Source organism: Methylocaldum sp. MU1018 (assembly GCF_053646775.1).
This window is the reverse complement of record NZ_CM132195.1, coordinates 2,561,879-2,789,519: the sequence shown is the minus strand read 5'-3', so window position 1 is coordinate 2,789,519 and position 227,641 is coordinate 2,561,879. Positions and strand designations below refer to the sequence as shown.

Annotated in this window: 211 protein-coding genes, 2 tRNA genes, 1 other RNA gene, 1 pseudogene and 1 CRISPR repeat array (2 of these 216 cut by a window edge); of the genes and pseudogenes, 103 read left to right on the top strand and 112 right to left on the bottom strand. The window is 59.8% G+C overall.

The window, feature by feature from the left end:
• A protein-coding gene (locus ACWJKU_RS12825; protein WP_454142692.1) for an ABC transporter ATP-binding protein crosses the window boundary here: on the top strand, positions 1-534 show its 3' portion. 558 nt of this gene lie to the left of the window's left edge; only the last 534 of its 1,092 coding nucleotides appear in the window; its start codon lies off the left edge, out of view; its stop codon occupies positions 532-534.
• Between the two features lie 120 nt (positions 535-654).
• Positions 655-2,382 (top strand): cation:proton antiporter, encoded by a 1,728-nt coding sequence (locus ACWJKU_RS12820; protein ID WP_454142691.1) that lies wholly within the window; start codon positions 655-657, stop codon positions 2,380-2,382.
• A 160-nt stretch (positions 2,383-2,542) separates the two neighbouring features.
• On the opposite strand, the gene ACWJKU_RS12815 is transcribed toward ACWJKU_RS12820, so the two are convergent.
• Positions 2,543-3,433: a 5'-nucleotidase gene (locus ACWJKU_RS12815; RefSeq protein WP_454142690.1), complete on the bottom strand. Its 891-nt coding sequence runs from the start codon at positions 3,431-3,433 to the stop codon at positions 2,543-2,545.
• A gap of 457 nt (positions 3,434-3,890) precedes the next feature.
• Between ACWJKU_RS12815 and ACWJKU_RS12810 the strand changes: the two genes are divergently transcribed.
• On the top strand, positions 3,891-4,328 hold the full coding sequence (locus ACWJKU_RS12810) for a hypothetical protein (protein WP_454142689.1): 438 nt from the start codon (positions 3,891-3,893) through the stop codon (positions 4,326-4,328).
• A gap of 291 nt (positions 4,329-4,619) precedes the next feature.
• Here the strand turns inward: ACWJKU_RS12810 and ACWJKU_RS12805 are convergent, their stop codons facing one another.
• From ACWJKU_RS12805 to mfd, 7 genes are all read right to left on the bottom strand, one after another.
• Positions 4,620-4,964 (bottom strand): histidine triad nucleotide-binding protein, encoded by a 345-nt coding sequence (locus tag ACWJKU_RS12805; protein ID WP_454142688.1) that lies wholly within the window; start codon positions 4,962-4,964, stop codon positions 4,620-4,622.
• A gap of 111 nt (positions 4,965-5,075) precedes the next feature.
• Positions 5,076-5,672, bottom strand: coding sequence for a recombination mediator RecR (gene recR / locus ACWJKU_RS12800; RefSeq protein WP_454142687.1), 597 nt, complete (start codon positions 5,670-5,672; stop codon positions 5,076-5,078).
• A gap of 37 nt (positions 5,673-5,709) precedes the next feature.
• The gene (locus ACWJKU_RS12795; RefSeq protein ID WP_454142686.1) at positions 5,710-6,033 is read right to left on the bottom strand and encodes a YbaB/EbfC family nucleoid-associated protein; all 324 of its coding nucleotides are present in this window, start codon (positions 6,031-6,033) and stop codon (positions 5,710-5,712) included.
• Positions 6,034-6,044: 11 nt separating this feature from the next.
• A complete protein-coding gene (gene dnaX / locus ACWJKU_RS12790) occupies positions 6,045-7,700 on the bottom strand; it encodes a DNA polymerase III subunit gamma/tau (RefSeq protein ID WP_454142685.1) in 1,656 nt (551 codons plus the stop codon).
• A 50-nt stretch (positions 7,701-7,750) separates the two neighbouring features.
• Positions 7,751-7,847: signal recognition particle sRNA small type (gene ffs, locus ACWJKU_RS12785), an RNA gene on the bottom strand.
• A gap of 110 nt (positions 7,848-7,957) precedes the next feature.
• A complete protein-coding gene (locus tag ACWJKU_RS12780) occupies positions 7,958-8,968 on the bottom strand; it encodes a DUF475 domain-containing protein (protein ID WP_454142684.1) in 1,011 nt (336 codons plus the stop codon).
• Positions 8,969-9,071: 103 nt separating this feature from the next.
• Complete coding sequence (gene mfd, locus ACWJKU_RS12775) at positions 9,072-12,554, bottom strand: transcription-repair coupling factor (RefSeq protein WP_454142683.1); 3,483 nt, start codon at positions 12,552-12,554, stop codon at positions 9,072-9,074.
• Positions 12,555-13,270: 716 nt separating this feature from the next.
• Between mfd and ACWJKU_RS12770 the strand changes: the two genes are divergently transcribed.
• Positions 13,271-13,594, top strand: coding sequence for an H-NS histone family protein (locus ACWJKU_RS12770; RefSeq protein WP_454142682.1), 324 nt, complete (start codon positions 13,271-13,273; stop codon positions 13,592-13,594).
• A gap of 124 nt (positions 13,595-13,718) precedes the next feature.
• Here the strand turns inward: ACWJKU_RS12770 and ACWJKU_RS12765 are convergent, their stop codons facing one another.
• On the bottom strand, positions 13,719-14,609 hold the full coding sequence (locus tag ACWJKU_RS12765; RefSeq protein WP_454142681.1) for a carbon-nitrogen hydrolase: 891 nt from the start codon (positions 14,607-14,609) through the stop codon (positions 13,719-13,721).
• Between the two features lies 1 nt (position 14,610).
• The gene (locus ACWJKU_RS12760; RefSeq protein WP_454142680.1) at positions 14,611-15,660 is read right to left on the bottom strand and encodes an agmatine deiminase family protein; all 1,050 of its coding nucleotides are present in this window, start codon (positions 15,658-15,660) and stop codon (positions 14,611-14,613) included.
• Between the two features lie 197 nt (positions 15,661-15,857).
• Between ACWJKU_RS12760 and ACWJKU_RS12755 the strand changes: the two genes are divergently transcribed.
• The 15 genes from ACWJKU_RS12755 to queC all read left to right on the top strand — a co-directional run bounded on the left by ACWJKU_RS12755 (position 15,858) and on the right by queC (position 29,585).
• The gene (locus ACWJKU_RS12755; protein ID WP_454142679.1) at positions 15,858-18,089 is read left to right on the top strand and encodes a heavy metal translocating P-type ATPase; all 2,232 of its coding nucleotides are present in this window, start codon (positions 15,858-15,860) and stop codon (positions 18,087-18,089) included.
• A gap of 99 nt (positions 18,090-18,188) precedes the next feature.
• A complete protein-coding gene (locus tag ACWJKU_RS12750; protein ID WP_454142678.1) occupies positions 18,189-18,935 on the top strand; it encodes a YebC/PmpR family DNA-binding transcriptional regulator in 747 nt (248 codons plus the stop codon).
• Between the two features lie 9 nt (positions 18,936-18,944).
• The gene (ruvC, locus tag ACWJKU_RS12745; RefSeq protein ID WP_454142677.1) at positions 18,945-19,451 is read left to right on the top strand and encodes a crossover junction endodeoxyribonuclease RuvC; all 507 of its coding nucleotides are present in this window, start codon (positions 18,945-18,947) and stop codon (positions 19,449-19,451) included.
• Positions 19,448-20,044, top strand: coding sequence for a Holliday junction branch migration protein RuvA (ruvA, locus tag ACWJKU_RS12740; RefSeq protein ID WP_454142676.1), 597 nt, complete (start codon positions 19,448-19,450; stop codon positions 20,042-20,044). Before ruvC ends, ruvA begins: the two co-directional genes overlap by 4 nt.
• 38 nt (positions 20,045-20,082) lie before the next feature.
• Positions 20,083-20,643 carry a Uma2 family endonuclease gene (locus ACWJKU_RS12735; RefSeq protein ID WP_454142675.1) on the top strand — a complete coding sequence of 187 codons (561 nt, stop codon included), beginning with the start codon at positions 20,083-20,085 and terminating at the stop codon, positions 20,641-20,643.
• A 34-nt stretch (positions 20,644-20,677) separates the two neighbouring features.
• On the top strand, positions 20,678-21,706 hold the full coding sequence (gene ruvB, locus ACWJKU_RS12730) for a Holliday junction branch migration DNA helicase RuvB (protein ID WP_454142674.1): 1,029 nt from the start codon (positions 20,678-20,680) through the stop codon (positions 21,704-21,706).
• Positions 21,707-22,135, top strand: a complete 429-nt coding sequence (gene ybgC / locus ACWJKU_RS12725) for a tol-pal system-associated acyl-CoA thioesterase (protein ID WP_454142673.1) — start codon at positions 21,707-21,709, stop codon at positions 22,133-22,135.
• Positions 22,125-22,802 carry a protein TolQ gene (gene tolQ, locus ACWJKU_RS12720; protein ID WP_454142672.1) on the top strand — a complete coding sequence of 226 codons (678 nt, stop codon included), beginning with the start codon at positions 22,125-22,127 and terminating at the stop codon, positions 22,800-22,802. Before ybgC ends, tolQ begins: the two co-directional genes overlap by 11 nt.
• The gene (gene tolR, locus ACWJKU_RS12715; RefSeq protein WP_454142671.1) at positions 22,799-23,245 is read left to right on the top strand and encodes a protein TolR; all 447 of its coding nucleotides are present in this window, start codon (positions 22,799-22,801) and stop codon (positions 23,243-23,245) included. The genes tolQ and tolR overlap by 4 nt, the downstream gene beginning before the upstream one ends.
• The gene (tolA, locus tag ACWJKU_RS12710) at positions 23,242-24,963 is read left to right on the top strand and encodes a cell envelope integrity protein TolA (RefSeq protein ID WP_454142670.1); all 1,722 of its coding nucleotides are present in this window, start codon (positions 23,242-23,244) and stop codon (positions 24,961-24,963) included. The genes tolR and tolA overlap by 4 nt, the downstream gene beginning before the upstream one ends.
• Positions 24,964-24,981: 18 nt before the next feature.
• A complete protein-coding gene (tolB, locus tag ACWJKU_RS12705) occupies positions 24,982-26,271 on the top strand; it encodes a Tol-Pal system beta propeller repeat protein TolB (RefSeq protein WP_454142669.1) in 1,290 nt (429 codons plus the stop codon).
• Between the two features lie 87 nt (positions 26,272-26,358).
• A complete protein-coding gene (gene pal / locus ACWJKU_RS12700) occupies positions 26,359-26,937 on the top strand; it encodes a peptidoglycan-associated lipoprotein Pal (protein WP_454142668.1) in 579 nt (192 codons plus the stop codon).
• 5 nt (positions 26,938-26,942) lie between these two features.
• On the top strand, positions 26,943-27,764 hold the full coding sequence (gene ybgF, locus ACWJKU_RS12695) for a tol-pal system protein YbgF (RefSeq protein WP_454142667.1): 822 nt from the start codon (positions 26,943-26,945) through the stop codon (positions 27,762-27,764).
• 218 nt (positions 27,765-27,982) lie between these two features.
• A complete protein-coding gene (gene queE, locus ACWJKU_RS12690; protein ID WP_454142666.1) occupies positions 27,983-28,624 on the top strand; it encodes a 7-carboxy-7-deazaguanine synthase QueE in 642 nt (213 codons plus the stop codon).
• 289 nt (positions 28,625-28,913) lie between these two features.
• On the top strand, positions 28,914-29,585 hold the full coding sequence (gene queC / locus ACWJKU_RS12685) for a 7-cyano-7-deazaguanine synthase QueC (RefSeq protein WP_454142665.1): 672 nt from the start codon (positions 28,914-28,916) through the stop codon (positions 29,583-29,585).
• 22 nt (positions 29,586-29,607) lie between these two features.
• Here queC and ACWJKU_RS12680 read toward each other — a convergent pair whose 3' ends face one another.
• The 3 genes from ACWJKU_RS12680 to ACWJKU_RS12670 are packed head-to-tail and all read right to left on the bottom strand — an operon-like array spanning position 29,608 to position 32,110.
• On the bottom strand, positions 29,608-29,901 hold the full coding sequence (locus ACWJKU_RS12680) for an EscU/YscU/HrcU family type III secretion system export apparatus switch protein (protein WP_454142664.1): 294 nt from the start codon (positions 29,899-29,901) through the stop codon (positions 29,608-29,610).
• Entirely contained in the window at positions 29,898-31,238 is a 1,341-nt protein-coding gene (fliK, locus tag ACWJKU_RS12675; protein WP_454142663.1) for a flagellar hook-length control protein FliK, read from the bottom strand. The genes ACWJKU_RS12680 and fliK overlap by 4 nt, the downstream gene beginning before the upstream one ends.
• 5 nt (positions 31,239-31,243) lie before the next feature.
• The gene (locus tag ACWJKU_RS12670; RefSeq protein WP_454142662.1) at positions 31,244-32,110 is read right to left on the bottom strand and encodes an HDOD domain-containing protein; all 867 of its coding nucleotides are present in this window, start codon (positions 32,108-32,110) and stop codon (positions 31,244-31,246) included.
• A 212-nt stretch (positions 32,111-32,322) separates the two neighbouring features.
• Between ACWJKU_RS12670 and gltX the strand changes: the two genes are divergently transcribed.
• The 4 genes from gltX (at position 32,323) to ACWJKU_RS12650 (ending at position 34,526) form a co-directional block, all read left to right on the top strand.
• Positions 32,323-33,726 carry a glutamate--tRNA ligase gene (gene gltX / locus ACWJKU_RS12665; RefSeq protein WP_454142661.1) on the top strand — a complete coding sequence of 468 codons (1,404 nt, stop codon included), beginning with the start codon at positions 32,323-32,325 and terminating at the stop codon, positions 33,724-33,726.
• A gap of 44 nt (positions 33,727-33,770) precedes the next feature.
• A tRNA-Ala gene (locus ACWJKU_RS12660) sits at positions 33,771-33,846 on the top strand.
• A 24-nt stretch (positions 33,847-33,870) separates the two neighbouring features.
• Positions 33,871-33,946: transfer RNA gene (locus tag ACWJKU_RS12655), tRNA-Glu, on the top strand.
• A gap of 325 nt (positions 33,947-34,271) precedes the next feature.
• Positions 34,272-34,526: a hypothetical protein gene (locus ACWJKU_RS12650; protein WP_454142660.1), complete on the top strand. Its 255-nt coding sequence runs from the start codon at positions 34,272-34,274 to the stop codon at positions 34,524-34,526.
• Between the two features lie 680 nt (positions 34,527-35,206).
• On the opposite strand, the gene ACWJKU_RS12645 is transcribed toward ACWJKU_RS12650, so the two are convergent.
• Genes ACWJKU_RS12645 through ACWJKU_RS12630 form a run of 4 tightly spaced genes read right to left on the bottom strand, consistent with a single transcriptional unit; the run spans position 35,207 to position 36,953 of the window.
• Complete coding sequence (locus ACWJKU_RS12645) at positions 35,207-35,653, bottom strand: DUF5681 domain-containing protein (protein WP_454148133.1); 447 nt, start codon at positions 35,651-35,653, stop codon at positions 35,207-35,209.
• Positions 35,653-36,192, bottom strand: coding sequence for a hypothetical protein (locus tag ACWJKU_RS12640; protein WP_454142659.1), 540 nt, complete (start codon positions 36,190-36,192; stop codon positions 35,653-35,655). The genes ACWJKU_RS12645 and ACWJKU_RS12640 overlap by 1 nt, the downstream gene beginning before the upstream one ends.
• A gap of 21 nt (positions 36,193-36,213) precedes the next feature.
• On the bottom strand, positions 36,214-36,639 hold the full coding sequence (locus tag ACWJKU_RS12635; protein ID WP_454142658.1) for a hypothetical protein: 426 nt from the start codon (positions 36,637-36,639) through the stop codon (positions 36,214-36,216).
• Positions 36,636-36,953, bottom strand: coding sequence for a hypothetical protein (locus tag ACWJKU_RS12630; protein WP_454142657.1), 318 nt, complete (start codon positions 36,951-36,953; stop codon positions 36,636-36,638). Before ACWJKU_RS12630 ends, ACWJKU_RS12635 begins: the two co-directional genes overlap by 4 nt.
• A gap of 196 nt (positions 36,954-37,149) precedes the next feature.
• Between ACWJKU_RS12630 and ACWJKU_RS12625 the strand changes: the two genes are divergently transcribed.
• Complete coding sequence (locus tag ACWJKU_RS12625) at positions 37,150-39,780, top strand: transglycosylase SLT domain-containing protein (protein WP_454142656.1); 2,631 nt, start codon at positions 37,150-37,152, stop codon at positions 39,778-39,780.
• Positions 39,781-39,821: 41 nt separating this feature from the next.
• Here the strand turns inward: ACWJKU_RS12625 and ACWJKU_RS12620 are convergent, their stop codons facing one another.
• The 9 genes from ACWJKU_RS12620 to ACWJKU_RS12580 form a co-directional block, all read right to left on the bottom strand.
• Entirely contained in the window at positions 39,822-41,336 is a 1,515-nt protein-coding gene (locus ACWJKU_RS12620; RefSeq protein WP_454142655.1) for a hypothetical protein, read from the bottom strand.
• Between the two features lie 532 nt (positions 41,337-41,868).
• Positions 41,869-42,084, bottom strand: a complete 216-nt coding sequence (locus ACWJKU_RS12615; RefSeq protein ID WP_454142654.1) for a hypothetical protein — start codon at positions 42,082-42,084, stop codon at positions 41,869-41,871.
• 578 nt (positions 42,085-42,662) lie between these two features.
• Positions 42,663-42,959, bottom strand: coding sequence for a hypothetical protein (locus ACWJKU_RS12610; protein WP_454142653.1), 297 nt, complete (start codon positions 42,957-42,959; stop codon positions 42,663-42,665).
• 8 nt (positions 42,960-42,967) lie between these two features.
• Complete coding sequence (locus tag ACWJKU_RS12605; protein WP_454142652.1) at positions 42,968-43,300, bottom strand: hypothetical protein; 333 nt, start codon at positions 43,298-43,300, stop codon at positions 42,968-42,970.
• Positions 43,301-43,377: 77 nt separating this feature from the next.
• Complete coding sequence (locus ACWJKU_RS12600; protein ID WP_454142651.1) at positions 43,378-43,650, bottom strand: hypothetical protein; 273 nt, start codon at positions 43,648-43,650, stop codon at positions 43,378-43,380.
• A 78-nt stretch (positions 43,651-43,728) separates the two neighbouring features.
• Positions 43,729-43,911, bottom strand: a complete 183-nt coding sequence (locus ACWJKU_RS12595; protein ID WP_454142650.1) for a hypothetical protein — start codon at positions 43,909-43,911, stop codon at positions 43,729-43,731.
• 20 nt (positions 43,912-43,931) lie between these two features.
• Entirely contained in the window at positions 43,932-44,294 is a 363-nt protein-coding gene (locus tag ACWJKU_RS12590) for a hypothetical protein (RefSeq protein WP_454142649.1), read from the bottom strand.
• Positions 44,295-44,304: 10 nt separating this feature from the next.
• Positions 44,305-44,721, bottom strand: a complete 417-nt coding sequence (locus ACWJKU_RS12585) for a hypothetical protein (RefSeq protein ID WP_454142648.1) — start codon at positions 44,719-44,721, stop codon at positions 44,305-44,307.
• 85 nt (positions 44,722-44,806) lie between these two features.
• Positions 44,807-44,947, bottom strand: coding sequence for a hypothetical protein (locus ACWJKU_RS12580; RefSeq protein WP_454142647.1), 141 nt, complete (start codon positions 44,945-44,947; stop codon positions 44,807-44,809).
• 89 nt (positions 44,948-45,036) lie between these two features.
• Here ACWJKU_RS12580 and ACWJKU_RS12575 point away from each other — a divergent pair, with 89 nt between their 5' ends.
• Positions 45,037-45,282, top strand: coding sequence for a hypothetical protein (locus ACWJKU_RS12575; RefSeq protein WP_454142646.1), 246 nt, complete (start codon positions 45,037-45,039; stop codon positions 45,280-45,282).
• Positions 45,283-45,940: 658 nt separating this feature from the next.
• On the opposite strand, the gene ACWJKU_RS12570 is transcribed toward ACWJKU_RS12575, so the two are convergent.
• From ACWJKU_RS12570 to ACWJKU_RS12545, 6 genes are all read right to left on the bottom strand, one after another.
• The gene (locus tag ACWJKU_RS12570) at positions 45,941-46,540 is read right to left on the bottom strand and encodes a hypothetical protein (protein ID WP_454142645.1); all 600 of its coding nucleotides are present in this window, start codon (positions 46,538-46,540) and stop codon (positions 45,941-45,943) included.
• A gap of 703 nt (positions 46,541-47,243) precedes the next feature.
• A complete protein-coding gene (locus ACWJKU_RS12565; protein ID WP_454142644.1) occupies positions 47,244-50,327 on the bottom strand; it encodes a primase-helicase family protein in 3,084 nt (1,027 codons plus the stop codon).
• Between the two features lie 51 nt (positions 50,328-50,378).
• Positions 50,379-50,573: a helix-turn-helix transcriptional regulator gene (locus tag ACWJKU_RS12560; protein WP_454142643.1), complete on the bottom strand. Its 195-nt coding sequence runs from the start codon at positions 50,571-50,573 to the stop codon at positions 50,379-50,381.
• 700 nt (positions 50,574-51,273) lie between these two features.
• Positions 51,274-51,690, bottom strand: a complete 417-nt coding sequence (locus ACWJKU_RS12555) for a hypothetical protein (RefSeq protein WP_454142642.1) — start codon at positions 51,688-51,690, stop codon at positions 51,274-51,276.
• Between the two features lie 10 nt (positions 51,691-51,700).
• Complete coding sequence (locus ACWJKU_RS12550) at positions 51,701-52,945, bottom strand: tyrosine-type recombinase/integrase (protein ID WP_454142641.1); 1,245 nt, start codon at positions 52,943-52,945, stop codon at positions 51,701-51,703.
• Positions 52,946-53,127: 182 nt separating this feature from the next.
• Positions 53,128-53,871: a zinc ribbon domain-containing protein gene (locus ACWJKU_RS12545; protein ID WP_454142640.1), complete on the bottom strand. Its 744-nt coding sequence runs from the start codon at positions 53,869-53,871 to the stop codon at positions 53,128-53,130.
• A 302-nt stretch (positions 53,872-54,173) separates the two neighbouring features.
• On the opposite strand from ACWJKU_RS12545, the pseudogene ACWJKU_RS12540 reads away from it, so the two are divergent.
• The 16 genes and pseudogenes from ACWJKU_RS12540 to ACWJKU_RS12465 form a co-directional block, all read left to right on the top strand.
• Positions 54,174-54,319: pseudogene (locus ACWJKU_RS12540) on the top strand (integrase core domain-containing protein); the annotation flags it as partial.
• 71 nt (positions 54,320-54,390) lie between these two features.
• The gene (locus tag ACWJKU_RS12535) at positions 54,391-55,716 is read left to right on the top strand and encodes a sigma 54-interacting transcriptional regulator (RefSeq protein ID WP_454142639.1); all 1,326 of its coding nucleotides are present in this window, start codon (positions 54,391-54,393) and stop codon (positions 55,714-55,716) included.
• Positions 55,717-56,107: 391 nt separating this feature from the next.
• A complete protein-coding gene (locus ACWJKU_RS12530; protein ID WP_454142638.1) occupies positions 56,108-56,380 on the top strand; it encodes a DUF3467 domain-containing protein in 273 nt (90 codons plus the stop codon).
• A 1,320-nt stretch (positions 56,381-57,700) separates the two neighbouring features.
• Entirely contained in the window at positions 57,701-58,564 is an 864-nt protein-coding gene (locus ACWJKU_RS12525; protein ID WP_454142637.1) for a phage tail sheath family protein, read from the top strand.
• Between the two features lie 12 nt (positions 58,565-58,576).
• Complete coding sequence (locus tag ACWJKU_RS12520) at positions 58,577-59,098, top strand: phage tail protein (protein ID WP_454142636.1); 522 nt, start codon at positions 58,577-58,579, stop codon at positions 59,096-59,098.
• 15 nt (positions 59,099-59,113) lie between these two features.
• Positions 59,114-59,869, top strand: coding sequence for a T4 family baseplate hub assembly chaperone (locus ACWJKU_RS12515; protein ID WP_454142635.1), 756 nt, complete (start codon positions 59,114-59,116; stop codon positions 59,867-59,869).
• On the top strand, positions 59,866-60,837 hold the full coding sequence (locus ACWJKU_RS12510) for a hypothetical protein (protein ID WP_454142634.1): 972 nt from the start codon (positions 59,866-59,868) through the stop codon (positions 60,835-60,837). The genes ACWJKU_RS12515 and ACWJKU_RS12510 overlap by 4 nt, the downstream gene beginning before the upstream one ends.
• On the top strand, positions 60,834-62,039 hold the full coding sequence (locus ACWJKU_RS12505) for a DUF4255 domain-containing protein (RefSeq protein WP_454142633.1): 1,206 nt from the start codon (positions 60,834-60,836) through the stop codon (positions 62,037-62,039). The genes ACWJKU_RS12510 and ACWJKU_RS12505 overlap by 4 nt, the downstream gene beginning before the upstream one ends.
• Positions 62,036-64,120, top strand: a complete 2,085-nt coding sequence (locus ACWJKU_RS12500) for an ATP-binding protein (protein ID WP_454142632.1) — start codon at positions 62,036-62,038, stop codon at positions 64,118-64,120. Before ACWJKU_RS12505 ends, ACWJKU_RS12500 begins: the two co-directional genes overlap by 4 nt.
• Positions 64,110-64,367: a hypothetical protein gene (locus ACWJKU_RS12495; protein WP_454142631.1), complete on the top strand. Its 258-nt coding sequence runs from the start codon at positions 64,110-64,112 to the stop codon at positions 64,365-64,367. The genes ACWJKU_RS12500 and ACWJKU_RS12495 overlap by 11 nt, the downstream gene beginning before the upstream one ends.
• Positions 64,368-64,639: 272 nt before the next feature.
• Positions 64,640-64,801, top strand: coding sequence for a hypothetical protein (locus ACWJKU_RS12490; protein ID WP_454142630.1), 162 nt, complete (start codon positions 64,640-64,642; stop codon positions 64,799-64,801).
• A gap of 26 nt (positions 64,802-64,827) precedes the next feature.
• Positions 64,828-66,567 (top strand): eCIS core domain-containing protein, encoded by a 1,740-nt coding sequence (locus tag ACWJKU_RS12485; protein WP_454142629.1) that lies wholly within the window; start codon positions 64,828-64,830, stop codon positions 66,565-66,567.
• A gap of 69 nt (positions 66,568-66,636) precedes the next feature.
• Entirely contained in the window at positions 66,637-68,241 is a 1,605-nt protein-coding gene (locus tag ACWJKU_RS12480; protein ID WP_454142628.1) for an eCIS core domain-containing protein, read from the top strand.
• Positions 68,242-68,264: 23 nt separating this feature from the next.
• Positions 68,265-68,921 (top strand): hypothetical protein, encoded by a 657-nt coding sequence (locus tag ACWJKU_RS12475; RefSeq protein ID WP_454142627.1) that lies wholly within the window; start codon positions 68,265-68,267, stop codon positions 68,919-68,921.
• Between the two features lie 18 nt (positions 68,922-68,939).
• Complete coding sequence (locus ACWJKU_RS12470) at positions 68,940-69,308, top strand: LysM domain-containing protein (protein ID WP_454142626.1); 369 nt, start codon at positions 68,940-68,942, stop codon at positions 69,306-69,308.
• Positions 69,309-69,369: 61 nt separating this feature from the next.
• On the top strand, positions 69,370-69,792 hold the full coding sequence (locus ACWJKU_RS12465) for a hypothetical protein (protein WP_454142625.1): 423 nt from the start codon (positions 69,370-69,372) through the stop codon (positions 69,790-69,792).
• A gap of 15 nt (positions 69,793-69,807) precedes the next feature.
• Here the strand turns inward: ACWJKU_RS12465 and ACWJKU_RS12460 are convergent.
• A protein-coding gene (locus tag ACWJKU_RS12460) for an IS3 family transposase (protein ID WP_454142624.1) occupies positions 69,808-70,973 on the bottom strand; the annotation gives its coding sequence in 2 pieces (ribosomal slippage) (positions 69,808-70,718 and positions 70,718-70,973; 1,167 coding nt in all).
• On the opposite strand from ACWJKU_RS12460, the gene ACWJKU_RS12455 reads away from it, so the two are divergent.
• The 8 genes from ACWJKU_RS12455 (at position 70,964) to ACWJKU_RS12420 (ending at position 83,789) form a co-directional block, all read left to right on the top strand.
• Entirely contained in the window at positions 70,964-71,689 is a 726-nt protein-coding gene (locus ACWJKU_RS12455) for a hypothetical protein (RefSeq protein ID WP_454142623.1), read from the top strand. The two genes, ACWJKU_RS12460 and ACWJKU_RS12455, sit on opposite strands and share 10 nt — an antisense overlap.
• A complete protein-coding gene (locus ACWJKU_RS12450; protein WP_454142622.1) occupies positions 71,686-72,231 on the top strand; it encodes a phage baseplate assembly protein V in 546 nt (181 codons plus the stop codon). Before ACWJKU_RS12455 ends, ACWJKU_RS12450 begins: the two co-directional genes overlap by 4 nt.
• 16 nt (positions 72,232-72,247) lie before the next feature.
• Complete coding sequence (locus tag ACWJKU_RS12445) at positions 72,248-72,586, top strand: hypothetical protein (RefSeq protein WP_454142621.1); 339 nt, start codon at positions 72,248-72,250, stop codon at positions 72,584-72,586.
• Positions 72,587-72,602: 16 nt separating this feature from the next.
• Positions 72,603-75,878: a putative baseplate assembly protein gene (locus ACWJKU_RS12440; protein WP_454142620.1), complete on the top strand. Its 3,276-nt coding sequence runs from the start codon at positions 72,603-72,605 to the stop codon at positions 75,876-75,878.
• Entirely contained in the window at positions 75,875-78,934 is a 3,060-nt protein-coding gene (locus ACWJKU_RS12435) for a putative baseplate assembly protein (protein WP_454142619.1), read from the top strand. Before ACWJKU_RS12440 ends, ACWJKU_RS12435 begins: the two co-directional genes overlap by 4 nt.
• A gap of 8 nt (positions 78,935-78,942) precedes the next feature.
• A complete protein-coding gene (locus ACWJKU_RS12430) occupies positions 78,943-81,186 on the top strand; it encodes a hypothetical protein (protein WP_454142618.1) in 2,244 nt (747 codons plus the stop codon).
• A 10-nt stretch (positions 81,187-81,196) separates the two neighbouring features.
• Positions 81,197-82,807 carry a DUF6519 domain-containing protein gene (locus tag ACWJKU_RS12425; RefSeq protein ID WP_454142617.1) on the top strand — a complete coding sequence of 537 codons (1,611 nt, stop codon included), beginning with the start codon at positions 81,197-81,199 and terminating at the stop codon, positions 82,805-82,807.
• 466 nt (positions 82,808-83,273) lie between these two features.
• Positions 83,274-83,789: a hypothetical protein gene (locus ACWJKU_RS12420; RefSeq protein ID WP_454142616.1), complete on the top strand. Its 516-nt coding sequence runs from the start codon at positions 83,274-83,276 to the stop codon at positions 83,787-83,789.
• A gap of 478 nt (positions 83,790-84,267) precedes the next feature.
• On the opposite strand, the gene ACWJKU_RS12415 is transcribed toward ACWJKU_RS12420, so the two are convergent.
• The 18 genes from ACWJKU_RS12415 to ACWJKU_RS12330 form a co-directional block, all read right to left on the bottom strand.
• Positions 84,268-85,491 (bottom strand): ABC transporter permease, encoded by a 1,224-nt coding sequence (locus ACWJKU_RS12415; RefSeq protein ID WP_454142615.1) that lies wholly within the window; start codon positions 85,489-85,491, stop codon positions 84,268-84,270.
• Complete coding sequence (locus ACWJKU_RS12410; RefSeq protein ID WP_454142614.1) at positions 85,488-86,207, bottom strand: ABC transporter ATP-binding protein; 720 nt, start codon at positions 86,205-86,207, stop codon at positions 85,488-85,490. Before ACWJKU_RS12410 ends, ACWJKU_RS12415 begins: the two co-directional genes overlap by 4 nt.
• A 2-nt stretch (positions 86,208-86,209) precedes the next feature.
• A complete protein-coding gene (locus tag ACWJKU_RS12405; RefSeq protein WP_454142613.1) occupies positions 86,210-87,364 on the bottom strand; it encodes an efflux RND transporter periplasmic adaptor subunit in 1,155 nt (384 codons plus the stop codon).
• 6 nt (positions 87,365-87,370) lie between these two features.
• On the bottom strand, positions 87,371-88,909 hold the full coding sequence (locus ACWJKU_RS12400; protein WP_454142612.1) for a TolC family protein: 1,539 nt from the start codon (positions 88,907-88,909) through the stop codon (positions 87,371-87,373).
• Positions 88,910-88,913: 4 nt separating this feature from the next.
• The gene (locus ACWJKU_RS12395; RefSeq protein ID WP_454142611.1) at positions 88,914-89,354 is read right to left on the bottom strand and encodes a periplasmic heavy metal sensor; all 441 of its coding nucleotides are present in this window, start codon (positions 89,352-89,354) and stop codon (positions 88,914-88,916) included.
• Positions 89,351-89,782, bottom strand: coding sequence for a hypothetical protein (locus ACWJKU_RS12390; protein ID WP_454142610.1), 432 nt, complete (start codon positions 89,780-89,782; stop codon positions 89,351-89,353). The genes ACWJKU_RS12395 and ACWJKU_RS12390 overlap by 4 nt, the downstream gene beginning before the upstream one ends.
• 11 nt (positions 89,783-89,793) lie before the next feature.
• Positions 89,794-90,363: an RNA polymerase sigma factor gene (locus ACWJKU_RS12385; protein WP_454142609.1), complete on the bottom strand. Its 570-nt coding sequence runs from the start codon at positions 90,361-90,363 to the stop codon at positions 89,794-89,796.
• Between the two features lie 491 nt (positions 90,364-90,854).
• Positions 90,855-91,664, bottom strand: coding sequence for an RMD1 family protein (locus ACWJKU_RS12380; protein WP_454142608.1), 810 nt, complete (start codon positions 91,662-91,664; stop codon positions 90,855-90,857).
• Between the two features lie 21 nt (positions 91,665-91,685).
• A complete protein-coding gene (locus ACWJKU_RS12375) occupies positions 91,686-92,087 on the bottom strand; it encodes a DnaJ family domain-containing protein (RefSeq protein ID WP_454142607.1) in 402 nt (133 codons plus the stop codon).
• A gap of 16 nt (positions 92,088-92,103) precedes the next feature.
• Entirely contained in the window at positions 92,104-92,889 is a 786-nt protein-coding gene (locus tag ACWJKU_RS12370) for a ParA family protein (RefSeq protein WP_454142606.1), read from the bottom strand.
• A gap of 266 nt (positions 92,890-93,155) precedes the next feature.
• Entirely contained in the window at positions 93,156-94,247 is a 1,092-nt protein-coding gene (locus ACWJKU_RS12365) for a sulfate/molybdate ABC transporter ATP-binding protein (protein WP_454142605.1), read from the bottom strand.
• Positions 94,248-94,259: 12 nt separating this feature from the next.
• Positions 94,260-95,135, bottom strand: coding sequence for a sulfate ABC transporter permease subunit CysW (gene cysW / locus ACWJKU_RS12360; protein ID WP_454142604.1), 876 nt, complete (start codon positions 95,133-95,135; stop codon positions 94,260-94,262).
• 20 nt (positions 95,136-95,155) lie between these two features.
• Complete coding sequence (gene cysT, locus ACWJKU_RS12355; RefSeq protein WP_454148131.1) at positions 95,156-95,968, bottom strand: sulfate ABC transporter permease subunit CysT; 813 nt, start codon at positions 95,966-95,968, stop codon at positions 95,156-95,158.
• A gap of 102 nt (positions 95,969-96,070) precedes the next feature.
• Positions 96,071-96,958, bottom strand: coding sequence for an EAL domain-containing protein (locus ACWJKU_RS12350; RefSeq protein WP_454142603.1), 888 nt, complete (start codon positions 96,956-96,958; stop codon positions 96,071-96,073).
• Between the two features lie 187 nt (positions 96,959-97,145).
• The gene (locus ACWJKU_RS12345; RefSeq protein ID WP_454142602.1) at positions 97,146-98,189 is read right to left on the bottom strand and encodes a sulfate ABC transporter substrate-binding protein; all 1,044 of its coding nucleotides are present in this window, start codon (positions 98,187-98,189) and stop codon (positions 97,146-97,148) included.
• A gap of 37 nt (positions 98,190-98,226) precedes the next feature.
• Positions 98,227-99,774 (bottom strand): porin, encoded by a 1,548-nt coding sequence (locus tag ACWJKU_RS12340; RefSeq protein ID WP_454142601.1) that lies wholly within the window; start codon positions 99,772-99,774, stop codon positions 98,227-98,229.
• A 156-nt stretch (positions 99,775-99,930) separates the two neighbouring features.
• The gene (locus ACWJKU_RS12335; RefSeq protein ID WP_454142600.1) at positions 99,931-100,125 is read right to left on the bottom strand and encodes a YezD family protein; all 195 of its coding nucleotides are present in this window, start codon (positions 100,123-100,125) and stop codon (positions 99,931-99,933) included.
• Between the two features lie 261 nt (positions 100,126-100,386).
• Positions 100,387-100,731, bottom strand: coding sequence for a hypothetical protein (locus ACWJKU_RS12330; protein ID WP_454142599.1), 345 nt, complete (start codon positions 100,729-100,731; stop codon positions 100,387-100,389).
• Between the two features lie 333 nt (positions 100,732-101,064).
• On the opposite strand from ACWJKU_RS12330, the gene ACWJKU_RS12325 reads away from it, so the two are divergent.
• The 7 genes from ACWJKU_RS12325 (at position 101,065) to ACWJKU_RS12295 (ending at position 108,395) form a co-directional block, all read left to right on the top strand.
• Positions 101,065-102,339 (top strand): lipopolysaccharide biosynthesis protein, encoded by a 1,275-nt coding sequence (locus ACWJKU_RS12325; protein WP_454142598.1) that lies wholly within the window; start codon positions 101,065-101,067, stop codon positions 102,337-102,339.
• A 131-nt stretch (positions 102,340-102,470) separates the two neighbouring features.
• On the top strand, positions 102,471-103,916 hold the full coding sequence (locus ACWJKU_RS12320; protein WP_454142597.1) for a sensor histidine kinase: 1,446 nt from the start codon (positions 102,471-102,473) through the stop codon (positions 103,914-103,916).
• 7 nt (positions 103,917-103,923) lie between these two features.
• Positions 103,924-105,318 (top strand): sigma-54-dependent transcriptional regulator, encoded by a 1,395-nt coding sequence (locus ACWJKU_RS12315; protein ID WP_454142596.1) that lies wholly within the window; start codon positions 103,924-103,926, stop codon positions 105,316-105,318.
• Positions 105,319-105,458: 140 nt separating this feature from the next.
• The gene (locus ACWJKU_RS12310; RefSeq protein WP_454142595.1) at positions 105,459-105,641 is read left to right on the top strand and encodes a hypothetical protein; all 183 of its coding nucleotides are present in this window, start codon (positions 105,459-105,461) and stop codon (positions 105,639-105,641) included.
• A 275-nt stretch (positions 105,642-105,916) separates the two neighbouring features.
• The gene (locus ACWJKU_RS12305; protein WP_454142594.1) at positions 105,917-107,617 is read left to right on the top strand and encodes a SulP family inorganic anion transporter; all 1,701 of its coding nucleotides are present in this window, start codon (positions 105,917-105,919) and stop codon (positions 107,615-107,617) included.
• Positions 107,618-107,637: 20 nt separating this feature from the next.
• Positions 107,638-108,024 (top strand): hypothetical protein, encoded by a 387-nt coding sequence (locus ACWJKU_RS12300; RefSeq protein ID WP_454142593.1) that lies wholly within the window; start codon positions 107,638-107,640, stop codon positions 108,022-108,024.
• Positions 108,021-108,395, top strand: coding sequence for an STAS-like domain-containing protein (locus ACWJKU_RS12295; protein ID WP_454142592.1), 375 nt, complete (start codon positions 108,021-108,023; stop codon positions 108,393-108,395). The genes ACWJKU_RS12300 and ACWJKU_RS12295 overlap by 4 nt, the downstream gene beginning before the upstream one ends.
• 145 nt (positions 108,396-108,540) lie before the next feature.
• Here ACWJKU_RS12295 and ACWJKU_RS12290 read toward each other — a convergent pair whose 3' ends face one another.
• The 6 genes from ACWJKU_RS12290 to leuS all read right to left on the bottom strand — a co-directional run bounded on the left by ACWJKU_RS12290 (position 108,541) and on the right by leuS (position 116,956).
• Positions 108,541-110,421, bottom strand: coding sequence for a PhoX family protein (locus ACWJKU_RS12290; RefSeq protein WP_454142591.1), 1,881 nt, complete (start codon positions 110,419-110,421; stop codon positions 108,541-108,543).
• Between the two features lie 80 nt (positions 110,422-110,501).
• Complete coding sequence (gene nadD / locus ACWJKU_RS12285; protein ID WP_454142590.1) at positions 110,502-111,131, bottom strand: nicotinate-nucleotide adenylyltransferase; 630 nt, start codon at positions 111,129-111,131, stop codon at positions 110,502-110,504.
• A gap of 231 nt (positions 111,132-111,362) precedes the next feature.
• Positions 111,363-112,625 (bottom strand): glutamate-5-semialdehyde dehydrogenase, encoded by a 1,263-nt coding sequence (locus ACWJKU_RS12280; RefSeq protein ID WP_454142589.1) that lies wholly within the window; start codon positions 112,623-112,625, stop codon positions 111,363-111,365.
• Between the two features lie 93 nt (positions 112,626-112,718).
• Complete coding sequence (gene holA / locus ACWJKU_RS12275; RefSeq protein WP_454142588.1) at positions 112,719-113,750, bottom strand: DNA polymerase III subunit delta; 1,032 nt, start codon at positions 113,748-113,750, stop codon at positions 112,719-112,721.
• On the bottom strand, positions 113,747-114,271 hold the full coding sequence (locus ACWJKU_RS12270; protein WP_454142587.1) for an LPS-assembly lipoprotein LptE: 525 nt from the start codon (positions 114,269-114,271) through the stop codon (positions 113,747-113,749). Before ACWJKU_RS12270 ends, holA begins: the two co-directional genes overlap by 4 nt.
• A gap of 3 nt (positions 114,272-114,274) precedes the next feature.
• Positions 114,275-116,956: a leucine--tRNA ligase gene (gene leuS, locus ACWJKU_RS12265; protein ID WP_454142586.1), complete on the bottom strand. Its 2,682-nt coding sequence runs from the start codon at positions 116,954-116,956 to the stop codon at positions 114,275-114,277.
• Between the two features lie 447 nt (positions 116,957-117,403).
• Here leuS and ACWJKU_RS12260 point away from each other — a divergent pair, with 447 nt between their 5' ends.
• The 4 genes from ACWJKU_RS12260 (at position 117,404) to ACWJKU_RS12245 (ending at position 120,973) form a co-directional block, all read left to right on the top strand.
• Positions 117,404-118,015: a LemA family protein gene (locus tag ACWJKU_RS12260; RefSeq protein WP_454142585.1), complete on the top strand. Its 612-nt coding sequence runs from the start codon at positions 117,404-117,406 to the stop codon at positions 118,013-118,015.
• A gap of 23 nt (positions 118,016-118,038) precedes the next feature.
• Positions 118,039-118,875 (top strand): TPM domain-containing protein, encoded by an 837-nt coding sequence (locus ACWJKU_RS12255; RefSeq protein WP_454142584.1) that lies wholly within the window; start codon positions 118,039-118,041, stop codon positions 118,873-118,875.
• On the top strand, positions 118,875-119,384 hold the full coding sequence (locus tag ACWJKU_RS12250) for a TPM domain-containing protein (RefSeq protein WP_454148129.1): 510 nt from the start codon (positions 118,875-118,877) through the stop codon (positions 119,382-119,384). Before ACWJKU_RS12255 ends, ACWJKU_RS12250 begins: the two co-directional genes overlap by 1 nt.
• Positions 119,385-119,470: 86 nt before the next feature.
• On the top strand, positions 119,471-120,973 hold the full coding sequence (locus ACWJKU_RS12245; protein ID WP_454142583.1) for a helicase HerA-like domain-containing protein: 1,503 nt from the start codon (positions 119,471-119,473) through the stop codon (positions 120,971-120,973).
• Positions 120,974-121,134: 161 nt separating this feature from the next.
• Here the strand turns inward: ACWJKU_RS12245 and ACWJKU_RS12240 are convergent, their stop codons facing one another.
• Entirely contained in the window at positions 121,135-123,813 is a 2,679-nt protein-coding gene (locus ACWJKU_RS12240) for a cation-translocating P-type ATPase (RefSeq protein WP_454142582.1), read from the bottom strand.
• A 187-nt stretch (positions 123,814-124,000) separates the two neighbouring features.
• Between ACWJKU_RS12240 and ACWJKU_RS12235 the strand changes: the two genes are divergently transcribed.
• Positions 124,001-124,669: a hypothetical protein gene (locus tag ACWJKU_RS12235; RefSeq protein WP_454142581.1), complete on the top strand. Its 669-nt coding sequence runs from the start codon at positions 124,001-124,003 to the stop codon at positions 124,667-124,669.
• A gap of 474 nt (positions 124,670-125,143) precedes the next feature.
• Here ACWJKU_RS12235 and gdhA read toward each other — a convergent pair whose 3' ends face one another.
• From gdhA to ACWJKU_RS12205, 6 genes are all read right to left on the bottom strand, one after another.
• Entirely contained in the window at positions 125,144-126,496 is a 1,353-nt protein-coding gene (gdhA, locus tag ACWJKU_RS12230; protein ID WP_454142580.1) for an NADP-specific glutamate dehydrogenase, read from the bottom strand.
• 470 nt (positions 126,497-126,966) lie between these two features.
• A complete protein-coding gene (smbP, locus tag ACWJKU_RS12225; RefSeq protein WP_454142579.1) occupies positions 126,967-127,305 on the bottom strand; it encodes a small metal-binding protein SmbP in 339 nt (112 codons plus the stop codon).
• A gap of 262 nt (positions 127,306-127,567) precedes the next feature.
• Positions 127,568-128,062, bottom strand: a complete 495-nt coding sequence (gene smbP, locus ACWJKU_RS12220) for a small metal-binding protein SmbP (protein WP_454142578.1) — start codon at positions 128,060-128,062, stop codon at positions 127,568-127,570.
• A 170-nt stretch (positions 128,063-128,232) separates the two neighbouring features.
• Complete coding sequence (locus tag ACWJKU_RS12215) at positions 128,233-128,658, bottom strand: hypothetical protein (RefSeq protein ID WP_454142577.1); 426 nt, start codon at positions 128,656-128,658, stop codon at positions 128,233-128,235.
• A 333-nt stretch (positions 128,659-128,991) separates the two neighbouring features.
• Positions 128,992-129,399 (bottom strand): CoA-binding protein, encoded by a 408-nt coding sequence (locus ACWJKU_RS12210; protein WP_454142576.1) that lies wholly within the window; start codon positions 129,397-129,399, stop codon positions 128,992-128,994.
• A 14-nt stretch (positions 129,400-129,413) separates the two neighbouring features.
• Positions 129,414-129,983 (bottom strand): IMPACT family protein, encoded by a 570-nt coding sequence (locus tag ACWJKU_RS12205; protein WP_454142575.1) that lies wholly within the window; start codon positions 129,981-129,983, stop codon positions 129,414-129,416.
• 144 nt (positions 129,984-130,127) lie between these two features.
• Here ACWJKU_RS12205 and ACWJKU_RS12200 point away from each other — a divergent pair, with 144 nt between their 5' ends.
• The 5 genes from ACWJKU_RS12200 (at position 130,128) to ACWJKU_RS12180 (ending at position 133,849) form a co-directional block, all read left to right on the top strand.
• On the top strand, positions 130,128-131,084 hold the full coding sequence (locus ACWJKU_RS12200) for an IS5 family transposase (protein WP_454142574.1): 957 nt from the start codon (positions 130,128-130,130) through the stop codon (positions 131,082-131,084).
• Between the two features lie 260 nt (positions 131,085-131,344).
• Complete coding sequence (locus ACWJKU_RS12195; RefSeq protein WP_454142573.1) at positions 131,345-132,373, top strand: ribonuclease Z; 1,029 nt, start codon at positions 131,345-131,347, stop codon at positions 132,371-132,373.
• 59 nt (positions 132,374-132,432) lie between these two features.
• Positions 132,433-132,990: an NAD(P)H:quinone oxidoreductase gene (gene wrbA, locus ACWJKU_RS12190; RefSeq protein WP_454142572.1), complete on the top strand. Its 558-nt coding sequence runs from the start codon at positions 132,433-132,435 to the stop codon at positions 132,988-132,990.
• A gap of 113 nt (positions 132,991-133,103) precedes the next feature.
• Positions 133,104-133,340: a hypothetical protein gene (locus ACWJKU_RS12185; protein WP_454142571.1), complete on the top strand. Its 237-nt coding sequence runs from the start codon at positions 133,104-133,106 to the stop codon at positions 133,338-133,340.
• A 29-nt stretch (positions 133,341-133,369) separates the two neighbouring features.
• Positions 133,370-133,849: a DUF2231 domain-containing protein gene (locus ACWJKU_RS12180; protein ID WP_454142570.1), complete on the top strand. Its 480-nt coding sequence runs from the start codon at positions 133,370-133,372 to the stop codon at positions 133,847-133,849.
• A gap of 22 nt (positions 133,850-133,871) precedes the next feature.
• Here ACWJKU_RS12180 and ACWJKU_RS12175 read toward each other — a convergent pair whose 3' ends face one another.
• Both ACWJKU_RS12175 and ACWJKU_RS12170 read right to left on the bottom strand, forming a co-directional pair.
• Positions 133,872-134,264: a DoxX family protein gene (locus ACWJKU_RS12175; RefSeq protein ID WP_454142569.1), complete on the bottom strand. Its 393-nt coding sequence runs from the start codon at positions 134,262-134,264 to the stop codon at positions 133,872-133,874.
• A gap of 15 nt (positions 134,265-134,279) precedes the next feature.
• The gene (locus tag ACWJKU_RS12170; protein ID WP_454142568.1) at positions 134,280-134,534 is read right to left on the bottom strand and encodes a DUF504 domain-containing protein; all 255 of its coding nucleotides are present in this window, start codon (positions 134,532-134,534) and stop codon (positions 134,280-134,282) included.
• Positions 134,535-134,650: 116 nt separating this feature from the next.
• Between ACWJKU_RS12170 and ACWJKU_RS12165 the strand changes: the two genes are divergently transcribed.
• The 5 genes from ACWJKU_RS12165 (at position 134,651) to ACWJKU_RS12145 (ending at position 142,031) form a co-directional block, all read left to right on the top strand.
• Entirely contained in the window at positions 134,651-135,439 is a 789-nt protein-coding gene (locus ACWJKU_RS12165) for a diguanylate cyclase domain-containing protein (protein WP_454142567.1), read from the top strand.
• Entirely contained in the window at positions 135,436-138,357 is a 2,922-nt protein-coding gene (locus tag ACWJKU_RS12160; protein ID WP_454142566.1) for a class I adenylate cyclase, read from the top strand. Before ACWJKU_RS12165 ends, ACWJKU_RS12160 begins: the two co-directional genes overlap by 4 nt.
• A gap of 84 nt (positions 138,358-138,441) precedes the next feature.
• On the top strand, positions 138,442-139,041 hold the full coding sequence (locus tag ACWJKU_RS12155) for a methylated-DNA--[protein]-cysteine S-methyltransferase (RefSeq protein WP_454142565.1): 600 nt from the start codon (positions 138,442-138,444) through the stop codon (positions 139,039-139,041).
• A gap of 124 nt (positions 139,042-139,165) precedes the next feature.
• Positions 139,166-140,941, top strand: a complete 1,776-nt coding sequence (locus ACWJKU_RS12150) for an SLC13 family permease (RefSeq protein ID WP_454142564.1) — start codon at positions 139,166-139,168, stop codon at positions 140,939-140,941.
• Between the two features lie 76 nt (positions 140,942-141,017).
• Positions 141,018-142,031, top strand: a complete 1,014-nt coding sequence (locus ACWJKU_RS12145; RefSeq protein ID WP_454142563.1) for an FAD:protein FMN transferase — start codon at positions 141,018-141,020, stop codon at positions 142,029-142,031.
• Positions 142,032-142,164: 133 nt separating this feature from the next.
• Here the strand turns inward: ACWJKU_RS12145 and ACWJKU_RS12140 are convergent, their stop codons facing one another.
• The 4 genes from ACWJKU_RS12140 to ACWJKU_RS12125 all read right to left on the bottom strand — a co-directional run bounded on the left by ACWJKU_RS12140 (position 142,165) and on the right by ACWJKU_RS12125 (position 145,294).
• Positions 142,165-143,214, bottom strand: coding sequence for a COX15/CtaA family protein (locus tag ACWJKU_RS12140; protein ID WP_454142562.1), 1,050 nt, complete (start codon positions 143,212-143,214; stop codon positions 142,165-142,167).
• Positions 143,215-143,281: 67 nt separating this feature from the next.
• Entirely contained in the window at positions 143,282-143,680 is a 399-nt protein-coding gene (locus ACWJKU_RS12135; RefSeq protein ID WP_454142561.1) for a hypothetical protein, read from the bottom strand.
• A gap of 64 nt (positions 143,681-143,744) precedes the next feature.
• Positions 143,745-144,314, bottom strand: a complete 570-nt coding sequence (locus tag ACWJKU_RS12130) for a CDP-alcohol phosphatidyltransferase family protein (RefSeq protein WP_454142560.1) — start codon at positions 144,312-144,314, stop codon at positions 143,745-143,747.
• A complete protein-coding gene (locus ACWJKU_RS12125; protein WP_454142559.1) occupies positions 144,311-145,294 on the bottom strand; it encodes a DUF2066 domain-containing protein in 984 nt (327 codons plus the stop codon). Before ACWJKU_RS12125 ends, ACWJKU_RS12130 begins: the two co-directional genes overlap by 4 nt.
• A gap of 219 nt (positions 145,295-145,513) precedes the next feature.
• On the opposite strand from ACWJKU_RS12125, the gene purM reads away from it, so the two are divergent.
• The 3 genes from purM (at position 145,514) to ACWJKU_RS12110 (ending at position 147,771) form a co-directional block, all read left to right on the top strand.
• Positions 145,514-146,563: a phosphoribosylformylglycinamidine cyclo-ligase gene (gene purM, locus ACWJKU_RS12120; RefSeq protein ID WP_454142558.1), complete on the top strand. Its 1,050-nt coding sequence runs from the start codon at positions 145,514-145,516 to the stop codon at positions 146,561-146,563.
• 31 nt (positions 146,564-146,594) lie between these two features.
• Positions 146,595-147,323, top strand: a complete 729-nt coding sequence (locus ACWJKU_RS12115; RefSeq protein ID WP_454142557.1) for a glycosyltransferase family 2 protein — start codon at positions 146,595-146,597, stop codon at positions 147,321-147,323.
• A 70-nt stretch (positions 147,324-147,393) separates the two neighbouring features.
• On the top strand, positions 147,394-147,771 hold the full coding sequence (locus ACWJKU_RS12110; RefSeq protein ID WP_454142556.1) for a cupin domain-containing protein: 378 nt from the start codon (positions 147,394-147,396) through the stop codon (positions 147,769-147,771).
• Between the two features lie 71 nt (positions 147,772-147,842).
• Here the strand turns inward: ACWJKU_RS12110 and ACWJKU_RS12105 are convergent, their stop codons facing one another.
• Positions 147,843-148,691, bottom strand: coding sequence for a DUF3530 family protein (locus ACWJKU_RS12105; protein ID WP_454142555.1), 849 nt, complete (start codon positions 148,689-148,691; stop codon positions 147,843-147,845).
• Positions 148,692-148,838: 147 nt separating this feature from the next.
• On the opposite strand from ACWJKU_RS12105, the gene ACWJKU_RS12100 reads away from it, so the two are divergent.
• Complete coding sequence (locus ACWJKU_RS12100; RefSeq protein ID WP_454142554.1) at positions 148,839-150,299, top strand: glycosyl hydrolase family 57; 1,461 nt, start codon at positions 148,839-148,841, stop codon at positions 150,297-150,299.
• Between the two features lie 72 nt (positions 150,300-150,371).
• On the opposite strand, the gene ftsH is transcribed toward ACWJKU_RS12100, so the two are convergent.
• The 25 genes from ftsH to speA all read right to left on the bottom strand — a co-directional run bounded on the left by ftsH (position 150,372) and on the right by speA (position 177,776).
• Positions 150,372-152,345, bottom strand: a complete 1,974-nt coding sequence (gene ftsH / locus ACWJKU_RS12095) for an ATP-dependent zinc metalloprotease FtsH (RefSeq protein WP_454142553.1) — start codon at positions 152,343-152,345, stop codon at positions 150,372-150,374.
• Positions 152,346-152,453: 108 nt separating this feature from the next.
• Positions 152,454-153,818, bottom strand: coding sequence for a TolC family outer membrane protein (locus ACWJKU_RS12090; RefSeq protein WP_454142552.1), 1,365 nt, complete (start codon positions 153,816-153,818; stop codon positions 152,454-152,456).
• Between the two features lie 142 nt (positions 153,819-153,960).
• Positions 153,961-157,482 carry a DNA polymerase III subunit alpha gene (dnaE, locus tag ACWJKU_RS12085; RefSeq protein ID WP_454142551.1) on the bottom strand — a complete coding sequence of 1,174 codons (3,522 nt, stop codon included), beginning with the start codon at positions 157,480-157,482 and terminating at the stop codon, positions 153,961-153,963.
• A gap of 302 nt (positions 157,483-157,784) precedes the next feature.
• A complete protein-coding gene (rfbD, locus tag ACWJKU_RS12080; RefSeq protein WP_454142550.1) occupies positions 157,785-158,687 on the bottom strand; it encodes a dTDP-4-dehydrorhamnose reductase in 903 nt (300 codons plus the stop codon).
• Positions 158,684-159,241 carry a dTDP-4-dehydrorhamnose 3,5-epimerase gene (rfbC, locus tag ACWJKU_RS12075; RefSeq protein ID WP_454142549.1) on the bottom strand — a complete coding sequence of 186 codons (558 nt, stop codon included), beginning with the start codon at positions 159,239-159,241 and terminating at the stop codon, positions 158,684-158,686. Before rfbC ends, rfbD begins: the two co-directional genes overlap by 4 nt.
• The gene (gene rfbA / locus ACWJKU_RS12070) at positions 159,238-160,134 is read right to left on the bottom strand and encodes a glucose-1-phosphate thymidylyltransferase RfbA (protein ID WP_454142548.1); all 897 of its coding nucleotides are present in this window, start codon (positions 160,132-160,134) and stop codon (positions 159,238-159,240) included. The genes rfbC and rfbA overlap by 4 nt, the downstream gene beginning before the upstream one ends.
• 64 nt (positions 160,135-160,198) lie before the next feature.
• Positions 160,199-161,269 (bottom strand): dTDP-glucose 4,6-dehydratase, encoded by a 1,071-nt coding sequence (gene rfbB / locus ACWJKU_RS12065; protein ID WP_454142547.1) that lies wholly within the window; start codon positions 161,267-161,269, stop codon positions 160,199-160,201.
• Complete coding sequence (locus ACWJKU_RS12060) at positions 161,266-162,075, bottom strand: ABC transporter permease (RefSeq protein WP_454142546.1); 810 nt, start codon at positions 162,073-162,075, stop codon at positions 161,266-161,268. Before ACWJKU_RS12060 ends, rfbB begins: the two co-directional genes overlap by 4 nt.
• Complete coding sequence (locus ACWJKU_RS12055; RefSeq protein WP_454142545.1) at positions 162,072-162,815, bottom strand: ABC transporter ATP-binding protein; 744 nt, start codon at positions 162,813-162,815, stop codon at positions 162,072-162,074. Before ACWJKU_RS12055 ends, ACWJKU_RS12060 begins: the two co-directional genes overlap by 4 nt.
• On the bottom strand, positions 162,812-163,777 hold the full coding sequence (locus ACWJKU_RS12050; protein ID WP_454142544.1) for a PQQ-dependent catabolism-associated beta-propeller protein: 966 nt from the start codon (positions 163,775-163,777) through the stop codon (positions 162,812-162,814). The genes ACWJKU_RS12055 and ACWJKU_RS12050 overlap by 4 nt, the downstream gene beginning before the upstream one ends.
• Before the next feature lie 96 nt (positions 163,778-163,873).
• Positions 163,874-165,097: an ABC transporter substrate-binding protein gene (locus ACWJKU_RS12045; protein ID WP_454142543.1), complete on the bottom strand. Its 1,224-nt coding sequence runs from the start codon at positions 165,095-165,097 to the stop codon at positions 163,874-163,876.
• Positions 165,098-165,121: 24 nt separating this feature from the next.
• A complete protein-coding gene (gene rapZ / locus ACWJKU_RS12040; protein WP_454142542.1) occupies positions 165,122-165,979 on the bottom strand; it encodes an RNase adapter RapZ in 858 nt (285 codons plus the stop codon).
• A gap of 60 nt (positions 165,980-166,039) precedes the next feature.
• A complete protein-coding gene (hpf, locus tag ACWJKU_RS12035) occupies positions 166,040-166,327 on the bottom strand; it encodes a ribosome hibernation-promoting factor, HPF/YfiA family (protein WP_454142541.1) in 288 nt (95 codons plus the stop codon).
• A 31-nt stretch (positions 166,328-166,358) separates the two neighbouring features.
• Positions 166,359-167,822 (bottom strand): RNA polymerase factor sigma-54, encoded by a 1,464-nt coding sequence (locus ACWJKU_RS12030; RefSeq protein WP_454142540.1) that lies wholly within the window; start codon positions 167,820-167,822, stop codon positions 166,359-166,361.
• Between the two features lie 91 nt (positions 167,823-167,913).
• On the bottom strand, positions 167,914-168,639 hold the full coding sequence (gene lptB / locus ACWJKU_RS12025; protein WP_454142539.1) for an LPS export ABC transporter ATP-binding protein: 726 nt from the start codon (positions 168,637-168,639) through the stop codon (positions 167,914-167,916).
• 3 nt (positions 168,640-168,642) lie between these two features.
• Entirely contained in the window at positions 168,643-169,263 is a 621-nt protein-coding gene (lptA, locus tag ACWJKU_RS12020) for a lipopolysaccharide transport periplasmic protein LptA (RefSeq protein ID WP_454142538.1), read from the bottom strand.
• Complete coding sequence (gene lptC / locus ACWJKU_RS12015; protein WP_454142537.1) at positions 169,250-169,825, bottom strand: LPS export ABC transporter periplasmic protein LptC; 576 nt, start codon at positions 169,823-169,825, stop codon at positions 169,250-169,252. Before lptC ends, lptA begins: the two co-directional genes overlap by 14 nt.
• Positions 169,825-170,361, bottom strand: a complete 537-nt coding sequence (gene kdsC / locus ACWJKU_RS12010) for a 3-deoxy-manno-octulosonate-8-phosphatase KdsC (RefSeq protein WP_454142536.1) — start codon at positions 170,359-170,361, stop codon at positions 169,825-169,827. The genes lptC and kdsC overlap by 1 nt, the downstream gene beginning before the upstream one ends.
• Positions 170,361-171,371, bottom strand: coding sequence for a KpsF/GutQ family sugar-phosphate isomerase (locus ACWJKU_RS12005; protein ID WP_454142535.1), 1,011 nt, complete (start codon positions 171,369-171,371; stop codon positions 170,361-170,363). The genes kdsC and ACWJKU_RS12005 overlap by 1 nt, the downstream gene beginning before the upstream one ends.
• A gap of 93 nt (positions 171,372-171,464) precedes the next feature.
• Positions 171,465-171,872: an ExbD/TolR family protein gene (locus ACWJKU_RS12000; protein ID WP_454142534.1), complete on the bottom strand. Its 408-nt coding sequence runs from the start codon at positions 171,870-171,872 to the stop codon at positions 171,465-171,467.
• A gap of 2 nt (positions 171,873-171,874) precedes the next feature.
• Positions 171,875-172,537: a MotA/TolQ/ExbB proton channel family protein gene (locus ACWJKU_RS11995; RefSeq protein WP_454142533.1), complete on the bottom strand. Its 663-nt coding sequence runs from the start codon at positions 172,535-172,537 to the stop codon at positions 171,875-171,877.
• A 13-nt stretch (positions 172,538-172,550) separates the two neighbouring features.
• Complete coding sequence (locus ACWJKU_RS11990) at positions 172,551-173,270, bottom strand: energy transducer TonB (protein ID WP_454142532.1); 720 nt, start codon at positions 173,268-173,270, stop codon at positions 172,551-172,553.
• Positions 173,271-173,733: 463 nt separating this feature from the next.
• Entirely contained in the window at positions 173,734-175,014 is a 1,281-nt protein-coding gene (locus ACWJKU_RS11985) for a PepSY-associated TM helix domain-containing protein (RefSeq protein WP_454142531.1), read from the bottom strand.
• Positions 175,011-175,871: an NAD(P)-dependent oxidoreductase gene (locus ACWJKU_RS11980; RefSeq protein WP_454148127.1), complete on the bottom strand. Its 861-nt coding sequence runs from the start codon at positions 175,869-175,871 to the stop codon at positions 175,011-175,013. The genes ACWJKU_RS11985 and ACWJKU_RS11980 overlap by 4 nt, the downstream gene beginning before the upstream one ends.
• A gap of 30 nt (positions 175,872-175,901) precedes the next feature.
• Positions 175,902-177,776, bottom strand: a complete 1,875-nt coding sequence (speA, locus tag ACWJKU_RS11975) for a biosynthetic arginine decarboxylase (protein WP_454142530.1) — start codon at positions 177,774-177,776, stop codon at positions 175,902-175,904.
• A 73-nt stretch (positions 177,777-177,849) separates the two neighbouring features.
• On the opposite strand from speA, the gene speE reads away from it, so the two are divergent.
• Positions 177,850-178,698, top strand: coding sequence for a polyamine aminopropyltransferase (gene speE / locus ACWJKU_RS11970; protein WP_454142529.1), 849 nt, complete (start codon positions 177,850-177,852; stop codon positions 178,696-178,698).
• A gap of 59 nt (positions 178,699-178,757) precedes the next feature.
• Positions 178,758-179,021, top strand: a complete 264-nt coding sequence (locus tag ACWJKU_RS11965; RefSeq protein ID WP_454142528.1) for a DUF4404 family protein — start codon at positions 178,758-178,760, stop codon at positions 179,019-179,021.
• A 121-nt stretch (positions 179,022-179,142) separates the two neighbouring features.
• Here the strand turns inward: ACWJKU_RS11965 and mtgA are convergent, their stop codons facing one another.
• Positions 179,143-179,826, bottom strand: a complete 684-nt coding sequence (gene mtgA, locus ACWJKU_RS11960) for a monofunctional biosynthetic peptidoglycan transglycosylase (protein WP_454142527.1) — start codon at positions 179,824-179,826, stop codon at positions 179,143-179,145.
• Between the two features lie 215 nt (positions 179,827-180,041).
• On the opposite strand from mtgA, the gene ACWJKU_RS11955 reads away from it, so the two are divergent.
• Positions 180,042-183,086 (top strand): SNF2-related protein, encoded by a 3,045-nt coding sequence (locus tag ACWJKU_RS11955; RefSeq protein WP_454142526.1) that lies wholly within the window; start codon positions 180,042-180,044, stop codon positions 183,084-183,086.
• A complete protein-coding gene (locus tag ACWJKU_RS11950) occupies positions 183,087-183,548 on the top strand; it encodes a hypothetical protein (protein ID WP_454142525.1) in 462 nt (153 codons plus the stop codon).
• Between the two features lie 28 nt (positions 183,549-183,576).
• Here the strand turns inward: ACWJKU_RS11950 and ACWJKU_RS11945 are convergent.
• Positions 183,577-184,742 (bottom strand): IS3 family transposase gene (locus ACWJKU_RS11945; protein WP_454142524.1). Its coding sequence is split into 2 segments (ribosomal slippage): positions 183,577-184,487 and positions 184,487-184,742, totalling 1,167 coding nucleotides; the frame shifts between segments, so codons are not numbered across the junction.
• A 181-nt stretch (positions 184,743-184,923) separates the two neighbouring features.
• On the opposite strand from ACWJKU_RS11945, the gene ACWJKU_RS11940 reads away from it, so the two are divergent.
• The 20 genes from ACWJKU_RS11940 to ACWJKU_RS11845 all read left to right on the top strand — a co-directional run bounded on the left by ACWJKU_RS11940 (position 184,924) and on the right by ACWJKU_RS11845 (position 203,163).
• Positions 184,924-185,772 (top strand): AIPR family protein, encoded by an 849-nt coding sequence (locus ACWJKU_RS11940; RefSeq protein ID WP_454142523.1) that lies wholly within the window; start codon positions 184,924-184,926, stop codon positions 185,770-185,772.
• A gap of 96 nt (positions 185,773-185,868) precedes the next feature.
• Positions 185,869-186,093 carry a hypothetical protein gene (locus ACWJKU_RS11935; protein WP_454142522.1) on the top strand — a complete coding sequence of 75 codons (225 nt, stop codon included), beginning with the start codon at positions 185,869-185,871 and terminating at the stop codon, positions 186,091-186,093.
• 23 nt (positions 186,094-186,116) lie between these two features.
• A complete protein-coding gene (locus tag ACWJKU_RS11930; RefSeq protein WP_454148124.1) occupies positions 186,117-188,039 on the top strand; it encodes a site-specific DNA-methyltransferase in 1,923 nt (640 codons plus the stop codon).
• Positions 188,036-188,524, top strand: coding sequence for an endonuclease domain-containing protein (locus ACWJKU_RS11925; RefSeq protein ID WP_454142521.1), 489 nt, complete (start codon positions 188,036-188,038; stop codon positions 188,522-188,524). Before ACWJKU_RS11930 ends, ACWJKU_RS11925 begins: the two co-directional genes overlap by 4 nt.
• Positions 188,521-188,811 carry a nucleotidyltransferase family protein gene (locus tag ACWJKU_RS11920; RefSeq protein ID WP_454142520.1) on the top strand — a complete coding sequence of 97 codons (291 nt, stop codon included), beginning with the start codon at positions 188,521-188,523 and terminating at the stop codon, positions 188,809-188,811. The genes ACWJKU_RS11925 and ACWJKU_RS11920 overlap by 4 nt, the downstream gene beginning before the upstream one ends.
• Positions 188,804-189,157 carry a HepT-like ribonuclease domain-containing protein gene (locus ACWJKU_RS11915; protein ID WP_454142519.1) on the top strand — a complete coding sequence of 118 codons (354 nt, stop codon included), beginning with the start codon at positions 188,804-188,806 and terminating at the stop codon, positions 189,155-189,157. Before ACWJKU_RS11920 ends, ACWJKU_RS11915 begins: the two co-directional genes overlap by 8 nt.
• Positions 189,154-191,892: a DEAD/DEAH box helicase family protein gene (locus tag ACWJKU_RS11910; protein WP_454142518.1), complete on the top strand. Its 2,739-nt coding sequence runs from the start codon at positions 189,154-189,156 to the stop codon at positions 191,890-191,892. The genes ACWJKU_RS11915 and ACWJKU_RS11910 overlap by 4 nt, the downstream gene beginning before the upstream one ends.
• Before the next feature lie 288 nt (positions 191,893-192,180).
• A complete protein-coding gene (locus ACWJKU_RS11905) occupies positions 192,181-193,002 on the top strand; it encodes an ABC transporter ATP-binding protein (protein ID WP_454142517.1) in 822 nt (273 codons plus the stop codon).
• Positions 193,003-193,032: 30 nt separating this feature from the next.
• Positions 193,033-193,815 (top strand): lipid asymmetry maintenance ABC transporter permease subunit MlaE, encoded by a 783-nt coding sequence (gene mlaE, locus ACWJKU_RS11900; RefSeq protein ID WP_454142516.1) that lies wholly within the window; start codon positions 193,033-193,035, stop codon positions 193,813-193,815.
• Positions 193,815-194,336: an outer membrane lipid asymmetry maintenance protein MlaD gene (mlaD, locus tag ACWJKU_RS11895; RefSeq protein ID WP_454142515.1), complete on the top strand. Its 522-nt coding sequence runs from the start codon at positions 193,815-193,817 to the stop codon at positions 194,334-194,336. Before mlaE ends, mlaD begins: the two co-directional genes overlap by 1 nt.
• Before the next feature lie 24 nt (positions 194,337-194,360).
• A complete protein-coding gene (locus ACWJKU_RS11890) occupies positions 194,361-194,690 on the top strand; it encodes an STAS domain-containing protein (protein WP_454142514.1) in 330 nt (109 codons plus the stop codon).
• 35 nt (positions 194,691-194,725) lie between these two features.
• Positions 194,726-195,991 carry a UDP-N-acetylglucosamine 1-carboxyvinyltransferase gene (gene murA / locus ACWJKU_RS11885; protein ID WP_454142513.1) on the top strand — a complete coding sequence of 422 codons (1,266 nt, stop codon included), beginning with the start codon at positions 194,726-194,728 and terminating at the stop codon, positions 195,989-195,991.
• 10 nt (positions 195,992-196,001) lie between these two features.
• Positions 196,002-196,646 (top strand): ATP phosphoribosyltransferase, encoded by a 645-nt coding sequence (hisG, locus tag ACWJKU_RS11880; protein WP_454142512.1) that lies wholly within the window; start codon positions 196,002-196,004, stop codon positions 196,644-196,646.
• A gap of 5 nt (positions 196,647-196,651) precedes the next feature.
• Positions 196,652-197,965: a histidinol dehydrogenase gene (gene hisD / locus ACWJKU_RS11875; protein WP_454142511.1), complete on the top strand. Its 1,314-nt coding sequence runs from the start codon at positions 196,652-196,654 to the stop codon at positions 197,963-197,965.
• Entirely contained in the window at positions 197,962-199,053 is a 1,092-nt protein-coding gene (hisC, locus tag ACWJKU_RS11870; protein ID WP_454142510.1) for a histidinol-phosphate transaminase, read from the top strand. Before hisD ends, hisC begins: the two co-directional genes overlap by 4 nt.
• A 177-nt stretch (positions 199,054-199,230) precedes the next feature.
• Positions 199,231-199,812 carry a ubiquinol-cytochrome c reductase iron-sulfur subunit gene (gene petA / locus ACWJKU_RS11865; RefSeq protein ID WP_454142509.1) on the top strand — a complete coding sequence of 194 codons (582 nt, stop codon included), beginning with the start codon at positions 199,231-199,233 and terminating at the stop codon, positions 199,810-199,812.
• A 6-nt stretch (positions 199,813-199,818) separates the two neighbouring features.
• On the top strand, positions 199,819-201,240 hold the full coding sequence (locus ACWJKU_RS11860; RefSeq protein WP_454142508.1) for a cytochrome b: 1,422 nt from the start codon (positions 199,819-199,821) through the stop codon (positions 201,238-201,240).
• Positions 201,241-201,242: 2 nt separating this feature from the next.
• On the top strand, positions 201,243-201,965 hold the full coding sequence (locus ACWJKU_RS11855) for a cytochrome c1 (protein ID WP_454142507.1): 723 nt from the start codon (positions 201,243-201,245) through the stop codon (positions 201,963-201,965).
• 188 nt (positions 201,966-202,153) lie between these two features.
• Positions 202,154-202,771, top strand: coding sequence for a glutathione S-transferase N-terminal domain-containing protein (locus ACWJKU_RS11850; RefSeq protein ID WP_454142506.1), 618 nt, complete (start codon positions 202,154-202,156; stop codon positions 202,769-202,771).
• Entirely contained in the window at positions 202,771-203,163 is a 393-nt protein-coding gene (locus tag ACWJKU_RS11845) for a ClpXP protease specificity-enhancing factor (protein WP_454142505.1), read from the top strand. The genes ACWJKU_RS11850 and ACWJKU_RS11845 overlap by 1 nt, the downstream gene beginning before the upstream one ends.
• A 26-nt stretch (positions 203,164-203,189) precedes the next feature.
• On the opposite strand, the gene ACWJKU_RS11840 is transcribed toward ACWJKU_RS11845, so the two are convergent.
• Positions 203,190-203,519: a DUF1820 family protein gene (locus ACWJKU_RS11840; protein ID WP_454142504.1), complete on the bottom strand. Its 330-nt coding sequence runs from the start codon at positions 203,517-203,519 to the stop codon at positions 203,190-203,192.
• A 368-nt stretch (positions 203,520-203,887) separates the two neighbouring features.
• Here ACWJKU_RS11840 and ACWJKU_RS11835 point away from each other — a divergent pair, with 368 nt between their 5' ends.
• The 4 genes from ACWJKU_RS11835 to ACWJKU_RS11820 all read left to right on the top strand — a co-directional run bounded on the left by ACWJKU_RS11835 (position 203,888) and on the right by ACWJKU_RS11820 (position 208,186).
• Positions 203,888-204,250, top strand: a complete 363-nt coding sequence (locus ACWJKU_RS11835) for a DUF488 domain-containing protein (RefSeq protein WP_454142503.1) — start codon at positions 203,888-203,890, stop codon at positions 204,248-204,250.
• A 23-nt stretch (positions 204,251-204,273) separates the two neighbouring features.
• A complete protein-coding gene (locus ACWJKU_RS11830; RefSeq protein ID WP_454142502.1) occupies positions 204,274-205,440 on the top strand; it encodes an NnrS family protein in 1,167 nt (388 codons plus the stop codon).
• Between the two features lie 77 nt (positions 205,441-205,517).
• Positions 205,518-207,869: a nitric-oxide reductase large subunit gene (locus ACWJKU_RS11825; RefSeq protein ID WP_454142501.1), complete on the top strand. Its 2,352-nt coding sequence runs from the start codon at positions 205,518-205,520 to the stop codon at positions 207,867-207,869.
• 170 nt (positions 207,870-208,039) lie between these two features.
• On the top strand, positions 208,040-208,186 hold the full coding sequence (locus ACWJKU_RS11820; RefSeq protein ID WP_166642537.1) for a hypothetical protein: 147 nt from the start codon (positions 208,040-208,042) through the stop codon (positions 208,184-208,186).
• Here ACWJKU_RS11820 and ACWJKU_RS11815 read toward each other — a convergent pair whose 3' ends face one another.
• The 13 genes from ACWJKU_RS11815 to cmr1 form a co-directional block, all read right to left on the bottom strand.
• Complete coding sequence (locus ACWJKU_RS11815) at positions 208,187-208,381, bottom strand: hypothetical protein (RefSeq protein WP_133717082.1); 195 nt, start codon at positions 208,379-208,381, stop codon at positions 208,187-208,189. It lies immediately after the preceding gene.
• A gap of 155 nt (positions 208,382-208,536) precedes the next feature.
• Positions 208,537-215,890: direct repeats of the CRISPR family, unit length 37 nt; unit sequence GTTTCAATCCACTCCCGGTTATTTGGCCGGGAGATAC.
• A gap of 190 nt (positions 215,891-216,080) precedes the next feature.
• Positions 216,081-216,371, bottom strand: a complete 291-nt coding sequence (cas2, locus tag ACWJKU_RS11810) for a CRISPR-associated endonuclease Cas2 (RefSeq protein ID WP_454142500.1) — start codon at positions 216,369-216,371, stop codon at positions 216,081-216,083.
• A 7-nt stretch (positions 216,372-216,378) separates the two neighbouring features.
• The gene (gene cas1c, locus ACWJKU_RS11805; protein WP_454142499.1) at positions 216,379-217,413 is read right to left on the bottom strand and encodes a type I-C CRISPR-associated endonuclease Cas1c; all 1,035 of its coding nucleotides are present in this window, start codon (positions 217,411-217,413) and stop codon (positions 216,379-216,381) included.
• The gene (cas4, locus tag ACWJKU_RS11800) at positions 217,410-218,045 is read right to left on the bottom strand and encodes a CRISPR-associated protein Cas4 (RefSeq protein ID WP_454142498.1); all 636 of its coding nucleotides are present in this window, start codon (positions 218,043-218,045) and stop codon (positions 217,410-217,412) included. The genes cas1c and cas4 overlap by 4 nt, the downstream gene beginning before the upstream one ends.
• Before the next feature lie 113 nt (positions 218,046-218,158).
• Positions 218,159-219,250, bottom strand: a complete 1,092-nt coding sequence (cas7c, locus tag ACWJKU_RS11795; protein WP_454142497.1) for a type I-C CRISPR-associated protein Cas7/Csd2 — start codon at positions 219,248-219,250, stop codon at positions 218,159-218,161.
• A gap of 12 nt (positions 219,251-219,262) precedes the next feature.
• Complete coding sequence (gene cas8c, locus ACWJKU_RS11790; RefSeq protein WP_454142496.1) at positions 219,263-221,011, bottom strand: type I-C CRISPR-associated protein Cas8c/Csd1; 1,749 nt, start codon at positions 221,009-221,011, stop codon at positions 219,263-219,265.
• Positions 221,008-221,712: a type I-C CRISPR-associated protein Cas5c gene (cas5c, locus tag ACWJKU_RS11785; RefSeq protein ID WP_454142495.1), complete on the bottom strand. Its 705-nt coding sequence runs from the start codon at positions 221,710-221,712 to the stop codon at positions 221,008-221,010. Before cas5c ends, cas8c begins: the two co-directional genes overlap by 4 nt.
• Complete coding sequence (cmr6, locus tag ACWJKU_RS11780; RefSeq protein WP_454142494.1) at positions 221,709-222,890, bottom strand: type III-B CRISPR module RAMP protein Cmr6; 1,182 nt, start codon at positions 222,888-222,890, stop codon at positions 221,709-221,711. Before cmr6 ends, cas5c begins: the two co-directional genes overlap by 4 nt.
• A complete protein-coding gene (gene cmr5, locus ACWJKU_RS11775; RefSeq protein ID WP_454142493.1) occupies positions 222,887-223,270 on the bottom strand; it encodes a type III-B CRISPR module-associated protein Cmr5 in 384 nt (127 codons plus the stop codon). Before cmr5 ends, cmr6 begins: the two co-directional genes overlap by 4 nt.
• 3 nt (positions 223,271-223,273) lie before the next feature.
• A complete protein-coding gene (gene cmr4 / locus ACWJKU_RS11770) occupies positions 223,274-224,173 on the bottom strand; it encodes a type III-B CRISPR module RAMP protein Cmr4 (protein ID WP_454142492.1) in 900 nt (299 codons plus the stop codon).
• A gap of 67 nt (positions 224,174-224,240) precedes the next feature.
• Positions 224,241-225,476 (bottom strand): type III-B CRISPR module-associated Cmr3 family protein, encoded by a 1,236-nt coding sequence (locus tag ACWJKU_RS11765; RefSeq protein ID WP_454142491.1) that lies wholly within the window; start codon positions 225,474-225,476, stop codon positions 224,241-224,243.
• A 13-nt stretch (positions 225,477-225,489) separates the two neighbouring features.
• Entirely contained in the window at positions 225,490-227,391 is a 1,902-nt protein-coding gene (gene cas10 / locus ACWJKU_RS11760) for a type III-B CRISPR-associated protein Cas10/Cmr2 (RefSeq protein WP_454142490.1), read from the bottom strand.
• On the bottom strand, positions 227,388-227,641 hold the end of the coding sequence (gene cmr1, locus ACWJKU_RS11755; RefSeq protein ID WP_454142489.1) for a type III-B CRISPR module RAMP protein Cmr1. The gene runs 919 nt beyond the window's last position; the window shows 254 of its 1,173 coding nt (coding positions 920-1,173); its start codon lies beyond the right edge, outside the window — the gene reads right to left on this strand; its stop codon occupies positions 227,388-227,390. The genes cas10 and cmr1 overlap by 4 nt, the downstream gene beginning before the upstream one ends.

The following is a 227,641-nucleotide window of genomic DNA, read 5'->3' as shown; positions in this document are numbered from 1 at the left end:
ACCATGATCTACGTCACTCACGACCAGGTAGAAGCCATGACCCTGGGGCAGCGCATCGCCGTGCTCGACCAGGGCCGGATTCAGCAGGTGGCCGATCCCAAGGCGCTTTACGAACACCCAGCGAACGCCTTCGTCGCGGGATTCATCGGCAATCCGCCGATGAATTTGTTTGCCGCGGAATTGCGAAAGGATCTCGACGGACGGCTGCAACTCGTGGTCGCTGGACAAGCTCTACTGGTCTTGCCCGACAAGTGCGCGGCAAGCCTTCGCGGTCTCGGCCTGCCGGTGACCGCGGGTTTCCGGCCGGAAGCCGCGCGCTTGTCGGAAGACGGCGGAGCCGGTTTTCCGGCGACGGTGGTCAATGCAGAATACCTGGGTCACGAAACCTTGCTGCACTTTCGTCCGGGACGGAGCGCAGATCGACCGACGGAGGCGCCGGTCTGGACGGCGCGATTGACCGGACTGCACCGATTTTCCAAGGACGAGGCGGTTCGCTTGGCGGTATCGCCGGATCAGATCTATCTGTTCGATTAGATCCATTTCCCGGTAAGACGGCCGCTGCGGCGCCGAACGAACCGGAAAAAAGCATGTCGGAATCTTATTCGCCGCCGGCTTCGCTCAATGGGCCAGGTGTCTTCGGCCGGGACGAGCATCATGATTGAGTGGAAACAGCCGGCTTTTTTTCTCGAATTGCTGGTCATTCTGACCAGTTCGCTGGTTGGTATCGTCGTTTTTCGGCGTCTCCGCATCCCCGATATTCTGGCTTATCTGTTCGCCGGCGCCGTGATCGGGCCGTCCGCGCTGGGTCTGGTCAGCGACGGGCAAAATATCCATTTCATTTCCGATCTCGGCGTAACCTTCCTGCTGTTCGAACTGGGGCTCGAATTTTCTCTGCCCAAGCTGTTCGGTTTGCGGCGCTCGGTATTCGGGCTGGGGTCCTTGCAATTCGTCCTGTCGGCGGCCGTTATCGCGGGGCTGCTGGTTTTTGCCGAAGGAATTCCCTCGGTTTCGTCCTGGGTGATCGGCGGCGCGCTGGCCTTGTCCTCGACCGCCATCGCGGTTCGAGAACTGCGGGATTTGAGACTCATCAACCGCCATCACGCGCAGTTGGCTGTGGGCGTACTGATCTTCCAGGATCTTGCCGCCATTTTGCTGCTGGTTTTGATTCCGGCCCTGGGCGATGCCTGGGACCGGCTCCTGTCTCGGGAGATTGTTTTTCCGGTGGTCAAAGCCTGCTTGCTCGGCGCCATTCTTTTGAGTTTCGCGAACTGGGGGCTCCCGCGGATTTTTCGGGAGGTCGCCAAAGCCCAGTCGGAAGAGGTTTTCGTGCTGACGACGCTGGTCATCGTGCTGGTTTCGGGCTGGCTGACCAACGCCCTCGGATTGTCCATGGCGCTCGGGACGTTCATCATCGGAGCGATGCTGGGCGAGAGCGAGTTCCGTCCTCTGGTCGAAGCCAACATCCGGCCATTCAGGGATATCCTGATGGGGCTGTTTTTCGTCGGCATCGGAATGAAGCTCGATGTGCGGCTGCTGGTCAGCGACTGGCAGATTCTGCTGGCCGGAACCCTGCTGCTGGTGCTGTGCAAAGCGGGCGTCACTTTTCTCTCCGGGCTATTGATGGGGGAGGGCTTCGCCACGGCCAGCAAGATCGGGCTCATTCTGGCGCAGGCCGGCGAATTCAGCTTCGTTCTGATCGCCCTGGCCAGGGAAGCCGGCCTGTTGACGGCGCCGATGGCCTCGAAGGTACTGCTCGTCGCCTTGGCCAGCATGGCTTTGGGTCCCCTATTGATACGCCGCAACTTCGAAATCACCCAGACCCTGGCTCGCATTCTCGGGCTGCGCGTTTCGCCGCGCGATCGGGAACGAGACCGTATCCCGGCAGAATTGACGAATCATGTGATTCTCGCCGGCTATGGGCGGGTCGGGCAGATGGTCGCGAAATTTCTGCGCGCCAACGAGGTACCGTTCATCGCGATGGACATCGACGGCGAGCAAGTGAAACGCGGCCGTGCCGCCGGGGATTTGGTGATTTACGGGAGTTGCAATCGGATCGATCTGCTCAGACATTGTCATATAGACCGCGCCCGCCTTGCGATTCTGACCTTCAAATCGTTGAGGGAAGCGCAATGGGCGGTCTCGCAAATCCGCTCGTCGGGCTATGTGTTGCCGGTCATCGTCAGGACTCGGCACCATAGCGACTACGCCGGATTGATCATGGCCGGCGCCAATCATGTCGTGCCCGAGATGTTCGAAGCCAGCCTGCTGGTCGCGGCGGAAGTCCTGACCATGCTCGGTTTCTCCAAGGACGAGGTGGAGCGGCAAGTCGACGCCGAGCGAAAGCGTCACGGACATCTGCGGTGGACGAGTAGGCTGGGATGACGAAGGAATCCCGGCAACTCCGCGAAAATGCCGGGTTCCGTTTCTCGACCCGGCCGCTGGAAACAACCTGAAAAGGCCTAAGGGCATGCGGCGACTGGCGTGGCCTTGCGGTCATTTCGGCGATTCGACGGCAGTTTTTAGGATAAAAGCAGTGGAGGCTTTAGCGATTGGCGATGCCGTGCGGCACGTGGCCGGTGGCGACGTGAAGGCTGGCGGACTCGCAGTGGCCTTTCTGATCGTCGAAAAAAATGTCCGCGCCGAACGCCCGCAGGAACGGGCCTTTGTCCATGCCGCCCAGAAACAGCGCTTCGTCGATGCGGATGTTCCAGGCGCGCAAGGTGCGGACCACCCGTTCGTGTGCGGGAGCCGCCCGGGCGGTCACCAGAGCCGTCCGGATCGGCGACTGATCCGGGCCGAACAAGGTTTGAATTTGATGCAGAGCGGCGAGAAACGCCTTGAACGGACCGCCCGAAAGCGGCTTTCGGGCCTCGATAATTTCATTTTCGGTGAAGGCTTGCAAGCCGTCGGAGCGATAGATCCGCTCCGATTCGTCGGAAAACAGCACGGCATCGCCGTCGAAGGCGATTCGCAGTTGCTCGGATTCGTTCGCCGACTTGCTGGACGACAGGATGGTGGCCGCCGCGTATCCGGCATCCAAGGCCTTGGCCACGTCCTCCGCGTTCGCGGAGAGAAACAGATGGGCGCCGAAAGCCGCGATGTAATTGAACGGCGATTGGCCGCTGGTGAACGCCGCGCGGCACACATCGAGCTCATGATGCCGAATCGAGTTGAAAACCCTGAGTCCGGTATCCGCGCTGTTGCGCGACAGCAAGATGACCTCCACCATCGGAGCGGGCAATACCCGGTTCAGCGCCAGGAGTTTCTTGACCAGCGAGAAAGCCACGCCGGGTGACAATACCTTGTCTTCGTGCTCGACCTGGTACCGGCAAAAGGCTTCTTTGCCCTCCTGTTCGAAAATGGCGTGGGATTCATCCAGGTCGAACAAGGCTCTGGAAGAGATCGCCACGACTAGTTTCTTGTCCTGTTTCATAGGCCTTGTCGTTAGAGTATTTTTCGCTCAGGCGAAGTGGCGGTCGATGGTCCGCCTGTGTTGATTCAGGCGCCGCCGGTCGCGGTGCTTGTTTCAGGGCGGGGAGTCTCCCCGCAGGGCCATTCCGGTCCCGTCCGGCAATGCTCGGGGACGCTCGAACGGGGTAGCGTCTGCTCTCGCGGACGCTGCATCAGATCAGAAAATGTACGAGGTGCCCACCGGATTCGGAGTCCGCTCGCGCCGTCGGTAGTCCCGGCACGGGCACTAACGGCTGTCCGGCCGGTCTTATTGTTGTTTTGCGGTCAATCGTCCCGACCGGCCGAGAGATTTGAAAAGTCGTCCGGTTGGGCGAGGTCAATATATACATTTTTTTTCCGCTGCCGCAAAATCTGTCCTCCTTTGAGAAACGTGCCAAATCACCCGAAACTATAACAAAGCGTCGGTTATGAAAGACTTAATGCGTAGCAAGTATTCACTTCTTTTTTTATTTCTCTTCGTCATCCTGCTTTATGCCTTTCTGGACAAAGCCATCCTTCCCTTCGTGATGAAGGTGGTCGAGTCGAATATGTTTTTTGAGACCGAGGCGGAAGAAGAACAACTGGGAAGCGTCAAAAACGAGCGTACCGACTTCGCGCTGATGCACTGCAAGAATGCGATGAAAGAGGAGGGGCTGCTGCCTGAAAATGCGGACTTCCTCGACGCAAAATACGAAGCCTGGGCCTTGGGCAATCGAACCTACGTCATTCGTTCTGGCGTCAGAATGACCGATCCCGAGAAAGGGCAGGTGGAGAGGAAATTTGCCTGCAAAATGCACTTGGTCGAGAACGATCCGACCGATTTCAAGAATTGGTCGATTCTCGGCATCGACTTCCACCCGGAAGGCGATGAAGAATAGCGTCCGCCCGATGGCTGCGGGAGGTCCGGCGCGGCGGCAAGCCGCGTCAGCCAAGGCCGGGCGTATACCGGTCCTGGCCTCGGCCCGAAATGCCGGAAAGGTATTTACGGGCCTGATGAATAAAGATCCGGCAATGCGCGCCGGATTTTCGATGCGCCGACGAGTGGGCGTGCAAGAAGCCGCCGTGCGGCCCGATGGCGGCGTTCTCGGCCTTCGCGCCGGGCGTCCCTTCGACTAAGCTCGGGGCCGGCGCGCCCGCAATCCGCCGAGACATTCCGGCCGACGCCGGGTTCAGCCCGGAGGCCAGCTCATCGGCCGTCCGCCGAGGACGTGAAGATGGAGATGGTAAACTTCCTGCCCGGAATCGCCCCGGCAATTGATGACCGTGCGGTAGCCTGTTTCGGCGATGCCTTCGGCCCGGGCGACCTTCCTGACCGCCTGCAACAGCTCGGAGGCCAGCGCCGAATCGTCCTCGGGCAGATCGTCGAGGGTCGGGATATGCCGCTTCGGTACGATCAGCACGTGAACCGGCGCCCGCGGCCGAATGTCCCGAAACGCGAGCACGTGATCGTTTTCATATACCACCGCAGGCTTGATGTCGCCTGCGACCATCTTGCAAAACAGACAATCCGTCATCGTCTCCTCCGTTCGGTTTAACCTAGAAGCGGCAAATAGTAAGGCCGGACGTCCGGAACCCATAGGGCCTTTCCGCACCGTGACGAAGCGGTCGACGGCCCGTTTTCGGGGTCAGAAGTCTTTGCGGCCGTTGAACGCATGCGCCAGGGTGGCGCCGTCGACGTATTCCAGTTCGCCGCCGAAAGGAACGCCGTAGGCGATGCGAGTCGTGCGAACCTCGTTCCGCCTCGCCATCTCGCTGATGTAATGCGCCGTGGCTTCGCCTTCCACCGTGGTATTGGTGGCCAGGATGATTTCCGCGACTTCGCCCGATTCCAGCCGCCGCTCCAGGAGATCGAGGCGCAATTCGTCCGGGCCGATGCCGTCCAGCGGAGAAAGCCTGCCGTTGAGCACGAAAAACAGCCCCTTGAAGCCGGTGGCCTGATCGATCGCATAAACTTCGGCGGACGTTTCTACGATGCACAGCTGCGATCTGTCTCGATTGGGATTGGCGCAGACGTTGCAGAGTTCGCCCTCAGTCAGCGTGCGGCACAGCGCGCAATGACCGACTTTTTCGAGGGCGGCCAGCAGCGATTCGGCGAGATGCCGCGCGCCTTGCCGGTCGCGCTGAAGCAGATGAAACGTCATCCGCTGAGCCGATTTCGGACCTATGCCCGGCAGACAGCGCAAGGCTTGCATCAACTGGGACAAAGCCCCGGTTTTCGGCATGGGCGCTAGGACGGTCGAGAGGCGAGCCGAGGCCGGTTCAAAACGGGAGCTTGAATCCGGCCGGCAACTCAAGGCCGCCGGTCAAGGCGGACATTTTTTCCTGCTTGAGGCGATTGACCCGGTTCACGGCGTCGTTCACGGCCGCGGCGACCAGGTCCTCCAGCATGTCGCGGTCGTCCTTTACCAGACTTTCGTCGATGCTGACCTTTTTCACTTCCTTCTTGCCGTTCATGACGACCTTGACCAGTCCGCCGCCCGATTCGCCCTGGACTTCCAAGGCGGCTAACTCGTCTTGGGCCTTTTGCAGGTTTTCCTGCATCTTTTGCGCCTGCTGCATAAGGTTGGCGAGCGGGTTTTTCATGGGATTCTCCGTCAGTCTAGGGGTTTGGTGGAACCGGGGACGATGCGGGCGTCGAAACGTTCTTTCAGCGCTCTGATGTTCTCGTCTTGCTCTATTTCGATTTCCGCCGTCCGCTGGCGTTCCTCTTTTTGCCGCTGGATCCGGGAGGCCGGCGTTTCCTGTCCGGGCGCTTCGATTTTGATGGTCAGTTTCAAGGCGTTTCGGAAATAATCCCTAAGGGCTTTTTCCAGGTTGGCTTCCACCCGGCTGACGCGGAGGTGAGCGTGCTGCGGGTCGAGCGCCAGCACGCAGGATTTTTCGTCCAGGTCTTGCAGCACGCAGTTGTTGGCCAGTTCGCGGGTCATCCCGGCAATGCCCATCGCCCGAATCAGCTCGGGCCAGTCGTGGCGCAGTTCGGTTCGGGGCGCGTTCGCGGGTGCCGCGGGAGCGGGTTCGATGTCCGTCCGAATCGGTGCGGGCACGGGCTTGGCCTCGGCCTTGATTGCGGCGGGGGCGGATCGAGTCTCGACCGGATGGACCGCTTTCGGCGGGTCGGCTTTCCGCGGAGGCGCCGCGCCGGCGGCATGGATCGTTTCCGCCGCGTTCGCCGCCGGCCGGAAGGCCAGCATGCGCAGCATCACCATTTCGAAGCCCGAGCGCGGATCGGGGGCAAGCGGCAGGTCCCGCTGACCGATCAGGCCAATCTGATAAAACAGTTGTAAATCTTCGGCGCCGATCCGGCCCGCGAGATCCAGGATCCGGTCGGCATCGTCCTCGCGCCTGATCGCCTCGGGAACCCATTGGGCCAAGGATGCGTGGTGCAGGACGATCAGAATTTGTTGCAGTACGTCGGCGAAATTCGGCGCGTGTTCCGCCATCTGCTCGATATGCCGCAACAGCGCCGCGGCGTCGCTTTCGGCCAATGCCGACAGGAGCTCGAACACCGGATGTCTCGCCACGGTGCCGAGCATGAGGCTGACGTCGGCTTCCCGAAGGCGGCCTCCGCCGTGGACGATGGCCTGATCGAGAAGGCTCAGCCCGTCGCGCATCGAGCCTTCCGCGGCGCGGGCGAGCGACTTCACGGCGTTGGCCTCGAATTCGATGTTCTCGCGCCTCAGAATCTCTTCCATCTGGATTCGGATCTGGTCCGGCGTCAGCCGTTTCAGATTGAATTGCAGGCACCGGGACAGCACCGTGACCGGAATTTTTTGCGGATCGGTCGTGGCCAGCAGGAATTTGATGTGGGGCGGCGGTTCTTCCAGGGTTTTGAGCAGGGCGTTGAAGCTGTGCCCCGATAGCATGTGCACTTCGTCGATCAGATAGATCTTGTACCGCCCCTGGCCGGGCGCGTACTGCACGTTTTCGAGCAGGTCACGGGTGTCCTCGACCTTGGTGCGCGAGGCGGCGTCCACTTCGATCAAATCGACGAAGCGGCCTTCGTCCACTTCCCGGCAGATCGCGCATTCGCCGCACGGATCGCAGGTTTTGCGATCTTCACAATTGAGCGCCTTGGCCAGAATCCGGGCGATGGTGGTCTTGCCGACGCCGCGGGTGCCGGTGAAAAGATAGGCGTGATGCATCCGGTCGAATTCCAGGGCATGGGTCAACGCCCGGACCACATGTTCCTGACCGACGATTTCGCTAAAGGTGCGGGGACGCCACTTTCGGGCTAGGGCCTGATACGGCATTGCGGGTTTGTGCAGGCGATCGACCGGGACGAATGAATTAGGGCGGCAAGTCGTGCCAGCCGCACCTCGGCACACGAATCCGCTGCTACCGCTGCTCCCTTCCGGGCCTGACGGGGTTTGCAGAGTATCGTTGCGAGGGGACCGACGCGACTCGCCATTGAACTCGGAAACTCGACCTAGGGAATGCCCGGGCCGAACTAAAGAACGGGTATTATCGTCGATTAAGGGCAAGGCTTCAAGGAAATATGATGTCTGTCTCAAAAGGTTTTCCGGCGCAATCGTTTTCGCTTGTAGCGAATGGACGACAGCAGCGACAGCAGGATGAATCCGATGCCGGTCAATCCGGTGATCAGTTCGGATACTTCGACCACCATGCCGGCCAGCATCAACAGGGCCAAGGCGCCTATGGCGTAATGAGCGCCGTGCTCCAGGAACAGATACTCGTCCAGAGTGCGCTTGTGAACCAGAAAAACCGTCAGGCTGCGTACGAACATCGCGCCGATGGTCAGGCCCAGCATGATGATCACGACATCCCTGGATAACGCGAAAGCGCCGATCACGCCGTCGAACGAGAAAGACAGATCGAGTATTTCCAGATACAGAAACGATACGAGTCCGGCCTTGTGCGCCGTGTTTTCGGCGGCCTTGGAGTTTTCGAAAAGGGCGGACAGGCTTTTTACCAGCACGAACAGAATGACGCCCGTCAATCCGGCGATCAGGGCCTCCAGGCGCTCTTCGGGCGGCAGATAGCGTTGGGCGGTCAAAAGAACGGCGAGCGCGGCGACGACCTCGATGGATTCCAGTTTACCGAGGCGCGACAAGCGGCGTTCGATCCAACCCAGCCAGTGCAAGGTTCTTTCCGACTCGAACAGAAAACTGAAGAACACGAGCAGCAGGTACATGCCGCCGAAGGCGGAAATCTGGATGTGCGCGGACATGATGTGGCGAGCGTACTCGTCGCTGTCCCGGAACGCCATGATCGCCACATCCCGCAAGCCGCGCCCGGTAACGACGGCTACGATCAGGATGGGCAGCAGGAAACGCGCGCCGAATACGGCGATGACCATGCCCCAGGTGAGAAAGCGCCGCTGCCAGCGTTCGCTCATGTTTTTCAACACCGAGGCGTTGACCACGGCATTGTCGAACGACAGGCTGACTTCCATGACGCTCAGGATGCCGGCCAGGAAAAGACCAGTCATTCCCGCCCAATAATAGGCGGCGGACAAGCCGATCAACGATATCAGGATGGAAAACAGGAAATACCGCACAGGAGCTCCGCGTCGAAAAGCACGGCTACGGTGTTTGGAAAACCGGGCGTTCGGCCAGGGACGGCGTTTCCGGGGATTCCTGGCAGAAGCCGGCCATGTCCGTCTAGGCGGCCAGTTGCTCCAGCAATTGGCCGATGAAAGCGGCCTTGCTCTCGGGGCTGTCGAAGCGGGCGAAAAACTTCAGTTTATCCGGGCCGTCGAGCTTGTAGGTTTGCGGCTGGGTTTGAATCAGCCGGATAACTTGGGCCGGATCGATGGCCGGATTCGGATTGAACAATAAACGGCCGCTTCCGGCGCCCGCTTCGATCTTGTGAACGCCGAGCGCTTCCGCTTTCAGTTTGAGTTCGGTGATCGCGAACAAGTTCTTGGTCGGCGGGGGCAGAAGCCCGAAGCGGTCGATCATTTCCACTTGCAGCTTGCGCAAATCGTCTTCGTTTTTGGCGTTGGCGATCCTTTTGTAGAGTACGAGGCGGGTGTGGATATCCGGCAGGTAGGTGTCGGGGATGAGGGCGGGGCACTGGAGGTCGATTTCCGGGCCGGCCTCGTGAGGGAGCATGTCGAGATCCAGCATTTTGCCCGATTTGAGCGCCGCCACGGCCCGTTCCAGCAACTCGGTATACAGGCTGAGGCCGATTTCCTGAATCTGGCCGCTCTGTTCGTCGCCCAGCAATTCGCCGGCGCCGCGGATTTCGAGGTCATGGGACGACAGCATGAACCCGGCGCCGAGTTCGCCGGTGGCCTCGATGGCCTCGAGCCGCTTGACGGCGTCGGCGGTCATCAAAGGTTTGGGCGGTACCACCAGGTAAGCGTAAGCGCGATGATGCGAGCGGCCGACCCGCCCGCGGATCTGGTGCAGTTGAGCGAGCCCGAGCAGATCGGCGCGGTTGATGATGATGGTGTTCGCCGTCGGGACGTCGATGCCGCTTTCGATGATGGTGGTGCAAAGCAGTACGTTGAAGCGCTGATGGTAGAAATCCAGCATGATGCGCTCCAGTTCCCGCTCCGCCATTTGTCCGTGGGCGATGCGGATACGGGCGAGGGGCACCAGCTTTTCCAGGTCCCGCGCGGTTTTTTCCATGGTTTCGATCTTGTTGTGCAGAACATAAACCTGGCCGCCGCGCTTGATTTCCCGGAGCATCGCTTCCTGGATCAAGCCATCGTCCCATTCGCTGACGAAAGTCTTGATGGCGTGACGGTTGGGCGGCGGCGTGGCGATGATGGAAATGTCCCGGAGTCCGGACATCGCCATGTTGAGCGTGCGCGGAATCGGCGTCGCGGTCAGGGTGAGGAAGTCCAGTTCGCTGCGCAGTTTCTTGAAATGTTCTTTTTGGGCGACGCCGAAGCGGTGTTCTTCGTCGACGATCACCAGCCCCAGATTCTTGAAGCGGACGTCCTTTTGCAGAATCTTGTGGGTGCCGATGAGAATGTCGATCGTGCCTTTGGCCAAATCTTCGAGGAGTTGCTCCTGCTGTTTTTTGCCGACGAAGCGGGAAACTACCTCGACCCGGATCGGCCAGTCGGCGAACCGGTCCCGAAAGTTTTGATAATGCTGTTGCGCCAATAGGGTGGTGGGCACCAGAACCGCCACCTGCCTGCCGTTCTGGGCGGCAATGAACGCCGCTCGCAAAGCCACCTCGGTCTTGCCGAAGCCGACGTCGCCGCAGATGACCCGATCCATCGGGCGGTTCGAAGCCATGTCCTTGATGACGTCGACGATGGCGTTCTCCTGGTCGGGCGTTTCCTCGAAGGGAAAACCGGCGGCGAAGGCGGCATATTCCTCGGTGACGGTATTGAAGGCATGCCCCTCCTTGGCGGCGCGCTTGGCGTAAATGTTCAGCAGTTCCGCCGCGACGTCCCTTACCCGCTCCAGCGCCTTGCGCCGGGCCTTTTGCCATTGCTCCCCGCCCAGTTTGTGCAGAGGGGCGGTGTCCGGGCTGGCGCCGCTGTAACGGCTGATCAGGTGCAGTGAGGAAACCGGGACGTACAGCTTGTCGTTGTTGGCGTATTCGAGCGCGAGGAACTCGGTTTCGATACCGCCCACCGTCAGCTTGGTCAGGCCGAGATAGCGGCCCACGCCGTGGTCCTGATGCACCACCGGCGAGCCGATATCCAGTTCTTCCAGGTTGCGGAAGATCTGCTCGAGATTGCGGTCGGCAGCCGACCGGCGCCGTCTCCGTTGTTGGGCCTTTTCTCCGGAAAGCTGGGTCTCGGTGATGATGGCCAGCGGAGGGGCGGCGAGCCACAGACCGTGATCCATCGGCGCGACGACCAGGCAGGGGCTTTTCTCGGCGGTGAGAAAATCTTGCCAGCTTTCGACCACTTGCGGCTTTATGGCGTATTTGGCCAGGGTGTCCAGCAGCGCTTCCCGGTGTCCCGCGGTTTCCGCCACGAACAAAATCTTGCCCGGCGTCTCGGCGATGAAGGACGAAAGCGCGGCAGCCGGCTGTTTCAATTTCGGATCGATGGCGACGGGAGGAAGCGGTCGGCCGTCGTAATCGACCGGATCGAACCGTTCGACGGGCTGCTCGGAGGATGACGCGATCCGGATTCTGGGATGCGCGTCGAGTCGTTCGGCCAGAACGCCGGGAGGGAGATACAGCAGTTCCGGCGCGAGCGGGGGCCTGTCGACATGTCCCGATCGTTGATCGTGCCGTTTTTCGACCTCTCGAAAAAATGCCTCGGCCGCGTCGTCGATCGAGTGATGCAGAACGAGCGTGGCTTTTTCGGGCAGATAGTCGAACAAGGTTTCGGTTTCGTCCACGAACAGCGGCAAATAGTATTCGATACCGCTCGACGCAATGCCTTTGCTGACGTCCTGATATAAAGGATTGTTGATGGACGTCTCGGAAAAATGCGTTCGAAAAGCTCGCCGAAACCGTTTGATCGCTTCCTCGTCGAAAGGGAATTCGCGGGCGGGAAATAAACTGATTTCTCTGACCTTTTCCAGCGAGCGCTGGGTTTCGGTATCGAAAGTCCGGATCGATTCCACCTCGTCGTCGAAAAGCTCGATGCGATAGGGCACGGTACTGCCCATGGGGAAAAGGTCGATGATCGAACCTCGTACCGCAAATTCTCCATGCTGTAGAACTTGCGACACGCATTCATATCCGACGCTTTCCAGCCTTTGCCGGGTTTCTTCGAGATTTAGCCGGCCGCCCACCTTTAATACAAAGGTGTTGGCCAATACGTGGGAGCGCGGGGCCAGCCGCTGCATCAGCGTGGCGACCGGGGTGATCAGTATGCCGTGTTCGATGCGTGCCAGTCGGGCGAGCGTTTTCAGCCGTTCCGAAACGATTTCGGGCAGGGGAGAAAAAACGTCGTAAGGCAGGGTTTCCCAATCGGGAAAGTGAAGTACCGGCGCGCTTCCGCCAAGAAAAAACTCGATTTCGTGTTCGAGCCTGAGAGCGGTTTGCGTGTCTTCGGTGACGATCAGATACAGCCGTTTATCTCGCTTTACGGCCTGAGCCAGGGCTAAAGAATCGGCGCACCCGTTCAGGTTTCGCCAGACCAGGGGCGGGCCGTTACGGACCGGCGCAGCCGGCGCGAACGGCGAGAGGATTCCCAAATGTTTTTCGGCTTGATTCATGGCTCTGAAGTGATGAATGTCGGGTAAATAACCAACCGGGTAGTCGCCGCCGCAGGAATGCCGTTCCGAACTCTGTTCGGGCCGGTCGGCGGTATTTGGAATGTCTGTCTATGTATAAGGTCCAAATGTTGACTTGTAGGACCGATGCCGATACGCCCGGGTTCTTGGAATCCCGCCGAAATAACGCCAACCGTTTTCTTTAATGGGAGAACTTGCGGAATCGGCGTGCTTCGTTTCCATCGGATTGTCTAAGCTGAATGACTTCCGTTTAGTCGGGCAAATGAATGAATCGACCGGGCGGGAGAGACGTATATGGATGCGGGTTGGCCGAATGTTGTCAGGAACGTTACGCAAAGCGAACTCTCCGGAATCTTTTGTCCAGGCGCATATTCTAAGGCGACGGGTTCGGATAGCCCATGCTTAAACGGAAGACGGTATCATCGTCGGAACTATGTGACGGGTGATCGGAATGTACAAGCCGTCAGGGTTCCGTGTAGTCGGTCTTTATTCTTTTCAAAGACTCGCGCCATAAATCCGTTAATGGGATCCGGAGTTGCAGCAGCGCGATTTGAACCTCCGAAAAAAACCGCCCGGTATTCTCCGCGAAAAGCAGGCATCATCAGTGATTCATTTTTTATATTTTTTTAATATACTAATTACGTCATTACAAGGTTAATCTATATCTTGTTTTATCAATTTCATAATAGAGGTAATCCATGAAGAGCAACTTAACAGACCTTTCCGAAGCCGAATTGGCGAGCATGATCGAAAACGCTCAAAAAGCACTGAAGGAAAAGAAGGAAAGTAAGCGCAGGGAGGTCATAGGCAAGATAAAGGAATTGGCCGCTTCGATCGGTGTTAATGTGGACATCACCGAGGGCGCAAAACCTTCCGGGAGAAAAGGCAGTAAGGTTCCGGTCAAGTATCAAAACCCCGATAATCTGTCTCAAAAGTGGACCGGTCGGGGTATGAAGCCGAAATGGCTGCAAACCCTCATCGATCAAGGCCATCGTCTGGAAGACTTCGAAGTAAAGTCCTGATCGGGCGTTGCAAGGTTCCCGGCTGGAGCGCCGGGGCCCTGTATAATTCCGTGCAAACGAAGGATTTCGAGTTCCCGAAGCCTGGCCGTCGACGGATTTATTTCCCGGATTTGCGCCGATTTCGCTAATCCAGATAACGTTTGGTCAATCCTCCATACTCTTCGATCCGCCGGTCTCGCAGGTACGGCCAGATTCGCCGGACATCCTCGGACCGACGGCGGTTTATTTCGACCACCATAACCCGGTTTTCTTCCGCATCGGCTTGGCAAAGAATCTCTCCCTGCGGGCCGGCGACAAAACTATTTCCCCAGAACAAAATGCCTTTGCTCTGATCGCTGGGATCGGGCTCGTGTCCGATGCGATTGCAGGAAATAACCGGCAGGCCGTTGGCGACGGCGTGCGCCCGCTGAATGGTTATCCAGGCTTGTAATTGCCTCTGTTGTTCGTCGGCGTCGTCGTCCGGATTCCAGCCGATCGCCGTGGGATACAGCAACACGTCGGCGCCCGCGAGAGTCATCAGCCGGGCGGCTTCCGGATACCACTGGTCCCAGCATACCAGGACTCCCAGTTTTCCCAGCGAGGTCGTTATAGGTTTGAAGCCGATATCTCCGGGTGTGAAATAGAACTTCTCGTAATACCCCGGATCGTCGGGTATGTGCATTTTTCGGTATTTGCCCGCCAAGCTGCCGTCTTTTTCCAGGACGACGGCCGTATTGTGATATAGCCCCGGAGCGCGCCGCTCGAACAGCGAACCCACGATGACTATTCCAAGCTCCTTGGCGAGTGCGCCGAGAATCTCGGTGGTCGGCCCCGGTATCGGTTCGGCCAGATCGAAGCGGCTGCAATCTTCCGTCTGGCAGAAATAAGGGCCGAGATGGAGTTCCGGCAGCAGTACCAGTTCCGCGCCTTGGGCGGCGGCGTCTTTCACGCCTCGAATCGATACCTGCAAATTGACGTCTTTGTCCGCGGACCCGCAGGGCTGTTGCACCAAACCTATTTTAAGTGTCTGCGTCATATCAGGTTACTCGAACTGTTTTCGGAAACTGCATGGTCATGCAGTGCAGGCTGCCATATTGTCGGATGAGCGGTATGCAGGGGATGCCGACGATTTCGCGGTCGGGAAAACAATCCGCCAAACGCGACAACGCCTCGGAATCCGCCGGATCGTCGTATACCGGAACCAGCACGGCCTGGTTGATGATCAGAAAATTGGCGTAAGTCGCCGGCAGCCGGTCGCCGTCCTCGCTGTAAATCGCCTGCGGGATGGTCAAAGGCATCAAGCGATAAGGTTGACCCGAAAATGTGACGAAGGTTCGCAACTGATCCTCCATCGCTTTGAATTCCGGATACAAGGGATCGCCGGGATCGTTGCAGGCGGTATAGGCGATGGTATCGGGCGAGCAGAAGCGGGCCAGGGTATCGATGTGCGCGTCCGTATCGTCGCCTTCCGCGAGGCCGTGGCCGAGCCAAAGGATACGGTGGGCGCCGAGGCTGGTTTTCAGGCGATCCTCGATCTGTTCGCGCGTCAGTTCCGGGTTGCGGTTGGGATTGAGCAGGCAGCGGCTGGTCGTCATGATCGTGCCTTCGCCGTCCGACTCCACGCTGCCGCCTTCCAATACGAAGTCGACCCGGTTCATGGGGGTATCGCCGAGCAATCCGGTCGCGTAAAGCCGCTCGGCCAAGCGGGCGTCGGCCGCGTGCGGATACTTGCCGCCCCAACCATTGAAGCGGAAGTCGACGAGTTGCGCGCCCCGTCCGGCCGTCAGCGTAAGCGGGGCCGTATCCCGCACCCACACGTCGTCGTAAGGCATTTGAGCGAACCGCACCCGGTCGAGATCGGCGGCACGGGCCGCCAGTCTTCGATGGATATGGCTTTGATGGGCGTCATCCCGGCAAATGACGATCACGGTTTCGCGCCGAGCGATTTCGAGTGCGATCAGGTCGTAGGTTTCTTCGACCGCATCCAGCCACCGGCGGAAGTCGCCCTGGGAATAAGGCCAGGCGATCAAAACCGCCGATTGCTCTGCCCATTCGGGCGTCAAAACGGATAAAAGCGATGATGTCACGGTCAGAATATCGGTTCCGGAAAAAGCCGGCTATTGTACCGTAAAACACCCGCAGTAGCGGGGGCGCCCGGTTTGGTATACGTTAACGGAGCCGATGGGCCGTATCTCCGGCCGGCAGCCGATAATAATAATGCCGGCAACGGAATATCCTTCGAAAGGATATTGATCCGCATAACACTTTCTACCTAGAGACCGTCATGACGCAGACTCCCGATCCCGAATCGAAAACGATCCGCCTTTCCGTCTCCGGCATGCGTTGCGCCGGGTGTGTCGAGGCCGTCGAAACTGCGCTGCGCAGGGTGCCCAACGTGCTTTCGGCCGATGTCAATTTTGCCGACCACTCCGCCCTGGTGCGCGGGAACGTGGACCCGGCAGTCTTGCGCAAGGCGGTGCAGGACGCGGGTTACGATGCCGCGGTGATGGAGGGGCTGGAGGATCCGGCCGAGCAGGAGTCCTTGGAAGCCGCTCATTACCGCGCGCTGCTCAACAAGGCCGCCGTCGCCGGCGCGGTCGGGGCGCCCTTGATGCTGGTAGAGCACCTGGGATGGTTTCCCATGCTGGGGGAACCGACGGCCGGAGGCATCTGGCTGATCGTTTCCATGGTTACGTTGTGGGTCCTTTATTATTCGGGCGGCCATTTCTTCAGAGGGGCGATCAAGAGCTTGCAGCATCGCCAGGCCAATATGGACACCCTGATCGCCCTCGGCACCGGCGCGGCCTGGTTCTATTCGACCACGGCCATCTTCTTTTCCGACAGTCTGCCGATGCTGGCGCGGCATGCCTATTTCGAGGCGGCGACGATCATTCTGGCGTTCATCAATCTGGGCAGCGCCCTGGAAATGCGCGCCCGCGGCAAAACCTCATCCGCCATCCGGCAATTGATCGGCCTTCAGCCGCGAACGGCGCGCGTCTTGAGGAACGGCCAGGAGATCGATGTTCCCATCGCCGATGTGGGGCTGGACGAAACGCTGCGGGTCAGGCCGGGCGAAAAGATTCCGGTGGACGGCGAGGTTATCGAAGGGCGCTCCAGCGTAGACGAATCCATGCTCACCGGCGAGCCCATGCCGGTCGAGAAAGCCGTGGGCGACGAAATCGTCGCCGGCACGATCAACCAGTCGGGAACGCTGCTGTTCAAGGCTACCCGGATCGGGCGCGACACCGTGCTGGCGCAAATCATCGCCAGCGTTCGACGGGCGCAGGCGAGCAAGCCGGAAATCGCCCGGCTGGTGGACCGCGTCGCGTCCGTGTTCGTGCCAGCGGTGGTGGCGATCGCGCTGCTGACCTTTCTGGTCTGGTGGGCGGCCGGGCCGGCGCCGGCCCTCGGTTACGCCTTCGTCACCGCCATGACGGTGCTGGTGATCGCCTGCCCCTGCGCCCTGGGGCTGGCCACGCCGATATCCATCATGGTGGCGGTCGGGAAGGCAGCGCAGAAAGGCATCCTCATCCGCAACGGCGACGCGCTTCAAACGGCGGGGAAATTGACTTGCGTGGTGCTCGACAAAACCGGAACGGTAACGGAAGGCAAGCCGCGGCTGGTCAAAGTCGAGGCCGGGCAGAACTGGACCGAGGACCGGGTATTGCAATGGGCGGCGAGTCTCGAAACCGGCTCCGAGCACCCCTTGGCCGTGGCGATTCTGGCGGCGGCCGCCGAGAAGGACGGCACGTTCTTGCCGGTTACCGGATTCGCGGCGGTCGCGGGGCACGGCGTTTCGGGGCTCATCGAAAACCGCGCCGTGTTGCTGGGCAATGTGCTTCTCATGGCCGAGCAAGGCGTCGATTGCGGACCGTTTGCCGAGCGCCTGACCGAACTGGCCGGTCAGGGACAAACCCCGGTCCTGCTGGCGGTCGACGGAGCTGTGGTCGGACTACTTTCGGTGGCCGACCCGATCAAGCCGGATTCCAGGCAGGCCGTTGCCAAATTGCGCTCCTTGGGGGTAAGAGTGCTCATGGTGACGGGCGACAACGAGGTCACGGCCAAGGCGATTGCCGCGGAATCCGGCATCGACGAGGTGCGCGCGCAGGTGCTTCCCCAGGATAAGGCCGCTGTCGTGAAAGCCTTGCAAGATGCCGGAGAAGTCGTCGGCATGGTGGGCGACGGCATCAACGACGCGCCGGCTCTGGCCCAGGCCAACGTGGGTCTGGCGATCGGCACCGGCACCGATATCGCCATCGAAAGCGGCGACGTGGTGATCATGGGCGGATCGCTTCTGAAAGTGGCCGAGGCGATGGAGCTGTCGCGGGCCACGGTGCGCAACATCAAGCAGAATCTTTTCGGAGCCTTTATCTATAACACGCTGGCGATTCCGATTGCCGCCGGATTTCTTTATCCCGTGTTCGGAATCCTGCTCAACCCCATGATCGCCGGCGCCGCCATGGCCATGTCCTCGGTCACCGTGGTGAGCAATGCCAACCGCTTGCGGTATTTTTGACGGGCCGAGCCGCATCGCGGGCAAACCGTTCTGTAGCAAAAATGATAAAATTCCTGGGTTTTTCGGCACGGTTTTAGCTGAAGGGAGGTAAATCACTCAATGGCAGGTCATAGCAAGTGGGCCAATATCCAGCATCGCAAGGGCGCTCAGGACGCCAAGCGGGGCAAGCTGTTCACCAAGCTGATTCGGGAGATCACCGTATCGGCCCGGAGCGGGGGCGGCGATCACGCGAATAACCCGCGCTTGAGGGCGGCGATGGACAAGGCCCTCTCCGCCAATATGTCCAAGGACACCATCGAACGAGCCATCAAGAAAGGTACCGGCGCTGCGGATGGCGACCATTATGAGGAAGTGCGCTACGAGGGCTACGGCCCCGGCGGCATTGCGGTGATGGTGGATTGCCTGACCGACAATCGCAACCGCACGGTTTCCGAGGTGCGCCATGCCTTCACCAAGGCGGGCGGTAATCTGGGCACCGACGGCTCCGTGGCCTATCTGTTTTCCAAGGCCGGGATCATCAGTTATCCCGCGGGTGTCGATGAAGACCGCTTGATGGAAGCGGCGCTCGAAGCCGGCGCGGATGATGTCGTCAGCAACGGCGACGGCTCGGTCGATGTGCTGGTCGGCCCGGAGCAATTCGAAGCCGTGCGGGACACGCTGGTGCAGGCCGGACTCGCGCCGGAGAGCGCTGAGGTAACCATGCGCGCCAGCACCAGCGTATCTTTGGATAAGGACGATGCGGAAAAGATGATCCGTCTTCTGGAGCGGCTGGAAGATTTGGACGACGTGCAAAATGTGTATTCCAACGCCGATATCAGCGAGGACATCCTCGCCCAAATCGCTTAAAGAGGCGGCGTGACGGTCGTTTTAGGGTTGGACCCCGGCTCGCGGCGCACCGGCTACGGCATCATTCGCGATAGCGGCAAAGCTCCCGTCTTGATTGCCTGCGGGTGTATCCGTACGGAAACGGATCGTTTTCCCGAGCGCCTCAAGCAAATATACGACGGGGTCTATAAAATCGCGCTTGAATTTCGGCCCGACGAACTGGCCATCGAGCAAGTATTCATGCACAAGAATGCCGATTCGGCCTTGAAGCTGGGACAGGCCCGGGGCGCGGCCATCTGCGGCGGTCTCGCGGCAGGTTTGCCGGTGCATGAATATGCCGCGCGGCAGGTGAAGCAGGCTCTGGTCGGCAAAGGCAGCGCGGACAAGCTGCAAGTTCAGCACATGGTGCGTTTCCTTCTCAAATTTTCCGATCCGCTGCAACTGGACGCCAGCGACGCGCTGGGCGTGGCCTTGTGCCATATTCACCACCGGCAGACCTTGCGGCGTCTGCAACTGGCCGGAGTGGTGGCGCGATGATCGGATTTCTGCGCGGATTGGTGGTCGCCAAGAAACCGCCCTCGCTTTTGCTGGATGTGCGCGGAGTGGGATACGAGCTCGACGCGCCGATGTCCACCTTTTACAAGCTGCCGGAGATCGGCGAAGAGGTGACGTTGTACACCCATCTGGCGATACGCGAGGATGCCCACAGCCTGTTCGGCTTCGTGTCCGAAGCGGAACGCGCCTTGTTCCGCAGTCTGATCCGGGTCAGCGGCGTCGGCGCGAAACTGGCCCTGGCCATACTGTCCGGCCTGAGCGCCGAGGAATTCCGCCGCTGCGTGGAAGTGCAGGACGCCGCCCGGCTGGTGCGCCTGCCCGGAGTCGGCAAGAAAACCGCGGAACGCTTGATCATCGAATTGCGCGATCGCCTGCCCGAACTGCCCACGGTCCATCTGCCCGGAGCCGGAGCCTTGCCGATGCCGACGGCGAGTCCGGCGGACGATGCGGTCAGCGCATTGATCGCCCTGGGGTTCAAGCCACAGGACGCCAACAGCCTGGTGCGGAAAGTTCCGGTCGACGGCAAGAGCAGCGAAGAGATCATCCGGTCGGCCTTGCAGTCGTCGGCGAAGTGACAACCGGCCGAACTTTGATACGATAGAATCCAAGCGTCATGGCCAATCCAGCGATCAAGCCCGCGACCTACGAAGACATTCTCGCCCTTCCGCCCAATCTGGTGGGAGAAATCGTTTACGGGCGCCTGATCACCCATCCCCGTCCGGCGCCGCGCCATGCGCGGGCATCGTCGAATCTCGGGGTTCGGATCGGCGGTCCTTTCGATCTGGGTGATGGCGGCCCCGGCGGCTGGTGGATCCTGGACGAGCCGGAGCTTCATCTCGGTGGGCACGTCCTGGTGCCGGACCTGGCCGGATGGCGGCGAGAGCGAATGCCGCGCCTGCCGGATGTTGCCTGGTTCGAATGCGTACCGGACTGGGTTTGCGAAGTCCTGTCGCCGTCTACGGCCCGCGACGACCGCGTCGAAAAGCTGCCGCTCTACGGCTCCCTGGGCGTGGCGCATGCCTGGCTGGTCGACCCGGACACGCGGATTCTCGAAGCCTACGAAAATCAGCAGGGGCGCTGGTTGCTGGCGCAGACCCATGCCGGCGACAGCCGGGTTTCCGTCCCGCCCTTCGAAGCCGTCGAATGGGCGCTGGGGGAGCTGTGGGCGGAGTAATCGCCACTCAAAAGACTGTATAGCATCTTAAATCATGCCCACCCACCGTCTCATCAATCCCGCCGGCTCCCCGGACGAAGACGCGGTCGACCGCGCCATCCGCCCGCGCCGCCTGGACGACTATATCGGCCAGGCGGCCATGCGCGAGCAGATGGCGATCTTCATCCGGGCCGCCCAGGCTCGGCGCGAGGCTTTGGATCACGTTCTGATTTTCGGCCCGCCGGGACTCGGCAAGACCACCCTGGCCAACATCATCGCCAACGAAATGGGCGTCGGCATACGCCAGACTTCGGGGCCGGTTCTGGAAAAGGCGGGCGATTTGGCGGCCTTGCTCACCAATCTGGAGCCGCGCGACGTTCTTTTCATCGACGAAATCCATCGCCTGAGTCCGATGGTGGAGGAGGTCCTCTACCCGGCGATGGAGGATTACCAGATCGACATCATGATCGGCGAAGGCCCGGCGGCGCGTTCGATCAAGCTGGATATCCCGCCGTTTACCCTGGTGGGCGCGACCACCCGGGCCGGCCTTCTGACGTCGCCGTTGCGGGATCGATTCGGCATCGTCCATCGTCTCGAGTTTTACACGCCCGAGGAATTGACCCTGATCGTCAGTCGCTCGGCTAAAATTCTCGGCGTCGAAATGAGTCCCGAAGGCGCTCGTGAAATCGCCTGCCGGTCGCGCGGAACGCCGCGCATCGCCAACCGGCTGTTGCGGCGGGTCCGCGATTTTGCCGAAGTCATGGCGGACGGCCGGGTCACCGCCGAAATCGCCGGCAAGGCGCTGGAAATGCTGAACGTCGACCGCAACGGTTTCGACCCGCTCGACCGCAAGCTGCTCCGCACGATGATCGATAAATTCGAGGGCGGCCCGGTGGGGCTCGACAACATCGCCGCCGCGATCAGCGAAGAGCGCGGCACGATCGAGGACGTCCTGGAACCTTATCTGATCCAGCAAGGTTTCATCATGCGCACGCCGCGAGGCCGGGTCGCGACGCGCACGGCCTATCTTCATTTCGGACTGGAGCCGCCGAAAGCGGCCAATGTGAACGAGGAGCTTTTTTAGTTGGGGGATATTTCCGAACAAAGCGGGTTCCGCTGGCCCGTCCGCGTGTATTACGAAGACACCGATGCCGGCGGCGTGGTTTATCACGCCAGTTATCTCCGATTTTTCGAGCGCGCCAGGACCGAGTTTCTTCGGTCGTTGGGTTTCGAACAGGACGCCCTTAGGACCCGCTACGGCATCTTGTTCGCCGTCCGCTCGATGCAGATCGACTATGTGAAGGCGGCGCGGTTCAACGAGACGCTCTGGGTATCCGCCGAAGTGGAGCAGTTGAAATCGGCGAGCCTGACCTTCAAACAACTGGCGATGCGGCAAGAAGACGACCAACTCGTGTGCGAGGCGCGGGCTCGCGTCGTTTGCCTCATCGCCGAAACTTTCCGGCCCACGGCCATTCCTGAATTTTTATTGCAACGGCTAAAAAATGACCTCTGAACTCTCCATATTCAAGCTAATCGGCGAAGCGAGCCCGGTGGTCCAGATCGTGATGCTGATTCTGGTTTTGGCATCGATCGTCTCATGGACCTTCATTTTCTCGAAATACAAGGAAATCAAGCGAGCCGAGGAAACCTCGGAGGAGTTCGAGGAACGTTTCTGGTCGGGAATAGACCTGGCCGACCTTTACCGGCAACTGGCCAAGGAAGATCACGCGACCGAGGGACTCGAAAATATTTTTATGGCGGGATTCAAAGAATTCGCGCGGCTCCGGCAACAGCCGAACATCGGCGCCGATGCCGTCATGGAAGGCGCCCAGCGCGTGATGCGCGTAGCCCTGAACCGCGAACTGGAAAGCCTGGACGAGCGCTTGCCGTTCCTCGCGACAGTCGGCTCGACGAGTCCCTACGTCGGACTGTTCGGCACCGTGTGGGGCATCATGAACTCGTTCCGCTCGCTCGGCAGCGTCAAGCAGGCGACTCTGGCCATGGTGGCGCCCGGCATTTCCGAAGCGCTGGTGGCGACCGCCATGGGCTTGTTCGCCGCGATTCCGGCGGTCATGGCCTACAACCGCTATTCGACCGAAATAGGGCGGCTGGCCAGTCGCTACGAGGCTTTTACTGACGAATTCTTGAGCTTACTGCATCGCCAGGCGCACGCAAAATGAACGTATCATCCGGGGGGAGCGGGCGCGGCCGCCGCCGCAGGCCCATGGCCGAAATCAACGTCGTTCCGTATATCGACGTTTCCTTGGTGCTGCTGATCATATTCATGGTCACGGCGCCGCTGCTCCAAACCGGGGTCGACGTGGAACTGCCCCAGGCCGAGGCGAAAACCGTCGATCCGCAACAGGATCTGCCCATCATCGTATCGATCGATGCCGAAGGCCGGCTGTTCGTGGATGCCGGCAACCAGGAGGATGTCGAAGTGGGGTCCGACGAGCTTACCGCCAAAGTCACGGAAGCCCTCCAGAAAAAGCCGGGGCTCGCGGTCTTGATCCGGGGCGATAAGGCGGTGGATTACGGCAAAGTCGTGATGGTCATGGCCTCGCTCAAAAACGCCGGCGTCCCGAGCGTCGGGCTGATGACGGGGCCGGCCGAAGACGAATGAGCCATTCCGATTTCAAACGCTATCGCGGTCCGGTCGGGCTGTCGCTGGCGCTGCATGCCGTCCTGATCCTGCTTTTTGCGGTCCGGTTCGATTCGGTCACGCCGGTCGAGCAACCGCCGCAACCGGAAATCATTCAGGCGACGGCGGTCGACGAAATTCAGGTCGAGCGCGTTCAGCGGACCACACAACGTCAAGAGCAGGCGCGGCAGGAAAAGTTGGAGCAGCAACGCCAGGCTGCCGCCGCTCAGCAGGAGAAACTTGAGCGGGAAAAGCGTGCTCAAGCCGAACTGGAGGCTCAGAAAGCTGCGGCCGAAGAAAGAAAGCGCCAGGAGGAAGTCAAGCGCCTCGCCGATCAGAAGCGCAAAGCCGACGAATCCAGGCAAGCCGAACTGAAAGCCAAGCGTAAGGCGGAAGAGCAGGCCTTGCGCAAGGCCGAGGCCGAGGCGAAAAAACGCCAGGAAGAAGAACGTCGTCAGGCGGAAGCCGAAGCCAAGCGCCAGGCGGAAGAAGACGCGCGCAAAAAAGCCGAGGCCGAAGCCCAGGCCAAACGTCAAGCGGAAGCCGAGGCGAAGCGGAAGGCCGAGCTGGAAGCGAAGCAGAAAGCCGAGGCCGAAGCGAAACGGCAAGCGGAGCTTCAAGCCAAGCAGAAGGCCGAAGCGGAAGCCCGGCGCAAGGCTGAAGAAGCGAAAGAAAGAGCGGAAGCTGAAGCGAAGCGTCAGGCGGAGCAAGAAGCACGCCGGAAACTCGAAGCCGAAACGAAGAAGCGCGAAGAGGAACAGCGCCGCGCGGTCGAACTCGAAGCGAAGCGTCAGGCCGAATTGGAGGCCAAGCGCAAAGCCGAGGCCGAGACGAAAAAACGCCAGGAAGAAGAACGCCGCCAGGCGGAAGCCGAAGCGAAGCGGAAGGCTGAGCTGGAAGCCAGGCAAAAAGCCGAAGCCGAGGCAAAACGGAAGGCTGAGCTGGAAGCCAGGCAAAAAGCCGAAGCCGAGGCAAAACGGAAGGCTGAGCTGGAAGCCAGGCAAAAAGCCGAAGCCGAGGCAAAACGGAAGGCTGAGCTGGAAGCCAGGCAAAAAGCCGAAGCCGAGGCAAAACGGAAGGCTGAACTGGAAGCCAGGCAGAAGGCCGAGGCGGAGGCGAAGCGCAAAGCCGAAGCCGAGGCGAAGCGTCAGGCCGAGCTCGAAGCCAAACGCCGGGCCGAAGAGGAGGCGAAGCGCAAAGCGGAGCTCGAAGCCAAGCGGAAGACCGAAGCGGAAGCGCGCCGAAAGGCCGAGCTGGAGGCCAAGCTCAAGGCCGAGGAAGAAGCTCGCCGGAAAGCGGAAGCCGAGGCGAAACGGAAGGCCGCGGAAGAGGCCCGCCGCCAGCAGGCCGAGCGCGAATTGGCGTTGCGCGAGCAACTCGAGGAAGAAAACCGCGCCGCGATGGAGCAGCAGGCCAAGAAAGCAGCAAGCGATTGGGCGAATATGTACATCAAGCCGAAAGTCACCCGGTCTTGGCTCCGTCCGCCTTCCGCGAAGAGCGGGCTGTCCTGTAAAATTCAGGTCCGCCTGTTGCCGGGCGGCGAAGTGGCGGATGCTCAGGTGGTCAGCAGCAGCGGCGACCCGGCTTTCGATCGATCCGCCGAGGCGGCGGTCCGCAAAGCGTCGCCCTTGCCCTGGCCTCCCGATCCGAAGGTGGCGGAACAGCTCCGCTCATTTACATTCACATTCAAGCCCGAATGATTCTTGTCCAGGTGTTTGATGAATAAACGATTTCGCAGCTCGATCTTTTTGAGCGCTTTGCTCATTTTCTTCAGCGGTTGGGCGCGTTCCGAATTAAACGTGCAGATTACCCAAGGCGTCGAAGGCGCCATGCCGATTGCCGTGGTGCCTTTCGGCCAGCCGATGTTGTCGGGCGACAATATCGGGAGCATCGTTGCGGCCGATTTGGCGCGCAGCGGCCGCTTCAAGCCTTTGGCGGAAAACGAGATGCTGGAAACGCCGACGGCGCCCGAGCAGGTCAGATTCCGCACCTGGCAGGCTTTGGGACAGGATCATCTGGTCATCGGACGGGTACAGGCGGGGGCCGGTAGCCAGTATGAAGCCGAGTTTTTCCTGTACGACGCGATCAAGGGCACGCTGCTGACCAGCGCCAGAATTCCGTTCAATGCGCCGGAGACGCGCCGCACCGCGCATCGCATCGCCGACATCGTTTACCAGCAGTTGACCGGCGAGCCCGGCGCTTTCGCGACCCGCGTGGCGTACGTCACGATGACCGGCAGCGGTCCCCGCGACCGGCAGTATCGCCTCCAGATCGCCGATACCGACGGGTATAACCCGCAAACCATCATCAGTTCGGCCGAACCTCTCATGTCCCCGGCCTGGTCGCCGGACGGCAAGCGGGTCGCTTACGTATCGTTCGAGAACAAGACTTCGGCCATTTTCATCCAGACCCTCGCGACCGGCGAGCGTCAGAAAGTGTCCGACGCTCCCGGCATCAATGGCGCGCCGGCCTGGTCGCCGGACGGTTCCCAACTAGCGCTGACCTTGTCCAAGGACGGCAATCCGGATGTTTACGTGATGAATCTGGCCTCTCGCTCGCTGCGCCGGATAACCGATCATATCGGCATCGATACCGAGCCGAACTGGTCGCGGGACGGCAGAAGCATCGTGTTCACGTCGGATCGCGGCGGAAAGCCGCAGCTCTATATCGTGCCGTCCTCCGGCGGACCGGCGCAGCGCTTGACCTACGAAGGCGACTATAACGCGCGCGGCGTGTTCTCGCCCGACGGGCGCAGCATTGCGATGGTCCACGGCAACGGCGGCGACTACCGGATCGCCGTGATGGACTTGCAGACCAGAGCGCTGCGCGTGCTGACCAAGGGGCGTCTGGACGAATCGCCGGGCTTCGCGCCCAACGGCAGCATGATCCTCTATGCCTCCAAAATGGGCGGGGTAGGGCAACTGGCCGCCGTTTCCATAGACGGCAAGGTTCAGCAGAGCCTTCGCATCGACAGCGGACAGGTGCGCGAGCCGGCGTGGTCTCCGTAGAAAACCGAGGCGGCAGCGGGGTTGGCGCGAAGCCGCAAGCTGATAATAACCCGTGGATTCGATTCATTTTTGTTAGTGGGGAAACACATGAAACTTCTCAAGACCGCATTGGTCGTTTTTATGGTCTCTTTTGCCCTGAGCGGCTGTAGCTCCAAGGGCGGCGCGCAAGGCGAAGGTGTTGCCGACGGCGGCATGGACGGCGGCGCGGGCGGCCCGCAGATCAGCAAGTACGGCGAAGGTGCGGATGGCGGAGCGTACGGCGGCGGCTCCGGTTACGGCGCGGGCGCCGGGGGTACGGGCGACCCGATGCTGGACGATCCGTCCAGTCCCTTGTCCAAGCGGGTCATCTATTTCATGTACGATAGCTACGAAGTGCTGCCGGAATACCAGCAGGTCGTCAGCGCTCACGCCAATTATCTGGCGTCCCATCCGGAGCGCAACGTCATTCTGGAAGGGCACGCCGACGAGCGCGGCTCTCCCGAATACAACATCGCACTGGGCGAGCAGCGGGCCAAGGCGGTGGCCAAGATGATGCAATTCCAGGGCGCCACCGACGGCCAGATGCAAGTGGTCAGTTTCGGCGAGGAAAAGCCGGCCGTCTCGGGCCACGATGAATCGGCCTGGCAGCAGAATCGTCGGGTGGAAATTTTCTATTCGGGGCACTGATCGATATGCATTTTAAAAAGCCGGTTTTCGCATCGCTGTTCCTGGGATCGCTGTATGGGGCGGCTGCTTGCGCCCAGCAATACGACCAGATATACGATCGACGATACGATCAAAATCAAACCGGCTACGGGGTGCCTACCCTCGAGGAGCGCGTCTCCCAACTGGAGAAGCGTCTCTCGGGGAACACTCTGATGGAGATGTTCAATCGGATGGAGCAGTTGCAGGGCGAAGTGCTCAAGCTCCGCGGGGAAATGGAAGAACTTTCCCATAAGCTCGAAGTGGCCCAACAGCAGCAGCGGGACATGTATACGGATCTGGATCAACGGATGCAGCAGTTGTCCGCCGGCGCCGCGGCGCCGGCGGCCGCTCCGTCCGATGCCGGTCTAACGGTTCCCGCAGGACCGGCGCCGCAAACGCCCGCGCCGGCGGCCGATTCCGGCAATCGCCAGGCGGCCTATCAGAAAGCGTTCGGTATTTTGAAAGAAGGAAAATACCCGGAAGCGATCAAGGAATTCAAAAGCTTCGTCGCGGCCTATCCGACCGGCGAATACGCCGACAATGCGCATTACTGGCTTGCGGAAGCGTACTATGTCAGCCGCGACTTCAACGCATCGCGCGATACGTTCCGGAAAGTCATCAAGGACTTTCCGCAGAGCAGCAAAGTGCCGGACGCCTTGCTGAAGCTCGGTTTCATCGAGTATGACACGGGGCAAAAAGCGAACGCGAAAGAATTGCTGACCGAAGTGGTCAAGCGCTATCCCGACTCCAGCGCCGCAAAAATGGCGGAGAAACGGCTGGATAAGCTACGGCAAGAAGCGAAGCGCTGAGCGCTTATGAAAAAACCTGCTGCGCGACCCGATTCCGCCCCTGCGATGCTCACCGTACTACTTGTACGGCTGCGCTTTCATGCCGCACATTCCCTGTGCAGCACCCTTCGGACGGCGCTGCCGTGCAAATCGGCCCTCCTGCCGATCTGTCAGGGACGGACTCGGACCGCTCGCGACGGTTTTTTTCACGACCTCTGATTTTTGGCAGCGCCTGATTCGTGAATCGACTTCGAATAACCGAAATCTTCTACTCCCTGCAAGGGGAGTCCCGCACCGTGGGGCTGCCGACGGTGTTCGTCCGCCTGACGGGCTGTCCGTTGCGTTGCGTGTATTGCGACACGGCTTATGCATTCGGCGGCGGCCATAAAATGTCGATAGACGAAATCGTGGAGGAAATCGGGTCGTATCGCCCCCGATACGTGACCGTCACGGGCGGAGAGCCCTTGGCGCAGCGCGGTTGTCTCGCCTTGCTGGATACTCTGGTCGATAAGGGCTACGAGGTTTCGCTGGAGACCAGCGGTGCGCTGGATGTGTCGGAAGTCAACCCGAAAGTCGTCAAGGTTCTGGATCTCAAGACGCCCTCGTCCGGCGAGGAATCGAAGAATCGCTACAGGAACCTGGACTTTCTCGATCGAAAAGATCAGCTCAAGTTCGTGATCATGAACGATGCCGATTACCAATGGGCCAAGGCCAAGATGGAAGAGCACGGTTTGCCCGAGCGCTGCGAAGTGCTTTTTTCGCCTGCCATAGGCACGCAAAATCCTGCGGAACTTGCCGAGAAGGTCCTGCGCGACCGTTTGAAGGTTCGCTTTCAAGTGCAGTTACACAAGATTCTCTGGGGCGACATGCCCGGACATTGATCCTAGAAACGGCCGTTGACCGCTTAGATGCACCATAAAAGTCATATGAACCCGGACTGCCTTTTCTTTGATTCGCGTCACCGTTTAGGAAACGCCGCTACGCACCCGATGACACGGCGGGCGGGCCGCCTGGCGGCGTGCTTCTCCTCCTTGCGGGAGACTACCCCACGGCGTCGTCGCGCCCCTTCGACCAAGCTCAGGACAGGCCCTTCGGCAGGGCTCAGGACAGGCTTGCCATCCGGCCCGCCCGCCATACCCCAGGGTGCGTCCAACGGCCGTTTCTAGGATCATGAAAAAAGCGGTTGTTTTGCTTTCCGGCGGACTCGATTCGGCGACGACCCTGGCGGTCGCGAAGTCGCAAGGATACGCCTGTCACGCCCTCAGTTTCGATTACGGACAGCGGCATGGCGCGGAGCTCGACGCCGCCCGCCGCATAGCGCAGAGCTGCGGCGCGATCGAACACAAGGTCATCCGGATCGGCCTCGGCGAGTTCGGCGGCTCGGCGCTTACCGACAGCCGCATCGCCGTGCCGGACAGCCCGCAAGAAGGCATTCCGGTCACTTATGTGCCCGCGCGGAACACGGTTTTTCTCGCATTCGCCCTCGGCTGGGCGGAAGTGCTGGGCAGCGCGGACATATTTCTTGGCGTGAACGCCGTCGACTATTCCGGTTACCCGGATTGCCGGCCGGAATATATCGAGGCTTTCGAGCGTCTGGCCAATTTGGCGACCAAGGCCGGGGTAGAGGGGGTGCGGTTCAAGGTGCATGCCCCGCTGATCGCGCTGAAAAAGGCCGAAATCATCCGCATCGGGATGGGTTTGGGCGTCGATTATGCGCTGACCGTGTCCTGCTATGCCGCGGACGAGCAAGGAAGAGCCTGCGGGTCTTGCGATTCGTGCCGCTTCCGGAAAATCGGCTTCGCCGAAGCCGGCGTCGCGGACCCGACGCGCTACACGTTTTAGACGGGCAGGGCGCCGGTTTCCCTTATTCCTTCGATGGATGCTGTTTGCCGGGCGTCTTGCCGCTGAGCGAATAGGCAAAGGCGATCACCTCGGCCACGGCCAGATAGAGTTCCCGCGGGATTTCGTCGCCCAGCGGAACCTGGGCCAGCACGTTCGCCAAACCCGCATCCGTATGCAGCGGAATGTCGTGCCGCCGCGCCAGATCGATGATCCGCTCCGCTACGGCGCCTTTGCCCTTGGCGGTCACCCGGGGAGTGTTCTCGCCGTCGTAATTCAGGGCGACGGCGATATCGGGGGGGTTGATGAGCCGGCTCATGCGCGGAGGTCCAGGAGCGGCGGAGAGACGGGAGCGGAGAACGGCGACGGTGGCGGCCGGTCCAGGGCGGTTAATTGGCCCACGGTCAATCCCGCGCCCTGCAATCGGGCTCTCAGATGTTCGCATTGCGCGCGAATCAGGTCGGACGTCGCGGCCGTATCGCTCCACAAATAAGCATCGATGCGGCCGCCTTTTAAAATAAGGCGCGCAGAGAAGGTCCCCAGTCCCGGCGGATGCAGTTCCACGTTGATCGACCACGGATTGGCGGTTTCCGGATCCCCGGATTTCGCATCCTCGGCGATCAGCAGCTTGACTGTGTCGCCATGCGGCCCGTCGGTAAAAGGAATTTCCAGCCGCCAAAGCGATGCGCCGCCGTCGTTCGCGGGCAGGGATGCCAGTTGATCCGTGATCACCTTCGCCAGCGCGGCCTCGACTTTTTGAGCGATGCGTTCGGCTCCTGATTCCCGGCCCGGCGCGAGAGCGTCGAATTCGTCCGGTGGCGCGGAGTCCATTCGGCGCGCGGCCGAGGTTTCGAGCGCCCGTTCGTGCGATGCCGTAGGCGGCGAGTACGGCCGTAATGACGGAGGATTCTTTTCGTGCTGCAGCTCGTCCGTCCATGTCCCAGCTTCGGACGAACCGGCGGCTTCCGTCCGTTCGCGTGCGCCGGTGAGTGCCGTCTGGAGCTCGGCATCCGTCGGCCGGCCGCTCGGATCGGGCGTGGCTTTCGGACCCGCTCCAAGCGTTTTCAACGTATCGAGAACGCGCAATAGTTGGGCTTTGAAATCCGAATCGGCGAAGCCGGGCGAGAAATCGGCCTGCCCGGCGAGTTTCGCCTCGAGAAACACGCCCGAATTTCTTACGGCGTTTTCTACGCCCTCGGCCTTCGTCAATTCGGATTTGCCGGGGATCGAAGCCAGCAGGCGGTCTAAAGCCTGCGTTGCCGGGGCAGGCAGGGCGGCGGTTTGTTTGGCCTGCGCGGCGAGGAGCCGGACTTCCTCGACGACATCGGCCAGCGGTTCCTGTTTCGGCAGGAATAGACGCAAAGCCTGCCGGACCGGCGGTTCCGGAGCCGGGGAGCCGGAATCGCGCGGCAGGATGCGAAGCTCGGAAGGCATTCCCGGTTTGATCACCTCGAGTTCGATGATCTGGCCCGGTTGAAGATTGGCGTTGCTGCGCGCCGTAAGGGTGCGTCCGCCCGAGTCGAGCCGGAGAAGAAACAGATGATCTTCAAGCCGCGCCTGAACGACGGCTTTGAGAACATCGCCGAGTTTTAACGATGGCGCCCCGGCCTGAAGCAGAGGGGACGCCTGGATAAGGACGGGCGGCCGAATGTCCATCAGCGTCAATGCGCAAGCATTTGCCGGATCTGCAAAATTTCCTCCTTGGCCAGACCGAGCACATCTTTGCTGATATCCGTGGCCGGCTGTCCCGGCATGAGTTTTCGGTAGGCCGGAAGCTCATCCATGCAGGGATATTTATGAATCTGAAGCGTGCCGACGAAGCTGTGGATTTGGGACAGGATGACCAGATCCGTGTAATCCGGCGCTCCGGGGTGGTCGCGAAACCAATCTTCCGCATGGACGCTCACATCTTCGAAATCCGCCGGAAAGTTCCATTTCCGCAAAATCATCACGCCGACGGGCGCGCGAAGGGTTTGTAACGCCTGATCGAGATGGCGGGGATCGGCGATCAGTTCCGGATGCCGATCGGCGAATGTCAGCACGGGAACGCAACCGATATCGTGAACCAGCGCGGCCAGCATCGCCCGATCGGGGTCGAACCCCCGCGTTTTATGGGCGAGCACGGCGCAAATCGCGGCCACGTAGCTGCTGTGCGCCCAAAGATCGTGCATCCGTTTTCGAATCTGGGGCAATTTGGCGACGAACACGGCCTTCAGGGAAAAGGTCGTGATCAGATGCTGTGCCGCCTTGAGCCCGAGTCGCGTCAACGCTTCGGGACAGCTCTCGATTTTCTTGCGGCCGTGATAAAGCGGACTGTTGGCGATATGGATCAGCCGCGCGGTAATCGCCGGATCGATTTGCACGACCCGTGCGATCCTCGAATTATTCGCCCGGTCGTCGTTGATCGCCTTGCGAATCTTTAGGGAAATGTCCGGGAGAGTCGGCAGTACGAGCGTTTCCGCCCGCATTTCCTGATAGCACAGCCGTAGCAAAGGGTTTTGAAGCGTATCTGCCGTCTCGAGAGTCATTACGAATGGACCGCGTTTATGGGATCGCCGCCGACGCTTGATTTGAAAAAACAGTAAGAATAGCTCGGTTCGAGCGCCTCGGTAGCAGGGTTCGCTTCGCGCCGAAGGAGCGAGCCGGATTTTGGTATCATTGTCGTCTTTCCTCAATCCCGCGGTCACCGGGCGTCGGCACGAAAGCCGGCGGCTCTAGCCTCTATTTCAGGATTATTCGAATGACCATACGTACCCGATTTGCTCCGAGTCCTACGGGTTATTTGCACGTTGGCGGCGCGAGAACGGCGCTTTTTTCGTGGCTTTACGCGCGCAAGCACGGCGGCACCTTCATCCTGCGCATCGAGGATACGGACTTGCAGCGCTCCACGGCCGAGGCGGTCAACGCGATTCTCGAGGGCATGACCTGGCTCGGACTGGAATACGACGAAGGGCCGTTTTATCAGACCCATCGCTTCGAGCGTTACAAGGCCATTGCCCAGCAGTTGCTGAACGAGGGCAAAGCCTATCATTGCTACTGCACGAAGGAAGAACTGGACGACCTGCGCGCGGAGCAAATGGCGCGCAAGGAAAAGCCTCGGTACGACGGACGTTGCCGCCATCGCGCCGAACCGCGCGAAGGCGTGCAGCCGGTATTGCGATTCCGCAATCCCGATGACGGCGAAGTCGTCATCGAAGATTTCGTGCGCGGCCGGGTCGTCGTGAAAAACAGCGAGCTGGACGACCTCATCATTCTCCGCTCGGACGGCACGCCCACCTACAACTTTACCGTGGTGGTCGACGACCTCGACATGCGGATTACCCACGTCATCCGCGGTGACGACCATCTCAACAACACGCCGCGCCAGATCAACATTCTAAAGGCACTGGGCGCGCCGCTGCCGAAATACGCGCACGTGCCGATGATCTTAGGGCCCGACGGAGCCAAGCTGTCGAAACGCCACGGAGCGGTCAGCGTCATGCAATACCGCGACGACGGCTATCTGCCCGAGGCGCTCATCAACTATCTGGTACGCCTCGGCTGGTCCCACGGCGATCAGGAGATCTTTTCGGTGGACGAAATGATCGAATTGTTCGATGTCAACGACATCAATCATTCGGCCTCGGCGTTCAATTCCGAAAAACTGTTGTGGCTGAATCATCACTACATCATGCACAGCGATCCCCTGCATGTCGCGCATCACCTGCGCTGGCACCTGGGACAACTGGATATCGACCCCACTCAAGGACCCGATCCCGTCCGGGTGGTCGAAGCCCAGCGCGAGCGCTGCAAGACCCTGGTCGACATGGCAAAGGCGAGCGCGTTCCTTTACAAAGAGTTCGACGCATACGACGAAAAGGCCGCCGGCAAACATTTGACGGCTGACGGCCTGGCGATTCTACGGACCCTGGAAACAAGGCTGCGGGCGCTGGACGTCTGGAATCGCGAAGCGATTCATCAAGTCGTCGCAGAGACCGCGGAAACGCTCGGAGTGAAAATGGGCAGCGTCGCCCAGCCGCTTCGGGTGGCCGTGACGGGAACGACGGTATCGCCTCCCATCGATCTTACCTTGGAATTGCTGGGAAAAGACGCGACTCTCTCAAGAGTCGGCCAGGCCATCGCGTATATCGACAAAAAAAACTAGACAAACGCGGAGTCTTTCTTTAATATTCGCGTTCTCGGTCGGTTGGGGCCATAGCTCAGCTGGGAGAGCGCAACAATGGCATTGTTGAGGTCGCGAGTTCGATCCTCGCTGGCTCCACCATTCACCGACCGCAGCAAGTTCCTTGTCCCCATCGTCTAGAGGCCTAGGACACCGCCCTTTCACGGCGGTAACAGGGGTTCGAATCCCCTTGGGGACGCCAATTAAATCAATGGCTTAATCGGTAATACTTAGGGAAAATTCGGAACTTAGGGAGAATTTAGGGAAAATCCGGTCGGACAGGTCCCTAAAAGACAGCGCAGGAACCGCACAGATTTCATAAAAAAGGCCCGTTCAGTTCCGGGCTTTTTTTGTGCCTATCACCCAACAAAAAACCCGGCCGCGGGGTGCGAGCCGGGTTATCGCGCTGCCGTAGGATCAGGCGCAAGCGCATCGTAAGACAACAGCGCGGCAACTTCGAGCTTAGACCAGAATCGGCATCCGCGCACCCCGCACTCACCTCGGCGCCTTCCCTTGCGCACCCCGCAATGCGCACTAACCTGCGCACCGTTTTGCGCACTTTTTCCTCAAACCCGCACCACCCCAATCTCATACGGTGTCTGTGGTGTGCGCTGCTCGACGGGCACGATCACGCAACGGAATCGGGCATCCCGATCGCCATCGATGGTCAAACCGCAACAGCACAGCATTTCATGGTCATCGCCCTCGACCGATGCGCCGCATTCAGCACAGACGAAACCATCGCCGGATCGGAGAATACGGCCACGGCAATGCCGGCATAGGTGATTCGTCAGTTCATACATGCCTGTTAGCCCCGACTCGCATTGATGCCCGCGCCTGTTTTTTGATGTCGCCGCGCTCACGATCCAGTTCACGGCGCTCCCGCCTCGAATTCCGTTGCCAGTCTGGTGCCGGCTCATTGTCGGGTTCAAGATCCGGTCTGCCGAACGTGAACCTCAGTGTTTCAGGTGATCGCGCCCGAAATACGGCAGCCAACAGCATTTCGGTCTGATCCACGGCCAGCCGGCTGTACTGCACCCTCCGACCTTCGTGCACGAAAATGACCGAGTGCGGGACCGGCTTATTCTCAAGTAATCGAATCGGCGGATTCCCGTGCCGGTTCTTGCCTTTTTCGACCTCTTTCGCGCGATTCCAGCATGAAACACACAGTGCGGCACTTGGCACATACCGCGCGGATTTGCGCCGGCATCGTGGACACACACGGTCCGCACGTGCTGCAATCGGCCGATCCTTCGGCTTCTCACCCGCATGGCAGGCTCCAATGGGACAGCCCTGGCAATGTTGCAGGTGCGGCCGATACGCCACCCTGAGCGCGGATTTGGCCGCCCGGTAGTTTTCCAGACACGCTCGATCCGTGAGCGTCGCCCCGTGCGCCGTGCATCGAAACATGCGGAGTCCGTGTACTTCGGTGTAGGCAATGCCGGGTGCCGATAGAACCGCGCTATCCATTGCGGGCAGCCTCATCGATTGCGCCAAGAAGCGCCTCCATCGCCTCGAGCCGTTTCAGCATGTCCCCGTGCTCGATCACGGCCAGCCTGTCCTTAATCATTCCGACCAAAATCGCCCCAACATCCGGACTGATCGCGCCGTCCGCAACCTGTTTATCGATGGCCTCAATCTGTCCGAGTGGCGTCATGGATTCGTAGCCGTCCGGCAGTTCGATCGGCGCTAACTGCGATTTTCTAATGGGTGCGATTCTTTCAATGACCAGCCTCATGCAAGCCGGATCGCCGTCCTTGGCCAGCTCAAGGCATTTCGCAAAAACTGCCTCCCGGTCGGTCTCGTCGATCCAATGAAACAAGTTGCGCCGATCGGGACGCCCGGGTGGGCGCCCCCTAGGATTGCCGCTTTGACCAGGCTGGAATCTGGTTTTGCCGCCCCTTGGCATCAGCGCCACCCGCGACCCGGCAGTGCGCCGAACGAGGCCAAATTCCTCAAATCGTTTGAAACCGTGTACACGCTGGTCAGTGACGGTTTGCCGAGCTGTGCGCCCACGGCGGTCATGTCGCCCAAAATAGCAAACAGCAATTGTTCAACCTGCACGGCGCGCTCTTTCAAAGACGCCAGCAGCGTTTCCCGCTGATGCCGGTCCCACGCTTGTTGTGCAGCCGCAAGTTGACCACGTGAACCCGCTAAATCGGCATTGACCGCCGATTCCTCATTGCTCGCCTCGACCAATAGCGGGCGCAGTGCGTCCAGATCCAGACCTAACATGTAAACCCGCCCGGCCGTTGCATCGCTATCGTCACCCGAATTCCGTTTTGAAATGAGTTCCGATCGCTCTGATTCAATGCGGGCGATCCGATCACGAATGGTTTCGAGTTTTTCAATCGCTTCGGCGTGCTTTTCGGCCAGTTCTTCGACCTTGAGCTGCGCACGGACAACGGCCTGAGCAAATGCGTCGGATAATTGATTCTGATTATTCATAGTGGGTTTCTCTCTCGGGGATTAACGGGTAATTCGTGATTGATGGAGCTGCATGGTTTTCTCGGCAATAATCTCATCATACTTGGTTAATACGCGATCCAAGTCCGCTTTTGCCGCACTAACCAGTTTCTCGGTTTCGTGCGCGATCTTCGCCGCCGTAATCTCGTCCAGCATGGCAATGGCTTCGGCTAAATCGGCCTGATCGCTGGCTAGAATATCCTGCCGTTTATATTGCGCTCGGCGCAGGTCGGACGCCAATTCATCGCCAGCCAATACAGATTTAGCAATGTCCTCGTTAAGCCGGTTCAGTTCCTTTCGCGATACCTCGACATTCCATTTATCGCTTGCAATCCGATCGAGAAGTGCTTTACGTGCCGACGCATACGACTGGCCGTTAATAGTCAGTTGCCCGGCCTTATTAACCTTGATCTCCAGTCCCGTACTCATCGCCGTACCCCCAATTTCCCGAATCTATTTTCGAGCACCGCGAGTTGCAGCCCGGTAATCCGGCCGGCCTCATACTCGGCAAACGCCTTGGCCATGAAACCCGCGGTGCGCCGCTTCATGTCCGCATGTTGGCGCAACACAAGCGCTTTTTGCCGGCGTTGAAGGTCGGCCAATTGCGACCCCATCGCCGCCATACTCTTCGCAAAGCTCGGTTTTGTTCGGGTCGGGATAACATCCCGTGAGCCTGACTGATAATAGTCACGCATACGCTTCTCGAAACGGATATCCTCGATTAATGCATCAAAATGACTCATCGGTAAAACTCCAAATTAATTAATGCTCACACCCAAATTACACCCTCACCACCGAAAAAAATGTCAACATTCAACAAGAAATTTATTGTTTTGAAACCTGATCTATCCCTGATCCAAACAGGTTCGTGCGGGTTGACACGGCGTGACTGGATAATTGTGATCGTGGGTTATTCGTAACTACTTCGGAGATACATAGATGAGCGGAATCAAAATTCCAGTTCGGGCGGATATAAGCCAGCTTAAAAGCGACTTGCAGGAAATCACGAAAGAAGCCGAGCGCATTAATCGGTCACTCGGCAATAATCGCGTGAATCTCGATGTTGATAAGGCGCGCGACCAGTTAAATAGGATTTGGGAATTAGCCAATAAGCTCGAATCAAGCATCGGCAAAACCCATAAAATCACGGTCGATACCGCAGACGCGGCTGCGGAACTGACCCGTGCACGCGAACAAGCGGAAAAACTGGCCGAAGCCCTGAGTTCGACCGGACAGGCAAACCCGGCCTATCGACGGGCAGTTGAAGAGGCAAGGCAACTTGAAAGCGCCATCGGTCGGGTAGTCAACCAACAGCGGCAACTATCGGATTTGTTCAGGCAGGCCAGTACCGGCGTTGTCGGCGCCTTCAGCCCCGGCGCAGCCAGTGCGATCAATGCCGGTGTCAGTGCTGGCGGATGGGGTGCCGGACTCAAAGCAGCCGGCGCAACGGCAGCCATTTACGGAGCCGTCCGGGGCGCTCAGGCGGTCAGTGGCGGCATGGACAGCGCCATTCAGGAGGCATACAGCACCAGCGATCTCAGGGGCGCTACGGGCGCTCTGGTCAGTGAGTTTCGAGTCCTGGCGGAATCAGCGCGGTCGGCATCGATCGGTATCGGCGCGACCACAGCCGAGTTCCTTCATGCCGAAACATCCATTGCGCATATCGGCGGAATCAGCGATACCGGGGCGCTTGCGGCCACCACGCGAAACGCGGTCTCATTGGCGCGCGAACTCGGATTAGATCCGGGCACGGGTGCATCGGTATTTGGTAATCAAATCAGATTCCGCGGCATGGGCGAAGACGAGACCAGTCAAAGAAAATTCGCCGGCATCCTGGCCGATGTCCTTTCACGAACGGGGTTCGGGAAAGCCGATGAGGTTTTGTCGGCGGTCACGAATTTCACGGCGATAGCCGCTCGATCCGCGTTCAGCGATCCGAACGTAGGCGGGTACATGTCACTGCTATCGATGCTATCCGGCAAGGATTCGCCATTCCACGGCGATGTCTCGGGCGCCTCGTCGCTCATCGGTCGGGCCGATGCCGCGTTCCGTGGCGGTTCCGGGGGCATGGCCGGCGATGCCTTCCTGCTCGGTGTGATCCAAAACGCCGTTGGCCGCGATTTCTCGGGGGTCGATCTTAAATACATCCGTGAACAGGGCATCATGGGCACGTTTGAATCGGCGCTCGGCCCCGAATCGCTTTTATTCCGAACCAGCGATCCAGCCAAACAAAAGCAACTGGCCGCGCAGCTCGCACGGGCACGGGCGAACGGCACAGCCAACACCCCATTTTTCGATCTGGTGAATCAGGCGCTCGCCAGGCAAATAGGGGATACTGGATTGCGGGCGGATGCCGGCGCAAATCTGTTCGGTATCGGCGTTTCCGAGTATCGGACATTCATGCTCGAAACGGCCAAGCATGGCGGTATTGGCGGACTATCGAAAAAGCTCGCTGATCGCGGCCTCTCGGCAGGAAACATGAGCGTCGCCCAAATCCTCAACTCGGCCAAGCTGCTCGATGCGGACGACGCGGCGCTTCGCAATGAACGTGAGCGCATTCTGAAATCGGGGAAGCTGAGCGATGAAGACAACGCCCTGTTGAGCGGTGCCACGACGACCGAAGGACTGCGCGATGCGCTGCTCAAGGTCTCCAAGGATGACGTGATTCGAGATCAAGGCCAGCAGACCCGCGACGCTATCGCGGGCATTCAAAACGCGATTACCGAAATGTCCGGTAAGCTGGTCGGAACAACCACGGCAATCAAAGAAGCCGTGCTCGCGGCGGCCGGCATGACTCCTGAAAAGTTCGCCAAATGGCAGGCCGAACACGGTACGGGTGTGGCCGATGCCCAGGCGCGCATTGATGGCCGTGCGCTTGAAATGCACAATCTACGGGCCATAAAACTGCCGATCACGAGCACGCTGGCCAAACACGGCATCATGCAGGGTACCTATGAGGAACAGCGCAAGCGCTTGAAGGAATTGGAAGACGCCGATGCCGCGGATCGGGCGATTATCAAAAACGCCGAGGAAACCGCGCTCCTAAACTCGCCGTCCCGGTACGACAACCTATTCAAGAAGGCTGGCGCAAAATACGGAGTTGATTGGCGCATTGCCAAGGCGGTTGCGGTACATGAGAGTCGGTTAAATCCCCGCGCTATCGGTCGGAATTCGAACGGAACCGTTGACCGCGGCTTGATGCAATTGAATTCGCGCTACGATGCAGAACGAGGCGTAACAGATCCATTTGATGTCGAGCAAAACATCGATGCCGGCACGAAGTTTATTGCCGACAAGATCAAGAAGCACGGGGTTCTGGACGGTCTAAAAGCCTACAACGGTTCGGGACCGGCCGCTGAACGCTACGGGCGGGACGTTTACAACCTCTATCGTTCGAGTCAAATCGATGACCCGCTGCCCCCCGGACACACGGCGAAAACTGGCGCCGACAAAATCTCGATGCACACGATCCGCGGAGAATTCACGCTACGGGACTCCCAAGGCCGGGAAATCGCCGATCCCGTATCGGTTAATCATCGGTATGAGTTGCCGCATACAGGACTCGCCTAGCAAAGGTACAACGAAGAAGGGCGCTCTCGGGCGCCCCTGCTTTACCCTATCCCGCGCGACTTGCCCACCATTTCATTCCAATACGGCGATGTATCCATGCGCGATCTCCGAATGAACTCATCTGATCTCTCGTAATGAACCGTCGTGGTAAAACCGCGAAACGGAGCAAACATGTGCTCGACGCGCGACGCATAAACGCTGTACGACAAATCGCCATCTTTGATACGAATAAATGTGCCGGCGCGTAAGCGCTCATTGCCCCGCAGGGTCATAGCGCCGCGCCCGAACAGCGCCGCATCGCGGTGAGCCAGCGCCAGGGCATCGCGTTGGTTTTTTATCCAATCCGTCATCGTCGAATCATAGGATTTCCGTTGCTCGGCATTCCTTTTATCGGCCGGCCCCGTGTAATCTGGTGCGCCCAACAGTATTTCGGCATCCAGCAACCTGTATCCGTAAAGCTCCGGGCTGCAATACGGGTAATCCGTTTGATCGGTGATCGCATTCGCCATCATGAACGCGGAATCGGAATTCAGCACCCACGGCCGACTGCGGACCCGCACGAAATTCGAAACGTTTTGATCCGTGCGTGCGCTCTCGATGCTAATGATGTCGCCGTCGTCGATTTCGAAGGTTTGGATATCGGGAACGCCATCCTGAATATATTTGCCGCGCAGGTCACGCCAAGGCGTCGGCCTCAAAATGATCGTCTCGCCGTCCTCGCCGCTCACGCTGAACAATTCGTTCAACCCCGAATCGACATCGCACAACATCGCGATGAATCGATACAGACTGCCGCCCTCGAAACTGGACGCCAGCATGCCTTGCACCCTGCCACGTGCCGAGCATTCGATACTGATGGTGGAAAATTCCAGCCCGAGCGCCTTACGATTGGTCCACGTCATTGTCCCCAAAAATTGGGAGATCAATTGAAACACGATGTCGTTCATGAAATCCGCCACGTTCGGATTCCTGGCAATGGTGCCGGTCGTATCGTATTTTTGCAAAAACCTGAACGTCGTCAATATGTTATCGCCTAGTGGCGTGCCGTTGATGTAGAAAATCCTGAGCGCCTGCCACGTCCGACCGATCAAATTTTGCCCAGTAATGACGACCTGCCGTTGCGGGCGGCCTTGGTCGTCGACTCCACGCTTGCGCCGGATTTCTGAAACCTGTCCCCGCATTACGACCGGGAGTCTACGCACACCATATTCGTGAGGGGCGTGCGCCAACCGGAATTCAATCAAATCGCCCGGCTCGACCAAGGCCGCCAACGATTCTGCGCGCGGGCAGACGCTCTGCGTTTTATGCGGGACATCGGCAACAGTGATAGCCCAGGCGCCGGCCGGTTCGCGAACGCCATTCGCGATTCGCACGGTCGAGCCATCGCCCAGAAACGGCACGAGATCAATCGATGGTTCCGCCGTGTTTGCCGCACGGTAGGGCGTTTTCGTTTTGTCGTCCGCGTCCCTCGAAAACTCGCCAATGGGTGCCTCCGAGTGTGCGGCGACTTTAATCAGATTGATCTCAATTTTTGGATGATAAATCTTCGTTGCCACAAGTTTCTCCAGTTTTTTTCGATTGCCACGGGTTCATTCTGCCCTCACGCTGCCGGCACTGCGAAGGTTCCTGCGGACCCGGCACTGCGAAGTTTTGTGCGAACCTGTGTGCGAACAATGGACTTATTCCTCAGAATAAAAACATCGTTCAATATTCTCAGGAATGCAGGCATAGAAAACCCGGCCGGAGCCGGGTTCGCTATGTGTGGGCATCGATCAATCAGGAGATTTGACGACCAGCCGACCCTGGAGAAAACCGGCCGGTCGTCCGGATGAACAACGACGTTGACATGGATAGTTTGGCGTCACGCCGGTTTTACGGGCAAGGCGACCGCGCCATTGTCAACGCCTGTTCAATAATGCAATGCGCCTAAACGCCTCACGATGGCACCCATGCAAGCGGCGAGCCATCGGCTGTAGGCCACGGATGGCGCTGCTCTACGAACCATAAGCAAAAACCATTTTGTTGCCCATAACAAAATGGCCCGAACCATGCTTAACAGAAATAATCACGAGGCACACCACGCCGGTTTTAGGCGAGAAGCCCGCGAATTCTGGCCGCAGCAAGCACTCGATCAATGGTCGGCTGAAAGCGCGGGCTCAGCGGCCGCCAGCATGCGGGTTTTTGTAGGTGCAGGCATCGCCCGGTGTCGATGTGCGGCCGGATATAGACCTCGACGACCGGTTCACCACGACGACCACGGCGGACAGCGTACAGTCGATTGCCCAGTTCGAATTCAACTCTCATGAGAGTCTCCGTTAATCAGTTTGTGAAGACGTTTCCAGGTCTCCATGACCTCACCCGAATCATGCAAACTGAGCGGCATCAGCGATCCAACAACGTGCTTGCCTCTTGATCGCGTGTACCAGCCGAGTAGCTGCCGGATAATGGCCAGTAATTCAGCCGAAGCGCGCGGCCTTGCTGGTGTTTTGCCAGCGGCTCGCAGCCGGGCACGGTATCGCCGGCAGTATTCGGTATTGGTCATCGACCTATCGCCAATAGGCGGACGCCCCCGCTTTCTAGTGATTTGACCGTCACTCATTTCATGTAGCCCCTACAGATAATTCACACCATTAATCTGTAGTCACGACAGGTAATTCAGAAGCGCCAGAACGCCGTGATCTCGCCCGACTTTGAGCGTGACGGCATGATCGAGTAGTCACCCCGCAATGCCTTGGTAGCCGTTAGAATCTCCCGGCGTTGCGCTGGTGACAACCCTGGCTGTATTTTTGTTCAATAAGCCACGTTGCCCTACCGTCAGGGTTTTTTATGCGCACAAAAAAGCCCGGTACATGACCGGGCTTGTCTTTGGTGCAGTCCTCTAGCTAATCCGTCACAAATCGAATTTGTGCAATGTGGTCGTCGTCGAATGGGTAATCCTTCGGATCAAGCTTTTCACCGTTCGGCGCTATATCGGTTTCGTTGAATAGGCAGATCCTCACGCATTCTTGTCCATTCGGGAATACTCCCGGCTCTGCCCAGGCTTCGACCGCTTGCCATTCCTCGAATTCTTCGAAACCGTCCAGGCTAATCTGGTATGGTTCCCCCGTTGCCACCGAACTATCAAAAGCCGGGAAACCGAGTTCGACTTCACCGTCAAAATCGTCTTCTTGTTCTGTCATCGTTAATCCTATAAATCAAACGCCCCTTGAAGCCGTCCTAGCAGATACCCCTCGAACAGCGGGAACAGCCGTTTAAATGCCTTGCGCTCGACCTTGGCATCGGACCCGGTTACGTCCTCGTCGTCAAAAGCAAGCGCGCCAGGTCTTAACTCCAGCAAGTTCCAATAGAATTCGGAAACCAGCCGATGCACAAAATTCTGGTCGGGGGGCACCCTCAGGCGATCCGCCAAGGTTTTTACCACTCTCGGCCAGTCACCCGCCGCCCCCAAGTCTAAAATCCGGTTCCTCAGGAAAAGAAGTGCGATCACGACATTGTCAAGTTTTTCTTCATTGGTAGTCATAAAAAAATCTCCTGTTTCAGTTTAAAAATGTAGCTCTTTCTCGAAAAGCCGTACTCGAATCACAAATCCCTTCACCCTTATCCCCGAACTCCGAGAAACCCACGCACGACATAGCCAATCGACGCCGCCACAAGCCGGATGCCAGTCACTCCGGCAAAGATCTGCAACAGGGCGATCTTGATCGAAACATCCAGATTCCAGAAACCAAACACCGCGCTGCCGGCGAATAGAACCAGCACGTATAAGCTCCACCAGATCATGAGCACCCGCGCCAGCCGCCGCCCGCCTTCGAATGCGTTATCCCGTGGCGTGTAGGCCATAGAGAACGTGATACCATTGTTTGTAGCCATGAATGTACCTCTCTCTAGGTTTGCGTTTATGGTTAGCGGCGCCGGGTGCGGCTAACACCCGGTTCCGCGCTTTCTCGATCAATCACCCAACTGCTCGGCTTTCAAACCCCAGCGAGCCGCAAGGGATTTTAGTTCTCGAACCGTCATCGACAAGCTTTCGGCAAGGCGCTTAACCGCTTCCCTGCCTTCACGGATCGCCTGTTCCAGTTGCCGCGGCGTTCCGCCTAACTGGAAAAATTCGGATATTTCGCTTTCTGTCATCACACACCCCGTTTGAAATATCAATGAAGACCTATCGCTTCCTGCCGCGCCCGGTCCGCGGCCTCCACTTCCGCGACTTCCGCTCGGGCACGATCGGCCGCAGGCTGAATGTCCTTCATGAATCGCATTAGGACGAAGAGCGCACCGAGACAGCGATTAACGCCCTCGTCGGTCAGTTCGACGCCCGACCGGATCAAGTCAAACATGATCCGTTTGTAGGTCATCATATGGCTAAATACCGCATCCTCCATGGCCACGACGCCCCCGGCATTCATTTGATTACCAGCAATCAGTGAATCAAAAGTGTCCATCAGTTGCTTGGTCTCGCGCTCGAGCAGGGAAAGCTCGGCCATCAACCCGGTTTGCTCAATCGTTTTGCTCATCGTCGTAAACTCAATAAACCCACAAAACCTCTAACCCGCATTCCGCGTATCCTTTTATGCAGTCACGCCATACCTGCATATAGTCTCTGCGTTCCCGAGACGCATTTGCTGGTATTGGATTGATCAATTCGGTTGCATCCGCGACGTGGCTTTCGAGAATCCTCGAAATCTCTTCCAAAAACTCATAACTTGACGCCGAAATAAACCCATCGAGCGAATTGAAAAATACCTTCTTGAGTCGACCGCCGTTATCCCGGTATTCATCAAGAGCATCAAGTAACTCGTAACCCATGCGAGAAAAACAAAGTTGCGACCTGTAAAGCATTTCCTCTTCGTAATCCAAAGCGTTCAACGTCCGCCATTGGATCGTTGACCAAACCGGATTCTTTGTAATCACGATTCGGAACACCGTATCACCATTAGCCATCGTGAGTTCAATTCGTTTCTGTCTCGCAAGATTCTTTAACCCGGTCGAATAAGCCTTTCGATTCGACTGTCTCTTAACCCGTTTCCTAGCCATCACCGCAGCCCTCTATTTCCATATACAGACCGGCCAGGAACACCAGCGCGAACCGGGCACTTAGCGCCCATGCGTTGCCCTCGACGCGTCGATAAAGGATCTCGTCTTTGATGATTTGCGATACTGTAGCCATGTGCCTTACCTCCTAAGTGATTGACCTAAAAACACCGTATCTGCGATACTGTAGCCACTATAGTTCATCATTTATACAGGTGTCAATACATGTCTACACAAAAAACTACAGTCAGACGAAAAAAAACCGAAGTCCTTAACATCCGGTTGAGCGGTGGCATTAAGGCGATGATGTCGCGCCTTGCCGATCTTGAGGACCGCACCATATCGAACTGGTTGGAAGTGACGGTGAAGAGGCTTTATAAGGATGCTGGCTTTACCGATGAACCGGTGGCGCCGGAACCGGCCAAGCGATCAGCGAAGGCGAAGACGAAGAAGACCGACACGCCGGACTAACCGGCAATCAACCAGCAATCACGCCAAGGCGATCACTCTCGATCGCCTTTTTTGTGCCCTTCAGAACCGCACCAGAAGGCCGTTTGTGCCGATGAAATGAATGTTTCTGCCGTGCCGGGTCTACGTTCGGATGGCACCAGCATCAAACGACCGTCAAATGACCTTCCGCTTGCCGTTGCCGGGGTGCGGGTCGAAGGCGTTCGCATGGTGCTGGCAATCGATTAGCTTTCCGCCGATCCTCAGACCCGTAGACAAACGCTCGGAGCAGGCTGGTGCATCGGCTTGCATTGGGGAGGAAAGAGCGGATAGGGCGGGCGTGTTAGGTCTGGCATGGGGGGAATTCCGTAGACAAACGTAGACAAAGCGTAGACGGGTAGTGTCTACGGTTATAACTCAGGCGTGGCGCGGGTTTGAGGCATTTCCGTAGACATGTAGACGGGGGGATATATATACCTTTTTTATAAAAGGTAAGGGGGGGTATTGTCTACATGTCTACGATATTGCTCTAGCCCACGGCTGGCGTGGGTTATAACCGTAGACAAAAGTGTCTACGAATTGTCTACGTTGTCTACGGAATTCAAGATTCGCGACCCACCGATGCAAGAAATGATCAAGCAAAAAAGCGGCCCATGTGGACCGCTTTTTGATGTGAGTTGGCTTACGCCTTCTTGATGTGTTTATTCAGTATGAACACCTCGACCTTGCGCCCACGTCCCGACGTACCGTTACGGTCTTTTTGGGACACCGGGTATATCCGCAGTACGTTCTTCAAGACCTCATCCTTCATGCTCGGCTTTTCGGCGGCAAATTTCCGGCTCCGTTGGCTGATCTCACGTTGAGAAATACCCTTAGACCCGGACCGCTCAATCAGCCGGTACACGTCTTTGCAAAGGGCGTGAAACGGACTCTCTGCTAGATGGTTGCGGAGTTGATTCAAGTTCCGCTCCGTATGCGTTTTGACGTACTCGACGCACCAAGCCGCGGCTTCCTCTGTAATCTGATCCTGTTGAAGCGATCGAGCGACGATAACAGATAGGCGCTTCGCGATCTCGGTGCACCTCACCATTATTTCTGCCAAGCCTTCACGCTTAAGTTCTTCCGCTCGCCTAATATTCTGGGCCTCGAACTCCCTGAATAAACTCCTGGCGCGCGGCCGGGGTGTGTCGGAATTGATCAGGCAGGCGATCGATGAATTTTTAATGCGAATGGAGAAGCTGAAATAGCCGAGTGATCCGGCCTTGAAAGGTAAGGCGCTCACTCTCGAGCGCCTTTTTGTTGCCCGTCGGACCGCACCAGAAGCCTATGGGCGCACGATGCCAGACTCCCGCTACATGCGCCTATGCTGGTGCTGATCGTAGGCGGGATTAGGCGACGTTAAGCCTCTGGTGCTGTTCAAGCCTGGCATGGTGCACGATCTCCCGGCAATCAAAACGACCGTCAAATGACCTTCCGCCGTTGCCGGGGTGCGGGTCGAAGGCGGGCTTGATCGATGCCGGCCGTCAAATGGCCTTCCGCCGATTCTCAGGACCGTAGGCGGGCGTCGCAATGTGGGGGATTGTCAGTCCGAACCGACATCATGACCATGTTCGGTATGGTTCGGATCATCCCGCATGAGTGCCTGCCAGTAACCTGCCAGTAACCTGCCAGTAAAGCTGGTTTACTGGCATTTTAGTGGCAGAAAAAAATCTCACGTAAGCGACTGTTTTTAAATAGATTTCTCATTTCTCTGCCAGTAAGCCAGTAAAGCCAGTAAAAAAATTTTGAAATTGAAAATGGCGGATATGGACAAGTCCGAGCAAAAAAATTTGTCCATATCCGCGATTTTTTGACGTTAATTCATTTCTACTGGCTTACTGGCTTACTGGCAAACGCCCCCCAATGCAACGGATAGGCGTGAACCGATAACCGCCAGACATAAAAAAGCCCCAGCGATTGCCAGGGCTTTTTGTTGTAGCGTTTCCTTAGTTAAGAGAGTCTAGGCTTATCCTTCCGGCCATGAAATCCCTCAATCGCTCTGCGCAAAGCTCCATCGATGGGATGAGACGAGTACGAACATTGTTTTGCCTACCACCACTTTTTATAAATCCCATTGCAACCATAAACTTCCAAAAAGTAGCCCTCGCTGTCTCAGATGCATTGATTGCTTTGAGGTTTTTTAGCCAGTAGCGATAGGCGTCATGTAGGACACTCCCCCCAATTTCTCCGCCGCTCACCCATGGTTTATCTAGGCCAGCATCGACAGCCCCACGGATTACACCATACTCTATGCACTCACTGATCCAATGAGCCGGATGACCGGCAGCTAACGACATTTCACGATTGACTTCAAGCATTTCATTCTCTCGCGGAATATCCCGCTGAGGTATGAAATTTGAAACGTCGTGTGTCAACAAGTAGTGTAAGAACGCCTCACGCCCACCGTTCTCGATTTGGTCACGCAGCGCTGTGAAATACTGGAAATCACCCTTGCGACATGGGCTCACACGGAGTATCCAGTATCGTGCATCTATTCGCTCCACATTTGCCGAATGCATATGGTTCGTCGCCATGAACAGATTAATACCGGCCGGCATATTGATGATTGGGACTCCCTTCCCTTCGATCGGCATATTTTCTGCTCCGGCAGTGGATTTCAGTTTATCGGCGAGCTTGCGATCACCCGCGAAAGAAGCCTCATCAAGGAATACGATGAACTTGCCGCGCAATGCATCATTAAACCTCGAGAACCCATGCTCGACGTTGCTTGACATAAACCCATGTAGACCAGCCATCGGGACAAGGACATGCTCTAAAAAAATACCCTTGCCGATTTGTTGTTCCTCGGAGTACAGCGTAGTGATAATCCTGCTCGGACGGCCTACGTTCTGGAATTGCCATGCCAGAAGACTCAAGAACGCCTCATAAGTCGCGGTATCACTGCCGCATATAACCTCATAAATGTGCCGCAGGATCAGGCTACAGTCGCCCTCAATGGGTTTGCACCCGTAGCCGGTAAACAGGTTATAGTCGGACTCCAATACCGGCTTTGCCGTGAATCTGATCCGATTGAATGTGTGCTTGTTTGCGCTTTGTCTCCAAGCGCGCGACGCATCCACACATTGAGGCTGCCCCTTGCTATCGACTCCCACGATTACTACCTCAGACTCAATTCGTGCTCTGAAATCCTTATCTGAAACCGGTAGACCGTCCGGCCTATGTATGATGCACGTTTGCTGCCCTGGCGCCTCTAGCATGCCGAATTTCTTGTTCAATATTTCGAGGCTCGTAATCCTGCGGGTAATACCTGAGAGTTCAATGGTGTTACCGGGTTCTAGCTTTTTAGCCCACTTAAACGCCCGTTGCGCGATCTCATCAGCATGATCTCGTAACCACGGCCACTGTTTAACGATTCGTCGGGCTATCAAATTCATTGGTTCGCCCCTCAACGTAGCCCGGCGTGCGCTTAGCGTAGCCTCCTTCATAGCGTCCGAGGTAGGCGTTGCCGCAGAATCTACGGTGCCTGAATTGCCAGCTAGGTCTAGCTCGTCGCCCCCAAGCTCATCCAACGATTCATGATCGGTCGGTACACCACCCGCAACCAGTCCCTCGAAATTCATTTCCTCCGGCAGGAACGGGTGCAAAAAATACTTAACACCACCATGGGCGAACGAATTGATGACCGGCTTGCCGCAATTCCAATAAAATTGAGCTTTGCCGCGCCCGTATGCCGCCCCCTCGATCGGATCGGCCAGGGTTTTGCCGCTGAACCGATGTGGATCGTCCAGGACATCTCGGACGGTTACGACGCCCTCGCGGTCGAAATCGAGCAGAAAGCTTTCATACAGGTCCTTAGATTCCGGATTGGCGCTCGTTCGGATGGTGCGGACTGCGGTTTCGCGGTCGATACCCCGATACCTTACCAGTTCATCGGCGCGTTCCTCGACATAAGACTCAAAAACCGATTTCGACTCGCCGTCGATGGCGGCCTTCGCTTTCTCGACGAGTGCCGCATATTCCCGTTCCTCGTCCGGCGTCAGGTCGGCCAATGTCGTGGTGTCCAGATACCCGCCAGGACGGTACTCAGGCGCCGGACGATCCTGGTAGAGTCCATCGCCGACTACGGCACCCGCCACAAAATCTAAACGTTCGGGAGAGAACACAGCCCCATCGATGATGGCCCGCACAAGCTTCGCGCCGTTCTTTGCTAATGCAATGTATCCCCAATTGGCCAGCCATAGGCGTTTGAAGAGTGCAGCCCCGAATCGCTCTATGTCCGATCCGCGCGGCACCGGGTAATAGACGTGCATACCACCGGAATCGGACACTAGCTCGCCCGTGGCCTTGTCCTTAATGCGGGCCGAAGTGGATGTTGTGATGATTCGGGCAGCCGTCCTCATCGCCGGACAGACTTCCTCCAGCGCCCGCAAGAACTCGTCGCGATCCTGTAGCCGCGGACCCCAGTCGTTTGGATCGTGATCGATCATGAGGATTGCCGGCGCATCGGTGTACTTGAAATTGTCACCCGTCCTGGTGACTGCTTTTCCGGTATCCCCGTAACGATCGATTAGTCCACGCGATGCGACATGGATTTGTTTGTGCTCCTGGCAAATGCCATACCCAAACGCCTGATTAGTCCATGCGAGTTCGAGATATCGCCTGAAAAAGCCGAAATGCGTTTCGATGGTCTCGGCATGCCCCAGCACCATGCGGCACTCGGATGCGTCCTTCTGCACCTTCCCGCTCTCGTCTTTATAGATAATTTTGGTCAGGATGCCAGGTTTCTCGACGCCGTTTTCGTCCGTTTCAGTCGCCTTTGTATAGATAGTGAAATTGACGATCGGGGTTTTTAGGTTCTCTTCGAGTTTCCGCTCGCAATACTCGTCGTACTCGGCGCGCCATGCCGCAAACGCCTCGTCGTCCTCGCTCTGTTGTGACGGTATACTGTTGTCTATGGACGATGATTGACCTTGCACATCCGTTAAGACCGTCTTATCATTGTCCTGCCGTGTCGAAGTCTGGATGTCATTTAACATAGTGGTATCCTGATTTTGAAAATGGTTGTACATACCTGATTCCTAGCCCGTGATTCGGTTGCCCCCCGGTCACGGGCGTTTGTTTCAGAACGACGTCTTGCGGCTCTCGATCCAGCGGATAAGTTCCGATCGCAAAAAACCGCTGGCGGTACCGCTAAGCTTGATCCGCCGCGGGAACGTCTTATCTCGGCTGGCGATGGCGTAAACGGTCGACCGGGAAACCCCCAGCATTTTTGCTGCGTTGTTAATGCGCACGATCTCGTCGTTTCTGGCATTCATAGCTCCTCCTATAACGGTTGGTTGAATGTGTCTTTCGACGCCCTTTACGATGCCGTCACGACCAAGACACAGTTACCCAGTGCTGGACAGTTACGGACGCAATAAGGCTCTAACTTTTTGAAATTCCTGAACTAATTCAGGATTTCAAGGTTTTCCCGGCCTATCGTTTCCGAATCAGCCGGTTTCTTTCGGGTGTGGGTTCTGTTTGATATGCGCTCACGAACTCTCGTGAGCGATGCAGTTCTGCGACCGCTGGAATCAAATTACCACATTCATTTTTCCCTCCGCAACCCCATATCTTGTGCCTCATCCCGTTAAGACGACCTTAACACACAATATATTGTGGTCCGGCTTCCGTGCGGAAAATATAGCTTGGGGTTTCGTCGTGGGAAAAATTTTTTTAGGGTTGGGCGGATTGTGCTTCCATGGCTCGACGCCATTCAGCCGCGGCCTCAACTGAGACCAGTCGGCGCCGCCCTAGCCTAAATGTTTTGGGTGCCAAGCCGCGCTTTTCCAGGTTATAGAATGTTCCCGCACAGATGTCGTGCCGCTTGCAGAATTCGGGGATGGTGTACACGTCGCGCTCGGTTTGCTCATTCTTCGTAGTCATTGCCATCATTTCTCTATGTAGTTACATCGACGGTCACAATAATGCACGAAAAAACAACGGCTTGCATCCTAGATAAGTAAGCCGACTTAACTAGGAACCGTCCATTTCTTCCCGGTTGTTCCGCGCGCGTTCCTCGAAGCCGGGCATCCAGCGGTAATAGATCTGCTCGACCCGCTTGGCGCTCAGATGCTCGCGGGTGCCGATCTCTCGGAACAGCACTCCGGTCGATTCTCCGTCCCTCTGGCGCCAGTAAATTTCATTGGCGATCCGGAAATCACGGCCCTCGTTTTCCCTCGGCCGGTGCCGCGCTGGCTTGAGATTCAGGGCCGCAGCCGGATCCGCGCCTTGACCGATAGCCCGCAGTGCGTCGATGAAATACTGCCGGGTTTCATCCGTTACCGGAGTGCCGTTCGCCAAATGCTCGGCCATGAATCGGCACAGTAGACGAGCGGCCTCAATGTCCCCTTGCTTGGCCGACATCACGTAAGCATCATCGATTAGCGCCATTGCCCCCCCCCTATCGAATCGATTTGACTTTCTTGTCCGACTCACCGCCGAAACTCGGCAGATTCGCCCGGATCGTTTGCGCTACATAGGAGTCCCGCAAATGTGCATAGTGCCGTTCGGTCATCCGGGTATCGGCATGACCCAATGCTGCGGCGATCACTTGCAGTGGTACGCCGCGCATGGCCAGCAGGCTCCCGTAGGTATTGCGCAGATCGTGGAAGGATACGGCCGGCGCGATCTTCGCGGCCTTGCAGGCGTCGGCAATGCGCCTTGCTTGGTGCGATTTTCCCCACGGCTCGCCGTCGTCGCGGGTAAAGATTTTCTCGCCGCGCAGCTTACCCGCCGTCCATTGCTCGAACCATGCCTGCCCATCATCGGTCAACGGGACATGCCGCGACTTGCCGCTTTTCGATTCCCGCACAAGCAACACGCCGGCATCCTTGATGAAATCCTGAACCTCGAGACGGATCAATTCGCCGTATCGGCAGCCGGTGAGCAGGGCACCCCGGACCAATTGCCGGAAATCCGGATCACAGGCGTTCAGCAGACGCACGCACTCTGATTCAGATAAGAACCGCTCTTTCGGTATGTCCACCGACCGGAAGGGTTTCACCCGCTCCCATGCGTCACGCGATTCGATCTTGCCATGCTTCCAGGCATGGTTGAGCGCCGCTTTCAGTACGGTCATGATGCGGTTCGCAGTTGCCTTGCGCTTGCGGAGTGCATCCGGGTCTTTTGGGTCGATTTCTTGCAGTTTTCCGCGCCGCCGAAGCGGTTGCTCGATCAAGTGTTTCTGAAATGCCGCGATCCTTTCCGTCGTCAGGTCGGAAAGCTTGAGCGTTCCAAGATTCGGCAGAATGTGCGCGTCGATGGTCGGCCGGGTCCGGTCCGCACTCTTGCCATGGATAGACAGCCACTCGAAATAATCGGACATGGCATCGGCCACGGTGTACTTATCCTTCCGGTGAACTTCGATCTTGGCTTCGGAAAACTCGATAACCTTTCGGTGCGCCTGTTTGTAATCGAGCACGTCAACGCCGTTCGCGTCCTGATGATCGTCGGCTGCACCCAAGGTGCGCTTGATCTTCTGCCCGTCCTCGGTTTTTCGGACCATCCAGACCCCGCCGCGGGCGCCTTTCCGGTAGCCGATGAACAGGCCCGGCGTGACCTGGCGCCAATAGGGCTCATGTTGGGATTTCAGCCGTGCGCGTGCTTCGCGGGTTTCTAATCGTGCGTCTCTCGCATGTCGTGCCATTTTTCTTATCCGATCAGTAGGGTAGGGTGCCATTTCCCTAAATTCTCCAATCGAAATCCAATCGCCGTGCGGCTTAGGGAGAACTTAGGGACAATTTAGGGAAAATACCGGGGTGAATGCTTGAGTACAATTATAGACAGAAGTGAACATTATGTATACGAATACAAGGACATAGATGAACGTCATTGAACGGCCATGAACCGAGTTATCACCCTTTCACGGCGGTAACAGGGGTTCGAATCCCCTTGGGGACGCCATATCGATATGAATCTGGGCACCTGCTTTCTCAGACACTCCGGATCTCCTCCGCCCATCGTACAGACCTGCGCTTCCGCCAGGGTTTCCAGCTCGCCTTTCAGTTCGATCGTGGTGCAGGTTACCCGAACCTCGCTCGCCAGGATCTGTCGATAGCACTTGCCGAATCCGCTGTTCGGATCCAAGCGCCGTTCCCGCAGCACCTGAATAAAGGCCGCAATCTTTGCCGGCGTTAAGCGGTCCAAGGATGTCCTCCGCCGCCGGCGAAGCCCCGCCATTTCACTGAGGAGCATCTCCCGCTGCCGTTTCAGCGCCTCCACCCGAACGGAGAGGGTTTGATCGAGCGGCAAGATGCCTTGCTCTACAGCTTCATACAATCGTTGACGACCGGCTTCAACCGTCGCGAGCGCCTGTTGGACCTCATGGAGGCGCTGATCATCCGCTGTCCAGCGCTCTTTCAATCGTCGACTCAAATCTTTCGGCATCGCGGTGACCCGAGGCACCGTGAACACCCGGTTCGCCAATCGCTCCAGTACCAGCCGGTCGATTTTGGCCCGGGGCCGGTTCGGCGTCGGGCAAAGGTGTATCGCCTTGCTGAGCTTGGTCGCGCATTTGTAATACTGATAACGTCCGCTTTTCCTGCGACCAAAGCCATGCCACAGTCGCAGCATAAGAGGATGATTTCGTTTGGAGGGAGCCGCAGGAGTCACCGAGTCAGCCTTAGAAATCCTGAATCGCAAAGAGGCGTATGAACCCGATCAGCAGTAGGATTTGCACAGAGCCTCAACAGATAACCTCCATTATCCCTATCGAGCTCTCACCCCTGTGGCCTGAAGCGCATACCATCCAACGCTGCCGTTGATCTTCACATAATAGGTCCCTGTCGTTCGGGCCGTGAACGATACCGTCTTGGTCTCACCGTCGTGGTCATATGTGGTAGTAAATGGACTGTTCTGGTCATCCGCTCGGAAGACACCAGGTCGTCCTGGATTTCTCGCGGCCCGACAACCCTTTATCGAATCCTTCAATAGCGGTTTCCGCGATGAATGCCTGAATGTACACTGGTTCATGTCGCTCGAGGATGCTCGCGACGAGATCGAAAACCGGAGGCAGGACTACAAATCATTTTCGACCGGCTGGGGTTGAAACACGGGCCGCTCTCGATACTGCCGAACTGCAAAGGAAGGATTATGACTAAACTCATAGTTTTGCTTGCTGTCGAAAACCATGAACTGCATCAGCAGGTGAAATGGTTATTGCCGGGGCAGAGGTTTGAAGTTTTGGAGGTGTGCAGTAACGATGCGATTCTTGAATGCTTTCGGAACAGAAATCCCCACCTTTTGATATTGGAGCCTCCTCGGTATAACGGGGTCGATATATTCGCGATAGCGGAGCAAATCAGAAAATATGATAGACGGTTCCCGGTCATCCTGGTTACGACTCACGGATCGGAAGCCCTTGCCGTAGCTGCACTGAGAGCTGGATTTAAAGACTACTTCAAACAACCCATTTTGCCCGAGGTATTTACTGCTGCCGTCGAGCGGTTCACTTCCGATTATCGCTGGGAGGCGGTCGTGACCGATAAACCCTCGATATCCGATTTGGCGGATAATCGACAGATCGTCGGCCAAAACGTCTTGATGCGTAGGGTTATGGCTCTGCTGCAAAAGGTCGCTTCGGTGGGTAGTCATGTGCTTATAACCGGGGAAACTGGAACGGGAAAGGAATTGGCCGTCCAATATATTCATCGGCAAAGTGCACGACGTAATAATTCCCTAATCTCTATCAATTGCGCTGCACTGCCGGACAACCTTTTGGAAAGCGAGTTATTCGGCTATGAGAAGGGCGCCTTTACCGGGGCTTATTCCGCGTACGCGGGCAAGCTCAGGCTGGCCGAAGGAGGAACGGTATTTCTTGATGAAATCGGCGACATGAGTTCTTACGCCCAGGCAAAACTTCTTCGTATTCTCGAAAGTAAGGAAGCATATCCCCTGGGAGGAAACAAGCGTTTTGCCGTGAACATCAGAATTATCGCGGCGACCAATCGCGACCTGGAGCAATTGGTTGCAAACGATGCCTTTCGAAAAGACCTGTTTTATCGCCTCAATGTCGCCAGAATCCACTTGCCGCCCCTGCGAGAGCGGAAGGACGATATTCCGTTTCTGATCGATCACTATCTCGCGGTCCTGAGCAGACAACTCGGTCTGGAGATTAAAGAGTTCACGCCCGATGCACTGGAATTACTGTTGCATTACGATTGGCCCGGCAATATTCGTGAATTGAAGAACCTGCTCGAAGCGCTGCTCATCGAGACGTCCCATGAGCGAATCGAAGCTAACGATTTACCCGCCTATATTCGCCGCCAAGTTCGAACCGAGGATGAACTCATCCCGACCGAACGCGAGCTCTTGCTTTCCGCGCTGATGTCTACCCACTGGAACAAGAGTAAGGCCGCCGAGCAACTCCACTGGTCGCGCATGACCCTGTATCGGAAAATGGCGAAATACCATATTTAAGATACCGGGAAAGAAAAGGCCGATCTCGATTTGAAAGCCGTAACATAATCGAGTAACTGTGACAGAATTGTCACGTTCGGCGTTACAGTCGGAAACAGGCTTCAATTCTTCTTTCGGCTCCGGCTAATGGCGTGATTTATCCCAATCCGCCCGACTCCCTCCCTGCTTCATACTTTTGTTCGATCAGCCAAGGTGTCACAGAACACTGTTACACCCAATCGCCGACGCGCGCAGTCTGATTTAAAAAACATTCCTGCTTTCATGGCTTTAATTGCGAAGATCGTGTTTCTTGATGATGGCACGTTGCCTGCACGTGATTGCAGGCGAGACATGGATTGAACTCCGATTTTGGAGAGTCCTGTGGACGCCGGATTACAAGGGGACTATGCGCATGGATGATCAATATACAGTGGGATATCAGGGCCCCGATCCGCGAGAAGGCAAATATGCCAATTATGTCAAGGTTGGTCACAATGCTTTCGAATTCGTCCTGGATTTCGGACAAGTTTATTCGGAGGCCGAAGAGCCACAATTACACACCCGAATCGTTACGAGTCCGGTATATGCGAAGGCCTTTTTGGAGACGCTCAGAGATCCTATCGATCAATATGAACATCGCTTCGAAATCATCGGAAATGGCAAAGCGCCGATCGGTGGTTTCTGATGGTGCTCCGGACATGACCGTTACGAGAGAAGCCACCGATGCGTTCATAGACCACGCGGAGATCTAGCTTGAATCTGGAGTTAAAGGAAAAGTTATCGAGGGTTTGAAGTTTCCGGTTTGTCTGCTCGGGCAAGCTAAACCCTGAGAAGGAGAGTTTCCGATGCCAATCACACCCACCTATCCTGGTGTTTATGTTGAAGAGATCCCGAGTGGCGTACGGACCATCGTCGGCGTCGCCACCTCGATTACGGCTTTTATCGGCCGTGCCCGACGCGGACCAACGAACAAAGCAATCACGATCAACAGCTTTTCCGATTTCGATCGTATTTTTGGTGGGCTTTGGTTGGAGAGTGCGCTGGGTTATGCGGTGCGCGATTTCTATCTGAATGGCGGCAGCCAGGCGATTGTCGTGCGACTGTTCCATCCATTGTTTAAGAATGAGGCGGAGCGGACAGAAGCGGAAACGGCGGCAAATGAGGTCGCGAACGCGGCCAAGGCGGCCGCAACTGCGGCAACAGCCAATGACGCGGGAAAGAAAGCCAAGGAGAAGGCGGATGAGGCGAGAGACAAGATACTCACGCCGCCTGCGGGCAGTCCTGCAAGAACAGCGGCTGAAAAGCAAGCCGCCAAGGAGGTGGCCAAGCTCATCGCCGAGTTGCCGGATGACGCCAAGAAGGAAGACGTGGAAAAGATTGCGGATGCCGCTGTGGTCAAGGCATCCTCTTTCGACAAAGTTAAGTTGCCGATCGGCAATATCAAACTGGAAGCGGCCTATGAAGGTTCCTGGGGGGCGAATCTGCGTGCCGTTGTGGATCTCGACAACATCTCGGATTCAAACCTGTTCAACCTCACCGTAACCGATGCATCGCCGGGCGGCACCAGCGAGCGATTCCTGAATCTCTCCATTGCCGGTGACAGTCCACGCCGCATCGACAAGGTGTTGGAGTCCGAGTCGCGGCTCGTGAGATGGGATGGCGATTGGCCCCCCGCGACCCTGCCGGACATCGCCGCGATCGCCAAAGCAATCAAGGATGTGAAGGAGGCTCCCGAGGATACAGGCAAGCAAGACGCGCTATGGGCACTCACCCAAGACGCGGTTACGCAGGCCGAAAGGAAATACGCCAGGGCCAAGGCGGCGCGAGAGCGCGCTCAAAACAACAATGCTTCTCAGACGGAGATCGACCAGGCAAAGCAAGCCGAGCAGTCTGCCAAAACGGCCCTGGAGGAGGTCCGAAAGACGCTGGCCGACTCGGTCTCGGACGGCTCTGAACTGAACATCAACGATTTCCTCCCGCCCGACAGCAAAAACGAAAAAAAGGCATGCATGCTCTCGAACAGGCGGGCCTTTTCAATTTGCTGTGCATCCCGCCCTACAAAGGCGATGATGTGGAACTCAACCTTCTCGCCGCTGCAGCCGCGTACTGCGAAGAACGGCGAGCCATGTTGCTGGTCGACTCGCCTAGCAGTTGGACATCGAAAGACGCGGCACGTGAGGGCTTCACCAAACCCGAAGATAGCTATCCCGGCATTCCGAGCAAAAACGCCGCCCTGTTTTTCCCACGCCTGAAGCAACCCAACCCGCTGCGTGACAGCCAAAGCGAGGAGTTCGTGCCGTGCGGCGCCGTCGCCGGTGTCTTCGCCAGGACCGATGTCCAGCGGGGAGTTTGGAAAGCACCGGCAGGCATGGAAGCCACACTGGTGGGCGTTCCGCAACTCAGTGTCAATCTCACCGATGCGGAAAACGGCGAGCTCAATCCGCTCGGTATCAATTGCCTTCGGGCTTTTCCCATCATCGGGCGCATCGTGTGGGGATCGCGCACGCTGCAAGGCGCCGATCAGCTCGCCTCGGAGTGGAAATATATCCCCGTCCGCCGCACGGCGCTCTTCATTGAGGAGTCCCTCTTTCGCGGTTTGAAGTGGGTGGTCTTCGAACCCAACGACGAACCGCTCTGGGCGCAGATCCGCCTCAACGTCGGCGCCTTCATGCACAACCTGTTCCGTCAAGGGGCATTTCAGGGGCAAACGCCGCGGGAAGCCTATTTCGTCAAGTGCGACAGCGAGACGACCACGCAAAACGACATCAACCTGGGGATCGTAAACATCGTCGTCGGTTTCGCGCCTCTCAAGCCGGCCGAGTTCGTCATCATCAAGCTTCAGCAGATGGCTGGGCAGATTCAAACCTAAGGAGGCCGACAGATGACACACTTAGTCGCGAGACCCAATCGTTTCGATCCCTACAAGAATTTCAAGTTTAGGGTCAAGTTCGGAACCGACCCGAATTATGTGGCGGGAATCAGCAAAGTCAGCGCGCTCAAGCGCACCACGGAAGTGGTCGAACACCGGGAAGGCGGCGACCCCTCGACCTCCCGCAAATCCCCCGGACGCAATAAATTTGAGCCGATCACGCTGGAGCGGGGCGTGTCACACGACCCGGCGTTCGAGGCCTGGGTCAACAAGGTATGGAACTTCACCGGCAGGGACGGCCGGGAATCGTCGCTCGCCGATTTCCGCAAGGACATCATCATCGACGTCTTCAACGAAGCGGGCCAAAAGGTCATCTCGTACAAGGTTTACCGCTGCTGGGTCTCGGAATACCAGGCTCTGCCCGATTTGGATGCCAACGCCAACGCGGTCGCCATCGAGCACATCAAGCTGGAGAACGAGGGTTGGGAGCGCGATACCGATTTCCAGCCGCCCGACGAGCCCACCTTCGATTGAATCGCGGAATAGGTCATGCGCGCTCTTTCCGCATCCGAGCTCTTGGCCGTCTGGGAAGGGGGGCAGGGCATGTCCCTGCCGGAAAAAGGCTTGGCCTTGCTGGCGGCGGCCTGCCCCGAGTATCCAAAAGATGTCCTCTCGAAGCTGAGCATCGGCAGACGGGATGCGTGCTTGTTGAAGCTGCGCGAATGGATGTTCGGGCCCGAGATCGTGAGTCTGGCGAATTGCCCCGGCTGTGGCGATCGACTGGAATTGACCCTCGAAACCGCGGATCTTTGGATGAATCCGCCGGAGCCGCTCATGGACGGGGTGCGAATGGACGAGGACGTGCTGTCGCTGAGCGTCGGCGATCATGAAGCGCGTTTTCGATTGCCGAACAGCCAGGACCTCCTTGAAGCGGTACGGAGCGAGGATTTGGAGTCGGTCCGGCAACATTTGCTGCAGCGCTGTTTATTGGGCATCTACCGCCAGGGGCAGGAGACGGCGGTCGACAGCTTGCCCGACGGCATGATCCAGGCGGTGCTGGAACGGATGGAGCAGGCGGACCCCCAGGCCAACCTGCGGCTCGAGCTTTCCTGCCCGGCGTGCAATCACTCGTGGCAAGCGGCTTTTGACATCGTCTCCTTCTTCTGGAACGAGATCGGCGCCTGGGCGGTTCGGATGCTGCGCGAGGTCCACGCGCTCGCTTCGGCTTATGGCTGGAGAGAGGCCGATATCTTGGCGATGAGCCCGAGGCGGCGGCAGGCCTATTTGGAGTTGATCAGCCAATGACCGATTTTCTCGAGCAACTGGCCGCAAAAAGCATGAGTGCGGAGAAAGCTCTCCAGCCGCGGCTGCCTTCGTTGTTCGAGCCCGTCAAGGCGGAGCACGGGCTGCTGCCCGATCATGACTTTCACCTAGCGCGGGCAGAGGAACTGTCTACGACCCATGCGACGGGGACCGACATGCCGAGCGGCGCAGATGCTGCGCGCGCTCCTTTGACCGAGCGTTACCCTCAAGCACCTTCTGCCAGGATGGGCACAAATTTGCCGGGAGTAAATTTGGACAGCCGTAGGCTTGCCCGCAGGGCGAATCCCAGGGAAGGGGTGAGCAGTGCGCAGCCAGCCCATCAACGGACACGGCCTTCGACCTTTGTCCACCCTGCATTTGAAAGCGAACAGCACAATCTCGCGATTTCTCAAAATCCCGGAACCGATCTTGTCCGCACCGCAAGCGGACGTACCCCCGGAGCGGCCCCGCGAGGTCCCGACGAACCACCGTATCGGCGCCAAGCTGAACCGGCCATCGAACCCTTCCTTGCTGAGCCGGCGGGCTCGAAAACAAAACGAGACGCTTACGCCATCCGGGATGAAAACGAGGCGATGCGCCACTATGGGGCGGTATCGCCAGGGCGAGACCAACCACCGAACCAGCCGCATTCCGCCCTTCGGCGAGGTCTTGCGCCGGTGGCGTCCGAGGCTTCACCCGACACACGATTTCAGTCCGCTCCGAAGCAAACGCCGCGGGCCATCGTCGCGCGACCGGAGGTGACACGGTCCGTCGAGACGCCGTTGAAGGCTGCGGACGAGTTTTGGCGAGACATGTCCATTCCGAAATCCGCTCCCACCATCCAGGTGACGATCGGACGCGTCGAAGTACGCGCCACGGTTTCCGCCCCCGTACCGAGAAAAGCGGAGCCTGGACCGAAGGCGATGAGCCTGGAGGATTACCTTAAACAACGCCGCGGAGAGCGGCAATGAGCAACGCCTCGGCCATCGCGACGGTCACGACGGCGTTGGCGGAAATCGTTCGTGTTGCGGCGCAATCCGTCATCAACGGGGCGGACGTTTTGACCGAGCGGCCCGACGCCACGGCCATCACCCAGCCACGCATCCGTCTGTTCCTCTACCAGGTATCGGCCAACGCGGCTATGCGCAACAGCGATCTGCCGATGCGTTCGGCCGATGGGAGGTTGGTGGCGCGTCCGACCGTAGCCCTCGATCTGCACTACCTCATGGCCTTTTACGGCAACGAGAAGGACCTGGAACCGCAAAAGATGCTGGGCGCCGTGGTACGCGATCTTCACCGGCAACCGATGCTGCCCCGTTCGAGCCTCGGCGACGCCATTGAGCGGGTCAGGTTTACGCCCGTTCCGCTCTCGCTCGATGAACTCTCCAAGCTCTGGTCCATTTTCTTTCAGACGCCTTATGCCTTGTCGATGGCTTATCAGGGGTCGGTGGTTTTGATCGAAAGCGAGGACGTCCCGCAACCGGCCCTGCCGGTCGCCGAGCGGACCCTGTCCGGAACGCCCTTCGCTCAACCGGCCGTCGACCGACTGGCGGTCGTGGATGCGGCGGGTGATGAGCTGCCGAATCAGCCCATTCGAATTGGCAGCCGAGTGTCGATCAGGGGCAAGGGATTGCGGGGAGACGATACGCTCGTGCTCATGGACGGCGGCGAAATCATGCCGGATGAGGCAACGGATACCCGAATACTTTTGCCCGCTTTGCCTCCGCAACTTCCGGACGGCAAGGCGCTGCGGGCGGGAGTGCGCGGATTGCAGGTGGTTCAGCGCATGCCTTTGGGAATCCCGCCCGAGCCGCATCGAGTAGTCACATCCACCGTTTTTCCTTTCGTGCTGCGTCCGGAGATCGCGCCGGCTCTGGAGGCCGGGTCCGTCAAAATCGAATTTACCCCCAAAGTCGGGCGAACCCAGCGTGTGGCCTTGATTCTGAATGAATTGAGCGCCGGCAGCGCGCCGCTGCCCAAGGCCTATCGAATCGACGCTCCGCCGGATAACGGAATCCCGGCGGGCCAGGACGAAACGGACGTTATCCGTTTCCCGTTGTCCGGCGTGACCAGCGGCACCTATCTCGTACGAGCGCAAGTCGACGGCGCGGAGAGCATTTTGCAGCGCGACGCCAACGGGGCCTATTCCGAGCCCAAGGTGATCATCCCATGACCGATCTCGCGGAGTGGCAGCAGAACAACGACGCCTATTTGTCCGCGGCGCTGGCCTGGCTGCGGCTGCGCTTGCGACGGCTTGCCGAAGCCTCCGCCCCCGCCGTGCCGTCCGCCGAGGCGAAGAGATTCGGCTGGTGGTTCGGCCGCCGCAACCGAAAGCCGCCGGAGTCTGGCGGGGCCCAGGCGACAACCCTCGAAATCGACGAGGCCGCCAAGACCATGACTACCGCCGAGGCCGTCGATCCGCCGCCGGCGTTGCCTTGGCTCGGTCGACGGTTCGGTTTGTCGCGCTTCGAACAGGAAATCCTGCTGCTGTGCTCGGCGATCGAGCTCGATACGACGGTCGCCGGGCTTTGCGCCCGGGCGCAGGATAATCCGAGCCGGCCCTATCCCACCTTTGCCCTGGCGATGGCTCTGTTCGACGATCCCGCATGGGATGCGCTGTCCGCCGAAAGACCGTTGCGTTACTGGCGTCTGCTCGAAATCAATCAGCCGGGCGCCACGCCGCTCACGGTAAGCGCGTTGCGCGCCGACGAGCGCATCGTCAATTATGTCAAGGGCCTGAACACCCTCGACGACAGGCTGACGCCGCTGCTCATCCCGTTCGATGTCGAAGACGACGATCAGCCGTTGCCGCTCTCCCAGCAGGCGGTCATGGACAGCCTCGTTCATCACCTCAAATTCGCCGGCCTCTCGGGGCGCCCATCCGCTGTGCAACTGGTCGGCGCCGACCCGATCAGCAAGCAATGGATCGCCCGGCGCGCGCTATCCCAGCTTGGCCTGCAGCCGCTGCGCCTGTTCGTCGATGCTCTGCCGGCTCAGACCGCCGAGTTGGAAGCGTTGGCTCGGCTGTGGCAGCGGGAAAGCATTCTGCTGCCCATCGCGCTTTATCTGGACGCCTCTGAATCGGGAGAGATGCAGCCGTCGGAAGGGCAGAATCCTCTGGGTCGATTCGTGCGTCGCCTCCACGGGCCGGCGATCGTGGATACCCGAGAGGTGCGCGCCGAACTCGGCACCGACAGCCTGGAATTCGACAAGCCGGCCTCCGCCGAGCAGCGGGCGGCCTGGTCGGAAGCTTTGAGTTCCGCGGCTGGCGATAGCGCGGCACAGCTCGCCGCCCAATTCAACCTGGATGTGCCGACCATTCGCCAGATCGCGCTGACCGTGCTGGCGGACCATCCGGGCGAAACGTCGACTCTACACGAGCGGCTCTGGGAAACCTGTCTGGAGAGAACGCGCCCGCGCCTCGACAAGCTGGCCGAGCGCATCGAACCCAAGGCCCGCTGGGACGACCTGATTCTGCCCGACGAAGCCACAGCGCTTTTGCGCGAGATTGCGGCCCAGGTGGGGCAACGAAGCACGGTCTACGACACCTGGGGTTTTCGCCGGAAGATGAACCGGGGCTTGGGCATAAGCGCTCTATTCGCCGGCGAAAGCGGCTGCGGCAAGACCATGGCCGCCGAGGTGATCGCCAACGCGTTGCGCCTCAATCTTTACCGCATCGATCTCTCGGCGGTGGTGAGCAAATACATCGGCGAGACCGAAAAGAACCTGCGCCGTCTGTTCGATGTCGCCGAGAGAGGGGGCGCCATTCTGTTTTTCGACGAGGCGGACGCCCTGTTCGGCAAGCGCAGCGAAGTCAAGGACAGCCACGACCGCTACGCCAACATCGAGATCAATTATCTGTTGCAGCGCATGGAAGCCTACCGGGGGCTGGCGATTTTGGCGACCAATATGAAAAGCGCGCTAGATCAGGCCTTTCTCCGTCGGCTGCGCTTCATCGTCAATTTCCCGTTTCCCGGCGCCGCGGAACGGCGGCGCATCTGGGAAAGGGTTTTTCCCCCGGAGACCCCGAAAGACGTATTGGATTACGACCGCCTCGCCCGATTCAACCTCACCGGCGGCAGCATCCACAACATCGCCCTCAATGCGGCATTCATGGCGGCACAGGCTAAAACCGGCGTCAGCATGCCGCTCATCTTCGAGGCGGCGCGCAACGAATTCCGGAAGCTGGAAAAGGCCATCAACGAAGCGGATTTCCGTTCGCTGGAGGCGGTGGGGGTAAAGCATGAACATTAATGTCCATATCGAACGGCTCATTCTCGACGGGCTGCCGGTTGCTGGAAGCCAAACACCGATGCTGCAAGCGGCGGTCGAGGCCGAACTCGCACGGCTGCTTGCCGCCGATGGGTTGGGTTCCAAATTGCGGGCGGGCGGCGCGATGCCGTCGGTGAAAGCGGGGAACATTCAAATGGCGAGCGACAGTGCGCCCGATGACTTGGGACGGCAAATCGCGCAAGCGGTGTACGGAGGGATCAACCGATGAACGGTGCCGCATAGCACGGAAGTCGGCCCATTTCGGCGGGTTACGCCTAAACAGCGGGGATAAGGAAGGACAACGATGCCATTCAGTCTCATCAAAGGAACATTCCACGTCGTCGGCTACTCGCCGGACGGAGACTCGGTCCGGTTTCAAGCCGACGACCGCAATCATTGGAATTTGCTCGGAGGACCTCCGGTCGATCTGAATGCCAGAGGGCACGCCCAACTGCGCATCGAAGCGATCGACACCTGGAGACGCACTACGAAGACCACTTCATGGGCAACGGCGGCTTCGAGAACTATCCCGCCGCCAAGCCGGACCCGGTGCTGGAATGGAAGGCCGGCCATTTCATCAATCTCGACCCCTTCGTCGAGGTCACCGGGAATGAGGTCAAGCTGACCGTCGAACCCGAAGATCTGGTGTTCATCGAGAAGTAGGCGAAACCGCACGACCGAGGCAACGTATGAGCGAGAGAGCGCAAACTCAGGTAAAGCAGGGCAGTCCGACGTCCTTCATGCCGGGTTCAGGCAGCGTGCTGCAGCGGAGGTGCGCTTGCGGCAATCACACGATGGCGGGCGGCGAGTGCGAGGCGTGCAGCAAGAAGAAGCGACTCGGACTGCAAACCAAGCTCACGATTAACGAGCCGGGCGACGCTTACGAGCAGGAAGCGGACCGGATCGCCGACCAGGTGATGGCAGCGCCGGTGCATTCCGCCATCAGCGGTGCCCCACCGCGCATCCAGCGCCTCTCGGGACAGTCGATTGGGCAGACGGAGGCGGCGCCTGCCAGTGTGGACCAGGCTCTCGCCAGCCCCGGCCGGCCGTTGGAGCCGGCGCTACGGCAGGACATGGAGCAGCGCTTCGGCCACGACTTTTCGCGGGTGCGGGTGCATACCGGCACGGCTGCCGAGCAATCGGCGCAGGACGTGAACGCCCATGCTTACACGGTGGGTCGGAACATGGTGTTCGGTGAGGGTCGGTTCACACCGGGGACGCAGGAGGGACGGCGACTCATTGCCCATGAGTTGACGCATGTGGTGCAGCAAGCAGGTTCAGATGGGATTCGTGTTGATCCAAGTCATGAAATACGTGGTCTGTCCTCACTAGGACGTGCACACGAGCTAACACACGGGGCGCAGCAGCGGAGTGGCTTGCATAGAACCGGTACCGTGTTGGCAATTTTGGCGTCAAATCGGCACGGCCAGCGCTTCGGTTTCACCCACAGCAGTCTGCGCATCCAGCGCAAAGATAATCAGGTATCAGACGAGATGCGCTGGCGCATCGAACTATGCGTCAACCCGTTCTACTACGATGACAAAGGTAAATATCGCTGGAGCCTGGAACCGGAGCCTGACTGCTCCGATCTGACGATCCCGGCCGACCGTGCACGCGCCTGGAAATGCCTGAACAGCATGTACTGGAGTCGGGATGGAAAAAAGTGGACCTGGCCGTTTGACCGCGAACCGAATTGCTCCGACCTAAAGCTGCCAATGCCGCTTGAGACATTCCGGGGAGAGAGTCCTGAGGCAAGGAAGGCACGGGAGGAGGCGGAGCGGCGCACCGCTATTGTTGAGAAGAACCGGAAACGGATCATCGCAATACGGAAAGATTCCTCAACGGATGTGGAAGCGCTCGCCCGAACGTTCACGGACAAGCAGATCGTTGACAACGGCACAATAGCGGGACGAGTGAATGCGATTATGGCCGCAACCGAGCACACCTTCATACCCGGACTTCAGACCGGCATCGAGTTCGGGCAGACCGGCTTCCGCAAAGAGTTCCTGGACCCGTGGGAGTCCAGCCAGAACCAGGTAGGACATTTCCTAACGGCAGTGCGGCTGGGATTCGATCCGGACTTCGCCAGCAACTTCCTGTTTCTGGCTATTCTGGATGCCTGGGGAGATGCCGACATCCCACTAAGGCTAATCATCGGACACGAAAAGGAACCCGATCCTGGCATTTTTAACATCTTCGAGGGATTCAAAAAACAGTACAAGGCAACGACCGAAGAGGACATTAAGAACTTCAAGGCGGGCAATCTCGATAAGATCAAAGTAGGGACGGGAAAGGGAAACAGCATGGCAGACTTGATACTTAGCCACAAAGGTTGGCTCTTGGGCCGCTGGATAGCCAAAGGCCAATTTAAGACGAAAGGCGAGATCGCAGATTGGATTCGGCACACCCTCGGAAAGTCCGCTAAATAAGCCCGCGTAGGGCGGATTAGCGAAGCGTAATCCGCCTCATGAAACCGACGAGGAAGAAGATCTGAACCTATGACCATGCATCGACAGAGACAAATCGGAACGACGGCGGATGCGACGGGGCCATTCTTCGGCGGTGCGCCCCATGGTTTACTCCAACGCCAATGCGCCTGCGGCAGCCACGTGCCGGGCGGCGGTGAATGCGAGGCATGCAAGAAAAACCGACTGGCTTTGCAGAGAAAGGCGGCTGCTCGGAACGAAGGATTCGAAGTCCCGCCCATCGTCCCCGAAGTGCTGCGCTCGCCCGGCCAGCCGCTCGACCCGGCCACCCGTGCTTTTTTCGAACCACAGTTCGGCCATGACTTCAGCCAGGTGCGGGTACACACGGATACGAAGGCGGCGGAGTCGGCGCGCGCCGTTGACGCGCTGGCCTATACCGCGGGGCGGGATGTGGTGTTTGGCGCGGGACGATACCAGCCGGGAAGTCAGCAAGGTCGACATTTATTGGCCCACGAACTGGCTCATGCGGTACAGCAGGAGACTCTATCCGGTGGACTCTCCAAGCTCACTGTCGGGGCCTCCCATGAACCTGAGGAAGTCGAAGCGAACAGGGCGGCAGAAGCCGTGGCGGGTGGCGAGATGGCACCGCCCATCATGAGCGATAGGTGGATGCTCCGCCGCCAAGCCGGTGAGGCACCCGCTGCCCCTGCCGCTCCTGCCGCGAATACGTGGGTCGGGTGCGCGCCCGAGAACGTGGGCGATCTGAATCGCGAACTGGCCGAGGCCGTGCGCTGGGTACAGGACGCCATCACCGATCTGCAATCTTCGAATAGACCGCGCCATACTTCTAACGCCCTGTTCCGTTACCTCTCGGCGGACCCGCCGCACGTGCAGAACACCATTCTGCCCAACCTCCGAGTGATCCTGGCCGATCTTCAGCGGGGGCCGACGAATTTCCGGTGCCAGACCCAGGCTCAGTGCTTGGCGGCATTTCCGGGAGGGGCGAATGCGTATTCAGGTAACCCGATCACACTATGCCCGGGTTATTTTTCAGAGGGCTTCCTGGACCGGGTGACTACCCTCGTCCACGAAGCCGGTCACAACGCTGGTCTGAGCGGGAACGTGGTCGAGTGGCAGTGGCCGTTCGCCGGGCTATCCACCGCCACGCGGCTGGGCAACACCGAATCCTATGCCGCCTTTGTCCGCAGCAACGCCCATCCCGCACTGGCGCCATTGCAGCAGACTTATGGCGTCTCGGTTGGAATCGGAGGCCTTGCGCCCGCATCCGGGGAATTACCCCGGTTTCTCGTCAGCGTGGAGTTTGGGGGCATATTGGCCCAACGGATCTTCCGGTTTTTCGATCTTCGGGCGAGCTTGCGGGTAGACGTCGACTCCGCCGGTTCGATTATCGGCTCGGCATCGATCGGCACCCGCCTTTTCAGCCCGACCTATCTCACGGCCGTTCCCACGTTCATAGATCTGCGGGGCGGCTTCGCCGAGGGCCGACTGGGAGGGTTTCCGCAGTTCACGCCCGTTGTGGGGCCCACGGGAGAGGCTAGAGTGGGGATTCTCCCGGCCAACTGGGGAGTGAGCGTGGGCTATCGGCAGATCTGGAACCTGATGAGAGATAGCCCGGATGTCCGTGAGCTCACCGTCTCCGGTGAGATCCGGTTTTGATGGACAAATAAGGAGCGTATGCCATGACCAGTTTCCCCAACTCCCCCAAACTCATCAAAGGCGGTGTCGTGCTCATGGACCCGCGGTCCGGCGTGGTGCTGCGAATAATCGCGCTGCAATACAACCCGGATACGTTGAGCCGAACGTTGCAAGTCAAGGGAGTTGGCGCTGAAAGCGGTGATCGCTCGGAGGCGCTGCGCCTCAAAGGACCGCCAGTGGAGACTATTAAGCTCGATGCCGAGATCGACGCGACGGATCAATTGGAATTTCCCGATCAAAACCCCAACGCCGCGCAACTCGGCATTCACCCGCAGCTCGCGGTGCTGGAGACGATTGTGTATCCGACGAGCGGCCAGCTTCAGTTTAACGATGCCTTGGCGCGGACCGGTACGTTGGAGATCGCGCCGATGGAAGCGCCGCTCACACTCTTTATCTGGAGTAAGAACCGCGTTCTGCCAGTACGTTTGACCGATTTCAGCATTACCGAGGAAGCCTTTGACACTTCGCTTAACCCGATCCGTGCCAAGGTGAGTCTGAGCATGCGCGTGCTGAGTGTGGATGATCTCGGGTTTGCGCATAAAGGAGGCAGCTTATTTATGAGCTACCTGCGAAACAAAGAGCAACTGACACGGAAAACCCAAAGCGGGACCTTGGGTGCATTCGGTATTACGGATATCTGATGCGGGAGATTGACCACGATGGACCCCAACGAGGCCTTCCAACAACGGCTGCAACCGGGCGCATTACTGCGCACACTTTTTCCACCCACGAGCCGTTATTACGGTATCGAGACGACGACTTTGGAAATCTCCGAAGGCAGGGTCGTGATCTACCTCAAACGCCGCTTTGTTCCCCCGCCGGAACGGTTCGAGCTGTTGCAGGAACACGCGGTCACGGAGGGGGAGCGGCTCGATAACATCGCCGCGCAGTACCTCGACGATCCGGAACAATTCTGGCTGCTTTGCGATGCGAACCGCGCCATGCGGCCAGATGAACTTACGGAGGCCATCGGACGGCGGTTACGGATTACGTTGCCGGAAGGCATACCAGGGTCTCCCAGTGCTTAAAGGCATTCACCTCACGCTCCTAATTGGCCCGGCCGTGCCATTGCCGGCGCCGCAGTCGGTCATGGATTCGCTCACCGGCGTGCAGGTTAATAGCGGCAAGGATCGCGGCGGTTTTCAGCTGACGTTTGCAGTAAGCAAGAAGTCCCCGTTGATGAAGACGTTGCTGCCAGTGGGTTATTTCGATCCAATGATCACCCGCGTCATCATCATCGTGACCCTCGGCGGCCTGCCCAATGTCTTGATGGATGGCATCGTGACGCGCCAGGAAGTGGCTCCCAGCAACGAGCCCGGCCAATCAACGCTCACCATCACCGGCGAGGATCTGAGCGTCCTCATGGACGTGCTGGAATTGCCCAAACCTTATCCGGCAATGCCCGAAGTAGCCCAGGTTTATGCGGCGCTCGCACCCTATGCGGTGTTCGGAATCGTACCGGTCGCCATTCCTCCCATCGTTCAGACGGTGCGCGTTGACCTGGTCAAGTGATAGCGGACACCCCAGTTAAGCGGCATTGGCCAAATGGCCGTTCTTCTCAAATTCGTCCGGGCTGCGATAACCCAGGAACGAATGCAGACGGCGACAGTTGTAGAACATCGTGATGTACTCGACGATATCCCGGCGCGCTTCTTCTCGGGTCTGGTAACTCCGCCAATGGACCCGTTCGGATTTGAGCGAGCCAAAGAAGCTCTCGACCACGGCGTTATCCCAACAATCGCCCTTGCGACTCATGCTGCCTGTCATCCCATACGCCTGCAGCAGGCCCCGAAACGCCCGGCTGGCATACTGCACGCCTTGATCAGAATGATGCAGCAGTTGACCCCGGGGCGGTTGCCGGCGCCACAGCGCCATCCGGAGCGCGTCACATGCCAAGGCGCTGGTGAGGCGCTTTCCCAGAGACCAACCCACGACCTTGCGGGCGTATAGGTCAATCACGACGGCCAGATACAACCAGCCTTCGGCCGTCCAGACATAGCTGATGTCCGAGGCCCATACCCGGTCCGGCGCTGCTACTCGGAAACCCCGTTGCAGCCGATTCGGAAACACGGGCTGGCTGTGTGCGCTGTTTGTCGTCACCCGATACCGGCGGCGATAGCGCACCCACACCCCAGCCTCGCGCATCAGTCCACGTGCCTGATAGCGGCCGACCCGGTAGCCTAGTCGTCCCAGCTCCCGTGCCATGCGCCGCGAGCCATAAACGTGGTCCGAGTCGGCCGCCAATTGGCGCACTGCGTCCAGTTTCGCCTGGCGCATCGGATCTGGACCGCGCTGCGGTCGCCGGACGAAGGCGTAGTAGCCCGCCCGGCTCACCCCCAGCACACGGCACAATCGTTTCACGGAATAAGCCTTCTTCGCCTGATCAATGAACTGATATCTCAGCCCACTTCCTTCGCGAAGAAGGCCGCCGCCTTTACCAGAATATCGCGCTCCTGCTTCAGCCTACGGTTCTCGTCCCGCAGTCGCCGCAGCTCTTCCTGCTCTGCCGTCCGTTTGCCATTCCCCCGAAACGCTTCCTGCTCATCCACCCGGTATTCTTGAATCCATCGCCCCAGCATCTTCGGGTTGATCCCCAGGTTGCGACCGGCTTCGGCCTGGGTGTACCCGTGTTCGGTCACCAGCCTCACCGCGTCCAGCTTGAATTCCTTCGTATAGCGTTTTCTTGTCATCATCTCTCACCTCAGTTGTAGAGCTTAACTCCTTAACTCAGGTGTCTGCTGGCATTGGACCACGTCACGTTCCCACGCAGCGTCACGACACGCAGCTGACCACCGATCTGGCCTACATCAGGAGTCTGGCGCAACGCTGCGGCTATGTCTTCTTTCTCGAACCAGGGCCGCTTCCGGGGCAGAGCATCGCTTACTTCGGACCGGACATCCGCCTCCCGGTACCGCAGCCGGCGCTCAACGTGAACATGGATGCGCACTCCAATGTTGATTCGTTGAGCTTTTCGCTCGACGGCATGGCAAAAAAAGTAAAGGTTTACGTAATCCTCGATCCCATCACCCGCAAGATCCCACTCCCAATCCCCGTGCCGAACGTGAATGCGTTCAAGCCCCCGTTGGGTGCAAGACTGACGCCCCCCGCCAGAATCGAACTCGCCTGTCGCGGTGCGCAACTGCAGCCGGATGAAGCGGCAAGAGACATCCTCGGCTTTCTGATGAATAACGCGAATGCGGTCACCGGCAGCGGCAACTTGGATGTGCTGCGTTACGGCCGAGTGCTTCGGGCTCGCATGATAGTCGGCGTGCGAGGGGCGGGAGTCGCCTATGACGGTCTGTACTACGTAGATAGCGTCACTCACAACATCAAGCGCGACGAATATAAGCAGAGCTTTACCCTTTCACGCGATGGTTTGATTTCAATGACTCCGAGGGTGCCAATATGAGCGAATGCGAAAAGTTCTACGGACTGTTCCGCGGTACGGTGGTGCAAAACGTTGATCCCGAGCGGCGGGGGCGGTTGCAGATTACGGTACCCGATGTTCTGAAACTGCTGCCTTCCACGTGGGCGGAGCCCAGCGTGCCGCTGGCGGGGCCGACGGGTCCGCCCCAGGGGATATATGCAGTGCCGGCGATCGGCACTGGCGTGTGGGTGCAGTTTGAGCACGGCGATCCGAACTATCCGATTTGGACCGGGTGTCGCTGGGGGCCGCCGTCAGATGTCCCGCCGCTTGCCAATTTGGGTAATCCGCTCAGCCCGCCGCTGATTATCCAATCCATGGGACAGAACATGGTCATGATCAGCGATTCGCCAGTACCGCCGCTCCTGCCCGCAGGGGGCATTCTCCTTTCGACCGGGACCTCGTACATCCGGCTCGACAAAACAGGGGTAACGATCTTTGGCGCGACGGTCCGGGTTAACGGTCAGACGATGGTCGACGTTAACGGGGGGGCTTTGACCGTAACGGGGCCAGCCCCGACAACCTGAGAGAGGCGACGTTAACATGCCCGGATTTTTGCTTCATGTCGGCGGAATCACCAACTGCTTTCACCAAACCGGGGCCGTGACGCCGACGTTGACAAATCCGCCCCGGGTGAAAGTCAACGGCACGCAACAGGTGCTCACGACGCCGGAATTACTGACGGTGGCGGGGTGTTTGTTCAACGTGTCGGGAAGTCCGCACCCTTGCGTTTGGGTTCGAGTCGAGGCGGCGACCAGGGTCAAGATCAACGGCCAGCCGGCGGCGATTCTGACGCCGGCGGCCGTGTGCGTGGCGGCGGATCAGGCGCCGCAAGGAATTCCGAACTCGAGCGCGGTGCAAAGACGGGTGATCGCGACTTAGGGGAAACAGAAGGACCATGAACATCGACTTTCCCGTCCACTTCGACAGCCGCGGGCGAACCGCTTCGACCTCCGATGACGACCACATCCGCGACATGATCGAACAGTTCCTGTTCACCAATGCCGGCGAGCGGGTGAACCGGCCGGACTTCGGCAGCGGTCTGTTGCAGATGATCTTCGCGCCCAATAGTCCCGAACTCGCCTCGGCTTTGCAATTCACGATCCAGGCGGGGTTGCAGCGCTGGCTCGCCGATCTGATCGAGGTGCAGGGAGTCATGGCTCGGCGGCAATCGCGTCATACCGAGGTTGCAGCGCTGGCTCGCCGATCTGATCGAGGTGCAGGTACTGGAGGTGACGAGCGAAGAGGCTACTCTGCGCGTAACCGTTCAGTACGCGGTGCGCCGGACGGGAGAGCGCCGCGTCGAAACCTTCGAGCGGGGAGGGCTCCCATGAAAGAATCGGAAATCGTCTGCAAGGCGGAGCGCCGCCGCCGCGAGGTGCGCAAAAAGCCGGAGCTCAACGGGCTCGATTTTCTCGAAATCGGCGACGATAGGCGAACCCTGACCGTTTTCTTCCTGGGCAAAGCGCCCAAGGCGTGGTGCGATATGGAAAGCCGCCTCCTGCGCCGCTACTTTCGGATCGAGGGCGGGCGGCGCATCCGCGATCTCGACATCGATGAGGTAGCGCTGCACTGTGTTCCGGAGCCCGAGGAGGACGACTGGCTGGAGATCACCCTCAACAAAGCCGGCGATTTCTCCACCTACAGGCTTTGTGTAACGGCGCTGGACCAAGAAGGCCGGCAACTCGACCAGCCCCATCCCGGTTTCGATGCGCGCTATGCGTGCCTGGAGTTCAGCTTTCAGGCCAACTGTCCGAGCGATCTGGACTGCAAGCAGGAGCCGGTTTGTCCGCCGCAAAAATGGGAAGAGCCGGAGATTAATTATCTGGCCAAGGATTACGCCAGTTTCCGGCAATTGATCTTCGACCGGCTGGCGCTCGTCATGCCGGATTGGAAGGAGCGCCATGTCCCCGACCTCGGCGTGACCCTGGTCGAGCTTCTGGCTTATGTCGGCGATTACCTGAGCTATTACCAGGACGCCGTCGCCACCGAAGCCTATCTCGACACCGCGCGCCGGCGGGTCTCGGTACGCCGCCACGTCCGTCTGGTCGATTACGCCCTGCACGAAGGCTGCAACGCCAGAGCCTGGGTGACGCTGTGGGTATCGCAAGATCTCCTGCCGCTGATGCCCTCCGATTTTTATCTGATCACGAATCCCGGTTTAACCGCCGGCGGGACGGTTCTCGATCCTTTAGAACTGCCGCAAACCTTGCCCCATCCTTACCTCGTCTTCGAGCCGCTGGTCGAGAGGCGCGAGACATCGATCAAACTGTACGAGGCTCACAACGAGATTCGGATCTACACCTGGGGCGATGAGCAATGCTGTTTGCCCAAGGGAGCGACATCGGCCACCTTGATCGATCCCGGTGCAGCGCCGCAGCCGGAAACCGACGGGGGAGACGAGTGCCCGAAACCGGCGCAGCGCGGGCAGAGCGCGCCGGCATCGACATCCGACACAGGCCATAAGCTGAAACTCGATCGATGCGACGTGTTGATCTTCGAGGAAGTCAAAGGGCCGAAAACGGGAATGGCCGCTGACGCCGATCCCGCTCGTCGCCATGCCGTACGTTTGACTAAGGTCGACAAGACCATCGATCCGCTGACCGGCCAGCTCATCGTCGAAATCGAATGGGCGAAGGAAGATGCGCTGCCTTTTCCGCTCTGCATCTCGTCGGTCGATCAGGCATGCCGGCCGGTCAAAGACGTGAGCGTCGCCCGCGGCAACGTGATTCTGGTGGACCACGGCGAGCGGTTGGAAGAGACGCTCGACGAGCCGGTGCCCGGCGAACGGGTTCCGCCCGATTGCGAAAACCCGTGCTGCCCCGGCGCAAGCTTCAAGACTGGACGATATCGGCCCCGTTTGCCTCGCCCCGAGATCACTTACGCCCAGCCGTTGCCGCCGTGCATCCCGACGGGCGGAATCTGCAAACCGGCATCCGGCGTCACCCCCGCCTCGGCCTTGCTCCTTCAAGATCCGCGTCAAGCCCTGCCGCAAGTCACTTTATATAGCTTTCCGGTCCTGCCGGACGGTACCCCCGCTTTCGGCCCCGCGGATCTGCTCGATCCCGAAGCGCTCGCCAAAGACCTTCTGGATCAATCCGAACCGAAAACCCGATATCTGCGTTCCCGGTTCTCGCCGGGCACTCTGGAGCTGCTGGGCAACTACGACGGCAACACGCCCCTGCCCGAGGGTCTCCGGCAGGCGCTGATCGGCGAGTTGAAACTTCTTCGGCAAAGCTGGCAAGCGCAGCGAGACCTGTTGGGAAGCCACCCCGACGACCGTCATTTCGTCGTCGAAATGGAGGAAGATCGGCGAGCCACGGTTCGATTCGGCGACGGCGAGCTTGGACAGATGCCCGAGGCGGGAACGACATTCCGGGCGGATTACCGGATCGGCGGCGGACCTGTTGGCAATGTGGGCGCCGAGGCCCTCTCCCGGATCGTGTTCCGCAACAACCGCCCCGGCGGGATCGACATCCGTCCGCGCAATCCCTTACCGGCCGCGGGCGGAACCGCGCCCGAGCCGCTTGCCGAGGCCAAGCTGTTCGCGCCCGGCGCCTTCCGCAAGGATTTGCAGCGGGCGATCACGGCGGATGACTATGCCGCCATCGTCATGCGCGATTTCCGGCACAATGTGCAGCGGGCGGCGGCCACGCTGCGCTGGACGGGGAGTTGGTGCGAAGTGCTGGTCGCCGTGGACCCGCTCGGCGGAACCGAAGCGAGCCATGAACTGCTTTGCGAGATCGAACGGCATCTGAACCGTTACCGCCGCATAGGCCACGATCTTGCCGCGGAACCGGCGCGCTACGTGCCGCTCGATATCGGGCTGACCGTTTGCGTTCTGCCCGATTATCTCCGCGGCCACGTCAAGGCCGAACTGCTCAAGGTCTTCGGCAATCGAACGCTGCCGGACGGGCGGCTCGGATTTTTTCATCCCGATAACCTGAGCTTCGGCGAAGGCATTTACCTGAGCAAACTGGTCGCCGCCGCGCAAGCCGTCGAAGGCGTGGAGAGCGTCCGGGTCGACAAATTCGAACGACTGTTCGAAGGACCCGACGGCGAGATCGAACACGGCATTTTGCCCCTTGCCCCTTTGGAAATCGCCCGGCTCGACAACGATCCGAGCTTCCCGGAAAACGGCGTACTCACCTTGGACATGAGAGGTGGACGATGAGAGAGACACCCTGCGGCTGCTGCGAGGGCATCGAGAAGCTCACGCCGCTGGCCACGGCCGACCGGCCGGGGCTTGGCGCGCTGCGTTACCGGATCGGCACCCATGCCGCCTTCCTGGAAACCATGCTCGCGCGGCTCTCGAATCTATGTCTCGGCAGCGAAGAGGCGTGCAGAGAGGGAACGGGGCTTTATCCGCTGCAGAATTTGAAGACGCGCGAGCGCAGCGATCCGGCCGTCGCCCTGCTCGATGCCTGGGCGACCGTGGCGGACGTGCTGACCTTTTACCAGGAGCGGATTGCGAACGAAGGGTATCTGCGAACCGCCACCGAGCGCCGCTCGATTCTGGAACTGGCGAAACTGGTGGGTTACGAGTTGCGTCCGGGTGTGGCCTCCAGTGTGTTTCTGGCCTATACCCTCGACGACAACTTCAAGGAAGAAGTCATTATCCCCAAGGGCGCGAAATCCCAAAGCGTGCCGGGGCCGGGCGAACTGCCGCAGTCGTTCGAGACCGGCGAGGCGCTGAAGGCGCGGGCGAGGTGGAACAATTTAAAGCCGAGGCTGACGCAGCCGCAAACGGCTGCCAGCATAAAAAACGATCCAAGACCTGACGTCGAGCCAACGGTGCATGGTCCGCGCGTTTATTTGAAGGGCATCAACACAAATCTTAAGCCTAACGATCCGCTGCTCATCGATTTCGGAGATTCCAATCCATTCCATTCTCGTAACCCGGTTTTCTTTCGCGTTACGGAAGTGCACGCGGATGCGGCGGCGGATCGTACTCTGGTCACTTTGCGAAGCGACATGCACCGCCGGGATCCGACCACTCGAACGAGGGAAGAACGTGCAACGCAAGGCGAATTCATCAAGGCACTGACCTTGCCTCCTTCTGTCCAGCCTGCCAATTCACTGCGACTGGAGCATAAACTCAAAGAGCAATTCACGCCCAAAGCCGAAACGGGCTACGCTGCGGTGAGCGCGTTTGCTCCCGTGTTGCGGGAGACGCTCCCTACGGCGGCGGCGAATGCCGAAGCGACGCCTGACAGTACGATCAAGGTTTATGCATTGCGGGTGAAGGCTCCGTTATTCGGAAGCAATGCCCCGAGGAAACCCGATGAGTTTGATGAGCGCAGCAGAATCCTGCTCACGAAGGAGTGGGACATCCGCGACATCGTGGAAAACGAAGAAATCGTGACCATTGAAGAAGAGCGTAAGGCCTATTCCGCCACGGTTTTTTTGGATACGGGTTATGACCAAATTCTGCCGAATAGTTGGATCGTCGTGGACACCGGCGCGGTCGACCCGAACAAGACGCTGTATGTCGAGCCTGCTCAACACGGCATCCTGATCGCCAAGGCCGGCCGGAGCCAGGCCGATCTGTCACGAGCCGCCTACGGCCTCAGCGGCAAGACCACGCGGATCGAGCTGGCCGATCAGGAAGATGTCTCGAAACAGAAGGCGTGGTTCGTAATTCAACCAGATAGTGGCATTTCCGCCGTAGCCAGGCCTGCGCCTGACGACTTTCAGATCATTCGGCGCACGATCGTTTACGCCCAAAGCGAGGAAATCGAACTCGCCGAGGAACCTGTCGGCAAGCCCGTTTGCCGGGGCGCGGACGATCCGATCGAACTCGATGGCTTTTATGAAGGACTGGAATCCGGCCGTTGGGTGATCGTCTCCGGAGAACGTGAGATCGAAGGCACCAGCGGGGTCAGATTCAGCGAACCGGCCATGCTGGCCACCGTTACCCAAGATACCCAAAAGATCAATGCCCAGGCGTCGGGCGGTCATGAACACGGCTCCCAAGAACAGGCGTTGCCCGGAGACAAAACGCACACCTTCATCAAGCTGGCCGAAAACCTCCGCTATTGCTTCAAGCGCGACACGGTCACGATCTACGGCAACGTCGTCAAAGCCACCCACGGCGAGACGCGCAAGGAGGTCCTGGGCAGCGGGGACGGCAGCGTGCCGTTTCAGACCTTCGCTCTAAAGCAACCGCCGCTGACCTATGTGGCTGCGCCGACGCCCGCCGGCGCGGAAAGCACGCTCAAGGTTTGGGTCAACGACGTCGAATGGCATGAAACCGACGCCCTAGCCGGTCTTTCGCCCACCGATCGCCGATTCGTCACCCAGACCGGCGACGACGCCAAAACCGCAATCCTCTTCGGCAATGGCCGGGAGGGCGCCCGCCTGCCGACCGGCATAGAGAACATCAAGGCCGAGTACCGCAACGGAATCGGCAAACCGGGCAATGTGAAAGCCGGTCAGATCAGCCTGTTGTCCACCCGCCCGCTCGGCGTGAATGAGGTCGTCAATCCGCTGAGGGCCTCGGGCGGCGCGGATCGGGAAAGCCGCGATCAGGCGCGGAAGAATGCGCCGCTGGCGGTAACGGCGCTGGACCGACTGGTATCGGTACGGGATTACGAGGATTTCGCCCGCACCTTCGCCGGGATCGGCAAGGCGCGCGCGGCGGAGCTGTCCGACGGCCGCCGCAAACTCGTACACCTCACTATCGCCGGCGCGGACGACATCCCCGTCGACGAGACTTCCGACCTCTTCCGGAACCTGCGGCAGGCGCTCCACGATTTCGGCGATCCCGCCCAGCCGTTCCAAGTCGCCGTGCGCGAGTTGATGCTGCTGGTCATCAGCGCCCGGGTCCGGATACGGCCCGATTATCGGTGGGAGGCGGTGGAGCCGGAAGTGCGGGCGGCGCTGCTCGACGGCTTCGGTTTCGAGCGCCGCGAACCGGGACAGGACGCCGTGCTGAGCGAGGCGATCGGCATCATGCAGGCCGTACAGGGTGTCGCCTACGTGGATGTCGACGTGTTCGGCGGCGTTCCGGAGAAAAAACTCGATGCCGGCGAACGCCGCCTTCTGACGCCCGAAGAAATCGCGGCCGAGGTGCAAAAGCTGGTCGACGAAAGCCCGTTGCGCCCGAACCACCGGGTATCGGTGAACCTGGCGGATTTCGAAAAGGAAAACGGCACGATCCGCCCGGCGCAAATCGCTTTTCTGTCGCCGGACGTGCCGGCGACCCTGATTCTGAATCTCATCCAATGAGGGTCGCCATGGATTCCTCGAAAAACCGCTTGGACCGCCTCTACGAACTGCTTCCCGTCATTCACCGGATGCGCGATCACGATCGGGGCGAGCCGCTGCGCGCGCTGCTTCGGGTCATCGCGGAGCAGGTGAATCTGGTCGAGGACGACATCGCGCAGTTGTACGAGAACTGGTTCATCGAGACCTGTGAAGATTGGGTGGTGCCCTATCTGGGCGATTTGATCGGCTATCGGCCGGTGCATGAAGCGGGCGAGCCGGGGGACGTCTCCACGGCGCAAGGACGGCTGCGCAACAAGATTCTGATTTCGCGCCGCGAAGTCGCCAATACGGTGCGCTATCGGCGGCGTAAAGGTTCCCTGGCGCTCCTGGAGCTTCTCGCCAATGATGTGGCGGGCTGGCCCGCTCGGGCAGTCGAATTTTATCGGCTATTGGCGTTCACCCAATCGGTCAACCATCTGCGGACCGAGCGGGGGCGCACCGTCGATCTCCGAAATCCCGGCGTCCTCGCCAAGCTGGGCAGTCCCTTCGACACGCAGGCGCATACCGCGGACGCGCGCCTCATCGATGCAGCCGATATCCCGCGGGGCCGTTACAACATCCCTAGCGTCGGTCTTTTCGTCTGTCGTTTGAGATCCTATTCGGCGACGAAAGTGATGGCTTACCACGTCGATCCGCAGCAAGGACACTACAGCTTCAGCCCGCTCGGCAACAATCAGCCGCTGTTCGTCAAACCCGAACGGGAGACCGATCCGACCCGGATCGCCGGCGAACTCAACCTGCCCCTACCGATCAGCCGGTGCGACCTGTTGGATCGCCCGCGGGATTATTACGGCGAGGACAAAAGCCTCCACATCTGGACCACCGACGCCGCCGGCAAAACCGAGCCCATACCGGTGGACCGCATCGTCGCGGCGGACTTGAGGCATTGGGTTTACCGGCCGAAGAACGGCAAAGTCGCCGTCGACCCCGAGCGCGGGCGCATCGTATTCCCGCGGAAAAGCGCCCGAAAGCTCCCCAAAGCCGTCTGGGTGACCTATCGCTACGGCTTCAGCGACGATTTGGGGGGCGGCGAATACCCGCGTCCCGTGCAACCCGTTCGTTCCGGGCAAGCGGTTTATTACGTGGCGCAGAGCACGAAAGCCGGCACGGGCGCAGTCTACCGCTCGATTTCGGCGGTGCTCGCCAAATGGCGGAAGGACGCGGACGCCGGGCAGTCGAAGAAAGCGGTCATCGAGATCACCGACAACGGCGTTTACGTCGAGCAGCCGGAAATTCTGATAAAACCGGGCGAGCAACTCGAACTTCGCGCCGCCCAGGGCAAGCGGCCGCTCGTCCGTTTATTGAACGTGAACCAAAGCGCCCCGGACGTGCTGCGCATCGTCGGGCCGGAGACGGCCGAAGGCGAAAACCACGGCTGCGTCACCCTGGACGGCCTGCTGATCACGGGCCGCGGTCTTTATGTCGAAGGACTGGTGCGTTGCGTGACGATCCGCCACTGCACGCTGGTGCCGGGTTGGGATCTGGAACCTCACTGCGAGCCTCTGGAAGGCCGTGAGCCGAGCATTGAGCTGATCGATACGACCGCCAATCTGGCGATCGAGCACAGTATCGTGGGATCGATCGAAGTTAGTCTGGACAAGGTCAAGACCGATCCGCTGATCATCCGCATCAGCGACAGCGTTCTCGATGCGACGAGCCGCGAAATCGAGGCGCTGAGCGATGCAGAATGCGGTATTGCGCATGCCGTACCGACCATCGTGCGAAGCACGGTGATCGGCGCGGTCCGTACCCACGCCATCGAACTCGCCGAGAACAGCATTTTCATGAGTGAACTAAAGGTCGCCCGCCGTCAGATCGGCTGTATGCGCTTCTGCTATGTTCCGCCCGGTTCGCGCACGCCGAGACGTTACCACTGCCAGCCCGACGTGGCGGAAAAGACCATCGAAGATCGCTTGCTGCGAGAAGCTTTAGAGGAAGAAAAACCGCGCCCGAGCGACGAGGAACTGGAAAGAGCGAAACGGTGCGAGCGGGACAGGGTGCGGCCGCAGTTCAACAGCACCCGCTACGGCACGCCGACCTATTGCCGGCTGGCTTGCGCCTGCGTCGAGGACATCAAGCGCGGCGCCGACGACGAATCGGAAATGGGGGTTTTTCACGATCTTTACCAGCCCCAGCGGGCCGCCAACTTGCGGGTGCGCCTGGAGGAATTCACGCCTGCCGGTGCCGAGGCGGAACCGATATACATCAATTAGGAGAACAACAATGAAAGGCGATTTCACCCGCGATACCTTCGACCCCGGCAAGCATTTTCTCCGCGTTCTCATGCAGCAGGGACGCGTGCAGGTGGACGCCGACTGGAACGAACAGGTCGGCATCCTGCTGCATTACATGCAGGCCCTGGCGGCCGATTTGATCGGGCCGCACGGTGGGCCGGCTGCTGATTGCGGATTTTTGATTCTGAACGGGCAGGAAGGAAACTTCGGCATCGGTAAAGGCCGTTACTATGTGGACGGCATCCTGTGCGAGAACGAAGCAACGCCGGTGTCATTTACCGTCCTCACCACCGATACGAAGCAAATTCAGGTCGCTTCACTCAGTCCCGATGGCCGGCCATTTCAGAAAGATGACTATGTGGAGATTTTCAGCTCAACGGCCCTTGGACCTCGCACTCTGGCAAAAATCGACGTCGTGGACACAGGAGGACGGACTCTAAAGTTAAATATCGATGCGGTAGGGGCAAACGTCATTCGACGAGCGGACACTTATTTGACCCAGCCTTATTTCCCGAATCCGAAACCTCTCCTGGAAAACGGTAGGAAATATCTAGTCTATCTGGATCTCTGGGAACGCCATATCAGTCACCTCGAGGATGAATCGATCCGCGAGGTTGCCCTGGGAGGGCCGGACACGGCATCCCGTTCCAAAGTGATTTGGCAGGTGAAAGCTCATGAGCTCGATGATCAGGACGCAATCACGTGCGAGAGCGCTTTTGAACAACTGTCCCCTCTCCCGATCAGCACAGCCTTACTAAGAGCTCAAACGGAAAAACCGGCGTATTCCGCCACGGAGGAGCCCTGCGTCCTGCCGCCGGAGGCGCGCTATCGCGGGATGGAGAACCGGCTCTATCGCGTCGAGATTCACACCGGAAATTTGGGCGACGGGGGGCAAGTCGATGACAAGGCTAATCCCACCTTCAAATGGTCACGCGACAACGGTTCGGTGATTTTGGCCGTTAAGGACATCGAGCCGGGTAGGCTGGCGAAAACCACTAAAGTCACGGTCGCCAGCCTGGGCTTCAGCTGCGAAACCGGCTTGGCCGTTGGCGACTGGGTCGAAATCGTCGACGATGATTCGGTGCTGACAAACGAGGCGAGACCGCTGCTAAACGTCATTGCGATCGATCAGATCGAGCGGACAGCGGTCTTGGAAGGCGTGTCCGAAGGAATTGACCTGTCCAAGCATCCATTGCTGCGCCGGTGGGATTTCAAACTGTTCAAAGGACCGAACGCACCCAAACAGGCCGATGACAAGGCGCTGCTCATCGAAGAAGGCAAATGGCTGACGCTGGAAAACGGCATACAAATCTGGTTTGAACAGGCTGGGGACGGTTCACGGCCACACACCTATCGGACTGGCGATTATTGGCTCATTCCGGCACGCGTGGAGACGGGCGATATCGAATGGCCGACACAAACGGATGCGTCCGGCAAAGTGTCGATGGATGAAGCCAGTCGATCAAGTGCAAAAGCACTATCGCCTCGAGGCGTCCTTCATCACTATGCGCCGTTGGCGATTCTTTCCGTTGACGCCGGAAATACGACGGCGACAGACTGCCGGCGCAAATTCGATCCCCTGGCCCTGGCGGCAAAATGAGCCGCACGAAACTGATGTGCCATATCAACTCTTCCGATTCGTTTCATCTTCTGTTCCCCGGTTTTCGCCCCTCGCGGGGTGATGATTGGAACGGAAACTTCACTTAAACGGTTGTCCGATTTTCCGGGGCCGGCTCTGTCTTGGTGTGCCCGAAGACAACAGTCGGGAACAAATTTGGACGCCCGGAGGGTGCGCCATATTGGGATCATCCGGAAACACCGTACGCCGGGTTCGAAAATGCCCTAATCCGATCGTTGCCGAATCCGCCGCCTATTCTGAGGCGAGACAAATCGGACCTTTCCTTAAAGACGCCAAACGAAAGCCCGGTGTAATATTGAGATAAATCATTGTTTCTTTTTGTTAACGTGCATACCATCGTCACCCAGATGCAGTTAAGCGCGGCAAGGACGATATTTTGGCTGGCGGGGCAATCTTTGGAGGCACCACGTCAAATGAGGAGAAAAGGATGAATCCACAATTCTTTCGTGCGCGCAAATCCTTGATCTTTGCGATCCTGACGACAGTAGGCGCTCTGTCCGCTCTCGGAAGTCGGGCGCATGCCGACGCGTGGGTGGCTTTTGATGATAAACCCGGCACCGCCAACTTGAGCACCGACAGTCAGAACCCCAGCATCCTCAACCAGGTCACGGTCGTCTGTCCTGAAGCCGGATTCCTACTCGCGACGACGACAGCCACCGCCTTCCTGCGAAACCTGGTAGGAACAAAGTCTACCGGTTTTGTCGTCTTTTCCATCTCGCGCCAGATGAAGAGGGACGAAACCTACGATACGGTTGTGGTGCAGAACCTGGGCCCGAATACATATGCCAACATCCCGGCCAGCGTCCAGCGTATTGAGGCCTGTACTGCCGGGGAGTCGATCACCTACTACCATACGGCGCATGGATTCGCCGGGGAAGGGAACCAGACCGCCACCGAAGGCAATGCCAGGCTCGTTGTCCAGTTCTTTAACGGTAGGATCTAGAGCGTTTTCAATACGAACGCAGGGGCGGTGTAGGGGCGGCTTTTGCGGCCTTCTTGTTGCCGATGAGGTTGTCATCCGCGATCTCGACAAGTCCTCGAACTGACCGAACGGCGGTGTTCAGCTCACGAAAAAGTCCGGTAGGACGGGGGTAGGGAACGAGTCTCGACATTTGCCGGTCCGCGATAGCGAGCTGGAATTCCGCAAAGCTACATCCCGGCTTACGCGTTCTTGAGCACCCGATCAGGTTCACGGATCATCCGGCGCAAGTCCCGTGTGCTTCGCGATGCGGGCAAGCATTTTGGGGCCGATTTCATCGTTATCATGCCCGGACGTGCAAGCGTTTTATGGGAACCGGTTTGCTTTTGATTTGCCAGCCGATGCGTAGAAGTGCCGCTAAGACGCGTTTGGCCTTGACCGATGGCCATTGGCTCATGCGTCGGCGGCAAGCGAGAAATGAATCGGAATAGGGCGGCTTCCGTTACTGATACCGCAACGCCTCGATCGGCCTCAGTTCGGCCGCTTTGCGTGCCGGGTAGAAGCCGAAGAAGATGCCCACCGCCGCGGCGACGGTGAAGGAGAGCAGTATGGACCAGAGGGTGACGACCACGGTCATGCCGCCCAGGCTGGCGGCCAGCCAGGCTCCGGTGAAGCCGATGGCGGCGCCGATCAGACTGCCGGCGAGGGAGATGATCAGGGCTTCTAGGAGAAATTGCAGCAAGATGTCCCGCCGTCTGGCGCCGATGGCGAGGCGGATGCCGATTTCGCGGGTCCGTTCGGTCACCGAGACCAGCATGATATTCATGATGCCGATGCCGCCCACCAGGAGCGATATCGAAGCGATGGCGCCCAGCATGATCGACATGGTGCGGGTGGTTCCGGCGGCGGTCTGGGCGAGGGCGGTCAGGTTGCGGACGGTGAAGTCGTCTTCCTGTCCCGGCCGGATGCGATGGCGGGTGCGCAACAGATCGATCATGCTCTTTTCCGCGCGCGGCATCGCATCGCCGGAGAGCGCTTTCGCCATGATGAAGCGGACCATGCCCGGAAACGGGTTACCGAACAGTTGGCGCTGCGCGGTCGTCAAGGGCACCATCGCGGTGTCGTCCTGGTCGCGTCCGTCGAGGCTTTGCCCTTTGGGTTCCAGAACGCCGATCACGATGAACGGGCTGTTTTTGACGCGCACGGTCTTGCCGACCGCTTCTTCGCCGCCGAACAGGTTGCGGACCACGGTCTGCCCGAGCACGATGACCCGCGTCGCCGAGCGCACGTCGCTATCGGTGAACACCGCGCCGGAAATCGGGTACCAGTCGCGCACCTCGAAATAGGCCGGGGTGGTGCCCATGATCGACGTGGTCCAGTTGTTGGGGCCGTAGATCACTTGCGCGTTGTTGGGGTACGAGGGCGCGACCGCGGCGATCTCGGGCAATTCGCCGATGGCCTGGGCGTCGCCGGCGGTGAGGGTGGGCACGGTGCCGCCGCCCATGCGCACGCCGCCCGAGGTCGAGGAACCGGACAAGATGATGAACAGATTGCTGCCCATCGAGGCGATGGCGTCGCTTACCATGGCCTGGGCGCCCTGTCCGATCGCCATCATCAGCACCACGGCGCCGACGCCGATGATCATGCCGAGCATGGTAAGCACGCTGCGCAGACGGTTGGCGCCCATCGCCTGCAAGGCTTCTTCCAGGAGGAAGCCGAACATCATGAGGGCGTTCCTTCCAGGATCGATTCCACCGGGCCGTCTTCGGCGATGTGTCCGTCCACGACATGGATCAGGCGCTGAGCATGGCGCGCCACGTCGGGCTCGTGCGTCACCAGGACGATGGTCAGGCCCTCGTTGCGGTTGAGACGTTCGAATAAAGCCATGATTTCTTCGCTGGTTTGGGTGTCCAGGTTGCCGGTGGGCTCGTCCGCCAGGATCAGCGGCGGCGAATTGGCCAAGGCGCGGGCGATGGCCACCCGCTGCTGCTGCCCGCCCGAGAGTTGCGGCGGCCTATGGCCGACACGGTGGCCGAGGCCCACTTGCTGGAGAAGCTCCCGCGCACGAGCCTCGCGCTGTTCGCGGCCCACGCCGGCATAGAGCAGCGGCAGCGCGACGTTGTCCTCGACCGTTTTCCGGGGCAGCAGGTTGAAGCCCTGAAAGACGAAGCCGATGGTGCGGTTGCGCAATTCGGCCAGTTCGTCCGGTCCGAGGCGGGCGGTATCGGTGCCGTTCAACACGTAATGGCCGCCGCTTGGAATGTCGAGGCAGCCCAGAATATTCATCAAGGTCGATTTGCCGGAACCCGACGGTCCCATGATGGCGACGAACTCGCCGGCATCGATGGTGAAATTCAGACGATGCAGCACCTCCAGAGTTCCGGAATCGCCGACGGGATAGCTCTTGACCAGATCGACGACCTCGATGAGCGATGGAGGCATACCTAATGTATCCTGACCCTGAAGGAGCCGCCGGGGCCGCCGCCGCGGGCCTGTCCTCCTTGTTTTCGCAGATCCTCCGTCACCAGGGCGTCGCCTTCCTTGAGGTCGCCTTCGACCAGTTCCGCGAACTTGCCGTCGCTGATGCCGATGCGTACCGGAACCGCTGCCGGAATTCCGTCTTGCAGGCGATAAACCGCTTTCTCCTTCTTCTCCTTGGGCTTGTGCGCTTTGGCTCCTTCCTCCGGCTCGTAGCGCAGCGCGGCCAGCGGCAGCTTGAGCACGTTCTTGCGTTCGTCGACGACGATGCTGACGAAAGCGGTCATGCCGGGCATCAGGATTTCCTCCGGATTGTCGACGTCGATCACGACGTTGTAGGTCACGACATTTTGGAGCACCTGCGAGTTCAGGCGGACCTGGCGCACGATTCCGACGAAGTCCCGCCCCGGAAACGCATCGACGGCGAAATGCACGCTCTGTCCGACCTTGGTCTTGCCCACGTCCGCTTCGGCGACCGTGGTGTCGATCTGCATTTTCTTCAAGTCCTGGGCGATGATGAACAGGGTGGGGGTCTGAAAACTGGCGGCCACGGTCTGGCCCACGTCGACGTTCCGCGACACCACCACGCCCGATACCGGCGAGACGATCACGCTGTAGCGCAGATTGGTCTCGTCGCGGTACACCTGGGCCTTGGCGGCGGCGACCTGCGCCTTGGCCGAGTCGAGCGCCTGTATCGCCAGATCCAGTTCGGCGCGGGAGACGTAGTCCTGCTCGAACAGGGCGCGGGCGCGCCGCTCGTTGGCTTCCGCCAGTTGCAGCGAGGCGCGGGCGTTGGCCACGTTGGCCCGGCTCTGGTTGAGCTGGGCGTGGAACAGGGCCGGGTCCAGCTCGGCCAGAATCTGGCCTTCGCGTACCGGATCGTTGAAATCCGCGTGGAGCGTCTGCACGGTACCGGACACCTGGGTGCCGACGTTGACCAGCACCACGGGATTCAAGGTGCCGTTGGCGGAAACGGTTTGCACGATATCGCCGCGGACCACCGGAGCCGTGCGGTAGATTGAGGCGTCGGCGGTACGCCGGTTCTTGTTCCACAGGACGAATCCGCCCGCGGCCAGGGCCAGGATGAGCAACGGAATCAGTATTTTCGAGCGCGACATCATCAACCTTTATTGGGGGAGATCAGCTTTTTTCCGCGCCAATGCCGGGCCGGCGTCGATCGGGTCCAATCCGCCGAGCGCCTGCGCCAGCCGGGCTTTGCCGATCTGCCAGTTATAGCGGGCCTGGACATGCTGCAAGCGGGCATTGGCGAGATCGGCCTCGGCGTTCAGAAGTTCCACGATATTACCCGCTCCGGCCTTGTAACGGCCCAAGGCCACTCTTTCCGATTGAATGGCGCTGGCCAGCAAATCGTCCGTGCTGGCCAGCGTTTCCCGTGTGGTTTCCAAATCGAAATAAGCGCGCCACACGTCCAGGGCGATCGATTGGTCCAACTGGTCCCGGCTGGCTTCCTGGACCGTCACCTGTTCCTCGGCGCTGCGAATCTGATAGGTATTGGCGAAGCCGGTGAACAGCGGCACGCTGAGTTGCAGGCCCACCGACCAGCTTTGGAAGCTTTGCGAAATGCTGGAGTCGCTGTAGGCGTAATTGCTCACCAGCGACAGCGTTGGCAGGCTGGCCGAGCGAGCCGATTTGACGTTCGCCTCGGCGGCGCGGACCTGGGCTTCGGCGGCGGCCAGGTCCGGGCGCAGTATCTTGGCTTCTTCGATCAAGGCTTGCACGTCGCGTTCCCGTTCGGCGTCCGGCTCGATGAAGGCGGGCGGTTCGACGTTCAGCGAGGCATCGGGCTTGAGTCCCATGGCATTGGCCAGGACGCCTAAGGCGTTCTGCGCATCGCCGACCGCTTTTTGGCGGTTGAGCTTGGCTTGCGCGTAGGCGGTTTTGGCTTGCAGCTTGTCGGCGAGCGCCGCCGCGCCGACTTCGTAGCGAAACGACGCGGCCTTGAACGCTTCCTCGCTGGAGCGTTCGGAAGCCTCGGCGGCCTCCAGCGCCGAGCGGGTCGCGAATAACTGGTAATACGCTTGCACCGCCGTGAACAGCACGGTTTGCAGGGTCGCGGCGTGGCTCCAGTTGGCGGCGTCCAGCGCCGCGCGCGCGTTTTCCACCCGCGCGGCCCGGCCGCCGAAATCGAACAGCAGATAATTGAGGCTCAGCGTGGGCGTGATCCGGGTCTGTTCTCCCCGCCCGAAACTGCCGCCGCCGAGGCCTTGGCCGACGTTGAAGCCCTGGCCGACGTTGAATCCTTGAAGCTGGTTCTGACGATTGCTTCCGGAGCTGGTCTCGCCGTGCGAGATCGTGGTGTTCAGGTTGACGGTCGGGAGGTAGGCGGCTTCCGCCACGCCGAGCTGGGCCGCCTGAACCCGCGCGTTGGCCCAGGCTTGCCGGGTCTGCGGATTGTGGCAAAGCGCCTGATCGATGATGTCGGGCAAGGCCCAGGCCTGGCCGGCGCGGGACGCGTCCGGGCAAGGCTCGCCCGGACCCGGCTTGCGGACCGATCGGGCCACGCTGGACGCCACGCCTTTTTGAGTGCCGAAGGGGTCGTCCAGAAACGGCGGATTTTCTTCCGCCGCCGGCAAGCCGGCCGCGGCGATCATGCCGGCCGCCAATGCGCATCGCGGCCCGATGAGCGGACGCATTCTCGTGCTCATGAATTCAGCGTTCGGTTTTTTCGAGCAAAAGCCGGCGTCCCTCCGCCGACAATTCGGGTGCGGCCGTCAAGATCACCGTGTGCAGGGTGGTTTGCAACGCGATCATGGCACGGTCGCTCCGCGTCAAGACGGCTTCCAGGAAATCCCGGTCGAACGGCTCGGCTTGCAGCGATCGTCTCACCTCGTCGCGGGAAGCGCGCACCGCCTCGATACGGGAGGCCAGTTCCGGCCGCCGCGCGTCCAGGGCGCTGCGGAAAGTCGATGCGTCGCGCTCCGGCAGGCGCGACGTGAACCGCGCCTCGAAGGATTCCACCGACAACCAGGGGCGCCGGTGATGGTGTTTGTAGGCGCCGACTCCCAGCCAGGCCGACAGAAACACGTTGAGGAGGAGCGAGCCGAGAAGAATCCAGGCGGTGGTCCGGGGCGGCAGGCGGAAAGGTTTCATCGTTCGCCGAAATCTTCTTGTATGGGGCTTAGCGCCGCCGTATTGAGCCAGTCCTCGGGCGCCGCGCCGCCGGTCCCGCTGCCGTACCAGCCCAAAAGGCAGCCCATGACCAGGGCGAAACCGAAGGTGGCCACGCCCGGCCAATACGAAGCGAAAGGCCAAACGGCGATATCGGGGGACGCGGGGACGGAAGCGGGGCGTTGCGGCAATCCGAGGGTCTGTCGACAGATGCGCTGCGCCAGATGATCGGAAGGCGCTTCGACGCGCCAGAGGTCGAGCCTGCGGTCCAGGCGCTCGGCCTCGGCGCGTTCGGCCCGGCAGCCGGGAGATCCGGCCAGCCGGCGCAAAATTCCGTAAGGTTTCTTCGGCCAGCGCCGGGTATCGGCTCCGAAGGCTTGGAAACGGCGTCTTAGGCGGGTCAGTAGCATCGGATTCCTTTCTAATCGTGAGATTGGGTCAAGGGAGCCAGACGTTCGCGCAACGCGCGCCGCGCCCGGACCAACAAGGCTTCCAGGGCGCCCACCGAGATATCGAGGATTTCGGCGGCTTCGGCATTGCTGAAGCCTTCGTAATAACACAAGGCCAGGGCGGTTCTCTGGCGCACCGGCAGTTCGGCGACGGCCAGGGCGACCTGCTCGGTTTGCTGTTGCCGGAACAGCTCGGATTCCAGATTGCATTCGGCTTCGATCGGGGGTTCGTCGTCGCCCCAAGGTTCGTAGCGGTCCCCGCGGCGGCGGTCGATGCAGAGATTGACGACGATTCGTCCCAGCCAGACCGCGAAAGAGCCCTTCCGCGGCGACCAGGACGCGGCGTTCACCCAAACCCGGAGAAACGCCTCCTGGGTTATTTCCTCGGCCTCCGCCGCCGGTCCGCCGATCCGTTGCGCCAGCGCATACATCCGGGGCGTATGGCGCCGGACCAGCAACGAAAAGGCTTCGTGATCGCCTTGAACGACGCGGCTCATCAGGATTTCGTCGTCGATGGCGGGGGTATCGCCCGTCTGCGCCATCCGCGGGGGCTGAAATCCGGCGCCGGATTTTATCGTTAGGCAGGACAAATCGCTCACGAACGACCGCCGTTCAAGGCTTCGCCGGTTCGATCGGATGCGCGTGCGATTGCGCGGCTAAGGCATTTTCGTCTCGCGTCGAGGGCATTCCGCACGGAGCGCGCGCCGCGCAGGGACGATTCAAGTCGCCCCTGCACCCGATTGGAAAGCGCTCTGGAGCTTTTGGGATGTGCATCGGAAAGGGATCTGTGCCAAGGGTTTCGTGAAAGGTTTTTTATCCTGAATCCGGCCGTTGGAAACAACCTGAAAAGGCCTAAGCCATCATCCCCGGTCCTTCTCCCGAGCCCCTCGCCCTCCGGGAGAGAGCTTGGGGAGAGGGCCTGCGGCGGCCGACGTGGCATGGCGGTCATTTCTTTTAGGTTTATACCCATATACGCCGGAGCGGGGAAAAACCTACGCTCGTTTCGGAATTTTTGTTTGCGGACGGCGGCCGGTCAGAAGAACTTCTCGTATAGCGACAGGATGATTTCCAGCACGATGAGAATGACGATGTACCACTCTACCCGCAGCGTCTGGCGGTTGTTGACCAGATCCAGATAGGTTTCGGCGGTGCGGGAGATCAGTTCCAGCTTGCGCGACAGCGCCAGGTCCCGGTCGCGCAGCTCGTACTCGTAGGCCAGCCGTTCGTAGAGCCGGTCGAGTTCGATGTCTTCCCAGGCGATTTCCGGCTTTTCGGTGACTTCGACGCGGCCTACGGTCCGGGTCAGAATCAACAGGACGTTGCCGATCTCGTTGAGGATTTCCTTTTTATCCCGGGCCGGGCCGAGTCCCCGGCTCAGGCGTTCGGCCAGCCGCTCGACGCGGTCGAACACTTCGCCGACGCTGCGCTCGTAATAGCCGAGCACGCAACTTTTCGCCAGCACGTGGGCGACTACTTGCATCCGCCCCCCGCTCGCTTCGCTCAGGCTCAACCGCCCGTCGAGATCGAAGCGCTCGGGCCGGCCGGGATCGATAACGATATCCACCTCGTCCGATTCGGGTTGCGCGAAGGCATTGTGGACCGACGGCGCCAGTCGTTCGAGGATTTCGGCTTCCTCGGATCGGGCGAGGCCGATGAGAACGACGACGCCGAAACGGAAGATGAGGCTGTAACCCTTCGGACCCACCAGCATGGTCAGTGGCCCCACGGTGAGCCGGCCGCCGCGCTCCAGATCCCGGATATCGATGCGGGTTCCCAGAAACCAGGCCCGCGCGCGCAAGGTTTCGGCGGGTCCGCTCGTTTTTTGGGTGTCCTCCGTTTGCACCGCGCAGTCCCTGAGAGCGATTTACCGGGTCTTCGGCGTAGTATGCGGGCGAGCGAACTTTTCGGCGACCTGCCTGTAGTAGCGGTCGTGCAGCGCCAGGTTGCCGCCGCGCATCTCGCCCAGCCGCTGCACGAGGAGGTGCAGCCGGTTCAAACTCTCCCGGTATTGCGCCGATGAATCGTCGCACAAGTCGAGCAGGCGGCCGACGTCTTCGATTTCCCGCCGCAAGCGGACTTCCTCGGGAACATGGCCGGCATTCTTGAGCACCCGGTACGCCATGCGTAGATCGGCGGGCACCAGGGCCAGGTCTTCTTCGTCGGGAATGGGTTTGCCCGCGCCGGGCAAATTCTGCAAGTCGCCGCGCTCGATGGCGGCGCGGATTTTTTCTTCCGCAATTCGATCGAGAAACGCGAGCGTGCTCATGGATCGGTGGAGATCGTCAGTGGCTTCTTTCGTGAATTTCCCGATGCAGCGACTTATATTCCTCCGAGAGTTTGTGTTCGGGCGCGTAATGAATCAGCGGCTTGGATTCGCTATGGGATTCGCGCACCTTCACCGAGGGCGAGAGCTTGGTTTGCAAGACCGGGTGGCCTTCCGAGATCAACTGATTGACCAGTTGCTGCGGCAGATTGGCGCGGCCCTGGAACTGATTGACGATGATGCCTTCGATTTCCAGGGCATCGTTGTGATCCGCCTTGATCTCGCCGATGACCGCCAGCAGGTTGTACAGGGCTTCCCGCGAAAAGGCGTCGCAATCGAAGGGGATCAGGCAGTGCCGGGCGGCGATCAAGGCCGAGCGGCTGTAGAAATTGAGCACCGGTGGCGTGTCGATGTAGATGCGCTCGAACTCGCCGAGAGCGTCCAGCGCCTCGCGCAGCTTGTAGATCTTGTAGCGGGATTCGAGCCGGCTTTGCAGCGGTTCCAGCTCGGGGTGCGAGGGCACCACGTACAGATTCGGAAACGGCGTTTCGTGTATGGCCCCTTCCAGTCCGGTGTTCGGGGTTTTGCCGAACAGATTCAGGCTCAGGGTTTCCTTGAAGAAATGCGCGATGCTGGCGTCCGGGTCGGTCACCTTGCGACCGAGCAGATAATGGGTGGAATTACCCTGGATATCGAGGTCGATAACCAAGGTTTTCTTGCCTTCGGCGGCGCTGATGGCGGCGAGGTTGCAGGTAATCGTGGACTTACCGACGCCTCCCTTTTGATTGAATATGACCCGGCGCATAAAAACTCTCTCAAAGCGAATGGGGAAAAAGCAATCGGGAAAGTATAAAGAACAACCGCATCCGATAGCTAGGGAAGCTCCGAACAAATCCGGAACCGTACGCTCGAGTGTAGCGAGGCGGCGTCGAAATACAAAAATGGGGCGCTTGGATTCCGGCCCGCGATGGGCACGCTGCGCTTTACTCGCCCCACGCGTGGGGCTCGTCCTCCGGGCCAGGCTTCGCCTGTTCAAATTTGCTCCCGGCGAGCCGTGCCCATCCTGTGGCGCTACAGATTGGCAGCCTCCAGCGGCGTTTCCGATTTCGTGTTGCCGTCGAACGTCCTGAGGCGCTTCGGTTGCAGGTAGACTCTTTCGCCTTGGCACAAGCCCTTGCGGCTGAATTGGTCCCGCGTCAATTCGGCTTCCACGGTGCCGCGGCCGTCGCTGCGTTCCAGTTCGATGCGCACGGTGGCTCCCAGGGGGCGGATGTCGCTGATCCGGGCGGCGATGGTGCCGGTGCCGCCGTCGCGCAGGATCTCGATTTCATGCGGCCGCACGTAAAAGGTCGCGGATTCCGGATGATCGGAGCCGCCGGCGAGATCCGCTTCGGTTTCGCCGATTCGGGCATGGCCATCGTGAACGCGGCCGTGGAACAGGTTGACGTCGCCCAAAAACCGGTAGACGAAGGGCGTTTCCGGATGGTCGTACACCTCGTCGGGCGTTCCGATCTGCTCGACCCGGCCTTCGTTCAGCACCACCACCCGGTCCGCCACTTCCAGGGCTTCTTCCTGATCGTGGGTCACGAACACGCTGGTGACGTGCAGTTCGTCGTGCAAGCGCCGCAGCCAGCGGCGCAGGTCTTTCCGAACCTTGGCGTCGAGCGCGCCGAACGGCTCGTCGAGGAGCAGCACCTTGGGTTCGACCGCCAGGGCGCGGGCCAGAGCGATGCGCTGGCGCTGGCCGCCCGACAGTTGTCCGGGATAGCGGTCCGCCAACCAGTCCAGTTGCACCAGATTCAACAAGTCGCGCACCTTGCGCCGAATCTCGCTTTCCGCGGGGCGCCGATTTCTCGGCCGGACCCGGAGGCCGAAGGCGATGTTCTCGAACACCGTCATGTGCCGGAATAGCGCGTAATGCTGGAACACGAAGCCGACTTGCCGGTCCCGTACGTGGCGATGGGTCGCGTCTTCGCCGTGAAACAGGATCGAACCGGAGTCGGGCGCTTCGAGCCCCGCGATGATGCGCAGCAGGGTCGTCTTGCCGCAGCCGGAAGGGCCCAGCAGCGCCACCAGTTCGCCGCCGCCGATGTCGAGGTTGATGTTCTTCAAAGCCCTGAACCGGCCGAAGGATTTTTCGATGTTTTTGATTTCGATGCTCATATCGGGTCGTTCCTATAAAGGTAAATCCTGATCGACCGCCTGTTCTTTGATGCGCCATTCCAGAAAGCTTTTGGCCGCGAGCGTCGCCAGGGCCAGTAGCGCCAGGACGGAAGCCACCGCGAACGCCGCGGCGCTGTTGTATTCGTTGTACAGAATCTCCACGTGCAGCGGGATGGTGTTGGTCAGCCCCCGGATGTGGCCGGACACCACCGAGACCGCGCCGAATTCGCCCATGGCGCGCGCGTTGCAGAGGATCACGCCGTACAGCAGGCCCCATTTCACGTTGGGCAGGGTGACGCGCCAGAAGGTCTGCCAGCCCGAAGCACCTAGGACGATCGCGGCTTCCTCTTCCTCGGTGCCCTGCGCCTGCATGAGCGGAACGAGTTCGCGGGCGACGAACGGGAAGGTGACGAAAATCGTGGCCAGGACGATGCCGGGCACGGCGAAGATCAGCTTGATGTCGTGGACTTGCAGCCACGGACCGAGCCAGCCCTGGAGACCGAACAACAGCACGTAGATCAGCCCCGACACCACCGGGGAGACCGAGAACGGCAAGTCGATCAGGGTCGTCAGCAGGCTTTTCCCCGGAAATTCAAACTTGGCGATGGCCCAGGCGGCGGCGATGCCGAACACCAGATTCAACGGCACGGCGATGGCCGCCGCCAGGACCGTCAGCCCAACCGCGGAAAGCGCATTGGGGTCGATCAGCGCGGCGCCATAGGCGGCCCAACCTTTGCCGAGCGCTTGGCTGAACACCACGGCCAGCGGCAAAAACAAAAAGGCGATCAGAAAAATCAGGGCCGAGGCGATCAGCAGCCAGCGGACCGGCGCCGGCTCGCGATTGGCGCGGGCGCGGACCGCCGTTGAGGGGAGGGCGATCGAAGACATGCGAAGATTCCTCGTAAAGATCAGACGCGGCGTTGCCGGCGCTGAAGCCCGTTGATGGCGAGCAGCAGGCCGAACGATACGATCAGCATGGACACGGCCAGGGCCGTGGCGCCGGCGTAGTCGTACTGTTCCAGCTTGGTGACGATCAGCAGCGGCGTGATTTCCGAAACCATCGGAATGTTGCCGGCGATGAAAATGACCGAACCGTACTCCCCGACGGCGCGGGCGAAGGCCAGGGCAAATCCGGTCGAGAGCGCCGGCAACAGCGCCGGCAGGATGACTTTCCGAAAGATCTGCCAGCGATTGGCTCCGAGGCTGGCCGCCGCCTCTTCCAGTTCGGTCTCGAAGTCCTCCAGGATCGGCTGAACCGTGCGGACGACGAACGGCAGGCCGATGAAGGTCAGCGCGATCACCGTGCCGATCGGCGTATACGCGATCTTGATGCCGAGAGGGGCGACGAGCTGTCCGATCCAGCCCTTGCTCGAATAAAGCGTCGCCAGCGCGATGCCGGCCACGGCGGTCGGCAAGGCGAACGGCAAGTCCACGAAGGCGTCCACGAGCTTCTTGCCGAAGAAGTCGTAGCGGACCAGCACCCAGGCCACCAGCAGCCCGAACAGCGCATCGATCGATGCTCCGGCCAGGGCTGCGCCGAAGGTCAGCTTGTAGGATGCCAGGACGCGCGGCGCCGTAATGACGGCCCAGAATCCGTCCCAGCCCAGGCTGGCGCTTTTCAGAAAGGTTGCCGAAAGGGGAACCAGCACGATGAGACTCAGGTACAGTAGCGTGAACCCCATCGTTATCGAAAAACCGGGCAGGACGCCGTGTCTTTTCAGCATTGCCGAACGAACCTCGCGAGATATTGTTTCCCCGCACGATAACAACAACGGCATATTCTTAAAAAGAATAAAATGATTGTTGCTTATGAATATATGTTATTAGATGGCGAGGGAATCCCCGATCGAGGCTGATGCGCCGCAATCGGCGAGCACCCGTTTCTCTCTGCGGGCGGCGCCCCACTCGTAGTGGCTTCCCTTGACCCAATCGGCCCGTACCAGACTTGCCAGATCGGCATCGGCGTCGCTGTCGACGCCTTCGACCAATAACTGGGTGTCCAGGCGGCGAATGGCCGACAGCAGGGAAGAACGTCGCCGATAATTTTCTGCATCGCGCGTCGGCCTCGGAAAAAATCGGATGTCGAGCCGCACGACATCGGGCGTGAAGCGGTAGAGAAATTCGATGCAATAGCGTTCGAGGACGATTTCGCCCAAGCGGTCGTCGAATTTGACCGCCGTCGAGTAGCCGCGGTCGCGGTAATTTCTCAGCCGTTCGAGCAGAAGAACCAGATGGCGGCCGTAGACCGGGCTTATCGGCAGCGTGATGACGACGCGCCGGGGAGAGAGCCCGCAGCGCCGGATGATCTCTTCGAAATAGGCGCCGTGATCCCGTTTCACCGCCAGAACATGGCGCGGATGCACATGCAGGAACAGGTGCCCGTCCTCATGGGCGACCGGCAGGTAATTGAGCATGTGGACGGTGCGGGTCAAACGGTCGAGGTTCACGATATCGGGAGCTTCGTCCGGGGCCGGACCATAAAACGGCGAATTCGCATCGTTCGGCGTATCCGGCGCGAACGAGGACGCATCGTGGCCGATCACGAGCGCCGGAGATTCGGCCAGGCGCACCGGCTGGAGAATGCTGCCGAAACGCAGGTTTCCGAAATTCCCTTCGACCCGCGTACCGTTCAGCCGGAGCGGCGGCCGGCTCAATCCTTGTTCTTCGGTGAAGCGCTGGTTGAAATACTCGACGAGTCGTTGCAGTGGCATAGGACGTCTCCTTGATCGAAAGTGGCCGGTGGAAAGGCAGACGATCCCGGCCTGCCAGCGGGTTTGGGGCGGTTTCGTTTTCACATGGCGGGTTAACTGCCTGAAAACCTCAACCAGGTCGTATGTTAAGTGGGAGGGGCGACTCAAGCCGCCCCTACACCGCCCCTGCGTTCGTAATGAAAACGCTCTAACGTCCCGCTCCGTAAAGCTGATCGAACACGCCGCCGTCCGAGAAATGGGTCTTTTGGGCCTTGTTCCAGTCGCCGAAAACGTCCGAAATCCTGAACAGTTCGAGCTTCTGGAATTGATTGCCGTATTTGGCCAGGATCTCGGGATCGCTGGGCCGGTAGAAATGTTTCCCGGCGAGATCCTGGCCCTCCTTGCCGTAGAGGTATTCCAGATAGGCCGTCGCCAGTTTTTCAGTGCCGTGCCGCTTGGCCACCTTGTCCACCACCGTGACCGGCGGTTCGGCCAGAATGCTGAGAGAAGGCGTGACCAGTTCGAATTTCTGCCGGCCGTGTTCGGTGCTGCTGGATTGGCTGTATTCCTTGAGGATCAAATGGGCTTCGTTCTCCCAGGTGATCAGCACGTCGCCGATTTCCCGCTCGGCGAAGGTGACGGTGGAGCCGCGCGCTCCGGTATCCAATACGGCTGCGTTTTTATAGATCTTTTGCACCAGATCCTTGGCGGTCGCTTCGCTTCCCAGTTTTTTCAACCCGTAGCCCCAGGCGGCGAGATAGATCCAGCGGGCGCCGCCGGAGGTTTTCGGATTGGGCGTGACCACCGAAACCCCGGGCTTGGCGAGGTCGATCCAGTCTTTGATGCCCTTGGGATTTCCCTCGCGCACCAGGAACACCATAGTGGAGGTGTAGGGGGCGCTGTTGTTCGGCAGGCGAGACTGCCAGTTTTCCGGAATCAGCTTGGCTTTTTGATACAACTGGTCGACGTCGTAGGCCAGGGCCAGAGTCACCACGTCCGCGTCCAGCCCGTCGATCACCGCGCGCGCCTGCTTGCCGCCGCCGCCGTGGGATTGCTTGACGGTTACCGTGTCGCCCGTTTTTTCTTTCCAATACCGGGCGAAGGCCGCGTTGTACTCTTCGTAGAATTCCCGGGTGGGATCGTAAGAGACGTTGAGCAGGCCGACATCAGCGGCCTCGGCCGCGACCGAAGCGGCCAGCGCCGCGCCGAGCAGCGATGCGCTCAGCGTGTTCGTAATATTTTTCAATTTCATGAATTAACTCCTTAGGTCGAGAGACAGGGGAAAATAGTCAGAACACCAACTGGAACCGCGTTGCGAACACTTTTTCCGTGGGGCGGTCCCTCCCGCCGGCAGCGCCGCCGTCGAAATACGTCTGTTCGTAATCGGCCATGAGCCGTGCGTTTCGGGTCAGGAACCAGTTCACGCCCAGCGCCCAGGCGGTCGCCTTGCTGACCGATCTGGACGGATTGGCGTACACGAAGGTGTCGTCGTCGATGTCCAATTCGCTCCAGCGCGCCGCCACTTGCCATGCGCCCCACTGGCCGTTGAACGGATTGAAGGCCTGGCGGGGTTTTACGCTTTGAAACGTATTGTCCTCGCCGGTGATTACATAGGACGCCTGAACCTGCCAGGCGGTGTTGTCCTGTTGAATCCGCCCGGCTCGGCCATTCCGGTTCCCCAGCAACTGCTGCGACGACAGGACATACTCGCCCATTAGTCCGTAAGGCCCGTAATACCAATACGCCTGCGGATAGACGCGATAATGATCGCCGTCGGCGACGAGCGAACTGGTGCCGGTCGAGAGCTGGCCATAATCCAGGATCCTGTTCTGTCCGACCGCGCTGTTTATGTTGACCGGCGCCGCCTTCTTCGGCATTCCCCAACTGCCCGATAGGCCGATTCCGAGTCCTTCGAGCGCGGCGATGCCGCTATGCTGAAGCGGATGAGCCCAGAGGCGGCCGACGAACTCCTTGTCGTCGTCGGTGTCCGTGTCGCTGGAGCCGTTGTCGCCCGCGCCGTCGAAAACGCCGAGCTGATAGCTGAAGAAATTCTTGAAATCCACCGGCCCGCCATACTCGACCTGATAACCGGGCTTGGCGAATTCGCCGTGGAGCATCACGCCAATGTCGCGGTTGGTCGCCAGGTAAGTGGGGTAGGCGCGTTCCAGGAACGTACCGTCGGTATCGCCTTGCAGCCGTTCCAGGCTGATCGGGGCTTTCTGTTTGCCGAAGTTGAGGCTGGCGAAAGAAAAGTAATGAGCGTCGATCCACGCGTCCGCCAGAACGGTTTTTCCGTTGCCGAAATCGGGCATGAGCTTGAAGTCCAGATACTTCCAAAGCGTGCCCTCCAGCCAGAGACGGGCCTGCTTGAGCTCGAACCTGTCCGGCAGATATCCGGTGTCGAGGCCGGCGGGCGTCCGGTTGTCATCCATGAAGAATTTGTAGTCGGCTTGTATCGAACCCCTAAGGCGCACGACATGCTCGTTATCGGACGAAACGAATCGGACGCCATTGGATCCCGCTTCGAGCTTCGGGGCTTTCTTGGCGCTTTCTATGGCGATTTCATCGGCGACCTCGAGTTTGCGTTCCAGGATTTTCACCTTCTTGTCCAGCGCCTTGACGTCCGGTTCGGGGGCCGCCGATGCGTCGGCGGATTTCTTCGAACGCAGCTTTTGATTTTCCGCTTCCGAGGCTTCCAACCGTCTCTCGAGTTCCAGGATGTGGCGCTCCAGCCGTTCGAAACGCTGCTCGGCGGTCATGGCCGAAGCTTCGGGTACGAATCCCAGCCAAGCGCCGCCCACCCCGGCCGCCCACAATAAAGACCATCGGTTTTGCATGATAGTGATCCTTTGTCATCACATTCAGGCCGTTCCGGTGATCCGGTCAGCGTGCCGAGTCGTATTTTTCTTATCGAGCCTCCGGTGGACCGGTGGGTTGATCTTGACGATCCGAAAACAGGATTCGGGCTGCGGTTTTCAGGCGGGGTATCCGCCTCATTCCGCGGGAGCGGCGGGACAGGATACGTTGAGGCGAAGCTTTTCCTTGCGTTCGATCTGGACGATGCGTCCGTCGTGCACGATGATCTCGACCGCGCCGAACTTGAGACCTTGCAATGCCTCCAGGATCTTTTGGGCGGTCAGCGATGCCGGCGAATCCTGATAGTGAAGCGAACGGTTATTGGATGTCATAGTGCAAGCCTGGGCTGTTTTTCCGGTCTCGAGTCTTCATTCCTGCGGTTCCGCATTCCCTTTTTCCGGGGCGAAAGCCTTTGAATCGTCGGTGGAGGCATATTAGCAACGATGTTTGATGATAAAAAAGAATAAAAAATAAGTTATTTATAACTTATAGATATAAAAATGCGCGATTCGCGCGCCCGCCGCAGGGCCCCGGTATTACGCTCGGCAAACCGGGGCGCGATCCGGCGGATCGACGAAGCGCGGCGCTTCCGGCTATTTTTTCTGCCGATCCTTTATGTCGGCGCCCTGTTCCATGAGCTCTTGGATATGTTCCGGCATGATGCCCGAATCGCGCGGGGACATCCGGATCTGAAGAAGCTTGAGGTGCTCCAGCTTGAGGCGCTCGCGCTCCTCGTCGGTCTTGGCGTCCCGAATCCGATGCATCAAGTCGTGCATCTTCAGCAGATACTCTTGTGTTTCTTTCAGGCGCCGTATCTCTTGCTCCCCGCCTTGTATTTCGGCGGGCGCCGGAGGGCTTTTTCGCTCTTCCGCCGGGGCGGGGAGGTTCAAGAGGCTCCAGCCCAGAAAAACGGCCAGCGCTTTTCCCGTCTGTTTCATGGCCGCGCTCCTTGTGTTCGGTTTGTCGGCACGTTTCGTAACGCGTTTCTGATTAGACGGCGGCGCAACGGCTCGATTCGATCCTGGGGGATTTTGCAAAGCTTTTCGGGAAGATATCCGGGGAATGGCTCGATAGGCTTTATGGCAGATCGAATCATCGCCGCTCGGGTACTGGCATAATAGGCGCCCGGCCGCCGCGCGCGAAAGCGGCTGGCTTTTGGGACAGCCCTGCCGGATTTCATCGATCGGTCATAAAACCAATAAAACATCTACATTGATGACGAAAGATAAATCCGACTCGATCGGGTTGCCCCGCAACCCGCACGCACGTTCATGATGGCTCGGCTCCCGGCGCGCGCCGAATATTCCGGCTCCCTGGTTCTGTGCGTTCTCGCGGTCGTCAATTACCTGCTGTTTTACGTCATCCATATCACTCTGGCGCGAAACCTTTCGGTTCGGGATTTCGACGATTTCAGCGTAGCGCTGTCCGCCGTTACGATCTTATCCACCGTGGCCACTCTCGGACTGGACAAATATGCCTTGCGCTGCATTCCGGTTTACAGAGAAAGGGGAGACTGGACGCGCGTCTCGGGATTCTGGAAATTCTCCCTGAGCACGATCGTGTTGTTCAGCTTGCTTCTGGCGGTTTTTGCGGGACTGATCCTGGAAGGCGGCCGGGGTGTCGATTCTCACGCCGCCATCGCCGTTTTGGCGTTGTTTCTGCCCGTCATCGCACCTGCGCTGTTTTTGGTCGAGGTGGTTACGGCAAACGGCGGGCAAATCGAGGCCGTCGTGATTTATCGCTTGCTTTTGCCGGCCAGCTTTCTTTTTTTCATCTATCTGATTTTTCTGTTCGACCTGCCGATGACAGCGGCCGGCGTCGCCTGCGGTTACGGCTTGGCCTGGCTGTGGACTCTGAGCGCGATACACCAGTTGGCCCGGCTCACGATGCCGGAAGATGCGTGGCGGACCAGGCCGGCCTTTCTGAAAACCAAGTGGGTGCGGCGGGCAGTGCCGCTGCTGCTGAACAGTTGGATGCTGAGCGTGATGGCCGGATCGGGCGTGATCGTTTTGGAACTGCTCTATCCGTCCGATGCCATCGTCGGCACTTATGCCGTCGCCGCGCAGACCGGCACCTTCATCGTTCTGCTGGCCAACACGGTAAACCGGTTTTATCTGCCGCTGACGTCGATGTTCATGGAGCGCTCGGACGCCTTGTCCCTGCGTCGTCTGATGCGGCACCGACTGATGGTGGTGGGTGGGTTGGCGACGGCCTTTCTGACCGTCGTCGTGACGCTCGGGCAGACCATCCTCGGCTGGTTCGGTCCCCACTTCGACGACGGCTACGAAGCGCTTTGCATGCTTGCGGCGGGCGCCTCGATCAATGCGCTGTTCTCCGACTCGCCGTACTATCTGCAATTCATGAAGCGGAGCCGCAGCGTATTCGTTTCCACCTGTTATGCGGTGGCCATCAATCTGACGATCGGCTTCTATCTGTCTGACCGGTTCGGCGCGCTCGGCGCGGCTTGCGGCTACTCCTTGTCGATGGGCTTTCTGTTCATTCGCTTGCGCTATCAGGCGCATCGGCACCTGAAAACTGTCGGATAGGCTTTTTGGAGCGAATTTTGCTTCATGGACTAGAATACGCCGCCTAAAGACCGGTTTTTACTGGAACGGGGGCCTGGAGATAGAATCGAAGGAATCCTTGATTGGTGCTTTTGAGCCATGGTAGTCGAACCGTGAAACCATTTTCCTATCGTTATGCCCAACTGCGGGGCTGGGCGTTGCTCGGTCTTCTTCTGCTGGTATTCGTCCTGCTCGGCGGCATGATTTGGCGCAATCTGGAGCGGTTTGAAACCATACGCGCCGATGTCGGCTACGCTCATCGCATTCAAGAAGTCGCGTTCGAATTGCAGAACGTGCTGATGGGTTACTTCACGACCGGGGCGAATCGCCGCTTGGACGGGCGTCAACTCTCCGAGCTTTCCGCGCGGCTGGTCGAGCTGGCGCGCCACGATTACCACGTCGCGGCCGACACGCCCAATAAGCTGACCGAGGTCAGCCGGTCGATCATCGACCTCGCCGGCGAGCGTTTGGCCCCGGAGCGCCAGGAAGCGCTTTTGCTGCACGCGCTGAACATTACCAGCGCGATGCTGGACGAGGAGACCCTGGAACGGGAACGCCTGGTGGAGCTTATCGGACATGCGACCCGAACCGAAATCGCTCTGGCATTCGCGACATTGGGGGCGGTTCTACTGTTCGGCGGGCTGTTCTTCCGCCGACAGATCCTGGCTCCGCTGCACGATCTCAAGGAACTGCTTCTGCGCCTCGCCCGCGAAGATTTCACGCCCATCGAAACCACTCAGATCGACCCGCTTTTGCTCCCGGTATTCGTCAGCTATAACGACATGGTCAAGCTTCTGGCGGAACTCGAGGAAGCGCGGCGGCATTATGCGGAATCGCTCGAAGCCGAAGTGCGCGCAGCCACCCGGGCGTTGCTGGAGCAGCAGGCCAGTCTGGCGCGCACCGAACGTCTGGCGGCGGTCGGGGAATTGGCCGCCGGCATCGCCCACGAGCTGCGCAATCCCCTGGCGGGCATCCAATTGACTTGCGCCAATCTCCGCGACGAGATCGATAATCCGGAGCAATCCGAACGGGTCGATTTGATCATCGCCGAGCTGAAACGAATGGGACGGCTCCTCAACGAGTTGCTCGATCACGGCAGGCATACGCCGGCGCCCGTCGGCGTATGCAACGTCAGCATCGTGATCCGCGAACTGGTGGCGCTGACCCGTTACCAGATCCAGCCCGATATCCGGCTCGGCTGGACCGCTTCGAGCGACCTGGCGTGCCGTCTGCCCGAATGCCGTTTGCGGCAGACGCTGCTCAATCTGATCCTGAACTCGGCGCAGGCCATCGGAGAGCACGGCGGCGCGATCGAAATTCGCGCCGAGCGGGACGATGATCATATCCGTCTCACGGTGACCGACAGCGGGCCGGGATTTTCCGCCGAGCTTCTCCAAAACGGCATTCGCCCCTTCGCGACCGGGCGGGCCGGCGGTACCGGGCTCGGTCTTGCCATGATTCAGCGTTTCACGCGCGATATGGGCGGGCAGCTGGATCTTTCGAATATCGAGCCTCACGGGGCTCGGGTGAGTTTAACGCTTCCATGCCAATGGATTTGAGGTTGCCGTGCTGAATACCTTGCTGATCATCGAAGATGAAGCCTTGTTCGGTTCCGAGCTGAGCCGCCACTATCGCAAAGCGGGATGGGAGGTGGAGTGGGTCAAGAATCTCAGGGATGCGAAAAAGCTGCTGCTGGAGCAGGGCTTCGAGCCTTTGCTGATCCTGTCCGACATGAGTCTGCCGGACGGCAACGCGCTGGATTTCATGGAATCGCTTCGGGGACAGATCGCCAACACGGAATGGCTGCTGCTCACGGGGTACGGAAGCGTGCCGGATTCGGTGCGGGCCTTGCGATTGGGCGCCTACGACTTCCTGGAAAAACCGTGCGAGATGTCGCGGCTGGATTTGGTGATCTCGAGCGCCGCTCGCGGCGCCCATGCCCAAAAGCGTCTGGCGCAACAAGCCCGCCAGGGCCACCGCCGCTATTCGCCGGAAGCCTACGTCGGCAAAAGCCAGGCGGCCCAGCGGGTGCGCGAGATGTTGACGCGGTTGACCCAGGTGCCGTTCAGCGCCTTGATCATCGGCGGCGAAACCGGCACCGGCAAGGGCCTCGCGGCCCGCATCCTGCACTACGGCGGAAAGCGGGGAGAAAACCCGCTGATCGAGCTCAACTGCGCGGCGCTGCCGCGGGAACTCCTGGAGTCCGAACTGTTCGGGCACGAAGCCGGCGCGTTCACGGGAGCCATTGCGCGGCACCGGGGATTGATCGAGCAGGCCGAAGGCGGCACCTTGTTCCTCGACGAAATCGGCGAGATGGCTCCGGACCTCCAGTCCAAGCTCCTCAAGGCCATCGAAGATCGGAAGATCCGCCGGCTGGGTTCGGAAAAGGAGATTTCGGTCGATGTGCAGATCCTGGCCGCCAGCCACAGGGATCTGGAAGAGATGGTCAAGAACGGCGAATTCCGGGGCGATCTTTACCACCGCTTGAGCGTGTTCAAGCTGACGCTGCCGCCGCTCAGGGACATCAAGGAAGATTTGGAAGATTTGGTCGGACTTTTCGTGGCCGAGTTCAACGCCAAGGCCGGCAAGCACGTCAAGGTGGTGCCGGAAGCGGCCTGGGCGGAATTGCGCGCGCACGACTGGCCCGGCAACGTGCGGGAACTGCGGAACGTCATCGAGCGTTGCGTGCTGTTCGCCGAGGGGCCGCTGCTGCCTGCCGAATGGTTGCAATTGCGCCGGCACGACGCCAAGCGGGCGCCGGGCGGCGGCGCGGCATCCGCGGACGGATTGTTCATCCCGCTCGACGGGAGCATGGCTTTGGACGACATGGACTGCTATATCATTCGAACCACCTTGGAGCGCCACGACGGCAACGTCACCGCCGCCGCCCGCGCGCTCGGCACGACCCGCGAGACGTTGCGCTATCGCATCCGGAAGTACGGTCTGAAAGAGTCGAACTGATCCGCCGAGCTGTCGCACATCCTGCCCGCCATTATCCGACCGCCAAATGGAATCGCCCCCGACGAGTTCTTCGATATTGCCCTGGCCGAGCGGAACGCCGAAACCGAGCCGCAACGGGGCATCGGCTCGCCCGAGCCCGAATGCAAACTGGCGGCGTAACTCAAGAACAAGGAAACCCGAATCGTCAACTTTTCCCCGGCCCTTATCGGAAAAGAGAAAAGGCATTCCTCAAAAAGCATCCAGACCTCCGGGAACGCTACTTCAAAACCCTGTTGCTGCGGGAGCGGATCTCCACCGACGCTACCTGGCACCGGGAATTATGAACCGGCATGGTTCAAATGCACCGGTTCGGGTGGTGGTTTTGGACCGATCCCGGCTCGGTTGAATCTCGAGGCCGTCGTTCAGGAAGCTCCGATTAAGTCTCCAATGCGGCGGAGCGGCCTGGGCAACCGATCGATCCAACAGCCCCTCACCCCACTCTTTCCCAATGGGATAGGGCTTTTTCAGGGCTTCCTTCACTCAATCAGCTAAATCGAATGTCGTGCTTGGCGCGGAAGTTGCTCTGCGGGCCGGTTAATGCAACTTCGCGAGTGCGACTATGGCTTCAATCCAATCTTCCACCGGCGCGCCGAGGACCGGCGTTCCGGGGCTTTTGGACCATTGGCGATCGGATCTGCTATCCGGTTTTCTGGTGTTTCTGATCGCTTTGCCTTTATGTCTCGGCATCGCCATGGCCTCCGGGTTTCCGCCGATGGCCGGGATCGTCACCGCCGTGATCGGCGGCGTGCTGGTATCGCGCATCAGCGGTTCCTACGTCACCATCAACGGCCCCGCCGCGGGGCTCATCGTGGTGATTCTCTCGGCGGTGCAGTCCCTGGGGCAGGGCGACGCCCTGGCGGGCTACCGCTATACCCTCGCCGCCATCGTGGTGGCGAGCGTTTTGCAAATCCTGATGGGGTTTTTTAAGGCCGGGAAGCTCAACGCCTATTTTCCGGCCTCGGTGGTGCACGGCATGCTGGCCGCCATCGGCATCATCATCATGGTGAAGCAGTTCAACGTGATGCTGGGAGTGAAGCCGAAGAGCCCGGAGCTTATCGGCACGATTCTGGAAATTCCCCAAAGCGTCATGGCTTTGAATCCGGAAATCGCCTGCATCGGTTTCGTCGGCCTTGCCATCCTGATGATCTGGTCCCTGGTCAAGAACCGTTATCTGAAAATGATTCCGGCCCCCCTGATCGTGGTGGGGGCCGGCATGGCGCTGGAGCGGTATTTCGATCTGGATCACGAGCATGCCTACATGTTTCTGTCGGACAGCCCGATTCTTCCGGGCCACGAATTTACCGTCGGCCCGAAGTTTCTGGTGGCGATTCCGGAAGATGTGCGGGACAGCTTCTATTTCCCGGATTTCGGCAAAGTGGCCACGGCCGAGTTCTGGGGGGCGGCGATTTCCATTGGTCTGGTCGGCAGTCTCGAATCGCTGTTGAGCGCCGCCGCGGTGGACAAGCTTGATCCTTACAAGCGCCATTCGGATCTGAATCGCGATCTCACCGCGGTGGGCGTGGGCAATCTTTTGGCGAGCGCCGTCGGGGGGCTTCCCATGATCGCCGAGATCGTCCGTTCCTCGGCCAACGTCCATAACGGGGCCAAGACCGCCTGGGCCAATTTCTTCCACGGCCTGCTCCTGGGGCTGTTCGTGCTGTTCTTCCCCAACGTCATTCACGAGATCCCGCTGGCCTCGCTGGCCGCGTTGCTGGTCTACACGGGATTCCGCCTGGCCTCGCCCAAGGAATTCGTCAAGACCATGGACATCGGCCGGGAGCAGTTGGCCCTTTTCTGCATCACGATCGTGGGCGTCCTGGCCACCGATCTGCTGATAGGCGTCTTCATCGGCATCGTGGCCAAGCTGGCGATCCATGTCCTTCGCGGCGTGGATCTCAGGAATCTGATCACGATCAACTACACGCTCGCGCAAACTTCGCCCGGCGTTCATCACATCCGCATCGACGGATCGGCGATTTTCTCCAATTTCATCGGGCTGAAAAGCGAGTTGTCCGCTTTGCCCGAGGGGCAAACGGTGATTTTCGACCTGTCGAACGCCTATCTCATCGACCACACGGTGATGGGGTTCATCGATCGCTTCCGCCGCGACTATATCGAGCGGGGTGGCCGCTGCGACCTCCGCGGTCTCGAAAACCATCGGCCCTATTCGGATCATCCGCTCGCCGCGCGCAGGCGGAAAACGGTCGCCGGAGAGCATGCTTCTCGGCGGCTTGGCCTCAAAACCGTCAGGCACGGTTGAATCCCGAGGAATCGAACCATATGTCTTTGTTCTTAGCCCACCTCTCGGTCCGGTGCGCCCCGTCGTCGGGCGCGCCGGACCTGTTTTCCGAACACCGGAAGCCGCTGGAAACCATCGCGAAACACAAGCGCATGGGACTGGCCGCCGAAACCGTGTTCGCCAGAATGCGCCTGTTCCGGGTGCAGGAATTTCTCGGCTTCGCTGATCTCCCGAGTCTGTTGGGCATGCTCGGCCACATCATTCTGGAGATCGATTCCTACATCGGCGGCGAATTCGGCGAGTCCTACGCCAGTTGCGGCCCGGTCGGCAGTGTAATTCCGGTGGATACAGCGATCCGCGACTGCTCGCCGGCGCCGGTCGATCTGCTTCGCAGTTTGCCGAGCCTGGCGGCTCCGGAGGCGAAATGACCGCTGAATTCGTCTCTTCGCTCTCCGTTCCGCTGGTCCGGTTCGCCGGACCCGTTACCAAGGCGCTGGAAACGGAAGGCCAGGCCGAACACGTCATCGCCGCGCTGCGCCGTTGTCCCCGACGCCGGATCGATCTGGACTTCTCCGGTCTCGCCGATGTGACCGAGGCGTTCGGCGACGCATTCTTCCGTCTCGTAGAGCGCGAACTACCGGAAACCTGGCTGGCGCCCCGGCATTACGATCGCCTGTGCCCGCGCCTGGTTCGCGGATTGGTGAGCCGCTTGGAGCAATTGCGCGAAAAGAGCTGGGTCCGGGGGTGCGAGTTCCTCACGATCGGATGCGATCCGCAAGGATCGGGGAGACCGAGGTAAACGGGGGCGAACGGCCCGGCGCCGCCGGATGCCGGCGATGCTCGGGGACGCTCGAACGGGAGCAAAAGGCGTGGCGCCCGTTCTCGCGGACGCCACGCCGGATCGGAAAATGCGCTGAACGGTATTTGTCCTGAATTTGCCCGCGTCATTTCAGCGCGGGCAATGCGCCCTGGCGGGTGCCGATGTAGCCGATCGCCGATCGGCGCAGGGTTTGCCACTTTTCGTTCAGTTTCGCGATCACTACATCCTTGTCGGGCGCCGTGTAGTTTTTGCTTACGTCCTCGCCGGCGTGCTGGAAATTGCTCATGATGTAGGAAAAACCGTTGGCGTCGTCCACGACCTGCAAGCCGGTCGCTTCCGCGCCTATCGGTGTGGAAAGAATCCGCGCCAGTCGGCGGTTGTCGACGTTGTAGGCCCAAACGTAGTTGTTGTTGCGGCGGCCGGTGTCTTCACCGATGAACAGGGTGCGGCTGGCGGGCGAGAACTTGAGATTGTCCGGTCCGCAAACCTTGTCCTGTTCGCAGCGGTTGCCCTCGGCGTCCTTTTTCTCCCGTCCGTTGTCGTCTTTGCCCAGCCATCCGCCCAAAAGCGCCGGCACGGATTTCATGGTCGAGGCCACGAATCGGCTGTCGATGCCCGCTTCATGGCCGTCGGCCAGCTTCAGTTCGTAAACCGCCCCGCCGTCGTTTTGAGCCAGGCGGATATCGCCGGCGCCGTCGGCCATGCCCTTTTCGATGCGGGAAATGGCGACGTACGCCTTGCGCCCGGCCGGATCGTGGGTGACGCCTTCCATTTTGGAGAATTCCGTCGTGGCTCCCAGATAGGCGGCGTAGCGGCGGGTTTCCAGGAAGGCCGCGGCTTTTTCCATGCGCGGCCTGAGCCGCAGCCATTCGGTGCCGGCGTAGGTGACGACCTTCTTGTAGTCGGGGTCGTCGGGAGCGGCATGGCTGACATCGAAGATGTCGCCGAACTTGATGCCGCCGTCCACCAGAGCCTTGATTTCGGCGTCGGAGGCTGAGCCCAGCCTGATCCATGTCAGCTTCGCCGCGCCTCCGTTCGTCGCTTTGGTCTGTTTCCATTTGGCCGCGTACAGCGTGCCCGAAGACAAATCTTCGGGGTGGTCGGCGACGAACATGAACAGCCCGGTATTGATGCCGTCGTCGCCCATGTAGGCCGTGCGCCGGTCGGGCATCATCTCGGCCAGTTCCCGCGAAAAGCGGCCCAAGGCATAGTGCTTGACGACCGAAGCGGTTCCGTCGGCATCGATCTTCACCTCGGGCAGCAGGCCGTAGTGATAGGCGTTGGCTTGTGCGGCATCGCCGAAATAATACCGGCTGAACGAATCGATATCGGTGGCGTCGTCGCTGTCGTCGGTTTTGGCGCCGCCGCCGCGGACCTTGGCGTCCGGTTCGTACTCTTCGCTGCCGAGGTGCGTGTTCCAGGGCGAGAGCGAGGCGGCGCAGGCGATCCAGAGGCCGTTCACGTCACCGAAGCCGATGTTGCGGTAATCCGCGACTTCGAGGGCGCCGGTGGACTTGTCTTGATCGAGCTTGGCCAGGCTCATGGCCGCCGGCAGCTTGCTCCAAAACCGTCCGGTTTGCCCCGCGGGCGGCAATTCCTTGTATTCGTATTGGGTGACCAGGGCCAGTGCCTGGTTGCGCGCGGGATCGGCCGCCTTCATGCCCGGTATCGCCATCAGCGAGTTGCCGTCCGGCGAATCCGAGGCGATCTGTCCGCCGGCATCGGTCAGAGGGTGTTCGCGGTAATCGAGCAAGCCACCGACGACATGCCCGCCGATCGCATCGCCGGTGCCCATCAGTTCATGGTAATTCAGGTCGTAGGTCTGGCTCGTGCCGTTACGGTAAATCACCTTGACCCGAGCTTTGCTGTAGACGTCGGTTTTTTCGTCGGCCGTGACCGGGGCGGGCATTCCGATGAATTTTACCGATTGGACGGCCGGGGCTGCGTCGGCCGAAGCGGCGAAAGTCAGCAGCGAGAACGCTGCGGTGAAGGCGTTCGGTTTCATGGTTTTTCCGAAATGGCCGACATTAAGCGGCGTTCGTTAAAGTTTTATGACAGGCGGTGCGCGTCGGCAGGTTTCCGGGATCATCGGTAAAGCCCTTCCGCCCGGATCAAGTGCCAGACCGGATCGGGAACGAGATAACGGGCGCTCTTGCCGGTTTTGACGGCTGCCCGGATGCGGGTCGCGGAAATATCGAGCTGGGTGACGTCGATGAAGCCGATCGATCCGGCCGGCCGGAGGCCGAGGAGAGCCGCCTGGTCGACGCGGCGCTCCCTGATGTACGGCGCCAGATCGCCCGCGAAATCCGGTTCCGCGCCGGGCCGCCGCATGACTGCGATATGGGCCAGATCGAACAGTTCCCGCCAGCGGTGCCAGCGGGGGAGGCCGAGAAAGGCGTCCAGCCCGACGATCAGGCACAACGGCCGCATGCCGATCTCCGCTCGAATCGAGGCCAGCGTATCCACCATGTAGGACGGCCCGGCCCGCTTGAGCTCCCGCGTGTCGATGCGGAAGCCGGGCTCGGCATCGTGCAGGGCCAGTTCTAGCATCCTGAGGCGAACTTCGGGTTCGGCCTCGGGAGCGGCGCGGTGCGGCGGCAGGCGGCAGGGGACGAAGCGAACCTCGCCCAGCCGCGCCGCTTCCTTGACTTCCAGCGCCGTTCGCAGGTGGCCGTAATGGACGGGATCGAAGGTTCCGCCGTAGATGCCGATCATGGGTTTTGGAGATGGGTCGAGCCAAAGCGCCGGACCGGACGGCCCGGGAACGTAGCGGCTTCACCCGGGCGGTGAAGCTGGTAGAAAGGACGAGGGTCGGAATCCATGAGGCGTTTCTACTCCATCCAAGCGGTCGACTGCCGTTCCTAGGATAATCGGTTCGAGGTCGGGAATCCTTTCCCGATCTGCGACATCCGCATGCTAGGGCGTTTTTACGCCCCCCCTGTTTTCTCAGGTGCGGATGTGCCCGTCGCCCAGAACGACGAACTTCTGGGTGGTCAGTCCTTCCAGTCCCACCGGGCCGCGGGCGTGCAGCTTGTCGGTGCTGATGCCGATTTCGGCTCCGAGGCCGTATTCGTAGCCGTCGGCAAACCGGGTGGAGGCATTGACCATCACCGAGCTGGAATCCACTTCGCGGAGAAAGCGGCGAGCGCGGGTGTAATCCTCGGTCACGATGGCGTCGGTATGGCGCGAGCTGTGCCGGTCGATGTGATCCAGCGCCTCGTCGAGCCCCGCGACCACGCGGATCGAGAGGATCGGCGCGAGATATTCGGTGTCCCAGTCTTCCTCGGCGGCCGGCGCGCAATCCGGCAGGATGTGCAGGGTTCTGGGACAGCCGCGGAGCTCCACGCCTTTTTCCCGGTAAAGATGCGCCAGGTCCGGCAGGAGAACCGGCGCGATCGGGGCGGCGATCAGCAGGGTTTCCATTGCGTTGCAGACGCCGTAGCGCTGGGTCTTGGCGTTCAGGGCGACCTTGACGGCTTTGTCGAAATCGCAGCGGTCGTCGATGTAGACGTGGCAGATGCCGTCCAGGTGCTTGATGACCGGGATGCGGGATTCCGCCGCGATACGTTCGATCAGGCTCTTGCCGCCGCGTGGCACGATCACGTCGACATGGCGTTCCATGCGGATCAGCTCCCCGACCGCCGCCCGGTCGGCGGTTTCGATCAGTTGCACGGCATCGCGGGGCAGCCCCGCCTCATCGAGGCCGTCCCGGATGCAGTCGGCGATGGCTTTGTTGGAATGTATGGCTTCGGACCCGCCGCGCAGAATGCAGGCATTGCCGGACTTGATGCACAGCGCCGCGGCGTCGGCGGTCACGTTGGGGCGCGATTCGTAGATGATCCCGATGACGCCCAAAGGCACCCGCATCCGCCCCACCTGAATGCCGGAAGGCCGATAGGCGAGGCCGGTGATTTCGCCCACCGGGTCGGGAAGCGCGGCCACTTCGCGGAGGCCCTGGGCCATGGCGTCGATGCGCTTTTCGGTGAGATCCAGCCGGTCGAGCATCGCATCGTCGAGTCCTCTCCGCCGCCCGGCTTCGAGGTCCTTGTGATTCTCCGCCATCAACATCTGGGCATTGCTTTGCAGGGCGTCGGCGATGGCCGATAGGGCGCCGTTTTTGGCGCCGGTTTCCGCGCGGCTCATCGAGCGGGCGGCTTCGCGAGCCCGTTCGCCCACCGTCAGCATGTAAGTTTGAAGGTCGTTTAGCATGGGTCTATCGAGGCTAGGTGAAGGATTCAAAGTGAAAAAAACAGTATCGACGCCGGGATCCGATCCGACCCCGTCCCGTCCGCTGCGGGAGCGTCAGCCGGAACCGGCCATGAAGCGGTTCCCCGAGGGCGCGGCGAGACTGACGCAAACCGACAAAAGGCCCTCCCAGGGATCGCCCGTTTCCATGCCTTTGATCATGCGGTCCACCCGGGCGCTCAGCAAAAGAGTCTGGTGGACGCCGTCGCGGTTCAGGCGCTGAAGCGCCTGGAGCACGGCCGGTTTTCGCTTGTCCCAGACCTGGCATTTGGCCAGCGCGGTATCGGTCGGGGTGCCCTGGGCGACCAAAGCCATGACATGGCCGAGCAGACGAACGTCGCGAGCGAGCGCCCACAAAGCGACCGCCGGCGCCACACCTTCGGCCTTGAGCCCCATCAGCACGCGATAGGCTTTCGCGGTATGGCCGCGCAGGGTTTCTTCGGCGAGATCGAAAACGTCGTAACGGGCGTTGTCCGCGACGGCTTTGACGATCTGGTCGTCGTCGATCTTGCCCTTGCCGTACAGGATGTGCAGCTTTTCGATTTCCTGGGCGGCGGCCAGCAAATTGCCCTCGACGCGGGCGGCCAGGATCCGGATGCCGGATTTGTCGGCCAGCAACCCTTTCGTGCTCAGGCGCCGGTCGAGCCAGCGCAGAAGCTGCTCGCCTTCCGGCGGCCAGACCTGGACCACCACGCCGATGCGGTCGATCGCCTGATACCAGCGGCTCTTTTGATCCGCGCCGGCGATTTTTCCGGCACTGACGATGAGGACGGCATCCTCCGCGGGCCGCTCCGCATAGCGCAGCAGGGCCGCGGCTGCCGCTTTGTCCGGTTTCGCGGGAAGGCGCAGATCCAGGATGCGCTTTTCGCCGAAGAGAGAGAACGAATCGGCGGCTTCCTGCAAGGCGCTCCAGTCGAAGCCGGTGTCGGCATAGAACAGTTCGCGATTGCCGTGGCCGGCGGCTCGGGCGGCCTGGCGCACCGCGTCCGCGGTTTCCGCGAGTTGCAGGGGCTCGTCTCCGCTCAGGAAATAGAGGGGAGCCAGGCGTTTTTTCAGTTGTTCTCCCAGTTGCTCGGCGGACAGTTTCACGATTTCTTCTCGGGCTGGCGGCTCAGCCCGTAAGCGATGCGGCGAAAGATCAGTTGAGCGGCCTCTTTTTTCATTTCCTCCATGATTTGGTATTCCTCCTGGGTTTGACTGAGCGGAGAGCTTTGGTCGTTGAAGTACTCGCGCTTCATTTCGATCTCTTGGCGGGGCATCAGTATTTCGCCCTGGGGCGTGGTCACTTCGTAGACCACGCGATAAATCAGATCGTACAGGTTGGTGCGTCCTTGCTTGCTCAGACCGATGGAGCGGCTCTCTTGCTTCGCCCTGACGATATGGATGATGGCGCCGGCCTGGCTGGGCGCGGCCGCCAGGCTGCCCCCGGAGTGGGACAGGATCTGGCTGAACTCCTGATAGAACAGTTCACTGCCGCTCATGCCGTCGAGATAGAGGGTCTTGGCGGCCATCGTGCTGGGGAGAGCGCCGCGTAGGTGAAATCCGCAGGCCGAGAGCATGGCGGCGGCGATCGCCAAAATCGCCGCTTTGATGAGGAAGCGTCTTGCCATTCGCTAAACCACGATGTTGATCAGCTTGCGCGGAACCACGATGACCTTCTTGACCGGCTTGCCTTCGACGAAGCGCTGCACGTTGGGGTCGCCGAGCGCGGCGGCTTCCACGGCGTCGTTGGCGGCATCCACCGGCACGGTGATTTTGCTGCGCAGTTTGCCGTTCACCTGAACCACCAGTTCCACGGTGTTCTGTACCAGCGCCGATTCGTCCACCTTGGGCCAGGCCACGGTTGCCGCCGTTTCGGGATGTCCCAGTTCGCGCCACAAGCGGTGGCAGATATGCGGCACGATGGGCGACAGCATCAGTACCACCAGTTCCAATGCTTCCTGGCGCACCGCGCGTCCCTGATCGCCGGCGTCGTCGAACTTCGCCAGGGCGTTGAGCAGCTCCATGTTGGCGGCGATCGCCGTGTTGAAGGTATAACGCCGGCCGATGTCGTCCGTCACCTTGCGGAGGGTCTCGTGAGTCTGGCGCCTCATGGCTTTTTGCGCTTCGTCGAGCGCGGTCATGTCGAGCTTGGGGGCGGGGCCGTCGTCGACGTGGACCGCGACCTGCTTCCAAAGGCGCCTCAGGAACCGGAATCCGCCTTCGACGCCGCTGTCCGACCATTCCAGCGACTGCTCCGGCGGGGCCGCGAACATCATGAACAAGCGCGCGGTGTCGGCGCCGTAGCGGTCGATCAGGGCCTGCGGGTCGACGCCGTTGTTCTTGGACTTGGACATCTTTTCGGTGCCGCCGATCGCGACCGGCCGGCCGTCGGATTTCAGGCTCGCGCCCACGGGCCGTCCCCGCTCGTCCAGTTGGACGTCCACTTCGGCCGGGTTGTAGTAGTGCTTTTTGCCGTCCTCCCCTTCGCGCAGGAAGGTCGGCGCCACCACCATGCCCTGGGTGAGCAGGTTGGTGAAGGGTTCGTCGCCGTCCACCAGCCCCACATCGCGCATCAGCTTGTGGAAGAAGCGCGCGTACAGAAGATGCAGGATGGCGTGCTCGATGCCGCCGATGTACTGGTCGACCGGCAGCCAGTATTTGGCCCGTTCGTCCAGCATGGCGTCTCCGCTGTCGGGGCAGGCGTAGCGGGCGTAATACCAGGACGATTCGACGAAGGTGTCCATGGTGTCGGTCTCGCGTTCCGCCGATCCGCCGCACTTGGGGCAGGTGGTTCGGTACCACTTGGGCATCTTCTTGAGCGGCGAACCGACGTCGATCGTGACATCCTCCGGCAGCACCACCGGGAGTTGATCTTCCGGCACCGGCACGTCGCCGCAGCTCGGGCAATGGATGATGGGAATCGGGCAGCCCCAGTAACGCTGACGGGAGATGCCCCAGTCGCGCAGGCGGAACTGGGTGCGCTTCCGGCCGAGATCCTTGGCTTCGAGATCGGCGGCGATGGCGTCGAAAGCTTCGGTATGACTCAAGCCGTCGTATTTTCCCGAATTGATCGTCAAGACTTCATCGGGGGATTTGGATTCATACCACTCTTTCCAAACCTTGGAATCGAAATAAAAGGCTTCGTACTCTTCTCTTGGATGCTTCGCTTTTAATTCATCCGTGTAAACAAGAGTGTTTTCGAAAACCTGCTTGATGGGCAAGGCGTATTTATTCGCAAACTCGAAATCCCGCTCATCGTGAGCCGGCACCGCCATCACCGCGCCTTCGCCGTAGCCCCACAACACGTAATTGGCGATCCATACCGGCAATTTTTCGCCGGTCAAGGGATGAATGACGAAGCGGCCGGTGGCCATGCCTTTCTTTTCCATGGTGGCGAGATCGGCCTCCGCGGTGCCGCCCTGCTTGCATTCCTCGATGAAGGCCTCCAGTTCCGGGTTGCCTTCCGCGGCCGCCAAAGCCAGCGGATGCTCCGCCGCCACGGCGACATAAGTCGCGCCCATCAGGGTGTCCGGGCGGGTGGTATAGACCTTCAACACATTGGAATTCTCTTCTCCCTCCGGGAGAGGGGCCAGGGGTGAGGGCTCGATGGGAAAATGCACTTCGCAGCCGTGGCTTTTGCCGATCCAGTTGCGCTGCATGGTTTTCACCTGCTCGGGCCAGCCCGGCAGATGGTCCAGCCCGTTGAGCAGTTCCTCAGCGTAGGCGGTGATGCGCATGAAGTACATGGGGATGTCGCGCTTTTCCACCAGCGCGCCCGAGCGCCAGCCGCGGCCGTCGATGACCTGTTCGTTGGCCAGCACGGTCTGGTCCACTGGGTCCCAGTTCACCGGGGCGATCTTTTTGTAGATCAGGCCTTTCTCGAACAGCTTGGTGAACAGCCACTGCTCCCAGCGATAATACTCGGGCGTGCAGGTGGCGATCTCGCGGCTCCAGTCGATGGCGAGCCCCAGCGATTTGAGCTGCTTCCGCATGTAGTCGGCGTTGGCGTAAGTCCATGCCGCCGGCGCGACGTTGTTCTGCATCGCGGCGTTTTCCGCTGGCAGGCCGAAGGCGTCCCAGCCCATCGGCTGCAGCACGTTCTTGCCCTGCATGCGCTGATAGCGGGCGATCACGTCGCCGATGGTATAGTTGCGGACATGGCCCATGTGCAGCCGTCCGCTGGGGTAGGGGAACATGGACAGGCAGTAATACTTTTCCCTGGCCGGGTCTTCGACGGCGCGGAAAACGCCCTGATTTTCCCAGGCGTCCTGGGCTTCTTGTTCGATGGTCTGCGGCTTGTAAATGTCTTCCATACGTGGGGATTTCGGTCGCCGAATTAAACTTTGTAGGATACTAGAGCACTCGCCGATCTCGCAAATGGCCGCGGGCCGTAGACGATTCTTAATCTTGCCCTGAAAGTCAGATCTTGTAGGGCGGGTTAGGCGCGCAGCGGCGACAGGTTGGATGTCGGATACTGGGCTGCTTGCGCGCCGTAACCCACCAGAGCGACATCGATCACCTTTTCGGTGGGTTACGGCGCACCGGAGTCCAGGGATTAGCGTCCACCGTCGCCGCTGCGCGCCTAACCCACCCTACGAAATCCGGTTTTTCGCAACAATATTCGAATCACCGGGGTCCAGCTCAGGATACAACCGGGCGCAAATAAGCCTTTAGACAGATTGTCTTAAACTTGTCGTACGTAGCACACTTTGCGGGTTCGTCCTACGGACATCGTCCGACAGCCTTTTCGGGAGAAAAACATGCGCACATTGATCGCGGGCTTGGTTTTATTACACGCTCTTTTGCTAGGCGGGTGCGGGTACAACACCTTGCAGCAGCAAGACGAGCAAATCAAGGCGAGCTGGTCGGAGGTCGTCAACCAATATCAGCGAAGGGCGGATCTGGTGCCCAACCTGGTCAACGTGGTGAAGGGGTATGCGAGTCATGAAAAGGACGTGCTGACCCAGGTGACCGAGGCGCGCGCCAAGGTGGGAACCATTCAGGCCACGCCGGAACTGCTGAACGATCCGCAGGCGTTTTCCCGCTTCCAGGCGGCTCAGGGCGAATTGTCCGGCGCTTTGTCGCGATTGATGGCGGTGGCGGAAAACTACCCTCAGCTCAAGGCGGACAGTCTGTTCCGCGATCTGCAAGCGCAGTTGGAGGGCACGGAAAACCGCATTACCGTGGCTCGCAACCGCTACATTCAAGCGGTTCAGAACTATAACGTCACGGTCCGCTCGTTTCCCACCAACATCACCGCCCGGATTTTCGGCATGCAGGTCAAGCCGAACTTCACCGTGGAGAACGAGCAGGAAATATCGAAGCCGCCCAAGGTCGATTTCGGCGCGCCGGCGCCCGCTCCGGCCCGATAGGCGAACGTTCGTTGGTTCGAAACATGCTTCCGGTCTGGATTTTCGCGATTCTTCTGGCGCTCGCCGGTTTCGAGGCCGGAGCGGACGTTGCGGTGCCGCCGCTTCGGGCGCGCGTGACCGATTTGACCGGGACCTTGAAGCCGGACGAAAAAGCGGGGCTGGAAAGCCGGCTGGCGGCTTTCCAGGCGGAAAAGGGCAGTCAGGTCGCGATCCTTTTGGTGCCGACTACCGAACCCGAAACCATCGAGCAATATTCCATCCGCGTGGTCGATGCCTGGAAGCTGGGCCGCAAGGGGATCGACGACGGCGTCCTGATCCTTTTGGCCAAGCAGGACCGTACCGTCAGGATCGAAGTAGGGCGCGGGCTCGAGGGCGCGATTCCCGATGCCGTCGCCAACCGGATCGTGGAAGACGTGATGATTCCGTTTTTCAAGCAAGGCGATTTCTACGGCGGCCTGTCCGAAGGCGTCGACAGTCTGTTCGCCCTGATTCGCGGCGAGCCTCTGCCCGCGCCGCCCCGCGGCCGGGGCGTTCCGGATGCGGACATGAGCGGCGTATTCGGACTGTCGATTCTGGGCGGCATCTTCGGCGGCCGGATACTCCGCTTTCTGTTCGGCCCCCTTCTCGGCGGACTCATCGCCGGCGCGGGCGCCGGATTGCTGGTCGCGTTTTTCGGTTTGCCGATCCTGTTTTCGCTGTTCGTCGGCTTCTTCGTTTTCATCGCGGTGTTCGGCGGCATCGGCCGGGCAGGGCCGGGCGGCTGGTACGGAGGCTCGGGCGGTTTCGGCGGCTCTTCCGGCGGCGGATTCAGCGGGGGAGGCGGCGGTTTCAGCGGCGGCGGAGCCTCGGGGCGCTGGTGATGTTCAAGCATCTCGGACGCACTCTCAAACATCTGTGTTACGGACCCTGGCGGCTTCGGCGGGCTCTGCCGCGCCGCTCTCTCGAAGCCGTCGCCGAGGCGATCCGCGACAGCGAAACGAAGCACGGCGGGGAAATTCGTTTCGCGGTGGAAAGTTCGCTCGACTGGCGGCGGCTGCTGCGGCGCGAGACGCCGCGGGAACGGGCGGTGGCGGTATTTTCCGAGCTCCGGGTGTGGGACACGGAGCGGAACAACGGCGTTTTGATTTACCTGCTGCTGGCCGACCGCGACGTCGAGATCGTCGCCGACCGCGGTATCGACCGGCGGGTCGGCGCCGCAGCCTGGGAGCGGATTTGCCGCGAGATGGAAGCGGCTTTCCGCAAAGGCGACTTCGAAGCGGGCATCGTGGCCGGCGTCCGGGCCGTGGGCGCCCATCTGGAACGGCATTTTCCGGGGCCGGACGTGTACGGCGACGAGCTGGCCAACCGGCCGGTCATCGTCGACGATTGAGTTTTTCAGCCGCTTCCGCCGGGTACAGCCTTTTTAGGATCGTCCATGAATGCCAATGCATTGATTTCATATTCCGGAGACTACTCATGACCGAAGCCCTGTTAATCGCCAAAGGCCGGAATTCTCTTTCCCTGCGGCCGGGCATGGCCAACCGCCACGGCCTGATCGCCGGCGCGACCGGCACCGGCAAGACCGTGACGCTGCAAGTCCTGGCGGAGCGCTTCAGCCGCATCGGCGTGCCGGTGTTTTTGTCCGATATCAAGGGCGATCTGTCCGGCCTGAGCCAGCCCGGAGAGGCCGGTCCGAAACTGGCCGAACGCCTTTCCTTGCTCGGTATCCGGGATCATTCGTTCGTCGGGTTCCCCGCGATTTTTTGGGACGTGTTCGGCGAGCAGGGTCATCCGCTGCGGGCCACGATTTCCGATATGGGGCCCTTGCTGCTGGCGCGCATGCTCAATCTGAACGAAACCCAGGAGGGCGTGCTCCACCTCGTTTTCAAGATCGCCGACGACACCGGACTGCTGCTGCTCGATCTGAAGGACTTGCGCGCGATGCTCCAGTTCGTCGGCGAAAACGCGGGCGAATTCACGACCTCGTACGGCAATGTCTCCGCCGCCAGCATCGGCGCCATCCAGCGCGGTTTGATGGCCCTGGAGAGCCAGGGCGGGGACCGGCTGTTCGGCGAGCCTTCCCTGAACATCGATGATCTGATGCAAACCGCGCCGGACGGGCGGGGCGTGATCAACATCCTGGCCGCCGACAAACTCATGCAGGCGCCGAAGGTCTACGCCGCCTTTCTGTTGTGGCTGCTGTCGGAGCTGTTCGAGCGCCTGCCGGAAGTGGGCGATCGCGACAAACCCAAGCTGGTGTTTTTCTTCGACGAGGCGCATTTGCTGTTCGACGACGCTCCTGAGGTCCTGCTCGACAAGATCGAGCAGGTGGTGCGCCTGATCCGCTCCAAGGGCGTGGGCGTCTATTTCGTGACGCAAAATCCCCTGGACGTGCCGGACAAGGTTCTGGGCCAGCTCGGCAATCGCATTCAGCACGCGCTCCGCGCTTTCACGCCGCGCGATCAAAAAGCGGTCCGGTCGGCGGCGGAAACCATGCGCGACAACCCGGACCTGGACGAAAAAACCGTCATCACCGAATTGGGCGTCGGCGAAGCCCTGGTTTCGCTGCTCGACGGAAAGGGCAGTCCGCAGATCGTCGAGCGGGCCTTCATTCTGCCGCCGCAAAGCAAGATCGGTCCGATCGAGGCGGCTCAACGGAAGCGCCTGATCGATGAGTCGCCCATTGCAGGGTATTACGAAAAGGCCGTGGACCGGGAGTCGGCCTACGAAATGCTCAAAGAGCGGGCGGCCAAGGAACTTCCGCAAGAGGCCGAGCGTCGTTCTACGTCGGGTTCTGCCGCCGGGGGCATTTTCGACGCGCTCGGAGGACTCCTCGGCACTTCATCGCCCCGCAAGGGCCGGCAGCGGGAAAGCGCGGTGGAAGCCTTCGCCAAAAGCGCCGCCCGCAGCATCGGCAACGAACTCGGCCGGCAACTTTTGCGGGGCGTGCTCGGATCTTTGACGGGAAGAAAAAGATAGGGCGCACGTTACCAGGCATACCAGAGGGTAGGATGCGGTGAGGTACGAACCGCATCGTTCGCGATCGATGCGCTTCGGATACTCAGCACATCCTATGAGAACTCTGGTCTTTGACGGGGAGAAGACGGTAAGGTGGGCATTGCCCACCGTCGGCTCGAGGTTTACGGTGCTCGTTGCATCAATCTAGTCAAACCTTTCCGCAATTCTTCCATGAACAGCATTCCCAGCGCAAAAGGCACGGTAAACAGCCAGACATCGCCCCCCATGGGCGCGGTGCGGAATATTTCGTTGCCCCACGGCGTGTAGTCGATGAGCAGAATCAGGCCGATTTCCAGCAGAATGCCGATCAGGATCAATCGGTTGTTGAATAGGGGAGAGCGGAGCAGGGAGCGGTCCGGATGTTTGCACAGAAAGACGTTCATCGCTTGCATGATGATGATGGCCGACAGGCAGGCGGTGGTGGCACGGAGATACGTCGGATCGTCGCGGGCCAGGGTCTGGCCGTATTGCCAGCCGGCGCCGCGGAGCACGTAAAAGAAAGCGGCCATGGCGGCGAAGGCTTCGAGAACGCCAAGGAATAAATAGGCACGGATGAGCAATGGCCCGCCGAGCAGTTTTTCCTTGGCCGATCGGGGCGGCTTTTGCATGCACGCCGGATCCGGACGATCGGCCCCGAGTCCCAGGGCCGGCACCATGTCCGTGCCGAGATCGACCGCCAGAATCTGGATCACGGTCAGGGGTAGCGGAATGCTGAACAGGGCGAAAGCCAGATAGGGGACGAGTTCGGGGATGTTCGACGTGAGTATGTAGGTCATGAACTTCCGGATGTTGCCGAACACCGATCGGCCTTCCTCGATCGCGCTGACGATACTGGCGAAATTGTCGTCCAGCAGGATCATGTCGGCGGATTCCTTGGCCACGTCGGTTCCCGTAACGCCCATGGCGATGCCGATGTCGGCGGCCTTGAGCGCCGGGGCGTCGTTGACCCCATCGCCGGTCACCGCGACCACGTGCCGTTTGCGCTTCAGGGCTTCGACGATGCGCATCTTCTGATCGGCGCCGAGGCGGGCGAAAATGATGTCTTCCCGGTCGAGAGCCAGTTGGAGCTGCGTGCTGGAAAGCCGCCGCAGATCGTCGCCGGTGATCAGATAAGGGCGGTTGCCGCGGAGCAAGCCGATTTCCCGTGCGATCGCCTGGGCGGTATGGGGGTGATCGCCGGTGACCATGATGACCTTGATGCCCGCCCGGAGGCATTTTTCGATGGCCGCCGGCACTTCGGGGCGGGGCGGGTCTTCGAGTCCCACCAGGCCGGTCAGCGTCAGATTTTCTTCCAATCGCGCGTAATCGTAAGTCTCGGCGACTTCGCGCCAGGCGAAGGCGAGGACGCGAAGTCCATTTTCCGCTAATACGTCCTGAGCCTCGACGAATCGGCGGCGAATCTCCTCGGTCAGCGGCAGGGTCTCTTCGCCGATTCGTACATGGGTACACAGCGGCAGCACGGTCTCCAGGGCGCCTTTGGTGTACAGCCGGCAGCCCTCCGGCGCGCGGCTCAAGATCGAGAGGCGCTTCCGGTCCGTATCGAAAGGGACTTCATCGATTTTCGGATAGGCGGCGGTACGGCCCGGGAACCGTGCCGCCATCCGCACCAGCGCAATCTCCATGGGATCGCCCAGCAGCTCCCGTTTGTCGTCGCGGCTGGTTTCCTTCAGGCTTTGGCAGTTGCGCGCGCATGCCCAGAATTCCGGATATGTCGCTGCCAGCCGTTCGTCGATGTCCTCCGGACGCCGGATTTCGTTTCCGATGAAGATTTGTCTCGCGGCCATGCGGTTTTGCGTCAGCGTGCCGGTTTTATCCGTGCAGATGACAGTGGCCGAGCCCAGCGTTTCGACCGATGGCAGATGGCGGACCAGGGCGTTGCGCCTGGCCATGCGCTGGGTGGCCAGGGCGAGGGAGAGGGTAACCGTGGGCAGCAGGCCCTCCGGCACGTTGGCGACGATGATTCCGATGGCGAAAATGAAGTTCTGCCAGAACGGCAGTCCGGCCGCTCGCCCGACGAAGAAGAAGCCAATGCCCAAAGAGACCGACAATACGCCGATCAGCCGGCTCAGGCGGACGATCTCTTTTTGCAGCGGGGATGCGGGTTCGCCGGCCGTTTGCGTGAGATGGGCGATCTTGCCGAATTCGGTGTGCATGCCGGTGTGGAAAACCACTGCCCGGCCTTCGCCGGAGACGACGGCGGTGCCCGCCAGCAGGACGTTGCGCGCGTGAACGAGTTCGTCCTCCACGGAAACTTGCGCGTCTCTGGCCTGGGGTAAAGCCTCGCCGGTCACGGTAGCGTTGTTCACCCGCAGGGCAAAAGCCTCCAGCACCCGGCAATCGGCGGGGACGTTGTCGCCTTCCTGCAGCAGGATGATGTCGCCCGGCACGATGTCCGAAGCGTCCGCCAGGCGCACGCGGCCTTCCCGCATCACTTTGATGTGTAGCGGCAAGAACTTCTGCAACGCGGCGATGGCCCGTTCGGCCCGGTATTCCTGCCAAAAGGAAAACAGCCCGTTGACGAGAATGACGCCGACGATGGCGAACCCCAGGGCCGCCATGCCTTCGCCCGGCGCTTTCCAATCGGCGAAAAAAGCCAGCGCCGCGGCAAGCCACAGGAGCAGCGCGAAGAAATGAGTAAATTGCTTGACGAGGCTCAGGACGACGGATTCCCGTTCGAGTTCCGTGAGCCGATTCGGGCCGTATTCCCCGAGGCGGCGGTCAGCCTCGGTTTCGCTCAGTCCCTGGGGTTGCGTGTGCAGGCTTTGCAGGGCCCGATCGGGTCGGAGATGATGGATTTTCATATCGCCTGATGGGTGAATCTATCCAACGAACGCCCCGGCCGCAGGGGGAATTTCGCGAATTCTCGTCAAGTGGCCGGAATATGTACAGAAAAAGAGCTTCTATGCTATAAACCCTCGCGCTATCACGCCGATGTTTCATTACGCGGACAGTTAGAACCTACTTAACCAAACAGTCGGTTTACAGAATATGACCAATCAACAATTCGATAAGACTCGATTTTCAGTTCTAAGGCATGGCGTTTGTGCCTTCTCCATCGCGGTAGCCGGACTGTTGGCCGGTTGCGATGCCGGTTCCGGCGGCGGCAGCTCTTCTGCGCCGGCCATGTCGGCAGCGGTGATCGGCGGTAATGTCCAGGATCAGCACGGCCCCGTTACGGACGCCAAGATCGAAGTACGGGACAAGAATGGGCAGGTGGTGACGACGACGGAGCTTACCAGCGGCTCGAACCAGTATTCCGTCACCGTTCCTGCGGGCACCGCCTATCCCATCGTGCTGACGGCGATTCCGAACAATCCCGCTCCGGGACGGGGACCGGTCAAGGCCGTGGTGACCAGTTCTCTCGCGGACCGCATTGATATCACCGATGTCACGAGCATCATCGTGGATTCGGCCATGACCTTGGGCGGCTTGACCGAAGCGAACATCGCCAAGGCATCCGGCGGCGCCATCGGTTTGCGCCAGCGGCAGGGCGTCAGCGCGGCAGCGGGCGGCGGCGGCGCGGGTCCCGGCCAGAGCGGCGGCGGTGTCAGCCGCGGCGGGCATGGCGGACACGGCGAACATGCGCCTTCAGGTTCTAGCGCATCTTCGTCCGATAGCGACTCCGCTCAAGAATCGTCGGAGCATCAACAGCACTGACCGGCGTCAATCCTTCGGCCGGAAGGCTCTAATTCCGGCGACTCTCTGAACCGGCAGGCGGGCTCGAAAGAGCCTTCTGCCGGTTTTCTTTTCGATCACCATTCGCGTTCCCGATGGGGTTTTTAGATAGCTTTCGGGAGGCGGGCACCGGCTTTCCGGGCTATGCCGCAAGAAGGAATTTGGCTCGCCGTTTCCCGGACAGCGAAGGGAACATCGTCTTCCGATGACGGAACCGCGAGGCTTCATGGAGATGCTGCTCTGCAATCCCGCCACGGCACCGGCCTGCCTGACTTTTTGACTATCGGTATGTGGCGCGCCGCGTGCGCGAAGGGTAGTGGAAAAGCGCGAGATGCGGCATGATGACCGGATGAATTTCCCGCTAGGTCCGGGCGGATTCCGGCGGGACGGCGCGGATGGGCGGGAAGCGGAGAGGGCGTCGCGCCATCCCCGCTCTCCGTGCTCGACGGGATCGGCTTACACCGCTCCCTGTTCGATCATCGCGTCCGCAACCTTGCGGAAGCCGGCGATATTGGCGCCCAGCACGAAATTGCCCGGCTCTCCGAACTCGGCAGCGGTTTCGCTGATCGACGTATAGATGTTCGCCATGATGCCCTTCAGTCGGCGGTCGACTTCTTCGAAAGTCCACTGATGCATGCCGGCGTTCTGGCTCATCTCGAGCTGGGACGTGGCTACGCCGCCCGCGTTTGCGGCCTTGCCGGGGCCATAGGCGATCTTGGCGTTCAGGAACACCTCGATGGCTTCCGGCGTGCTCGGCATGTTCGCGCCCTCGCAGACCAGTTTGCAGCCATTGCGCACCAATTCGGCCGCGTCCTCGCCATTGAGCTCGTTCTGCGTAGCGGAGGGGAACGCCGCGTCGCACGACACCGACCACACCGCATTGCGGCCTTCGCGATAATTTTCGATCGAAGTGTAAACCGCGTCGGGATGCTCCTTGACGTAAGCTTCCAGCGAAGCCCGGTCGACCTCCTTGAGGCGCTTCAGGGTATCCAGGCAGATACCGCTCTTGTGATAGATCATGCCGCGGGAATCGCTGGCGGTGACCGGGCGTGCGCCCAACTGGTAAAGCTTTTCGATGGTGTAGATGGCCACGTTCCCGGAGCCGGAGACGGCGCAGACGCGTCCTTCCAGCGAATCTCCGCGGGCTCTCAGCATATTCTCGGCCAGATAAACCGCTCCGTAACCGGTAGCCTCCTTGCGCACGAGGGAGCCGCCCCATTTCAGGCCCTTCCCGGTCAGCACGCCGTCATAACTGCCGGTCAGCCGCTTGTATTGACCATAGAGATAGCCGATTTCGCGCGCGCCCACGCCGATATCGCCCGCAGGCACGTCGACGGTCGGGCCGATATGCCGGTACAGTTCGGTCATGAACGACTGGCAGAAGCGCATGATCTCGTTGTCGGATTTGCCTTTGGGATCGAAGTTGGACCCGCCCTTGCCGCCGCCTATGGCCAGCCCGGTCAGGGAATTCTTGAAAATCTGTTCGAATCCCAGAAACTTGATGATGCCGGCGTTCACGCTCGGATGGAAACGAATACCGCCTTTGTACGGCCCGAGCGTGGAACTGAACTGAATGCGGTAGCCCTTGTTGACCTGGACGCGACCGTTGTCATCGATCCAGGTGACCCGGAACATGATCTGGCGTTCCGGTTCTACGATGCGGTCTATAATGCTGTTGGCTCGGTAACGGGGGTCGCGATCGAGCAACGGCCGGAGAGACATCAGGATCTCTTCGACGGCTTGATAGAATTCAAGTTGGGCGGGACTGGTCCGCTTCAGGGCGGTTAAGGTTTCCTGAACGTACGGCATATGACAATTGGTTACCCCGAATAGAAGAATTTCTCAGAAAAGCCGATCTCGCACGCGCTTACGGCGAAAAAATCGGCCGGATAGCGTTACGCATTCATCGGCTTCGGTCAAGTGCTCTGTAGCAATTTACCGTGTATCCGTTGTGTTTCGCAGGAAACACGGCGCATCGGCGGCACGATGAATCCTCCCCGGCGTTGCCGGCGCCGTCCGATGCAAGCCGCAGCCAGACCGCCGACGCGCCATACTCGAAAGCCCCCGATTTTTTCTAAAACGCCTCGGATGCGCGAAGCTTGCTGGGGGCTGTTCCTCGGTCGCGGCATTCTCGACCGGATCGTCCCCTGCTATTCGCTATCCCGACTGGAATGGATGAAAGTCGAACGACCGCAGCGGGACCGTTCGATGCGCGTGAAAAAAGGGCGGCGGCGGAAAACCGCCCGCCGCTCCTTGATAAAAGACAGGAAAAACGGGAATTATTGCTTTACGGCGTTGAGATGAGTAATCGCTTCTTCGGCGGCTTGGCCGGCTACGTCGGCATGGCCCATTTTGCCGTGTTCGATGGCGCCGTCCAGGCTCTTGATCGCTGCATCCAGATGCGGGTTGGGGTGTTCTTTATTGGCTGCCTCCGCATGGGTTTTTGCGGCTTCGGCGTGCTCGGCTACCTCTTTGGCATCGCCTTTCTTGCCGCTGTCGACGGCGGCCTGGGCGTGTTTCATCGCTTCCGCCTTGTGGTCTTCGGCAGCGACGGCCGCGAAGCCCAGCGATAAGGTGAACAGGCCGGCAAGTAATCCGGATAAGAATTTTCCACGCATAACCATTTCTCCATAAAAAGTTGTTGTTCTTAATGTCCCGACATGGGACGGTTTATAAATATCACGCCGCCGATTTCAAGTCCATTTTTAATTAAAAATACTTGACAGTACGGATTTATTATGGATGGTTGTTGGATTTTGCCTCTACGCCACAGGCAATAAGCGCTTCGGGCGCCAGTCGATATAAGCAGGGCGCCGAAAAACGATGAACGGCAGGCGGTCGGAACGACTTCGGCCTGCCGTTCATCGTAACGGCATAACGCTATTTTGCCTTTTTGAGATGGGAAACCGCTTCCTCGGCGGCTTTCTCCGCCATCTCGGCATGGCCCATCCGACCGTGCAGAATCGCGCCGTCCAGGCTCTTTAGCGCAGCCGTCAGATGTTCGCCGGGTTTTTGCTGCATGGCGGCTTCGACATGGGTTTTTGCGGCTTCGGCGTGCTCGGCTAGCTCTTTGGCATCGCCTTTCTTGCCGCTGTCGGCGGCGGCCTGAGCGTGCTTCATCGCCTCTTCGATGTGGTTTTCCGAACTGCCCGGCGTGGTCGTTTCTGCGCTGCCTTTTCCTTCGGTCCCGCTCATTCCGGAGGGCTCGGCAGTCTCGCCGGCGGTTCCGCTGACGCCCGTTCCGCTTGGGCCGGCCACGGTTTGTGACTGGGCGTAGCGCGCCGCGCCGTCTCCCGATTTTTCAGCCGCCGCGGTCAGCGCCGGTACCGATGTCATCAAGCCGATCAGCAGACAAGCCAAAATTTTACGGTGCATCGCTCGTTCCTCCGTGAAAGATGCTGGACGGCTAAATCGCCGTAAGTAGCGGGAAGGCTGCGGTTTTCCGCTTATGCCGCGATATTCGTCCGGTTTTCGGATCGCCGGCTTGCGCGCGGTTGCCGCTCCGTGCGGACGGAAGGCCGCAATCCATTCATGCGGCGATGCGCTTATTCGATGTCGCCCGTTCCGGTATCGGGTTCGGGCTCGGGCATCGGTTCCGGAGAAGTCTCGGAACCGGGAGCTCCGCCCGGAGGCGTTTTGCGCTGGCTCGATCCGGAGGTTCCGCTTTCGGTGCCGCGATGCGGGCCCGTTCCCGATGTGCCGGTTTCGGTGCCTCGATGCTTGCCCGCGCCCGACGTTCCCTGTTCGGTGCCCCTGTGCTTGCCGGATCCCGACCGGCCGCTTTCGACGTCTTCCCGTCCGGTCGAATCTCTGACGATTTCGATAACATCGCCTTTGATGGTGCCGTTTTGAAAGCCGGCTTTGATATGTGCGCCGACTCTCATGGGTTTTTCCGCCGCGATGGCCGGGTTCATGCCGAGCAACGAAATCGATGCGCCTATAAGTAGCCCGGATAGCATTTTCGAATGCATGGTATTTCTCCTTTGCGCCAAAGTTCATTCCATTGGCCCGGTTCAACCGGGAAGGTCATAGTTAACACGCGGTCATTTTTCAGTCTCTAGGGACATTTACTGAGCGCGGGAGACTTTCGGGCAGGCCATTCGGGGAAGATTTCGGCGGCGCGCGCGAAAAAAGCGCCGGTTTTAAGGCAACTCCGATTAAGTCCTTCGACAGGCTCAGGACGAACGGTAACGTATCGGTTCCGTTCGTGGCGAGCCCTTCGACTCGGCTCAGGACAGGCTTGCCGAACGCTCTCCTGAGCCTGTCGAAGGGGAATGAACCAAATCCACTTGTTCAGAGCTTCCTTAACGCTTGCTGCGGCTCTTTATCATGATGCAGGCGTTGGCGAGGTAGTTGAAGCCGTGAGAGGCCAAAAACTGCATGATTTCGGCATTCTCCGCTCCCGGTTGCAGCCATACGTTGTTCAGGCCCAGTTCGAGGCACTGCTTCAGAACCGTCAAGGCCGCCGCGGGCGGTATGACGAGATTGACCACATCCGGTCTGGCGGGCAATCGGGCCAGGTCCGGATAAGCGGGGTCGCCGTCCACCGTCGGGCGATTCGGATTGACCGGATAAACGTTGTATCCCTTGCGCTTCAGATCGCGGTAGATGGCGTGGCCGGACTTTCGCGCGTCGTCGGTCGCGCCTACCACGGCGATGACGCTGTCCGGCGCATCCAAAATGTCGAGCAGAGCATCGGGGGACAAAGTCATAGCTTCACCGGGAGTCAGGAGAGTTGATTGAACTGCCGGTCGATGGCCGGCGCCTCGGGGGCCGGCAAACGCACGACCACGTCTATTTTTTCGCCGAACGACCGCGAGACGATCTCGCCGCCGGCTTTTTCGACCAGGTAAGTCAGCGGCTGAAGTTTTGGATAATCGATCGTCAGCTTGAGTTCGGCATATTCGACAAAGGGAATCAGAGTCGCTTTTTCCAAGGCTGCTTTGGCCGTGCCGCCGTAGGCGCGGACCAGTCCGCCGGCCCCCAGCTTGATTCCGCCGAAATAGCGGACGACCGCGACCAGGGCGTTGATGACGTCGAAACCGGAAACGTGCGCGAGAATCGGTTTTCCGGCCGTGCCGCCGGGTTCTCCGGCATCGTTGAAATGAGCGACGATGCCGCTCCCGGTCTTGATCCGGTAGGCGAAGGCGAGATGGTGAGCCGTCGGGTGCGCCGACGCGATTTCGGTCAGCCCCGATCGAAGCTGCGACTCGTCGGCGCAGGGCAGGGCGTAGCCGATGAAGCGCGAATGATTGACGGTAAAGCTGACTTCCGATCCTTTTTCGATGAGATACATGGATGAGGAAAGGCTATAACGGCGAGTCTAACCATTGTGTCGAAGCTTCCATCATACCGCAGCCGGCTTTAAGGAAACTCTGAACAAGTCCCTGGCCCCGATAAAATAATGCCCAACGTCCAATTTTCGACAGGTCGACCCCCGATGAAGCAACTCGGACTCAGTGCCACCGTGTTTGTGAAGAAACCAAAGCTGACCAAGCGTCAGAAATTTCTCCAGGAGATGGAGCAGGTGATTCCTTGGGGGTTGTGGACGAGCCGGATTGCGCCGTACTACCCGACGGCCGGCCGGGGCAGGCGTCCCTTTCCTTTGGAGACGATGTTGCGCATCCACCTGATGCAGCACTGGTTCGGCTACTCCGATCCGGCGATGGAAGAGGCGCTGCATGACATTCCGATGCTACGCGAGTTTGCCGGGCTGGATGCGGGCGAGGACGCCATGCCGGATGAAACCACGATCCTCAAGTTCCGGCGCCTGTTGGAAACCCATCAGATGGCGCAAACCCTATTCGATGAAACGGCGGCCCTATTGGCGGAAAAGGGCTTATTGTTGCGTCAAGGGACCATCGTGGATGCCACCCTGATCGCCGCCCCGCCGTCCACGAAGAACCGCGAGCGGAAGCGGGATGGCGAGATGAGTTCGACCAAGAAGGGTAACAATTACCACTTTGGCATGAAGGCGCACATCGGCGTGGATGCTGATTCAGGCTTGGTGCATACGATGGAAGTCACCACCGCCAAGGTGGCGGACGGGGTCATGACCGAGGCCCTGTTGCACGGCGAGGAGCAGGTCGTCCTGGGCGATCGGGCCTATACCCGCAAGGACCGCAATCTGGAGGTCGAACGCCAGGAGGGCGAGCCGGTCTGGGCGTTTCCCTTCAAGCGTAAGAAGGGCGAGGACTTGCCTGCGGAACAAGCGCTTCACAACCGCATGCTGGCCGCGCTGCGGGCGGTGGTCGAGCACCCCTTCCGGATCGTCAAACGCCAATTCGGCTATACCCAGGTCCGGTACCGGGGACTCTTCAAAAACGGGCAGCAACTCTACCTGCTGTTTGCCCTCAGCAATCTCTACCAGGTGCGGGAGGAGTTGAGGGCGGCCTAGGGATCAATCCGTGCATCGCCCCGGAAAACCGGGGGCGAGGGGCGGAAAGAGCGCCGATAGCGGGCGCCAATGGGGAGGGAAAAACGACCTTTTTCGGCTGGTAGCCCCGGCCGGTTTATCGGAGCCACCAATAAAACGCACTTATTCAGAGCTTCCTTAAAGGAAACTCCGATCAACTCCTTCGCCAGGCCTGTCCTGAGCCGAGTCGAAGGGCATGAGCGGAATCCACTTGTTCAGAGCTTCCTAAATGAGAGAGGCCTATGAAACCGGTATTTCATCCCGCGCTGGTGAACGATGTATTCGGCGATCCGGCGGTGTATGTCGATTTTCTGTTCGAGAAGCGAGCCCTGTTGTTCGATCTGGGCGATCTGCGGAATCTGGCCACGCGGAAAATTCTCCGGATTCGGGACGCATTCGTGTCTCACGCGCACATGGATCATTTCTTCGGTTTCGATTGGCTGATCCGCCTGTGCCTCGGACGGGAAATCCGCATCCGGTTGTTCGGGCCGGCCGGTTTTCTCGATCAGGTGGAAGCCAGGCTCGCGGGTTACACCTGGAACCTGGTGGAAAACTACGACACCGACTTTACTCTGGACGCGACCGAAATTTTGAGCGAAACCGCGGCGCGCCACGCCCGTTTCCGCTGCCGCGCCGAATTTCGCCGCGAAAACGAGCGCCGCCTGATCTTGAGCGATGGCGTTCTGCTGGACGAGGCGAATTTCACCGTTCGGTTCGCCCTGCTGGATCACAAGATTCCGTGCCTGGCTTTCGCTCTCCAGGAAAAACGCCACGTCAACATCTGGAAGAACCGCCTGGACGATCTCGGCCTCGAGCCCGGACCCTGGCTTCAGACCTTCAAGCGCGCCGTGCTCGAGGGACTGCCCGGCGCTACGCCCATTGCCGCCCGCCGGCGCGGACGGCCCGACGCGCTCTACCGTCTGGACGATCTGGCCGGAGCCATCGCCCATATCTCCATCGGACAGAAAATGGCTTACGTCACCGATGCGGTCTATCACGCGGCCAATGCCGAGCGCATCGTTCGATTGGCCAAAGGAGCCGACCAGTTCTTCATCGAGGCGGTATTCTGCGACGAGTTGGCCGAGCGCGCCGCGCGGAAATATCACCTGACCGCCCGGCAAGCGGGAAGCCTCGCTCGTCGCGCCGGGGTCAAATTCCCCGTGCCGTTTCATTTCTCGCCGATCTACCACGGCCGGGAGACCGAACTCAGAGAAGAATTCGAGCGGGCGTTTCGGGGCCGATCGGATCGGACCTTGCCGTTCCGCGAATAAAACTCTAAGGCCGCTCTCGCTTCTAATTAAGGGATGTACCCGAAACTCCAGGAGGAACCATGACGGTCAAACTCGCGGTCATCTATTACAGCGCCACCGGAACTACCTACCGGTTGGCGCGCGGTATCGAGGAAGGAGCCGGGCAGACGGGCGCCGAAGTGCGTTTGCGCAAGGTGCGCGAACTCGCCCCCGAGGAGGCTATTTCGTCCAATCCGCTTTGGGCGGCGCACCGGCAGGAAACCCAAAACGTGGCGGAAGCGACCCTGGACGATCTGGCGTGGGCCGATGCGATCGTTTTCGGAACGCCGACGCGTTACGGATTGCCCACCGCCCAGCTCAAGCAGTTCATCGACACGACCGGCCCCTTGTGGAGCCAGGGACGATTGGTGAACAAGATCGTCTCCTCGTTTACCAGCACGGCAACGCCTCACGGCGGACAGGAAACGACGATCGTCGCGCTCAACAACACCTTTTATCACTGGGGCGCCATCATCGTTTCGCCGGGCTATGTCGATCCCATACAGTTCCAGGCCGGGAATCCTTACGGCGTATCGTTCACGAGCAACAACGGACAGATCCGGCCCGACGACGTGGCGATGGCCGCGGCAAAATTTTAGGGCCGGCGCGTGGCCGCGGTAACGGCGCAGTTTCTCGCCGGTCAAAAACAGTAAGCCGACCGGAGTCGGCGGTATGCGGCCGAACGGTTCAATCGTTCGTTGGAGGAATGACAATGGTGAAGCTGCACGACAAGGAAACCGGCGCTTTTGTCGGAGAAATCAGCGACCAGCAGCTTCAGCAGTTGATGGACGCATTGGAAGAAGAAAGCTCGATCGACAGGGATTATTACGTCAATCGGGCCGAGCTGGAGTTTTTGGAGGAACAGGGACTCGATCGAGCCTTGATCGGTCTGCTGCGGACGGCTCTGGGCAACAGGGAAGGCATGGAGATCGTTTGGGAGAAATCGTGAAGCTGAAATTCCCGTTCGAAGGAGGCGTTATGCAAAGCAAAGCTAAAATTCTCGGACATCCGGCCCATTCGACGCTGATCGTGTTTCCTCTCGGGCTGCTGTCCACGGGCGTCGTATTCGACATCGTTTATCTGGCGACGGGTTCGCCGAATTTCGTGACGGTCGCCTACTGGATGATCGCGGCGGGAATCATCGGCGGGCTGGCGGCCGCGCCGTTCGGCCTGATCGACTGGCTGGCCATACCGCCCGGCACTCGCGCCAAGCAGATCGGGCTGATGCACGGTGCCGGCAATCTGGCGGTACTGTTGCTCTTCATCGGCAGTTGGCTGCTGCGGCGGAATGTCGACTTTCCCGGCGCATGGGCTTTCGTGCTGTCGTTTGCCGGCCTCGCACTGGTTTTGATCACCGGCTGGCTCGGCGGCGAGCTGGTGGACCGGTTGGGCGTCGGCGTGGATGACGATGCCGGGCTGGACGCGCCGAACTCGTTGTCCAAACGGCTGACGCGCTGAAACGGATGCGGCCGGATGTATCTCAAATCCGGCCGAGTCGCTTGTCCAAACTCAGATCGCCGGGGCCGTGGGCGAAGATGACCATGAGACCCCCGGCGATCGCGATGTTCTTCCAGAACAGGATGTTCTGCGCCCGATCGCTGAAATCGAGGTGAAAGAACAACGCCGCCGCGATGGAGAAAGCGGCGAGCGCCAGCGCAAACCACCGGGTGTGCCAGCCGAGCATGACGGCCGCCGCGGCGCTGATTTCCAAGGCGATGACCGGCGGCAGCAGTATGCCCGGCACGCCCATCGATTCCATATAAGCCTGGGTTCCGGCGAATCCGCCGATTTTGTTGATGCCGGACAGCAAAAAAATGAGAGACATGAAAATCCGTCCGACAAGCTCGGCGTAATTGGACATATTTGTGGTCATGCGGCCTCCTTTGAATCAATGCGTACGCTGCCAAATGAGTTCTCCGTTTCGGTATACCATCTTGATGCGGTGTAACGGAATAGTGTGTTTCTCGCCTTCGCTATCGGTGAGTTCGAACATGCCGGGGCGATCCGCCGGAAAGTCGATTCCTTTCAGCGGCGCAACGACGATCGTCTTTTCGATGCGGTCGTAATAGCCGATAGCGAATTCCGCCCGGCCGAAATCCTCGTCCCAGCGTATCCGATCGAGCAGATCCTGGATCGGGCGCATTGCCGTGCTCCGTCGTTCCGATGGCTGTTTAGACAAACGTCCGGCTCTTCGGCGCCATATTCAGGCCGCCAAACTCGCACGGCAGGTTAGAATTAAACCGGTAGCAACCGATGTGAATGAGTAATCCCATGCAGAAAGCTTTGGCTGAAGCGTTGGATCGGGCGCCGGTGGGCGTCGTGATCGTGCGCGATTGGAGAATTCTTTGGGCGAATGAGCGCCTGGCCCAGTGGTTCGGCATGACCAAGGAGCGGCTGGTAGGGTTGACTCCGGAGGCCGCGGAAGGTGCCGGGCCGGCCGCCCTGTTTGTTGAAGACGACACGCTTTGCATCGCGTGTTGCGGCGGTGAGCCGTCTTGGCTGCGGCGTCGCCGCACCGCGCTGGCCGACGGCGCCGAGGCACATTTCTTCGAGGACGTGACCGATCGGGTGCGGATCGAACAGGAACGGACCCGCCTTCAAGAGCTGGTGGCCAGTCTGCGAACCAAGGATCCGGATACGGGGCTCCTGAGCCGCAACGCCATTCTCCAGGCCTTGGAAGGCCACGTCAGCCGCAGCCGGCGTTACGGCAATGCCTTGTCGATGATTCGCGTCACGCTGGAGCCGCCTCACGGAGCGGCTGAGCCGGACATCACGTTGCGCGAAATCGCCCAGGAATTCAATGCGCAGTTGCGATGGTCCGACCAAATCGGGCGCCTCGACGAGACGACATTTCTGCTGGTTCTTCCCGAAACCGTCCGGACCGATGCGGAAGCGCTCGCCAGCAAGCTCCGCGGGGAACGGGGAGCCCTGGCCAGCGCGCAAATGTGGCGCATCGATTGCACGGTCGTCTCCTGGCAGCGGGGCGACGACGTCCGGAAGCTCTTGCAGCGTCTTTATCCCGATCGGGACGGAGCGAAGCGGCCGTGACGTCGATCGCGCTAAAGCCGATAAGACTGGGCGGCCCCGGCGAGGATATCGGCCGAAAGGATTTGGCCGCGGTCGTCCGCCGCTTCCAAAATCTGCACCGGCTTCAACTGCTGCGCATTCAGGAACATCAGCCGCCGCGCCGACGGGATTTTCTCGATATGCTGCCGCTGCTGTTCCACTGCAACCACCCGATGCTGCCCGGTTACGTTTCCTCCGAGACGCCGGCCGGCATTCCCGATTACCATCCCGGCCGCCGGACGCTTCTCGCCGCCAAGCGCCTGACCAAGAGTTTCGAGTACAAGCGGCGCGCGCTCGCCGAGTACCCGATTCAGGGGATTTATCTGATGGGCAGCGCCAGCAGCATCGCTTATTCTCGGAAAAGCGATCTCGACATTTGGCTGTGTTGTTCGGGATCGCTGGGTGAGAGCCGGCTGGACGAGTTGCGCCGCAAGGCGGCCGGCGTGGAGAAATGGGCTCAGTCCCTGGGTTTGGACGCTCATATCTTCTTCATCGACATGGATCGTTTCCGTCTCGGGATCGGCACCCCCATTTCGTCGGAAAGCTGCGGCAGCGTGCAGCATCATCTGTTGCTGGAGGAGTTCTATCGCACCAGCGTCTGGCTGGCCGGACGCGCCGCGGCCTGGTGGCTGGTGCCGCCGGACCAGGAGGACCGGTACGGCGAATACCTGAGTCATTTGCGCGAAAAGCGTTTCGTCAACGAAAGCGATTTCATCGATTTCGGAGGGCTCGAATACGTTTCGCCCGACGAATTTCTCGGCGGCACCCTCTGGCAGTTGCACAAGGCCATCGACGCGCCGCACAAGTCGTTGCTCAAGCTGTTTCTGATGGAGAATTACGCCAGCCAGTATCCCCGAACCCGATGGCTCTGCACCCGCCTGAAGGCCGCCGTGTACGACGGCAACCCGGATGACCGCGAACTCGATTCCTATATCCTCATGTACCGGGACGTGGAGCAGTATTTGTCGGCGCGCGGCGAGAGCGAGCGGTTGGAATTGGCGCGCCAATGCCTGTACCTCAAGATCAGCGAACTGGTGCGGTTCAAGGCGGGCGCGGAAGCCGAGAGACGCCGGCGGCAGGATATCTTGCAGGCGCTGGTCCGCGCCTGGGGTTGGACGCCTCAGCGTATCCGGGATTTGGACGAGAGACGCCATTGGCCGGTGATCAAAGCCTTGCGGGAGCAAAAAATCATCAACCGCGAATTGGCCCGAAGTTATCAAGCGGTCAGGCAGTTCGCGCTGGAGCACGCCAAGATCGGCGGCCCGGCCGGAGAGGAGATCAAGCTTTTGGGGCGACGGCTTTCCGCCGCTTTGGAGCCCAAACCCGGCAAGGTCGAAAAGCTGAGCCTCGACAGCGGCGACCGTATCGAGGCTAACGATTTTTCCGTCCACGAAATACGCCTGGCGGACGGCGAAATGGGATGGGCCTTGTATTCCGGGCGGATCGGGGCCGCGGATGCGGGAAAGGCGCCGCATCTCAAGAAGGCCCGCAGTTTGATCGAGCTTTTGGCGTGGTTGTCGCTCAACGGCCTTTATGACCGGAACGCCAGCCTCTTCCTGGAAACCGTCGAAAGCGCGCTGACGCCCCTGGAACTCAAAAATAGCCTGCACGCGCTGAACGGTTTTCTCGCGTCTCATCGCCGCGAGCCGGAACATCTGGAGGATTACGGCCGGGCTCCCCGCGCGGTTGCCGTGGCGCTGTTCGTCAATTTAGGCGTCGATGCCGACGCCGACCGCGGCGGCTTCAGGCTGGCCAGCAGCCGCCATGACGCGCTGAGCTACGGTCACGAGCGGGTCAACCTGGTCCATCAAGTCGATGCCGTGATTTTGACCTCGTGGCGTGAAACGCTGGTCAAACGTTACCGATGGCTGGCCGGATTCCTCGATTGCCTGGCCGATCTCGTCAAGGAAGCTCTGAAAAAGCCTTCTCCCTCCGGAAGATGGGGGGGTGATGGGCCGCCGTTGGATCGATCGGTTGCCCAGGCCGCTCCGCCGCATTGGAGATTCAATCGGAGCTTCCTCGACGAGTCATTCCCGGAAGAATCGCGCGTCGAATGTTTCTGTTTCGCCGACGGACGGGCCCGAACCATTGCCCGGAGGGTCAAGGAGCTTTGCCGGGACGTGAGAGCGGCGTTCCGGGACTCGGACGGTTCGCTTCGCTACGTCCTGCGGTGCGGCCCGGAATTTTACCTGTTCGATAAACAGGGAGCCGGCGTCCGTTTCTGGAGCGTGCCCGACACGGATCGCCTGTATGCCGAGCTATCGGCTCCCCGGCCGGCGTTTTCGCCGGTGATTTTCGACCGTGCCGCGCTGGAAAACGACCCTTTGCCCTTGATATACGAGCACAATCGGCCGGGAGTCATTCAGGTCTTTTGCCAACCGGAATCCGGGCAGGTCAAGATTCATATTCTGGACGAGCGGGGCTCGCTGTTCCGCCGGGTCCACGAACCGGCCGGACCGCAACGCTTGCTGGGTCCCTATGCCTTGTTTCTCGACGATATTCTGCAACGTTACGTACTCGCCGCCGGCGGGCTCGAATATTATTTGGTGGAATACCGCGCGTCCGACGGCTACAGCGTAAAACCCGCCGAGTTCCAGCCCGTCCCCGTCGGCCGCATGCTCGAAATCCGGGTATTCGCCCAGGAAACGGCGCTTGGCCATCCGGCCTACACCATTTTTTGCAACGATCAGGAATTTTCGTCGATGGATGCGGGACAGAACGTGTTTTCCATGGCGGCGGCCCACATCATGCAGCTTCGCCGGAGCGGTGAACGCTATCCCATCTATATCACCGATATCGATCTGCCGCTTTCCATTTTGGGCGTGGATGCGCCGGAAGCGCTCCAGACGATTCACTTCCTCAAGTTCAAGGAAAAAGTCGAAGAACGGTTGAATGCTTGAAGCGGTTGCGAAACGGACTCGCCGCCGCTCGGCGCCGGCTGCAGCGCGGATGCGCGCTTATGGAATATCGGATCGGGATTGGGCATGACGTTTTCGACCGATCGCGCCGGGGACGTCGATACGGCGATACGCATTGGTGTGAGCGAGTGTTCCCTCGGTGTCATTCTCGTCGCTCGCAGCGAGCGGGGCGTTTGCGCGATTTTTCTGGGCGATGATCCGGACCAGCCGATGCGCGACCTCCGGGATAAATTCCCGCACGCCGACCGCGTTGACACCGACGCCGAGTCGGAACGACTGGCGGCGAGGGTCGCGGATTTCGTCGAGACCCCGGCCCTGGGGCTCGATCTGCCGCTCGACGTCCGTGGCACAGCGTTCCAGCGGCGGGTCTGGCAGGCGTTGCGGGAAATCCCGGTCGGTGCGACCGCGAGTTATACCGAGATCGCCCGGCGCATCGGCGCGCCGAAGGCGGTCAGAGCGGTGGCCCGGGCGTGCGCCGCCAACGTCCTGGCGGTGGCGATCCCCTGCCATCGTGTCGTGCGCATCGGCGGCGCGCTGTCGGGCTATCGCTGGGGCGTCGAACGCAAGCGCGCGCTGCTCGAGCGGGAGGCGCTGGCCGCCGCTTCGATCGCGCGACCCGCCGTCGGCGGTCCGCGCGAGGCGCTACGGCCGAATCCCGAAGAATAAGCCTCTCGCCCGACTCAGTAACCCGTTATAGAAAAATAAAGTTTTATTCTTTTTCGTCATTAAAATCCTGTTTAGAATGTCCGGCTTTTGAACGGCAATTCTTTTTCCGAGGCAAAAAATCAGTATGAGCGGACAGGCCTGGTTGGCGGTCGGTGTGGTTTTGGGGTGCATAAGCTTGCTGCTGTTCACGGCCGCCGCTCCCGAGTTGATACTGCTCGGCGGAGTCGTGGTGCTGCTCGTCTTGGGCGTGCTGACGCCGGAGCAAGCCTTGGGCGGTTTTTCCAACGAAGGCATGATGACCGTCGCCCTGATGTACGTGGTAGTGGCGGGCATACGGGAGACCGGCGGCGTCGATATGCTGGTCCAGCACGTGCTCGGACGTCCGAAATCTTTGCGCGGCGCGTTGCTGAGGCTGATCATGCCGGTCACGTCGGTGAGCGCTTTCATGAACAACACGCCGCTGGTCGCGGTTTTTCTGCCTGCCGTTCTCACCTGGGCGAAGCGCCTGCAAATTTCGCCCTCGAAGCTGCTCATTCCGCTGAGTTACTCCGCGGTCTTCGGCGGCACCATCACCCTGATCGGCACCAGCACCAATCTGATCGTCAACGGGCTGCTGCTGCACAGCGACAAGCCGGGGCTGGGATTGTTCGATATCGCCTGGGTCGGCATTCCCTGCTCGATTCTCGGGATGTTCTATATCTGGTTTCTGGCGCCGAAGTTGTTGCCGGAGCGCAAGCCCGCCAGCGCCGTATTCGAGAATCCCAAGGAATATACGGTCGAAATGGCGGTGGAAGAAAACGGCGCCCTGGTGGGCAAGACCATCGAAGAGGCCGGTCTTCGCCACTTGCAGGGCTTGTATCTGGTCGAAATCGAGCGGGGCGACGAAGTGTTGGCGGCGGTCGGGCCTTACGAGCGCCTTCAGCCCGGCGATCAGCTGGTTTTTGCCGGCGTCAGCGACTCGGTGGTGGAGTTGCAGCGGATCAAGGGATTGCGTCCGTCGGCCGATCAGTCGTTCACCCTGGAGGACAGAAAGCACCGCGAGCGCGTCTTGGTGGAAGCAGTTGTTTCGCCGCAATGCGCCCTGGTGGGCAAAACCATCAAGGAAGGCCGTTTTCGCATGGTGTACGGCGGGTCGGTGATCGCCGTGGCGCGCAACGGCCAGCGCATTTCCGGCAAGATCGGCGAAATCCGGCTGGAGCCCGCGGATACGCTTCTGCTCGACGTCCGCCCGCCTTTCCTGGAGCGGCACCGGAATTCCAACGATTTCCTGCTGGTCAGCCAGGTGTCCGAGTATCTGCCGGTCCGGCACGAACGCGCCGGCATGGCCTGGTTGATCTTGGCCGCGGTGGTCATCAGCGCTTCTTTCGAATGGCTGAGCATGCTCAAGGCGGCTTTGCTCGGCGCGGGCGCCATGTTGCTGACCGGGTGCTGTTCCGTGCCGACCGCGCGGAAAAGTCTGGACGGCCAGGTATTGCTCGCCATCGCGGCCTCGTTCGGTCTCGGCAAGGCTTTGGAGATTTCCGGCGCGGCTTCGGGCATCGCGCAGGGTTTTCTGAATATCGCGGGAGACAATCCGCTTTTGGTGCTGGTGCTGTTTTATTTCCTGACGGTCGTGCTGACCGAACTGCTCAGCAACAACTCGGTGGCGGTGTTGATGTTTCCTCTGGCGCTGGCCGTCGCGGACAAACTGGATGTCAGTTTCTGGCCGTTCATCATCGCCGTGATGATCGCCGCCTCCATGGGTTTTTCCACGCCCATCGGCTATCAGACCAACTTAATGGTTTACGGCCCCGGCGGCTATCGTTTCAGCGATTTCGTGCGTTTCGGCGTTCCTTTGAATATCCTCATGGGCATCGTGGCGCTGAACATCATTCCCTGGGTGTGGCCGTTTCATCCCTAGCGCCGGCCGACGCAGCCGAATAACGATCGAATTATCCTCGGCCTTCGCGCGCGGCGCGCTCTACTCGGTTTTTCTCATGAAGTTTCGATACATTTTTTGCCTGCCGGTCGTCCTGACCTTCGCCGGCTGTGAACAAGCGACGGAAACCCAGCTTTCCGGGGCGATTCAGGGCACCACCTATCACCTCAAGATGGTCATAGACAAGGCCGCGACGACGCCGGAGCAAGTCAAGGCCGACGTCGAGGCGGTGTTCGCGCGGGTCGACGAAAAGCTGTCGAACTGGCGGGAGGATTCGGAAATTTCCCGCATCAATCGGCAGCAAACGACCGACTGGATTCCGGTTTCTCCGGAGATTGTCCGGCTGGCGACGATCGCGAAGGATGTCCACCGGCGTTCCGGGGGGTGCTACGATCTGACGGTGAAGCCGTTATTCGATCTGTGGGGGTTCTCCAGGCACGAGAACCGGGTGCCGGAGCAGGGCGAGATCGACCGGGCCCTGGTTCACGTGGGCATGGACAAGTTGGAGGTCGATGCGGAAAACGGCCGCATCCGCAAACAGGACCCGGAGCTTACGATCGATTTGTCGTCCATCGCGCAGGGTTATACCGTGAGCGCCGTGGCCGACCGGCTCGAAAGCCGGGGCATTCGCGATTATCTGGCGGAAATCGGCGGCGAAATGAAGGTCAAGGGGCACAAAGCCAACGGCGCGCCGTGGCGGGTGGCGATCGAAAAGCCGACGCCGCTGGCCCGGGAAGTCCAGCGCATCCTGGACATTCATCAGGAAAACGGCGCAGCCGTCATGACGTCCGGCACCTATCGAAACTTTTTCGAATCGGGCGGCCAAAGCTATTCCCACATCATCGATCCCAAGACCGGCCGTCCCGTGGCGCACCGCCTTCTGTCCGTCACCGTTCTGCACGACGACCCGACGCTGGCGGACGCCTGGTCCACGGCTCTTTTGTGCGTGGGCGAAGTCGAGGGAGCCAGGATCGCCGAAGCCGAAGGTCTCAAGGCTTTATTTATTTACAGGGACGGCGAGGAACTCAAGGAGCGCATGAGCAGCCGGTTCATGAGCGCTCCCGCGCCATAGCTTTCTGCCGGATGCGGCGGAGTCGTTGAAGCGTTTTTCGCCCAGGCGCGGCGGCGATGCTCGGGGACGCTCGAACGGGACGAGAAACGTGCAGCGTCTGCGAAAGCGGGCGCTGCACCCGATCGGAAGTGCTCTAGCCGAGGCGTACGGCGGCCGTACGCACGGACTTTTCCGAATAGCGCAACGCGATCAACAGGAAAAACTGGGCTCCGAAGATCAGATTGGCCAGGACCAAGTGAATCGGCTGCACGAAGGCCGGAAAGCCCAGACGGTCGAGCGTTACCCCGGTGCCGACGGCGGCGACGACCAGAGCGCCCAAGGCCAGGCCCAGGTTCCGCAGCAGGTGCCTGCGTTCCAGGCGCCGCACCAGATTCCAGGCCAGCCATAGGTTCGTGAAGAGAATGACGGAGGAAAACGAGCGGTGGACATAGAAAACGATCGGAAACTCTTCCCGCCAGAGGTGGCGCCCGCCTTGATCGAAGGCGGCGGCGATGACGTCCACCGACTCCCGGATCTGGGTTCCCATGGCGATCTGCAGCAGCGTCATTCCCGCGGCCGCCATCAGGACGGTTTTGAACCGCGGCGATAACGCTCCGGTTTCGAGACGCCGCATCGCGTCTTGTTGCGATCGCGCGATAGCGTAGATCAGGAGGCAGACGATCACGAACGCCATCACCATGTGGAGGGTAATCATGACCGGCCGCAAATTGCTGGCGACGACCGCCGACCCCAACCAGCCTTGAAATGCCACCAGTAAGAATATCGATAACGCCAGGAAGAAAACGGTTCGATCCCGTCTCAGATACGGAATCGAGTAGAGTAAAGTCAGAAAAACGAGTCCACCGATAGTCACGCCGGTTAAGCGATTGAGGTATTCGGTCCAGGTCTTGACCGGATTGAACTCGGTGTCCGCATAGCCGCGTTCGGCGTAAATTTCGTGATAATTCGGAGGCAACTGGGATTCGTCGGTAGGCGGAATCCAACGGCCGAAACAGGTGGGCCAGTCGGGGCAGCCCATGCCCGCGCCGGAAGCTCTGACGATGCCGCCGACCAAGATCAGGAAATAAACGGCCGCGATCGTGATCAGGCCGATCCGGCGGAACCGCCTGGAGACCGCCGGATCGTCCGCGTTTGCATGGAAAACGTTCTGGGGATTGAAATCGGAAGAAACCGTATCGTTCATGGCTGATATTTCGACAAAACTAGACGTTGTGTTTGCAAGATGCCGGACGGCGGACCGATACCGGCGTCTAGCGAGCCGGCATTACCGAAAAGGATTCGGAAATGCCGAAACTACGGGTACGAGAACTCTCGGATAAATCCTGATAATACAACCGAACGCGATAATTTCCGACCGGCAATCGACCGATCCGATAGCCTTGGTAAAGCCCGCCGCCGGGGAGGACGTTTCCGTATGGCTGGAAGGTATAAAGGCACTGCCCGTAGTGATTGACGACAATCTCGATTTCGTTTCCTTTCATTTGGGCATTGATGCGGTCCTCGCTGCAACCCCGCCGCTGGTAATAGATCAGGATATCTTCGTTGGCGCGAGGACTATTGGGTTCGATAAAAAGTCGCTCGCCCTGCGCTCCGCCCGGCATCCAAAGTTGTCCCTGGGCGATGGCCGGGAGAGGAAGAAGGAGCGACAAAAATGCTAGGATCCGGCGGCGTATTCGGGATAAGCGCCTCGATCGAAATATGAAAAACGGTTCGCTAGTCATTGTGCATGCCTAAAGCTCGGGTTTCGCGGTAATAGCTGCTTCCCCAGACATACACATACATCGCGCCGCTGATCAGAGTTGTCACGAGCACCACCGCGGCGAGGCCGGTGAGAATCATGGGGGGTAAGGGCGCAAAGCCGTAATTCAGGAGTACGACGAACACCAAAAAAAGCTGAAGCAGCGTATTCAGCTTGCTGATCAGCAGCGGTTGTCCGTCGAAAGGCCGCAGCAGGAAATAATACAGTACGGCTCCGGTGAATATCACCAGATCGCGCAAGACCACGGTAACCATGAGCCAGAACGGGAGCAATCCCATAAAGCTCAGCACGACATAAGAGGAGACCAGCAGCAGCTTGTCGGCCAAAGGGTCGATGTATGAGCCGAGCCGGGATTGCCAGTGGAAATACTTGGCGAGAAAACCGTCCAGAGCATCCGACAAGCCGGCCGTGACAAACAGTGCCAGCGCCCAATCGAAACGTTTTTCCAGCATCGAGTCGATGATCGGATAAACGAGCAAGATCCGGCAGACCGAGATGATGTTGGGGATGTGACGTGCTTTCATTCGGCCAGTTGGCAGGTTAGCCCGGAAAACTGCCGATCGTCGTTGGCGACGGGTCTCAACACGCGCCCCAAGGCGAGCGCCTCTTCCAGCGCTGTTCTGTCGCCGAGTATGTATAGCTTGAACAAGGCGCTATCGGCGTCCACGCCTTCCCATTCCAGCTTTTTGACCTGGGACATCCGGCTCAGGTAGGCGGCTGCGCGATCGATCGCATCCAGGGACGACAGACCGACGACTTTCAGTTCCAGGATCGTCTCCTGGGCGGTGCGCGGAATGAATCGTTCGGCCAGGCGGGCATATGTCCCCGCCGTGCCCGACCGGAGCGCTTCCGGGAGATCGGGGAAATTTCCTTGCCAGGTTTCGTCGCGATTTTGAAGATAAAGCCGCCAAGCCGCATCCCACGTCCCCTCCGGCTTGTGCGACAGGCGTCCGGCAAGGACCGCATCGGTTTCGTAGCGCGCGGACGCTTGCCGGATCCGCTCTTCGCGGCCGGCGTCCACGTCGTCCGGATTCAGGTTCTGTTGATCGGTCAAATCCCATAAGGGGGCCGTCACCGACAATCCGTTTTCCTCGGCCGCGGCGCGGAGGGCGCGATCGATCTCCGGCATCTGCTCGGCCGCGAAAATCGATTTTTCCGCGTTATCCTCGATCGAAAGCCATACGAGCACCTCGGGCCGTTGCTCTCCCCAAGAGCCGATGTTCGATTCGCGCAAGGCATCGTTGATGCGGGACGAATCGAAATCCACGCGCAAATAGTCGCGCGGCGCGTTACCGTCCGATTTCGTTTCGTATTCGTATTGCAGAACGAAGCGGTCGGGTTTTTCCAGCATGGAGCGGATGGTCTTGGACGGCATGACATCGGTCCTGACCAGTCGCTTGAGGACTTGCTCCAGAGCTTTGCGGATGTCTTCGTCGCGGGCCGATTCATCCTTGCTCTGTGCGGCGACTTCCATTCGATACAATCCTTTTACTTCGGCGGCCATAAGGTTCGGACAAACCGTTACGAGCCACAAGCTGACTAAGGCGACGAGGCGCACGAAGATCCTCCCGCAGGTTGGCGAAGAGCGTTGTACAATATCATAATCCCTTGAAACAGCTAAAACTCTCTATGTCCGTTCGGCTAAAGATGAGTTTGGTTGGATTCGCACCGGTTTTCGGCTCATTAGAGTTCTTTTTTCGAATTGATTTCCCGGAGATTCAGCTTGACCGACAGCAAACCCGCATCCCTGGACTATAAAAGTGCCGGCGTCGATATCGAGGCCGGCAATACGCTCGTCGAGCGGATCAAGCCGGTCGCCGCCCGGACCCGGATTCCCGGCGTGCTGGCCGGACTCGGCGGATTCGGCTCGCTGTTCGAGCTGCCGGTGGACCGTTATGGACAGCCGGTTCTGGTCGCCGGCACCGACGGGGTGGGGACGAAACTAAGATTGGCCATCGACACCGGATATCACGACGGCGTCGGCATCGACCTGGTCGCGATGTGCGTCAACGATATCGTCGTCCAGGGCGCCGAGCCCCTGTTTTTTCTCGATTATTACGCTACCGGCAAATTGGAGGTGGACGTCGCCGCCGCGGTGATCCAGGGCATCGGCCGGGGCTGCGAGCTCGCCGGATGCGCCCTGGTGGGCGGCGAAACGGCGGAAATGCCGGGAATGTACGGCGAAGGCGATTACGATTTGGCCGGCTTCTGCGTGGGCATCGTGGAGAAGGACGAGATCCTCGACGGGAGCCGCGTTCGCCCGGGCGACAGGCTACTCGGCCTGGCGTCGTCCGGTCCGCACTCGAACGGCTATTCCCTGATCCGCAAGATCGTCGATCGCGAAGACCGTCCCCTGGAACGGCCGCTGGACGGAAAACCCCTGGCCGAATGGCTGCTGGAGCCGACCCGAATCTACGTCAAGCCCTTGTTGCAGCTCATGCGCCAAATCCGGATTCATGCCCTGGCGCACATCACCGGCGGCGGGATTACCGAGAACCTGCCCAGGGTTCTGCCGGAAGGGACGGAGGCGGCGATCGACCCAAATGCATGGCCGAGACCGGCCGTATTCCGCTGGTTGCAGGAGAAAGGCGGGGTAGATGAGGGCGAGATGCTGCGCACCTTCAACTGCGGCATCGGCATGATCGTCTGCGTTGCGCCGGAAGACGAAGAGACGGCTCGATCGTCGCTGACCGCCGCCGGGGAGACGGTGTTTGCCATCGGCGAGGTTGCATCGGCCGGCGAAGGCCCGCGGGTCAGATACGTTCAGCCGTGACATGCGTTAGTTTTACCGTTCGAGAGGATTTATGGATCTGAGTGTCGTCGTGCCCGTTCACAACGAGGAGGACAACGTTCAACCGCTGATCGCCGAAATCGACCAGGCCCTGATCAATGCCGGGGACTACGAAATGGTTTTCGTGGATGACGGCAGCACCGACGCGACCCTGGCCCGTCTCGACGGCTTGCGGGCGCAATATCCGCGGCTCAGGGTTCTGCGCCATCGGCGCTGCTGCGGTCAAAGCACCGCCTTGTTGACCGGAGTTCGCGCGGCCAGGGGGCGGCTCATTGCGACCCTGGACGGCGACGGGCAAAATAATCCCGCCGATATTCCCAGGCTGATCTCGGCCTTGAAGGCGTCGGACCCGGACGGAACGAAGACCCTGATGGCGGGCTTTCGCAAGCGCCGCAAGGATAGCGGCTGGCGGCGGTTCTCTTCTAAGATCGCCAATGCCGTGCGCGGTTCGCTGCTCCGGGATGACACGCCGGATACGGGGTGCGGGCTTAAAGTCTTCTCCCGTGAATTGTTCCTTTCCCTGCCGTATTTCGACCACATGCATCGTTTCCTGCCTGCGCTCGTCCAGAGGGCCGGCGGAAAAGTCATGTCGGTGGAAGTCGATCACCGGCCCCGGGTGCGCGGCGTGTCCAAATACGGAACCTGGCACCGGTTATGGGTAGGTATCGTCGACCTTTTCGGAATGATGTGGCTGCAACGGCGCGCGCACCTTCCGGATGTGGAGGAAGTCGCGGGCCGTTAGCGTCTTTATCTCCCATGCAAGATGGCGTAAGTTTTCGAGTTCGACTCGTACAAAAAGAAGGAAAAATCACATGCGACTGAATTCCATCCTGTTTTCGACCGCTTTTTTTTCCGCTGCCGCCTGGGCCGGAGTGACCTCGACCGAGGAACCGAAGATGCCGCCGCGTCAGGTGCTTTTGGAGAAAATGGTCGAACTGCCATCCAATAAAGTCAATGCGCGGACCGTTCGAATCATCTTCCCCGAAGGCTACAAGACGCCTTTGCATACTCACGAAGGACCCGGACCGCGCTACGTCGTAAAGGGCAAGATCAAAATCGAGGAAGGCGGTCAGGTGCGCGAATACGGGCCGGGCGAAGTGTTTTGGGAGTCCGGGCAATGGATGACGGCGGAAAATGTCGGGCAGGGCGAGGCCGAAATCATCATCTTCGAACTGGCGACGCCCAAATAAATAAGCGCCGCGCTTGCCCATGAAGCCCCGAGGAGGGTCCGCGAGGCGCGAAATCGGGAACGGTCGGCTTATCAGGGATTCGCGCCGCTTTGTTTTTCGGTCCGCGGAGGCGCGGCCGGGTCCGGACTTTCGTCAATCGGCGAGCGCGCCAGCCAGCCGTGAATATGGTTGACGAGAAAGCTTTCGACATCTTGCCAGCCGCGGTCAGGCTCATTCAGGACCAGTTGCCGGTAAGATGAACGGCCTTTCATGACGGCGCGCTTCCGCGTAGCCGCATCGTCGGGCGGCGCCGCCATTCGACGGCTCAGAATTTCAAGTATCGGCAAACGGATAGCGCTCAGACCCTCGGACGAGACCGGCGGCGGATCGAGTTCCCGCGCCGGTGCCGGGTCTATCAGCACGGCGGCCTTCACGGCTTGATCGGGGGCTTGGGCGAGATAGCTCAGCGCCGCCCATGCGCCGCTATCGTGAGCCAGCAAGGCGATGTTCGCGATGTTTTTCTGCTTGAGAAACGCCACACCGGACCGTAGCCTGGCCGTTGCTTCCGGGAGGAGGTCGGCATCGACCTGCGGATCGTCGGGCTCGGATAGCGGCATGGCCAAAGACAGACTGCTCCAGCCATGTTCCGGCAAGCCCCGCCGGAGCGGACCGATGAGATCGGCCGCATCCTGATTCGAATGTCTTCCGTGCAGCAGGATCACGCCGCCACGTACGTCTTTCGGCGGCGCCTCCCGGAAGAGTCCCTGAAATTCGATATCGGACGCTTGCAGCCGGATCGCCTCGTCCGGGCCGACGCGCAGCCCGATGTCCTCGGCGATCCGGCGTTCTCGATGCATGTCCGTTGCCAAGGCTTCACCGACCGCCAGGCAGGCCGAGATCGAGATTGCCCGGAGCGGTTTACAGAGGCGTTTTGGGAACACGAATGGTTTCCTTGCAAGGTGAAAAAACGGGCCGCATGCGGCGGTTCGGCGAATTCGATTCGTGTAAACTGGGCGGAGCTATGCCTGGCCCACAGCCAAAAACGCCGCAAATGCGGATTATCCTCCCAGCTTACCGGAGCGTCATCTATGGAAGCATTCTCTGAAATCGTCGACGATTTGCCCAATATCAGCGGCTCGGAATCTTCGATCGAGCAGGCGGTTCGAAACCGACCGGGCACGGTTTTCAAAAATTCGAGTCCGATCGACTTCGGCCGCGTCAAAAGCGCCGCCGCGATCGCGCTGCACATGCATCAGCCTTTGATCCCGGCCGGCGGCGGCGATCTGTCCACAGCCAGGATCATCAGCAACCTCAAGTACATGATGGAAAACCAGCAGATCGGCGATAACCATAACGCCCCGGTTTTCCACTGGTGCTACAAGCGCATGGGCGAATTCGTGCCGCAACTGATGCACGAGGGCAAGGAACCGCGGGTCATGCTGGAGTACTCGGGAACCTTGTTCCACGGCCTCCGCGAGATGGGCCTGCACGACGTGTTCGACAATCTCAAGACGATCACCTGTAACCCGGATTACCGCCGCGCCGTCGAATGGCTGGGCGCGCCCTGGGGCCATGCCGTGGCGCCGTCGACCCCGGTTCAGGATTACCGGCTGCACGTCAAAGCCTGGCAGCACCATTTCGCCGCCATTTTCGGCATCGAAGCCTTGGAGCGGGTTAGGGGTTTCTCGCCGTCCGAGATGGCGCTGCCGAATCATCCGGATGTCGCCTACGAATTCGTGAAGACGCTCAGGGACTGCGGTTACGTCTGGGTTCTGGTGCAGGAGCATACCGTCGAGCGTCCGGAAAACGGCTGGGGGCCGGAGCACAAGCACTTGCCGCACCGTCTGGTCTGCACCAACTCGAAAGGCGAAAGCGTCAGCATCGTCGCGATCATCAAGACCCAGGGCAGCGACACCAAGCTGGTGGCGCAGATGCAGCCTTATTACGAAGCCAAAAGCCTGTCGCGGTGGACCTTGGCCGGGAAATCGGTTCCGCCTCTGGTGACTCAGATTGCCGACGGCGAAAACGGCGGCGTGATGATGAACGAATTCCCGCCGAAATTCATGGAAGTGGTTCGGGAAGCCAGCGGATCGGAAACGCCGCTCATGAACGTGACCGAATACCTGGAATTTCTCGCCGGCATGGGGATAACGGAAAGCGATTTCCCGATCGTTCAGCCCTTGTTTCAAAAGAAGATTTGGGATCGGTTCAAACCCGGCGACGGCGCCGAGAGGCTGGAAAAAGCCATCGAGGAACTCAAGAAAGAAGATCACCGCTTTCACATGGACGGCGGAAGCTGGACCAGCGATATCTCCTGGGTGAAAGGCTACGAGAACGTGTTGGGTCCCATGGAGGAGGCCAGTTCGCTCTTTTACGAGAAAGTTCTCAAGAAGGGCGCCCCGACCGACGACCCGCGTTATCGGAATGCGCTGTTCCATTTGATGACGGCCCAAACCAGTTGCTACCGCTATTGGGGGCAGGGGCTGTGGACCGACTACGGAAAAGAGATCTGCCGGCGGACGGCGGAGATCGTGAACAACGACTTCTGACGGCGTTTTGCGGAGGGCGAAAAAAAGCGGGCGGCACAAAGCCCGCTTTTTTATTCTCGGCGATCAAAAAGGTCAGGCCGGGCGCGGTTCCATCCGGTGGATGATCTCTTTGATCTCATCGCCGCCGACCACTTCCCGTTCCTGCAAGACCTTGGCGATCTCGTCCAGGGTCGTGCGCCGCTCGGTGAGGATTTCCCGCGCCCGGCGCTGTCCTTCCTCGACCAGTCCCCTGACTTCCGCATCTATTAGCTGAGCGGTTTCTTCGCTGAAGTTCCGTTCTTCGGTTCCTTCGACATTGAGGTACGCGAGCTGCTGCCTTTTGCCGTAGGTGAGAGGGCCGAGTTTCTTGCTCATGCCCAGTTGGCAAACCATGGCTCTTGCGATTTCGCTGGCTTTCTCCAAGTCGTTGTGAGTACCGCTGGAAATATTGCCGAACACCAATTCTTCGGCGGTACGCCCGCCGAGCAGGATGGCGATCTGATCGCGGAGATCGTCCTCGGTGGAGAGAAATTTCTCTTCGATGGGCAGTTGCAGGGTGAAGCCCAGGGCGGCGGCGCCGCGGGGAATGATGGAAACCTTGTGTACGGGTTCGCCGGTCGGAACGACCTCGGCGACCAGGGCGTGTCCCGATTCGTGATAAGCGACCCGGCGCTTTTCCTGCTCGCCGAGGGTGCGGCTCTTTTTCTCGGGACCGGCGATGATGCGGTCTATGGCCGCCTCGAAGTCCTGCATGCCGACCGCATTCCGGTTTTCGCGCACGGCGATGATGGCGGCCTCGTTGCAGATGTTGGCGAGGTCCGCGCCCACCAGTCCGGGCGTGCGTTGGGCCACGACGCGGAGATTCACGTCCGGACCCAGCTTGACGTTGCGGGCATGCAATTGGAGGATCGCCACCCGGTCGTCCAGACTCGGTTTGTCGACCACGATCTGCCGGTCGAAACGCCCCGCGCGCAGCAGGGCTCTATCGAGGATTTCCGGGCGGTTCGTCGCCGCCATGACCACCACCCCGATCGAGGGATCGAAGCCGTCCATTTCCGTGAGCAGTTGATTCAAGGTCTGTTCGCGCTCGTCGTGACCGCCCATGACGACCGGTCCGCCGCGGGCCCGCCCGATGGCGTCGAGCTCGTCGATGAAGATCATGCACGGCGCTTTCTGGCGAGCCTGTTCGAACAGATCGCGCACCCGCGCCGCGCCGACGCCGACGAACATCTCGATGAATTCGGAACCGCTGATGTTGAAGAACGGTACGCCCGCTTCGCCGGCCACCGCCCGCGCCAGCAAGGTCTTGCCCGTGCCGGGCGCGCCGACCAGCAGAACGCCTTTCGGCATGCGGCCGCCCAGTCGCTGGATGCGGGCCGGATTGCGGAGGAATTCGATGGTTTCCCTGAGTTCCTGTTTGGCTTCCTCGGCGCCGGCCACGTCCTGAAACGTGACTTTCGACGACGAGTCGGCATGAATACGGACTCGGCCGCGGCCGATGCCCAAAAAACCGCGCCCGCCGGTCATGCGGCGCGCCATCCAGGTCCACAGCGCGAACAGGATGCCGATGGGCAGCAGCCAGTTGAAGATGAAATTGCCCAGCCAGTTGTTGGTGTGGCGAACCGTGTATTGGACGCCTGTTCGTTCCAGGGCTTGCGCCAGATCCTGGTTCCACAGCGGCACGGTGATGAAGCGCCGTCGTTCCTCTTCGGGAGCTTGGGGCTTCAGATAGCCGGTGATGAGCTGATCCGTCACCACGACGTCCTCGACGCGCTGTTCCTGCGCGTATTTCAGAAATTCGCTGTAGGGGATTTCATCCTGGCGCACTTCCTGGTAGCCCTGCCAGAAATACAGGGTGGCCACGATCAGAAGGAGATAAAGCCAGAGATTGATGCGGCGCCGCCGCATCTCCTGATCGCCACCCTCGTCGCCGCCGCGCGGATTGATTTCGATATCGGGTTTTCCGATGAAGCCGGCGTTTCGCAAACGATCCGCGAGCTTTTTCCGGAACGTCCGAATATTGTTACCCAGGGAACCCAACAAGGAATTTTGTGAATTTTTATTCATATCATCCTCCCAAAGGAACCGCAGGACTGCCGGCGGATACTGTTTCGAACCCGGCGGGTCTCGATTGGTTCCGCCGAGCCGATCTATCGGAAATCCGCTCTGCCGCCGTCAGAGTTCGGGCTCGCCGGACGCCGCCGAATCCGTTTGCAGGTTCGCGCGCAGCCATTGATTGACGAGCGCGAAATCCTCGGGACTCAGGGTGCCGGCGGCCTGTTTGAGCGCTAGGCTATTGACGATGTAATCATAGCGCGCCCGGGCATAATCGCGTTTGGCTCTGAACAGGTTGCGCTGCTCGGCCAGCACGTCGACCATCGTCCGGGTACCGACCTCTAGGCCGGCTTCGCTCGCTTCTAGGGCGCTTTGCGAAGATCCCACGGCCGCGCGAAGCGCTTCCACCTGACTGATGGCGGACAGAATGCCGCGGTAAGCGTCTTTCACCTGGCGCTTGACGGCGCGGCGCACGCCGTCCAGATTTTCCTGCGCCGCCTCGTATTCGTGCCGCGCCTGGCGCACTCGCGAATTGACGCCGCCGCCCGAGAACATGGGCACGTTGACCTGCATGCCGATCGCCTGATATTCGGTGGGTATGCCCAGCGGCCGGTTGTTGTCCGTGAATCCGGCGGAACCGACCAGGTCCATCGACGGAAGATGGCCGGCAAACTGGAGATCGATGCCTTTTTTGGCCACCAGACTCCGGTTTTCGGCGGCGATGATGCCGAAATTGCTCTGCTGGGCCAGATCGCTCCAGTCCTCGATGTTTTCGGGTTCGGGACCTTTCAGCGGGACTTCTTCGACGAGCCCGGCCAAGGCGGCACTCGATTCGCCGATGATTTCCTGAAGCGCTTCCCGCGCGTTGTCGACCTGGTTTTCGGCCTGGATCAGGTTGGCCCGGGCCTGGTCGTAACCGGCCTGGGCCTCGTGCACATCGGTAATGGTGATCATTCCTACCTCGAACCGCGCCTTGGCCTCTTCGAGCTGGCGCTCGATGGCGCGTTGCTCCGCCAGCGCGAAATCGCGGCTGTCCTGGGCGAACAGAACGTCGAAATAGGCGCGGGCGGTGCGCAGCATCAGGTTTTGCTGCTCCGCCGCGTAATTGGCTTCGGCTTCGGCGATTTGACTGTCCGCCTGGCTGAGCTGCACCCAATAGTCGTGATGATAAATCGGCTGGGTCAGATTGATGCTGGCGGCGCTGTTCCAGAAACCGACGTTTCGGGCACCGGCGATGAAGGCCAGTTGCACCTGCTGGAATTTCGAGAGCACGGAATTGCGATTGAGCTCGCCGGTAATCGACAGGGTGGGCAACAGACGGGCGATGCTTTGCGGCTTGGCTTCGAGAACGGCGTTACGGGTGGCTTCCGCCTCGCGCAGCCGGGGGTCGCGTTGCAGCGCGAGTTCGAGGGTTTGCAAAAGATCCTGCGCATGCGCGTTTGCCGTCGCGATCGATAAGAGAGCGAGCAAGATGCTTTTTTTCATTTTTAGAGCATTTTCGAACCCGGTGTACGATGTTTCTGGATGGTTCCGATATGGCGCGCCCGCCGGCTCGCGCCCTCTCTGGCGCCGCCGGCGCGAAGCGCGAGCCCAAAGGCCGCCCGGCGAGCGTTCCGGCCTCGCGGCTTCAATGGTAATGCAGTTTTACTTTGTCCATTCCGACGCGCTTTTGCAGGCGCGCGAGAAGTTCGTCGCCGGGATGCACGCGCCAGGTCTCGCCCAGTTGGATCGTCGTTTGGGCGGTTTTCCCCCGGTATTCGATATAGATCGGGCAGGCGCCGCCGCGAAACGGCGCGAGCAGGTCGGACAGTTCGTTGATCCACTGGGCTCCCGGCTGATCGGTGCTCGATTCGGGCGGCGGCCATTGAATGAAAAGATGCTTGGCGAAGTGCGCGCGCGCCTGCGCCATGGTGAACAGATTTTCCGCCGTGAGACGGAGCTGGCCGGCATAGTCGTCGAAGCTCAGATTGCCCTCGACGACGAGCAGGGTGTCCTTCACCAGGTGGTCCCGGTATTTTTCCAGAACCTCGGAGAATACCGCCACCTCCAGCCTTCCGGTCCGATCGTCCAGGGTGGCGAAGGCCATGCGCTTGCCGTTCTTGTTCTGCCGGGCGCGAAGCTCCACGACCAGCCCGGCGACCACCGCGCGCACCTCCCGGCGGCCGGGTCCTGCCGGTCCCCGCTCGTTGTCGAGCGACAGTTTTCCCAGGCGACTGGTGACGAAGTGCTGGATTTCGGCTTCGTAAGGCCCGATCGGGTGGCCGGTGAGGTAGAGGCCGAGCGTCGTTTTCTCGTGGGCCAGCCGTTCGTCTTCGGGCCACGGTTCGACGACCGCCGCCACGCGCGGGATGTCCTCGGTCGCTTCCGAACCACCGAGCCCGAACAAATCGTCTTGCCCGGTTTCGGTCATGGCGCCGTGCTGTTCGGCGGCTTTGATCGCGTCCGACAACTCCGCCATGTGGCGCGCGCGATTCGGGTCGATGGCATCCAGGGTGCCGGAGCGGATCAGGGCTTCGATCACCCGGCGGTTGGCCTTGCGCAGATCGACCCGGCGGCAGAAATCGTACAGGTCTTTGAAGGGGCCGCCTCGTTTGCGCTCTTCCAGAATATCGCGGATCGCCGTTTCGCCGACGCCCTTGATCGCGCCGAGGCCGTACAGGATCGTGCGCTCGTTGAGCACCGCAAACCGGTATTCGGAGCGGTTGATATCGGGCGGCTGCACGGCCAGCTTCATTTCCCGGCATTCTTCGATCAGGACAACGACCTTGTCGGTGTTGTCCATGTCCGAGGACAGCACCGCCGCCATGAACGCGGCCGGGAAATGGGCCTTGAGCCAGGCGGTCTGGTAGGACACCAGGGCATAGGCCGCCGAGTGCGACTTGTTGAAGCCGTAGCCGGCGAACTTCTCCATGAGGTCGAAGATGTAGCCGGCGATGTTCTCGTCGACTCCGAGCCCGACCGCGCCGGTGACGAAAATTTCCCGCTGCTTGGCCATTTCCTCGGGCTTTTTCTTGCCCATCGCGCGGCGCAGGAGGTCGGCGCCGCCCAGCGTGTAGCCGGCCATGTCGCGGGCGATTTGCATCACCTGCTCCTGGTAGACGATGACGCCGTTGGTGGGCTTGAGGATGGGTTCCAGGATGGGGTGCGGGTATTCCGCCTTGGTGCGGCCGTGCTTGACGTTGATATAGTCGTCGACCATGCCCGATTGCAGCGGGCCCGGACGGAACAGCGCCACCAAGGCGATGATGTCCTCGAAGCAGTCCGGCTGCAGGCGCCGGATCAGGTCCTTCATGCCGCGCGATTCGAGCTGGAAAACGGCGGTGGTCTGGCAGTTTTTCAGCAGCTTGTAGGTATCGGGGTCGTCCAGGGGAATCTGGGCGATATCGACGGGCGGCTCGCCTTTTTCGCCCCGCTGTTTGTTGATCGTGTCCAGCGCCCAGTCGATGATGGTGAGGGTGCGGAGCCCCAGGAAGTCGAACTTGACCAGGCCGACGGCCTCCACGTCATCCTTGTCGAACTGGGTCACCAGGTTTTCGCCGCCCGGTTCGCAGTACAGCGGGGAAAAATCGATCAGCTGGGACGGAGCGATGACGACGCCGCCGGCGTGCTTGCCGGCATTTCGGGTAATGCCTTCGAGCGATTTGGCGAGGTCGATGAGCGTCCGCACTTCCTCGTCGCTCTCGTACAGCTTTCTGAGGTCCTCGCTGTCGGCGAGGGCCTTGTCCAGGGTGATGCCCAGCTCGAACGGAATCAGCTTGGCGATCTTGTCCACGAAGCCGTAGGAATGGCCCAGCACCCGGCCCACGTCGCGTACCACCGCCTTGGCCGCCATGCTGCCGTAGGTGATGATCTGGGACACCCGGTCGCGCCCGTATTTCCGGGCTACGTAGTCGATCACCTCGTCGCGGCGCTCCATGCAGAAGTCCACGTCGAAGTCGGGCATGGACACGCGCTCGGGATTCAGGAAACGTTCGAACAACAGTTCGAATTCGATGGGGTCGAGGTCGGTGATCTTGAGTGCGTAGGCCACCAGCGAGCCGGCGCCGGAGCCGCGTCCCGGCCCCACCGGGATTCCGTTGTGCTTGGCCCATTGAATGAAATCGGCCACGATCAGGAAGTAGCCGGGGAAATCCATCTGGTTGATCACCGCGATTTCCAGCTCCAGCCGCTCCTCGTAGCGCTTGCGCCGTTCTTCCGGAGTCCCTTTTCCGGTGGGTGGACGGACGGCCAGACGCTCCTTCAATCCCTTGCGCGACTCCTCGGCAAAGAATTCCGCGGTGCTCATACTCTCGGGCACGGAGAATTGCGGCAGAAAGTTCTTGCCCAGGGTGAGTTCGATATTGCAGCGCTTGGCGATTTCGACCGAATTTTCCAGGGCTTCGGGGAGGTCGGCGAACAATTGCGCCATTTCCTCGGGGCTGCGGAGATATTGCTGCTCGGTGTAATCCCGCGGGCGGCGCGGATCGTCCAGCACCCGGCCCTGATGGATGCAGACCCGGGCTTCGTGGGCCTCGAATTCCGAAGGGCTGATGAAGCGCACGTCGTTGGTGGCGACCACCGGCGCGTCGAACTCGAGCGCGAGGTTCACGGCGGCCTCGATGTATTTTTCCTCGTTCGGGCGTCCGGTGCGTTGCAGTTCCAGGTAAAAGCGCCGGTCGAACACCTTGAGCCAATGTTCGAGCAGGCGTTTCGCTTCGCTGCTGCCCATCAGCAAAGCCTGGCCGATGTCGCCGCGGCGGCCGCCGGACAGCGCCAGGAGGCCATCGTTCTTTTCTTCCAGCCACTCCGGCATCAGCAAGGGTACGCCCTGGTGCTGATTTTCCCGGTAACCGCGGGAAATCAATTCGGTCAGGGTAAGGTAGCCGGCGCTATTCTGCACGTACAGCGTCAATGCGTGCGGAGACGCCGGATCGCTCTCGTTGTAGATCTGTACGTCGGCCCCGGCGATGGGCTTCACCCCCTCGGCCAGGGCCGCCTTATAGAATTTGACCAGGGCGAACAGATTGGACTGGTCGGTCACCGCCACGGCCGGCATGCCCAGCGCCGCGGTGCGCTTGACCAGCGCTTTCACGTCGACCAGACCGTCGACCAGGGAGTATTCGGTATGGACGCGGAGATGAATGAAACGAGGATCGAGAGCTTCTGTCATGAAGTTCGGTTAGCTTGCAGGTTGTCGAAAAGATCGTTTTCCGTCACTTGTTGCGGCGCGTGCCTGGACTTCTCCAGATGTTTTTCGAATCCCATTCAGTGCGCATTTATTCGCACGTGTGATAGCCATTCGTTTATCAGACGATTTCCCATCGTACGGTAAACAATGGCGTAAAAGTCGGTTCAATTTGGCTTCGACGCCACTAGGCCGGGTTCGAGCTTGGCGGAACCGCGGTAAATCAGGCGTGAAAAACGGCCGGGGTATGTTTGCCAACGCCGCCGATAGACAATTCAGTCCTTCGTTCAGTACCCAAATTCATCCAGGCAGAAGCGGAGAGCCTGGTCCCAATCGGGTAAGGCCAGATCGAACTGGTCGAAGAGCTTTTCGTTGGACAGCACGGAATAGTTCGGGCGCCGCGCCGGCGTGGGGTAATCGGCGCTCGGGATCGGTTCCAGCCTGGCGGCGGATTCCGGCAACAATCCCCTTTCGAAGGCGTAGTCGCGTATCCTCGAGGCGAAGCCGTACCAACTGGTCTGTCCGCCGCAGCTCAGATGATAAGTCCCTTGCCGATCGCCGGGCTCGAACTGCCCATTGGCAGTAGATTTGGCAATCATTAAAGCGGTAGCCTCGGCGATGAACCGACTCCAGGTCGGTGCGCCGTACTGATCGCCCACGATCCGGACGAGGTCGCGCTCTTTCATGAGCCTTAACATCGTAAGCAGGAAATTCTGACCGCGCCGTCCGTAGACCCAGGCGGTGCGCAGGATGAAGTGAGGCGCGCCGACTTGGCGGATGGCTTCTTCGCCGGCCAGCTTGCTTCGGCCGTAGGCATTTTGCGGTCCGACGGGGTCGTCTTCGCGATAGGGCGTTTCGCCGCCGCCGGGAAAGACGTAGTCGGTGGAATAATGGATCAGGCCGGCGCCGACGGCCAGCGCCTCTTCCGCCAGGATGTCGGGCGCCTCGGCATTGATTCGGAAAGCGAGATCGCTTTCCTGTTCCGCCCTGTCCACGGCCGTGTAGGCGGCCGCATTGACGATCAGGCCGGGCCGGATTTGCCGGATCGACGTGCGGATGGAGTCGGGATCGGCCAAATCGAGGACCGGCGTCGACCGGCGGTCCAGGGCTATCGTTTCGCCCAGGCAGGCGAGACTCCGGCGTAATTCCCAGGCTACCTGCCCGTCGCGTCCGATCAGGAGAATCTTCATGCGTGCCAGGCGGGAAGCATTTCGCGGGGAAAATCCTTCAAATACCGGGCGGATTGATCCTTCGCCGACAAAACGGGATTCTCGATCGGCCAGGCGATGCCTAGGTCGGGATCGTCCCAGCGCACGCTGTGTTCCGCGCCCGGATTGTAGAAATCGGTGCATTTGTACGAGAAAAGCGCCGTCTCGCTTAGCACGCAGAATCCGTGGGCGAAGCCTTCCGGCACATAAAGCTGATGATGATTTTCTCCCGAAAGGATCGCTCCGAACCACTGTCCGAAAGTGGGCGAGCCGGCGCGGATGTCCACCGCCACGTCGAACACTTCGCCTTGCAGGGCCTGCACCAGCTTGCCTTGCGGAGCGGGGTTCTGGAAGTGCAGGCCGCGCAGAATGCCTTTGCCGGACATCGATACGTTGTCCTGGACGAAGTCCCGGTCCAAACCGGCTTCCCGATAGCGCCGAAGGTTCCAGGTTTCCAGGAAGAAACCGCGGGCGTCGCCGAACACGTCGGGCTTGATCAGCAGTACGCCGGGCAGGGGAGTGGATTCTATCTTCATGCGGGGCGTCCCAGATGCAGGAGTCTGATCAGGTATTCGCCATAACCGCTTTTGTTCAGCTTCATGGCGTGCTTTTCCAGGTCTCCGGCGCTGATCCAGCCCTGGCTCCAGGCGATTTCTTCCGGGCAGCAGATTTTCAGGCCCTGGCGCTCTTCTATGGTTTGAATGAAATTGGAGGCTTGCATCAGCGAGTCGTGCGTTCCGGTATCCAGCCAGGCGACGCCGCGCCCGAATTTTTCGACCTGAAGCTGCTCTTGCTTCAGGTACAGGTTGTTGATGTCGGTGATTTCGAGCTCTCCGCGCGCCGAGGGGTTCAGGGCGGCGGCCATGTCGACCACCTGATTGTCGTAAAAATAAAGGCCGGTGATGGCGTAATTGGATTTCGGACGCTTGGGTTTCTCCGCCAGATCGACGACCCGGCCGTTCTCGTCGAACTCCGCGACGCCGTAGCGTTCGGGGTCCTTGACCCAATAGCCGAACACCGTGGCGCCGGTTTCGCGGGCGACCGCCTTTTCCAGATAGGTCTGTAAGCCGTGGCCGTAGAAGATATTGTCGCCCAGGATCAGACAGGAGCGATCAGCGCCGATGAAATCCCGAGCGATGACGAAGGCTTGGGCCAGCCCTTCGGGTTTTTCCTGTACCGCGTAGCCGATCGACATGCCCCATTGCTCGCCGTCGGCCAGCAGGCTCCGGAACAAAGGCGCATCCTGCGGGGTAGTGATGATCAGTATGTCCCGTATGCCCGCCAGCATCAGCACGGACAGCGGATAATAGATCATCGGTTTATCGTAGACCGGCAGCAGTTGCTTGCTGACGACATAAGTCAACGGATGCAGGCGAGTGCCGGAACCCCCGGCCAGGATGATCCCTTTCAAATTATCGGTCTTCAACATTATCCCCCCTTGTGTACGAGCCGTGCCGGTCGGCAGGCTTTGGCGACCGGCACGGCCGCCGCGCTCAGGCGTTCTCGATTCCCAAGCGTTCTCCGCGATAACTGCCGTCCATGACGCGCCGGCACCAGCTCTGGTTTTCCAGGTACCACTCGACGGTCTTGCGGAGCCCAGTCTCGAAGGTTTCGGCCGGCTCCCAGCCCAGCTCCCGGCGTATCTTGCCGGCATCGATCGCGTAGCGGAGGTCGTGGCCGGGGCGGTCGGCGACGAAAGTGATCAGTTCGCGGTGCGGGCGGTGGCCGGAGTTCGGCAAGAGTTCGTCGAGCAGAGCGCAGATCGTTTCGACGACCTCCAGATTGGTCTTTTCGTTGTTGCCGCCGATGTTGTAGACCTCGCCCGGTTTGCCGTGCTCGAGGACTCGCTCGATGGCCCGGCAGTGGTCCTCGACGTAGAGCCAGTCGCGTACGTTGGCGCCGGCCCCGTAAACCGGCAGCGGCTTGCCGCTCATGGCATTGAGGATCATCAGCGGAATGAGCTTTTCCGGGAATTGGTACGGCCCGTAATTGTTGGAGCAGTTGGTGGTCAGGACCGGCATGCCGTAGGTGTGGAAATAGGCTCTGACCAAATGGTCCGACGAGGCCTTGGAAGCCGAGTAGGGAGAGTTCGGACGGTAGGCCGTTTCCTCGGTGAATAGCCCCTCGGGGCCGAGCGTTCCGTAGACTTCGTCGGTGGAAACGTGCAGAAAGCGGAACGCCTTGTGCGCCTCGGGAGAAAGCGAGCGCCAATAACGGCGCGCCGCTTCGAGCAATTGGAAAGTGCCGAGGATATTGGTCTGAATAAACGGTTCCGGCGAGTCGATCGACCGGTCGACATGGCTTTCCGCGGCGAAATTGACGATGGCGTCCGGCTGATGGCGTTCCAGGAGGTAATCCACCAGGCTGCGGTCGCCGATGGAACCCAGAACGAAAACATGGTTGGGGTTGTCCTTGATGCTTTCCAGCGTATCCAAATTTCCGGCGTAGGTCAGCGCGTCCAGGTTGACGACTTGGATATCGGCCCGGCGCATCTGCTGGAGCACGAAGTTTCCCCCGATAAACCCGGCTCCTCCGGTTACCAGTAATGTTTTCGATTCTGTCATGCGGATGGTCCACCCTTGCGTTGCATCATTCCTCGTGAGGGATTGTATCCGATGATGGCGATGATCAGGAAAACTATCAGCGCCGCCGACGTGTAAATACAGGCGTAAAGATCGAACTGCCCGTAGAGCGCGAAACGGATGAGTTCCACGGCCTGGGAGAACGGATTGTACGAGGCGAGGGTGTAAAGGAGTTCGCTCGATTCCTGGAACTTCCACAACGGATACAGCGCGGTGGACAGAAAGAACATCGGAAAGATCACGAAGTTCATGACCCCGGCGAAGTTTTCCAGTTGCTTGACGAAGGACGACAGCAAGAGGCCGAGCGCGCCCAGCATCAAGCCCGCCAGGATCAGCGCCGGCAATACGGCGAGATAGCCTTCCAAGGGGGCCTGGATGTCGTAGAACCAGGCGATCAGAAGGAACGTATACGCCTGCAGGACCGCGACCAGAACGCCGGCCAGCAGCTTGCCGATCAGCAAATACCAGCGGGGCAGGGGACAGACCAGGAGGGTTTTCATGCTGCCCATTTCCCGGTCGTAAACCATGGATAGCGAGCTTTGCATGCCGTTGAACAGCAGAATCATCCCGAGCAGTCCGGGGGTGATGTAGACCTCGTACAGAATATAGGTTTCATAGGGCGGAATGATGGCGACGCCCAGGGTGGAGCGGAAACCGGCGGCGAAGATGAACAGCCAGACCAGGGGACGCACCAGGGCCGAGACGAAGCGTTCGCGCTGGTGTACGAAGCGGAGCAGTTCCCGCGCCATGATGCCGCGCAAGGCCCGGAGGTAGCGCATGAACCTCATGCCGCCTCCCGCGTCAGGCCGTGAAAGGCGTCGCCGATGGTTTCGGCGCCCGAGGCTTTCAATACGTCCGGGATCGAGCCCGCCGCTCGAACGCTTCCCTTGTGCAAGACGATCAGGCGATCGTTTTCATAAATCTCGTCGATGAGATGCGTGGCCCAGAGCACGGCGATGCCGCCGTCGGAGCACAAGCGATGCACGTAATCGACGATCGCCTTGCGGCTCGGCACGTCCAGACCGACCGTGGGCTCGTCCAGCAGCAGCAGGCGGGGCTCATGCAACAAGGCCCGCGCGATTTCGACCCGGCGCCGGTGGCCGCCGTTGAGCTGGCGAACCTTTTCTTTGCGCCGTTCGTACATGCCTTGTCGCTCCAGCTCTTCGCGGATGCGCGCGTCGGCCCGGCGCCGGCTCAGGCCGTGCAGCGAGGCGTGGTAATGAAGGTTTTGCAGCACGGTCAGATCGAGATCCAGCGTGGTTTGCTGGAACACGACACCCAATCGCGCCAGGGCGCGGCTGGATTCTTTCCTGACATCGTGTCCCGCAATCAGGACTCGGCCTTCGCGACTGTCGTACAGCCGGGTGATCAGGGAAAACAAGGTGGTTTTGCCGGCACCGTTCGGACCCAGCAAGATAGCGCACTCGCCGGGCGCGACGGCAAAGCTCACGCGGTCGAGAGCCTTCTTTTTGCCGTAGGCATACGAAAGCTCCGCGACGTTCAGGGCAGGCACGGGATCAAGACTCATGGCTTAACGACGAGTCCCCAGGGATAGTGGCCCACGGCGACGGACTTCAGCACTTTGTGCGCTTTGAGATCGATGATCGAAATATCGTTGCTCACGCCGTTGGTGGTATAGAGCCGGGACTGATCCGGCGAAAATTCGAGGTTCCAAACCCGCTGGCCGACCAGGAGGTAATCGACGACTTCCAGCTTTTGCGCATCGATCACGGCGACCCGGTTCGCCGGCCCCAGGGCCACGTAGCCGTAACGTCGGTCTTTGTCGATGCGAATCCCGACCGGCTGGATTTTCTCCTGGGTGACGCCGGGAATCTTGAAGCCGATCTTTTTGACCGGCTGCCGGGTGCCGACATCGAATACGCTCAGGGTGCCGGCGATTTCCGAAGTGACCCAGAGCTGCCGGCTGTCGTCGGTGAACGCGCAGGCGCGCGGGCGCGGATCGACCAGGGTGTTGTCCGCGATGTCGAGGCTTTGGCGATCTATCCAATGGGCCATATTGGTGGTCTCGCTGGTGCTGACCACCCATTTGCCGTCGGGGCTGACCGCGATGCCTTCCGGCTCCACCCCGACCGGAACGGTCTTGGCGGCCTTTTTGCCGGCGATGTCGATCACGGTGACCTGGTTGTCGTCTTCATTGGAGACGTACAGGAACCGGCCTTCGGGATCCATGGCGAAAGTTTCCGGATCTTCTCCGGAAGGCAATTTGCCGACGACCTTCAGTTTTTCCGTATCGATGATTTGAATGGTGTCGTCGTCGCTGGCCGCCACGTAAAGCTGGCGCTGATCCTTGCTCAGTACGATGCCGCGCGGCCGTTTTCCGATCTTGACGGTCTTGACCAGCTTGCCCTGGGCCGCGTCGACCACGGCCAGCGCATTGTCTTTTTCCAGGGTGACGAAGACCGTTTCGCCGAAGGCGGAGCCTGAAGTCATTCCGCCCAGCAATAGGGCCGATATCAGCAGTTTTTTCATCGATTGCATCCTCTCGTAAGACGTGGGTTCTTGCGATGTGTTTTCCCGGAGGAAATTGATTTCGATGCGCCCGACAAAGTCGGGGCGCGCCCCCGCTTAGAAGCGGCATTTCGACTCGGGCTCATCGTAACCCAGGGTGTCCAATTCGTTCTTGGGATGGAGAAAGCCTTCGATCGGAGCCACGCCCACCAGCGACCTTTCGGACGCGATCAGCACCGGCTGCCGCAATTGTCCGTTCCAGCGCCGAAACGACAAAGGCACGCCCTTGAATCCGGCCAGGGCGAATTCTTCGCCGAGCATAAAGGCTTTCACCTTGTCGAAATCGACCGACTTGGCGCGCGTCGCGGATTCGCCGATCGCCCGTACCGCCAGCCAGGCGCCGTAATCCTCCTCGGTCATCCAGCGGCCGGCCTGATCGCGGAAACGGTTTTGCAATTGCAGCGCGCCCCAGACTTCGTGGGTCCGGTGCCAGGCGGTCGCAATCAGTCCCTGGGTGCCGGCGACGGGGCGCGGCAGCCAGGTGCGATAAGGAAGATAATCGCCGAACAGGCCCGACTCGTCGGCGACGACGAGCATGTCGTATTCGACGCCCTGGGTGAAAACGGGGATTTCCGATTCCGGTGTGCGGCGCTCGTCGAAGCTGTGTTGCCAGGGTTTTTCCGCGACGATTTTGGCTCCGAAACGTTTCGCGGCGCGTTTTATCGCTTCGGCGTAAAGCTTGTCGCCATCGCCGGGACCGACCGCTAAGAACCACTTGTTCCAGCGTTTCTTCGCCAGGTATTGTGCCAGGGCGTCGGCGCGCATGGCCCGGCTGGGCAAGAGATGGAGCACGTTGGGCCGGCAGGCTTCGCCGCGGAGCCGGTCGTCCCGGCTGGCGACGTCGTAGAGCAGGGCGTTTTGCGATTCGGGCAAGGCCGCCAGCTCGCTGATTTTGGCGGAATCGAGATCGAGCAGGATGTGGCGGTGGCCGTCCGCCAGCAATGCCTTGAACGCCGCGACAAGATCGCCGTCAGGCGGCACGACGGTTTCGCTCAGGCTGAAATTCTGGCGAGTGAAGCGGCCGGTCGTGTTGTCGTCCTGAATGCCGAGGCGGGCGCCCTGTATCCCCTTGTCGGCGATCGGCCGTTCGAAAAAGGGCAGGACCGGCGGGTTCTGGACGGCTTGCCCGAGATAGGCGATCGGCAATTTGTCCGGTTTCGCTTCCGCGGCGGCCTTGGGTTCGGGTTTCGGCGCCGGTTTCCTGGCGGCGTAGGCCGGCGTCAGGGCGGCCAGCAGAAGGCTCAAAAAGATGATCGTTAGTTTTTTTGAAATTGGAGGCATGATTCCGCACCGTTCGACCTTGGGTTAATTCAAGTCCCTGTGCCGGACGAGGATGTCGTTGACGCTCGAGCGGAATCGTTCCGCCAGCGCCTCCACGAGATACACCGAACGATGCTGTCCGCCGGTGCAGCCGACGGCGGCGGTCAGATAGCTGCGGTTTTCGGCCGCGAACCGAGGTATCCAGCGCTGCAAAAAGGCGGCGACATCGTCCAGGTAGCTTTGGACCTCGGCAATGTTCGCGAGAAAGGCGATGACTTCCGGATCCTTTCCGGTCTTGCTACGCAGACTGGGTTCCCAGTGCGGATTGGGCAGGCAGCGCGCGTCGAAAACGAAATCCGCATCGAGCGGCATGCCGTTTTTGTAGCCGAAGGACAGGAAATACAGGGACATCAAATGGTCCTGCTTGGCTCCGACGCGCGCTCTTATCAGTTCACGCAGTTGGTGTATGTTGGTATAGGTCGTGTCGATGAGAAGGTGGGCGCGACTCGCCACCGGTTCCAGCAGCTTGCGCTCCAGTTCGATGGCTTCGCTGAGCGGGTGGTCCGAGTCCGTGAGCGGGTGTTTGCGGCGGGTCTCGCTGAAACGCTTGAGCAGGGTGTCCGTCTCCGCCTGCAGGAAGAGAATCTGACACGCTATCCCGAACTTGTCGGCCAGTTGCAGGGTCACGGGAAACTGATCCAGGCTGGCGCTCTGGTTGCGAGCATCGATGCTGATGGCGGTTTTCCGGAACGTGCCCTGATTGCCGATCACGGCTTGCCGTATAAACGATTCGAACAGCGAGACCGGCAGGTTATCGATGCAGTAATAACCGGAGTCTTCCAGAGTTTCCAGCGCGATACTTTTGCCCGAGCCGGATAAACCGCTGACGATGACGAGTTTCATGACGGCGTTTTGCTCACCCGCGTATAAACCGGAAAAACGATTGTTCAGCGCAACGAGCGGTTAGTGCTCCTGGATTTTTTCTTTATGTTTGAGAATCTGCCGGTCCAGCTTGTCGGCCATCCCGTCGATGGCGGCATATAAATCTTCGCTTTCCTCCTGGGCGAACAGATTGGCGCCGTTGACCTGAACCGTCGCTTCCGCTTTTTGAATCAGCTTTTCCACTTCGAGCACCACGTGCACATTGACGATCTTGTCGAAATGACGTTCGATCCGCTGCATTTTTTCCATGACGTAGCTTTTCAGGGCCTCGGTGACCTCGACGTGATGCCCGGTGATGCTGATTTGCATGATGGTCTTCCTCGTTTGTGGATGGTTGTTATCAAAAGACTCGTTTTCTTTCGTTGGACGGCGGGATGGCCATGGCTTCCCGATATTTGGCGATGGTGCGGCGCGCCACGTTGATGCCCCGTCCCTTCAGCATGGCGGCGATGGCGTGATCGCTCAAAGGCTTCATCGGATCTTCGCCTTCGATGATTTCTTTCAAATACGCCTTGATGGCGGTTGCCGAGCATTCTCCGCCGGCATTCGTCGAGACGTGGCTGGAGAAGAAATATTTGAATTCGAAGACGCCGTTCGGCGTATGTATGTATTTTTGCGTCGTAACCCTGGAAATGGTGGATTCGTGCATGCCCACTTCCTCGGCGATGTCCCGCAAAACGAGCGGCTTCATCGCGGTTTCGCCGTAGTCCAGAAAGTCCTTCTGGCGTTCGACGATGCACCGGGCCACCTTCAGCAGCGTCTCGTTCCGGCTTTGCAGGCTTTTGATGAACCAGCGCGCCTCTTGCAGATGGTTCTTCATGGTGACGTTGTCGGCGCTGTTGTCGGCGCGCTTGATCATGCCCGAATAAAACGGATTGACCCGCAGCTTGGGTGAAATTTCCGGATTGAGGGCGACGACCCAATCGTCTCCCTGCTTGACGACGAAGACATCGGGAATCACGTATTGCGATTCCGCGGAAGAAATTTTGCGGCCGGGTTTGGGCTCCAGCGTGCGGATCAGCGCCACCACGTGGTTCAGGGCTTCTTCCGACAATTCCAGGGAACGCCTGAGTTTGGCGAGGTCCTTCTTGGCCAGGAGTTCCAGGTGCCGGGTGGCCAGGGCGAGCGCCTCCTTCTTCCAGGGGGTGTTGTCGGGCAACTGATTCAACTGGATCGCCAGGCAATCGGCCAGATCCGTAGCGGCCACTCCGGGCGGATCGAAGTTCTGTACCTGGTGCAGGACCGCGGTCACTTCCTCGATTTCCAGTCCGTTGATCTGTGCGGCCAGCCCTTGATGAATGTCTTCCACGCCGACCGTCAGATACCCGTCGTCGTCGATGGCATCGATGATCGCCGTGGCGATGGCGTAGTCCTGCTCGCTGAACGGCGTCAGTTCCATCTGCCAGTGCAGGTAATCCTGCAAGGTTTGAGCGGGGGCCCGCTGGAAAATGAAATCGTCGTTGTCCGAATCGGACGACGGCGCCGAGTAGTTCTGAAAACTGTCGTAGACCTCGTCCCACGACGTATCCACCGGCAATTCCTGGGGAATGTCGGTTTGAGCGTCGAGATTCGATAACTCTTTGAATTCCGGCTCGCTGGCCGGTGCCGGCGTTTCCGTCGGCTCATGAAATTCCCCGTGGCCGCCCTCGTCGTCCGCCACTTCGAGCATCATGTTCGAATCCAGCGCCTGTTGTATTTCCTGCTGTAAATCCAGGCTTGACAACTGCAAAAGCTTGATGGCCTGTTGCAGTTGAGGGGTCATGGTCAACTGCTGACCCAACCGGAGTTGCAGACTTTGCTTCATGAAGCGTTACATCCAGAAATGCTTAGTGGCGGCCTATGAGCGAGGAATAGAATCATTCTAGTGTACAGGTACCAACCGTGAAAGGGACCGCCTAAAGGGAAAAATGTTCGCCCAGGTAAACTTGGCGCACTTCCTTGTTTTGCACGATGTCCTGCGCCGTGCCCTCGGCGATGACGACGCCTCCGCTGAGGATGTAGGCGTGGTTGCATATTCCGAGCGTCTCGCGCACGTTGTGCTCGGTGATCAGAATGCCGATGCCGCGGTCTCTCAGGTGCTCGATGATTTTTTGGATATCGATGATCGAGATCGGGTCGACCCCGGCGAACGGTTCGTCCAAAAGCATGAACCGCGGTTCGCAGGCCAAGGCCCGCGCGATTTCCACTCGCCGGCGCTCGCCGCCCGAGAGACCCAGGGCAGGCTGGTTGCGCAGGTGGCCGATGTTGAATTCCTCCAGAAGCTCCTCGATCACCAGTTCCCGCTGTCCGTTGGTCAATCCTTTGCGCAATTCCAGAACGGCCTTCAAATTGTCGGCCACGGTCAATTTCCGGAATATCGAGGGTTCCTGCGGCAGGTAGCCTACGCCGAGCTGCGCCCTGGCGTGCATGGGCAGGTTCGTGATGTCGTGATCGTCCAGGTAGATGGTGCCGCTGTCTGGGCGTATGACCCCCACGATCATATAGAAGCTGGTGGTTTTTCCGGCTCCGTTGGGGCCCAGCAATCCCACGACTTCTCCGCTGCGGATTTGCAGAGAGACGCCGTTGACGACGTTGCGCTTGTTATAGCGTTTGAGCAGATCGGTGGCAACCAGAATCGCCATGGCTTACTCGGGTTTCTCTTTCGGTTGCATTTTCACGTGAACGCGCTTGTTGCCGCTGGAAGGGCTGCCGGCCTTGAATAGACCGTTTTTGGTGTCATATTCGATGATGTCGCTCGCGGTCGTGTTTTGTCCCTGCCAGACCAGAGCCTTGTCGTAAAGGATCAGTATTCCGGTTTCCGGGAAATAGTCAGCCCGCCGCGAGGTCCCGTGGATGTCTTCCTTGCCGCCCTCGGGGGTTTGTTTCAGCCGGGTGGGGTTTCCGATAACGACGATTTTTTCGGTTTGCCCGCCTTTTTGGTAGACGGTCATCTGGTCGCCGTAAACCTCCAGGCTGCCTTGCGTGGCTTTCACGTCGCCGACATACACGGTTTCGCCCTTTTTTTCTTCGTAAGTCGCCGTGTTGGCCTCGATGTAAATCGGCTGCTTCGAGTCGCTATCCAAGGCGAATGCGTTTTCGACGGCGAGGAAAGACCATGAGGACGCCAGCAGGCTTAACGAAATAAAGCCGTCGACCCCGACGCGGAGCGCTTGCCGAAAACACTCGGAAAAAGCCTCGCAAGCCTTGCGTTTAGGTCTGCCGCCCGGATCATTCCAGCCGCGGCGGCGGCTTTCAAGGTGTTTCATGCTTTCTCCGTACCTCCGCGAGTATCGTGATTTTCAAGTCGTCGCCGAAATGGACTTGTGCGCCCTTGCCGGTCAATTCGTCCGGCGGGCTCAGTACCTGTACGAATTCGTCGGTTTCGGCATAGTCGTTATCCGGCTGGACTCTGGCGTTCTGCGTGACGATTTTCAGCGTGCGGCCGTGTTCGTCCCGCTCGCGCAGAATAAGAACGTTTCCGTTCAAAAACATGGTATCGCCTTCGTCCGGCATGACGGCGGTATCGGAATGAATGACCCACGGCGGTCCGTTCGATCCGTAGAGCGTCAGAACCGGCTGCACCAGTTCGGTGTGGCTTCCGTCCACGTAATGGGTCAGGTTTTCGGCGAACAGCAATTGCTTGGGGTTGCCGTATTCATCCATCTGCGTCCGGCTCAGGTTTTTCGAATAATAATCGATGGCGCCGTAAGTTCGCGGCCCGGCAGTTTCTTCACCCGGCGCGAAAATGCCGGCCAGCCACCAGGTGAGCAAGGCCAGGGCGCTCAGCGCCAGATAGGTCGCCAGCGATCTCGGAGCGAGCAGGCTCATCAGAAATGGCTCTCGATCACGTCTCTCAGGGTGCCCTGGGCTTGCATGACGAGATCGCAGACTTCCCGGGCGGCGCCCGTCCCTCCGGGGCTGGCCGTCACCCAATGGGCGTGTCGGCGGATGCTGAAGTGGGCGTCGGCCACCGCCACCGCCAGTCCGACCCGGCGCATGATCGGCAGATCCAGCAGATCGTCGCCGACATGGGCGATCTCGTCGGGGGCCAGCGCCAACTGCCGGCGAAGATCGTCGTAGGCGTCCAGCTTGTTCTGGTATCCCTGATAGACATGGCGAATGCCGAGACTCTCCATGCGCAGGGCCACCGATTGCGAATGCCGGCCGGAGATCACCGCCGTCGCCACGCCGGTTCCCTGAAGCAGCTTGATGCCGTGACCGTCGCGGGCATGAAAGCTCTTGTATTCCTGGCCGTGCTGGTCGAAGAAGAGCCGGCCGTCGGTCAGTACGCCGTCCACGTCGAAAATGACCAGGCGGATGCGGGCTGCGCGAGCCAGCACGTCTCGAGGGGCATGTTCGGGCATCAGACCACCCCGGCCCTCAACAAATCGTGCATATTGAGCGCGCCGATCAGCCGGTCGTTCTCGTCTGCGACTAAGAGAGCGCTGATCCGCTTTTCCTCCATGATGCGCACCGACTCCGCGGCCAGCAGTTCGTCCGAAACTTTGGTGCAATATCGTGTCATGACCTCTTTGATCGGAGTGGTGTGAATGTCGCCGGCCTTTTCGAACAATCGCCGGAGGTCGCCATCGGTGAAAATGCCGAGTACTCGATAGTCGCCATCGACGATGGCGGTCATTCCGAGCTTTTTGGCCGTCATTTCCAGAACGGCGTCGCGCACCAGGGCCGTTTCCGGTACCGCCGGAATGTCCGGGCCGGTGTGCATGATGTCCCGCACACGGGTCAGCAAGCGTCGTCCCAGGCTCCCGCCCGGATGGGCGAATGCGAAATCCTCCCGGGTGAATCCGCGCGCTTCCAGCAGCGCTACCGCCAGGGCATCCCCCATCGCCAAAGCCGCAGTCGTGCTGGAGGTGGGGGCGAGACCGAGCGGGCAGGCTTCTTCCTTTACCGAGATGTCGATGTGCACCTGCGACTGCCTGGCCAGCGTGGATTTGGGATTGCCCGTCATGCCGATCAAAGGGACGTCGAGTCGTTTGATCAGGTGCAGGATGGCCAGAATCTCGGGGGTTTCGCCCGAGTTGGACAAGGCCAGAACGATATCGTGCGCGGTGATCATGCCGAAATCGCCATGACTGGCTTCGCCGGGGTGCACGAAGAAGGCGGGAGTGCCGGTGCTCGCCAGCGTGGCGGCGATCTTGCCGCCGACGTGGCCGGATTTGCCCATCCCGGTCACGACGATGCGGCCCTTGCAGGCCAGCATGAGTTCGCAGGCTGTCGCAAAATGACCGTCGATGCGCCCGGCCAAGGCGGCTACCGCTTCGGCTTCGGTCTCTACGACTTTGAGTCCGGCCCGGCACAGGCTCTCTTCGTCGTAGGTCGTCGTGATTGTGGCGCGCTGTGAGCTCGACGTCATGCGTGTGAACCGATCAAAATGGGTCAATTATGCCATGAATATTGCATGCCGATTCCGGATTTTTGCGGCATCGAGATCGGCTCTCGGAGGCGGTCACTCGCGTGTGATGAATGCCAGCTTGGTTATGCCTGCCTTGTGGGCGACGGCCATGGCTTCCGCGACCCGGCCGTACGGAACGGCGGTGTCGGCCTGGAATTGCACGATCAGTTCCGGATCGGCCTGTAGCAGATCGCGCAGCCGTTGTTCCAGCGCTTCGAGCGGCTGCGGCTGATCGTTCAAGATGATCTGGCCCTGGGCATTGATGGCGATGGTGGCGATGTGCTTGTCGGGCGCGGGATCGGTTTTTTCGGTCTTCGGTAGGTCGACTTTCACCGCCTGGGTCAGCAGCGGCGCGGTGACGATGAACACGACCAGCAACACCAGCATGACGTCGACCAGCGGCGTCACGTTGATTTCGCTCATGGCGTCCCGATCGGAGGAGGAATCGGTCTTGAATCCCATGATCATTCGCTCCCGTCGGCTTTAAGACCTGTTTTCACGGCGAGGTTGAGGAAGTCGGTGGCGAAATATTCGAGGTCCGCCTCGGCCAGCTTGATGCGCCTCAGAAAGAAGTTGTAGGCCAGGACCGCCGGAATGGCGGCCGCGATGCCGATGGCCGTGGCGACCAGCGCTTCGCCGATGGGGCCGGCGACTACGTCGAGGCTGGCCGACTTGGCCTGGCCGATGTCCTGCAAGGCGTGCATGATGCCCCATACCGTACCGAACAGCCCGACGAAGGGCGATGTGCTGCCGATGCTGGCGAGCATCGACAATCCTTGCTCCAGATCCTTGCGTTCCTTGCTGATCTGCTGGCGCAGGGATCGCTCCAGAATGGATTCGATATCGCCGCTCCACTCCAGCACGCGCGAAGCATTGCTGCGTACGTCCTTGAGCACGCCGAAGCCGGCGCCGGCGATGCGGCCGATGGCGCTGCTCGAATGCTCCAGGCCGGATGCCGCGGCGAAATCCGGGGCCGCCCAGAAAGCCTTGTCGTAACTGCGGTTGCGCTGGCCGATGCTCCAGAGCGTCCAGATCTTGAAGAAGATGATGCTCCAGGTGACGAGGGAAAATCCGATCAGCACCCACAAGGTGATCTGGACGATGTCGGCGGAGGATATGTGAATCATGCGATGACCTTTCTCAATGTTTCAGTTTGTATTCGACGGGGACGATGACCCAACTGGTCACGGCCTGGTCGCCGCGGCGCGCGGGAATGAAGCGCCAGTTTTTGACCTGATCCACGGTCGCTTCGTCCAGAATCTCGTGGCCGCTACTGTGTTCGATCCTGATTTCGCCCGCCGAGCCGTTCGGCAGCACCTGGACGCGCAGCGTGACCTTGCCTTCCCAACGCCGTTCCAGCGCGATGCGCGGATATCGCGTCGGCGGATTGTTCAAGCCGGGAGATTTATAAGTGGCTTCGACGAACGGTGCGGGTGCGGGAGCTGCCGGCTTGGCCTGGACCGGCGCGGCCGTCGTTTCGACCGGCGCGCTGGCTGCGGGCGTTTCGGCCTGGGAAGGCTCGAGCGTCGGCGCCGGGCGCGTTGCCGGTTTCGGCTTGGGCTTGGGTTTGGGGTTGTCCGGCTTTTTCGGCGCGGGTTTTTCCGGCTTGGGCTCCGGTTTGGGCGGCGGTGGCGGCTGCTGCACTTGCGGCTGGGGCGGCTCGGGACTGGCCTCGGGTTGTGCCGCGATAAGCGAGACTTCCATCAGTTGGGGCGGCGTTTCCGCCGGTTTGGGGTCCGCGTCCGAGCTGAGCCAGGCGACCCAAATCGCGGCATGGAGTACGGCCGCGGCGGCGATCGACAAAGTGGGCTCCAGCCACGAGCAACATCCGTGCTTGGTGTCGGCGAAGATTGAAGTCATATGCAGGTGTGCAAGTGGTAGCTCGGCAGAGGCAAGTGATAATTATTATCAAATAAGAATGCGGTTCAGGTAAATCGGTGATTTTAACTGCACTGGCAGTTTACATACAGTTTCCGGTCGCGGCGTTCTGCATGAATGCGGCGCCGTGACCGGCCGGCCGACGAATATCCGCCAGCCTCCAGCCGGACGGCCGGTATCGTTCGGCAAAATTCAGGCCGCGTGGGGGCGGCGGATCGGGCCGTGTGATATGGTGCAGCGATATCAAGTATAAGCTGGCCGTGGATCAATGCGCTGCGAATGTGCCGTAAAACCCGTCAAGGGGCGACGCCTGGCGCGTTTTCAATACGGACGTAGGGGCAATGTAGGAACGGCTTTCGTCGCCCCACGACATACGACACGCGCGTTCCGCCCGGAATGGCCGTTGACGCGAGATGAAAATGCTCTCGAAAATCCCCGTCGAGCGTCAATCCGGATAGCGCTGCTTGCCCCATCGGACGAGATGCAGCATCCGCTCCAGAGCCCAGCTTGCCAACGGGCGGATAAGGCGGGACAAATCCGCCGACCGGCGTAAGAAAACATTCCGTGCGCGTTCCATCTTCGGTCGAAGTGCGGCGAGATTCACTTCCCGATCCTGGATCGAACCGCGCCGGCGCAACCAGTGCAGCAGGCCGGTCACGTAGAGCGCGAGCGGCATCAAGCCGGCGCAGAACCAAAGAAACCGGCCCGCGGCGCCGAATGCCTCGCCGGTGTGCCAGTGCCATATCCGGCCGATAAAGGTTTGGCCTGCGGTAAACGTATTGGGATTGCGCGCCTCGCGAATCTGCCCGCTCCAGCGGTCGACCCAGACCAGGGTGGAAGGGTGCCTGACGTTCGCATCCCCGGAACGGCGCAGGTTGATGCGGTAGGTGCCGTTTTCCCCGGCGGGCGTCGCGACGCGCCTCAACTCGGCATGCGGAAAAAGCCCCCGCGCGACCAGAACCGCTTCGGCCAGACCGACGGGGCGGCCATTGGGAGCGCCGGTACTGATGATTTCCGGCCCCTCGTCGCCGTGGCCCATATCCGAGGCTCCGAGCATCGTTTCCAGCAGTTTCGGATAAGCCAGGTGGAATCCGGTGAAAGCCAGCAACAGCAGCACAACGGCGCTGGAGAGACCGAGCGCGCGGTGCAGGTCGAGAGCGAATCGCGCCAGGCCGGCATCGTGCCGGACCGCAAAGCTTCGACGAAGCCGGCTGAGACCCGGCCACCACAGATGGAGGCCGGTGCTCGCCGAGACGATCAGCAGCAGCCCCAGGATACCGACGGCGTTCCAGCCGAACCGTCCGAAGTGCAGTTGAGTATGGAGGTCATAAATCCAGGTCGCCGCCGTCCGGCCCCAGAACCGGTTGGCGACGATTTCGGCCGTGTACGGGTTCACCGACACCATGAGTGGCGCATAGAACTCGCCCAAGGTCTCGTAGGGCTTTTCGTACCAGGCGGTGATCAGTCCGTCGCGGGAGCGGGGCATTTCCAGTACCCAAGCGCCATATCGATCCGGATGTGCCTCACGCACGGCCGCCATGATGCGGTCCAGCGGCAGGTATTCGCCTTTCGACTCCTCGATCGTCAATCGAGGATTGAGGAGTTCGTCCAGTTCCTCGCGATAGACGCTGAGACTCCCGCTGAGACCGATCAGGACGAATAGAATGCCGACGCCCAGGGCGAGATAAAGATGGATCCTGCGCCAGGCGGTTCGCGCGAAATTCACGGCGACGGCCGCTTGAGACGGTACAGCGTCGAGATGTCCTCGTCGCCGTGGCCTTCGGCGATGAGCTTGGTGTAATCGGTCATGGCCATTTCGGTGACCGGGAGTTTGAGCCGCAGCTTGTCCGCCATGCCCTTGCAGATGTTCAGATCCTTTTGGTGCAGGGCGAGCTTGAAACCGGGTTTGAAGATGCCCTGCGTCATGGTCGGTCCGCGCTTTTCCAGGAACCAGTTGCCGGCCGCGCCGCCGGAAACGACGTCGATGACCTTGCGCATGTCCAGCCCCAGCGCCGAACCGAACGCCAGGGCTTCGGTCACGGCCTCGTTGATGCCGGCCGCCATGATCTGGTTCACCGCCTTGGCCGCCTGGCCGGCACCCACGTCGCCCATGTGAACGATGCGGCTGCCCATTGTTTCCAGCACCGGCATGGCTCGTTCCAAGGGCTCGAGCCTGCCGCCCACCATGATCGCCAGGGTCCCGTTCTTCGCGCCTTCGACGCCGCCGGTCACCGGCGCGTCGAGGAAGTCCGCACCCTTGTTTTCAGCCAGCCTGGCGGCCTCGCGCGCGGTATCGCTGCTCACCGTGGACATGTCGACGACCACGGTGTGCGGGCGCAGCGCCGGTAAAAGTTCGTGCATCACTTCAAGCACGTCGGCGTCGGCCGAGACGCAGATCAGAATCACGTCGACATGGCCGGCGAGCAGGGCGGGCGAGGCGGCGCACTGCACGCCGAGTTCCTGAGCCAGTGTCATCGCGCTGGCTTCGGTGCGGTTCCAGACGGAAGCCAGATAACCGCCCTTGGCTACGTTCCTTGCCATGTGGGTTCCCATCGCGCCGAGACCGATGAAGCCCGCCTTCATGTCCTTCTTGCTTTCGGTGTTCAATGCCGTTTACTCCTCGAGATAGGTGTAGCTCCGCAGTCCGGCGATCAATTCGCTCTCGAAGCGCTTGCGCCGTTCGGGGGAGATCTGGGCTTCGACCAGCTTCTTGCGGTAGGCGCGCTCCAGGTCTTCCGGGTCGATATGCACGTAGCGCAAGAGGTCGTGGGCGCCGTCGCCCCGCATGGGCTGGACGAATCGGTAGCTGCCGGCGCCGTCGAGTTCGACATTGACCGAATGGGTGTCGCCGAACAAATTGTGCATGTCGCCCAGGATTTCCTGATAGGCGCCGACCAGGAAGATGCCGATGAGATACGGCTCGCTCGGTTTGTGCGCGTGCAGCGGCAAGGTGGTTTCGAGGCTTTGCCGGTCGATGTAGGTATCGATCCGGCCGTCGGAATCGCAGGTCAGGTCCTGGATCACCGCGCGGCGCGTGGGTTCCTCGTTCAGGCGCTGCAGCGGCATGACCGGGAACACCTGCGCGATCGCCCAGGCATCCGGCATGGACTGGAACAGCGAGAAATTGCAGAACACCTTGTCGGCGAGCCGCTCGTTGAGCTCGTCGATCAGCTCGCGATGGGCGCGAAGCCGAATATCGAGGCGTCTGTGAACGGCATGACAAATAGCCGCGTTGAGCCGTTCCGCATCGGCCAGTTCGGCCAGGCTCAGCTTGCCCTGCACGTACATCGCTCGGGCCTCGGCGAGATCGAATTGCGCGTCGTGATACACGCCCAGCGGCGACTCCTGGGGCAGGACGCGCAGCAGGTCGGCCAGATCCTGCAAGGGCTTTGCCCTGATTTCGGCCGGCGGACTGGCATCTTCGGCCACCGATTCGATGTCGATGATATTGGTGACCAGCACCGCATGATGGGCGCTCATGGCGCGTCCCGATTCGGTGATCAGGTTCGGGTGCGGCAGGCCGTATTCGGCGCAGGCTTCGGAGAAGGCGCGCACGATGCTGTGGGCGTATTCGTCGATGCTGTAATTGATGGAGCAGTCGCTGACCGAATGGGTGCCCTCGTAATCGACGCCGAGCCCGCCGCCCACGTCGGCCCAGGCGAGAGGGGCGCCGAGTTCCCGCAATTCGACGTAATAGCGGCTGGCTTCCCGCAGCGCCGTCTTGACGTCGTTGATGTTGGCGACTTGCGAACCCATGTGGAAATGCATCAGTTTGAGCCATTCGAGTCCTTCGGCTTCCCGTAGTTTGACGGTCAGCCTGAGGAGTTCGTTCGCATGCAGGCCGAACTTCGACTTTTCGCCGCCGCTGTTCTGCCATTTGCCGGCGCCGATGCTGGACAGTCTGATGCGGACGCCCAATTGCGGTGCGATCCCCAGATCGCGCGACTCGGAAAGCACCAGTTCCAGTTCGGATAATTTTTCGATGACGATGAAGACGTTCAGCCCGAGGCTGAGTCCGATCAGGGCCAGGCGGATGTAGGATCGGTCCTTGTAGCCGTTGCAGATCACCGTGCCGGCATCGGACAAGGCCAGTATGGCTAAAAGCTCGGATTTGCTGCCGGCTTCCAGTCCCACCGCGGTATGGCCGTTTTTCAGAATGCCCTCGACCACGCTACGCTGCTGATTGACCTTGATCGGGTAGACCGGCGTATAAGTCCCTCGATAATCATGCTCGCGGCGGGCTTTTTCGAAGGCATCGTGCAACAGGCTTACCCGGTCGCGCAGGATATCGGTGAAGCGCACCAGGACCGGCAGCGACAAGCCTTCCTGGCGTACCGCCTGGGCGATGTCGAAGAGATCCGCCGTGCCTTCTGCCGGGTCCTTGGTCGGACGAACGACCACGTGGCCTTCGTCGTTGATGCCGAAGTAGCCTTCTCCCCAGTGCTCGATGGCGTAGGTATCGACCGCTTGCTCTAGACTCCAACTCATTTCGGTGGCCAAGCTCTTTAAAAAAGGTTGAATTATGTGGAAAATCCTTCGATTTTTCCATTGGAGGAACACCATGCTGATCGACGAAAACTGGTTTACCGAGGTTTATCCGAAACACGGGAGCGCGCTCTCTTTGAAGGTGACTGAAAAGCTCCACGAGGAGCAGACGCCGTTTCAGCGTATCGAGATTTACGAGACCGAGTGGCTGGGCACGCTGATGGTCATCGACGGCTGCACGATGGTGTCCGACCGGGACAACTTTCTTTATCACGAGATGATGACCCACCCGGCGCTATACACCCATCCGAATCCGGAAACGGTCTGGATCATCGGCGGCGGCGATTGCGGGAGCCTCAGGGAGGTTCTCAAGCATCCGGAAGTCAAGCGCGCGGTTCAAATCGAGATCGACGAGCGGGTGACCCGTCTGGCCGAGCGCTACTTCCCCGAACTGTGCGAATCGAACGACGATCCCCGCGCCGAGTTGCTCTTCATCGACGGCATTCAATGGGTGAAGGACGCGGCGGCCGACAGCGTCGATCTGATCATCGTGGACAGCACCGACCCGGTGGGGCCGGCGGAAGGTTTGTTCAACGAGGCGTTCTACTGCGAGTGTTTCCGCTGCCTGCGCCAGGACGGGATTCTGGTCCAGCAGAGCGAATCGCCGCTGTTCCACATGCCGCTGATCGAGGCCATGCACGAGACCATGCGTCGGGCGGGATTCCCGCAAACGCGGACCTTGTTCTTTCCGCAGTTCATTTACCCGTCCGGCTGGTGGAGCGGGACTATGGCGGGCAAGTCGGACTTGACCCATTTCCGCGAGGCCGACGCCCGAAACAAACCGTTCGCGACGCGCTACTACAACGCCGAGATCCATAAGGCGGCTATCGTCGCGCCGGAGTTCTTCAGGGCGGCGATGGCTTGAGCGGACGGCGGCCTGTGTTACGATTTGCCGAAAACGACGGGTTTTGAGGAAAAGATCCCATGACTGAAAAAGAAATAAGCGAAGCGCTTTTCAATCTGCGCACCGAAATCGAGCATCTGAAGACCAGCGACCCCGAAGTCAGGGCGCGGCTCGAAACGCTACTGAGCGACCTCGAGCGGCAGCTCGAGGCATCGGAAGACGAGTATCGGCTGCATCTGGTCGACGACATGAAAGAGGCGATTTCGCAGTTCGAAGTCGAGCACCCTCGCGTTACCGGCATCCTCAACGACTTGATGGTTGCTTTGAGCAACCTGGGGATCTGATCCTCGTCCATTTCTCATCGTACGGTCGCCGGGCGAATTGCCGGGGGCTGTTTCGCTTTTTGAGGTTATGGCGCTTGGCCGAGGCGGATTGGCGAAAAACAACTTTTGCCGAGGCCCGGCGTCAGACATTCCGCAAGTAATCCGCTCCCCCGAGTTGGCGCATCTGCCGCAGTATCCACAGTCGGCGGTGCATCACGTAAGCCGAGGGTTTGTCGGCGCGCAAGAGCACGGGGTTGGGCAAGACGGCGGCGAGCAAGGCGGCTTCGTTGGGGTTGAGCTTGGATGCCGGTTTGGCGAAAAAGGCCTCCCCGGCGGCCGAAACGCCGTAAATTCCTTCGCCGAACTGGGCGATGTTCAAATAAGTCTCCAATATCCGCCGCTTCGGCCACATCAATTCGATGAGCGCGGTGAAATACGCCTCCAAAGCCTTGCGGAAGTAATTCCGTCCCGGATAAAGAAACAGATTCTTGGCGACTTGCTGGGAAATGGTACTGGCGCCCCGCACGTTCTTTCTTTGCTGATTGCGCCTCAACGCCTCGCCGATGGCCTTCAGATCGAAGCCGTAATGCCGGTCGAACAACTGGTCCTCGGCAGCGATCACCGCGACCTTGGCGTGAGGCGAAATATCGTCCCAAGACATCCACCGGTAGCGTAGCCGGAATCCCTGTTTGCCTTCGGCGATCGCCAGAAAGTGCGCGCGCAGCATGAACGCGCTGGTCGGCGGCGGGAGCCAGCGCAGCAGGGCCACCGGGACGATGGTCAGGGCGAGGAAGGCCAGGACGAGTTTGCGGAGGATGTTTTTCACGGTCGATTTCAAGGCTGTGGTCTTCAATGTCACAAGGCCCGGAGCGGCGCATTAAAGGATGAAAAGGCGCACAAGCTTGACGGTACAGGCGGGTACAGTGTCCGAGAATTCATGAAAAAACGTTATCGCCTATTACTGTAATGAACTGAATAAAATTGGCAAAACCTATTCAAAATTGAACGGCGCCGATAAAAACAATTGGGGGATCGCGTTTGATGACACAACAGGTGCACACACCGTACCAAAGCCAGTTCTATGCCTGGCTGCTGACGCGTCGCGCGGCGGGCGATACGGTGGAATCGCTCGCCTCCACGCTGGTCGACGCTCAGGTTGACCTCAATCCCCATCAAGTTGAGGCAGCCTTGTTTGCCTGCAAGAACCCATTGTCCCGAGGCGTCCTCCTTGCCGACGAGGTAGGTCTTGGGAAAACGATTGAAGCCGGTCTTGTCATCGCCCAACGCTGGGCCGAACGCCGCCGCCGAATTCTGATCATTGTCCCCGCCAACTTGCGCAAACAGTGGCATCAGGAAATGCAGGACAAGTTCGGTCTGCAAGGCCTGATTCTGGAGGCCAAGAGCTACAACGCCATCCGTAAGCAGGAACGCCGAAATCCTTTTCTGACGTCTTCTTCGCCGATCATTTGTTCGTATCAGTTCGCGAAGGCCAAAGCGGACGATATCGAAGGCATAGCCTGGGACTTGGTGGTGCTCGATGAAGCGCATCGCCTGCGCAACGTCTACAAGACAAGCAACGTCATTGCCAGAACGCTCAAGGATGCGCTGGCGCGCGTCCACTCCAAGGTGCTGCTCACGGCGACGCCGCTGCAAAACTCGCTGCTGGAGCTGTACGGTTTGGTCAGTATCATCGATGACCGGGTATTCGGGGATCTCGACAGTTTCCGGGCGCAGTTCAGCAGTCCGAGCAAGGTACAGTCCTTCGAGAGCCTCCGCACCAGAATTGCAAGCGTTTGCAAGCGTACCCTGCGCCGGCAGGTTCAACCCTACGTGTCCTACGCCGCACGGCGGGCCATCGTTCAAGAATTCACCCCATCCGATGAAGAAAAGGAATTGTCGAACCTGGTGGCCGATTACCTGCGCCGCCCCAATCTCAAGGCCTTACCCGAAGGGCAGCGCCAGCTGATTTCCCTCGTGTTGTGGAAGCTGCTCGCGTCCTCAACCCACGCGATTGCCGGCGCTTTGGAAACCATGGCCAATCGTTTGCAAGGACTGCTCGATGAAGCGCCGGAAATACCCGAGCTCGCCGAAGCGTTGGACGAAGACTACGAGTCTCTGGATGAGACCGCCGACGAATGGGATAGCGGCCCTCTCCCCCGGCCCCTCTCCCAAAGGGAGAGGGGCGTCAAAGCCCCTCCCCCGGCTGGGGGGAGGGGTTGGGGAGAGGGAGAGCGGGCCGCCATCGCGCAAGAAATCGAAGAGCTTCGACAATTCAAGGCCCTTGCCACCAACATTCGCGACAACGCCAAAGGCAAGGCCCTGCTAACAGCCCTCGATCGGGCCTTTGCGGAGCTGGACCGTTTGGGTGCGCCGAAGAAGGCTGTGATATTCACCGAGTCCAGGCGGACGCAGGACTACCTGTGTTCGCTGCTCGCCGACACGAGCTATGGCGAGGGCATTGTCTTGTTCAACGGCACCAACAGCGATGCGCGCGCTCAAGCCATCTACCAAGACTGGCTCAAACGCCACGCGGGCACCGACCGTGTCACAGGCTCCAAGACGGCGGATACCCGCGCCGCACTCGTCGAACATTTCAAGGAACGCGGCACCATCATGATTGCTACCGAGGCGGGCGCCGAAGGTATCAACCTTCAATTCTGCTCCTTGGTCATCAACTTTGACATGCCCTGGAATCCGCAGCGCATCGAGCAGCGTATCGGCCGCTGCCATCGCTATGGGCAGATGTTCGACGTCGTGGTCGTCAACTTCGTCGACCGCAGCAACGAAGCGGATGCTCGCGTTTACGAGCTTTTAGCAGAGAAGTTCCAACTCTTCGAAGGCGTTTTCGGGGCCAGCGATGAAGTGCTCGGCACCATTGGGTCCGGTGTCGATTTCGAACGCCGCATTGCCGAGATCTACAAAAACTGCCGTGATCCGGAAACCATCAAGGCCAGCTTCGAGCAGTTGCAGCTCGATTTGTCCGGCGAGATCAACGAGGCAATGGTCAAGACCCGTCAGCTTCTGCTGGAAAATTTCGATGAGGAGGTTCAAGAAAAATTGCGCATCCGTGCGGAGGACAGCCGCGCAGCACGGGGACGTTACGAACGCATGCTCATGGATCTCACCCAGGCTGAACTGGGCGACTGCGCGGAATTCGATGACGACGGCTTCATACTCCGGCGCTTGCCGGATAAGGAGATTGAAGGCGTGGCCCTCGGACGCTACGAACTGCCCCGGCGCAGCGGTGATGCCCACCTCTACCGGCTCGGCCACCCACTCGCCGAATGGGTGATTCGTCAAGCCAAGAGCCGGCAATTGCCAGGCTGTCGACTCACATTCGATTACGATGCCTACGGCACTCAAGTCACTACGCTCAAGCCGTATCGCGGGAAGTCGGGCTGGCTCACGGTCAAGCTGATCACCGTGGAAGCCTTGGGAAATCGCGAGGAACACTTGATCGTTGCAGCCAGCACGGTCGATGGTGCCGTTCTGGCGGAAGACGATCCGGAAAAAATGTTGCGCTTTCCTGCCGTAGCTTCCCCCTCTCCCCAACCCCTCCCCCCGCCGGGGGGAGGGGCTCATGACTCCCCTCTCCCGCGAGCGAGAGAGGGGGGAAAATGGTACGAACATCAACATGATGCGGACTCCCCTCTCCCGCGAGCGGGAGAGGGGCCGGGGGAGAGGGTGCCGACTGCATTATCCGACGACTTGGAACGACGCAAACAAGTCCTCCTCCATGAAATCAACCAACGTAACCTGAGCTATTTTCAGCAGGAGGTCGAAAAGCTGGATGCATGGGCTGATGACCTGAAGCTGGGACTGGAACAGGAAATCAAGGAGATCGACCGCGAGATCAAGGAAATCCGCCGCACCGCCGCCGTCTCGCCGACGCTTGATGAAAAGCTGCACTGGCAAAAGCGTCAGCGTGAGCTGGAGGGCAAGCGTAATAAGTTGCGCCGGGAATTGTTCAACCGTCAGGATGAAGTCGAATCACAGCGTAACGATCTGATCGCTCAGCTTGAACAACAACTTGGTCAGCAGGTTCAAGAACAAGCATTGTTCACCATCGAGTGGGAGTTGGTATAGATGACAGTCGCTCAATCACGCCCACTTGAGCTTGATCTTCTCTGTCAGAAACTCGATTCAGACTTTTCTAACCGCATCACGGGAACGGGCAACAGTCCGGAAGCTAAACGGAGCAATTTTCTATCCAAAGCGATTGCAGCGTTTGTCCTTCACGAGGAGGCAGGCGCATCTCTGGACGAAGCGGTGGCGGCAAGTATCGATGGTGGCTTCGATCACGGAATCGATTCCGTATTTGTCGCCGCTGATCAAACTATTTGGCTGGTTCAGTCAAAATACAAGGATAAAGGTATGGGCGAGCCCGAATTGGGGGAAGTGTCGAAATTCCGAGACGGTGTTACGGATCTTCTGCACGGAAAATGGGATCGCTTCAATGATGCTCTGCGAGACCGGCAAGCCACTATCACCAATGCCTTAAATAACGAAGCTTGCCGAATACGCGTAGTCTTAGCCTATACGGGCTGACCTGGTCAAGTGATAGCAGACACCCCAGTTAAGCGGCATTGGCCAAATGGCCGTTCTTCTCAAATTCGTCCGGGCTGCGATAACCCAGGAACGAATGCAGACGGCGACAGTTGTAGAACATCGTGATGTGCTCGACGATATCCCGGCGCGCTTCTTCTCGAGTCTGGTAACTCCGCCAATGGACCCGTTCGGATTTGAGCGAGCCAAAGAAGCTCTCGACCACGGCGTTATCCCAACAATCGCCCTTGCGACTCATGCTGCCTGTCATCCCATACGCCTGCAGCAGGCCCCGAAACGCCCGGCTGGCATACTGCACGCCTTGATCAGAATGATGCAGCAGATGACCCCGGGGCGGTTGCCGGCGCCACAGCGCCATCCGGAGCGCGTCACATGCCAAGGCGCTGGTGAGGCGCTTTCCCAGAGACCAACCCACGACCTTGCGGGCGTATAGGTCAATCACGACGGCCAGATACAACCAGCCTTCGGCCGTCCAGACATAGCTGATGTCCGAGGCCCATACCCGGTCCGGCGCTGCTACTCGGAAACCCCGCTGCAGCCGATTCGGAAACACGGGCTGGCTGTGTGCGCTGTTTGTCGTCACCCGATACCGGCGGCGATAGCGCACCCACACCCCAGCCTCGCGCATCAGTCCACGTGCCTGATAGCGGCCGACCCGGTAGCCCAGCCGAGTAAGTTCCCGCGCCATGCGCCGCGAGCCATAAACGTGATCCGATTCGGCCGCCAATTGGCGCACTGCGTCCAGTTTCGCCTGGCGCATCGAATCTGGACCGCGCTGCGGTCGCCGGACGAAGGCGTAGTAGCCCGCCCGGCTCACCCCCGGCACACGGCACAATCGTTTCACGGAATAAGCCTTCTTCGCCTGATCAATGAACTGATATCTCAGCCCACTTCCTTCGCGAAGAAGGCCGCCGCCTTTACCAGAATATCGCGCTCCTGCTTCAGCCTACGGTTCTCGTCCCGCAGTCGCCGCAGCTCTTCCTGCTCTGCCGTCCGTTTGCCATTCCCCCGAAACGCTTCCTGCTCATCCACCCGGTACTCTTGAATCCATCGCCCCAGCATCTTCGGGTTGATCCCCAGGTTGCGACCGGCTTCGGCCTGGGTGTACCCGTGTTCGGTCACCAGCCTCACCGCGTCCAGCTTGAATTCCTTCGTATAGCGTTTTCTTGTCATCATCTCTCACCTCAGTTGTAGAGCTTAACTCCTTAACTCAGGTGTCTGCTGGCATTGGACCACGTCAGGCACAGCAATTTCCGACGACCGGCGACACATCTTTTCTGATCTGGAGCGGGCTTTTAATGGGCCGACTCCCGGCTTCTTACGTTGTTACGCTTATGGACTGGCTACGCTCCACGATTTGCACCTGGACAGCTTGTCCGCTCAGGCAATCGAGGAGGACGTAGAACTGCGTGACTTCGGCTATATACAAGAGCCGTACCGTGCGTTTTATGGGCGTATTGACGCTAAGCGACTTGCTGAACTTTGGGACGAACACCGAGACCGCCTCGTAGAACGAAATCTCCGACGGTTCAAAGGCTCGACGGCAGTCAATGAAGGGTTGAGTGAAACACTTCGGCAGGAAGGACACCACTTCTTCTATTTCAACAATGGCGTAACGTTCCTGTGCGACTCAATTCACGAACAGCATCCAAGAGACGCCTATCGACAAGTTGGAAGATTTCATGTCTGCGGCCTATCAATCATCAACGGCGCCCAAACAGTCGGGGCAATTGTCCGGAAGCCTGTTGCCCACTACGACACCCATCCCGCTGAAGTGCTGGCGACCTTTATATGTTTGGAGAACGCGCCAGATGATTTCGGAGACCGGGTCACTCAGTCACGTAATCGGCAAAACGCCGTAGACTTGGAAGATTTCGCCGCACTCGACGAGCGCCAGTTGATGTGGCGGCAAACATTACAGATGGCGGGCATCGAATATCTCGTGAAGCGCGGCGAGGACGATGCGCTGCTCTCGGAGAGATGTTTCAGCACTCGTGAGGCTGCTCGCATTTTGGCATGCACGGTAACATCAGCGAATTGGCGCGAATTTGTCGTTGCAGCCAAAGGCGACAAGAAGAGGCTGTTCGGGCGAGAGGGTTTCGTTGTCGCGACTGATCCCTTGCGTAAAGCCTATGAGCAGCTTTTTCCCGATTCGCTGACCGCGCGGCAGCTTTGGAGAACGGTTCAGGTCGGCAGGATCGTGTGATCGCGGATTCGAGACAGGGCAGCCTCGGAGCCGGACCCCACGATTCTGCCTGAGTACGTTCTTCCGGCGAGAGAAATTCTGAAGCATGGCGTTTGGTTGCTGTTGCATGTTTTGTTTATACGGCTGCAGCTGCAACACGGTCCGACGTTGGAATTGACAGAAGACGAGCTTAATAAACTATCGATGGAGATGGATATCGTTGCTCAAAAGCTGGTGGAAGTGACTCAGGCCATTCAATGGAATAAGCAGGCACGGAGCATTTTCGAGAACCGAACCGATTGCCGCACATTGAAAGATCGACTGATGGCAGCATTGGCATAGGCATAGCGGAAAATAAGACAGTGATGACGAAGCAAAAACTGGAACTCACCTGGATCGGCAAGGAAAAACGGCCCCGATTGGAGCCGCGTATCCTGCTCGAAGACCCGGAAAAGTCCTACCATGCCAAGTTTCGGAGATTTCCCTCTCCCCCAGCCCCTCTCCCGTATACGGGAGAGGGGAGTGAAAGCCCCTCTCCCCAGCGGGGAGAGGGGTTGGGGAGAGGGGCTCAGCAAGATATCTTCGACAACCGCCTGATCTTCGGCGACAACCTGCTGGCGCTCAAAGCCTTAGAGCAGGAATTCACCGGCAAGGTGAAATGCGTGTTCATCGATCCGCCCTACAACACCGGCAGCGCCTTTACCCACTACGACGACGGGGTGGAGCATTCCATCTGGCTGGGGCTGATGCGCGACCGGCTGGAGATCATCAAGCGGCTGCTGGCCGAGGATGGTTCGTTGTGGATCACGATTGACGACAACGAATGCCATTATTTGAAAGTGTTGTGTGACGAAGTTTTCGGAAGGGCTAATTTCGTTGCGAACCTTGTATGGCAAAAACGAACATCTCGCGAAAACCGTGCAGCCATCGGCTCGTCTCATGACCATATTCTACTTTATGTAAAAAATGGCGCCGTAGCATGGAAGAACTCGCGAAACCTCCTTCCGCCGAAGGATGAAGGTTACTCAAATCCGGACAATGATCCTCGGGGACCATGGCGCTCGATACCATTTAGTGCGCAAGGTTTTCGGCCCAATCAGATGTATCGAATTCAAACGCCGAGCGGGGAATGGCTTGATCCACCCAAGGGCCGCTGTTGGGGAGCAACGGAAGCGGTTTTCAGAGGATACTTAGAAGGCAATCGGGTTTATTTTCCTAATGGAGGTTCGGGGCGACCACGTATAAAACTGTTCCGCGGTGAGGAAAAAGGTCTCGTTCCAATGACATGGTGGAGCGCAGACTTTGCTGGTGATAATGAAGCGGCAAAAAAAGAAATTCTTGCGCTTTTTCCGAATGACGAAGCGTTTGGGACACCAAAGCCGGAAGAATTGCTCAGGCGTATCTTGACCATTGCGACCAATCCCGGCGACCTCATTCTCGACTCCTTCGCCGGCTCCGGCACCACCGGCGCGGTGGCCCACAAAATGGGCCGGCGCTGGATCATGGTTGAGCTGGGCGAACACTGCCATACTCATATCATCCCTCGCCTCAAGAAGGTCATCGACGGCGAAGACCCCGGCGGCATCACCAAGGCCGTGAATTGGCGGGGCGGCGGCGGATTCCGCTACTACAGGCTGGCGCCGACGCTGATCGTCAACGATCGCTGGGGAAATCCGATCGTCAATCCCGCATACAACGCCGCGATGCTGGCGGAAGCCTTGTGCAAGCTGGAAGGGTTTACTTATGCACCTTCGGAAACCCGCTGGTGGCAGCATGGGTTTTCCAGCGAGCGCGATTTCATTTACGTCACCACTCAAAATCTTTCCGCCGAGCAATTGCAGGTGCTTTCCGACGAAATCGGCGGCGCTGCCCTCTCCCCCGACCCCTCTCCCGCGCACGGGAGAGGGGAGCAAGATAAGCCTTTCTCCTTGGCGGAGGGAGGGGAGCAAGATAAGCCCCTCTCCCCGGTGGGGAGAACGAAGCGAGGGGCCGGGGTTGGGGAGAGGGGCGAAACCACGCTGCTGGTGTGCTGCTCGGCCTTCCATGGCGTGACTGCGTCCCAGGCGGCAGAACGCTGGCCGAATCTGACCCTCAAAAAGATTCCGAAAATGGTGCTGGCCCGTTGCGAGTGGGGGCATGACGATTACAGTTTGAACGTGGCGAATCTCCCGATGGCTGCATCCTCAACGCCCTCTCCCCCGGCCCCTCTCCCGCGCACGGGAGAGGGGAGAAAAGGGGGCAAGGCAGAGAACTCAATGACACTGGATTTATTCGAGGAGGAATCATGAATGAGAAACGCCATTCGAGCCCCTCTCCCCGCGGGGAGAGCGAAGCGAGGGGCCGGGGTTGGGGAGAGGGGGCAAATCAACTCGAACATGCCAAGTTCCTCCGGTCCAACCAAACCGAGGCGGAACAGCGGCTTTGGTATTACCTGCGCGCCCATCGCTTCATGGGATTGAAGTTCAAACGCCAAAAACCCATTGGCCCGTTCATTGCGGATTTTGTCTGTCTGGATTACCGCCTAGTGATCGAAGCCGACGGCGGGCAGCACGGCAACGACGCGGATATACATCGCGACGCATGGTTCCAAGCGCACGGCTTTACGGTGCTCCGATTCTGGAATCACGAAATCTTGGGGCAAACCGAGGCTGTTTTGGAGCGTATTCGCCAAACGGTTACTGCATGCTCTCCAGAACTGAGTGAGGCTAACGGTAGCCAACAAACCAAAAGGCTGTCCTGTAAGCGGCCGGCTGTTCAAAGGGAAGACGTATGAAACGCGATCAGGCGCTATCGCTGCTGGCGCGCAGCAAGCCCGTGCTGGCCGAGCGTTATGGGGTTACCCGGCTGGCTTTGTTCGGCTCCACCGCGCGCGATACGGCGCGCCCGGACAGCGATGTGGACGTGCTGGTGGCCTTCGATGGCGCGGCCAGTTCCGCGCGCTACTTCGGCGTGCAGTTCTATCTGGAGGACGCTTTGGGTTGCCCGGTCGATCTGGTCACCGAAAAAGCGCTGCGCAAGGAACTGCGCCCGTACATCGAGCGGGAGGCCGTCGATGTCTGACGCCATGCCGCGCGAGTGGCGCTTTTATCTGGACGACATGATCGGCTTTGTGGAAAAGGTGCTGGCTTATACCCGCGGCCTCGATCAGGCAGCTTTTGAGGCCAGCGGGCTGAACTATGACGCCACGCTGCGCAATCTGGAGCTGATTGGCGAAGCGGCGACGCACATTCCGGAATCGGTGCGACAGGCCCATCCGGAGATTCCATGGCGCATGATCGTCGCCACCCGGAATCGCCTGATTCATGGCTATCTCGGCATCGATAACGATACCGTGTGGAGCATCGTCCGGGACGACGTGCCGAATCTTCTGCAACAATTGAAGCTGATGCGGGAGAAGTCGGCATGAATCGGGTCTTTCACCACGTCAGCGGCCGTCTGTCGCTTCGCCCGCCGCAAGCGGAATCGCTTTCGCGTCTGGTACGCGCCATCGGAGCGTCGCCGGCGCTCTTGCGTCATGAGCAGGACGTCCCGGCGATCCTCGCCGCGCTAAAGGCGGAGTTTCCAACCCTGGAGGACTTCGAGCGTGAATTTCCCTCGCTCTGTTTTGCCTTGGCGACCGGCGTGGGCAAGACCCGCTTGATGGGCGCGTTTATCGCCTACCTGCATCTGACGCACGGCTTGAGCAATTTTTTCGTCCTGGCCCCGAATCTGACGATCTACAACAAACTGATCACGGACTTCACGCGCAACACGCCGAAGTACGTGTTCAAGGGCATTGCGGAGTTTGCCCAGCGGCCGCCGCTGATCATCACGGGCGACAACTACGACCAGACCGGCGCCGCCGTGGACGATCGGACCTTGGGGTTCGGCCATGACGTCCGCATCAACATCTTCAACATTTCCAAGATCAACTCCGAGGTGAGGGGAGGCAAGGAGCCGCGCATCAAGCGGATGAGGGAAGTGCTGGGTGATAGCTACTTCAACCATCTGGCGAATCTCCCCGACCTCGTGCTGCTCATGGACGAATCGCACCGCTACCGCGCTCAGGCGGGCATGCGGTCGATCAACGAGTTGAAACCGCTGTTTGGCCTGGAACTGACCGCCACGCCTTTCGTGGAATCCTCGCGCGGGCCGGTGCCGTTCAAGAATGTGGTGATGGACTATCCGCTGGCGCGGGCGATGGAGGACGGCTTCGTCAAGGAACCTGCCGTAGTCACCCAGCGCAATTTCGATCCCAAGGCGCACACGCCGGAAGAAATCGAGAAAACCAAGCTGGAAGACGGCGTGCGCCTGCACGAGACCACCAAGGTCGAACTGCTCACCTATGCCCGCGAGAACGGCGTCAAGGCGGTCAAGCCCTTCATGCTCGTGATCGCGCGCGATACCACGCACGCGGCGCAACTTTTGACGCTGTTGGAATCGGACGCCTTTTACGAAGGTCGTTATCGCGGCAAGGCGATCCAGGTGGATTCCAGCCGTACCGGTGCGGAAGAGGAGGAAATGATCACTCGGCTTCTGGCCGTGGAAAGCGTGGACGAGCCGACCGAGATCGTGATTCACGTCAACATGCTCAAGGAAGGCTGGGACGTGACCAACCTCTACACCATCGTGCCGCTGCGTGCCGCCAATGCAGGAACACTGATCGAGCAATCCATCGGCCGCGGTTTGCGTCTGCCCTACGGCAAACGAACGGGCGTGGCCGCGGTGGACCGGTTGAACATCGTCGCCCACGACAAGTTCCAGGCGATCATCGACGAAGCGAACCGTGGCGACTCGCCGATTCGTCTCAAGCAAGTCATTCTCGATGCGCCGAGCGCCGACGATAAGAAAGTCAGTGTGCAGGTCGGATCGGGGGTGATGGCGCGGCTGGGGTTGACCCTCTCCCCCGGCCCCTCTCCCGCACACGGGAGAGGGGAGCGCGAAAAAAATCTCGCTCCTTGGGGAGAGATGGTGGAGAGAGGGGAAGCCGTGTTTACTACGGATTCCGAGCGGCAAGCGGCGCGCGTCGTGTTGGAGGTCATAGGCCGCTACGAAGTCAGGCGCGATTTGGTGCCGACCAGCAGCGCTCTGCTCAAGCCTCAGGTGCAAAACGAGATACTGGCTGAGGTGTCTGAGCGGCTTAAACCCGTGCAGGCCGGCTTATTTGCGGATGAAAGCTTCGATCTGGCCGCCGTGGTGGCCAAGACCACGGAAGTCGTCGTGCAACAAACCATCGATATCCCGCGCATTGTCGTCGTGCCGACTGGCGAAGTCACAGCCGGCTTTCACCCGTTCAAGCTCGACGTCAGCCAATTGCACTTGCAACCGGGTGAACGCGAGATCATTGGCCAGATGCTGCGCACCAACGAACAGTTCACCTTGGCGGCGGAAATCGGACTGAAGGAGCAGCGGCTGGAGGACTATATCGTTCATGCGCTCGTGGATTTCGATGATATCGATTATTTCACGCACGCCGACTTGCTCTACGATCTGGCAGGGCAACTGGTGCAGCACCTCCTGAGCTACCTCGCCGAAGAGGAGGCTCGCAGCGTGCTGGATCGGGATCGTCGCCTGATCGCTCGGGAAATCCATGCCCAGATGATGACGCACTTCCGGGAAGAGGCGACCGAGTACGAAGTTCAGGTCAGCCGTGGTTTTACCGAACTGAAGCCTTGCAATTACACCGCCGCGGCGGGGCAAACGGCGCATCACTTCCGCGAAACCGTCACCGAAACCAGCCGCATCAAGCAAATGCTGTTCGGTGGTTTTGCGCGCTGTCTTTACCCGCTGCAAAAATTCGATTCCGACACCGAGCGGCGCTTCGCCGTCATCCTGGAGCGGGATGCGCTGAAATGGTTCAAACCGGCGAAGGGCCAGTTCCAGATTTACTACAAGCTAGGTACCGAGCAGCCCGAATATATCCCGGACTTCGTGGCTGAAACGGACAAGGTCGTCTTGATGGTGGAAACCAAAGCTCGGACCGACATCGATACGCAAGAGGTACAAGCCAAGGCCAGTTCCGCTTCGCGTTGGTGTCAACACGCATCGAATCATGCTGCGGCGGTCGGTGCAAAGTCATGGAAGTATCTCCTCGTGCCGCATGACGAGATTGTCGAGGCGAAGCGATTGGTTGATTTTTTACGGTTCGAAGTGAAAGTGTAAAGTCCCGCCCAATGAAAGACCGGCAGAGGATTGTCGATGAATACCGAGTGTTGAACGTATTCTGGCGGTCCTCGATGCATCCGTGTTGCAGCTCGTCGAAACCTTTTACGTTATGAGGATCGCTGAATGGGCGGATAGAAATATTATTGCCGAGTTGCCGATCACACTGTCCGTCGGTTTTGGTCGATCCATAGCGGTTGCTATGGCTTTAAAGTTGACTCGAACGCCGTAGCTGGCCAGAATACATCATTTTTCCGACCGATTTAAGTGGCGTCTCAGCAAAACAACATGACTGGCGGGAAGGCGGGCGACGAAGTTCTGGTTTCCATCAGAAATCTCACGTTCAGTCGCGGTAGCCGCAAGATTTTCGACGGCGTCAATCTCGACATTCCCAGAGGCAAGGTTACCGCCATCATGGGGCCTAGCGGCACCGGCAAGACCACGCTCCTGAAACTGATCGGCGGTCAACTGAGACCGGACAGCGGCACTGTCTGCGTGGACGGGCGCGTGGTGCACGATCTCCGTCTCGGCCAGTTGTACGAGTTGCGCAAAAAGATGGGAATGCTCTTTCAGACCGGCGCTCTTCTAACCGATCTCAGCGTGTTCGAAAACGTCGCTTTTCCGCTCCGGGAGCATACCAATCTGCCCGAATCCATGATCAGAAGCCTGGTTTTGATGAAGCTGCAGGCGGTGGGGCTGCGAGGCGCCCGCGATCTGATGCCGGCGCAGTTGTCGGGCGGCATGGCGAGACGGGTGGCGTTGGCGCGGGCCATAACCCTCGATCCGATGATGATCATGTATGACGAGCCGTTTACCGGACAGGACCCGATCTCGATGGGCGTGCTGGTGAAGCTGATCCGCGATCTGAACCGGGGCTTGGGGCTCACCAGCATCGTCGTCTCCCACGACGTCGAGGAAACCGCGTCCATTGCCGATTACATCTATCTCATCTCCGAAGGCAAAGTGGTCGGCCAAGGTACGCCCGATGCGATCCGTCATTCGGAGTCGCCGTGGATCTCGCAGTTCATGGGCGGCATGGCGGATGGGCCGGTGCCGTTCCATTATCCGGCTCCCGATTACGCGGCCGACCTGCTTGAATCCCGTATTTGAAATCAGACTGCCGCCGACTCGGAAGACGCCATGCTAGCCCCACTCCAGCAACTTGGACAAGCGACTCTGAATACCCTGCAAAAGCTGGGGCGGGCCAATTTGTTCATTTGCCATGTCACGACCGGACTGCCCGATATTCTCAGGCGCGTTCGCCTGTTGCTGGCGCAGGTTTATTCGGTGGGCGTGCTCACCATCCTGCTGGTGAGCATTTCCGGCCTGTTCGTCGGGATGGTATTGGGGCTTCAGGGTTACAATGTGCTTTCCGATTTCGGGGCGGAGCAGACTTTGGGGGTGATGGTGGCGGCTTCCTTGGTCCGGGAGCTGGGGCCGGTGGTCACGGCCTTGCTGTTTTCGGGGCGGGCGGGTTCCGCCTTGACCGCGGAAATAGGCTTGATGAAGGCTACCGAGCAGCTTTCCGGCATGGAAATGATGGCGGTCGATCCGGTGAAGCGCATCATCGCGCCGCGCTTTTTTGCCGGCTGCCTGTCGATGCCTTTGCTGGCCTCGCTGTTCAGCGTGATCGGCGTCATGGGCGGCTATTTCGTCGGCGTCGGGCTGCTCGGCGTGGATGAAGGCGCCTTCTGGTCTCAAATGAAAAACAAGATCGATTTTTACGACGATATCGTCAACGGTCTTATCAAAAGTGTGGTATTCGGGATCATCGTCACGTGGATAGCCGTGTTCGAGGGTTACGATGCCGTCCCCACCTCCGAGGGGGTTGGCCGGGCGACCACGCGCTCGGTCGTTTATTCGGCCTTTGCCGTGCTCGGGTGGGATTTCGTATTGACGGCTTTAATGTTCGGGGGGGATTGATGCAGGCATCGAAAGCAGTCGAGATCTGGGTTGGTTTGTTCGTTGCCGCCGGTTTGATCGCTTTGTTCTTCTTGGCCATGCAGGTCAGCAATCTGGCCGAATTGAAGAGCGACGATGACAGTTATAAGATCGTCGCCCGCTTCGAAAACATCGGCAGTTTGAGAGTTCGGGCGCCGGTATCGATGGCGGGCGTCAGGGTAGGGCGGGTCAACGCCATCTCGTTCGATAACCAAACCTATGAAGCCGTGGTGGAGATGCGGATCGAGCCGGAATACAACACGCTTCCGATCGACACCAGCGCCAGCATACTCACGGCAGGACTATTGGGCGAGCAGTATATCGGCCTGACGCCCGGCGGATCCGACGAGCATCTGGCGAACGGCGACGAGATCGAGCTGACTCAATCGGCGATCGTGCTGGAGCAAGTCATCAGCCGCTTCCTGTTCAACAAAGCGGAAGGCGGCGGCGACAACAAGAGCGGCGGAGAGGGTGGCGGCTCCGCTGCCGCCCCTGTCGAATGACGCCGGCATCGCGCGTGGGGCGTCATGGCTGAATCTCCCGTCTCGTTTGAATTGATCGACGAAGGTCGAGGCTGCTACAAGCTCAAAGGCGAGCTGACGTTTGCGACGGCGTCGGATGCGCTGAAGAAAACCCAGGTTGTTTTCGACGGAGCGCCCCGGCTTTCATTCGATTTGGAGGGCATATCCCGGGCCGACAGCGCCGGCGTCGCTCTCCTGCTGGAGTGGCTGCGGCGGGCGGAACAAACCCGATCCGAGCTGCGTTATACCCACCTTCCGCCGCACCTGAGAGCGATCGCCCAGGTCAGCGGCATCGAGCGATTGATCGCCGCCGACTCTCCGGAGGCTGTCGACTGACGTCGACCTCGTGCTAGTAAAAACAGATACCGACAATGGATAAACTTCTCATTACCGGCGGCAAGCCTCTTAGCGGCGAGCTGCGCATTTCCGGGGCCAAAAACGCCGCACTACCCATACTCGCCGGCGCCTTGCTGTCGGAAACGCCCGTCATCATCGGCAATGTTCCGCATCTGCACGACATCACCACCACGATGGAGTTGCTCGGGCGGATGGGAGTCCACCTGTTGGTGGACGAAAAGATGAATATCGAGGTGGATTCCGGGCCGATCGAGAATTTTTTCGCGCCCTACGAGCTGGTGAAAACGATGCGGGCTTCCATTCTGGTGCTAGGGCCCTTGCTGGCCCGCTTCGGCCGGGCCGAGGTTTCGCTGCCGGGCGGTTGCGCCATCGGCAGCCGGCCGGTTAACCTGCATCTACACGGATTGGCGGCCATGGGCGCCGAGATCAACGTGAGGAACGGTTATATTCACGCCAGCGCCAAGCGTCTCAAAGGTTGTCGCCTGGTTCTGGATCAGGTTACGGTGACCGGTACCGAGAATCTCATGATGGCGGCGGTTCTCGCCGACGGGACGACGATCATCGAAAATGCCGCGCGCGAGCCCGAAGTGGTGGACTTGGCCAATTTCCTCAACCAGATGGGCGCGAAAATCTACGGTGCCGGATCCGACATCATGGAAATCGAAGGCGTCGAATCGCTTTCCGCCAATGGGATGCACTACCGCATCCTGCCGGATCGTATCGAGACCGGCACGTATTTGGTTGCCGCCGCCATGACCGGCGGCCGGGTCAAACTGAAGAACACCCGGCCGGATCTGCTGGACGCCGTGTTGGCCAAGCTTCAGGAGGCCGGCGCCGTCATCACCTGCACCGATTCGACCATCGAACTCGACATGCAGGGCGGCCGGCCGCAAGCCGTGTCGCTGCGCACCGCGCCCTATCCGGCATTTCCGACCGACATGCAGGCGCAGTTCACGGCCATGAATTCGGTTGCCGAGGGTATCGGCGTGATCACCGAGACCGTATTCGAGAACCGGTTCATGCACGTGCACGAAATGCAGCGCATGGGGGCCGATATCCAGCTCGAATCCAATACGGCCATCGTTCAGGGCAGACCGAGCCTGACCGCTGCGCCGGTCATGGCGACCGATCTGAGGGCTTCCGCGAGCCTGGTTCTGGCGGGGCTCGTGGCCGAGGGCCAGACCGTGGTCGACCGGATTTATCATATCGACCGCGGATACGAGTGCATCGAAGAAAAGCTGTCGCAACTCGGTGCGGAGATACGCCGCATACCCAACTGAAACCTGACGCATGCTCACTTTAGCCATATCGAAAGGGCGGATTTACGAGGAAGCGCTGCCCCTGCTGGCGCAGGTCGGGATCGAACCGACCGTCGATCCGGACAAGAGCCGCAAGCTGATTCTGCCGACCAACCGCGACGACGTTCAGTTCCTGATCATCCGGGCAACCGACGTGCCCACCTATGTGGAATACGGGGCTGCCGATCTCGGCATCGCCGGCAAGGATGTGCTGGTCGAGTACGATGCCCAAGGGCTGTACGAGCCGCTGGATCTAGGCATCGCTCGCTGCCGATTGATGACGGCGGCCATGAAGGATTCGGAGCCCGCACCGAGAGGCCGGTTGCGGGTGGCGACCAAATATGTGAAAACGACCCATCGTTATTTCGCCGGCCGCGGCATTCAGGCGGACATCATCAAGCTCTACGGCTCCATGGAACTGGCGCCTCTCGTGGGATTGGCCCACTGCATCGTCGATCTGGTCGATACCGGAAATACGCTCAGGGCCAACGGACTCGAGCCGCGCGACTTGATCATGGAGGTCAGCAGCCGGCTCATCGTCAACAAGGCCGCGATGAAGATGAAGCACCGCGAGGTCACGTCTTTCGTCGAAGAATTGAGGCAAGTCGTCAGCGAACGCAGCAAGCAAGCGGGGTAAGCATCATGTCGGATATCTCGATTACCCGTCTCGAAACGGGGTCAGCGAATTTCGCGCAGAGCCTGGATGCGATCCTGGCGTGGAACGAGGCCGAAGACGCGGCGATTCACGGCCGGGTGATGGACATCATCGCGCGCATCCGGAAGGAGGGCGACGCTGCGTTGCTCGAACTCACCCGTCTTTACGATCGTTTCGACGTGGCGAACGCTTCGGGTCTCGAACTGTCGCGCGACGCGCTGAAAAAGGCGTGGGACGGATTGCCCGCCGAATCGGCCGAAGCGCTTCGGAAGGCGGCGGACCGCATCCGCGCGCATGCCGAGCACCAGAAGATGGAGTCCTGGCAGTACACGGAAAGCGACGGCACGATGCTGGGACAGCAAGTGACGCCGCTGGACAAGGTGGGCGTCTACGTACCGGGCGGAAAGGCGGCTTATCCGTCCTCGGTGCTGATGAACGCCATCCCGGCGAAAGTGGCCGGCGTGCCGGAGATCGTCATGGTGGTGCCGACGCCCGGAGGCGAGACGAATCAACTGGTTCTCGCGGCCGCTTATCTTTCCGGCGTCGACCGGGTGTTCCGGATCGGCGGCGCGCAGGCGGTGGCGGCTCTGGCTTACGGCACGGAAACGGTGCCGCGGGTCGACAAGATCGTCGGCCCCGGAAACATCTACGTGGCGACCGCGAAAAAGCTGGTATTCGGCCAGGTGGGCATCGACATGGTGGCGGGCCCCTCGGAAATTCTCGTCATCAGCGACGGCGGAACCGACCCGGACTGGATCGCGATGGACCTTTTTTCGCAGGCGGAGCACGACGAGGACGCCCAGGCGATACTCATCAGCCCGGACCGCGCCCACCTGGATGCGGTGGAAGCGAGCATTCGCCGTCTCTTGCCGGGGATGGAACGGGCCGAGGTGATTCGGACTTCGCTGTCGCGTCGCGGCGCTCTGATCGAGGTCCGGGATTTGGACGAGGCGGCGGCCGTGGCGAATCGCATCGCGCCCGAGCATCTGGAACTTTCCGTGGCGGATCCCGAGAACCTGGCCGCCAAAATCCGCAATGCCGGCGCCATCTTCATGGGCCGCTACACGGCGGAAGCGCTGGGCGATTATTGCGCCGGCCCCAACCATGTGCTGCCCACCTCCGGGACGGCCCGGTTTTCGTCGCCTTTGGGCGTGTATGACTTTCAAAAGCGGTCCAGCCTGATTTTCTGCTCGCGGCAAGGCGCCGATCATCTGGCCAGGACCGCGTCGGTGCTGGCGCGCGGCGAAGGGCTGACGGCCCACGCCCGTTCCGCCGAATATCGGATCGTAGAACGGTCATGACCGATCTCTCGGACAAAATCCGGTCTTTACTAAGACCGGAAGTGCTGGCTTTGTCGGCCTATCACGTTCCGGATTCTTCGGGCTACGTCAAGTTGGATGCCATGGAAAACCCTTACTCCTGGCCGGATGACATGGTCGACGAATGGCTGGCCCGGCTGAGCGAGGCCCAGCCGAATCGCTATCCCGATCCCGCGTGCAGCCGGCTTAAAACCGGGCTGCGCAACGCTTACGGCGTGCCCGAGGAGGCCGGGCTCTTGATCGGGAACGGTTCCGACGAAATCATTCAGATCATCCTGATGGCGCTTAAAGGACGCGACGCGACGGTTCTGGCGCCCGAGCCGACCTTCGTCATGTACCGGCAGATCGCGTCTTGCCTGGGGCTCAAGTTCGTCGGCGCGCCTTTGCGCGAGGCGGATTTTTCGCTCGATATGACTGCCATGCGTACGGCTATCGAAACGCATCGGCCGGCCGTCATCTTTCTGGCCTATCCCAACAATCCGACCGGCAATTTGTTCGATCCCGGCGATATCGAAGAAATACTGCGAATGGCCCCGGGTTTGGTGGTTTTGGACGAAGCCTACACGGCTTACGCCGGACGCAGCTTCATGCCGCGCCTCCCGGAATTCGACCGGCTTCTCGTCATGCGCACGCTGTCCAAGCTGGGTCTGGCTGGGCTTCGGTTGGGATTTTTGGCCGGCGCCAGGGCATGGGTCGACGAATTCGACAAGATCCGACTGCCCTACAACATCAACGTATTGACTCAGATCAGCGCCGAACTCGCCATCGAGAAGCGCGAGCTATTCGAGGCTCAGGTAGAACTCATCTTGCGGGACCGTCGGCTTTTGCACGAAGAACTCAGCCGGCTTCCGGAAATACGGGTCTATCGGAGCGATGCCAATTTCATTCTGTTCAGGCTGCTGCGGCACGATCCCGACCGCGTATTTCGGGCGCTCAAAGATGCGGGCATCCTGATCAAGAACCTGCACTCTTCCGGCGGCCGGCTGGCCGGCTGTTTGCGGGTGACGGTCGGAGTTCCGGAGGAGAATCGAAAATTCCTCGGAGCGCTCGCAAAAGCGTTGGCCGCCTAGGGTGGCGTGCCGATACTATTGCTTTCTTTGGCTTTCTAAAACAAAATCCACCCGCCGAGGAAACGCATTGTCAACTATAACGATTCAACGATGTGGAACCTGACGAGTTCCGTAATTAGAAACAAATAATAGAAAACTATAAGACCTAGCTTAAAGGGGTACTCGGGAGATGTTGGCATGACTACTGAAGGCGTGGATATCGACAAGCGCCGTTTTTTAACTCAGGCGGCGGTGGTTGTCGGCGCCATAGGCGCGGGTGCCGTGACGGTACCCTTCATCTCATCGATGAAGCCCAGCGCCAAGGCCGAAGCCTTGGGCGCTCCGGTGGAAGTCGACATCAGCAAGATCGAGCCGGGACAATTGATCCGTGTCTTGTGGCGGGGCAAACCGGTTTGGATATTGCACAGAACTCCCAACAGCTTGGCGATCCTGCCCACGCTCGACGATCAGTTGCGCGATCCCCAGTCGAAGGAGTCGGAACAGCCGAAATCGATGGCCAACGAGCTACGATCCCTCAAACCGGAGTATTTTGTCGCCATCGGCGTCTGCACCCATCTCGGCTGTTCTCCCGTCTATCGCCCCGAAATCGCGCCGGAGGATTTGGGGCCGGACTGGAAGGGCGGATTTTTCTGTCCCTGCCACGGCTCCCGCTTTGATTTGGCCGGACGCGTGTACAAGGCGGTTCCTGCACCGACCAATTTGGAAGTTCCCCCTTATCGCTATATCAGTGACACGCGGATCGTGGTCGGCGAGGAGTAGTCAAAAATGTCTTCGGAAAAAGCAAAAGCCTTTTTGAATTGGTTGGACGAGCGGTTTCCCGTAACGCAGTTATGGAACGAGCATCTCGCCAAATACTATGCGCCGAAAAATTTCAATTTCCTGTATTTCTTCGGCTCCCTGGCGCTGCTCGTACTCGTCAACCAGATCCTCACCGGGATTTTCCTGACGATGCACTACAAGCCGTCGGCCGAGCTCGCGTTCGATTCGGTCGAGTACATCATGCGCGATGTCGATTACGGTTGGCTGCTCCGGTACATGCACTCGACCGGCGCGTCGATGTTCTTCATCGTCATCTACATCCATATGTTCCGGGCGATCTTCTACGGCTCCTTCAAGAAGCCCCGCGAACTGATCTGGCTGTTCGGCATGACCCTGTTCCTGCTTCTCATGGCGGAAGCTTTCATGGGCTACCTGTTGCCCTGGGGACAGATGTCCTATTGGGGGGCGCAGGTCATCATTTCGTTGTTCGGTGCGATTCCGGTCATCGGCGAGGATCTCGCGGTATGGGTCCGGGGCGACTACGTCGTTGCCGACGCTACGTTGAACCGGTTTTTCGCGCTCCATGTCGTCGGAATTCCGCTAGCCATTCTGATGCTCGTAGGGTTTCACTTGGTCGCGCTGCATACGACGGGTTCCGGCAATCCCGACGGTATCGAAATCAAGAAGCATAAAGACGAAAACGGCATTCCGATCGACGGCATACCTTTACATCCTTATTACACCATAAAGGATTTATACGCTGCGGTTGTCTTCCTAATCATCTGTTCGATTATTCTTTTCTACATACCGGAAATGGGCGGATACTTCCTGGAGCATCCGAATTTCGACCCGGCGAACCCCGCCGTAACGCCCGAGCATATCCAGCCGGTATGGTATTTCACGCCGTTTTATTCGATTCTGCGCGCGATTCCGAACAAGCTGGGCGGCGTTACGGCGATGGGGGCGGCGATTGTGTTGCTGTTCCTGCTGCCGTGGCTGGATCGCTCGCCGGTGAAGTCCATCCGCTACCGCGGCCGGATTTTCAAGGTCGCTCTGGGCTTGTTCGTGGTGAGCTTTATCGGGCTCGGTATCCTCGGAACGAAGCCCGTCACGCCGAGCGCAACGTTTTTTGCGCGCCTATTCACGATGATTTATTTCGCGTTCCTGCTTTTGATGCCGTTTTATCCGAAGCTGGAAAAAACGAAACCCGTCCCTGAACGGCTCGCTGAGCCCGTCATTCCGCTAAGCAAGCGCGAGGGCGAACATTGGCGACTCATCGAGCGCGGTTTGGAAGCCGCCATGAACAGCGCTTTCTATCAGAATATGAAAGCGCGATTGGAGGCGGTTGAGAACCATCCGTATTATCAGAACGTAAAAACGCGATTATCGACGGCTATCGGATGGCTCAAAACTTACGGAAGCAAATAAGAATGAAAACGGCATTCGGCATAGCACTATTGTTATTTTCCATTGCCGCTTCTGCGGTAGAGCCCGTAAAACCTCTCGACAACGCGGATGTGGATATTTTCGATTCCGATTCCGTCCGCAGAGGAGCCGGTTATTTCGCCAACTACTGCATGGGCTGCCATTCCGTCAAGCAGATACGCTACTCGCGAATCGCCAAAGATTTGGAACTCGACGAGGACACGATGCGGCGCGAGTTCATGTTCGGCAACGTCAAGATCCAAGACAATCTCGAAACCGCAATGAGCAAGGCGGACGGAGAAAACGCCTTCGGCGTGGCGCCGCCGGATCTGTCGCTGGTGGTGCGGGCGAGAGGGGCGGATTGGCTTTACAGTTACCTGAAAAGCTTCTATGTCGACCCCAAGCGGCCGTTCGGCGTGAATAACCTGGTTTCTCGCGATGTGGCCATGCCCAATGTTTTATGGGGGCTGCAAGGCATGCAGGAGCCGGTGATCAAAAAGGTCGGCGGCGTGGATACGGTGGTCGACGTCCGGTTGACCCAGAAAGGGTCGATGTCGCCGAAGGAGTTCGATCAAGCCGTGACCGACATGGTCAATTTTCTCGCGTATGTGTCCGAGCCGTCCAAGCTTCAACGCATTCCGCTCGGAAAATACGTCATCTTATTCCTGGTGGTGCTGGCGGTCATTACATATCGGTTGAAGAAGGAATATTGGAAGGATATCCGATAAGGTTTAATGGTAGAATGAGCGGCCGGCCGGTTGGAAACCAATGATGCTCGGTGCTGAGCCCGACGAACGGCCCTTTCCCGGCGGAGGTCGGCGCGTGAGCCGTAAGCCATCGGTATTTCTCCAACCGGGACCTTTCAGTCTTTCGTGAGGTGTTCAGCGTGGCAACCAGTGCCAGTCGCAAATCGGTCATGACCCTTTTTTGCTCTCCGATCTGCGCCTATAGTCATAGAACACGGATTGTTCTGTTCGAAAAAGGGATTGCGGCGGATATCGAATATGTCGATGTCAATCAGCCGCCGAAAGATTTGATTGCGCTGAATCCTCATGGCAGCATTCCGACGATGGTGGACCGGGATCTGGTGTTATACGATTCCCGTATCATCATGGAATATCTGGACGAACGTTTCCCTCATCCGCCGTTGCATCCCATGGACCCCGTATCGAGAGCGCGGGCCCGGATGCTGGTTCATCGCATCGACCAGGACTGGTATCAGCTGCTGGACGAAATCGAAAAGTCGGCGGATAAAAAGAACCCCAAAGCCAAGAAACTTCTGCGGGAAAGCCTTATTGCCGCGGCCCCGGCGTTCGCCTCCAAGCCTTATTTTCTCAGCGACGAATTTTCTTTGGTAGACTGTGCGCTAGCTCCTTTGCTTTGGCGCCTGCCCGCTTTGGGCATAGATTTGCAGAAACAGGCGGAAGCGATTGCCGACTATGGCCGGCGCTTGTTCGAACGGGATGCGTTTCAAGCCAGTTTAAGTGACCAGGAGCGGGACCTAACCTCTTTTGCCGAGCCGCTAACTGCCTGATGAGTTCTCTCAAGCCGTATCTGATACGGGCCATATACGACTGGATAGTCGACAATAAATTCACGCCTTATTTGCTCGTCGATGCCGAAACACAGGGCGTCGTGGTGCCGAGACAATACGTTCAGGACGGAAAGATCGTGTTGAATCTTCGGCCCCAGGCGGTTCACGGCCTATCCCTGGGCAACCAGGAAGTCGAGTTCAGCGCCCGCTTCGGAGGAACGCCGATGCAAATATCCGTCCCGGTGCGCGCGGTGTTGGCCATATATGCGCAGGAAAACGGGAAGGGCATGATTTTCGACGAGGAGGGCGATGACGATACCCCTCCGCCTGCCGATTCCGCGCCTCAGGCACCGACCGAAAGGAAAAAGCCGGTGCTCAAGGTGGTCAAGTAATTCGAACGGCCGATGGCCGCCCGCCGCTACGGTTTCTCCGGCACGTAAAATTTCGTGACTTTGGCCGATTGGCCCGCCTCCCGGTCGAGGGGAATGATCTTGGCGGTTCCGCGGCGTTCCACCTGATCGATGCGAACGATCTCATGCATCGGAATGAATGAACGCCGCACGTTGGCGAATTCCGTCTTGAGCTTCTCTTCGTAAGGATCCACCACCACGGATGTGGTCTCGCCGAAAACAAAATCCTCGATCACCACGAATCCGAACATTTCACCTTGAAAAACCCGCTTGGCGTACATTTCGTAGACTTGGTTCTGATTGATGAAGATGATTTTGTAAATCAGGTTATCCGACATGATGTTTCAACCGGGCAATGGAGCGTGATTCGGAGCTGACGGAAAATCCGGCGATTATAAGGCAAAATTCGAAGGTCCAGGCGTAGCCGAAGCGAATAAGCTCGCGCAGGCGGATCGGGAAGCTTCGCCGTTTCCCCGAATATCCATCTGAAGCATTTTCATCTCGCATCAACGGCATTCCGTGCGGAACGCGCGTCGTGGAGGCGACTGAAGTCGCCCCTACATCGCTACTATATTCGTATTGAAAACGCTCTAAGGCTCGATTGCCCGTCAAGTTTGAAATCGATTGCCAGAGCGCGGAGTTTGTCCAATGATGTAAGCGGCCGGCTGGCGGCGATGTCCGGCAGTCATACGGATGGGAGGTCTGCATGATTAGTGTGAAACGGGTTTACGAAGTGCCGGCGCCTGCCGACGGCGAACGCTTTCTGGTCGAACGGCTGTGGCCGAGGGGCGTTTCCAGGCCGATGCTGGCGATGACGGCCTGGATCAAAGAGGCGGCTCCGAGCAACGATTTGCGGCGCTGGTTCGGCCACGACCCCGCAAAATGGACCGAATTCAGGCGGCGCTACTTTGCCGAACTGGACGGAAAGTCCGAGGCGCTCCAGCCTCTTCTGGATGCCGCTGCCCGCGGGAATGTCACCTTGCTCTATAGCGCGCGCGACACGGAGCACAATAATGCGGTAGCCTTGGCCGAATATTTGGTAAACCGTTTATCCTCGCCTATGGCTTAGGCTCAGCCCGTTTGGAACAGCTCATGAATTCGACCCGCTTCGACGCCCGTGTTTTGTTCAGTTACGCCTTCCGCCCGTTTTTCTTGCTGCTGGGCGCTCTTGCCGTTTTGTCCATTCCGGCCTGGGGACTCCATCTTAGCGGAATTCTGACTTGGCCGGATGCATGGCCTGCCGCAGTCCGGCACGGGCACGAAATGATCTTCGGATTCGCCGGGGCGGCGATCGCGGGATTCTTGCTGACGGCCGTCGCCACCTGGACCGGTCGCCCTCCGGTCGCGGGATTGCCGCTGACGATCTTGTGCGCGACCTGGATTGCGGCCCGGATCGGAGCCTTCCTGCCCGCGATTTTCGGCAGTGGTCTATGGGCTTTGGCGAGCCTCCTGTTTTGGGGCGGCGTACTGGTGCTCATGGCCCGCGAAGTGATCGCCGTCCGAAATACCCGGAACTATAAAGTGCCGGGCTTGCTGTTCGCATTTCTTGCGACCGAGGCTTATTTCTTCATCGCGGCGCCCGGCGATGCGGCGAAACAAGAAACCGCGCTCCGCATCGGATTGTGTCTGGTCATCGGCATGATCCTGCTGGTCGGCGGCCGGATCATTCCCGGCTTCACCCAGAACTGGCTGCGCTTGAACCGGCCCAAGCTGAGTGTGAGTCTGCCGTCTTTCGACCAATTCGACGGCGCGGCCGTCGCAGCCGGCATCGTGTTTGCGCTGAGCTTCGTTTTCTGGCCCCATTCAGCGGGAACGGGCGTACTCGGCATTGCGGCATCGGCACTCCACTTTGTCCGCTTGTTCCGCTGGCGCGGTTGGCTGGCGGGCCCGGAACCGCTGCTCTGGATCTTGCACGTCGGCTATGCCTGGATACCCATCGGCCTGGCCTTGCTCGGAACCAGCATGCTGCTTGATCGGCCGGGACTCTGGGACAGCGGCTTTCATGCGCTCGGCTACGGCGCCATCGGCACGATGATTCTGGGCGTGGCGGCGCGGGTGGCGCTCGGCCATACCGGACGGCCGTTGCGCGCCTTTCCTGCGATGACGCTGGCTTTCGGCATGATGACGCTCGGAACCCTTTTCCGGCTTTTCGCCGTTCCCGGCGGCCTGCTCATGTGGGCTTCCGTGGTGCTCTGGTTCGCGTCTTATCTGCTGTTCCTGGTGCGGTATTGGCCTATCTTGCTGGCGCCGCGCGCCTGAGCCCGATCATGGCGCAGGGCCCCTGAATATGCAGCGCCGGGCCTAAACCCGATCAAAAACCGGCTTTGGAGAAAGTCATGGATGACAGCGAAAAGGCTACGCCGAACAGACGGAACCTTATGCGGGCGGATCGAAGGCAAGCCGCTCCGCCGGCTTTTTCTCCCTGGTGGGGACGCGGCGTCATCGCTACTCTGGTAGCGGGGTTTGCGGTCCTGATCTGGTTGACTGCGCGCGTCTATGTGGACGCGCCGCCGATTCCCGAGAAAGTCGTCGGTTCCACGGGGGAAACGGTCTTCACGCGCGAGGACATTCTCGCGGGGCAGGAAATCTTCCTGAAATACGGACTGATGGAAAACGGGACCATCTGGGGGCATGGCGCCTATCTCGGCCCCGATTTCTCCGCGCAATATCTCCATACCCTGGCGCTCGACACCGGCGAGGCCCTGGCTCGGCAGCGAGGGCAGTCTTCTTTCGCGCAACTGTCCAATCCCGAACGCGATTTGATTTATGCCGAGGTCCGCGATCTGTTGCGGACCAACCGCTACGATCCGGCCAGCCATGCCCTGATATTCACTCCGCCCGAGATCGCCTCCTATCGCCGCCAGGTCGATTATTGGGGCGCGTATTTCCAGCAAGCGGAAGCCAATCGCGGCTTGCCGCCGAAATATATTCGGAACCCCGCCGAACTGCGCCGGCTGACGGCGTTTTTCGCCTGGACTGCCTGGGCTTCCGTCGCCAACCGGCCGGGCGAGTCCTATTCGTACACCAACAACTTTCCCTACGATCCCGATCTCGGAAACGTACCGACCAGCAGCACGGTCCTTTGGAGCGCGCTCAGCCTGGTATTTCTGCTCGGCGGCACCGCGCTGGTGCTGTACGCATTCGGCCGGTACGACTTTCTCGGCTGGCGGCGGGCCGAAGGGCATGTCCATCCGCAATTACTTCCCGGCGTCGGAGCCACGGACAGCCAGCGGGCCACGATCAAATATTTCGCCGTCGTGGCCCTGCTGTTCCTGACGCAGACGCTGGTGGGCGGCGCCACCGCGCACTTCCGGGCCGAGCCCGGCAGTTTCTACGGCTTCGATCTCGCAAACTACCTGCCCAGCAACCTGCTGCGCACCTGGCATTTGCAACTGGCGATCTTCTGGATCACCACAGCGTACGTGGCGGGCGCCTTGTTTCTGGCGCCCGCCCTGGGCGGACGGGAACCGAGGGGTCAGCGTACCGGTGTCGACATCCTGTTCGGGCTGCTGGTCATCGTGGCCGTGGGCAGCCTGCTCGGCGAATGGGCCGGCATCCGGCAGACTCTGGGCGATCTGTGGTTCTGGTTCGGCCATCAGGGCTGGGAATATCTGGATCTCGGCCGCGGCTGGCAAATCCTATTGGCGGCAGGACTCGTGCTCTGGCTGATCCTGTTGTTCCGCGGCGTATCCGCGGCTCGCTCGTCCCCGAAGCTACGAACCGTCACGCTGTTCTTTCTCGGGGCCGCCCTGACCATCCCTCTGTTCTACCTGCCCGCGCTGTTCTTCGGGAGCGCCACCCATTTTTCCGTGGTGGACACCTGGCGGTTCTGGATCGTCCATCTGTGGGTGGAGGAATTCCTGGAATTCTTCGTGACGGTCATGGTGGCGGTCATCTTTGTCCTGCTCGGACTCGTATCCCCGCTCAACGCCAAGCGGACCATTTACCTGGAGGCCATCCTCTTCTCCGCCGGCGGACTCATCGGTACCGGCCACCATTGGTACTGGAACGGGCAGGGCGACATGGTCATCGCGCTGGCGGCGATGTTTTCCGCTCTGGAAGTCGTCCCCCTGACGCTGCTGACGTTCGAAGCCTGGGGTTTCGTCGCGCTGACCCGCGGCCGGTGCGAGATCTGCGGCCAGGCCGTTGCCGTGCCGCACCGCTGGGCGTTCTATTTCCTGTTCGCGGTCGGCTTCTGGAACTTCGTCGGCGCCGGCATTTTCGGCTTTCTGATCAACCTGCCGATCATCAGCTATTTCGAGGCCGGCACCGACTTCACCCCCAATCACGGTCACGCGGCCATGATGGGCGTGTTCGGCATGCTCGCCATCGCCCTGATGGTGTTCGCGATGCGCCAGGTGCTGACCGAAACCGAATGGCGGCGGGTGGAGCCCTGGATACGGGTGGCGTTCTGGGGTCTGAACATCGGTTTGGCCCTGATGGTGATCCTGAGTCTGTTCCCTGGCGGCGTCCTGCAATTCAGGGACGTGCTCGACCACGGTTACTGGCATGCACGAAGCGAGGCCTTCTCCAGCCAATACCGGGCGCGCCTCATCGAATGGCTGCGCTTGGGGCCGGACCTGCTGTTCATCATCTTCGGCTCGATACCCGTTGCAGTAGCCGCGCTGATGACGTATCGGAATTTTCTCGGCCATCCCGATAATGCTGATTCTCACCGGGATGGATGACCGCGTTGTCGATCGGATCGAGGCTAGGCGTTTCAGTCCACTCCCGGTTATTTGGCCGGGAGATACCGCGTGCTGCCGACGCTTCTGGCGGCACTTCCGGAGGCACTGCCCTCGGTCCCTTCGACGACATCCAGCGACTCATCGAGCACGGACACCGATTCGGAGACGTGATGAGCTACACGCTGCCGCAGGCCCAAGCCTTCCTCGCGGCCATCGATCGGTCCGAAAAGCGCCGGCAGCGGGACTGGCTGCTTCTGATGCGGGCCTCGCAGGCCCCGAAAGAGGAGTTCGGGCAGATGCTCGAATGGCTGAAGTGATCAGGCTCGAAGGCCGTGGATCAATCCGAGCAGCAGGGCGACTGGGGAGACGCGTTTAAAGGCGATCCACAAAACGAAGGGCAAAAACACGAAAAGCTGATAACTCCGGGGCGACGCGGCCGTCGCAAAGCACCACAGCAAGCCGAACAGGGCCGTCCAGCCGAACACGAACGCCAATAACCGATCCCATTTCATCAGTAAACACCATGGCAGATTACGAACTTGGACTAAGGATACGCGTCAATACGGGAAACGGCACGGCGGAAATCGTTGGCATCGGCGATGCGATCAGGCGGTTGGGCGAGGAGGGACGGAGGTCCGGAGGGCATCTGAACCAGGACTTTGCCGCCGTTTCAATCCACTCCCGGTTATTTGGCCGGGAGATACGCGACGACGCCGGCTGAGCTAGCGTCAGCCAAGCAGTTTCAATCCACTCCCGGTTATTTGGCCGGGAGATACGCGGCGCGATCCAGGCGCCTGGGGCGATTTTGACGTTTCAATCCACTCCCGGTTATTTGGCCGGGAGATACTCGGCCTCGGTGATCCATCGGCTGTAGATGCCGAGGTTTCAATCCACTCCCGGTTATTTGGCCGGGAGATACGTTCGGCGAGCATGTCCCGTTCCCGCTCTAAGCGGGTTTCAATCCACTCCCGGTTATTTGGCCGGGAGATACCATCTTTTCCTCGCGGGCTGCGAAGTCCGCGAAAAAGTTTCAATCCACTCCCGGTTATTTGGCCGGGAGATATCGAAGGCCGACCAGATGCTGGCTGTCCAGCTCCGAGTTTCAATCCACTCCCGGTTATTTGGCCGGGAGATACTCAGCTCCCCCATCTCGATGCGGTTGAACCAGCGGTTTCAATCCACTCCCGGTTATTTGGCCGGGAGATACGCCCCGCAGTGGGGACAGGCCCGGTTCCCGGAGAGGTTTCAATCCACTCCCGGTTATTTGGCCGGGAGATACCGGTGGTCACGCCGTCGACCAGGCTGGTTTTGCGGTTTCAATCCACTCCCGGTTATTTGGCCGGGAGATACTCAACCGAACGAGGTAACACATGCCCTACAAACGGTTTCAATCCACTCCCGGTTATTTGGCCGGGAGATACGCCCGGCACAACCTCGGCATCGACATCGACCCTGGTTTCAATCCACTCCCGGTTATTTGGCCGGGAGATACGCGCGTCATGCCGTGGCGGCGATGTTTGGTGGTGGTTTCAATCCACTCCCGGTTATTTGGCCGGGAGATACGCGAACGGAAACGTCATTCCCGGTTCGGTGGAAGTGTTTCAATCCACTCCCGGTTATTTGGCCGGGAGATACCCTGGTATTCAAGCTCAACGGGCGCCCGGAGGAGGGGTTTCAATCCACTCCCGGTTATTTGGCCGGGAGATACGAGACCGACATGCAATCGTTGAAAGACGTCATTTTGTTTCAATCCACTCCCGGTTATTTGGCCGGGAGATACGCTGCGCGGCGTCGCGCCCGGATATTTCTCGCCGGTTTCAATCCACTCCCGGTTATTTGGCCGGGAGATACGGTATAGGCCCGCTTCAGCTGGCTCGGTGTGAGCAGTTTCAATCCACTCCCGGTTATTTGGCCGGGAGATACAGAGTGCCCGTCTGGGCGCTCCCCCATGTCCGACAGTTTCAATCCACTCCCGGTTATTTGGCCGGGAGATACGTATAGGCCCGCTTCAGCTGGCTCGGTGTGAGCAGTTTCAATCCACTCCCGGTTATTTGGCCGGGAGATACCTGCGGCGCCAGCATCAGCCGGTAGCGTACTGTTTGTTTCAATCCACTCCCGGTTATTTGGCCGGGAGATACAATTGCGCGGCGGCGCCTTCGTGGATGGCGATCGGTTTCAATCCACTCCCGGTTATTTGGCCGGGAGATACTTGGCTCGAATTCGGGCAGCTCGCAAAGACTTTTGTTTCAATCCACTCCCGGTTATTTGGCCGGGAGATACGGTGATTCGCGCCTTGATTCAGCAGGGGCAAAGCGTTTCAATCCACTCCCGGTTATTTGGCCGGGAGATACGGTCGCCCATCCAGAGGCCCGGCGCCGAGGTTTTGTTTCAATCCACTCCCGGTTATTTGGCCGGGAGATACTCACTACAACCCCAACTTCGTTCCCAAGGACAAAATGTTTCAATCCACTCCCGGTTATTTGGCCGGGAGATACACGACAAGTCGCGCAAGATACGCGGCGCGCAGTTGTTTCAATCCACTCCCGGTTATTTGGCCGGGAGATACTTCCGGTACCGGTCGATTTCGGAGCGGCCATTGAGGTTTCAATCCACTCCCGGTTATTTGGCCGGGAGATACGAAACAGCGCGACCGGGGCAAGCCGTCTTTGTGCGTTTCAATCCACTCCCGGTTATTTGGCCGGGAGATACGGGTGGCGTATCGGACGAACAACGCGCATTCGGCGTTTCAATCCACTCCCGGTTATTTGGCCGGGAGATACTTGGTTACAACGGCCCGCCGCGCGGCTTCGACGATGTTTCAATCCACTCCCGGTTATTTGGCCGGGAGATACGTCTTGCACCATTCGTCGGCCACGTCGAAGCCGTGTTTCAATCCACTCCCGGTTATTTGGCCGGGAGATACGCAAAAGAAAACCCGCCGAAGCGGGCTAGGATTGTTTCAATCCACTCCCGGTTATTTGGCCGGGAGATACTTCAGGGTCACCACAACGCCCGGCGGGTAGAGCCGGTTTCAATCCACTCCCGGTTATTTGGCCGGGAGATACGGATGGCGATTTCTTCTTCGCTTTGCCCCTGCTGTTTCAATCCACTCCCGGTTATTTGGCCGGGAGATACGGTCTTCCAGATCGTCACGCGGCTGCCGGTAACCCGTTTCAATCCACTCCCGGTTATTTGGCCGGGAGATACGCATTCGGGCCGCGTATCATCGTTGACCCGCAGTTGTTTCAATCCACTCCCGGTTATTTGGCCGGGAGATACGATCGAGCTGGCGGTTCTGGATGACGAAGAGATCCAGGTTTCAATCCACTCCCGGTTATTTGGCCGGGAGATACTCACCGCCGCGCCGATCACGCGATCCGAGATCGAGGTTTCAATCCACTCCCGGTTATTTGGCCGGGAGATACCTGCGTTACGCAAAGCTAAGTCGGACAGAGATAAAGTTTCAATCCACTCCCGGTTATTTGGCCGGGAGATACGTCTGTTCATTGATGCCGAGCGGCAGCCGATTCACGGTTTCAATCCACTCCCGGTTATTTGGCCGGGAGATACCCGAGGCGTGCAGGGCCGAGGAAAAACGCCTGGCAGTTTCAATCCACTCCCGGTTATTTGGCCGGGAGATACGCCGCATATCTGGCACCTTATTTTCCTGGCGGTAGTTTCAATCCACTCCCGGTTATTTGGCCGGGAGATACTATGGCCGCTGTAGACCTCGGCAGCCAGCCACTCGTTTCAATCCACTCCCGGTTATTTGGCCGGGAGATACAATTACCGCGTTCATTTCTGCGCGTCCGGCAGCGGGTGTTTCAATCCACTCCCGGTTATTTGGCCGGGAGATACTGGCGGTTGCCTGTGCGGTATTGGTCGGTAACCTGGTTTCAATCCACTCCCGGTTATTTGGCCGGGAGATACCAATTAAGGGGCGCGGCAGATGACGTTGATTCGGAGTTTCAATCCACTCCCGGTTATTTGGCCGGGAGATACGGTATGACAAGAAATCCGACGACTACGCTTACACGTTTCAATCCACTCCCGGTTATTTGGCCGGGAGATACGGCACAAAACAGCATCCACCCGGCCAACTCGGCGAGTTTCAATCCACTCCCGGTTATTTGGCCGGGAGATACCGGCTTGCGACAGGCGCGAGCGGGATATGGTTGAGTTTCAATCCACTCCCGGTTATTTGGCCGGGAGATACCCGGATCCGTGATCGGCACGCCGACAGCCTTGGAGTTTCAATCCACTCCCGGTTATTTGGCCGGGAGATACTTCCAGGGACGGACGAAATATCCGTCCTTCAAGAAGTTTCAATCCACTCCCGGTTATTTGGCCGGGAGATACAATAATTTCTCAGCAGTCAGCCTATAACGACGGACTGTTTCAATCCACTCCCGGTTATTTGGCCGGGAGATACCGAAGTGACGGGAGTGTCCACGGCGATGCTGACGTTTCAATCCACTCCCGGTTATTTGGCCGGGAGATACATTAGGGTGCTCGACTATTACGAGGCCGTCGGCCAGGTTTCAATCCACTCCCGGTTATTTGGCCGGGAGATACCCGATACGCCGTTTCTAACCCGAGCCAAGCGCCTGTTTCAATCCACTCCCGGTTATTTGGCCGGGAGATACGACCACGGTGCTCAACAACTACACGCAGATTTCCAGTTTCAATCCACTCCCGGTTATTTGGCCGGGAGATACAGCTTGCTCGGTTGCGTCTGAGCTGTCGTTCGCCGTTTCAATCCACTCCCGGTTATTTGGCCGGGAGATACCTTTTTACTGTTGGTTTAAGGATGCACTCTTACAGTTTCAATCCACTCCCGGTTATTTGGCCGGGAGATACGGTATTTCATCTCGATTCTTGTCGAAGAAGATGTGTTTCAATCCACTCCCGGTTATTTGGCCGGGAGATACACGACTGGGCGCACAAACTCACATCCCGGCTGGTGTTTCAATCCACTCCCGGTTATTTGGCCGGGAGATACCGATGCAAGGCGTCCGTCGCGTGTTCGTTGATCTCGTTTCAATCCACTCCCGGTTATTTGGCCGGGAGATACCCGACCGACCACGTGGTAGGTTGCCGTGCGGATGTTTCAATCCACTCCCGGTTATTTGGCCGGGAGATACCCACACGCCCACGGATGGGCAACTCCAAATCGCAAAGGTTTCAATCCACTCCCGGTTATTTGGCCGGGAGATACCATCCCATCCCATAGCCTCGGCTACCGTTTCAATGTTTCAATCCACTCCCGGTTATTTGGCCGGGAGATACGCGGGACATATTTACCGAGGAGTGGTATTGATCGGTTTCAATCCACTCCCGGTTATTTGGCCGGGAGATACCCGCCAGTCGAATTCTTTGTCGTCGACAATGCGGTTGTTTCAATCCACTCCCGGTTATTTGGCCGGGAGATACAATCCATAAAAGCCTTAATAGGGACTATTAAGGGGTTTCAATCCACTCCCGGTTATTTGGCCGGGAGATACCAAATTCCGGATGACGAAGATTTGGACCAAGCAATGTTTCAATCCACTCCCGGTTATTTGGCCGGGAGATACTTGCGGGGCGTTGCGGTTTAACCCTCAATCCAGTTGTTTCAATCCACTCCCGGTTATTTGGCCGGGAGATACCTCGATATAACCAGGGCATTGATGCCAACTCGCTGTTTCAATCCACTCCCGGTTATTTGGCCGGGAGATACCGATTACACCGACGAGGTTGACCGGGCGCTTGATGTTTCAATCCACTCCCGGTTATTTGGCCGGGAGATACCGGGCGGGTGGAATACTGCCCTATTCCTCCCGAGGTTTCAATCCACTCCCGGTTATTTGGCCGGGAGATACCGCCATTTGCCGGGTTCAAGGCTAAAGTCATCCGGTTTCAATCCACTCCCGGTTATTTGGCCGGGAGATACATACGATCAGTTGCAAGCCAAGAAACCGGCGCTTGTTTCAATCCACTCCCGGTTATTTGGCCGGGAGATACGTCACCGGCACCCAGGACGTCGCGGTCAGCGCCGAGTTTCAATCCACTCCCGGTTATTTGGCCGGGAGATACGCTCCTTGTAATTCGGCTGGAACCCATAGCCTCCCGTTTCAATCCACTCCCGGTTATTTGGCCGGGAGATACAGCTTGCGCACCTGACCAACATCCTGACGTTCCAGTTTCAATCCACTCCCGGTTATTTGGCCGGGAGATACTCTGCTCCAACGGACGGCACCACCGGCACGTTCACCGTTTCAATCCACTCCCGGTTATTTGGCCGGGAGATACGGAGCAAAATCCCGAGGTCGAGATTATTGCCCATGTTTCAATCCACTCCCGGTTATTTGGCCGGGAGATACCAGGTGATGAGGGTCACCAGAACCAAGGCCCCCAGTTTCAATCCACTCCCGGTTATTTGGCCGGGAGATACACATGACACGTCGCCGCCCTCCTTCAGATGCCTTGTTTCAATCCACTCCCGGTTATTTGGCCGGGAGATACCGGCCGGCTTCCCCTCACCGGCCGATGACCATCTGGTTTCAATCCACTCCCGGTTATTTGGCCGGGAGATACTCGCGGAGACGATGGCGATGCTCCAGCTCTTCAGCAGTTTCAATCCACTCCCGGTTATTTGGCCGGGAGATACGCTCGCTCGGCATCGCCCATGCCGGTGCCTTGCGTGTTTCAATCCACTCCCGGTTATTTGGCCGGGAGATACCGCAGCATTGATGCGCTCCCTTTCATCCCCTTCCGGTTTCAATCCACTCCCGGTTATTTGGCCGGGAGATACACCTGACCAATAGGCCGGGGGGCGTGGTGCGCGTGGTTTCAATCCACTCCCGGTTATTTGGCCGGGAGATACGCGGCTGTGGTGTGCGGTGCGGTGTGGTCGGCTTTGTTTCAATCCACTCCCGGTTATTTGGCCGGGAGATACCCGACTCTCCGCGAACTCACGCAGCAGCAGCTCGTTTCAATCCACTCCCGGTTATTTGGCCGGGAGATACAGACATAGCCGGTCTTTTGGAGCAGCGCGTCCTTGTTTCAATCCACTCCCGGTTATTTGGCCGGGAGATACGAAGTGCGTGCAAACCGGCCATTTGGCCGCCATTGTTTCAATCCACTCCCGGTTATTTGGCCGGGAGATACATCCATGAGCCAGTTCACCGCGCTCCAGGTTCTGCGGTTTCAATCCACTCCCGGTTATTTGGCCGGGAGATACGGTCTGCGTCTGGGGCGAATCGGTCCAGGGGAACGTTTCAATCCACTCCCGGTTATTTGGCCGGGAGATACGACCTTACGGGAGACCGTAAGAGGCGAGCGGAACTAGTTTCAATCCACTCCCGGTTATTTGGCCGGGAGATACCGTTGCAGGAGTGCCGTTATGTTCAGCACCAGACCGAGTTTCAATCCACTCCCGGTTATTTGGCCGGGAGATACGCACATGCGCCGGTAGTGATCGCCCTTGCTGTCGCCGTTTCAATCCACTCCCGGTTATTTGGCCGGGAGATACGCATGCTTATCATGTCCTTGAGCACTTATACCGATGGGTTTCAATCCACTCCCGGTTATTTGGCCGGGAGATACGACGCTTTCACGGTCGGCGCCAATACCATTGACGTTTCAATCCACTCCCGGTTATTTGGCCGGGAGATACTCGCTTCGAGCGCCGGGTTAGGCGCGGAGGTGAAGTTTCAATCCACTCCCGGTTATTTGGCCGGGAGATACGATACGCCGGAGTCCGTAGAGCGCGACCAATACAGCGTTTCAATCCACTCCCGGTTATTTGGCCGGGAGATACCGTCGTTTTTAGATAGGGGTAGTTTTCGTTGATCTCGCGGTTTCAATCCACTCCCGGTTATTTGGCCGGGAGATACATGAGATTGCCGACCGCGCAGCGCAAGAACTGGTCGTTTCAATCCACTCCCGGTTATTTGGCCGGGAGATACATATCGACCACGAGCGCTACCAGGTGTCAGGGGATGTTTCAATCCACTCCCGGTTATTTGGCCGGGAGATACAGCCTTTCGGCAAGGCAAGAATAAATCAAGAAAAAATGGTAGGGAAGCGCGAACAGGCGGCATGGGAGCGTCGAAGCGGGGTGAAAAGGGTGGTGCTTGGTGATGAAAGCCAAGAAAATCAGAATCTTATGTTCTGCGCGAACGTCCCGGCTTTTGGCCGTCGCTCCGGGTTCGCGCATCGGCGGGATGCTCATACGATCAAGGTATCCGCAAAGTCGACGGCCTTGAACTTGCCGAATTCCATGACGTTTTTCTCCAGCGGTTCGATGATTCGGTAAAGCCGCAAGCTGTCTTCCTCCTCATTGATGATATCGAGCAAATCGTTCTTTAGGGTTTCCAGTTGCATCGGTTCGACCTTGCACTCGAATACCGATTTCTGCACGCGCTGGCCGTAATTGAGGCAGATTTTGGCGACTCGCCGGAGCCTTCGGCGGCCGTCCGAAGTTTCGGTCGAGACGTCGTAACTGACCAGAATCAGCATGTTGACCTCAGCGGTTCAGGAAGGGCAGGTAATTCGGAATGTCGCCGCGCAGGAAGCGGGCCAGAAGCCTCGCCTGCAACTGCGCCAGGAGGCCGACGGATACCTCGGCGTCCAGCACCGGATGTTTCAAGGTTTCCTGTTTCCGAGTCTGGTACGCGGCGATCACGGTTTTCCGGCCGCTGTCGTTGAGCAGCACCGCGCCGCCCTCCCGCTCGTCGAAATCCTTGGCCTGGATTTGGCCGCGGTTGATCAGGGTCAGGGCGAGCCGGTCGCACAGGGGTGCGCGAAATTCTTCCAAGAGATCGAGCGCCAACGCCGGGCGCCCCGGCCGAATCGCGTGCAGGAATCCCAGTTGCGGGTCGAGTCCGACGGTTTCCAGCGCCGACCGGCAATCGGCCAGCTTCAGCGCGTAGAGAAACGAAATCAGGGCATTGAAGCGGTCGCGCGGCGGGCGGCGGTTTCGTGTGGAAAATGGAAAGACCTCGCGGACCGATGGCTTCATCAGGTAGGGCAGAACATCGAAATACACGCGGGCGGAATCGCCTTCGAGTCCTCTCAGCGTGTCCAGGTTGTCCGCCTGCGGGATCTTGCGGATTTGATTGGCGATGAGGCGCGCCGCCTGAACCAGCCTGTCCCGTTCCGTCGGATCATCGGTTTCCCGAGCGCCGCGCATCAATACCTGGCGGCTGTTGCGCAGCTTGCCGGCGACGGTGGTGCGGGCGACCGCGAGCGTCTGGGAGGTGTCGTCGGCCGCCCGATATTGGGCCTGGCGCAGCAGTACGTTGCCGTTCACCGGCCCTTCGAGCCGCGCCTTGAAGCGCCCGGCCCGGTCCAGCCAAACGATGGAGCGGCCGTCTTCGGCACATCTTCCCAATAGCGCCGGGCTCAACATCGCGTGGTCGAACAGCACGAAGGCTCCCAAATGATGCAGCGGCACCTGGAGCCGCTTTTCCTGTTCGATCATCACGCAAACGGTTTCGCCTTCGAGCCGCAAGTACGCATCCGGGGTGGTGATGTAAAGAGTATTCAGAAGAACGGTCATACGGCATCCTCTTCAGGTTCGAAAAGCGTATCCGTGAGTTGTCGAATTCGCTGTCCGGATTTAACCAACTCCGGCTGGCATGCCTCTTTCAGCGAGCAGCCGCGGCACAGCGCCGGGTCCTCGGCCGGCGGCGGCATTTCGCCGGACCGGAGCAGTTCGCGGACGGCTCGCGCGAATTCTTCGACCTTTGCGCGAAGCTCCGGCGTGATGGGGACGATTCGTCGCCGCCGCGAACTGTGGTGATAGATGACGCCCTCGGCAATCCGCTTGCCGGTCATTTCTTCGAGGCAGATGGCCTGCGCCGCCACCTGGATGTCGTCGTGTTCGCGACGGCGCCTTGGACCGTGTTTGTATTCCACCGGACGCAGCGAGCCGTCGGACAGTATCTCCACCACGTCCGACTTGCCGATCAGTCCCAGGCGTTCGCTCACCAAGGGAACCGAGGTTTGTATTTCCCGGTCGCCCTCGGTCCGCGTCTCCGGTTCGTCGACGCGCTCGTGAACCAGCCGGCCGCGCACCGTGAACACGTTCTCGGTGAACGTCTGCTCCTGATGGATGAGCGCGCATTGACGCGGGCAATAGCTGTAGTGCTGGAGGGCGGAAATGGCGATCAATTCATCGGGTTCGGACATGGATGTTTTTTTGTAGAGTGGGTTAGACGGATAGGCCGTAACCCGCCAAAACCTCGAACCGGTGGGTTACGCTTCGCTAACCCACCCTACAATCTCTGGTCGTGGAAGCGCCTTCAGCCTACTCGCCGAGTAAGGTTCACACCAGCCGGAAGCTCTGCCTCATCGATTGCGACCTCGTAATCCGCAAAGCTGCGCGGCACGGTAACGCCGTCCTTGAGCTGCGGACGGATGCGCTCGAACAGGCTGTGCGCATGGGCGTTGCCCAGTTCCGAATCGTGCTCGAACACGTAGAGTCCTCGCGTCGCCATCTCGCCGCGGGCGGCGGATCGGTCGTGCTCGAACATGTTCTCCAGGGCCTGCCAGAGCAATTCCAGATCGTCCCCGGAGAAGCCGGTCTGTTTGGCGAGAAAGGCCGAGACGAAGCCGTGGGCCACATAGAGGCCATAGGGCACGGTATGTTTGCGGCCCATGGTGCGGTTGTCGCCGTCCTGCTTTTCCGCTTCCGCTTCGGTGGCGACGGCCATGCGGGTGATGGAATGTTCCTGGGCGATGATGGGATCGACCGAGCGGGCGAAGGTCAGTTGCACCGGGCCGCGCACCTGGCCGCAGTTTGGAGCTGATTTCAATGACATAACGGCGCCAAATGTGCGAATGTCAAAAAAGCGCTGGCACATCCATTCTCTGCCTTTGCTGACTTCTTCGGCTTTGGGTTTGCGCGCCTTAACGCCTTTAAGACAACTCTCAAGAAAAGACCTTAATTCCTTTGAAGGTTTTGCATCTTTAATCGCGGATTTGATTGCCTTTACATCCGCGTCAGCCGCCACGATCACAATTGGACGGTCTTCATCGTCATCAGCAATTTCCAATCCCTCCGGCAATGTGAAATCGTCAAAAGCGGCATGAAGATTTTCAGGAATCAACATGCTTGATGCCTCGCCCAAGGAAATACCCAACTCAGTAAATGCTTCCTTATGCGCTCTACCTAAAACTGCTTTTTCTTTGACGTAAATGTCAAAGGGAGGTTTGTAGTCGTTCACCAAAGCAACATAGTTGCGAATCTTGCGCTTGAGCGATACATCGGTGACCAGACCTTGGCCGGTCTCGGCATCGAGGCGCGGCAGATTGCCGGCGTCCGGGTCGCCGTTGGGGTTGCCGTCCTTGACGTCGAACAGTAGTACAAAGTCGTAGCGCTTATTCAGGCTCATGGGTCTTTCTCCTTATTTTTCGGTGGACTGATCGTCGTGTTTGGTGAAAAAGGACTGGCGCTGGTGATAGTAGCCCAGGGCGAAGCGGCCTTGGTCGGGCAGGGCGAGAATGCGCGGGAAATCGGCGAGACCTTCCATGATTTCGCCGATCAGTTTTTCCATCTGTACCGCGCGGCCTCGCGGCAGCTTGCCCAAATGGTGGTTTTTCAGCCGCAGCAGAGTGGTGAATACCGCCACCGGCGTACTGGACGCGGCGCCGTAGTAACGGTCGCGGACGGTGGCATTGAGGCCGGGGCTGGCCTCTTCCTGGATTTTTTCCAGCGCGGCGAACAGGCGGCCGAGCCGGTAGGCGGGGCTAGGATTGCCGGTATCGAGCATGATTTCAAACTCCTTCTCTGGTTCGGATGCGTTTCGGTTGGCTCTGCGAATCTCCCGGTTCAGCCAGGCTTTCAGCGCCGCCGCGCGGGGGTAGGTCACTTTGCGTTCCGCCCGGCAGCGCTGCACGGCGGCGTTGAGCAGCGTGGCGGGATAGGGCAGGTCTTCGAGAATCGCGCGCACGATATCGCCGCCGAGATTGGGCGGGATGTTGTCGGCTTTGCCCTGAACGGCAATCGATGTCAGCAGGCGAAACAGCGACAGATGTTCGGGATCGTTGGGCGGCCGCACGATCTTGAGGTCATCGAAATGGCGCTTGAGCCGCCGGGCCAGCTCGCGGGCCGGAGCGGTTTCCCAAAAGCGGATGCTGATGCGGGCGGCGTTGGGAGCAAGGCCCAAGACGTGAAAGCGAGTGTCGGCATCGCCCGTCGTGAATTGGCCGGATTCGACGGATTGGTAGAGCGCTTTCAAGGCATCTGCGCCGCGGTCGGGTTCGTCCTTGGGCGGCTCGCCGAACAAGTCCGCCGCCAGGGTTTCCAGATCGTGAGGCTGTTCCGCCCAGAACACGGTGGACGCATCGCCGACCTGGACCCGCTGGCGCGAATCGCGGGCCAAGAGGTGATTCAGCGCGGTGGTGTAGGCGAAGACGGCGGGCTTGCCGACCGGCGCGTTTTCGCCCTGGCGCTCGGTTTTGCCGTAGGACTCGAAAGCGCGGCAGTTGAAGGAAACGATGTTCGCGCCCGACGTTTGCGCGCCCCATACCCCCTTGATCGCTGGGTGCAGTCGCTCGATCGGCGATCGTTCGCCCGTGACCAGGCAGATTCCGGCCGGCGCGGTTTCGTCCGAGGCGTTTGCAGCGGCGGCAGCCGCCACGGCGGGCCGCTGGCAGACCAGTTCGACGTCTCCGTGCAGACGGAAACTCATGAGCGGATTGGTGGCGAGGATTTCGTCCCAAGTGGTGTGGCTTTCCAACGCCGCCATATCCAGACGGTCGAGAAACGCCCGGACCGCCCGGAGGCCGGCATCGGCCCGCAGCTGCTGCGGGAGTTCGTCGAGCCGGTTCCGGAAAGCCGCGCGTTGTTGAGCGACTCGCTCCGGCTTGCCGCGCGTATCGATGCCGAGGACATATTCGGCGTTGTCCCAGAGCAGGTTGGCCGCTACGCCCGAGGTTTTCTTGACGCCCTGGGGCACCAAGAAACGCTGCCCGGTTTTCTTCTTGCCCTCGCCGGAGCGCGTGTCGGATAGATTGACGAAGCCGCCCTCGTCGTCGATTTCGATGATGAACGGGATTTCCTTTTCTTCCAGACCGAAAGCCGGCAGCCGGTCTTTCGGATTGTCCGAGCGCTGTTTGCGCCGGTAGTAATCGTGCAAGGCGTGCAGAATCATCCCCGCACCTCTTCGCTTTCGCGGTCGGGAATGTCCACCGAGCCGTCTTTCAGTTGGGCGCGGAAGAAAAGCGGCTGCGGATCGCTCGGGTTTGTGAAATCCAGGTCGTACAGCATGTAGCCCAGTTCTCGCGGCCGGCCGAACCCCAGTTCGGATCGGTTCCTTTCGCCGAGTGCCGAGCGGTCGACGGGTTCCGCCTCGGGATCGGGCACCCAGCGGAACCGGGCGGCGAATTCGCGGCAACCGAGATAGGGCTGATTCACGCACTGGCCTTTTCCGGCGCGGCGCTCGAACATTTCCCGGAACTTGATCGGCGGGTTTTGTGGGCCGGCCTCCGGTTTTACGTCCAGGTCGGCGTGAAGGCGGTACGCCACGTCGCGCAGGAACAGCCCGGCCCGCTGCTGACGCTCGTCCTCGATGAATTGCGCCAGGTCGCCGCTGCCCGCTCGCATGGCGGCCTCCACGTTGCGGCCGGAAATCACGCCGGCCACCTCATTGCGGCGCAGGGAGATCCAGCGGATCGGTTGCAGGACCTCGATGCGGTGCACATGCCAGCGGATGGCCGGTTTCCAGAGAATAGCCTCGAACACCGCGCGGGCGGCGGAAGGCGTCATCACGTCGTAACTCACCCGCTCGACTTTCATCTCGGGGCGCGTAAAGCAGGCAAAATCGCCTGAGACTTCAAGGCAGTACGTCTTCATGCGGAACCTCCCGCGAGAGCGTTCAGGCGCCGGGCGATGCTGCGCAGCCACTCGCTGAATGCCGGCTTTTGTTTCTTGCCTTCGGTTTTTTCCGGATTTTCGAGCAAACCCTTGTAGTGTCTGCGCGTTATCTCGACCAAGCGTGCGATGGCATCGCGCTGAGGATCGTCTTCCAAACTCTTGAGCCAATCCTCGACATTCTGGTTGAAGGCGTTCTTGTCGGATTCCAGATTTTTTTCTCGAATGCGGTGTTCCCAGTGCTGTGCCGTCGGGCTCAAATTTGCAAGTCTAGCTCGCGAGGCGAGTTTTTCTTCACGGCGGCGGCGTTTTTCCCGCTCTTCCTGAACCCAGTCATCCAGTTTCTGCTTTACATCGAGAGCGGGCTTCATCCGCCCATACCCCACCGCCGTTTTGGCGCCCGCCCCGAGCCACTCCAGAGCTTTTTCCAAAGCGTCCAGCGCGGGTTGAACTTCACCTTTGAATTCCTTGCGGCGCGGGGCGATGGCGAAGAGGAATTTGGCGTTCTTTGTCACCAAAAACGGTATGGGCACCGGGTCGTGCCAGTCGGCGGGGACTTTTTCCGGCTCTTTGGCGGGGTCTTGGATTTCGCCTCCCTGCTCGTACCATTTGCCGTAATGCGGGGTCATCACGTCCAAAGCCAGTGTGGCGGGTTCGATGGGCAGGGCGTCGAAAAAGATCAGCTCTCCGGCCTGTTCCGGAACCTCGCTCCCAGCATCCGAGCCGAACCAGGTCAGGCAGCGAATCCGCTTTTCCTCATGCGAAAGATTCTGGTCCCATTGTTCCACCCAGGCTCGTACCAGGCCCTTGATCGCCGAGCCCGGCAGATAGGGCACGCCCAGGGTCGGGTGCCAGAGGAAACCGTTTTCCACCGGGTGGGGATTCCCGAGCCCCGTGGCGAAATGCCAATCGGTGCGAAAGCCGCGGCATTCGCCACCGATCGCTTGCAAGCGTTGGGCGAGGCGCAGCGCGTGGCGTTCGAGCTCCTCCCTGTCACCGCAAGCTCCGGCGACTTGTCTGATGTAGGCTTCCTTGCCTTTTTCGAGAATTTTCCAGGACGGATCGTACCGGTCGAAAAAGCGTTCGAACCACAGGCCCCGATGGAACTGGCCCGCAGGTTTGTCCGTGTTCATGGCTTCCGCGTAAATTGGCCGATTCATGGCTGCGGCTCCGATTCGCCGGTTTCGGAGTTGTCCCCCGCAAATGCCTTGGCGAATTTCTTCACCCAGTCCAGCAACAGCAGGGCTTCGGATTGGGCCAGGCGGTAGGCGTGCATGTTCTGCCGGGTGATGCCGTCGAGCAGATCTTGGCCGTGGTAGGGTTGGCCCGACTGCTTGAGCCAGTCGGACAACACGTCGTACAGCCGTTTGTGCGCGCCGCCCTTGCCGTAATAAAACGCCGCCGCCTGTCCCAGACCGTTCATGCGGATCATGGCCGGGAAACTTTCCGCTTGTCTCTTGAATTCCTCTCGGTCCGCGATGGCGATTTCCTTGACCTTTTTCAGCGCGAACCGGGCGCGCTTTTGTTGTAAGGTTTGCATGGCTCAACCCTTCCCATCGATGAAGCGTACTCGGCACCAGCCCATGCCGACGGTTTCGTTGCCGCCGAGTTGCAGATACGGGTGCGGGCCGAACAGGTCCTGCCCGACTCTGGCGAGCACGTCCGCCGCCTGGAGCCCGGCGTCGTTCCTGCGGGCGGCGACCGCATGGAGTGCGACGTACAGTAGGGTTTCCGGCGGCAGGGTTTCCTCGTACCAGAGGGCGCCCCTGGCCACGGTTTTTCGTTCGGTCAACCGCACGTGCGCGTTGACCGGTGTGGCGTGTTCGGCGAGATGGCGGAAATGGTCGTCGGACACGAGGGTGAGTTGCGTTTTCAAGGCCTCTTCCAGGTCGTCGGGCAGCAGCCTGGCCAGTGCGGCGATGACGGCGCTCAAATCCGCGGTCCGCGTTTCGAAACGGTATTCCTCCAGGAACAAAGGCCCGCCGTCCGCGGCTTCCGTGACCAAGGCGATGGCCTGTCGCGTTTCTGTTTCGGCGAGTTCGGGCACGTCGAATGCGCCGAATGACGAAGCCAGGCCCAGCCGCGTCAGATCCCGCCGAAGCCGCTGCAACGCCGCCGGACACGTGACCCAGCGGAAATGGGTGGTCAGCGAGCGTATCGGCAGCAGCAACAGCCGGGCATCGCCGACGGAGAGGGCGCCGGCGTATTCGGTGGATTCGCCCGGTTTGATGTCGGACGGGCCGAAAATCAGATCGATATCCGGCAGTTCCGCGCTTTCGGCTCGCGCCCTCAGCGCCCCCTTGACCGCCGAGCCGTAGACGCACGGCCAATGCGTGTGCGCCTCGCGTTGGATCGGCAGGTCGATGACGCCGAGCGCCTGACCGGCGCCGGCGTGCAGGCTGGTCTCGGTCAATAACCCCAAGATCGCGTTAGTCGAGTACATCTGGTTGTTCTCCGTGTTCATCGTTGTTCTTTACTCCCACCGGAAGAGGGCGGGAGGGGCAGGGCGTTCAAAATCGGGTTTCCGCGCCTTCGTCACGTCGCCACAGCCCCACGGCGATCAGGCCGCGCCCGAGTTTTTCGCCGTCGCCGATCTGGATGCCGTGCAATTCGGCAATGGCATCCCCCAAGCTCATGTTCTCGACTGCGCAGTACCAGGCCGACCCGGCGGGCACGAAGCTTTCCACCCGGCGCGGTTTGCCCTCCGCCAAATGCCAGCCGCCTTCCCGGCGCGGCTTGCCGATCACAGCGGAGTGGACGGCCAGCTTCACGCCACGGATTTCACAACGCCAAATCTTGGCTTTGCCGCTGTCTCGTTCAGCGGGAGCGTCCGATTTGGAATGCGGCAACCGCCAGCAGTTGTCCAGATTGGCCGGTGTCAAGAGGATCAGGATCAGACCGTGGGTATCGTCGTCAGCGGTGGGCTCTTTGGGTAAATTCAGCCCATCCGGCAAGGCTTCCATCAGAGCCAGTCGCCCCTCGCCTCCCAGCCGCACCGGGCCGGGTTCGGGACGGGCATCGAGAGGAAGGCCGCCGACGCCGATGGCCAGGCTTACGTTGTCGCACGGCCGGATGTGGCGGGTTTGGTAGAGACGGGCTTCGTCGGCCCGCACCGTTCCGGTTCGATTATCGCGGCCGATGCCGAGGCGGGATTCGGTCGCGTAGAGCTGTTCCGCTTGGAAGATGTCCTCGGGGTCCGGCTTGCCGCCGTCCAGCACCGCTTTCAGGCCTGCCGCCGTGAGCCAGGCGTTTTCCAGCGGCTTGTAGCCTTTGTCCTCGTCGTCGTTCCCGCTCTTGGGCAGTTCCGGGAGGCGTACGATGCCCAGGTCGGTTTCCACCGGCCTCCCGATCCGCAAGCGGGACAGCGAGAGTTTGGGGTTTTTGTCGGCCGCCGGGCCATCGGCTTTCCCGGCTTCGGGCTCCCTTTTCTTCGCCAACAGAAACAGCGGTGCGGGAAATAGCAACCGGTCATCACGGCAAAGAAACGGGCCGAGCAAATGCAGATCGCCGAGCCGGCCGTAGCGTTCGTGGCGGGGTTCGCCTTCGGCTTTGGGCCTGAAATGCCGCCAATCGATTCCGGCCCGGCGGCCGACCAGGGTTTTGATCGCTCCGGCCACGGTGGGCGCGGGCGGTGGAAAATGGCTGGACAGTTCCGGCGATCCGATGGTGTCGAACGGCCGCGCCTCGCGGAAAAACCAGGTGTCGAGCGCGTGCAGGCGCCAAGTGGTGTAGTTGTGCGTGCTCATGTCTCTCCCATTTTCAGTGACGTTCATTGCCGCGGGTCGCCAGGAATCTCACCAGTAGGGCGGCGTCGGCGGCATGGTTCAGGCTTTTCCAGTTTTCGGGATCCTTTTCCGCCGCGTCGCGCACCCGGGGCCGGCATTGCACCAGCAGCGGGCGAATAAAGGCTTCGGCATCCTTACGCTCGACCTTGTCGCCGTGAATGCCGGAGTGCGCGTATTCGTAGGCCAATAGCTTGACCATGTCGTCCTCGTTGATCGGCGTTTCCGACGAGCCCTTAGGCGGATCAAGCAGGGCGAACCATTCGCGCATACGGTAGAAGAAGCCTCCGGCGACCCGAATTTGAGCGCCGTCCTTGCCGCGCAATTTGTCCACCAAGTCAGTGATGCCGCTATCCTTCCGCAAGGTGATGTCCCACGGCTGCGCAAAGGTCAGATGCAGGCCGCTTTGCTTCCACACCCGCGCCGCCACCGCATCGCGTCCGCGCCCGTCCTTCGCCACGTCGTCCAGAAGGTCGTGGGCATCGGCCAGAATCTTGGTGAACGGCAGGCGATAGTGGGCGTATTGGATGGCGGCGGAGATGGTGGCCTCGAAAAAGAGGGCTTCGGATTTGCCTTCGAACGCTTGGCCGAACGAGGCCCGGTAGGCGTTTCGCAATGCCTCCGCGCAGGGCAAGGCGGCGTCCGGAGTCAGCAGAGCCAGTACGTCGTCGCCGCCCGCATAGATCAGGAATCCGCTGTGTTTCTGCTCGACGATGTCTTGCACGCTACCGGTAAAGGCGTTCAGCGCCGCGCTGATGAGTTCGCGCTTGTCGGAATCGCTCATGTGCTTGCCCAGGGAATCGCCGTCCATCAGCAGCAGAGCGTAGTAGGGTGCGGGCGGGCCGAGGTCGTCGGTCTTTTGCAGGGCGGTCAAGGACTTGATGACTCGCTCGGCTCGTTCCCGATCGGGAAAGAGTTTGGCATTGCGCAAATCCGCTTCGAAGAACGCCAGTTCGTCCAGGGATTTCCAGTCATAGGGTTCGTCCGTGGTTTCGCGGTCGCCGCTCAGTAGGCGGGCCGCGTTGTAAAAGGTCCGGATTTTCTTTTCGATCGCGGGCTTTTCTTTGGCGAGTTTTTGAACCTCATCCAGCCAGGGCCGCGCCGCGAGATGCACCACGGAGTCCACGTTGTGACACAAGCGCCAGCCGTGGGCTTTCCAGCCGGAAGGCATGTCCGCCGCGAAATCCTGGAAGCCGTGCACGAAGCGCCGCTTGACGTAGGCGACCGCGCACAGGCGTTCGTTTTCGCGAAGGTCGGTGGCGATGCGCGGTTTCCCGGACTCACGCAATCGTCTCCAGAAATCCAGCCCTTCACCCGTTTTTTCCGCTCCGGAAAGTTCCTGCATCCCTTCCATCGCCATGCATTTCTGGCCCGGTTCCGGCTGGAGGTAATGGCTGCGCCAGTTCTTGCGGCGGTCGAGCACGCCGGTATCGGTTTCGTCCGTGACGATCGCCCAGGATATTTCCCAGAAGCCAACGATTTGGCGGTTCCAGATTTTTCGGGTTTCCGTGTCGTCGAAGTCTTTCCCGAAATCCGCCAGCCAAACCTGCTCCGCCAGTTGGCGCCAGGCGGTCTTGACGGCTTTTTCCACGCGGCTGGGCTTGAAATCGTCGGAAACCTTGGCGAGAAACCGGTTGGGAATGCCGCCGTGTCGGGGTGCATCTCCCTGCCGAAGCGCGCCGTCGATCCATCGCAAATAGCTTTCGTCCGGCTTGGGAAAAACGATGGCGTCATCGCCGGCTTGCGCCTGTACCTCCCGCATGGCGACGCCGGCCAGATACGACAGCAGGAACGACCCGGCCCAGAAATCCCGCGTGCGCCGAGCCTGGGCGACGAAGCCCTGGACGGGGCCGAGGGTGAAGTGGAAGTGGCGATTCATACCGTTACCTTTTTCGGAAAACGGAAATTTCCAGCCTGGTCCTTGCCGTCTAAAAAATCGGTCAGGAGATCCCATTCGATTTTTGCCGGAACTTCGGTACCGCCCGCATTAATTTTTTCTCCATGAGGCAAGAAGACCGAATTCAACAATATCGAAACGCCGATGAAGGATTTCTCGCCAAGCGCATGAACGTGGAAAAGCAGCGGACTGGCTCGGCGCTTGTGCCGCGACGGCCCGACTTCCATGGATG

Excerpts from the sequence above, each read along its gene's own strand:
- ACWJKU_RS12820 (WP_454142691.1), top strand. The coding sequence starts at position 655 with ATGATTGAGTGGAAACAGCCGGCTTTTTTTCTCGAATTGCTGGTCATT.
- ACWJKU_RS12815 (WP_454142690.1), bottom strand. The coding sequence starts at position 3,433 with ATGAAACAGGACAAGAAACTAGTCGTGGCGATCTCTTCCAGAGCCTTG.
- ACWJKU_RS12810 (WP_454142689.1), top strand. The coding sequence starts at position 3,891 with ATGCGTAGCAAGTATTCACTTCTTTTTTTATTTCTCTTCGTCATCCTG.
- ACWJKU_RS12805 (WP_454142688.1), bottom strand. The coding sequence starts at position 4,964 with ATGACGGATTGTCTGTTTTGCAAGATGGTCGCAGGCGACATCAAGCCT.
- recR (WP_454142687.1), bottom strand. The coding sequence starts at position 5,672 with ATGCCGAAAACCGGGGCTTTGTCCCAGTTGATGCAAGCCTTGCGCTGT.
- ACWJKU_RS12795 (WP_454142686.1), bottom strand. The coding sequence starts at position 6,033 with ATGAAAAACCCGCTCGCCAACCTTATGCAGCAGGCGCAAAAGATGCAG.
- dnaX (WP_454142685.1), bottom strand. The coding sequence starts at position 7,700 with ATGCCGTATCAGGCCCTAGCCCGAAAGTGGCGTCCCCGCACCTTTAGC.
- mfd (WP_454142683.1), bottom strand. The coding sequence starts at position 12,554 with ATGAATCAAGCCGAAAAACATTTGGGAATCCTCTCGCCGTTCGCGCCG.
- ACWJKU_RS12770 (WP_454142682.1), top strand. The coding sequence starts at position 13,271 with ATGAAGAGCAACTTAACAGACCTTTCCGAAGCCGAATTGGCGAGCATG.
- ACWJKU_RS12765 (WP_454142681.1), bottom strand. The coding sequence starts at position 14,609 with ATGACGCAGACACTTAAAATAGGTTTGGTGCAACAGCCCTGCGGGTCC.
- ACWJKU_RS12755 (WP_454142679.1), top strand. The coding sequence starts at position 15,858 with ATGACGCAGACTCCCGATCCCGAATCGAAAACGATCCGCCTTTCCGTC.
- ACWJKU_RS12750 (WP_454142678.1), top strand. The coding sequence starts at position 18,189 with ATGGCAGGTCATAGCAAGTGGGCCAATATCCAGCATCGCAAGGGCGCT.
- ruvA (WP_454142676.1), top strand. The coding sequence starts at position 19,448 with ATGATCGGATTTCTGCGCGGATTGGTGGTCGCCAAGAAACCGCCCTCG.
- ACWJKU_RS12735 (WP_454142675.1), top strand. The coding sequence starts at position 20,083 with ATGGCCAATCCAGCGATCAAGCCCGCGACCTACGAAGACATTCTCGCC.
- ruvB (WP_454142674.1), top strand. The coding sequence starts at position 20,678 with ATGCCCACCCACCGTCTCATCAATCCCGCCGGCTCCCCGGACGAAGAC.
- tolQ (WP_454142672.1), top strand. The coding sequence starts at position 22,125 with ATGACCTCTGAACTCTCCATATTCAAGCTAATCGGCGAAGCGAGCCCG.
- tolR (WP_454142671.1), top strand. The coding sequence starts at position 22,799 with ATGAACGTATCATCCGGGGGGAGCGGGCGCGGCCGCCGCCGCAGGCCC.
- tolA (WP_454142670.1), top strand. The coding sequence starts at position 23,242 with ATGAGCCATTCCGATTTCAAACGCTATCGCGGTCCGGTCGGGCTGTCG.
- tolB (WP_454142669.1), top strand. The coding sequence starts at position 24,982 with ATGAATAAACGATTTCGCAGCTCGATCTTTTTGAGCGCTTTGCTCATT.
- pal (WP_454142668.1), top strand. The coding sequence starts at position 26,359 with ATGAAACTTCTCAAGACCGCATTGGTCGTTTTTATGGTCTCTTTTGCC.
- ybgF (WP_454142667.1), top strand. The coding sequence starts at position 26,943 with ATGCATTTTAAAAAGCCGGTTTTCGCATCGCTGTTCCTGGGATCGCTG.
- queC (WP_454142665.1), top strand. The coding sequence starts at position 28,914 with ATGAAAAAAGCGGTTGTTTTGCTTTCCGGCGGACTCGATTCGGCGACG.
- ACWJKU_RS12680 (WP_454142664.1), bottom strand. The coding sequence starts at position 29,901 with ATGAGCCGGCTCATCAACCCCCCCGATATCGCCGTCGCCCTGAATTAC.
- fliK (WP_454142663.1), bottom strand. The coding sequence starts at position 31,238 with ATGGACATTCGGCCGCCCGTCCTTATCCAGGCGTCCCCTCTGCTTCAG.
- ACWJKU_RS12670 (WP_454142662.1), bottom strand. The coding sequence starts at position 32,110 with ATGACTCTCGAGACGGCAGATACGCTTCAAAACCCTTTGCTACGGCTG.
- gltX (WP_454142661.1), top strand. The coding sequence starts at position 32,323 with ATGACCATACGTACCCGATTTGCTCCGAGTCCTACGGGTTATTTGCAC.
- ACWJKU_RS12650 (WP_454142660.1), top strand. The coding sequence starts at position 34,272 with ATGCGCACTAACCTGCGCACCGTTTTGCGCACTTTTTCCTCAAACCCG.
- ACWJKU_RS12645 (WP_454148133.1), bottom strand. The coding sequence starts at position 35,653 with ATGCCAAGGGGCGGCAAAACCAGATTCCAGCCTGGTCAAAGCGGCAAT.
- ACWJKU_RS12640 (WP_454142659.1), bottom strand. The coding sequence starts at position 36,192 with ATGAATAATCAGAATCAATTATCCGACGCATTTGCTCAGGCCGTTGTC.
- ACWJKU_RS12635 (WP_454142658.1), bottom strand. The coding sequence starts at position 36,639 with ATGAGTACGGGACTGGAGATCAAGGTTAATAAGGCCGGGCAACTGACT.
- ACWJKU_RS12630 (WP_454142657.1), bottom strand. The coding sequence starts at position 36,953 with ATGAGTCATTTTGATGCATTAATCGAGGATATCCGTTTCGAGAAGCGT.
- ACWJKU_RS12625 (WP_454142656.1), top strand. The coding sequence starts at position 37,150 with ATGAGCGGAATCAAAATTCCAGTTCGGGCGGATATAAGCCAGCTTAAA.
- ACWJKU_RS12615 (WP_454142654.1), bottom strand. The coding sequence starts at position 42,084 with ATGAGAGTTGAATTCGAACTGGGCAATCGACTGTACGCTGTCCGCCGT.
- ACWJKU_RS12610 (WP_454142653.1), bottom strand. The coding sequence starts at position 42,959 with ATGACAGAACAAGAAGACGATTTTGACGGTGAAGTCGAACTCGGTTTC.
- ACWJKU_RS12605 (WP_454142652.1), bottom strand. The coding sequence starts at position 43,300 with ATGACTACCAATGAAGAAAAACTTGACAATGTCGTGATCGCACTTCTT.
- ACWJKU_RS12600 (WP_454142651.1), bottom strand. The coding sequence starts at position 43,650 with ATGGCTACAAACAATGGTATCACGTTCTCTATGGCCTACACGCCACGG.
- ACWJKU_RS12595 (WP_454142650.1), bottom strand. The coding sequence starts at position 43,911 with ATGACAGAAAGCGAAATATCCGAATTTTTCCAGTTAGGCGGAACGCCG.
- ACWJKU_RS12590 (WP_454142649.1), bottom strand. The coding sequence starts at position 44,294 with ATGAGCAAAACGATTGAGCAAACCGGGTTGATGGCCGAGCTTTCCCTG.
- ACWJKU_RS12585 (WP_454142648.1), bottom strand. The coding sequence starts at position 44,721 with ATGGCTAATGGTGATACGGTGTTCCGAATCGTGATTACAAAGAATCCG.
- ACWJKU_RS12580 (WP_454142647.1), bottom strand. The coding sequence starts at position 44,947 with ATGGCTACAGTATCGCAAATCATCAAAGACGAGATCCTTTATCGACGC.
- ACWJKU_RS12575 (WP_454142646.1), top strand. The coding sequence starts at position 45,037 with ATGTCTACACAAAAAACTACAGTCAGACGAAAAAAAACCGAAGTCCTT.
- ACWJKU_RS12565 (WP_454142644.1), bottom strand. The coding sequence starts at position 50,327 with ATGTACAACCATTTTCAAAATCAGGATACCACTATGTTAAATGACATC.
- ACWJKU_RS12560 (WP_454142643.1), bottom strand. The coding sequence starts at position 50,573 with ATGAATGCCAGAAACGACGAGATCGTGCGCATTAACAACGCAGCAAAA.
- ACWJKU_RS12555 (WP_454142642.1), bottom strand. The coding sequence starts at position 51,690 with ATGGCGCTAATCGATGATGCTTACGTGATGTCGGCCAAGCAAGGGGAC.
- ACWJKU_RS12550 (WP_454142641.1), bottom strand. The coding sequence starts at position 52,945 with ATGGCACGACATGCGAGAGACGCACGATTAGAAACCCGCGAAGCACGC.
- ACWJKU_RS12545 (WP_454142640.1), bottom strand. The coding sequence starts at position 53,871 with ATGCTGCGACTGTGGCATGGCTTTGGTCGCAGGAAAAGCGGACGTTAT.
- ACWJKU_RS12535 (WP_454142639.1), top strand. The coding sequence starts at position 54,391 with ATGACTAAACTCATAGTTTTGCTTGCTGTCGAAAACCATGAACTGCAT.
- ACWJKU_RS12530 (WP_454142638.1), top strand. The coding sequence starts at position 56,108 with ATGGATGATCAATATACAGTGGGATATCAGGGCCCCGATCCGCGAGAA.
- ACWJKU_RS12525 (WP_454142637.1), top strand. The coding sequence starts at position 57,701 with ATGCATGCTCTCGAACAGGCGGGCCTTTTCAATTTGCTGTGCATCCCG.
- ACWJKU_RS12520 (WP_454142636.1), top strand. The coding sequence starts at position 58,577 with ATGACACACTTAGTCGCGAGACCCAATCGTTTCGATCCCTACAAGAAT.
- ACWJKU_RS12515 (WP_454142635.1), top strand. The coding sequence starts at position 59,114 with ATGCGCGCTCTTTCCGCATCCGAGCTCTTGGCCGTCTGGGAAGGGGGG.
- ACWJKU_RS12510 (WP_454142634.1), top strand. The coding sequence starts at position 59,866 with ATGACCGATTTTCTCGAGCAACTGGCCGCAAAAAGCATGAGTGCGGAG.
- ACWJKU_RS12505 (WP_454142633.1), top strand. The coding sequence starts at position 60,834 with ATGAGCAACGCCTCGGCCATCGCGACGGTCACGACGGCGTTGGCGGAA.
- ACWJKU_RS12500 (WP_454142632.1), top strand. The coding sequence starts at position 62,036 with ATGACCGATCTCGCGGAGTGGCAGCAGAACAACGACGCCTATTTGTCC.
- ACWJKU_RS12495 (WP_454142631.1), top strand. The coding sequence starts at position 64,110 with ATGAACATTAATGTCCATATCGAACGGCTCATTCTCGACGGGCTGCCG.
- ACWJKU_RS12490 (WP_454142630.1), top strand. The coding sequence starts at position 64,640 with ATGGGCAACGGCGGCTTCGAGAACTATCCCGCCGCCAAGCCGGACCCG.
- ACWJKU_RS12485 (WP_454142629.1), top strand. The coding sequence starts at position 64,828 with ATGAGCGAGAGAGCGCAAACTCAGGTAAAGCAGGGCAGTCCGACGTCC.
- ACWJKU_RS12480 (WP_454142628.1), top strand. The coding sequence starts at position 66,637 with ATGACCATGCATCGACAGAGACAAATCGGAACGACGGCGGATGCGACG.
- ACWJKU_RS12475 (WP_454142627.1), top strand. The coding sequence starts at position 68,265 with ATGACCAGTTTCCCCAACTCCCCCAAACTCATCAAAGGCGGTGTCGTG.
- ACWJKU_RS12470 (WP_454142626.1), top strand. The coding sequence starts at position 68,940 with ATGGACCCCAACGAGGCCTTCCAACAACGGCTGCAACCGGGCGCATTA.
- ACWJKU_RS12465 (WP_454142625.1), top strand. The coding sequence starts at position 69,370 with ATGGATTCGCTCACCGGCGTGCAGGTTAATAGCGGCAAGGATCGCGGC.
- ACWJKU_RS12450 (WP_454142622.1), top strand. The coding sequence starts at position 71,686 with ATGAGCGAATGCGAAAAGTTCTACGGACTGTTCCGCGGTACGGTGGTG.
- ACWJKU_RS12445 (WP_454142621.1), top strand. The coding sequence starts at position 72,248 with ATGCCCGGATTTTTGCTTCATGTCGGCGGAATCACCAACTGCTTTCAC.
- ACWJKU_RS12440 (WP_454142620.1), top strand. The coding sequence starts at position 72,603 with ATGAACATCGACTTTCCCGTCCACTTCGACAGCCGCGGGCGAACCGCT.
- ACWJKU_RS12435 (WP_454142619.1), top strand. The coding sequence starts at position 75,875 with ATGAGAGAGACACCCTGCGGCTGCTGCGAGGGCATCGAGAAGCTCACG.
- ACWJKU_RS12430 (WP_454142618.1), top strand. The coding sequence starts at position 78,943 with ATGGATTCCTCGAAAAACCGCTTGGACCGCCTCTACGAACTGCTTCCC.
- ACWJKU_RS12425 (WP_454142617.1), top strand. The coding sequence starts at position 81,197 with ATGAAAGGCGATTTCACCCGCGATACCTTCGACCCCGGCAAGCATTTT.
- ACWJKU_RS12420 (WP_454142616.1), top strand. The coding sequence starts at position 83,274 with ATGAATCCACAATTCTTTCGTGCGCGCAAATCCTTGATCTTTGCGATC.
- ACWJKU_RS12415 (WP_454142615.1), bottom strand. The coding sequence starts at position 85,491 with ATGATGTTCGGCTTCCTCCTGGAAGAAGCCTTGCAGGCGATGGGCGCC.
- ACWJKU_RS12410 (WP_454142614.1), bottom strand. The coding sequence starts at position 86,207 with ATGCCTCCATCGCTCATCGAGGTCGTCGATCTGGTCAAGAGCTATCCC.
- ACWJKU_RS12405 (WP_454142613.1), bottom strand. The coding sequence starts at position 87,364 with ATGATGTCGCGCTCGAAAATACTGATTCCGTTGCTCATCCTGGCCCTG.
- ACWJKU_RS12400 (WP_454142612.1), bottom strand. The coding sequence starts at position 88,909 with ATGAGCACGAGAATGCGTCCGCTCATCGGGCCGCGATGCGCATTGGCG.
- ACWJKU_RS12395 (WP_454142611.1), bottom strand. The coding sequence starts at position 89,354 with ATGAAACCTTTCCGCCTGCCGCCCCGGACCACCGCCTGGATTCTTCTC.
- ACWJKU_RS12390 (WP_454142610.1), bottom strand. The coding sequence starts at position 89,782 with ATGCTACTGACCCGCCTAAGACGCCGTTTCCAAGCCTTCGGAGCCGAT.
- ACWJKU_RS12385 (WP_454142609.1), bottom strand. The coding sequence starts at position 90,363 with ATGGCGCAGACGGGCGATACCCCCGCCATCGACGACGAAATCCTGATG.
- ACWJKU_RS12375 (WP_454142607.1), bottom strand. The coding sequence starts at position 92,087 with ATGAGCACGCTCGCGTTTCTCGATCGAATTGCGGAAGAAAAAATCCGC.
- ACWJKU_RS12370 (WP_454142606.1), bottom strand. The coding sequence starts at position 92,889 with ATGCGCCGGGTCATATTCAATCAAAAGGGAGGCGTCGGTAAGTCCACG.
- ACWJKU_RS12365 (WP_454142605.1), bottom strand. The coding sequence starts at position 94,247 with ATGAGCATCGAAATCAAAAACATCGAAAAATCCTTCGGCCGGTTCAGG.
- cysW (WP_454142604.1), bottom strand. The coding sequence starts at position 95,135 with ATGTCTTCGATCGCCCTCCCCTCAACGGCGGTCCGCGCCCGCGCCAAT.
- ACWJKU_RS12350 (WP_454142603.1), bottom strand. The coding sequence starts at position 96,958 with ATGCCACTGCAACGACTCGTCGAGTATTTCAACCAGCGCTTCACCGAA.
- ACWJKU_RS12345 (WP_454142602.1), bottom strand. The coding sequence starts at position 98,189 with ATGAAATTGAAAAATATTACGAACACGCTGAGCGCATCGCTGCTCGGC.
- ACWJKU_RS12340 (WP_454142601.1), bottom strand. The coding sequence starts at position 99,774 with ATGCAAAACCGATGGTCTTTATTGTGGGCGGCCGGGGTGGGCGGCGCT.
- ACWJKU_RS12335 (WP_454142600.1), bottom strand. The coding sequence starts at position 100,125 with ATGACATCCAATAACCGTTCGCTTCACTATCAGGATTCGCCGGCATCG.
- ACWJKU_RS12330 (WP_454142599.1), bottom strand. The coding sequence starts at position 100,731 with ATGAAACAGACGGGAAAAGCGCTGGCCGTTTTTCTGGGCTGGAGCCTC.
- ACWJKU_RS12325 (WP_454142598.1), top strand. The coding sequence starts at position 101,065 with ATGATGGCTCGGCTCCCGGCGCGCGCCGAATATTCCGGCTCCCTGGTT.
- ACWJKU_RS12310 (WP_454142595.1), top strand. The coding sequence starts at position 105,459 with ATGCAAACTGGCGGCGTAACTCAAGAACAAGGAAACCCGAATCGTCAA.
- ACWJKU_RS12305 (WP_454142594.1), top strand. The coding sequence starts at position 105,917 with ATGGCTTCAATCCAATCTTCCACCGGCGCGCCGAGGACCGGCGTTCCG.
- ACWJKU_RS12300 (WP_454142593.1), top strand. The coding sequence starts at position 107,638 with ATGTCTTTGTTCTTAGCCCACCTCTCGGTCCGGTGCGCCCCGTCGTCG.
- ACWJKU_RS12295 (WP_454142592.1), top strand. The coding sequence starts at position 108,021 with ATGACCGCTGAATTCGTCTCTTCGCTCTCCGTTCCGCTGGTCCGGTTC.
- ACWJKU_RS12290 (WP_454142591.1), bottom strand. The coding sequence starts at position 110,421 with ATGAAACCGAACGCCTTCACCGCAGCGTTCTCGCTGCTGACTTTCGCC.
- nadD (WP_454142590.1), bottom strand. The coding sequence starts at position 111,131 with ATGATCGGCATCTACGGCGGAACCTTCGATCCCGTCCATTACGGCCAC.
- ACWJKU_RS12280 (WP_454142589.1), bottom strand. The coding sequence starts at position 112,625 with ATGCTAAACGACCTTCAAACTTACATGCTGACGGTGGGCGAACGGGCT.
- ACWJKU_RS12270 (WP_454142587.1), bottom strand. The coding sequence starts at position 114,271 with ATGGCAAGACGCTTCCTCATCAAAGCGGCGATTTTGGCGATCGCCGCC.
- leuS (WP_454142586.1), bottom strand. The coding sequence starts at position 116,956 with ATGGAAGACATTTACAAGCCGCAGACCATCGAACAAGAAGCCCAGGAC.
- ACWJKU_RS12260 (WP_454142585.1), top strand. The coding sequence starts at position 117,404 with ATGCGCACATTGATCGCGGGCTTGGTTTTATTACACGCTCTTTTGCTA.
- ACWJKU_RS12255 (WP_454142584.1), top strand. The coding sequence starts at position 118,039 with ATGCTTCCGGTCTGGATTTTCGCGATTCTTCTGGCGCTCGCCGGTTTC.
- ACWJKU_RS12250 (WP_454148129.1), top strand. The coding sequence starts at position 118,875 with ATGTTCAAGCATCTCGGACGCACTCTCAAACATCTGTGTTACGGACCC.
- ACWJKU_RS12245 (WP_454142583.1), top strand. The coding sequence starts at position 119,471 with ATGACCGAAGCCCTGTTAATCGCCAAAGGCCGGAATTCTCTTTCCCTG.
- ACWJKU_RS12240 (WP_454142582.1), bottom strand. The coding sequence starts at position 123,813 with ATGAAAATCCATCATCTCCGACCCGATCGGGCCCTGCAAAGCCTGCAC.
- ACWJKU_RS12235 (WP_454142581.1), top strand. The coding sequence starts at position 124,001 with ATGACCAATCAACAATTCGATAAGACTCGATTTTCAGTTCTAAGGCAT.
- gdhA (WP_454142580.1), bottom strand. The coding sequence starts at position 126,496 with ATGCCGTACGTTCAGGAAACCTTAACCGCCCTGAAGCGGACCAGTCCC.
- smbP (WP_454142579.1), bottom strand. The coding sequence starts at position 127,305 with ATGCGTGGAAAATTCTTATCCGGATTACTTGCCGGCCTGTTCACCTTA.
- smbP (WP_454142578.1), bottom strand. The coding sequence starts at position 128,062 with ATGCACCGTAAAATTTTGGCTTGTCTGCTGATCGGCTTGATGACATCG.
- ACWJKU_RS12215 (WP_454142577.1), bottom strand. The coding sequence starts at position 128,658 with ATGCATTCGAAAATGCTATCCGGGCTACTTATAGGCGCATCGATTTCG.
- ACWJKU_RS12210 (WP_454142576.1), bottom strand. The coding sequence starts at position 129,399 with ATGACTTTGTCCCCCGATGCTCTGCTCGACATTTTGGATGCGCCGGAC.
- ACWJKU_RS12205 (WP_454142575.1), bottom strand. The coding sequence starts at position 129,983 with ATGTATCTCATCGAAAAAGGATCGGAAGTCAGCTTTACCGTCAATCAT.
- ACWJKU_RS12200 (WP_454142574.1), top strand. The coding sequence starts at position 130,128 with ATGAAGCAACTCGGACTCAGTGCCACCGTGTTTGTGAAGAAACCAAAG.
- ACWJKU_RS12195 (WP_454142573.1), top strand. The coding sequence starts at position 131,345 with ATGAAACCGGTATTTCATCCCGCGCTGGTGAACGATGTATTCGGCGAT.
- wrbA (WP_454142572.1), top strand. The coding sequence starts at position 132,433 with ATGACGGTCAAACTCGCGGTCATCTATTACAGCGCCACCGGAACTACC.
- ACWJKU_RS12185 (WP_454142571.1), top strand. The coding sequence starts at position 133,104 with ATGGTGAAGCTGCACGACAAGGAAACCGGCGCTTTTGTCGGAGAAATC.
- ACWJKU_RS12180 (WP_454142570.1), top strand. The coding sequence starts at position 133,370 with ATGCAAAGCAAAGCTAAAATTCTCGGACATCCGGCCCATTCGACGCTG.
- ACWJKU_RS12175 (WP_454142569.1), bottom strand. The coding sequence starts at position 134,264 with ATGACCACAAATATGTCCAATTACGCCGAGCTTGTCGGACGGATTTTC.
- ACWJKU_RS12170 (WP_454142568.1), bottom strand. The coding sequence starts at position 134,534 with ATGCGCCCGATCCAGGATCTGCTCGATCGGATACGCTGGGACGAGGAT.
- ACWJKU_RS12165 (WP_454142567.1), top strand. The coding sequence starts at position 134,651 with ATGAGTAATCCCATGCAGAAAGCTTTGGCTGAAGCGTTGGATCGGGCG.
- ACWJKU_RS12155 (WP_454142565.1), top strand. The coding sequence starts at position 138,442 with ATGACGTTTTCGACCGATCGCGCCGGGGACGTCGATACGGCGATACGC.
- ACWJKU_RS12150 (WP_454142564.1), top strand. The coding sequence starts at position 139,166 with ATGAGCGGACAGGCCTGGTTGGCGGTCGGTGTGGTTTTGGGGTGCATA.
- ACWJKU_RS12145 (WP_454142563.1), top strand. The coding sequence starts at position 141,018 with ATGAAGTTTCGATACATTTTTTGCCTGCCGGTCGTCCTGACCTTCGCC.
- ACWJKU_RS12140 (WP_454142562.1), bottom strand. The coding sequence starts at position 143,214 with ATGAACGATACGGTTTCTTCCGATTTCAATCCCCAGAACGTTTTCCAT.
- ACWJKU_RS12130 (WP_454142560.1), bottom strand. The coding sequence starts at position 144,314 with ATGAAAGCACGTCACATCCCCAACATCATCTCGGTCTGCCGGATCTTG.
- ACWJKU_RS12125 (WP_454142559.1), bottom strand. The coding sequence starts at position 145,294 with ATGGCCGCCGAAGTAAAAGGATTGTATCGAATGGAAGTCGCCGCACAG.
- ACWJKU_RS12115 (WP_454142557.1), top strand. The coding sequence starts at position 146,595 with ATGGATCTGAGTGTCGTCGTGCCCGTTCACAACGAGGAGGACAACGTT.
- ACWJKU_RS12110 (WP_454142556.1), top strand. The coding sequence starts at position 147,394 with ATGCGACTGAATTCCATCCTGTTTTCGACCGCTTTTTTTTCCGCTGCC.
- ACWJKU_RS12100 (WP_454142554.1), top strand. The coding sequence starts at position 148,839 with ATGGAAGCATTCTCTGAAATCGTCGACGATTTGCCCAATATCAGCGGC.
- ftsH (WP_454142553.1), bottom strand. The coding sequence starts at position 152,345 with ATGAATAAAAATTCACAAAATTCCTTGTTGGGTTCCCTGGGTAACAAT.
- ACWJKU_RS12090 (WP_454142552.1), bottom strand. The coding sequence starts at position 153,818 with ATGAAAAAAAGCATCTTGCTCGCTCTCTTATCGATCGCGACGGCAAAC.
- dnaE (WP_454142551.1), bottom strand. The coding sequence starts at position 157,482 with ATGACAGAAGCTCTCGATCCTCGTTTCATTCATCTCCGCGTCCATACC.
- rfbD (WP_454142550.1), bottom strand. The coding sequence starts at position 158,687 with ATGAAGATTCTCCTGATCGGACGCGACGGGCAGGTAGCCTGGGAATTA.
- rfbC (WP_454142549.1), bottom strand. The coding sequence starts at position 159,241 with ATGAAGATAGAATCCACTCCCCTGCCCGGCGTACTGCTGATCAAGCCC.
- rfbA (WP_454142548.1), bottom strand. The coding sequence starts at position 160,134 with ATGTTGAAGACCGATAATTTGAAAGGGATCATCCTGGCCGGGGGTTCC.
- rfbB (WP_454142547.1), bottom strand. The coding sequence starts at position 161,269 with ATGACAGAATCGAAAACATTACTGGTAACCGGAGGAGCCGGGTTTATC.
- ACWJKU_RS12060 (WP_454142546.1), bottom strand. The coding sequence starts at position 162,075 with ATGAGGTTCATGCGCTACCTCCGGGCCTTGCGCGGCATCATGGCGCGG.
- ACWJKU_RS12055 (WP_454142545.1), bottom strand. The coding sequence starts at position 162,815 with ATGAGTCTTGATCCCGTGCCTGCCCTGAACGTCGCGGAGCTTTCGTAT.
- ACWJKU_RS12050 (WP_454142544.1), bottom strand. The coding sequence starts at position 163,777 with ATGAAAAAACTGCTGATATCGGCCCTATTGCTGGGCGGAATGACTTCA.
- ACWJKU_RS12045 (WP_454142543.1), bottom strand. The coding sequence starts at position 165,097 with ATGCCTCCAATTTCAAAAAAACTAACGATCATCTTTTTGAGCCTTCTG.
- rapZ (WP_454142542.1), bottom strand. The coding sequence starts at position 165,979 with ATGAAACTCGTCATCGTCAGCGGTTTATCCGGCTCGGGCAAAAGTATC.
- hpf (WP_454142541.1), bottom strand. The coding sequence starts at position 166,327 with ATGCAAATCAGCATCACCGGGCATCACGTCGAGGTCACCGAGGCCCTG.
- ACWJKU_RS12030 (WP_454142540.1), bottom strand. The coding sequence starts at position 167,822 with ATGAAGCAAAGTCTGCAACTCCGGTTGGGTCAGCAGTTGACCATGACC.
- lptB (WP_454142539.1), bottom strand. The coding sequence starts at position 168,639 with ATGGCGATTCTGGTTGCCACCGATCTGCTCAAACGCTATAACAAGCGC.
- lptA (WP_454142538.1), bottom strand. The coding sequence starts at position 169,263 with ATGAAACACCTTGAAAGCCGCCGCCGCGGCTGGAATGATCCGGGCGGC.
- lptC (WP_454142537.1), bottom strand. The coding sequence starts at position 169,825 with ATGAGCCTGCTCGCTCCGAGATCGCTGGCGACCTATCTGGCGCTGAGC.
- kdsC (WP_454142536.1), bottom strand. The coding sequence starts at position 170,361 with ATGCCCGAACATGCCCCTCGAGACGTGCTGGCTCGCGCAGCCCGCATC.
- ACWJKU_RS12005 (WP_454142535.1), bottom strand. The coding sequence starts at position 171,371 with ATGACGTCGAGCTCACAGCGCGCCACAATCACGACGACCTACGACGAA.
- ACWJKU_RS12000 (WP_454142534.1), bottom strand. The coding sequence starts at position 171,872 with ATGGGATTCAAGACCGATTCCTCCTCCGATCGGGACGCCATGAGCGAA.
- ACWJKU_RS11995 (WP_454142533.1), bottom strand. The coding sequence starts at position 172,537 with ATGATTCACATATCCTCCGCCGACATCGTCCAGATCACCTTGTGGGTG.
- ACWJKU_RS11990 (WP_454142532.1), bottom strand. The coding sequence starts at position 173,270 with ATGACTTCAATCTTCGCCGACACCAAGCACGGATGTTGCTCGTGGCTG.
- ACWJKU_RS11980 (WP_454148127.1), bottom strand. The coding sequence starts at position 175,871 with ATGAAGGCGGGCTTCATCGGTCTCGGCGCGATGGGAACCCACATGGCA.
- speA (WP_454142530.1), bottom strand. The coding sequence starts at position 177,776 with ATGAGTTGGAGTCTAGAGCAAGCGGTCGATACCTACGCCATCGAGCAC.
- speE (WP_454142529.1), top strand. The coding sequence starts at position 177,850 with ATGCTGATCGACGAAAACTGGTTTACCGAGGTTTATCCGAAACACGGG.
- ACWJKU_RS11965 (WP_454142528.1), top strand. The coding sequence starts at position 178,758 with ATGACTGAAAAAGAAATAAGCGAAGCGCTTTTCAATCTGCGCACCGAA.
- ACWJKU_RS11955 (WP_454142526.1), top strand. The coding sequence starts at position 180,042 with ATGACACAACAGGTGCACACACCGTACCAAAGCCAGTTCTATGCCTGG.
- ACWJKU_RS11950 (WP_454142525.1), top strand. The coding sequence starts at position 183,087 with ATGACAGTCGCTCAATCACGCCCACTTGAGCTTGATCTTCTCTGTCAG.
- ACWJKU_RS11930 (WP_454148124.1), top strand. The coding sequence starts at position 186,117 with ATGACGAAGCAAAAACTGGAACTCACCTGGATCGGCAAGGAAAAACGG.
- ACWJKU_RS11925 (WP_454142521.1), top strand. The coding sequence starts at position 188,036 with ATGAATGAGAAACGCCATTCGAGCCCCTCTCCCCGCGGGGAGAGCGAA.
- ACWJKU_RS11920 (WP_454142520.1), top strand. The coding sequence starts at position 188,521 with ATGAAACGCGATCAGGCGCTATCGCTGCTGGCGCGCAGCAAGCCCGTG.
- ACWJKU_RS11915 (WP_454142519.1), top strand. The coding sequence starts at position 188,804 with ATGTCTGACGCCATGCCGCGCGAGTGGCGCTTTTATCTGGACGACATG.
- ACWJKU_RS11910 (WP_454142518.1), top strand. The coding sequence starts at position 189,154 with ATGAATCGGGTCTTTCACCACGTCAGCGGCCGTCTGTCGCTTCGCCCG.
- ACWJKU_RS11905 (WP_454142517.1), top strand. The coding sequence starts at position 192,181 with ATGACTGGCGGGAAGGCGGGCGACGAAGTTCTGGTTTCCATCAGAAAT.
- mlaE (WP_454142516.1), top strand. The coding sequence starts at position 193,033 with ATGCTAGCCCCACTCCAGCAACTTGGACAAGCGACTCTGAATACCCTG.
- mlaD (WP_454142515.1), top strand. The coding sequence starts at position 193,815 with ATGCAGGCATCGAAAGCAGTCGAGATCTGGGTTGGTTTGTTCGTTGCC.
- ACWJKU_RS11890 (WP_454142514.1), top strand. The coding sequence starts at position 194,361 with ATGGCTGAATCTCCCGTCTCGTTTGAATTGATCGACGAAGGTCGAGGC.
- murA (WP_454142513.1), top strand. The coding sequence starts at position 194,726 with ATGGATAAACTTCTCATTACCGGCGGCAAGCCTCTTAGCGGCGAGCTG.
- hisG (WP_454142512.1), top strand. The coding sequence starts at position 196,002 with ATGCTCACTTTAGCCATATCGAAAGGGCGGATTTACGAGGAAGCGCTG.
- hisD (WP_454142511.1), top strand. The coding sequence starts at position 196,652 with ATGTCGGATATCTCGATTACCCGTCTCGAAACGGGGTCAGCGAATTTC.
- hisC (WP_454142510.1), top strand. The coding sequence starts at position 197,962 with ATGACCGATCTCTCGGACAAAATCCGGTCTTTACTAAGACCGGAAGTG.
- petA (WP_454142509.1), top strand. The coding sequence starts at position 199,231 with ATGACTACTGAAGGCGTGGATATCGACAAGCGCCGTTTTTTAACTCAG.
- ACWJKU_RS11860 (WP_454142508.1), top strand. The coding sequence starts at position 199,819 with ATGTCTTCGGAAAAAGCAAAAGCCTTTTTGAATTGGTTGGACGAGCGG.
- ACWJKU_RS11855 (WP_454142507.1), top strand. The coding sequence starts at position 201,243 with ATGAAAACGGCATTCGGCATAGCACTATTGTTATTTTCCATTGCCGCT.
- ACWJKU_RS11850 (WP_454142506.1), top strand. The coding sequence starts at position 202,154 with ATGACCCTTTTTTGCTCTCCGATCTGCGCCTATAGTCATAGAACACGG.
- ACWJKU_RS11845 (WP_454142505.1), top strand. The coding sequence starts at position 202,771 with ATGAGTTCTCTCAAGCCGTATCTGATACGGGCCATATACGACTGGATA.
- ACWJKU_RS11840 (WP_454142504.1), bottom strand. The coding sequence starts at position 203,519 with ATGTCGGATAACCTGATTTACAAAATCATCTTCATCAATCAGAACCAA.
- ACWJKU_RS11835 (WP_454142503.1), top strand. The coding sequence starts at position 203,888 with ATGATTAGTGTGAAACGGGTTTACGAAGTGCCGGCGCCTGCCGACGGC.
- ACWJKU_RS11830 (WP_454142502.1), top strand. The coding sequence starts at position 204,274 with ATGAATTCGACCCGCTTCGACGCCCGTGTTTTGTTCAGTTACGCCTTC.
- ACWJKU_RS11825 (WP_454142501.1), top strand. The coding sequence starts at position 205,518 with ATGGATGACAGCGAAAAGGCTACGCCGAACAGACGGAACCTTATGCGG.
- ACWJKU_RS11820 (WP_166642537.1), top strand. The coding sequence starts at position 208,040 with ATGAGCTACACGCTGCCGCAGGCCCAAGCCTTCCTCGCGGCCATCGAT.
- ACWJKU_RS11815 (WP_133717082.1), bottom strand. The coding sequence starts at position 208,381 with ATGAAATGGGATCGGTTATTGGCGTTCGTGTTCGGCTGGACGGCCCTG.
- cas2 (WP_454142500.1), bottom strand. The coding sequence starts at position 216,371 with ATGCTGATTCTGGTCAGTTACGACGTCTCGACCGAAACTTCGGACGGC.
- cas1c (WP_454142499.1), bottom strand. The coding sequence starts at position 217,413 with ATGACCGTTCTTCTGAATACTCTTTACATCACCACCCCGGATGCGTAC.
- cas4 (WP_454142498.1), bottom strand. The coding sequence starts at position 218,045 with ATGTCCGAACCCGATGAATTGATCGCCATTTCCGCCCTCCAGCACTAC.
- cas7c (WP_454142497.1), bottom strand. The coding sequence starts at position 219,250 with ATGAGCCTGAATAAGCGCTACGACTTTGTACTACTGTTCGACGTCAAG.
- cas8c (WP_454142496.1), bottom strand. The coding sequence starts at position 221,011 with ATGATTCTGCACGCCTTGCACGATTACTACCGGCGCAAACAGCGCTCG.
- cas5c (WP_454142495.1), bottom strand. The coding sequence starts at position 221,712 with ATGAAGACGTACTGCCTTGAAGTCTCAGGCGATTTTGCCTGCTTTACG.
- cmr6 (WP_454142494.1), bottom strand. The coding sequence starts at position 222,890 with ATGAATCGGCCAATTTACGCGGAAGCCATGAACACGGACAAACCTGCG.
- cmr5 (WP_454142493.1), bottom strand. The coding sequence starts at position 223,270 with ATGCAAACCTTACAACAAAAGCGCGCCCGGTTCGCGCTGAAAAAGGTC.
- cmr4 (WP_454142492.1), bottom strand. The coding sequence starts at position 224,173 with ATGTACTCGACTAACGCGATCTTGGGGTTATTGACCGAGACCAGCCTG.
- ACWJKU_RS11765 (WP_454142491.1), bottom strand. The coding sequence starts at position 225,476 with ATGAGCACGCACAACTACACCACTTGGCGCCTGCACGCGCTCGACACC.
- cas10 (WP_454142490.1), bottom strand. The coding sequence starts at position 227,391 with ATGAATCGCCACTTCCACTTCACCCTCGGCCCCGTCCAGGGCTTCGTC.